This is a genomic window from Serratia quinivorans, assembly GCF_052113645.1.
GTDB classification, from domain to species: Bacteria; Pseudomonadota; Gammaproteobacteria; order Enterobacterales; family Enterobacteriaceae; genus Serratia; species Serratia quinivorans_B.
On the sequence record NZ_JBIEIU010000001.1, the window covers coordinates 744617 to 975302 of the forward strand.

Below are 230686 nucleotides of genomic sequence, written 5' to 3' on the forward strand. Positions count from 1 at the left end.
CCAGTAGAACAACGCGCCGCGTACCGCCCAATCCATAAACATCCCCAACCAGACGCCGACCACGCCCATCCCCAACATAATGCCCAGCGTATAACCGGCGACCACGCGGCAGCCCCACATGCCCAGCATCGAAACCCACATGGCGAAACGGGCGTCGCGCGCCCCTTTCAAACCGGCGGGCAACACCCAGGATGCCGCCCAGATAGGCATAAAGGCGGCGTTGAGCCAGAGCAGCACCTTCACCACCTCCTTCACATCCTGTTGTTGCGTATAAAACGAGGCAAATACCCCCGCCAGGGGCGCCGTCCCCCAGGCAATCACCGTCAGCCCAATGGTCGCCAGCCAGAAAATGTGGCGCAATTGCCGCTCCGCCTGGGCTATTTGGCCCTTGCCGAGACGTTTGCCCACAATAATGGTCGACGCCGATCCCAGGGCGTTGCCCGGCAGGTTAATCAATGAAGCGACAGAGAAAGCGATGAAATTGCCGGCAATGACGTTGGTGCCCATACCGGCGACAAACATTTGGGTCAGCAGCTTGCCGCCGTTGAACAACACCGACTCGATGCTGGCGGGGATACCTATCCCCAACACTTCCCACAGGATGGTCAGCTTCAACGGGGTAAAGTAACTTTTCAGCGTGATGTGCAGCGCCGGGTTAAAACCGATCATCAGCACGTAAATGATCGCGATGGCACCGATATAGCGGGAAATGGTCAACCCCAGCCCGGCACCGACAAACCCCAGTCCGTGCCAGCCCAGCATGCCGTAAATCAGAATGCTGCTGATGATGATATTCAGGATATTCATGCCGCCGTTGATCAACAGCGGAATTTTGGTGTTCCCGGCACCGCGCAACGCGCCGCTGCCAATCAAGGCAATGGCGGCGGCCGGGTAACTCCACACCGTGGTTTGCAGGTACGACAGCGCCAACGCTTTCACCTCCGGCGTAGCGGCACCGGCGATCACGTCAATAATCTGCTCACCCGCCAAATGAATGCCTATCGCCAGCGCAAAAGCCACCAGGGTCATCAGCACCAGCGACTGGCGTGCCGCCGCTCGCGCTCTTTTTCGATCCCGCTTGCCGAGGCTGAAAGCCACCACCACCGTGGTGCCCAGATCTACGGCGGCAAAGAACGAAATGATCACCATGTTGAAGCTGTCCGCCAGCCCCACCCCGGCCATCGCCTCTTTGCCGATCCAGCTCACCAGAAAGGTGCTTAGCACCCCCATCAGCAGGACACAGGCGTTCTCCATAAAGATCGGGACCGCCAGCGGCGTGATCTCACGCCAAAACAGGACGCGGTAGCTTTTGCGTTTGGGGTACCAGGGGGTGTTTTCCACACGCTGGCGCAGGGCGGCGTATAAGTTCAAGATCGGCTCATGGCATGAAAGTGAAACAACATTTCAAATCATGAGCGACAGAACGTTATCCTGCAAAGAATATTTTCGTCGTTGGCGCGGATTTTTACATCATTGTGTTTTGCCGGGAAACACACAGATCCCCGCTATCATTAGTCATCAAAACAGGATCACCAACCAAAGCGTTATTGTCATCACCACCGTGACCAGCTGTGCCGCACCGCCCATATCCTTGGCTCGCTTGGATAAGGGATGTCTTTCCAGAGAAATGCGATCGACGACACTTTCAATGGCGGTATTAAGCAACTCAACGGCCAGCAAAAGAAAGCTGCTGGCAATCAACACCACCCTTTCCATTTTGGTAATATCCAGGAAAAATGTAACCGTCAGTAAGATTGCGTTAATAATAAGTAACTGACGGAATGCGTCTTCGGTGAGAACAGCATCAACAAAACCGGCCAATGAGTTTTTTATGCTACTTGTTAGGCGCTTTATTCCTTTTTTCTTTTCAAAGGACATCTATTTTACTCTTATAAGCCCCTGGGTGAGGGATAAAACCAACCAATAACGCACTGTGACTTATTGCGAAATTAGTTAATGGCGTTAAACAATCACCCTGATGACATTGTTTATCCGGCGGCGTTGAATCGCAAATAGCCAAAAGGACATTTCGGCCCTGGGTATTCTCTGACACCGCACGTTTTGTTTCATTTCAAGGGCGTCTGACAGACCCTTTATCAGACCGGTTAAAGTTGTTTTTCGTATAAACGATAGCGTTTGTAAGGTACCGCCCCAATTCGCTCTAAAATCGTGCGCATGCCGGTATTGGACTCCAGGATCCACGACATCTCTAACGCATCGATATTGCGCTTCTCGAAGGGGTCGTGTAACGCTTCAATAAGCAACAACGCAATAATCGGCCCTATCCGGCTGAATTGATACTCTTGGCGAACCCCCATCAAAGGGACTCTCGCGGTACGAACACCGCTCACTTTCAGACGCCATAACAACTTCGCCCAACCCAAGGGGAATAAGCGCCCGTTCAGATCGGCAATCGCCTCGTTAATATTGGGCAACCCGACGATGAAGGCGCACGGGACTGAATCCACTTCGGCAATATAAATCATGTCATCAGGCACCAGATACTTCAGCTGGTCCCCCATGGTGGCAAACTCATGTTCGGTAAAAGGGACAAATCCCCAGTTATCCTGCCAACCGGAATTGAAAATTTCGCGCAGCACCTGCATTTCCTCGCCAAATCGCTTGCGATTGAGACGGCGAAGGGTCACCTTTTTACGTACCTGGGCCATCATTTTGGTTAATGACGGCGTGAAGTGCAGATCGGTTCGCTTCATCCAATAAGCCAGCAAATCTATACCTTGCGTATATCCCTGGCGGGCCAAATTGGCGGCATAATAAGGTTTGGCGTGCGTCATCAGGGCTGACGGCGGAGTATCAAAACCCTCGACCAGCAAACCACTTTCCTGATTGATATTAAGGCTAAATGGCCCGGTGATCTTAAATGCGCCGTTAGACTTCAACCAATCTTCTGCTGCGGCAAATAACGCGCTAAAAACGGCCGGATCGTCGATGGCATCGATCATGCCAAAGTGGCCGGTATCCGCGCCATAGCGTTCACGATGCAAGGAATCGATTTGTGCGGTTATTCGCCCGACGACCTTTCCCTCTTTCCTGGCTATCCACGCCTGCCATTCTATATGTTCTGTGCCCGGATTCTTCCTGGAAAGGTGCTCTTCACGCTCCAAATACAAGGGGTCAATCCAATTAGGATCATCGCGAAACAGGGCGGAAGGAAAAGCTATAAATTCCTTAAGATCACGCTTATCCAGGACTTTCTCAATGTGAATCATAAATAACCTTAAAATTTAATAACATACTCAAAAGACCACAGGATAACGCCAGTGACATGTTGTGGAATGAGATCCACTGTTAACTATGACTTATCGCTCTAAAGAGATAAGAAAAATCAATTAATACCTAATATCATGCAGGATGTTTCCGACCAGAATTTACCCTGGCACTTGCCGTTCTTTATCAAAAATGATGCCAGACAGGGGCGTGGGTGAGCTAAGCAAATTATGCTTTTTATTATTTCGTGCTATTTCCCGCGAAAAAAAATTTACCGTTTTTAGTTTACTAATTCTGGTCTGGAGACGCATTGTCATATTTTAACATTAAATGCTTTTTCTATCCTTCAGACTAAATGAGGCTTTCACTTTTAGGCTTCTTCCGGATACTGTTTAGGATATGTTTAAGTACGGAGATAGCCATGCGCAAGATCAGATCCTGTGAATCGATGATTATTGCCTTCCGGAAACGTGTCGACAACAGGCACCCGGAGAAGGCTGTCGACCCAAGGACCGCGATATCCAGGGCTAACGATGACAGCCTGTATATCCAGCGTTCCCTGGCCATGGTCCTCACGTAAAAATAGACTTGGTAATGTCCGCGGCTAATCCTCACCTTTAGTTCAGAGTAGACATGGTGGTTATTAACCACCCGATACACTATTTGTGAAATGAAAGAAAATGATTGAATAACCAATATATTCAAAACATTTTCATTGTAAAAACATTAACTCTCTCGCCAATAGTCGTTTGTCTCTTTTGGTGATTTTAATCTATGGCTAATTTGTATATGTCTGAAACAAGCTCCACTCATTCTCTTCCCATGCGTTATGCAGATTTCCCCTCTCTGGTGGAAGCTTTAGATTATGCAGCGCAGGGCAGTACAGGAATGAACTTTTACGATCGTCGTAATCAGCTCGTGGCCGTACTGGAATATCGCACGCTTAAACAGCGGGCGATAGCGGGTGCACGGCGCCTGCTATCGCTGAACCTCAACAAAGGCGATCGCGTTGCGCTGATCGCGGAAACCAGCGCGGGTTTCGTTGAGGCTTTCTTCGCCTGCCAATATGCGGGTTTGGTTGCCGTGCCGTTAGCCATTCCTATGGGCGTGGGACAACGTGATTCCTATACCGTCAAGCTCCAGGGCCTGATCAATAGCTGTAAACCTGCGGCCATTATCAGCAGTGAAGAATGGGTGCCGTTAATCAGCTCCGCGACGCTGGATGCACCGCCAACGCATATTCTCAGCGACGCAGATTTTAACGCTCTGCCCGAGCGGGATGTGGAATTGCAGACACCGTCGCCCGACGACATTGCCTATCTCCAATACACCTCGGGCAGCACTCGCTTTCCTCGTGGGGTGATCATTACCCAACGTGCGGTGATGTCTAACCTGCGCGTCATCAGCCATGACGGCATCAAACTGCGTGCGGGCGATCGCTGCGTTTCCTGGCTGCCCTTTTATCACGACATGGGGTTGGTCGGTTTCCTGCTGACCCCTGTGGCAACCCAGCTGTCCGTTGACTATCTGCGTACGCAAGATTTTGCCATGCGCCCAATGCAATGGTTAAAACTGATCGCTAAAAATCGCGGTACCGTCTCCGTCGCGCCTCCGTTTGGTTACGATTTATGTTTGCGCTACAGCAACAATAAAGAGCTCACCGAGTTGGATCTCTCCAGTTGGCGCGTTGCGGGCGTGGGGGCCGAGCCGATTCCCGCGGAGTTGCTGTCCCAGTTCGGTAAGCATTTCAGCCACCTCAACTTTGACAGCAAGGCCCTTATGCCCTGCTATGGTTTGGCCGAGAATACCCTGGCGGTCAGTTTTTATGACGAAACCTCCGGCGCGCCGATCAACGAAGTCGACCGCGATATTTTGGAATACGAAGGTAAAGCGGTCGCACCCGGCAAAAAAACGCGGGTCACGTCGACCTTTGTCAATTGCGGCCAGCCACTGCCCGGTCACCGAATCGAAATTCGCGGCGACACCGGGCTCCCGCTGCCGGAACGGCAAGTCGGGCGCATTTATATCTCCGGCCCAAGCCTGATGAATGGCTATTTCCGTGATGAAGCATCGCAGCAACAAATCCAGACGACGGGATGGATGGATACCGGTGATCTCGGGTATCTGCTGGATGGCTATCTGTATGTCACCGGCCGTAAGAAAGATTTGATCATTATTCGGGGGCGTAATATCTGGCCTCAGGATATTGAATATGTCGCGGAATCCGAACCTGAAATCCGCTCCGGCGATGCGATTGCCTTCGTCACGGAAGAGCACGCTGACGGCGCCAGAATTATTCTGCAAATCCAATGCCGGGTCAGCGCTGAAGAGCGTCGGGAGCAAATCGTCCACACGCTGAGCGCCCGTATTCAAAGCGAGTTTGGCATTGCGGTGGATATCGAACTGTTGCCGCCTCACAGCATTCCCCGCACCTCCTCGGGGAAACCTGCCCGTGCAGAGGCTAAAAAGCGTTGGCTGACTACATCCATCTGCCCATCGATGCAGCAGTTGGCAGGTTTTGCGCAATGACAGGCACCGTAGCAGTCACGGGCGTAACCGGTTTTATTGGTCAACACATCGTCCAGAATCTGCTTTCTCGGGGTTTTACCGTGCGCGCCCTCACCCGGCGTGCCGGTAAAACCTCAACCGATAACCTGACCTGGATCCAGGGCGCGCTGGAAGATCAGGATTCGCTCACCGAGCTGGTTCGTGGCGCTGAATTCGTGGTGCATTGCGCGGGCCAGGTTCGGGGGCATTCGGAAGAGGTTTTTACCCGTTGTAATGTCAGCGGCAGCCTGCAACTGATGCAGGCGGCCAGACAAAGCGGCAGCTGCAAGCGTTTCTTGTTCATCTCTTCTCTTGCCGCTCGTCATCCTGAGCTGTCCTGGTACGCCAATTCAAAACATGTTGCCGAACAACGGCTAATGGCCATGGCCTCGGACATTTCACTGGGCATTTTTCGGCCGACCGCCGTTTACGGGCCCGGTGATAAAGAGCTTAAACCGATATTCAGCTGGCTGCTGCGCGGCCTGCTCCCGCGACTGGGTGCGCCGGAAGCCAAGCTGACTTTCCTTCATGTCAGCGATTTGGCGCAAGCCGTGAGCCAATGGTTATTAACCGAACGCCCGCAGGCAAATACCTATGAGCTCTGTGATGGGGTTGCCGGGGGCTATAGCTGGCTGCGTTTACGGGAAATAGGTGCCGCAGTGCGTAATGGCTCCGTACGGCTCGTGGGGATCCCGCTGCCTGTGCTGAGTATCCTGGCAGAGGCCAGTATGTTGCTGAGTCGAGTGACCAAGAAAGAACCGATGCTGACACACAACAAAATACGCGAATTAACCTATCCGGACTGGTCTGCGAATAACCGATGCCTGTCCGAGAATATTGATTGGGTTCCCAAGGTCAGTTTGAAGCGCGCGCTGCGTGAAGGTTTATTTTAATTATCTAATATTAGAGGTTTGCCAAAATTCTTATGCTAAATCGCGACGCTGTAATGGATTATATTCTTACGTGTTTACAAGGTCTCGTCGAAGGCGGATTAGAAATCAAACCTGATAGCGATCTCGTCAATGATCTTGGCCTGGAGTCGATCAGAGTCCTGGATCTGCTGATGATGTTGGAAGATAAATTCGATATTTCTATTCCTATCAATATATTGCTTGATGTCAGAACGCCAGAGCAACTGCTTGACGCGCTACTCCCGCGCCTGGAGGGAACCAATGGATCTTTATGATAAGTTTTCACGGCTGGCCAACGAGCGCGAGCAATTCCAGGCCGAGGGCCTGAACCCCTTTGGTACCTGCATCGACGAGGTTTACTCAGCCACCGAAGGGCGCATCGGCAATCAGAAAATTGTTCTGGCGGGAACCAATAACTACCTTGGCCTGACCTTCGATGCGCAGGCTATTGCCGATGGCCAGGCTGCATTAGCCGCCCAGGGCACCGGCACCACCGGTTCGCGCATGGCCAATGGCAGCTACGGTTCGCACTTGAAGTTAGAACAAGAGCTGATGGCTTTTTTTGACCGCCCTACCGCCATCGTATTTTCCACCGGCTATACCGCGAACCTCGGGGTCATCAGCACGCTCGCAAGCCCCGGCTCGGTGGTGTTGATCGACGCAGACAGCCACGCAAGTATTTATGATGCCTGTGCCCTCGGCGGCGCTGAAATCATTCGCTTCCGTCACAATGACGCCAAAGATCTGGAACGCCGCATGGTGCGTCTGGGCGAACGTGCTCGGGATGCCATCATTATCGTCGAAGGGATTTACAGCATGCTGGGCGACGTGGCCCCGCTGGTTGAAATCGTCGACATCAAACGGCGGCTTGGCGGTTATCTGTTGGTCGACGAGGCTCACTCGTTCGGCGTGATGGGGGCTAACGGACGGGGTCTGGCCGAAGCGCTGGGCGTTGAGCAAGATGTCGATATTATTCTGGGCACTTTCAGCAAAAGCCTGGCCTCTATCGGTGGCTTTGCCGTCGGCAGCAAGGCCATGGAAGTGCTGCGCTACAGCAGCCGCCCTTATATTTTTACCGCCTCACCTTCACCTTCCAGTATCGCTTCGGTGCGCTCTTCTTTGAAAAAGATCGCGCAACATCCTGAATTGCGAGACAAACTGTGGAGCAATGCACATCGGCTCTATCAGGGGCTGGCCAAGCTGGGTTACGAACTGGGCCCGCGCATCAGCCCGGTCGTTCCGGTGATGATTGGCTCGAAAGAAGATGGCCTGCGTTTCTGGCGCGACCTGATCGCCAAGGGGGTTTATGTCAATCTCGTCTTGCCCCCGGCCGCGCCGGCAGGGATTACCCTTCTGCGTTGCAGCGTCAATGCCGCGCACAGCGAAGAAGAGATTGATACCATCATTGGAGCTTTTGCGGCGCTGAAAAAGTAATTGCCATTACGGCTGCTCATGGAACAACTATGGGCAGCCTTCAAAGAAAGACTTCCCTTCCCCGGCGTTTGAAAAATACCGACTTTACCTGGCAGTGCCGAAACAAGGTTATCGGCACTGAAGAATGGCGAATTAGTGGCTGGCTACCGACTCAGCGTCGACAACATAACGGTAACCATGCGCTTGCATATATTCCGCGATGGCTTTTTCAGCGGCAGATACCACCTCGGCAATAGGTTTATTGGCATCGATATCAGCTATTTGCGCACCTTCAAACGTTAGCAACGGCGTAACGGCAATCTTTTTTGCCAGGGCTTCTTTGCGATGATCGGGTTTGCGCGCGCAAGCGACATCAAGATCGACATTCAGCTTGATCACCAGGTCAGGTTTATTATCCGCCATCCATTTAAAAGCCTGGCGCTCACGTCCCGCCAACCATCTGACAAAGTGGCTGCCCTGGGTATTGACGGGAAATACCGTGCCATCATAGGCGCCGGGGATTTGTACCTGCGGAAATCGGTCGGCTAATACGATCAGCCCTTGTCGACGAAAAGCCAACATCCGGCGAAAACGCAGCAACCGGCGCACCACGAAAGTGATAATGACCAACCCTGGCACGAATCCCACTTTGGATTTTTTGGATTTAACTTTTTTGGTATTACGTTCGATGGCCTTACCAACAGAGTTGCCCATCAGCGGGAGTTGCGAAACAGCACGCCCGACATTCCCAGCCTGTTTACCCAGATGTACCCTGACTGCAGGACCGTAATTTTTAACATACTCAATAAGATATTCACAAACAGTAGACTTGCCAGAGCCATCGCTGCCAATTACCGCAATAAGCGGCGGGAATTTTGAATTCATAATAAGACTCTCTTCTAAGACACTTGAAAAAATGTACCATTTCGTAAGCGAAAAGTCGCTTAAAGCCGTTATCAAAGCACCGGGAGATAAATATTCTTATCCGAATGCCAACCACACGAAAGATTAAGAAATTCGTAAATAAATTTGTTCCAGATCCGGGTGCTGTCATGTCTTATTAGCATTAAGAGCCATAAGAACAATCTTGGTGATGATTAGCACAAAAAAACAAGACAGCCATTCCGGAATATCATCATCAATAAACAATGCATTTGATTATTACCGGGATAATTCGCAATAAATATCTTGAACCCAAGGCTGGTTATAATACAATAGTTTCTTTGCGCCGGACCAATTATTGTGAGTCAAAAGACTATGCCCATTGCCAATCATCCCCCCGTGCGCGTCATTGCAATAACGGGTTGTGATGGCTCGGGAAAATCGACCTTGGCTGCCAGTCTGGTCAATCATCTTTCATCGCAAGAGCCGACGGAATTACTTTATCTCGGTCAGTCTTCGGGCCGCATAGGGGAATGGATCAGTAACTTGCCGATTATTGGCGCGCCCTTTGGGCGTTATTTGCTGGCGAAGTCCGATCGTGTTCATGAATACCCTTCAACGCCCCCCGGCAATGTCACGACGCTGGTGATTTTTTTGTTGTCCTACTGGCGAGTTTATAAGTTTCGCCGAATGCTGGCGAAAAGTCGCAAGGGGCAATTGCTGGTGACAGACCGTTATCCGCAGGCGGAAGTGGCGGGTTTTCGTTTCGATGGCCCGCAACTCGCCAAAACGGACGGCGGTAATCGCTGGGTCCGCGGGTTGAGAAAACGCGAACAAAAACTGTACCAGTGGATGGCGTCTTATCCGCCATCCTTATTGATTCGTCTCGATATTGATGAGCAAACCGCGTACTCACGCAAACCCGATCATAAGCTGTCGGCTCTGCGCGAGAAGATTGCCGTCATTCCGCACCTGACTTTTAACGGCGCAAATATACTGGATTTAGATGGACGAGAACCGGCGAGTAAAATCCTTGATGAATCGCTGCGTGCCATTCGAACCTCACTGACGACGTCAGAGGTTTAGTCTTTTGATGACCTTTTCATACTGAATAACATGCAAAAAAATAACCCAAATACCGCAAGCGATCCTTCATCTGCAGTCATTACCGGCCTTATTGCGGTAGTGGGCAGTGACGGCACCGGAAAGTCTACGCTGACCGCCGATTTGGTCAAAAATCTGCAGAAATATCGCACCACGGAGCGACGCTATTTAGGGTTAATCTCCGGCGAAGATGGCGATAAAATCAAGCGTCTGCCTTTCATTGGCGTCTGGCTTGAACGGCGCCTGGCCGCCAAATCAGACAAGACTCAGCGCATGAGCAATCAGCCGCCGGCACTCTGGGCAGCCTTGATTATGTACGGTTTTTCCGTATGGCGCGCCGCCAATTTACGCAAAGTGCAGCGTCTGGCACAGAGCGGCGTGTTGGTGATCAGCGATCGCTTTCCGCAGGCAGAAATTTCAGGTTTTTACTATGACGGGCCGGGTATTGGCGTCGAGCGAGCAAAAGGCTGGTTAATGACCCGGTTAGCGGCACGTGAAAGACGTTTATATCAATCAATGGCGTTATGCCGCCCCGAACTTATCATTCGTCTTGATATTGATGTCGATACCGCCTTTTCACGTAAGCCCGATCACAGTTATGAAGAACTGAAGGACAAAATTTCAGCCATGGTTCGGCTGCAATATAATGGTTCCAGAATTATCGAACTGGATGCCAAAGCGCCTTACGATGAAGTTCTGGAAAAAGCAATGAATGCAATATATTCCGTTGCAACGCTCCCTTCGCGCTCCCAGACCGCTGTCGGATAGCGAAGTCATTATTATATACCGATATTCCTACTTTATCGTTCACTCTTAAGTCAGTGCTGATAAACAACGCTAATGCTTATTACCGATGAATTATAGGCAGCGCATTTTTTGGTATTGCTTAAAATGAATGTCACGGTAAGCGGCGTTATTAAACAGCATTCAATGGTAAAACAATTTCAACCTGGCAACGTAATATCGGAGAGGTTTGCATGATTATATTTCAGGTGTGAAATTTTCCCGGAGCCTGTCGCTCACAATGTAAAATAGGGGTTGAGCACCAATCAATCCTGGAGAGAGTTTCGCTAATCCAACACGGGCGATTCTTTGCTTTTCACTCCATGAACGGATACATATCTCTGAGTTTCGTCGCATCGGATATGTCTGCAAGGCCAGCTTATGTCCGCTGAGCTATTGATAACCTGAAGTGGTCAGTATGGCTGGTTTTACCATGAAGCATTGGTTTTCCGATGGCGCTTTTCGCTCCATCTTACGTAACGCCGCCTATTTAGGCTCCGGCAGTGTGGCTAGCGCATTGCTCGGGTTGCTTGCGCTTTCTTGCGCCGGTAAAGGCATGTCGCCCGAAATGTTTGGTGTCCTGGTGGTCATTCAAGCCTATACCAAAGCAGTCAGTGACTTTATCAAGTTTCAGACATGGCAATTCGTTGTTCAATTCGGCACCCCGGCGCTAGAACACCAAAACATTCAACGCTTTCGTGACGTCATCTCATTTTCATTCGGTCTGGATATCGCGAGCGGCACCATTGCGGTGCTTGGCGGCATGGCATTGCTCCCTTTCCTCTCTCACGCCCTGGGGTTGGATCAGGAAAGTTTCTGGCTCGCCATTCTTTACTGCACATTAATCCCGTCCATGACGTCGTCAACCCCTACGGGGATTTTACGCGCGTTCGACCGTTTCGATTTAATTGCCGTTCAGCAGGCCATCAAGCCTTTCCTGCAGGCCGTCGGCAGCGTGCTGTCTTATTATTTTGATTTGGGATTCCCAGGATTCATCATCACCTGGTATGCCTCTAACTTGATCGGCGGAACGCTATTCTGGTGGTTCGCCGCGCGCGAATTGCACCGCAGAGATATCCATAACGCGCTGAAACCACGGTTATTCAAGACCGCACGCCGCATAGAGGGCGCCTGGAATTTCGTCTGGACCACCAATTTTGCGCATACCATTTGGGCGACGCGTAACTCGTGCAGCACCGTTTTAGTCGGCGTCGTTTTAGGCCCGGCTGCCGCGGGCTTGTTCAAAATCGCGATGACCTTCTTTGATGCCACAGGCACCCCGGCCAAGTTGCTGGAAAAAAGCTTCTATCCTGAGATCATGCGCCTGGATCCCCGCACCAGCAAACCCTGGCTGCTGGGCCTCAGATCGGCATTGTTGGCCGGCGGGATTGGCCTTGCCGTCGCACTGCTGGTCATCGTCGTGGGCAAGCCCTTAATTGACTTTGTCTTCGGCCACCAGTATTTGCAAGCCTATGATTTAATCCAAATCATGCTGGGTGCCATTATCGTGTCCATGCTGGGCTTCCCGCAGGAATCCTTATTGTTCATGGCCGGTAAACAGCGGGCCTTCTTGATTGTGCAGACTTTTTCTGCGATCGCCTATATAGCACTGCTGGTGGGCATGTCTCATCTGTTTGGTGTGCAGGGTGCGGCCTTCGCTTATTTGGCAGGCCAATGTTTGGACGTTTTATTGACGCTCATACCGACGATAGGCGCTTACCGTAATCGCTATTTACTGGGATTCAACGTATCCAGAGAGAGTAATCAATGATGAATAGCAGCAACGGGAAAAAATTCTCTGCTGAAACCACGCAGTTACTGTTTATTGCCGTAGAGACGGATGACATTGTTGATGCAAATATCAGTTTGCCACAACATATTGATTTGCAATGTTCCTATCAGAGTATTCAGGACAATTATGCGCTGTGCCTGCAATTTTGGGAGGACGGTTTTACCCGACGGGAACTCCTGGGCTTAGTGAATGATTTTCTTAAAGATTCAGACTTACCCGCCGCGACGCGCATGCGCTACAAATATATTCGCGCGCGCTATAAACATTTACGCTTTGCCCAGCGGCTTTACAGCAAAAAGCACAGTGCCGGCCGCCTTTTTCACACCACCACCGTGGTGCTCGGCCATTTTCAGGATGCGTTTCGCAATGGCAACCAACAGAACCTGAAATTCTACGGCAATCTTCTTCGGCTGCTGCTCAGCAGGCCGGTCTGGTCGCTGGTGAATTATGCTTTGCGGCATATTCAGTTAGAAACCGAGAGTGATTTTATTGCCTACCGGCAGGAGCAAATGCGCGCGCTCCAGGAGCTGATTGTCAACCCAGAGCTCACGGGAAAGCAGTTCCACGACGTGCGGAAAATCGTCAGCCAGCAAGTCTCTTTTTATGACACGCTAAGATCGATAGATCCAGGCAACCGCGAGGCTCTGCAGATCTCCAGATTCCTGGCCGCGATTAACGGGCTAATGGGAGATCGCCACGATGTGATGGTGGCGGACAAGCTGGCGGGGGGGAAATCCTATGACGAACCCACGATGCTGGATGTCGATATCCGCCAACGCCTGGAGTTACTGCTCGAGCGCTATCCTATGTAACTGTTACTTGGGGAGATTACCGCTCTCCCGGTCGCAGCCACTGATAAATTAGGGTTATTTTCATGATGCTACGCAGGTTACTGCCCTTGTCACTGTTGCTGTTGCCACTGATGGCATCAGCGCATAATTTTGTTCAGGGTAAGCCTGTGGCACCGGTTGTCATCGCCGATCGTGGGGAGTTGCTGCTTGAAAATGACGATTTTAGCTATAAGAAATGGGACAGCTCAGAACTGGCAGGAAAAGTTCGGGTCATCCAGTGCATCGCCGGCCGTACTTCTGCCAAAAAGAAAAACTCGATGCTGATTACCGCCGTTAAAGAAGCGAATTTCCCAGGCGATCGTTTTCAGCCCACCACCATCGTCAATACTGACGATGCGATCCCGGGCACCGGCTTTTTCGTGCGCGGTAAAATTGAGAAAAACAAACGGCATTATCCCTGGGCGCAATTCATTGTCGACAGCCAGGGGCGGGCTCATCAAGCCTGGAAACTGCCAGAAGAAAGCTCGACCATTTTGGTGCTGGATAAACAAGGACGCGTCCAGTGGGCAAAAGATGGCGCGCTGACCGCGGATGAAGTTAATCAGGTCATCGCCCTGCTGCAAAAGCTGATTAGCCATGATCAATCATAAGCAAAACAGGCTGCCAACCGGTCTGTCACCGGCAAACCGGCGTTTGATAATAAGGGATATCCATAACTTATGGTTTTGATTGAACGCTATATCATGGTTGAAATCCGCCGATTGGTGATGATCATCGTGGGTTTTCTGATCTTCATGTTTGCCAGTTATTCGGCCCAGCGCTATCTCACGGAGGCCGCCAACGGGACATTGGCGCTGCACATCGTGTTCGACGTGGTCTGCTATAAGATATTGATTGCCCTGGAGATGCTTTTGCCCGTCGGCCTGTATGTCGCCGTGGCGGTGGCGCTGGGCCAGCTCTACAGTGATTCTGAAATCACCGCCATTCACGCCGCGGGCGCCAGCCCATTACGGCTGTACAAGGCGGTGCTGGCGCTTGCCATTCCTTTGGCCCTGCTCGTCACCCTGCTTTCTCTGTACGGCAGGCCCTGGGCATACGGCAATATTTATCGGCTGGAACGACAGTCGCAATCCGTGCTGGACGTCAGCCATCTGCAGGCAAACAAGTTTAACGTTAATGGTAGCGGCCGAATGATTTTGGCCTCTCGCATTGATCCAACCTCAAATCATCTTACCGACGCGCTGATTTACTCTCGCTCAGCCAAGAATACCAGCCTATACCGCGCTCATTCGGTCGAAGTGGTAGACCCTTCGCCCACCAGCCCTTCCGTGCTACTGAAAACAGGAACGGCCTATGTGTTGGAGCGCAAAGGCAGTGACGACAACATGCAGAATTACAATAACTTAAAAATATCGCTTAAACCCTTTATCGAAAGCATCGAGGTCAGGCGCAAGTCGGCCTCCCTGGGGGAGTTGTCACGCTCATCTGATCCGGCGGACCGGGCGGAATTGCAATGGCGGGAAAGCCGTGGCGTCACGACCTTGCTGATGGTGTTATTGGCGATCCCATTCAGCCGCATAAAACCCCGCCAGGGCCGTTATGCCACGCTACTCCCCCTGACTGTCCTCTTTACCGCCATTTTTTATGGCGGAAATATCTGTCGGACATTGGTGGCTAACGGCACCCTCCCCACCACGCCAGGCGTCTGGTCAGTGCCGATATTAATGGCGATTGGGCTGCTCATCCTTATTGCGCGCGATTTCTCCCTGCTGCGGAAGCCCTTTCGATGAACATCTTCAGCCGTTATTTGATCCGAAATCTCTTTATTGGGTTTGCCGCCGCGGCCGGGTTGTTAATCCCGTTGTTTACCACCTTTAATCTGATCAACGAGCTCGAGGACGTCACCCCCAACGGATACCATTGGACCCAGGCGCTGCTGGTGGTGTTAATGACATTACCCCGAAGCCTGGTGGATCTTGGCCCCTTTATCGCGTTGCTTGGCGGCATCGTCGGGCTGGGCCAACTGTCAAAAAGCCTTGAATTGACGGCCATTCGCGCCACCGGGTTTTCAATTTTCAGAATCGCTCTGGTTACGCTCTGCGCCGGCCTGTTTATCACCCTGTCATTAGGCGCTCTCGATGAATGGGTTGCTTCACCAATGCAACAACGCGCATTGCAACTTAAAGACAGCGCCCTGGCTAAAACCGATGATGCCGCCGACGCCGGTAACGCCCTGTGGGCCAGAAGCGGCAATGAGTTCGTTACCGTGAAAACCCTGGATGAACATCATCAGCCCATGGGGATTGAGATATTTCGTTACCAGCCTGACCTGTCACTTGAGTCCTATATTTACGCCGAGACAGCCACCACCGCCAATAGCGGGCTATGGACGCTGCATAACGTCACGCAGAAAAAGTGGGAAAACAGAAAGGAAGTGGTGCAAACCTCGGAGACTTTGCTCTGGCCCTCGCTCTTTTCCGGCATGAGCCTGAAAGGCCTGACCCTGCCGGCCGACAGTTTCTCTATCAAGCAGCTGAAACAGTACATTGGTTATCTGCAAAGTTCGGGGCAGCCCAGCACCGAATATCAGATCACGTTATGGCAAAAGTTGGGGCGCCCGCTTTTGGTCCTGGCCATGATTTTATTGGCCATCCCCTTCACCTTCAGCATTCCCCGCGCACCAGGGTTAGGCAGCCGTTTGGCGCTGGGGGTGATTGTCGGACTGCTCACGTACATCACCTACCAGATTATCCTCAACCTCGGCTTGCTGTTTGCTTTCAATGTACCATTGACGACCCTTGCCCCACCGATTTTGCTGCTGATGATCTCTTTAGCGCTGGTTTACCGTTTCAATAACCAACACTAGCGGCGGGCCTGTTCCTCTGGATAACATCACAATGCCGCTGTGCTCAAAACAGACAGCGGCATCCCGATAACCTATCAATTCACCGGCAGCGCCAAGACCTGATCGGTGGTTTTGATTTCGGCAAACACATCGGCAACCCCGGCCAGCGCGGCGCGTTGCAGCACGGCGTGATCGACGATTTGGTTGTCCCAGGTAGCCAGATCGCGGGTGGCGGTGGCATCTTCAGGAATAATCACCTCATAGCCCAAGGGGACTGCGTCGCGCGCCGTTGAAGAAACGCACATATGGGTCATCAAACCGCTGATCATCAGTTGCTTGATACCGGCCTGCTTAAGTTGACGATCCAAATCGGTGCCGACAAACGAGCTGGGGGTCGCTTTGGTGATCGTTCGATCGCTGCCGGAGGGTTGCAGATCCGGATGGAACTCGGCGAACTTGCTGCCTTCGGCAAACAAAGGGCCATTCGCCGGGCCAAGGTGCCGGACAAAGAACACCGGCATCTTATGCTGATGGGCAAAGCTGACCAAGCGCTGCGTATTTTTCAACGCCTTGACGCCATCGGGGATCGGCAGTTTTCCGGTAAAATATTCATTTTGAAAATCAATTACTAACAACGCGGTTTCATGAACCGACAGAGATTGAGTGGGCTGCGCGCCGCTCAGGGTTCGAATGGTCGGCGCAGTTTGCGTACCTGCGGCAAAGGCCAGGCTGGAAGCCGCCATCGAGAGAGTCAACGCACTGCAGGCCATCAGTTTTTTCATTTTCGTTTATCCTTGTGAGAGGAAAAAGCAGCAGGCAATATCCTGCCAGGGTCGGGATAAATTCTGGGGTTTCTGCGGGTGCGGTAACAGATAGCGCAATACCCAAAAGCGATACCATCAGGCCAAATTGACTGCCGGCGTCTCATCATCAAAGGAAACAGTATGTCGCCACTTAAAGTGGGTATCGTGGTTTTTAACAACATCATCCCGTTTCATCTTTCGGTGCCCTGTGCGGTATTCGAAAAGGCGTTAAACGGCAAAGGTGAGCCGGCTTACCAATTATTGATTTGTGCCACCGAACCTGGGCCATTGAAAACCAATGCCGGCTTTTCGATTATCGCGGAGCATGGGCTGACGATGCTGGCGCAGGCCGATATGGTGATAGTGCCGAGTTGGAGCGATCCCGAAGTCCCGCCGCCACCAGCGTTAATCGATGCCCTGCTCAGCGCCCATGCGCGCGGCGCGACTCTGGTCGGGCTGTGCATGGGGGCATTTGTGCTGGCAGCGGCCGGTCTGCTCAATGGCCGCCCGGCGACCACCCATTGGCACTGGATGACGGACTTTCTGCAGCGCTACCCACGGGTGTCGGTAGACAAGAATGTGCTGTACGTGGATAACGGCGATATCGTCACTTCGGCCGGCACGGCCGCCAGTATCGACTGCTGCCTGCATCTGGTGCGCAAGCGTTGCGGTGCAGAGAGCGCCAATGCGGTAGCCAGGCAGTTGGTGGTGCCACCGCACCGGCAAGGGGGACAGGCGCAGTTTATCGAACAACCGGTGTATAACACCGCCGGTGGAGACCGATTTATGCAGACGCTGAATTGGGCGACGGAAAATCTGCAGCAACCGCTGACGCTGGACCAACTGGCGGAAAAAGCCTGTATGAGCCGCCGCAGCTTTACCCGCCGTTTTCAGCAAACTACCGGCACCAGCGTAATGCAGTGGCTGCTGAACCAACGACTGGCGATGGCGCAACGCTTCCTGGAGAAAACCGACCAGCCGGTCGAACGCATCGCGCAGGCCGCAGGTTTCGCCACCGCGCTGTCCATGCGCAGGCATTTTCAACGGCAGTTCAAAACGTCCCCGTCCTTATATCGCAAGGAGTTTCGGGTGACGGATCATTAAGAATAACAGCAGCGGTGTTTTTTTATCGCGTGAGGACGGGTGAGGCGTGGATCACAGACAAAATCATCTGTAAGTGATTGAATAATGGCGGAGAGAGGGGGATTTGAACCCCCGGTAGAGTTGCCCCTACTCCAGTTTTCGAGACTGGTCCGTTCAGCCGCTCCGGCATCTCTCCTTCAAGTGCTTGCTATCATGCCCCTTTTTGCGGCATTTTTACAGAGTTAGCCTCCAGCCGAATGTTCAAGTGACGATTTTACGAGCAACGCGATGATTAAATGGCCGTGGAAAACGCATCAACCGCAGGCGGAAACGCTTGCCCAGTGGCAAGACGCGCTGGCAATCCCCCTGCTTTCGCCTTTGGATGAGCAGGAACAACAGCGGCTGATTGCCGTTGCCGGGCAAATTTTGCAGCAAAAACGCATCGTCCCGTTGCAGGGGCTGCAGCTGACGTCGCAAATGCAGGCGCGCATTGCCCTGCTGTTCGCCTTGCCGGTGCTCGAACTGGGTGCCGAATGCCTCGACGGTTTCAATGAGATCCTGCTCTACCCGACGCCCTTCGTGGTGGAGGACGAATGGCAGGATGACTTCGGGCTGGTGCACACCGGGCCGGTGGTGCAATCCGGGCAAAGCTGGGAACAGGGGCCGATCGTGCTCAACTGGCAGGACGTGCAGGACTCGTTTGATCTCTCCGGCTTTAATCTGGTGATCCACGAAGCGGTGCACAAGCTGGATATGCGCAACGGCGGCAGCGCCACCGGGATCCCCCCTATTCCACTGCGCGATATCGCCGCGTGGGAACATGACCTGCACGCCGCCATGGAAAACCTGCAGGACGAGATCGACATGGTGGGCGAAGAGGCCGCCAGCATGGACGCCTACGCTGCCACCGATCCGGCCGAATGCTTTGCCGTACTGTCGGAGTACTTTTTCAGCGCCCCCGAATTGCTGGCCAACCGTTTCCCGGCGCTGTACCAGCATTTCTGCCGCTTCTATAAGCAGGATACGCTGGCGCGTTTACAGCGGCTTCAGGCCGAGCCTGACACAGAACGGGCGTAAGCCGGCCATATTGCTCAGATGCTGAGCAGTCGAGCCGGATCGGCGAATTTAGCGTTGACACACTCTGGGTGGCTGGATATGATGCGCCCCGTTCAGACAATTCCTCTGTAGTTCAGTCGGTAGAACGGCGGACTGTTAATCCGTATGTCACTGGTTCGAGTCCAGTCAGAGGAGCCATATTAGAGAAGCCCGCTTAAGGAAACTTAAGCGGGCTTTTTGCTGTTCGGGATTATTGAATCTCTGACAGGATCAGATTTGATCCATAGCGATGCCGCGTTAACGATGTTGAAGGTATAGCGTCAGTGCTTGCAGCCAGAGAGGCTCACATAGAAGTAATGAGTGGCGCAAGCTCTGCCCGCAATACCGATGACTATGGGCATCCAGGCACTCTGTAGATCTCAGAAATCACCTGCATCGTTGCGTCTTCGAGCACGCCTTCATTACGGCATAACAACCAGTCGTGATTTGCAATTTCTCGCTCAAACGCCTGGGTACAAGCAACATGCTCTTCCAGCCTATGAATCACCGTACTACTAAGCCCACGCGATCGGGCCGCCGCCCTCGCCCATGAAATTTCAGGCGCAGTAACAACCCCGACATGCAGGTCTGGCATTCGCACATTTCGTTCAATGTTAAGCTGTAAAATCTCTGCAAATGGAACCATCCGACGAAACGCGGCATCCGAGGGGTACCAGCGATCCATCAAGATAATACTGTCAGGTGGCTGTTTAGTCAGCACGTGCCGGGAAATCCATGCACGGCTATCCGCAAAGCGCGCACAGACCTCCAGTTCCAAACCCAGGGTGGGATTTCTGGCGAGTTTGTTAACCAGGGCCATGGTTTCCCCCCTGTAGGGATCGCTTTTTTTCTCGCAAAGCCGGATCACCTTCTTGTTGTCCGCCCTTAGTACTTTCGTAATGGCTTCCAACAGCGTGGTTTTACCGGCTCCCTTAGGCCCATCCAGAGCAACAAACAGCTGACGACTCATTGTTCAAATGACGATTGATATACGGTTTTTGTAAAGCTCGAATCTGGCAAAAACATCTTACTTCCTTGGTATGAATAGCTGCCCTCCCTCTTGGTTCATCGGGGCAACTGACGCGTCAGCGCGAATCGGATAAAGGGTTCTTATCAACTGCGCGAGGTAGTTTAAGGGATCCGCTGACAAAACGGAAAACATCCCCCTTAGGCCTTTTTATAGCAGATAGGCGTTGATGGGCAGCTTTGAGGGAGGGGCGGAAGTTTACGGCGTAAAGATGAACATTGATGTCGTCGTATTCAATGCTTCCCTTGGTGACACATGTGTAAAATAAGATTATTCTTATCGGGGTATTTTACTTAACTCCATGAGAATTATATGAATAAAATAACATTCGCAGTAGTCATTCTTTCCTCAATGCTTCTGGGTGGTTGTGCGTCGGTTCCTCTGGCCAGTAATGCTGAAAATGCGACGGCTAAATCTTTCCCTGCCCCGGAAAATGGCAAAGCCGGCCTTTATGTGTACAGAGACAGCTTTGTCGGGAAAGCGTTAAAAAAGGATGTGTATCTTGACGGGCGCTGCCTTGGTGAAACAGCCGACAGAGTATTTTTCTATCAGCAAATATCGACCAGCCAACCACATACGCTGGGAACTGAATCCGAGTTTTCACCTAATAATCTGACACTCAATGTCACGTCCGGGAAAAACTACTTTGTTCGCCAGTACATCAAAATAGGCGTTTTTGTTGGTGGCGCTGGACTTGAGCAGGTTTCCGAAAACGAAGGGATGCGCGTCGTTTCTAAATCTGAAGTTAAATTAGCTGTGCCAGGTCATTGCGATAACTGACCGGCGGAAAAGTTAAGATCCAGCCCGCATCAGGGCTGGATATCATTCGCTGGCCGGTCGTAGAAACAAAGTTAAACGTCCGCTACTGGCACATGGTTGACTGCCAGATCAAATGAAATTACCCATGTTAACTACAAGGTCTTGGTTCACTCCCCCATATAAGCGTCTCATTGTAGTTTATTGGAGCCATTTCTTAAGCCGCTTGCCAGTTGAGTAAACACTTCAATAATTTTTGGCAGCGCCCGCTGCGGATCGTCGCTTGCAGCAATCCAAAGTGCGGAATTCAGCGCGGCACTGTTTAACAGATGGGCGGCAGCATCCGCGTCTACCGGTTTGAGTACGCCGCGTTCGATCAAATTGATGACAGTCTGTCGGGTAGATTCGAGGCAACTATTCTGGCTGGGCCATTGTGCCGGATCCCCAAGGAAGGCCGGACCATCAAGCAGCACGATGCGTCTTACTTCTGTGTCCAGCGCCATCTTTATGTAGGCAATCCCTTCAGCCAGCAGCCTTTCCCAGTCGTCACCGGCATTCGCGGCGGCGGCTTTGGCTCGTTGTGCCATTTCACCATCTACTTGAGCAACAACAGCGGCAAGCAGCCCCTTTTTATCACCAAAGTTGTGGTATAGCGCCCCACGTGTCAGGCCAACGCTGGCGGTTAATTCATCCATCGATACGGCAGCAAAACCTTTTTCGGCAAAGGACTTCCGCGCTGCCGTAATCAATTTGGCTCGGTTCTCTTCCATTGTTTCGGCGCGGCGTTTGGCGGCCATATGATCTCCTTTTTGACATACGTAACGGATGTCATTTGACATACGCGGCGTATGTGTGATTAATTCAACATACGCCGCGTATATTAAATCAATTTTTTATACCGCGCATCCCGCATCACACATTGACTTAAGAAAGGACATTCCATGATCCAGCGTGAACCTATTTTTCCTGCTAACCGCCATGCTCTTTATGAAGAGCACGGTTATTCCGCCGCGATCCGTTCTGGCGATATGTTGTTCGTTTCCGGCCAGGTTGGCAGCCGCACCGACGGTACGCCAGAGCCGGATTTTGCCACGCAGGTGCAACTTGCGTTTGATAACCTGGCAGCGACTCTTGCAGCAGCTGGTTGTACGTTTGACGACCTGCTTGATGTCACCACCTTTCATACTGACCCGGAAAATCAGTTTCCGACGATTATGCAGGTGAAACAGTCAATTTTCCCGCAGGCCCCTTACCCGAACTGGACAGCCGTTGGAGTTACCTGGCTTGCGGGATTCGATTTTGAAATTAAGGTTATTGCCCGAATTCCAACACCAACCTCCGCAAGTTGACAGACCCTAATGTTAGCGACGTCCTTATCAACGGGATGAGGACGTCGCCATGAAAGGCATTGTTTCAGAACCGATATATCGTCCGCTCTTGGCACTGAGCAAACTATCAGACCTCTTTGGAAACAATCTTGCTGAGAGCCGGCTGTTCGATGCTCGTTCTGGCAACCCTTCCTTTGCATAGAACATGCGTAGAACGATCAACACATGAAGCGAAGTGTTTCAACCCGCTTTAAGTTACCAGCAACTATTGGTGGTCATATGGGCGAAGAGGAGAGCATGGCATATTGCCGCTCGAGAAAGTCACGGCTCCATATCCAAAGGAAGGCTTTTTCCTGATTAACTGATATCCGATACCGAGCCTCGAGCAACCAGACGTCCAGTGAAAGCACGCCCCTCGGCCACAAATAGCGAATGGCCATCGATAAGCGCCCGGATTCGTTGAACACAATGATCAAGCAATTGTTCAACCGGGTATGAAATACAGGTTAACGGTGGATACAGCACTGGGGCCAATGGCGAATCTTCCAGACTGATCAGCGACACTTCTTGCGGAACAGCAATGTTGAACTCTCGCAATAGCCGCATCGCTTCTGCCGCATGATAATCACGCTTGGCAATGATAACGGTATATTTTGCAAAACTATTAATCAGTGTCAGTAGCGCTTGCTCAACATTGCTGTTTGCCGTCACCATCAATTGTCTGTTGAAAGGTAAGGAATAATTTTGCAGCACGCTCCGATAGCCTTCCAGCATCTGCTTACTGGCAATATCAGTCTCACTGTCTATGAGCAGCGCAATGTTACGATGTCCTTTTCCCAACACATAACGGCAGGCGCTTTCCGTCGCAAAGGCATAGTTATAGCCCTGGCTTGCGCTACCGTTAACAGAAAATTCATCGAATGCGATAACGTTGCTTGCATCCTCTGCACTGTTTTTACCCAGCACTACCACGGCCAGACATTGCCGACGTAAACTCTCTACTGCCGTTTTCTGCTCCGCTAAATCGTTCACATACTGGATCATCAGCGACTTATTCAATGACTTCACTGCGAGCGAGAGCTGGGGCAATAACGTCGCACTTAAAGCGATTTCGTTTGCCGGCAACACCATACCAATATAGCTGGACGTATTGCTCGCAAGGCTCTGAGCCGCCAGGCTGGGGTGGTAGTTCAGCTCTTCCACTGCCCGTAATACGGCTTCACGGCTCTCTTCACGAACACCACGTGTTCCAGTCAACACTCGTGAAACAGTGGCCCGGGAAACGTTGGCTAATTTTGAAACATCATCGATAGTAGGCATGGTGTCATCTGTATTACGGTTTTCCCCGTATAATAACATAAAAGCGCATGATTATTAGCCTCAGCGGCCCTAAGCTAACGCCTTATATCTTGGAGATAACTCATAATGTCGGCAGCCATGCCGCGCCCCGAACGCCGCTGGAATCGCCAAACTTCGCTTTCATGATTGCCGTCTGGCAGGACGATGAAAAAATGTATTTTTCTATGGCCCCAGGAAGATCGGTATAGATGCGATCGACATTTGATAATCCGCCACCAATGACTATCGCGTCGGGGTCGAGAATATTGATAACGCCTGCCAGACTGCGGGCAAACGCATCAATAAAATGCTGATAGTGCGTTAATGCCCAGAGATCATTTTCACTTACTGCGGTCATAATCGCTTCTGCACTCAACAACGTCCCCTGCCTTTCGTTAAAACGGCGAGCAAAACCCGTCCCTGAAATAAAACTCTCGATGCAGTTTTCTTTACCGCAATAACAATGTTGTACAGGGCCATCATTTCGCTGATCCCAGGCTGGCAAGGGATTATGTCCCCATTCACCCGCGATGGCATTTGGCCCGCCAATCAACTTGCCCTTTACGACGACACCCCCACCACAACCGGTCCCGGCGATAACGCCAAATACCGTGCCATAACCCGCACCGGCCCCGTCAACAGCTTCTGAAAGTGCGAAGCAATCCGCATCATTGGCCAAAAACACCGGGCGCTTAAACAACTCACGAAGGTCGCCTTTGAGATCTTCACCATTCAGCACCAGGCAATTGCAGTTTTTGATAAGCCCACTTTTGGGGTCAATAGCCCCCGGTAAGCCGATCCCGATGGTAAATTCTTTTTTTTCCGCGTTTCTGATGTCATTTATCATCACCAACAGGTTATCCAAAAAACCCTGGTAGCTCTCTTTATATGTAGGGCGACGCTCGCGTAAGTGAACTCTTCCCTCCGCGTCCAGCAGCACCGCTTCTATTTTCGTTCCGCCAATATCCAGGCCAAGATGAAGCATGGTTATCCTCATAAAAAATGAGAGGCAAAGCCTCTCTTAAAAGCACAAAACTCAATGACGGGTTCTGTATATCTCGATAAGTTCTGTCACCAGCTCTTTCGCCAGGATAGAAGTCATCAAATGATCTTGCGCATGTACCATCACCAGAGTCATTTTGGTTTTCCCCTCCCCTTCATCAGCTTCAATTAACTGGGTCTGAACCAAATGAGCTTCGCGGGCATAATGCTGGGCTTCCTTCATCTTTTCGTCGGCATCCACAAAATTTCCTTCTTTCGCACTGCGGAGTGCTTCGTAACTTAGGCTCCGCGACTGGCCGGCGTTAATGATAATGCCCATAACCTGTTCTTCTAATTCCATGTAAACCTCTGGCTATCCAAGATAAAAATTATGCTGTTTCTGATTGGGTAATCGCAGTTTGCCCATTGGCATTATCTGCATCCTGTTCAATTAACTGTTTCTCATAGGCTTTCAGGAATGGGTAGTACATGATGGCCGCGGTCACCATACAAATCAGGCACATGATGATGGGGCTCAGTGCCCAATTTGCAGCCCAGGACGCCCCTATCGGTGCCGGCGTCGTCCAGGGAGTCATTGATACGACACGCGTTACCAGGCCGAAATCGAGAGCAAAATAAGCCATTGACGCATTCACCAGCGGGACCAGGACAAAGGGAATAAAGAACAGGGGATTCATAATGATAGGGGCACCAAACAGAATCGGTTCGTTAATATTGAACAGACCCGGTACCACGCCCATGCGGCCAATGGTACGAAGATGCACGGCTTTGCTGCGCATGAGTAATAATGCCAGTGGCAGAGTTGAGCCAACACCACCAATGAGCAGATAGTGATCCCAGAAACCCTGCACATAAATATGTGGAATTGCCGTTCCGGCGGCCATCGCAGCCTGATTGACCGACAGGTTTGCCATCCAGAAGGGGTTCATGATCCCCGTGACAATAAGAGCACCGTGGATACCTGCAAACCACAAAATCTGGCAAACCAATACGGACAGCAGAATGGCGGGTAATGTATCCGACGCCGCCACCAGTGGTTTAACCAAAGACATAATGGCTTCAGGAATAATCATGCCAAGTTGAGCTTCAATAAACAGGTTTAGTGGATGCAGGGTCAGTATAACCGCCAGTACAGGGATCAAAATTTCAAATGAACGCGCAACGCCGGTCGGCACCTCAGGCGGTAGACGAATGGTAATATTGTTACGTTTCAGGAAGGCATACAGCTCAGTGGTATAAATAGCCACCAGCAATGCGGTAAAAATACCCTGCCCGGAAAAGTAGGCAACTGAAATATGACCGTCCTTTAAAGGCGCGGCGACCAAAAGAAAGCCCATCAGTGACAACATGCCGGATGTCAGTGGATCAAGCGCATGGTGTCGAGACAGACTGGCGGCAACGCCAACCGAAATAAATATTGTCATGATCCCCATGCTGAAGTTAAACGGCAACATCAGACTTTCCCGATGGTCTACCGAAAACTGCAGCCAGGCGCGAGCAAATGCCCAATGGGTATCCGGCGAGAATGGCGGAAAAATAAAGACCAGCATAAAAGAGCCAACAATCATAAACGGCAGAGCAAGAATGAAACCATCACGAATGGATGTAACATACTTTTGCTGCCCCACAGCACCGGCCATTGGCGTGATTTTCTCTTCTATCACGCTGATCAGCTTGGAATACAGAGAGCTCATCTTTTATCCTTTATTTATTGTTTTCAATTAAGGAAAGGGCAAAATCCAATACGGCCGCACCCTTTTGCATACCGTAATCCATCATGTTGATGGGTTCGACCTTAATGCCATAAGCACTGGCCATTTTTTGCAGATCTTTTTGCATGTATTTAACCTGCGGCCCCAATAGAACAACCTGATAATCCCCGACCACTTGTTCAAATTCCGCGACACCAAATGCCTTTATCTCTGCTTCCAGGCCGCGCTTCTCCGCCTCTTCCACCATCTTTTTCACCAACAGGCTGGTCGACATTCCAGCGGAACAACAAAGCATGATTTTTTTCATTGGTAACTCCTGATTAGGCAATAACAATGAGCGGACTATAATCACGCGGACACAAAACGGAAAGCGCTTTCCATTGAGGAATCCATTAATTGTGAGCAGGATCACCAGATAGAGACTTTCCCTTTCAACGGATGTAAGCGATCATCGCGCTACTCATCAGATTCTTATAGGTTTCGCCATGAACATTCAGTTTATGAATGTGGCCGTAACGCTAATCGAGCAGCGTCTTATTCCCGTAGCGAATGTTCTGACACGCAGCCAACACATTACTGCGATGCGCGACAGCTTTGCCCTTGCAATGCCGTTTGTGATCATCGGAAGTTTGATGGTGCCGTTACTCTTTCCCCCCTTCACTGTCGACCCCTTTTCCTGGTATGGCGCTGCATATCAAGTGATCAGACCGATGCTATTGCCCACTTTCGAACTGACCGTTGGGCTCATGGCACTGATTGTTGCCTTTGGCGCCAGCGCCAGTTTGGCCAAGCAGTATTGCCTGCCGGAAAGGCTCTCCGGTCTGACCGGATGTCTGGCTTTTTTGATGTTTATTGGGTTTAAAGAGAACACGGGAGCAAACGTTTTTTTAGGCGGGCTGGGGATATTTAGCGCTTTAATTTCAAGCTTTTACACCATTGAGATTATACGAGTTTTCTATCGGAAAGGTTGGTGCATTCGCCTGCCGGAAGAAGTCCCGGTCATGACGCGCAATAGCTTCCAGCTGCTGGTCCCCCTGCTGGTGATAATGCTATCCATCACCGCCATCAACGCCGGACTAAAGTTAACTACGGGTATGATCTTGCCTGATTTGATTAGCGAAGCATTTCGGCCACTAATTATTGCCTCAGATACCCTGACAGCCTTACTCATATCCTTGCTTATCTGTCACTTGCTTTGGTTTGTCGGTATCCATGGCGCACTGATAGTGACAGGCATAATGAATCCTTTTTGGATGACCTATCTGTTTGAAAATCAACAAGCCCTGGCAGAAGGCATCACGCCACTCCCGCATATTTACCTACAAGGATTCTGGGATTTTTATCTGCTGATTGGGGGGATAGGTTCAACTCTGCCGCTGATCTTTATGGCCCTTCGCAGCCGTTCAAGGCAACTGAAAAGTGTGGGGAAAATTGGGTTTATCCCGTCTCTTTTCAACATCAATGAGCCGATACTGTTTGGTTTCCCGATCATACTTAATCCGGTGTTTTTATTACCTTTTATAGGTGTTCCAATGATTAATGCCTGTATCGCCTGGTACCTTACGCATTTAGGTGTTCTTGACCGCGTGGTGGCGATGTTGCCCTGGTCGATGCCCTCGCCGCTGGGGGCTGCCTGGGCCGCTAACGGCAGTTGGAAAAACTTGTTTATGTGCCTGTTTGCCATCTTCAACTCATGGATGATATATCGTCCGTTTTTCAAGGTATATGAACGACAACTGCTTGAATTAGAAACCAAATAACCCCATTCGTTTATTTTCATCAGCCAGCACCATTCGGTAGCTGGCTTTTTTATGTCCGCAAGGCTTTTTTAGTGATCGTCGTCACGTAATTATGCGCATTACTCATCAATTTGTGATGTTACCCAGCAATTACGGAAAGCGCTCTCCAAAAGTGGATGTACATTTCCAACTTTAATCCGTAAATTTCCCTTCGCGTCATACACAGGCTCTTTCACCATAAAAAAAGAAAAAGGGAAAATATGAAACGCTCTAACCGATTAATACCTCTGTCTCTACTGATCAGTTCTGCCACCAGCGGCCTGGCCTATGCCGAACAATACGATTTCAAACTGCATGGTTATATCCGTTCCGGCATCCTTGCCAACAGTGATGGGAACCGTGTCGATTCTGTCGGTCTGATGCCCGACGGGAAGTTCCGCCTGGGGAACGAAGAAGACACCAAGATTGAGCTGATCCCCCAGGTTAGGTTGAAATCCGACTCAGGTGTGGTGGCAAAAATTCAGGCCAACATCACCCACCAAAGTAAATGTACTTCCGACTGGAACTGCCTTGATGATGACGGCAAATCCGTGCAATTTCGCGAAGGCTATGCCGAACTTACCAATCTCGACTTTGCCCCGGACGTAGCATTCTGGGCGGGCAAACGTTACAGCAGTTCCAATACTTCCAGTCACCAGTTCGACTGGGAATATATTCAGTACAACGGTACCGGCGGCGGTTTCGACAACCTGGATCTGGGCTTTGCAAAATTTGATGCCGGTATCTATGCCTTCTCACCTACGGATGAAACCAAGGCTTTTCCGGTTGATAAGGGCGACCAGGGTTATCCGGACGACTATTCCCTCAATCTGTGGTTCAAGAAAATTGGCGGTTCGCCTGTCGACCTGGAAGTGATTGGTCATCATATGAATAACAACGAAAACCACATTGGGGCGGCAGAAAAAGGTTACGGCTTGACCGGTGTGTACAACTTTGACGGTTTCTACGGCCTGTCCGGCGGCTATTCCAAATTCGTTGTCCAGTACGGTCGCGGTTTGGCTGCAGGCGATTCCCTGGGTAAAAATGGCTGGGGTTGGGCAAACCTGGACGATACACAATCCTGGCGGGTCATTCTGGATGGTGTCGCTTCACTGGGTAACGGTTGGGAAGTTTCAACATTTGCCTATTACCAGCAAGACAAAAATTACCGTTGGTGGAGCAGTGACGACGAAGGCTGGGGACGTACCAGTTGGGTTGCAGGCATTCGCCCATACCAACAAATTACCAAAAACTTCGCCATGCAGTATGAGGTGGGATACGAGTATCTGGATGACAAAAACTACGAAGGGGTTCATGGCAAAGGGAAAGGAGGTTTAACCAAAATCACCGTCGCCCCAACGCTCACTTTTGATTCCGGCTATTGGAGTCGCCCACAACTTCGTTTTTTCGTGACCTATGCAAAATGGGATAAGGGTGTATCCGATGCTCTGGACGGAAATTACAACTGGAGCACAAATACCATTGATGCCGGTGGTTATAGCCGAAGTGGCGGAACCGATACGTTGAACTTTGGCGTTCAAGCCGAAGTCTGGTTCTGAGGAGAGCTACGATGAAATCACCGATCAGAAAAGCCCTGTTCTTGTCCTTGCTGTCGGCGCTCGCAAGCGCCGGCGCTATGGCCGCGAAGCCGTCTCACTTTGAGAATTATATTACCCGTCAGGGCGCTCAATTAATGGACGGCGACAAGGAATTCCGCTTTGCCGGTATTCATGCCCCTGAATTACACCGAATTGAGAATGATGCTCGTGGGGTTTGTAAAGCCGATCCTCGTGGTTGGGGCCAGTTCTTTGCGTGGCCAACGGCTGAAGAACAGGAAAACTGGATCAAAGCGATCGTCCAGACGGGCGCCCAAGCGCAGCGCGTTTATGTTCTGTCCGTACAGCAAGAAAATGATAAGGAATGCGAGCGTGAAACCCATATTCTGGCCCCAACAACCCCCGGTGGTATGCCCACGCTGAATGAAAAAGCGATGACGGTTTACGACAATATGATTGCCGAAGCCGATAAACAGGGCCTGAGATTGATTCTGCCCTTTATCGACCAATGGTGGTGGTGGGGTGGACGCGAGCAGTTAGCCGCTTTCTACCATGAGAAACCCGAAGATTTTTATCATACCGACAGCAAAACATATAAAGCCTATCAGGACGTCATTCGTCAGGTGATTACCCGCACTAACACCATTACGGGCCGACCTTATTACGACGAAAAAGCTATCATGGCATGGGAAACAGGTAATGAACTGGAAGACACTAATGCGACCTTCCTGAAAGAAACCGCTGCGTGGATAAAGCACTGGGCCCCACATCAACTGGTGGTCGATGGCACTTACAAGAAAATTAATGCTTTTTCATTAGTGGATCCTAACGTTGATATTGTCAGCAACCATTACTACAGCAATGCCGGAAATAACCACCCTGACCAGGTGAAGAAAGACTTGCAAGCTATTGGCGGCAAGAAAGTTTATCTGGTGGGCGAATTCGGATTGCTGGATAGCAAAAGCCTTAATGAAATCCTGCAATCGATCGTTCATACCGAGGTGAATGGGGCGAAAGCTGCCGGTGGTTTTATCTGGGGCTTCCGTGGCCATCGCCATGAGGGTGGCTTCTACTGGCACAAAGAGTTTACCGGTCACTACAGTTACCACTTGCCGGGCTTCCCTGTGGAAGGTAAAGCGAACCAGGAGATGGATGTTGTCAATCTGGTTCGCCATGCCTCAGCACAGTTGGCTGGACTTGATAAAGTACCGGCGCTTCCTGCCCCGGATGCACCAAAACTACGCGAAGCGAAATCCCCTTTTACAATCAACTGGATGGGTGCTGCCGTAGGCCGCAGTTACGATGTTGAACGTGCCGAGTCAAAAGATGGGCCGTGGGCCGTCGTTGGTAAGGACATTTCTGACGGCGTTCAGGAATGGAACCCTGCCAAAATGGATTTATTCCGCGACGATTACTCTGCGCTCAAACTTGGCAAAACTTATTATTATCGCGTTATTGCCAAGAACGAATCGGGTACATCGGCACCATCAAACGTTATTAGCGTCATCCACAGCCAGGAAAACCAGGCTCCGGTCATTGACCTGGCCCCCAGCGCATCCACCCCGCAAAACCAGGGTCTTCGCCTTGATGCGAAATGGCAGGATGACAATCTTCCAGGCCGTAACGTCAGCGTTAAATGGTCCAGCACCGGCGCTAACCAGGCAAATTTCTGCGATGCCGAAAAACCGTCCACCCGCGTGTGGTTCCCTAAACCCGGGAAGTACCCGCTGACTTTTACCGCTGATGATACGCTGCTGAAAAGCCGCAAAACCATAGATGTCATCGTAACGAAGGCCACCGGCCCCCTACCCGATGACTTCTGCACATTCGACAGTAAACCGCTGCCATTAAAGCTTGGCAAAGTGACCCTGACCAAGAGTGCTGAAAATCAGTTGGCAATGGGTGACGATGGCTTCCTCGGTCCTTTCGTCAATGAAGGTGACAAAGTGAACTGGAATGTAGAGGTCCCCTGGGAGGGAGAATATCGGCTGCATCTCAACTTCAATGCCAAATGGGGCAGCAAAAAAAACTCGGTACAAATTAACAACGAAAAGCCCCTGCAAATCGAGTTCCCACAAACCGATGACAAAGGTCAGCAACTGACCCTTCCTGTGCAATTAAAGCAGGGGGAAAACACCATTAACTTCGGGAAATTCTCAGGCGACTGGGGATATATTTTCATCAAATCTATCCAGATTACCGCAGAGTAGCGCTTTTGCTGCGTCCTTACCGGCGCAGCTTTTCTTATGGTGCTACCGACACCTGAAACATTGAGGAGGTTATATGACGACGTACAAGTTTCCGGAAAATTTTTTATGGGGTGCGGCAGCATCCGGCCCACAAACAGAGGGTACAGATAACAAATTAAATCGCTCAATTTGGGATAGCTGGCACGCCAACCACCCCGAGCGTTTTTTCCAGGGCATTGGCCCGGAAAAAGTATGCGAAACGCTGCACAAGTACAAAGAAGACGTTGCGCTGATGAAGCACATCGGCTTTAACTCATTCCGCACCTCTATTCAGTGGTCACGGCTGATTGAAGATTTTGAAACGGGCAAACCCAACGCAGAAGCGGTACGTTTTTATCATGATTATCTTGACGAAATGATCGCTCATGGCATAGAACCGATGATCAACCTCTATCATTTCGATATGCCTGAATCTCTGCAAAATCAATATGGCGGATTCGAATCAACCCATGTGACCGATCTTTTTGCGCTTTTTGCCAAAACGGCCTTCGAGCTTTTTGGCCATAAAGTAAAATACTGGATCACCTTCAACGAACCCATTGTGCCAGTGGAGGGGGGATATCTTTATGACTTCCACTACCCTTGTAAAAAGGATGGAAAGCTTGCCGCCCAGGTGGGGTTCAACATCATGCTGGCCCATGCCAAAGCGGTAAAATACTACCGTGAGTTAGCCCTGCCCGGTGAGATTGGCGTAGTATTAAATCTGACCCCCACCTACACACGTAGCGATTCAAAGGAAGATGCCACAGCCGCGTGGCATGCTGATTTACTGTTTAACCGAAGCTTCCTTGACCCGCTGGTTAAACACCAGTTTCCGAAAGAATTGTGTGAGTTATTAATCACCCATGACTGTTTACCTGAAGTCACCAAATCTGATGTAGCCCTGATTACGGACTCTCGAATAGATTTTCTCGGGGTAAATTACTACGTACCTCGCCGGGTCAAGGCCCGCGAAGCCGAATACAAACTCGATTATTTCACCCCGGAATTCTATTTCGAAGACTATATCGACCCGGATGGACGTTTTAACCCCTACCGTGACAATAACGAGATCCTTCCGCAGGCCATTTACGATATTGCGGCGAATATCCGTGATAACTACGGCAATATAAAATGGTATTTAGCAGAAATTGGCATCGCTATGGATATCGATTCCGAAGGGCCCGTTCAGCCAGACGGTATTATTGACGATAGCTTCAGAATCAATCTCATGAAAGAGCATCTTGTTGAATTGCATCGTGCGATTAGCGATGGCGCCAACTGCTTCGGATTACATCAATGGACGTTTATTGATAACTGGTCATGGACTAACTCTTTTAAACGTCGCTATGGCTTTTATCGTCTCGACCTCACCACGGGAGAACGACAGATAAAACGTAATGCCCTGTGGTTCAAAGCGTTGGCACAGAACAACTCGTTTGATTGTGAGGCAAGTTCATAAGGAGTCTGCTTTTTTTGTATCCGCTCATCAAGGCGATAAATAACGGCCCTTGGGGCCGATAAACTGAAAAGTTATGCCCGTTTGAGGAAACTTGAGCGGGCTTTTTGCTTTCCGGCAGTTGGCCCGCCACGCCGAACTCAGGCGCCGCGAATGGTCTCGCGCCAGACAAAATCGGCATGGTACAAGCGGGTTTCGCCCGGTATCTCCTGCCCCAGCGCCGGCATCATGTTCTCCTCCTTCTGCTCTTGCGCCATCAACCACGCAACCGCGTCCTGCGCAAACAACGCCACCGGCTGGGTAAAGGTGGTGAGGTTGTAAGAAGACCAGGCCGCCTGCGGAATATCGTCGTAGCCCGCCACGCAGAGATCTTGCGGAATACGCAGCCCAAAGCGATGGCGCGCCTCGTCCATAAAGCCACAGGCCAGCAAATCGGTGACGCAGAATACCGCATCAGGCCGTTCGCGCCGGGTCAACAGACGGTGCGCCAGGATCTGGCCGCTCTCATAAGAGGTGGTGCCAAAGCGTTCGACGCTCACCTGCAGCCCCGCCGTTTCCGCCGCCTGGAGAAAACCGCGTTCGCGCGCCATCAGGCTTGGCGTTCCGGCCAGAGAGTTGGCGAAAGCGATGCGTTGGCAGCCAGCACGGGCAAACGCCATCACCACCCGGCCGGCCGCTTCTTCGTTATCCAGCCTGATGCTGAGCGAGCCGGGCAAGGTATCGTTACGGTTGATCAGCACCAGCCGCTGGCCGTGTTTGTGACACAGGCGAGCAATGCCGCTGTCCGGCATGCCGGAAAGCACAAACGAGGCATCCGCGCGAAAGTTAATCGCCTGCTGCAATGCCTGGGACACGCTGTCATCGGAGCGATCGGTGTTAATCAACATGGCGATTTTCCCCGCATCCTGCAGATGCTGGGTCAGCAACCGCACCAGGCTGGCCCGATAGGGCGTTGCCAGTTCCGAAACGATCAGGCAGACGATGCCACTGCGGTTGCGCACCAGTCCCCGCGCCAGATGGTTAACGTGATAACCCAGCTCCTCCGCCGCCCGCATCACCCTTTCGCGGGTTGCCGCCGACACGCTGGCGCCGGGCGTATAGGTCCGCGAGACCGCCGAACGGGAAACCCCGGCCAATAGCGCCACGTCTTTCGCACTGATCATCGCCTTGTCCATCGCCATCTTCACACCCATCCGTTACGCGTTCTGGGAAAAGTTTGCCGCATTTTGCAAAGCTGTGCAAATTTTTAGTGGTCAATTTGTTTCATTTTTGTGACGAGTAGGTTGAATTGTTTCACCACGCGATTGACAGCACAATTTTTATCCTCTAGTTATTTGCACACACGTGCAAAAAAAATAGGCGACAACGTATCGCCACCCTACACAACCAAGGAGAACACCATGCAACGCGTTACTCTGATGGCGGTCCTCGCCGCCGGCACCGCACTCTCTGCCCTGCCTGCTCATGCAGCCGGGAAACTGAATATGATCTGCTCCGCCGATGTCGTGGTCTGCGAGCAAATGACCAATCTGTTCGAGAAACAGCACCCGGATATCAAAGTCAGTATGGTGCGCCTCTCCGCCGGGGAAGCCTATGCACGTATTCGTACCGAAGCCCGCAACCCGCGCACCGATATGTGGTGGGCAGGCACCGGCGATCCGCATATGCAGGCCGCCGACGAGGGATTAACCCAGCCTTACAAGTCACCGCTGCTCGACCAGCAGCACGACTGGGCGCGCAAACAGGCTGAAAGCGCCGGCTACCGTACCGTCGGCGTCTACGCCGGGGCACTGGGCTGGGGATACAACACCAAGCTGCTGGCGGAGAAAAAACTCAAGGTGCCCGCCTGCTGGAGCGATCTGCTGGATCCGGCCTACAAAGGTGAAATCCAAATGGCCAACCCGAACTCCTCCGGCACCGCCTACAACACCCTTGCCACGCTGGTGCAAATCATGGGGGAAGAACCGGCCTTCGACTACCTGAAAAAGCTCAACGCCAATATCTCGCAGTACACCAAATCCGGCTCTGCACCGGTGAAAGCGGCGGCGCGCGGCGAAACCACCGTCGGTATCGTCTTCATGCACGATGCCGTCGCAATGCAGGTGGATGGCTTCCCGATCAAAGCCGTTGCCCCCTGCGAAGGCACCGGGTTTGAAATTGGCTCCATGTCGATCGTGAAAGGCGCCCGCAACCTCAAGGAGGCCAAGGTGTGGTACGACTGGGCGCTCAGTGCCGACGCCCAATCGCACATGAAAGACGCCAAATCCTTCCAGTTGCCGTCAAATCGCAACGCGGCGATTTCCGAATACGCACCGCGCTTCGAAAACATCAAACTGATCGATTACGACTTTAAAACCTACGGTGCGACAGAAAAACGCAAAGCCCTGCTCAGCCGTTGGGATAAAGAGATCGGCGCCAGCGCCCAATAATTCACAGCCCTTCCCTCCCGCATGTTATGCGCTCTGCAATAAACCGGGCGAGGTAACGCTCGTCCGTGCCGGGCGCGGTGAAGGACATATGAACTCTCGAGGTTAAGATGAATGCTCAAAACCGCCGCCTTGACGGGGCCCTCGTGCTGGGCGCACTGGCATTGCTGTTATTGCCCTGGTACAGCCTGGAAGCCGGGTTCTTCGACTTTGGTTGGCTAAGTACCCTGTGGCAGGATCAGGCGAGCGCCCCCGCGCTGTGGCAAATACTGACCTTTCAGCGCCCGTGGCTGACGATTGCCCTGCTGATGCTGCTGATTTGTGCACTGGCCCGCCTGCTGCAAATAGGTCGTTTACGCTCGCAATTGCTGATCGCTGCCAGCCTCGTCGGCGTGGTCTTTCTGCTGTTTGAAGGCCATGCCATCGGCTACAGCGGCTGGAACTGGCAGTGGAGCGAGCAGCTGTTTGGCACGCTCAGCGACGGTCAGCCGGCCTTTGGCGCCGGTGCCATTTTGCTGATCACCACATTTTTGCTGCTGTTCTCTTTCGCGCTTGCTGAACGCGGCGTGCTGAAGGGCGACGCTTTTGTGGTGGCCGCCATTGTGCTGCTGGTCGCACTGGTCACCACCTTCGTGCTTTACCCAGTACTGAGCATGTTTGTCGCCTCGGTGCAGGACGTGGACGGTTCGTTCAAGCCGGACAGCCTGATCGCCAATATGCAGGACCCGGCGATTTGGAGCCTGGGCTGCCTGAAGGGCGGCAGCTGCGGTACCGCCTGGCGGACTCTGACGCTGGCGCTGATGACCGCCAGCGGATCCACGCTGCTCGGTCTGGCTTTTGCCCTGGCTGCCACGCGCACGCCGCTGCCATTCAAGAAAGGGCTGCGCATGCTGACGGTGCTGCCGATCATTACCCCACCGTTCGTGATTGGCCTGGCGCTGATGCTGCTGTTTGGCCGCGCCGGGGTGGTTACCGAACTGCTCGCCAGCCTGTTTGGCATCGAACCCGGCCGTTGGCTTTATGGCCTGACCGGCATCTGGATTGCTCAGGTGCTCTCCTTCACCCCGATTGCTTTCCTGGTGTTGATAGGCGTGGTGGAAGGCGTCAGCCCTTCATTGGAGGAAGCCTCGCAAACGCTGCGGGCTAACCGCTGGCGCACCTTCCGTTACGTGTCCCTGCCGCTGATGGCCCCCGGGTTGGCGAATGCCTTCCTGATTAGCTTTATCGAAAGCATGGCCGACTTCGGTAACCCCATGGTGTTGGGCGGCAGCCACGGCGTGCTGTCGACCGAAATCTTCTTCTCGGTGGTGGGTGCGCAAAACGATCCGAGCCGCGCCGCCGTGCTGGCGATCATCCTGCTGTGCTTTACCCTCAGCGCCTTTATTTTGCAACGCCTGTGGCTGGCGGGGAAAAGCTTCGCCACCGTTACCGGCAAAGGGGATTCCGGTACCCACTGCGGGCTGCCGCGCGGATTACGCTACGGCGTATACGCGTTGGTGATCCCCTGGGGCCTGTTCACGCTGGTCATCTACGGCATGATCCTGATCGGCGGCTTCGTGCAGTCATGGGGACTCGACAGCAGCCTGACGCTGGGCCATTACGCCCGCGCCTTCGGTTTCCACTGGAACAGCAGCCAGATAGTCTGGACCGGTGTCGCCTGGAATTCGTTCTGGACCACGCTGGAAATCGCGCTGATCGCCGCGCCGCTCACGGCCATCGTCGGCTTGCTCACCGCCTGGTTGATCGTGCGGCAGAAGTTTGCCGGCCGCCAGACCTTCGAGTTTATGTTGATGCTCAGCTTTGCCATTCCCGGCACGGTGATCGGCGTCAGTTACATCATGGCGTACAACCTGCCGCCGCTGGAAATCACCGGTACCGCCCTGATCCTGGTCGCCTGCTTCGTGTTCCGTAATATGCCGGTCGGCGTACGGGGCGGCATTGCCGCCATGAGCCAATTGGATCGCAGCCTGGATGAAGCCTCGCTGACACTGGGTGCCGGCAGTTTCCGCACCCTGCGCAAAGTGATCCTGCCGCTGTTGAAACCGGCCATCAGCGCCGCGCTGGTTTACGCCTTCGTCCGGGCCATTACCTCCATCAGCGCGGTGATTTTCCTGGTCAGCGCCCAGTACAACATGGCCACCTCTTACATCGTCGGGCTGGTCGAAAACGGGGAATACGGCGTGGCTATCGCCTACTCCTCGGTGCTTATCGTGGTGATGCTGGCGGTGATCCTCACCTTCCAGTTGCTGGTGGGCGAACGCCGCCTGCGCCGCGCCATCCGTATTGATACTCCGCCGGTGGCGCCACCATCGGCCTTACATCAGGAGAATGCCGTATGACTGCCATTCGTTCAGGCTCGGTGGTGTTTGAGAACGTCACCAAACAGTTTGCCGATTTCACCGCCCTGCCCGGGCTTTCTCTCACCGTCGAACCCGGCACGCTGGTGACGCTGCTTGGCCCTTCCGGCTGCGGCAAAACCACCACTCTGCGCCTGTTGGCCGGCCTGGAGCACCCGACCTCAGGCCGCATTCTGATTGGCGGCAAGGAGGTCACGCACCTGCCCGCCAATGAGCGCGACGTCGCAATGGTATTCCAATCCTACGCGCTGTTCCCGCACATGAACGCGCTGGACAACGTGATGTACGGCCTGCTCGCCAGCGGGCTGTCACGCAAAGAGGCGCAGGATCGGGCACGCGAAGGGCTGAAATTGGTCGGGCTGGAAAGCATGGGCCAACGCCTGCCCGCCGAACTCTCCGGTGGCCAGCAGCAGCGCATTGCCGTGGCACGGGCGTTGGTATTGGAACCGCAGGTGCTGCTGCTCGACGAACCTTTATCCAACCTTGACGAGCGGTTACGTCGCCGTGTCCGCACCGAGATCCGCGATTTGCAGCAGCGCCTCGGCTTTACGGCGGTGTACGTCACCCACGATCAGGAAGAGGCCCTGGCGGTCTCCGATAAGATTATCGTCATGAAAGAAGGGCATATTGCCCAGCAGGGTGCACCGCAGGAGCTTTACCACTCGCCGGCCTCGGTGTTTATCGCCGACTTTATGGGCGAGGCCAATATCCTGCCCTGCGACGTTGAGCAAGTGGCCGGCGGCGAAGCGTTGATCACCCTCGGCAGCCGCCAGTACCGGGTTCCTGGGGCTACAGCACGCCCCGGCGCTGCGCAGCTTTCGGTACGTCCGCAGTTCATCACCCTGCTGCCGGAACAAAGCGGCGCATTGAACGGTGAAGTGACCCACAGCACCTGGCTTGGTGACCATATCGAATATGAAGTAAAAACCGATCTCGGCGCGCTGTTTATTGTCGACGTGCAGATGGAACGCCAACTGACGCCGACCACCCGCGTGGCCATTGACTTCAAAACTCAGGGTCTGGCACTGATTGCCCAGTGATCCTGACAACGTTAAGGAATGAAGATGAATGAACAGATTTCCCAGCGCCTGACGCTGGCAGAACAGGCGGCACGCGAAGCCGGTGCCAAAGCGCTGGACTACTTTAACCGTCGCGAAAGCCTGGTGATTGAAACCAAACGCGACGCGCAGGACGTGGTGTCAATTGCCGACCGCGAGGTTGAACTGCTGATCCGCGAGCAAATTGCCCGTCAATTCCCGCAGGACGGTTTTTTGGGCGAGGAGTTTGGACTTCAACCCGGCGATTCCGGCTACACCTGGGTGGTGGATCCGATCGACGGCACCAGCCCTTTCGTTAATGGCATGCCAAACTGGTGCGTGTCCGTTGCCGTCATTCATCAGGGCGAGCCAGTCATTGGCGTGATTTTTGCCCCCTGCCAGCAGGAGTGTTTCAAGGCCGCTCGTGGTGCAGGCGCGACCCTCAACGGCAAAACGCTGCGAGTCGATCCGCAACGCACCCTGCAAAACCACGTCACCGGTTTTGGTGCCAACAGCTATGTTAAACCGGAACGCGTGGGCGAAATTGCCGCCGCAATCACCGCCGTGGGCGGCAGTTTCTTCCGCAACGGTTCCGGCGCCATGATGTTGGCATGGGTCGCCGCTGGGCGACTGGTGGGCTATTACGAACCTTATATGCACGCCTGGGATTGTCTGGCGGGTTATTGCCTGGTCAACGAGGCCGGTGGCTGGACCCACCCGTTCAATACCGAAGGGGAATATTTGTTGCGCGGCGGGCCGGTGCTGGCGGTCGCGCCAGGGGCCAAAGCAGAATTAATGCGTATCGCGCAATTGTGATGGGAAGGGTCGAACATGTTCGACCCGATTTAATCCATTGATGATGCTATTGGGCGCAGCATACAGCGCCCCTACTCTTAAAATCTACAGCCCGCGTTTTTCCATCAGCACCGCCAGGTCGATCAGGCGGTTAGAGAACCCCCACTCGTTGTCGTACCAGGCAAGCACCTTGACTAACTTGCCACCGATAACCAGCGTGGAAAGCCCATCAATAATCGACGAACGCGGATCGCCTTTATAATCGCTCGACACCAAAGGCTCATCGCTGTAGCCAAGAATATCCTTGAGAGGGCCGGATTCGGCAGCCTGGCGGAAAGCGGCGTTGATCTCTTCAACCGTCACTTCGCGTTTCAGCGTAACCGTTAAATCGACGATAGACACCACCGGTACCGGTACCCGTAGCGAATAACCGGTCAGACGGCCATCCAGTTCCGGGATCACCTTGCCGAGCGCTTTGGCTGCGCCACTGGAGTAAGGCACAATCGACTCCGCAGCGGCACGGGCGCCGCGTAAATCTTTCTCCGGCTGATCGTGCAGCGCCTGGCTGTTGGTGTAAGCGTGGGTGGTGTTCATCAGGCCGTATTCAATCCCAAAGGCCTGATGCAGCACCTGCGCGGCGGGCGCCAAGCCGTTGGTGGTGCAACTGCCGTTGCTGACCACGCGGTGCCTGGCCGGATCGTACTGATCCTGGTTAACCCCCATCACTATGGTGATATCGTCGTCTTTTGCCGGCGCGGAGATAATGACGCGTTTAGCGCCACCTTGGGTGATGTGCACTTGCGCCTTGGCTTTGTCGGCGAAGAATCCGGTCGCTTCGATCACCACCTCGACGCCCACGCTTTTCCACGGAATGGCGCCAGGATCTCTTTCGGAGAACACATGAATCGGCCTGCCGTCCAGCAGCAGCTGATTTTCACTGGCCTCAACGCTGGCCGCCAACCGACCTGAAAGCGAATCGTATTTCAGCAGATGCGCCAGCGTTTTGCTGTCGGTCAAATCGTTGATCGCCACAACTTCAAAGTCACTGCGACCTAACGCAGCACGCAAAACATTCCTGCCGATTCTGCCGAATCCATTAATGCCTACTTTGACCATGATTTCCTCCTTCATTTTTGGCTCTGCTGCCAATTTATGCCGGAGAGGTCATGACGTAAATGACGTTTACAGATCAATTTACGCCAAAATGCGCGAATGGAAACGCTCGCGGTATTCCGTGGGGGTGAGCTGCAAATGCCGTTCGAAAACGCGGCGCAGATTGAGCGCATTGCCGAAACCGCTGCTGGTGGCGATTTGTTCGATGCCTTCCGAACTCTGTTCCAGACGCTGCCTGGCGGTATGCAAACGCCCTTCTTCGACAAATTTAGCAGGCGAGATACCGGTCTCGCGGGTGAACACCCGCGTAAAGTTGCGCGGACTCATGGCGACCCGCTCGGCCAATTTCTCAACGGAGAGATCTTCGGCCAGGTTTTCCAGGATCCAACTCTGCAGATCGCGGATCGGCCCCGGCGTTTTGGCCTGATTCAAAGGGTAACGGCTGAACTGCGCCTGCCCGCCGGGCCGACGAAGAAACATCACCAGATCTTGCGCCACTTCACGGGCCTGCACGAAGCCGTAATCGTCTTCCACCAGCGCCAACGTGAGATCGAACCCGGAGCTGACGCCGCCGGAAGTCCAGACAGAGCCGTCCTGCATGTAGATTGGCCCATTTTCGACCTTCACTTTAGGGAAGCGCGATTGCAGGGTCTCCAGCAGTCGCCAATGGGTGGTGGCCCGACGTCCATCCAGCAAACCGGCTTCGGCGAGTAACATCGCCCCGCCGCAAACCGACGCCACTCTTCGCGCTTGGGGGGCCGCGCGGCGCAGCCAATCCACCACAAAAGCACTTTCTTCCTCGGTCGCCCCTTTGCCGGTTACGATGATGGTGTCGCGCTCCACTTCCGGATCAAGATCCGCCAGCCGATGATCGGCCAACAAATTCAAGCCGGAAGAGCCATGCACCACCCGGTGCGACTGGGTGGTGACGATCGCCATCTGGTAGAGCGGCGCGTCATCCGGCCTCAAGCGGTTGGCTTGCATCAGGATGTCGGCGATCCCCGCCGATTCAAACAGCATGCCCCCTTCGGGGACGATAATCAGAAATGTGTGCATGTCCTTAAAATACAAATTCGACAAAATAAGTCAAGAACGCTTCCCGGTTTGAGAAGCGTTCTCCGCCGATCAGCGCCAGCCCAGCGCCGGGGCGACATGGGTCAGGATCGACTCAATCACATGGGCGTTGTAGTCAACGCCCAGCTGGTTGGGCACGGTCAGCAGCAAGGTGTCGGCTTCGGCAATGGCTTCGTCCTGCGCCAGTTGCTTGATCAACAACTCCGGCTCGGCCGCGTAGCTGCGGCCGAAGATGGCACGGGTCTGCTGATCGATATATCCCACCTGATCGCTGTCCTGCCCGCTATTGCCGAAATAACTGCGATCCTGCTGGTTCATCAGTGCAAAGATGCTGCGGCTGACCGATACGCGTGGCTCACGCGCATGGCCCGCGGCCTTCCAGGCATCTCGATAAGCGCGGATCTGCTTGGCCTGCTGCACGTGGAACGGCTCGCCGGTTTCGTCGTTTTTCAGCGTCGAGCTTTGCAGGTTCATCCCCAGCTTCGCCGCCCAAACCGCCGTGGCGTCCGAGCTGGCGCCCCACCAGATGCGTTCGCGCAAGCCGGCGGAGAAAGGTTCCACCCGCAGCAAGCCCGGTGGGTTCGGGAACATCGGTTGCGGGTTAGGTTCAGCGAAGCCTTCGCCACGCAACGCTTCCAGCAGAACGTCGGTGTGGCGACGCGCCATATCCGCTTCGGTCTCGCCTTCGGCTGGCGTATAGCCAAAATAACGCCAGCCATCAATCACCTGTTCGGGAGAACCGCGACTGATGCCGAGCTGTAACCGCCCGCCGGAAATCAGGTCAGCGGCGCAGGCGTCTTCGACCATATAAAGCGGATTTTCATAACGCATGTCGATCACGCCGGTGCCGATCTCGATACGCTGGGTTTTGGCACCGATGGCGGCCAACAACGGGAATGGCGAGGCGAGCTGGCGGGCAAAGTGGTGCACGCGGAAATAGGCCCCATCCGCCCCCAGTTCTTCTGCCGCCACGGCAAGGTCGATGGATTGCAGCAACGCATCCGCAGCCGAACGGGTGCCCGACTGTGGCGAAGGCGTCCAGTGGCCGAAAGAAAGGAATCCGATTTTCTTCATGGGGGTGATCCTTAGATTCATTAATGACCGGATTACAGTGACAAAAATCGCCCCCTTCCGGCCAGAAATATCGTGGCCGATCGCACGAAACGGATCCTTGCACCGCGCCGTTCTGCATCGCCCGAGCATTGTAATCAAAAAGTAAATATCGTATAACAGGCTCCTCCGAGGGGTGTCCTGTTATGGGCTGAGATGGCGTAAGCCGAACCCTTTGAACCTGATCTGGGTCATGCCAGCGAAGGGACGGTCGGCAATACCCCCTCTCGGCTATTGCCTGTTCATACCTCACCTCAGCGCGCCCGGATCTCCACTCACTTTTGGAGGTCCCATGTTAACTCCCCTGTTCGATAAAGGTCTTTACGGCAAGCTGCGCCAACAGGCCGGCGGTCACTGGCAGGACTATGTGGCACACCCTTTTATCCAGCAATTGGCGGCCGGTACGCTGCCCGAATCCGCTTTTCGCCGCTATCTGACTCAGGATTATCTGTTCCTGATCCACTTTGCCCGCGCCTACGCCCTGCTGGTCAGCAAACTGCGCACCCTGCCGGAAATGCGGGCGGCCACCGCCTCGCTCAATGCTATTGTCGCCGAGCTGCCTCTGCACCTGGCCTATTGCGCCGACTGGGGGCTGAGCGAGCCGCAAATAGCCGCCGAACCCGAAGCGCCAGAAACCCTCAATTACACCCGCTATGTGCTCGATATCGGCCACGCCGGTGATGCCCTCGATCTGCTGGCAGCCTTAATGCCCTGCGTCGCCGGCTATGCCGAAATCGGCCTGCGCCTGCTCAAGGATCCCAATACGCAGATGGAAGGCAACCCCTATGCCTCGTGGATCCGCAACTATGGTGACCCGGCGTATCTGGCCGGGGTGCAGGCCGCTATCGATCTGCTGGAAACCCTGGGCCACCAGCGCGGTGCCGAGAGCCGCCTGACCGAACTGTCGGTGATTTTCACCACCGCCACCCGCCTGGAGTCCGCCTTCTGGCAGATGGGGTTGAATGCCCAATGAGCCTCGGCGACATGCAGCCAAAGGCTGTCCGGCCCGGCATTCAGGTACGGGATTTAACCTTGCGCTTTGGTCAGCAGGTGATTTTCGATGGTCTGAATTTCGATATTCCCGGCGGCAGCTTCGTTGCCCTGCTCGGCGCCAGCGGCGCGGGAAAAACCAGCCTGTTGAAGATCATTGCCGGGCTGGCGAAACCCACTTCAGGTACGGTGGTCGGCAGCGATGGCCTGCCGATCGCCGGGCGCATTGCCTATATGGGGCAAAAGGATCTGCTTTATCCCTGGCTGACGATTGACGAAAATATTAGCCTCGGCGCACGGCTGCGCGGCGAAAAGGTTGACCGCGCCTGGGCGGAACATCTGCTGGAGCGCGTGGGGTTGAGCGGCTATGGCCGCAGTTTGCCTGCCGCGTTGTCCGGCGGCATGCGCCAACGCGCCGCGATTGCCCGCACGCTGTATGAACGCCAGCCGATTGTGTTGATGGACGAACCCTTTTCGGCGCTGGACACCATTACCCGCGCCATGATCCAGCAGTTGGCTGCCGAACTGCTGGCGCAGCATACCGTGCTGCTGATCACCCACGATCCGATGGAGGCCTGCCGCCTTAGCCACCGGTTGCTGGTGCTGTCCCGCTATCCGGCCGGTCTCGATGATAGCCATGTCATCGAAGGTTTACCGCCGCGAGCGCCAGACAACCCCCAACTGCTGAAAAGCCAGAGCGAATTGCTGCTGCAACTGGTGAGGGCGGCCGGATGAAAACCTTGCCTGAAAACCGCCTGTCACGGATGCGCCGCAGTCTGACGGTGTTTGCCGGCCTGTTGCTGCTGTGGGGGCTGGTCACGCTGGGTGATATTCCCGCCTTCCTGTTGCCCTCTCCTTCTGCCGTGGCGCAGGCGCTGTGGGACAACCGGGATTACCTCGCTTATCACACGCTAATCACCGCCGCAGAGATCGCCTGCGGCTTGCTGGCCGGGGTTTTGCTCGGTGCCACGTTGGCGCTATGCATGATTTTTTCACCGCGCCTGCAACGCTGGTTGATGCCGTTGGTGCTGACCAGCCAGGCGATACCGGTGTTTGCGCTGGCGCCGCTGTTGGTGCTGTGGTTCGGCTTTGGCATGAGCGCCAAAGTAGTGATGGCGGTGTTGGTGATCTTCTTCCCGGTCACCTCCGCGTTCTTCGACGGACTGCGCCGGGTCAATAACGATTACCTCGATCTGGCACGCACCCTGCGCGCTTCCCCCTGGGCGCAACTGCGGCACGTGCGGTTGATGGCGGCGCTGCCTGCTTTCGGCTCCGGGCTGCGCATGGCCGCCGCCGTCGCCCCCATCGGCGCCATCATCGGCGAATGGGTTGGCTCGGCAGAAGGCCTGGGTTACGTGATGCTTAACGCCAACGCGCGCATGCAGACCGACGTCTGCTTTGCCGCGCTGTTTATTCTAGTGCTGATGACCGTCCTGCTCTGGGTGACGGTAGACGCGCTGCTGCTGCGCCTGATCGACTGGGCGCCGGAAAATGACTGATCGCCTTTCAACGACAAGGGTAACAACCATGCTTAAAAAAACCGTCTGCGGGCTGCTGCTCAGCACCACTTTGGTCGGCCAGGCCAGCGCCGCGGAAAAACTGACGCTGGTGCTCGACTGGTATATCAACCCCGACCACGCGCCGATTATGGTGGCCGAGCAGATTGGCGCCTTCAAGGCGGAAGGCCTGGACGTCAAGATTGTGCCCCCTTCCGACCCGGCGCTGCCGCCACGGCTGGTCGCGGCTAAACAGGCCGATTTGGCCATCACCTATCAGCCACAACTGCACTTTTTCGCCGACCAGGGCCTGCCGCTGGTGCGCGTAGGCACCCTGATTAACTCGCCGCTCAATACCGTCATTACGCTGGATAAAAGCATCACCACCCCGGCGGGTCTGAAGGGCAAAAAAATCGGCTATTCGGTCAGCGGCATCGAGCAGGCCACGCTGGCGACCATGCTTGAACATGAACGCCTCAACCCCAAAGACACCCAACTGATCAACGTTAACTTCCAACTGACCAGCGCCCTGCTGGCGGGCCAGGTGGACGCGGTGATCGGCGGCTATCGCAACATTGAAGCGCTGGAGCTGAAGCTGCAGGGCAAAGATCCGGTGGTGTTTAACGTGGAAGACTACGGCGTGCCGACCTACGACGAACTGATTATCGTCGCCAATCGCGATTCGCTGGCCGAGCCGAAAATCAAAAAATTCCTCGCCGCGCTGAAAAAAGGCAGCGATTACCTGCACGCCCACCCGCAGGAAAGTTGGCTGGCGTTCGCCAAGGCACACCCGGAACTGAATACCGAGCTGAACAAACAGGCCTGGCAAGCCAGCCTGCCGCTGTTCGCCACCGATCCGGCCAAGCTGGATAAAGCACGCTATCAGGCCTACGAACAGTTCCTGTTCGACAACAAACTGATCAAGAAAATCACCCCGGTAGATCAGTACGCCGTGGAACTGCATTAAGGGTTTTCGCTTTATTAGGGGCGCAGTTCATATGCAGCGCCCCTACCATTCTCCCCTCAAGCAGAAGGCGCGACGGTCACATCTCCTTGCCCACTGCGTTGCAGCGCCTGCCGCACCAGCCCGTTCGCCTTGCACCGCTCGACAAATTCGCGCACATAGGCCGCGCCCGCTGTTTTTTGCCGAGGTACCGCCATCGCCTGCTGGATGGCGGTGAAATGCCCGGGCAGCACCCGATAACCCGGGGTTGCCGCTGCCGCAGCGACCAACGGCTGACGCACGCCCGCGGCCGCATCCAGCCCCTGTTCGAGGAATAAGGTTATTGCCGCGGCGGAGGTCTCCGCCCGCACCAGTTGCGCATGTTTTAAGGTACGCGACAGGTACAGGTCATAAGCCGCGCCCTTGCCCACGGCAATGCGCGCCCCAGGCCGATCGAGTTCGGCAACCTGCCGGCAAGGGGACGCCTGCGCCACCAGATAGGTCCCCTCGATGATCACATAAGGTGCGCTGAAAGCGATTTCTGCCGCCCGCACCGGTTCGATGGCCATAAAGGCGACATTCCAGTCCCCGGTTTCCAGGGCGGCGAAAACCTTGCCCGCCGCGTCGTAGGTCACCAATTCCAGCGGCACACCCAGCTCATGCGCCAGTGCACCGGCCAAGGTCACGGAAACCCCCTGTGGCTCACCGCCTGGCCCCGTCTGTGCCAAAACCGGATTGCCAAGATTGATTGCCGCACGCAGCACCCCCTGCGGGGCCAAATCATCGAGGACAGCGGCGGGAAGGCTATGCATGGTTTTCTCCTGAAGAAAGAGTAAAGGTGTCGCGTCGAGGTTACCCATTAAGGCTAGAGCCAAACGCCGGATGAGCAACATTCCCGCGGGGTGCCTCTCACGGGCGTGATTAGCGTCACACTATTGTCACAAAAACGACCAATCGCACCCCGCCGCGCCTGGGCGGCGCAAACACGCATTGACCCTGACACTTTCAATGCGCTATACCCTTCCTCTTTCACGCCGTGCCGGGATTGGCGGCGTTTGCCAGGGCAGTTAAGATTTTCTTTTTAATCAGACAGGGTACGGTGGATGGTTTCAGCATTAATCTCGTTTGCACTTTTTTTAGCCTCAATTTTAATCTACCGGACCCGAGCCGCCGCCAACCGCTGGTGGCTGGCCACCCTGCTGACGCTGCTGGGCAGCTACCTGATCCTCAACGTGGTACTGATCGCCAGTAACTACTTTACCGGCGACGGCATTACCGATGCGGTGATCTATACCCTCACCAGCAGCCTGAAAGGCGCGGGGGTCGGCAAATACCTGCTGCCGTTTATCGGCCTGCTGGCGGTGCTGGCGCTGATCTTCACCGTGCTAACCCTGAGCCTGGTGCGGCGCAAGGCGAAAAGCAGCAGCGTGGTTTACAGCGTGCTCGCCGTGCTGCTGGCCCTGTTTTCGGTTGGGACCACCCCGGCCTTTCAGGACATCTCGCTGCTGGTCAGAAGCCAGATTAGCGGCGACACCGCCGACTTTGACACCTATTACAAAGCGCCGAAGAAAACCGTGCAGGGCAAAGCGCCGAACCTGGTGTATATCTATGCCGAAAGCCTGGAACGAACCTATTTCGACCCGCAAACCTTCCCCGGCCTGACCGACGAATTGAATCAACACCGTGAAAACAGTATCGATTTCAGCAACACTCAGCAGTTGCCCGGCACCGGCTACACCATTGCCGGCATGGTGTCCTCGCAGTGCGGCATCCCGCTGTTTGCCCCTTTTGACGGCAACGCCTCCAGTGCCGTGTCCACCTTTTACCCGGAAAACGTCTGCCTGGGCGACGTGCTGAAATCCGCCGGTTACGACAACTACTTTTATCAGGGCGCCGAGCTGGCCTTCGCCGGCAAAGACACCTTCCTGAAATCGCACGGTTTTGACCATGCCTACGGCTTTAAGGAATTACGCGGACAGGTCAGCGACCCGAGCTATAAAAATGACTGGGGTTGGTACGACGATACGCTGCTGGACCTGGTATTCGACAAGTTTGTCGAGCTGTCGAAACAGAACAAAAAGTTCTCGCTGTTCGCGTTGACCGTGGACACCCATCATCCGGATGGCTTTATCTCCGCCACCTGCAGCAAAAAGTCGTTCAGTTGGCAGAACAAAGAGAACCGCTCACTGAGCGCGGTAGCCTGCAGCCAGCAACATATCGCCGCGCTGATCGACAAAATCAAAGCGTCCGACTACTTCAAGAATACCGTTATCGTGGTGTCTTCGGACCATCTGGCGATGAACAACACCGCCTATGACATCCTGACCAAACACAAGCGCCGCAACCTGTTCTTTATCATCGACGGCACCCGCCCGCAGACCGCGCTGCATAACGAGAAGCGCAGCACGCTGGACAACGGCGCCACGGTGCTGGACGTGATGGGCGGCGATAATTACATTGGCCTCGGCCGCAGCAGCCTGTCCAGCCCGACGCTGGCTAGCGTCTTCCTGAATATCGATGAAAAAATCAACACCTGGAAACCGGCGGTGGTGAAACAGTGGGGCTTCCCGAACAACATCAGCCAGTACAGTCTCGACGATCAGGGCAACCGGTTTACCTTCTCCGGCATCACCTTTAAGGTGCCGTTTATTCTGAAGGTGACGGACAACAAAATTGAGCCGATGTTTAACGTCTACCTGTCCACGCCGCTGAAAAAGCAGCTCGCCGGGCTCGGCGCGGGCGAGAAATTCGTCTGGGTCGACAAGTGCTATGAAATCGGCCGGGTGTGGTCACCCGAACTGGCGTTGAGCACCGACACCTGCGTCGCGTCGGGCAATCTGGCCGCCCCACCGCACATCGTGCAGGCCAAAGGGGGCAGCTATCGCGGCAAGGTCGACTTTGGCAACCCGAACGCCGATAGCGTTGCCGCCTACCAAAGCGCCGTCGACAAGCTGAAAGTGGACGACGCCGCGGTTAAATATCACGCGGACGCCATCGCCTTTATGCTGCCGGGCATGCCGGAGCAGGTGAAGGCAATCACCGGCGTTTCCAGCGTCGAAGACTGGGGCCGTTGGTCGGATGCCAACCTGGCGCCGACAGTGAATATCGATTACGTCGATCCACTGCCGTCCGCATTTGATCTGGTGCTGCGCGCCCGCGCCTACGGTAAAAACGTTGGCGAACCTATCTCGGTGCGCGTCGGTGACCAGGAGCAGTTTGTGACGCTCAGCGATCAGGACACCACCGTGACCCTGCGCTTCGACAACCCCAAAGGGGCTCAGAATATCAGCATCACCCCACCGGCCCCCACGGAACCGCAGGAAGGTGCCAGCGGCGGCTTTGTGCCGAAAAAACTGGGCATTGGCCTGGTCTCACTGAAAGTGGAACAGGCCGCTCCGGCCTCCTGATGTTAATTACAAGGGACTTTGTCAGCAGTCTGAGGGGCGAATTTCTTCGCCCCTACGGTTTCTCCAAAGCTTTTGCGCCCATCTTCGACTAACCTGTTGCAGTGAATTGATATCGGCATCCGTATGCTTCCCGCTGCATAGCCGGGAGAACCAAGGAGAGAGTATGAGCAGTCAGCAATCCGGCACCGGCCTCACCCCCGCTCAGGCAGTCGAACAACTGGAAGCGTTGTATGTCGCCTCGGTTGACGCACTGCGCCAGGCAGTCAGCGATTTTATCAGCCACGGTGGCCTGCCCGACGCACGGACCCGTGCTAACGGGTTATTCGTTTACCCAGAGCTGCGCGTCAGTTGGGACGGGAAATCGCCCGGCCAGACCAAAACCCGCGCCTATGGCCGTTTCACTCATACCGGCTGCTATACCACCACCATCACCCGCCCACATCTGTTTCGTCACTATCTGACCGAGCAGTTGACGATGTTGGCCGGAGAATACGATGCACATATTGAGGTTCGGCCGTCACAACAGGAGATCCCTTTCCCTTACGTGATCGACGGTTCAAACCTGATGCTGGATCGGTCGATGAGCGCCAGCCTGGCGCAGCATTTCCCGACCACCGAGCTGGCGCAAATTGGCGATGAGACCGCCGACGGCCTGTTCCACGCCACCAGCACCTTCCCGCTTTCGCACTTCGACGCCCTGCGCGCCGATTTTTCGCTGGCGCGACTGCGGCACTACACCGGCACCCCGGTAGAGCATTTTCAGCCCTTCGTGCTGTTCACCAACTACACCCGCTATGTGGACGAGTTTGTCCGCTGGGCCTGCGCAGAAATAGCCGATCCGGCCAGCCCTTATATTGCGCTGTCCAGCGCCGGCGGCATCTATATCACGCCGGAAACCACCGCGCCGGACCAGGCCGTTTCCGACCTGGCCTGGAAAAATCACCAGATGCCGGCCTACCACCTGATCTCGCGCACCGGTCAGGGCATCACGCTGATCAATATCGGCGTCGGCCCGTCCAATGCCAAAACCATCTGCGACCATCTGGCGGTGCTGCGCCCCAGCGCCTGGCTGATGATCGGCCACTGCGGCGGCCTGCGTGAAAGCCAGTCGATTGGCGACTACGTGTTGGCCCACGCCTACCTGCGTGACGATCACGTGCTGGACTCGGTATTGCCGCCGGATATCCCGATCCCCAGCATCGCCGAAGTGCAACGTGCGCTGTATGACGCCACCAAAATGGTCAGCGGCATGCCCGGCGAAGAGGTCAAACAACGCCTGCGCACCGGCACCGTGGTCACCACCGACGATCGCAACTGGGAACTGCGCTATTCCGCTTCGGCGCTGCGCTTTAACCTCAGCCGCGCCGTCGCGGTGGATATGGAAAGCGCCACCATCGCCGCTCAGGGCTACCGTTTCCGGGTGCCTTACGGCACGCTGCTGTGCGTATCCGACAAGCCGCTGCACGGTGAAATCAAGCTACCCGGCCAGGCCAACCGCTTTTATGAGGGCGCGATTTCGGAACACCTGCAGATTGGCATCTGCGCTATCGACCTGCTGCGCGCCGAAGGCGATCGCCTGCATTCCCGCAAACTGCGCACCTTTAACGAGCCGCCGTTCCGCTAATCGCCAACGCTTCAGGCCCGCTTCGGCGGGCTTTTTAACTTTTCATACTCAGATCGTTGATGTGCGGACCGCAAATCTGTTACAACAGCGGCTCCCATTCCCCAGTTTCTACCACTCATATGATTGTCAGACCTCAGCAACACTGGTTCAGGCGGCTCTTCGTCTGGCACGGTTCGGTGCTCTCCAAAATTCTGTTTCGCCTCAGCCTCAACGTGGCGATGTCCATCGTCGCCGTGCTGTGTTTCCAGTGGTACGAACACCTGGGTGTCAAACTGACCCTGGCGCCCTTCAGCCTGCTGGGCGTGGCGATCGCTATCTTTCTCGGCTTTCGCAACAGCGTCAGCTATGCGCGTTTCACCGAAGCGCGGTTACTGTGGGGCAGCCTGCTGATCGTTCAGCGCTCGCTGCTGCGCCAGATCAAAAGCCTGCTGCCGCAGCAGGAAGAGGCGGCACGTGAATTTGCCGCCCTGCTGATCGCGTTCAGCTACTGCCTGAAACACCAACTGCGCGGCACCGACAGCCACGCAGATCTGCAACGCCTGTTGCCCAACGTCGATTTGCGGGCGATAGAAAACAGCATGTCCCCCTGCAATCGACTGCTGCTAATGATGGGGCAATGGCTGGGTGAGAAGCGGCAATCGGCGCAGCTGTCAGATATGCTGTTTCACAGCATCGACCAAAATCTCAACCGGTTGTCGGAGATCCTCGGCGGCTGCGAACGCATCGCCAATACGCCGATCCCGTTTGCCTACAGCCTGATCGTTCACCGCACGGTTTATTTATTCTGCACCCTGCTGCCTTTCGCGCTGGTGCCGGACCTGCACTACATGACGCCGCTGGTGTCGGTGTTTATCTCTTACACCTTCATCTCGCTGGACTCGCTGGCAGAGGAACTGGAAGATCCGTTCGGCACCGCCGCCAACGATTTGCCGCTCAATGCCATGTGCAACGCGATTGAAATCAACCTGCGTGAAATGAACGACGAAACGGATTTGCCGGCGGCAGCACGGCCGGACAGCCGTTACCAGCTCAGTTAATCGGCAACCCCGGCAGGCGCGGTGAAAGCCGCGCCTGACACCTGCAGCCGTTACGCCGGCATCAAAACCTTTTTCCGATTTACTGTACCAACGCCAACACGCGTTTTTCCTGACTGCGGCTGGCGGCGATCGACAGCAGGATCTCTTTCACCACCAACGCCGGGGCTGACAGGGGTTGCTGGCTGGAGATACACAACGAAAGCGGTACGCTCAACGACGGGGCATTGATCCGCGCCATCCAGGCTTTGGCCGGGCCAATCATCGCCCGCGCCACCGACTCTGGCAAAATAGTGGCTCCCAGGCCGCTGGCGATGGCCGCACTCAAGGTGCCGGAAGACTCAATTTCGCCAATCACATTGGCCGCCAGCTTGCGCACCGCCATGGCTTCATCCACCTGCGTGCGCACGACATCCCCCTCACGCGGCAGGAACAGATTCAAGCGCGCAACATCCAACAGATCAACACTGTTGCCGGGGTTCGGAACCGCACGCGTCGCCACCAGATAAAGATCTTCCCGCATCAGCGCCGTGGCCTGCAGGCCGACAGGCATTTTAGCGCCGTAGATCACCGCCATATCCAGACTTTGGCCGGCAACCTGCCCGGCGAGCGTCGACCCTATGTTCTCGTTCAGGCTGAGCAAAATGCCTGGATGCTGATCGCGCAGCGCCTGCAGCAACGGCAACGCCAATTGTGACGCCAGGCTGCCCGGAGCCAGCCCGACGGACACATGGCCGCTCATCGCCTGCCCCGCGCCGTTGACTGCGCTTTGCGCCTGTTCGCACTGACGCAGAATGGTCTGGGCATGGGCATAAAGAATATTGCCGGCCTCAGTCGGCATCACGCCGCGCTTGGTGCGGATCAGCAATTGCTGTTTCAGCTCCCCTTCCAGGGTCGCCAACTGTTGGCTGAGCGCCGGCTGGGCGATGTGCAACACCTCCGCCGCCTGGGTCAGGCTGCCGATATCGACGATTTTCACGAAATACTTCAGACGTCTGAAATTCATATTGCCTCCGTCATGCCACTGAACTGCGTATGGCAAAACAGCAGCAAGATCCGGGCCAGAGCGGCGAAATAAGAGAACCCGCCAACTAATCGACGGAAAAATAAGAAAAAATGATACCGACACCGATAAACGCCAAGCACTGAACGGCAGAGAACGGCGAAAGTTTGCACCAGCGTAAGGCATCCGGCGTGCAGCCAGTGGGGCAAGCCATCAGTCATTGCGCAGCAGAGCATCAATAAAAGCCATAAAAAGCAGCAGGTTGAATAATCTTGCAGCAAACGAAACGGCAAGCTGTTTTCAGGCTTTACAAGCCCGCATCACCCCGCTATTATTCGCCCCGTTCACACGATTCCTCTGTAGTTCAGTCGGTAGAACGGCGGACTGTTAATCCGTATGTCACTGGTTCGAGTCCAGTCAGAGGAGCCATATTAGAAAAGCCCGCTTAAGTTTCCTTAAGCGGGCTTTTTGCTTTTCCATTTCTCTGTGCCGAAAGATGCCCCGGCAACCGACGTTCTCTTCAGCCATTCGGTATCAAACAACAGTTCCCGGCTCCCCTGCCGCCAGCGGTAAGTCTTCGCCCTCGGCGCGCTTTTTAGCCGCCAAGGCGACACGTTAACTTAGTCACAATTTTTTAACTTCTCTGCGACATCCCCTTGACTGTTTAACGGTCTGTCGTAAAACTCACAAAAAAGTAAAACGTTTTACTTTTATTCAGGCATCGCGGTATCTATGCATTTTCCGTGATATTTCCGGGGGTTAAAACACTACTGGGATTCATCATGAAACACGTAGAAGAGTATGACAGTTCACTGGCCGGCGCTGACGTTACGCCGGACCAGCCTCAGACAGAAATCTCGCCACTGGCAGGTGGCGCGATCAAAAAAGCTCGGATGCGTTTAATGCCGCTGATCCTGATGATGTATCTGCTGGCGTTTATTGATCGCTCCAATATCGGCATGGCGGCATTAACCATGAACCACGCTCTCGGGTTAACGCCGGAACAGTTTGGTTTTGCCGTCGGCATTTTCTCTTTTGGCTATATCCTGTTTGAGATCCCCAGCAACGTGCTGCTGGAACGCTACGGCGCGCGCTTTTGGCTGGCCAGGATCATGATCACCTGGGGCGTGATTTCCATGGCGATGGCCTTTGCCCAAGGGGTGGTCAGCCTCAGTATTTTGCGCTTTTTACTCGGCGTGGCCGAAGCGGGTCTGGCGCCGGGCATTATTTTCTATCTCACCACCTGGTTTCCCAAACAGGAGCTGGCCAAGGTATTTTCCATTTACTACCTGGGGGTGCCGCTGGCGGCGATTATCGCCAACCCCCTCTCCGGCTATATTCTGGACAACTTTCATCAGGTCGGCGGCCTGGAAAGCTGGCAGTGGCTGTTTTTACTTGAAGGCTGCCCGCCGGTCATTTTATCGCTGATTGTCTTTCTTTATCTCACCGACGAACCGGCCAAGGCTTCCTGGCTCAGTTCTGAAGAGCGCCGGGCCTACCAGACGCTGATGGAAAAAGAGCGGCAGGCGACATTAGCGGTCGGCCACGCCGGCTTAAAGGCGATGTTCAGGGATCGCCGCGTCTGGGTTTTAGGCATGGCTTACTTCTTTACGGTGATTGGCCTGACCGGCCTCGGCTTTTGGATGCCGCAATTTATTAAGCGCTTTGATTACTCTGATACCGTGGTCGGACTGCTGGGCACCATTCCCTATATTGTTGGCGCCGTCGTGATGTGCTGGTGGTCAAACCATTCTGATAAAACCAATGAGCGCACCTGGCATTTCATCCTGCCTTCGCTGCTGTTTTCTGTCGGATTTGTGGTTGCCGCCATCAGTGATTCGCCGGTGATTTCCATGCTGGGGCTGACGCTGTCGACCGTCGGCATGCTGTCGTGCGTCCCTACGTTCTATACCCTGCCCGCCTCTTTCCTGACCCGCCAAGGTTCGGCCGGCGGTCTGGCGTTGATTAATTCCATCGGCAATATCGGCGGTTTTTTCGGCCCCTTCCTGGTGGGGCTCACCATCTCCCTTAGCGGTAAATCGCAAAATGGTCTCTACCTGTTATCGATTCTGGTGCTGTTTTCGCCGTTACTGATTTATCTCCTGAGTAAAAGCCGCCGCCAGGTCGCTGGCTGGCGTTAAATCCGACACATCACACCTTGTAAAGGAGTAGCACATGAACTTAGCAGCATTGTTAGCCGAGCGAGCCGGTGCCGTAAAGTCAGGTTCCGCGCAGCCCGTCCGGGTTGGCATTATCGGCGCAGGTAAATTTGGCTCGATGGTTCTTGCCCAGTTACGCCATCTTGCCGGCTTGCAGGTGGTGGCCGTCGCCGATCTTGATGTGAAAAAAGCACGGACGGCGCTGGCGCGTGTCGGCTGGCCGGATTCCCAGTATCAGGCCGCAAATATTGAGGCGGCACTGCGCGAAGGATCAACCTGCGTGGTTGAGGACGCGGAAGAGCTGTTCCGCTGTGAGCAGATTGACTGTATTGTCGAAGCGACGGGACACCCGCTGGCAGGCACGCGTCACGCGCTCCATGCCGTCGAACATGGCAAGCACGTGGTGATGGTGAATGTCGAAGCCGATGTCTTGTGCGGGCCGTTGATCGCCGAACGTGCGCGTAAAAACGGCGTCATTTACAGCATGGCTTACGGGGATCAGCCGGCCATTATTTGTGAGCTGGTGGACTGGGCCAGGGCCTGCGGATTTGACATCGTGGCCGCAGGTAAAGGCATGAATTTTGAACCGCGCTATCGCTACTCCACGCCCGATACCGTGTGGGGATTTTTCGGCTGGAGCGAAGAGGAAGTGGCGGCCGGCGACTTCAATCCCAAGATGTACAACTCTTTCACCGACGGCACCAAAGCGGCGATTGAAATGGCGGCGGTGGCCAACGCCACCGGGCTGGACTGCCCCGATAACGGGCTGGCTTTCCCCCCTGCCGGCGTGCATGACCTGGCGCGCGTGTTCTCACCGGAATCTGACGGCGGGCGGCTGAGCCGCAGCGGTCTGGTCGACATTGCCGCCAGCCAGGAACCGGACGGACGGGAAGTGCTCAACAACATCCGCTACGGCGTATTTGTCACCTTTAAAGCCAGAGATGAGTATAGCCGCGCCTGTTTCAAACAGTATGGCTTGCTGACAGACCCCAGCGGATGGTATGCCTCCATGTGGCGCCCCTTCCACCTGATTGGCCTTGAAACCAGCATCAGCATTCTTTCTGCGGTGCTGCGCGGAGAGGCCACCGGTTCGGCATTAAGCTTCCGGGGCGATGCGGTGGCGACCGCCAAGCGCGATCTGAAAGCCGGAGAAATGCTGGATGGCGAAGGCGGCTTCACCGTCTGGGCCAATGCGCTGCCGGCCAGCATCAGCGTGGCGCAGGATCTCTTGCCGATGGGGCTGGCGCACCACGTCCGTCTGGTTCGCGATGTTGCCAAAAACCAGGCGGTGCGCTTCTCCGATGTTCAGTTTGACAACAATCTGGATATCGTCGAGCTGCGTAAGCAGATGGTCAGTCTGGCAGGCTTATAAATAACGGCATGACCCGCTGCGCTATACGGCGCGGCGGTTATCTCAGGAGGAAACATGGCAGCCGAAACACGCATTGGATTGTTAGGGACCGGACTCATGGGGCAACCGGTGGCGCGACGCCTGGCCGCCGCCGGTTATACCGTCACGGTGTGGAATCGCTCCAAGGAAAAAGCGCGCGCCCTGGAGGAGTATGGTATTGCAGTCGCGGACTCCTCCGCTCAGTTGCTGGCCGGCAGTCAGGTCATCATATGTTTATTAAGCGATGCGCAGGCCTGCAATGAGGTGATTTTCGACGCTAACGCGCTGCGGCATATCGCCAACGGCACGGTGATTGTCATGATGAGCACCCTGTCGCCCGCGATAGTGATGGAGCAGCAACGTCAGGCAATGAGCGCGCAGGCTGAGTATATCGATATGCCGGTGTCCGGCGGCACGGCGGGAGCAGAAAACGGCACGTTATCATTAATGGCCGGCGGTAATGCTGATGACATCGATCGCCTGCGCCCCCTGCTCGCCCATCTGGGAACCGTCACGCGCATCGGTGACGTCGGAGCCGGGCAGCTGGCTAAACTTGCCAATCAGATCATTGTCGCAGGCACCCTGAGTTTATTGTCGGAAGCCTTTACGCTCGCCCAGCGAGGCGGCGCCGATCCGGCAAAAGTACGCGAAGCTCTGCTGGGCGGATTTGCCGATTCGACCCTGCTGCAGCAACACGGCGCGCGGATGGTGAACGAGGACTTTAAGGCGCGCGGCGCGGCAAAGTGGCAGCTCAAAGACACGCGCAGCGCTGTGGCGCTGGCTCAGCAACTGGGTTTGACACTACCGCTGACGGAAACGATAAATACGCTCTTCAGCCAGATGATTGCCGCCGGCGACGGGGAACTGGATCACTGCGCCATTATCAGGCAAATCCGGCGGTTGAACGGTTCGCCTATTTAATCCGGAGCACGCTCTCGCGCTTGATTAACCGGCTGTTGAGTTCACAGGGTTCCTGCTTCTCGCCAGACAGGCTGGATAACGCCTTATCGGCCAGCGCTTCCAGCGGATGTTTGATAACGCTGATGGACGGGCTCAGTAACCGGCTCCAGTGGCTGTCGTGATAAACAATCAGCGACAGATCTTCCGGGACGGCAAGTTTCAGCGCCCGGATGCGCGACATAATCATCGGCGCAATTGAAGTATTGCCGATAATAATGGCCGTCGGCGGGTTCTGCAGCGCCAGCAGCTCGTCAAGCGCCTGGCTGGCAAGCGGATCGCGAAAGTTCTTCACCACCGCATACTGCGGCTCCCAGCCAATGCCGCTGGCTTGCAATCCTTGCTGGTACCCCTCCAGCCTCTGCAAAGAGGTTGACGTGTTCAGCGGCCCGCTGATCCAGCCAATGCGCCGATGTCCCTGCTGGGCAAGATAGCAGGTGGCCTCACGGGCGGAAGCTTCATTATTAAAACCAATGACGCTGGCGTGCGCCACGTCCTTGAGATAGCGATCGATGAAGATCACCGCGATCCCCATTTCGCTGATGGATTGCCACATATCGCTGTTGTCGCTGGTCGGCGTGGCGATGATGGCCTTTACCCGTTTTTGCATCAGCATTTCCAGGCTTTCCCGCTCCAGCTGCGGATCCTCCTGGGTGGTGACCAAAATGACATTCATCGCCATTTCTCTGGCGCGACGGACAATAAGATCGGCAATTTCAGCGAAAAAATCGTTGGCGATATCTGCCACCACCAGGCCAATGGTGTTATTCAAACTGGTTTTTAGCTCACGGGCGGCGCTCTGCGGGGTATAGTTCAGCGTTTGCATGGCCTTAAGAATACGCTGACGGGTGCGTTCAGACACGGAGCCAGAGCCAGGATTCAACACCCGGGAAACCACGCCGATCGACACCTCCGCCAAGGCTGCGACCTCTTTGATGGTACTTTTCTTTTTACCTGTCAATGTAATACTCAGCCTCGCACCATTCGCCCGGATAAGCTCATGGTAGATTAATCACCTGACAAGATAAATGTTCTTGCATCATCATCATGGTTTACAAGGCGCCGGGTTGAATGACGCCGCTTGCAGGACAGGCGGGCAATTAACCAGTGGCCCGCTAAAGCACTCCCGTTCAGATCGCCATAATTGGAAAAGCCCGCTCAAGAGAACGTGAGCGGGCCTGATTACGGCTGACCCGGCCGCGTTAACCGGGTGCCTGTAGTTAGAAAGAGACCGTCAACTGCGCGTTAACCGAGTTGGCCTGCAGCTGCGAACCGTACTGTCCCTGATAGGACACCCCGACCCGCGTCGAACGCGTCAGCGGTACGTCCAGACCGACGCCGACCACCGCCACGTCCTTATCCACCGGTGCCCCCTTGGTGGCAAAGCTGTCGCCGGTGGCGAACGCCATCCGCGCCGAGGTGTCCGTGTCGCCGTAGGCGTGCTGCCAGCCCAGATTGCCGTGCAGCGTGACGTCAACGCCCGAGACCGGGATATCCGTCGCACCGCGCAGGCCCAGCGTCGAGTAGAAGGTGTTCATCGTCTCATCCTTCACGCTCAACGCCGCCGCGCCACCCTGCTCCTGCACCGCATCCGTATGCAGACGCACATAGCTCAGGTTGACGAACGGCTCCACGCTCGATGACTCATAACGCAGCCGGTAGCCCAGCTCCGTAAACGCCTGCAGCGTATTGCCGTCGTAATCACCCTTCAGCCGGTCGCTATAGCCGCCGAAGCCGACGTTGCGCTCGCTCTCAATCCGGTGCCAGCTGTAGCCCAGGCCGCCGCGCAGCGCCAGCGCATCGCGCTGCCCCGCGCCATACAGACCCAGATGGTAGTTGTTGCTGTGGCCCGACGACGCACGGCTGTCAACGTCGAAATGGGTACGGCTGTAGCCCGCATAAGCGCCGGCGCGCACCCCCTCACTCAGTTCACGGTCCGCCCCTACCAGGAAGCCGCCGGTGTTGCTGTCCAGTTTGCCGGTGTCACTGTCGCCCTTGCTGCGCGTCCAGCTGCCGAACATCTGTCCCCAGGCCCCGTTGCGCTCACGCTCCGGTCCCTGCACCAGACTCATCGCCAGCGGCGGCACCGTCAGGCTGTCGCCGTCGAACATCGTCTGCATATGCTGGTTCACCACGTTGCCTACCAGCGTACCGCTCTGCTGCAGGCTCGACTGCACCGACGCATACTGTTCACCGGACAGTTGGTTAAACGCCTCGCGCGCCTGCCCCGCATTCAGCATCAGCAGCGAGTTGTACAGGCCGAGCGACGGCCCCTGCTGCGCCAGCGAGCTCAGCGCACCGGCGGTGTTCCACTGGTTGTCGCTGACCGCCACCGTCTGGAAGATGCCCGGAGCGTTCGGCTTGCCGTCGGTATCGCCGTCGTCACCACCACCGGTATGGCCGTCATCACCACCACCGGTATGGCCGTCATCACCGCCGCCGGTATGGCCGTCATCACCACCGCCGGTATGGCCATCGTCACCGCCGCCGGTATGGCCGTCGTCACCGCCGCCGGTATGACCGTCGTCACCACCGCCGGTATGACCGTCGTCACCGCCGCCGCTGTTTTTCTGCCGGATAGTCAGATCGACGGTTTGCCGGTCGCGCGTCAGCGCCGTTTCCAAAAAGGCCGAGTCCAGCACCGCTTCGCTGAACATGCCTTCAATACCGTCGCCAGAGGTTAAGATGCGATAGGTTTGTCCGTCCTGATAGCTGCTATGCGGATCGAGCGCATTAACCAGTACTTTAACGTCCTTGCCAATGGTGGTTTCACCCTGCATCCCCACAGTGTCGCTACGGCCGTCCGCGGCAATATCTACATCGTAGAACGCGCCGTCCTTAAAGGTCAGATAGCTTTTGACGGTCAGTTTACCGATACCGCCATCGCCGGGAGAAAGATGGCCACCACGTTCCACCACCGTGCGGCCAATGGTCGCATTGCCGCCCAGTACGCCGCCGGATTCAACAAACAGCGAACTGGAAAAGCCCGGATTGCCCAACGATTGCTCGATAAACGCGCCCACGGTGCCGTTGAGAATCAGCGTACCGCCATCTTCCACACGCAGCTCCTGGTACCTCGGGTAAAAACTAATATTGGTCGCCATGTCGCCGTTGACCGTCAACTTGCCGCCCTTCACGAAAATATACCCATTGTATCCGGTAAGATCGCCGCTCAGCGTCGTCTGACCGGCCACATTAACCATCGTGCCGTCACCGTTGACGGTATTGGCAAATTGGTAATCGCTTGCAGTGTGATTAAATATGATGGAGTGCTGCATGCCCATATTGTAGGTTAAGGTATCCACCACAATGTTCGGGTCCAGGATGCCTGGTGCCTGCGCCTCACCCAACGCCGGCAGAGTCCAGATCTCATGACCATTGACATCCGTAGGTGAATAACCGTCAAAATAGCCGCGGCTGCCGATAATCAGCGCCGTATTAAGCGCTAGTTTACTGCCGTCGTTGCTGAAACGGCCATTGTTGGCTAATGACAGCACGCCCACTCCGCTGAATCCCCGAGAGTGCAGGTGCGCCCCGTCACCGCTGATATAAATCTCTGACGTTTTTGTACTGTCCCAAGGATGGTCGGCCACTACCAATTCGCCGGCGGTCACCTGCGCGCCATCCAGCACGTCCAGCTCCCCGGCCAGCGCCAATTGGTTGCCTACCTGCCATTCGCTGCCTTTACCGGCAATAGCCACTTTCGGGCTGTATCGGTAGTCGGTATTGTCCGGGCCGTAGCTCACCGTGGCATCGCCGGTGACCAGCCGGGCGCCATTTTCCACCCGCACCGTCGCCTGCGGCTGGCGCTCAGAACCGACCACCAGTGTTTTGGCGCTGAAGGTGCCGCCGTCAATCAGTAAATGACTGACCTTATCCTGCCCGACGCTGGCCGTACCGCCATAGGAAACCGAATGGGAAATATGCCGGCTACCGTCAAGCAGCGCATCGCCGATGGGCCCGAGCTGCTTCACGATCAGATCGACAAACTGCTTGCCGTGCTCAAGCGTTGCGTCTAAAAACGCCGAGTCCAGCACCGCGGCGCTGAACGTACCGGCGATATCCTTTTCAGAAGTGAGTATGCGGTAGGTTTGCCCGTCCTGATAGCTGACGTTCGGGTCAAGGGCATTGACATGTACCTTGACGTTTTTGCCGATAGTGGTCTGACCTAACACCGCCGTGCTGTCGCTGCGGCCGTCCGCGGCAATATCCACATCATATAATGCGCCGTCGTTAAAGGTCAGATAACTGTTGATATCAAACTTGCCGATACCATCGTCGCCGGGGGAGAGATGGCCTCCGTTTTCCACCACCGTGCGGCCAATGGTCGCATTGCCGCCCAGTACGCCGCCGGGCTCAACAAACAGTGAGGTCGAAAAGCCGACATTGCGGGCAAACATTCCCATGGTGCCATTAAGGATCAGCGTTCCGCCGTCCTCAACGCGCAGTTTATGCTCTTTTAACAGCTGATAATCAGGATTAGTGCCCAGATCGGTATTGATGGTCAGCTTACCCTCTTTGACGAACACATCGCCAAAGTAATTGCCGAGATCGCCCGTCAATATCGTCTGACCGGCGACATTAGCCATTACACCGCTGCCGGTGAGGGTATTGCCGAATGCATAATCATCCGCGGTATGGTTAAAAATAATGGTCGGTGCCGTCATCGCGATGCCCGGGTCAAGGATGCCGGGCGCTTGCGCCCCACCCAGCATAGGCGGCATCCAACTGTTATCATCATCTGCAGGCACATGACCGTCAAAATAACCACGGCTACCGATAATCAGTGCCGTTTTCAGCGCCAGCCTGCCGCCGTCGTTGCTGAAACGGCCATTGTCAGCTAATGACAGGACATCAATGTCGCTGCGCCCCCGGGAATGCAGGTGCGAGCCTTCACCGCTGACGTAAATATCCGAACTTTTTGTACCGTTCCAAGGCCGCTCGGCCACCGCCAGCTCGCCGGCGGTCACCTGCGCGCCATCCAGCACGTCCAGCTTGCCGGCCAGCGCCAGCCGGTTGGCAATCTGCCATTCGCTGCCGTTACCGGCGACGGCCACTTTCGGGCCATATCGGTAGTCGGTATCGTCCGGGCCGTAGTTCACCGTGGCATCATCGGTCACCAACCGGGCGCCGTTCTCCACCCGCACCGTCGCCTGCGGCTGGCTCTCGGAGCCGACCACCAGGTTTTTGGCGCTGAAGGTGCCGCCGTCAATCAGTAAATCGCTGACCTGATTCTGCCCGACGCTGACCGTACCGCCATAGGAGACCGAATGAGAAATATGCCGGCTGCCATCAAGAATCGCATCGCCGACGGGCTGGAGCTGCTTAATACCGCCCTGTCCATCATTACCAAAACCCAACCGCTCAAGGTTCATCACCTTGCCGTTCAAAACGTCAAAGCCCCCCTGAAAGTTAGCGAGACGCCGTTCATTGCCATACATGCCGTCAACATCGCCCGCGCGTTCCACTCTATCCTCTGCCTCAATATTTTCCGCATAGGACGCGCTGATATTACCCGTCAGCGTCAACGCCGCCGCCAGTGCGACATACAGCCGCGACAGCCGGGTTTTGACCGGTAACAATGGATGCCCCCAGAGCTTCTCCATATACCATCCCTCTCTTTGATTATTATTGCGCCGCCAATCGCGGCACAATAAGGCTGGCATAGGAACGGAGAATGCGCCACGCGGGCGCCAGAATTCAGAATGACATCTCTTGAAATGAAACGGGCTGCCAGGAGACCTGGCAGCCCGTGCGCTAACGGCAGCGTTTAGAAGGAGACCGTCAGCTGTGCATTGACCGAGTTGGCCTGCAGCTGCGAACCGTACTGTCCCTGATAGGAGACGCCGACCCGCGTCGAACGCGTCAGCGGCACGTCCAGACCGACGCCAACCACCGCCACGTCCTTATCCACCGGCGCACCCTTGGTGGCAAAGCTGTCGCCGGTGGCGAACGCCATCCGCGCCGAGGAGTAGTTTGAACACGGTTTTCATTCGAACACTCAGTTGAGCATTGGAAGCATCCAGTCTAAAAATTTATTAACTCGAGGATAATGTGAAAAACCTCTCGGATAAACAAGATGATGTGCACTTACAGGAATACTGAATTCGGGATCCAGCACCCGCACAAGCTTGCCGCTCTTTAAATAGTCCTCCGCCAGAAGTTCGCTTTCGAAGATAAGCCCATATCCAAGCATCGCAGCTTCAAGGCTCATATATGAACGGTCAAAACGAAATAGCCAGTCTTCTTGCGGTTGCTGAAACTGGTGTTGCGCGAACCACTGTGGCCACTTTATCAGAGGGGATTCTGAGAGGATGAGTGCATGCGCGCTTAATTCCGAAACATGCTTAACAGGGTGTTTCTTAAGATACTCCGGTGAAGCCAGAACAGACATTCTTTCGTTTCTAATTGTTTTTATTTCGAAGCTCTGCCAGTCCGGGAATCCGTGACGAATAGCAATATCTATATTTGCTCGGCTGAATGAAAGATTCTCATAGGAACAGGAAAGCGTCACTTCCAGCTCAGGGTATTTTTCGCGAAAAGTATGAATTCGCGGGAGTAGCCACAGCAGTCCAAAACTTGGGGCGCAGTGGATCCGTAAAGCACTTCGCTCTTTTTCATCACTAATACGTGAAGTTGACTGAGCAATACCCTGAAGCAACGGACTGATTTCCTTAAGATACCGCTCTCCGGCCATCGTCAGAAACATACCTTTAGCTGAGCGGTTAAAGAGAATACAGGCCAACTGACTTTCCAGTTTTGCAAGCTGATGGCTGGCAGCCGAAGGCGTAATACTGAGCTCCTCTGCGGCCCTGGCGACGTTACCAAAATAAGCTACCTCTTCAAACACCCGCAGTGATTTAAAAGAGGGAAAAGACTCTGCCAGCTTATTCATGCGTATTTCCTCATGCCGAATTTGTGATATTCAACTCATTTTTAATTAAATAACTGTGACCCGCATCAAACCAACAAATTCATTCAGCATCAAATGAATTTTTTTGCATTGCCTTTATACCTTCCTTTTTCGATGCTGAATACGTCCCTACTGGCATTAAACCAATTCTACATATAAAAACTATAGCGGAGCCTGTTATGTTATTAAAAAATAAAGTCGCCATCATCACGGGGGCCGCCTCAGAGCGCGGCATCGGCCGCGCCACAGCTGCCTGTTTTGCGCAGCACGGCGCGCGCGTTGTTATCCTCGATCTTGATGAAGCCGCCGCGCAGAAAGCGGCATCTCAACTCGGTGAGGAGCATCTCGGTCTGGCAGTCAATGTTACCGATCCTGATGCGGTACAGCAGGCAGTAAACCATGTGGTGAATACCTTCGGTCGTATTGATGTCCTGGTTAATAATGCAGGTATTACCCAGCCGGTAAAAACGCTTGAAATAAGCGTCAGCGACTATAACCGCATTCTGGACGTCAACCTGAAAGGCACACTGCTGATGTCACAAGCAGTAATACCCGTGATGCAGCGTCAGGGTGGAGGGAGCATTATCTGTCTTTCATCGGTTTCCGCTCAGCGCGGCGGTGGGATTTTCGGCGGGCCGCATTACAGCGCGGCCAAAGCTGGCGTACTGGGCCTGACGAAAGCCATGGCTCGTGAGTTTGGCCCCGACCAGATCCGCATCAATGCACTGACTCCCGGCCTGATTCATACCGATATCACTGGCGGGCTCATGCAGGATGAACGCCGGCACGCCATCATCGAAAGTATTCCATTGGGCAGACTCGGCAGCGCTGGTGATGTGGCTAATGCTGCGCTTTTCCTGGCTTCTGACCTCTCAGGTTACCTCACTGGTATCACGCTGGATGTAAACGGCGGCATGTTAATTCACTAAGCGCTCAGACCATTCTGTTCAGTGTTAGCTGAACGTATTCGGAGTCAATATTATGACCACGCTAAATCTGAGTGCAACTGATGTTGCACGCAACAGCGCGTACCGTAAAACGGCCTGGCGGCTGATGCCATTCTTAATGTTGTGTTACCTCTGCGCTTATCTCGATCGGGTAAACGTTGGCTTCGCCAAACTTCAGATGATGGGTGATCTGTCACTGAGTGAAACAGTCTACGGCCTGGGTGCCGGCATCTTCTTTATAGGATATTTCATCTTTGAAGTTCCGAGCAATCTTATCCTGCATCGCGTTGGTGCCCGCCGCTGGATCGCTCGCATTATGATCACTTGGGGCCTGATATCAGGGATGTTTGCCTTTGTCGAAACAGCCTGGCAATTCTATATTTTGCGTTTTCTGTTAGGGGTTGCTGAGGCCGGATTAGCTCCCGGCCTGCTGCTCTATCTGACCTACTGGTTCCCCTCGCACCGGCGTGCGCGGATGACCGTATTGTGGTTTGTTGCTATTCCTCTGTCAGGCATGATTGGCGGGCCGATATCCGGCTGGATTATGGACTCCTTTTCCGGCTATCACGGATGGGCCGGTTGGCAGTGGCTGTTCATCCTCGAAGCCATACCAACGGTTCTCATGGGATTTATCGTGCTTGCCGTCCTCAAGGATCGGGTAGAACAGGCCAGATGGCTCGATGAAAACGAGAAAAAGATGATTCGTGCCGATCTGGATGAAGATAACCAGCAGAAATCCCATCATGGCACCGTCAGGGCGTTTCTTTCGGACAGACGCCTGTGGCTGCTGGCATTGATCTACTTCTGCGTGGTGATGGGGCAATATGCGCTGACCTTCTGGCTGCCTACGCTGGTTCGTAATGCTGGCATTCAGGAGCCTCTGCACATTGGGTTATTCACCAGTATTCCCTACTTCTGCGCAATCATAGCCATGCTGCTGACAGGTCGCAGCGGCGATCGTCATCGTGAAAGACGCTGGCATCTCATTATCCCGATGACTACCGGCATGATCGGCCTCTCTCTGGCGACACTACTGGGCCACAGCGTCCCGGTGTCAATGTTATTCCTGAGCGTGGCCGCTGCGGGCATTATCTCAGCCTCGTCACTTTTCTGGATGTTACCAACCAATCTGTTTGGGGGAGTTTCGGCCGCTGCGGGAATTGCTGCGGTGAACTGTATCGCCAATCTCGCCGGCTTTTTCTCACCCTGGTTGATTGGTTCCATTACGACCCGGGCCGGCTCACCCGCGATAGGTATGTATTTCATCTCTGCCGTGCTGCTGTTTGGAGCACTCTGTGTACTACGCATCCGCGCTGCAGATGTAAACCGCTAACCAGGAGGTACGATGAACAATATGGTAATAACATTACAGCAGCGTGCGACCAACATCCGGCGCCATGCTTTGCTTATGGGACAGGTTCAGGGACAGGGATACATAGGACAGGCACTCGGTGCTGCAGATCTGCTGGCTGTCAGCTATTTTCATGCGCTGAATTACCGGCCAACTGAGCCAGAATGGGAAAGCCGGGACCGTTTCTATCTGTCGATCGGACATTATGCAATTGCCCTTTATGCCGCGCTTCTTGAAGCGGGCATTATTCCCGAAAGTGAGCGTGAAACTTACGGCAGCGATGAAAGCCGCTTGCCCATGTCAGGCATGGCTGCGTATACCCCGGGGATGGAAATCACCGGGGGGTCGCTTGGCCACGGTCTTGGCATCGCCGTAGGGGCCTGTCTGGCGCTCAAGAAGAAGAGTTCCTCTTCGTTTGTCTACAACCTGCTGTCTGACGGTGAGCTGAATGAAGGCTCGACCTGGGAGGCGGCCATGTCAGCGTCACACTGGAAGTTGAATAACCTCATTGCCCTGATCGATGTGAATAACCAGCAGGCGGACGGTCATTCATCGGAAATACTGGCCTTTGAACCCATCGTCGACCGCTGGCAGGCCTTTGGATGGCATGCTCAGCGCGTGAATGGCAACGACATCGGCGCGCTCACCGCGGCTTTTGATATTGCCCGTCGCTGGGAGGGAGCTCAGCCGCGCGTCATCATCTGTGATACCCGGATGGGCAAAGGGGTTCCCTTCCTGGAAACACGTGAAAAAACGCATTTTATCCGCGTCGATGCAGACGAGTGGGATAAAGCCCTGACGGCTCTGGAGCAAGGAGAATAAGATGACCCTAACGCAAAAGAAACGCCTGACGACCTCAGCCATGATTGCTTCCATCGCAGTTGAAGGGCAGCCTACCCAATCCGCGCCTTTTGGTAATGCACTGATTGAACTGGCCCGGCAACGGCAAGATATTGTCGGCCTGACCGCAGATCTCAGCAAATATACGGATTTGCATTTATTTGCCGAAGCCTATCCCGAAAGGTTTTTCCAGATGGGCATGGCTGAACAGTTGTTGATGAGTGCTGCTGCCGGTATGGCCCGCGAAGGGTTCACGCCTTTTGTAACAACCTATGCGGTTTTTGCCTCCCGCCGTGCCTACGATTTTATCTGTATGGCCATTGCTGAGGAGAACCTTAATGTCAAAATTGCCTGTGCATTGCCAGGTCTGACCACTGGCTATGGTCCCAGCCATCAGGCAACTGAGGACTTGGCCATTTTCCGCGGCATGCCAAACCTGACAATTATCGATCCCTGTGATGCGCACGAGATCAGTCAGGTGGTGCCAGCAATAGCCGATCACCAGGGGCCGGTCTACATGCGGCTGCTACGCGGGAAGGTACCTATTGTTCTGGATAAATATAACTATCGGTATCAACATGGTAAAGCGCAACGCCTGCGTTCAGGGAAGCATGCGGTCATTATCGCCAGTGGCCTGATGACTATGCGAGCACTGGAGGCTGCGGAAGAACTGGAAAAACGGGGAATGCATGTCGGAGTGGTACATTCTCCGGTGATTAAGCCGCTTGATGAAGTGACGATCCTCAGAGAAGCAGGTGAAGCTGTGGCAGACGGGCGGCTGGTTATAACAGCAGAAAATCACTCAATCACCGGTGGGTTGGGTGAAGCAATTGCCGCAACGCTGATGCGTCACGGAGTGACGCCCCGCTTCCGTCAGATTGCACTGCCTGACGAATTTCTTGCGGCAGGCGCCCTGCCTACTCTGCACGACCGATATGGCATTTCAACCGCGGCGATGGTTACACAGATTGAAAAGTGGCTAATCAGCTGAAGTACAAGGCATAACGCCCCCTGGTACCATCAGAGGTTGAAACGGAGGGGAAATGGTGATGATTTCCCCTCATTCTTCGTTTATTAGCCGAACTCACTATTCAGACTGGACACTTTTTTAAGCCAGAAGATGGCGAATCCAGTGATCAGGATCGGAATACATTCCGTCCGTGCTAATAATCCGCTTTTTCCTGATGATTCTGCAGTCAGTATCGGCACACCGCGAGCGCCTGACTCGCGCATCAGTGGACTGACCCCAGTCTGTCACAAGCAGTGGCAGGTCAAAACTCGGAGTTTTTTCCCGCATCAAAGACTGAAAATACTGAGTGATTTCGATTCTGTAGACGCAACACAAATCTGAGGCTCACACAGAGGTGGAGAGTGACGGAACAGGTTGCCGTAATTACTGGCGGCTTGAGCCTGATGGCACAGGCCGCCAGGAACGACTGTTCCGCTACCAGCGCGTAGCCTGCATATCAATCACAAAGCGGTACTTAACGTCCCCCTTAAGCATACGGCCAAAGGCAGCCTCGATATCCTCGCCACCGATTATTTCAATATCGGCGGTAATATTGTGCTCGCCGCAGAAATTCAGCATCTCCTGGGTTTCCTGAATGCTGCCAATCGACGAACCGCTGATGCTTAAACGTCGAAACACCATGGGCGTAATATTCGGCGAGTCGTGCGGCTGGTCCGGAATACCGACCAACACCAGGCGGCCATTGGTTTTCAGCGTTGCCAGATAAGGATCCAGATCGTGCGGTGCCGCTACGCAGTCAATAATAAAATCCAGTGAGGTTCGGCAGGCAGCCATTTGCGCGGCATCGCGCGATACCACTACCTGTTTTGCCCCCAGACGCCGGGCATCTTCGCCCTTCTCCGGGGAGGTAGTAAACAGCGTCACTTCCGCCCCCATCGCACTGGCCAGCTTCACGGCCATATGGCCTAACCCCCCCAGCCCCACAACACCAACGCGATCGCCTGCATTGACGTTGAAATGGCGCAGCGGCGACCATACGGTCACACCCGCACACAACAGCGGTGCAACCCCGGCAAGCGACAGATTTCGCGGTACAGAAACAACAAAATGTTGATCGACAATCACGCTCTGCGCATAGCCGCCCCAGGTGCTGTCGCCGGTATATTTATCAATGCCGTTGTAGGTCGCGGTAAACCCCGCTTCACAGTATTGTTCTTCGTGGTGCTTGCAGAAATGGCACTCGCGGCAGGAGTCGACCATCACGCCCACGCCGACGATATCGCCGGGTTTAAAATGGGTGGCCTCGTCCCCGACCTCCACGACTCGCCCGACTATCTCATGTCCCGGCACCAGTGGATATCGGCTGACCGCCCATTCGTTACGCGCCATATGAAGATCCGAGTGGCACACGCCGCAATAGAGGATCTCGATTTTGACATCCTGCTTTTGTAACGAACGCAGCGAAACCTGGCCTGATGTTAAAGGTTGTGCCGCGTCATGTGCGACTAATGCATTGATTTTCATCTTGCCTCAAGAATGTGCTGGTTTTGGCTAATTCAAGGGGGCAGACTATAGTCAACAGGATTCCATATTGATAGTAGTTACCATTTGGTGACCATAAGCAGAGGACAGAACAGTGCCAGCCTGGGTTGAGGGTAAACTCTTTTTCTATGCGGACTCGCCGCCGCGCCGCCTGATGGAGCTCTTTTCAGTTAAATGGAGCACAATGGTGCTGCATGCGCTGTATCACTGGCCGGATGAACGCGCACGCACCGGTGAGTTACAACGCAGCTTGCAGGGGATTTCCAAGAAAATGCTGTTTCAAACGCTGAAAGAATTGGAGCTGCGAGGGTTGATTGCCCGCCATGTGTATGACGTGATCCCACCCAAAGTCGATTACCGGCTGACCCCACTTGGCCGAACCCTGGCCGAACCCATTGAGCAAATGTACCAATGGGGGTTAGAAAATCAGTCCGCACTGGATAAAATGGCAGCCAATTATCAGGCGGCGGCGTCCAACTAACGGCTTTGCGACACCACCATGCCGCGATGAGTGGCAAACGGCACCCGTTTTTCGTCTGGCTCATCGAAGGCTTTCCGGGATGCCTCAATAACCTGCCATGTCTCCTTAATCCTGTCAGTGGATCCGGCCGAGGGTTTCAGCATCGAGCGGCCAGGGTCAGTAAGCGGATAGTCCACGCATGGTGGAAGCTCAGAGTAATTGAAGAAAGTTGAACTGATTCATCCTAAACCCGGCCACGCATTAAAAGCGCGGCCATTGAGCGCTTTCGTTCTACGCGTTTTGGTAGAGATCCCAGCGGTTGCCGTAGATATCTTCAAACACAACCACCGTTCCGTAGCCCTCCTCACGGGGCTCTTCGCAGAAATGAACCCCTTTGGCTTTCATCGCGTGGTAATCGCGCCAGAAATCGTCGGTCTGCAGGAACAGGAACACCCTGCCGCCGCATTGGTTACCAATAAAGCCTTCCTGTTTCTCGTTTGAGGCTCGGGCCAGAAGAAGGTTGCAATCGCTTTCCGGGTTCGGTGTCACCACTACCCAGCGCTTCCCCGGCTGCGGCGTGTCTTCAACGAGGGTAAAACCCAGCTTGTCTGTGTAATACTCGATTGCGCGATCGTAATCATCGACCACCACGGCCACATACCCCATGCATCGCTTCTGCGTTCTCATTTTTCTGCTCCTTCCGGTATCAGGCATAACGGGTCTGATGCTCTTTTTATCACAAACGCGCTTCATTTCCAGCCTGTATATGGCCCAAAGTATCGCTGCCTGTCACAGTCACAAAACAGGGAGCTGTGAGCGAGGCGCGGACATTGGCCTTAAAGGGAAACTAAATCGTTTGCTGGAAATTCTCTAAAAACGAATGGTCCGTTTTACTGGGATGCTTACAGTGCCATACCGCTACCTGTGGTGCTCGTTGCACGAATTTGCGAGGCGTCGCGCCTTTTCGTCTTTTTCCCCCATTGCACACAAACATCACTTAACTTCCCCATCACTCTCGCCGGTAGACTGAGTTGCAGTGAGATTTATCAGGCATATTGACTGTACGCAAATTATCGTACAGCATGCGGAGGTAAAATGGGATTCAGGGCCGTAAAAAAGCTCGCTATACGCTGTCTTCAACAAGGAGCGTATGACCATGAGGTGCGTGGCAACATCGATGTAAAGAATCTGTTCGCCACCGGTCAGGTTGATGAAAACAGGGTGATCGAACTGATCAGGAAAACGACCGAAAATGAGTATCAGTACCGTCCACATCACCAGGATGCCGCGACTGACGTTCATATTCTTCGCCCCTGGAAGGCAGGTTGTTATTGGTACGTAAAATTTTATTTTATGGAACCCGACATCATCTTTATCAGCGTGCACCAATAACTCAGCAAGGAGTTCACTGTGAAAATTGTTAAAGAAGGCGATACACGCGCCGTTCTGTGCCAGCACTGCGGGAAATCCATCGCGACTTATCGTTTACGCGATGTGGATTTCAGCGACCAACGTGGCACGGTGAAGAATATTCTGGCCGCCGTCTGCAACCAGTGTGACGCAGTGGTCAGTGTCCCCGCCCAGTCCACGCCGCAAATTAAAAGCGAGTTTGAACAGAGCAAATCGGCGCTGGAAGTTCGGGTTCCGGCGCACTATCTCGATATTCTTAACCTCGCCACGCAGAAAATAGATGCTTCGCTAAACGACGACTTCCATAAGACGCTGATCCTTTATTACCTCCATGCGCTGACCAGCGGCCGCTATCATCAGGAAGGGCTGAAAGCGCTGCTGAGCAGCGAGCTGGCCACGGCCAAAGCGTCGAAACGCCTGTCGATGAAAGTCACTAAAAAACAGCTGGCGGAATTAAATAGCATAATGGAACAACAGAGCCTGACGCGAAGTTCTGATGTGGTCAAAGCGGTGATCCTGAAAGTTTGCCAGGATATCGTGCAGGAGAAAAACTTAAGCGTATTGCCGGAATTGCGTAACCTGGCCGCCGCCGTATCCTGAGCCAACGCCTGCCACTGAGTGCTTAAAAAGCACGCTCCAGTCTACTGCCTGCGGGCCCCAGATTGTCGGTCAAGATGTTCAACAAAGCGCGAGCTTTCGGCAGTGCCTGCCGGCTCTTGAACCAGGCCAAATTAGTCGGCAACCCACAGGTTGCCCAATGCGGCTGTTCCCCTCCCCAAAAAAAGCCGAGCCTTTTGCCGAGCAGGGCATTAACACCACCATATTCGGACCAAATCGGGCGGGTTTTAGTTTTACCGATACCCCGCAGCTTCGATCCATCGCCAAACTCTGCGTATTAAATCCTAATATAATCAAACACATTAAAAGGTCACCTGCCCGAAACGACATTGTGGAGATATTGTGAATTTGCACTTTCCTTACAAATAATGAGAATGGTTATCGTTATCATAATTATTCAATAATATTTGCACATACTTTCAGGGAAAAGATGCATGATTTACACACACTCTTTCAAATTGAAACCAGGCGCGATATTGCTGGCGGGATTAATTAGCGGCAGCGGCTATGCCGCCGATGATCTGGCGGCAGAAAGTGAGGAAATGGTGGTGTTGGCACCGGCAGAAGAACAATTAAAACAGCAGCCGGGCGTCTCCATTATTACCGCCGAAGACATCGCCAAGGATCCGCCGGTCAACGATTTATCCGACATCATCCGTAAGATGCCGGGCGTGAACCTGACCGGCAACAGCGCCAGCGGCAGCCGTGGCAATAACCGCCAGATCGATATACGCGGCATGGGGCCGGAAAACACGCTGATTTTAATCGACGGCGTGCCCACAACGTCGCGAAATTCTGTTCGCTACAGCTGGCGCGGCGAGAGAGATACCCGTGGTGATACCAATTGGGTGCCGGCGGAAATGGTTGAACGCATCGAAGTGCTGCGCGGGCCAGCGGCGGCACGTTACGGTTCCGGTGCCGCCGGCGGCGTGATTAATATCATCACCAAACGCCCCACCAATGACTGGCATGGCAGCCTGTCATTGTTTACCAACCAGCCTGAAAACGACAAGGAAGGCGCGACGAAACGCACCAACTTTAGCCTCAGCGGCCCGTTGGCCGGCGATGCGCTCACCATGCGCCTGTACGGTAACTTTAACAAGACCGACGCCGATGCGGCGGATATCAACACCGCGCAAAACGGTTCCTATGCCGCCGGTAACGAGGGTGTGCGCAACAAAGACGTCAACGCCCTTTTCTCCTGGAAAATGACCCCGACACAGATTGTCGATTTTGAGCTGGGTTACAGCCGCCAGGGCAATATCTACGCCGGTGATACCCAATACAGCAACGGTAACCTCAGTCCGAACGATCTGGTCTCTTCGCTGTACGGGCAAGAAACCAACCGCCTGTATCGCCAGACTTATGGCATCACCCATAACGGCATCTGGGATTGGGGCCAGTCACGCGTCGGCGTTTACTACGAAAAAACCAATAATACCCGCCTGCAGGAAGGCTCTACCGGGCGCGTAGAAGGGATGATCAACAGCGACCAATTCAACACCAGTCGGCTGAAAAATGTCAGAACCACCGGTGAAGTGACGCTGCCGCTCAACCTGTGGTTCGAACAAACCATGACCCTGGGGGCCGAGTGGAACCGTGAGCAGCTCGACGATCCGGCCTCTATGCAGGTCACCGATGCCAGCGGCGTGACTCTTGGTGATATCTCCGGCGATCCTGCCGGGCGCAGCGCGAAAAACAGCGCTGAACTCAGCGCCCTGTATTTCGAAGATAATATCGAAGTGGTGCCGGGCACCCTGCTGATCCCCGGCATGCGTTTTGATTATCACAGCAAATTCGGCAGTAACTGGAGCCCGAGCCTGAATGCCTCGCAGGAACTTGGCGACCATTTCAAACTGAAAGCCGGGATCGCCCGTGTGTTTAAAGCCCCTAACCTGTACCAGTCCAGTGAAGGTTACCTGCTTGCCACCCGCGGCAACGGCTGCCCGAACAATATTACCTCTGGAAGCTGTTATCTGATGGGCAATGCCGATTTGGATCCGGAAGTCAGCATCAACAAAGAGCTCGGCCTGGAGTTTACCTATGAAGGGTTTAACGCCGGCATCACCTATTTCCGCAACGATTATAAAAACAAAATCGTTTCCGGGACCGATCTGGTGGGTTACGCCTCTAACGGGTACAGCATTCTGCGTTGGGAAAACGGCGGCAAGGCGGTGGTGGAAGGGCTTGAAGGCAATCTGGTGATCCCGGTAGTGAAAGATCGGCTGAATTGGCGCACCAACGCCACCTATATGATCACCTCGGAGAACAAGGATACCGGGAACCCGCTTTCCGTGATCCCGAAATACACCGTTAACACCATGCTGGATTATCAGGTAACCGACAAGCTCTCGACCAACCTCACCTGGACATTCTATGGGCGCCAAAAGCCACGCGAATATGCCGAGATCCGTAATGAAGTCGGTTCGCTGGCGACCAATGAAGTGGGAGCTTACACCGTGGCCGCGGTTGGCGTGAATTACGATCTGACCCAGGATCTGCGCCTGAATGCTGGTATCAGTAACCTGTTCGATAAACAGCTGTACCGCGAGAACCAAGGGGCATCGACTTACAACGAACCTGGGCGCGCGTATTACGCCGGTATGACCCTGTCATTCTGATCGAATAAATATAAAGGCAGGCCCGTTCGGCAACCCGCGCGGGCTTTGTCCCCTTCAAAAACTTCTTCTGGCCACCAAAAAAGCGCCAATCACCAATAACACGGCACCCAAAAGTGCAGGCAGGTTGTCGCGCAGTGCCGCCGGTCCGGCTTTATAGATATCCGCCATCAATCCCGCCACCAGTTGGCTGGCGACCAGCACGGCAATGGTGGTGGCTGCCCCCAGCTTTTGGTAACCCAAAATACCGGAAAAGACAAAAAACGATCCCAACAAGCCGGGCAACAGCATCCACAACCGGAGGGAACCCGTGACTTCGGCCAGGGCCGTGACGCCGTTTTTGGCGAACAGCAGCCCCATTAACAGCACCAGGCCGACGCTGGAGTTGATCACCAGCGTAATCAGCACCGTCGACACGCTTTCGGTAATGCGCACCATCAACAGATTCTGGATAACCAGGCTGACCCCGGCCGCTACCAGCAGCAATAGCATGATATTCATAGAGGTTCCGGTTTTCGCCACGCCCTCAGCGCGTCGGTGGCGCGCTGGCGTCGTCGAGTTTTAACTGCAGGAAGGTCAAATCCAGCCATTTGCCGAACTTGGCGCCCACTTGGCTCATTCGGCCAACCATCTCGAAGCCCAGATTAATGTGCAACTGTACGGAGGCGTTGTTGCCGGATTCGATGCCCGCCACCATCACGTGTTTGCCGATCGCCCGCGCCTGCTCAATCAGCGCGATCAGCAGCGTTTTGCCCACCCCGCCGCCGCGGCTGTCTTGCCGGACGTAAACCGAATGTTCGACGGTATGTCGATAACCGTCCCAGGCCCGCCAGTCGCCGAACGAGGCATAGCCCATCACTTCGCCCGCGGCATCAATCGCCACCAGCACCGGGTACCCTATCGCCTGGCGTTCTGTCATCCACGCCGCACGGTTCGCCGCGTCGACGCTAAGTTCATTCCAGATTGCCGTGGTATTGAGTACGGCGTCGTTATAGATAGCGGCGATGCCTGCGCTATCGGTTATAGTCGCGTTTCGGATAAGCATGTTGACCTCTTGGTTGACCGTCTACTATCATACTACGATATGGATAATAAATTAGACAACCTAAATCAGCGCATCGGCGCGAGGATCCGCATCGAACGCGAGGCACGCCATTGGTCGCTGTCCGATCTGGCTGAACGGGCCGGCGTTTCACGCGCGATGGTGCATAAAATTGAACGCGGCGACAGCAGCCCCACGGCGATGTTGCTGGGTCGGCTTTCCGGTGCCTTTGGTCTGAGCATGTCCAAGCTGATCGCCCGGGCGGAAACGCAGGAAGGCAGGCTGATGCGCAAGCAGGACCAACCGCTGTGGGTCGATCCCGACAGCGGCTACGTCCGTCGTCATGTGTCGCCGCAGTCGGATATGCCGCTGGATCTGGTGCGCATTGAACTGCCCGCCGGAACGGCGATCCCGATGCCGGCTTCGGCCTACGCCTTCATGCGGCAATTGATCTGGGTGCTGTCCGGCTCGCTGGTGTTTCAGGAAGGCGAAACCCGCCATGAAATGGATCAGGGTGATTGCCTGGAACTGGGTCCCCCGACCGACTGCGTGTTCAAGAATGAGAGCGCCGAAACCTGCATTTATCTGGTGGTGGTGATGAACAAGGCCTGAGTCGATCAGGCCGATGCTCAGGACACAAAAAAGCCCGCAGCGGGAAATCCTGCGGGCTGATTGACCTGACGGGGCGATTACAGGCTAAAGTTCAACCCTTCCACCACCGTCTGTTCCAGCGGCAAACGCCCTGAAGGGATCTCTTTTTGCTGCAGGAACTCAGGCAGCAGGGATTTGTCGCCCGCCTTGCCGATCGCCACCATGCCATGCACCTGATAGTTCTCCGGCAGGTTGAGCGCAGCCTTGATTTTATCGTGGTGTACGCCGCCCATGCAGTGGGTCAGCCAGCCTTTCAAATGCGCCTGCAGCGCCAGATTGGCCCAGGCTGCACCGGCATCAAAGGCGTGGCTCGGGTTGTTCACTTCCTTCTCACCGTTCAAACTGGTGGTTTTGGAGATGATCACCACCAGCGCCGAAGCGTGCTGCGCCCAACCGCGGTTAAACTCAATCAGGAAATCGAGGTAGCTGTCCCAACTGGCCGAACCGTGCTTGCTGTAGGCGAAGCGCCATGGCTGGATGTTATAGGCCGAAGGCGACCAGCGCGCGGCTTCAAAGAAGCTCAGCAGGGTCGCATCATCGATAGGATCATTCGCCAGCGCACGTGGCGACCAACGTTCAATAAACTGCGCATCAATCGGGTGATCGGAAACTCTTGGCTGGCTCATGGACATCTCTCTCATGGGAATGGAATACCAAATTTATCCGATATTCCCATGCTGCACGCCAGAAAAACTTTTATTTTGTGCTTTTCATCAACTGCCAAGCTCCTGCTGCAGCCAGTCGAGAAATGCCCGCACCGGCGGATGTCGTTCACGCCCAGGCACACACAGTGCGGTATAAGCGGCCCCCGGCACGCGTATTTCCGGCCTGTACGCCGCCAACAGGCCATTGCGTACCTGATCGGACACCATCAACGAACTGGCCAGCACCAGCCCTTGCCCGGCCACCGCAGCCTGCAACGCATAATGCTCTTCGTCATAGGCGCGCAACGTCGTATGCCGCTGCCACCAATCAACCCCGGCAGCCAGACACCACTCGCGCCAGCCGGTTTCATACAGGGTGGAATCCCGCCAACGAACGGTGATCAGCGTTGGCGTGGGTTGTTCCGCTGCGCAGAGTCCCGGGGCGCCGTAAACGCCAAAACTCTCCTCCAGCCGTGCCGCCTGATGCAACTGCGGGTAGTTTGCGCTGCTGTAGCGAATGGCGATGTCCACGCTGGCATCCTGCTGCAGGTCGATGACGTCGCCGCAGGCTTCCAGACGGACCAAATAGTGCGGATAGGCCTGATAAAAGCGGCCCAGACGCGGCACCAGCCACAGCGCCGCGAAAGAATGGGTGACGGAAACGCACAGCGAGCCTGCGCTGGGCGTCGGCCGCAGGGCATCGAGCACCGTTGCCACATCGAGCAGCGCGCTGTGCACTCCGGCAAACAAACGCTCGCCCTTTTGCGTCAACCGCACACCGCGCGGCACCCGGTCGAATAACGCAAAACCCAACTGCTGCTCAAGCGTTTTGATCTGATGCGATACCGCCGTCGGCGTCACCGCCAACTCCAAAGCCGCCTGTTTAAAACTGCGCAGGCGGGCGGCGGATTCAAAGGTGCGCAATGCCGTCACCGGCAGCGTAGCGAACATGGCAGAGTCTCCGTACGGATGAATTAAACTCATCCTGACAGAATAGCCGTCATTTGTCGCCTGCGCTGCCACCACCGTAAATTGACTCTGGTATTCCACGGTCAACAAATGGAGAGTGACATGAATTCATCTCATCAACCCAAGCGCCTCATCGTGCTGGTGGGCAGCCCACGCCGCGACGGCAACAGTGCGACTTTGGCGCAGGCCATCATGGCGGGAGCCGCCGAGGCCGGAACCGACGCCAGCCTGCATTTTTTAGACGATTACATCAGCGGTTTTTTGGTGGATGAGCGCCATGCCGCACCGCCTGCCGATCGTTATGGCGAACTTTTCCTGGAGCACTTTCTGCCGGCGGACGCGGCGGTGTTCTGCACCCCGCTCTACTGGTATGGCATGTCGGCGCAAACCAAAGCCTTTTTCGACCGCTCTTTCAGCTACTATTCCAGCGCCTACCCCGACGCGGAACGGGTGCATCAGCGGATGAGCGGCAAACGCATCGGGCTGGCGGTGGCCTCGGAGGAAACCTATCCCGGCGCCGCGATGGGCATTGTGCATCAGATCCAGGAGTTCAGCCGTTACTCGCATTCCGAGTTCGTCGGGCTGGTCCAGGGGGCGGGCAACAGCCGGGGAGAAATCAGCCAGGATCCGCGCAACCCGTTACAGGCCGCCCGTGATATGGGCCGTGAGATCTTCACCCGTCCCTATTCGGATTACCGGATGGATACGCCGCGCAGTCCGCAGGTTTGGCAAAACTGACGCCGCCGGGGCAGCCTGCTGCCCCTTTATCAAGGTTGCGCAAACATATGTAGCAAGATATTGCCGCCCATTGGCCCATTAAGGTAAACATCATATGATGCCAGGGTTCAGACCGGCACGCCCATCAACTCAAAGCGGAACAAGATGTCAAAACAGTGGAAAATAGCGGCGGCCAACTTCGGCCTGCGGATGTACACCCGGCTGGGTGGCAACTTCAAGGATAAAGCCAGTTTTCAGCCGGAGCAGGCTTTTGAACGTATCGTGATTTTCTCCACCACCGCCCTGGGTGATCTGATGTTTAACACACCGGCGATCCGCGCGGTGCGGGAACGCTACCCAGCGGCAAGTATCACCCTGATTTCCAGTCATAAGAACCGGCAGTTGGTCGCGACCAGCCGCTGCTTTGATCATGTCATTTACTGGGATCATAAAGCGAAAGACATGCTCAGTATTATTGGCCAGCTGCGCAAACAGAAGCCCCAGTTGGCGATCATCCTGCACTCAAAATCCCCTTATGATGTAATAGTCGCCATCACAGCCGGTTGCCAATATCTATTCAAAGATGCTTACGGCAATAAGGCCACCGGCATGGAACCCTGGCTTTGCGGTGTGAGCCGCAGTAGCGGCGGGCATCTCATTCAACGCAAGCTGGATTTGGTGGCGCAGTTGGGTTGCCAGAGCGACAACACCGAGATGTTTATTCCCATCGAGTTTCCGCCAGTGGCTAAAACCGCAGGAAAAACCCAGATTGGTTTTCAAATGGGGGCCTCTGAAACGCTGCGCTGTTGGCCCGTCGAGCAGTTTATTCGCCTGGCGAAACTGCTGTTGGCGCATTCGCCGCACAACCAAATTGAGTTAATCGGCAGCCCGAAAGAGCTGGCGATCGAACGGGAGTTTATGGCGGGGCTGACGGCAAGCGAGCAGCAGCGCGTGGTCAGCCATATTGGCAAGACCACCCTGCCGCAACTGCTGGCGGTAATGTCAAACCTGCAGGTGCTGGTCACCGGCGACACCGGCCCATTGCATCTGGCCATCGCGCTGAAAACACCGACCGTCAGCCTGTTTGTCACGGCCAACCCACAGCACACCGGCCCCTATCAAAATAGCGAGCTGCACCAGGTGATGTACGTGCCGGCGGATGCACAAAAGCTCAACGCGGCACAACGCCTTCAGCCGCTTGGCATCATCACCGAAAACGAGGTGTTTGAAAAAGTGGCGAACGCGCTGAAACTTAACGCCCCGGTGGGCTGACCGGTGAGGGCTGGGCGAACACCATGGCCAGGGGGAACCAGAACAGGTACCAAAACTCGGCCGGGTTCGCGATGACAAACATGCCCTGCGAGCAGTAGAAAATCAGCATAAACAGGTATAACGCCGCTTCCAGACGTCGACCGGCCCGAAGATGGCGCACGGCAAGCTTCGCGCCGTACGCCAACAACGCGGCGAACACGCAGAACCCCACCAGCCCACCTTTGAGCAACGCCCCCAGATACAAACTGTGGGTGGTATGAATAAACTCGCCGGTATAGTTGGTGAAGGTCAGTTGCTTATCAAATCCATAGCCAAAAAACGGCGCCTGCTCGATCAACAACAGGCTGTGCTGCCAAATGCTCATCCGTACAAAGCTCTGTTGATGCAACTCTTCAAAACGCGCGATCAGCAGTTCGCCAATCGGCGAAAGCAACACCGCCCCTGCGGCCAAGAACATGGCAGCCGCAATCGCCAGCAGCGATTTTTTATTCAGCGCCAGATAGGAAGTGGTTAACGCCAACGCCGCCAGTAAGGCCATCAAAGGCCCGCGACTTTGGGTGAATACCATAAAGGCGAATAACAGCGGGATCGCCAACAGCCCCCTTTTCTTCCCGGTATCGCGAAAAACCATCAGACTTAAAATAATGCCCAGCGCGGCATAGCCGGCCAGATCGATCACATTGCGTGGGCCGGGGTTGGCGTCGGTGGTTTCTCTGAGCGTATAAATTTCCCGGTAATCAACACATGCCAGATACAGGCACAGCAGCGTGATGCCGGCGATGACCGCGCAGAGCAAGAGATTGCGCCGTGGGCTATCCAGCACGCTGACCAGCAAGGCAAGATAAAGCAGAATGTAGACGCTGTGCGTCAGGGCCGAGGCCGTATCCTCCGGCGTGCCGCCCCAGAGGTTGCTGACGGAATAATAGGCGAGAAAACCTGCCGCCAGCGCCATTCCCGTAACGGCGGCACGCCGCTTAAACCAAGCCTGGCGAAACTCGGGGCGCGTCAACAGCGTTAACAGGAAAAAAAACGCCGCGATATGAAAGAGATTATTGACCCGGGTAAATCCGCAAAAAATAGCGCTGAAAAAAGAAAAGGCCAAAAAGGCGTAATAGAATATCGAAGCAGTGATATCACTGTTTTTTGAAAAAGACATTGCTATCAACCTTTTCGAAAATGCTGCTATCTATGGCGCTCTCCAGTGAAAAATTCCTCACGGCGATATTGCTTATTTTCATTCTGTCGCTGGCATGACTAAACGCCGGGATGATCAAATCATCCACCTTCTCAGGCAAAAGTGTCGGCAATTGATTCTCCGGCGTTTCATAAAAACGGGGCAACTGGAAGTTATTCATATCCAGCCCGACGATAAAGAGCTGTTTAAACCCCAGGAAAGCAATGATTTGAAAGGCCCAATATACCACCGTGCCGGCGTCAAAAATGCCATTGCGAATATCATGGTTAAAGGCGATGGATTTATCGGTAGCCGAAAAACAGACGTTGGGGTCGTCGCGGTAATGTCCCCACAAAGCCGGAGGAGTAATTTTCGGGCTGTAAATTTTGTAGGCCGCGTCCTCAACCACCGCAAAGCGGCACTTCACGGCTGCCAGCTGAAACCGGTCGATGATTTTCGCCACGCCATGCACCGTAGTAAACAGAATTAAATCCGGTGCCTGGATAATATTTTCTATAATATCCGGCCGGCGATCGATAAACCCCATATCGACAATCACATAAAAATGAAAGTTCACCTGCTGGCTTAAGGAATAGGCACCATTCACCCCCATCGCGGGCATATCCGGAATATCGTTAAAACGAATCGTACTTACCGACGGCCCCGTCGCCGTTAACAATATCGGCCCCTGACAGCTGTCTTTCAAAGCTGACAATGTCACCATAGGAATAATCTGTTTTTTATAATGTAATGCAATAATCTCGCCGCTGGCTGCACGTCCAATTTTTACATAGGGCCAGAGGTTTTCATTATGCCGGTATGGCCGTGAGTGAGAATAGCGGTATATCTGCTTAAAAAAACTGCTCATAGTGCCCGTGTCCTATCAAAAGTGCATTCGCACTAAAACAGATCAATCCGATCTGAATTAAAAAATACTGATCAAGTGAGTATCAGGGCATTAATAACAAGGGGCAATTTTTGCAATTGGAATTCTTCGTAAGAAAAACGAAAACAGATGTGTTGACTTATTAAAATATTCAAAAATAGGTATGTAAATGTAACTATTAATGACCGAGGCGAATACCTTCGCCCCGGTTAACAGCGATTCGTTTGTGGAAAGCTTAATGATCGTCGAAAGGTTCGCCAAGGGTCAGCATCAGTCGATTGGCCCAGGCAAAGAACGCGGTCGATTGCACCAGATCCAGCAACGCCAGCTCATCCAGCCCTTGCTCGCGCAACGCGGCCAGGTGTTCGGCGCTGGCCTGCGGTGGCGTGGCGGACAATGCAGCGGCAAAGTCTATCTGTGTCTGCCACGGCTCCCCTTGCCCTTCACTCAGTACGCCGCCCGGAGCCACGTCCAGCAGGCGCTGCACCGCTTCCGCTTGTTTGGACAACTGCGCCGCCTTGCGCGCATGCACCGAAGCACAGTAGATGCAGCCATTCACCTTACTGGCCACCGTTGCCGCCAGTTCACGATCCTTACGCTCCAGCCCGCCTGGGGTGTAGAAAATGGCCCGATCCGCCAAGGTTCTCTGCTCCAGTACCGGATGATTGCGCGCCAGCAGGCGGAAATAATCCGAGTCGCTATGCCCGAAACGCGTCAGCAGCGCCTGACCTGCCGCATCAAACTCCGCCAGTGGCTTGGCGGCGATCCACGGCTCCCAGCCCAATTCCTGGCGGGTAAACAGTGGCGGTGCATGGCGGCCGCTGAGCGTGACAGACTCGGTACGCCAACTACCCGCCCTGACCGGTGTGCCGCCCGCGCTGTCGAGCGGTTGGCCTTCAAGCAACCGGTAGCCGGTCAGCAAACGGCTCTGGAAGCTGACAAAGGCGATCAGCTGCGACAGGGTGACAATATCGTCCAGCGACCAGCCGGCCTGTTGCAGCGCCTGCAAATGCTGCGCGTCGGCGCTGGCGGGTCTGAACGCCAGCCGTTCAGCATGATCCAACGCCGCCTGCAAATGCGAGCCGTGCTGAGCGCCTCCCTGCTGCTGCAGCAAGGCCCCATAGTGGGCAGAAAGCCGCTTGTCCGCATGCCATTCGCTGATGCGCTGCGCGATCTGCAGCCGTTGCACCACGGGGAAATCCCCGGCATCGGCGGGGGAGAACAGCGCCTGATAGCTGGCCTGTATCGCGTCTGTCGCCGCTTGGCGCGTTGCTCTGGCCTCGGCTAACGCAGAACCGGGGGCGATCTCTGCCAGCTCAGCCAGCAGATCTTTAGGGTGCAATGTTGCAGTCATACCTTTTCCTCAGCGTGATGTTCGTAGGAGATGGATGCGGGATTGCTGCGCTGCCAGCCGAGTTCCGGGGCAACGTGGCGAGCGATCAGGTCAATAGAGCGCAGGATGGTGGCGTGCGGTGGATCGATGGAATGCACCTGGAACGCCAAATCGGTCACTCGCGCCAGCGCGCTGTCTTTTTGCAATGAGGCAATCACCTGGTCCGGGGTGCCAAGATGCACGTCAAAGGCACGGATCAGTCCATCGAGCGATTCATCGGACGGCCGGTGGCCGCTGGCACGCAGGCGTTCAAGCCCCCGGCTCAGCCCTTTGGCGGCAAAGTCCCGCGCCTGTTGCCCCTGGTCGGTCACCAGTGCGGTGCGTGATCCCATAATGCGCGGTGTAATGCCGGCTGGCAGCGCCGCCAGATAGGCGTCGATAATCGGATTCTGCAATTCGTCCAGCGGTAAATCCGGCGCATCCGCCGGGCGCGGTTGGGTACGCGACAACATCAGGCCGTCGCCTGCCCGTCCGGCGCGCTCGCCGCCTTCCACCGAAAAAGTGGCCTGCCAAACCCGCTCCGCCAACTGCGGTGCTGCCGGATACAGGCGGTTATCCTCGCCCCCCAACGCTTCACCGCGCCAGGCCCGCAGCAGGGTGTTGAAATTGTCGGCAAATACCGCGTGACGCTGTGTGGCATCGAAACCGAAGGCGCTGAACGAAGAAGGCGTCCCCCCGGCGGCAATGCCGATCTCCAGCCTGCCGTCGGACAGCAGGTCCAACACTGCCGTGTCTTCCGCCACCCGAATGGCGGACTCCATTGGCAGCGTGATCACCCCGGTGCCCAGCCGGATATGCCGGGTGCGGGCAGCCACCTGCGCCAGAAACACCAGTGGCGAAGGCAGGCCGCCTTCATCCTCGTGAAAGTGGTGTTGCGCCACCCAGGCGCTGTCAAAACCGGCACTTTCGGCATGCACAATTTGTTCGGTCGCCAGTCGGTAGCGCTGTTGTGCACTGCCCTGATCCAGTAGCCGGGTGAAAAAACCGAGTCTTTTACTGCTCATTGAATGCGTCCTCAATCTGCGGCTGTGCGGCATAAAGCTGGCGGCCGGGTATGGCCTCAATCAACTGCCGTGTGTAATCACTGCCCGGCATGGCAAACAGCGCATTAGTCGCACCGCTGTCCACCTGCACGCCACGGTGCAATACCGAAATGCTGTGTGAAATCTGCCGAACCGTGGCCAGATCGTGTGAGATAAACAAATAAGTCAGCCCCAGCTCCTGCTGCAAATCCTGCAACAACCGCAGGATCTGTGCCTGAACCGTAACATCCAATGCCGAAGTGGCTTCATCCAGCACCAGCACCCGCGGCTGCAGCACCAGCGCCCGGGCGATCGCCACCCGTTGCCGTTGGCCACCGGAAAGCTCGCGCGGTTTACGGCTCAGTAATTCACTCGGCAGCGCCACCCGTTCAAACAAATCTCGCACCCGGCGATAACGCTCGGCCTTGGTCAGCGGCTCAAAGTTCAGCAGCGGCTCTTCAATCACCTGATACAAGGTCTGGGACGGATCGAGCGAGCCGAACGGGTTCTGATACACCAACTGAATGCGGCGGCGGAACTGGCGCAGTGCCTCGCCCTTCAGGCGCGTGAAGTCGACGCCGTCGATAATGATTTGCCCGGCATCCGGCCGTTGAAAACCCAGCAGGCAGCGCGCCAGCGTGGTCTTGCCGGATCCGGATTCCCCCACCAATGCATGGGTGGTGCCGCGCGGCACGCTGAACGACACCTGATCCAGCGCGCGGTACGTTTTGCCGCCGCTACCGGCCAGGGGGAAGTCTTTCACCAGCCCATTGACCTGGATCGCCAGCTCTGGCGTGCTGTTGTGGCTGGGTTGCGGCACCACCGCGCGGGTCAATGAAGGCACGTCGGCAAACAGCCGGCGGGTATAGTCGCTGGCAGGCGCGCGCAGCACGTCGGCGGTCACCCCCTGCTCCTGCACCCGACCATGACGAAACACCAGCAGCCGGTCAGCGCGCTCCGCTGCCACCGCCAGATCGTGGGTCACCAGCAGCACCGCAGTACCAAACTCCTGGCGCAGCTCGTCGATCAGATCGAGAATGCGCTTTTGCACCGTGACATCCAGCGCACTGGTTGGCTCATCGGCGATAATCAGCGCCGGTTGCAACGCAATGGCGATGGCGATCAATACCCGCTGTTTCATGCCGCCGGAAAGCTCATGCGGATACTGGCGGGCCCGCAGCTCCGGGTGTGTCAGGCCGACGCGGGTCAGTAATGCCACCACCCGCTGTTGCAATTGCTTGCGCGGTAGCCGACGGTGAATGTTGATGATCTCCGCCACCTGTTCGCCGATAGTCTTCACCGGATTCAGTGAACTGGAGGGATCCTGGGGGATCAAACTGATTTGCGCTCCACGCACCGCGTCCAGGCGCTTTGATGACCAATGGCTGATGTCCGTGCCGTTAAGGCGTATCGCGCCCTGCTCCAGACGGCCGTTCTCGGTCAGCAAACCAATGATCGCCTGTGCGGTGGTGGTTTTGCCCGAGCCGGACTCGCCCACCAGCGCCACCACTTCCCCCGGTTGAATGGCGAACGACACCTGATGCACCACCCGTTGGCTACCGGCTGCGCTCTGATAGGCGATGGAGACTTGTTCCAGCTCCAGCACCGGCGGCGTGCCCGCCGCCCGTTGTAATGCGCTGTGAATACTCATGATGGTGTTCTCCCCAAGGCGCGGCTGATACGGTTAGCCGCCAGAACCACCGCCACGACCGCCAGCCCCGGGAAGGTGGTTAACCACCAGGCGGTGGAAATGTAGTTGCGTCCTTCGGCGATCAGCAGCCCCCACTCAGGCGTTGGCGGTGGCGTGCCGTAGCCCAGGAAACTCAGGGTGGCGATCGCCAGGATTGCGTTGCCAAACTGCAGCGCAGAGAAGGCAATCACCGACGTCAGCGAGTTCGGCAAAATGTGCCGCCACAGCACTGCCCAGAAGGTGCCGCCGCTGCCATAGGCCGCCTCGACGTAGTCGCTGTGCCGCACCCGCACCACCTCTGCGCGTGCCAGGCGGGCAAAGTTGGCCACCGAAGTAATCCCGACGGCGATGGCGGCGTTCACCGTGCCGAAGCCCAGCAAAATAATGATGCTCAGCGACAGCAGCAGGCCGGGAATCGACAGCAGCACGTCGACAAGGCGCATCACCACGTCGTCCGCCACACCGCCCACCGCCCCGGCAATCAACCCCAGCGCCGTGCCCAGCAGCAGCCCCAACGCGACCGCCACCAGCGCGGCGGACAGCGTCTGCGAAGCGCCATAAACAATGCGCGCATACAGGTCGCGCCCCAGTTGATCGGTACCCAGCCAGTGTTCGCCCCCCGGAACCAAACGCTGTGCACCGGCAATGCCTTCGGTACCGCTGTAGGCCGTGAACAGCTGGGGGGCCAGCGCCCACAGCACCGCGATGACGATCACCGTCCAGGCCAGCAACAGCGTCAACGGCACACGGCGACGGCGCGGGCGGTGCGTAGACAAGGTGCCTTCGCTTTCCACACCGCTCAGATCACGCTCCGGCACGCTGGATTTTTCAAAGGAGATACTGCTCATACGGCGGCTCCTGTATGGGTTTTCAATCGCGGATCCAGCAGCGGGAACAGCAGATCCACCAGCAGATTGAGGGTGACGAAAGCGGCGGCGGAAATCACCACGATCGCCTGCAGCACCGCTACGTCCTGATTCAGCACCGCCTGCAAGGTGAGTTGCCCCAGCCCGCTGCGGCCAAACACGGTTTCGGTGATCAAGGCGCCGGCGATCAGTTCGCCAAGCAAAATACCGGCGATGGTCAGCACCGGCAGCATGGCGTTACGCGCCACATGTCCCCACAGCACTCGGCTGCGGCTGGCCCCTTTGGCCCGCGCCACGGCGACGAAGGGTTGGGTTTGTACCTGGTCGATACTGCGGATCAAGATCTGCGCCAACGGAGCGGAGATCGGCACCGCCAGCGTCACAATCGGCAGGATCAACCCTTGCCACTCACCCGGATTGATCACCGGGATCAGCTTGAGCTGGAATGAAAACAGCTGGATCAGCACGATGCCCAGCCAGAAGGTCGGCACCGAGACAAACAACGACGGCAGCGACTGCAACAGCGATCTCAACCAGCCAAACCCGGTCAGATTGGCGATAAAGGCGATCGCCAACGCCAGGATCAGCGCCAGCGAAAACCCCAACAGCGCCAGTTGCAGCGTGGCAGGCAGGTTGGTGTCCAACAGCTCGGTAACCGGCACCCCGGCCTGAATGGAGTAGCCGAGATCCCCGCGCAGCACATTCGCCAGCGCATGCAAATACTGCTGCCACAGCGACACATCGGCACCATAGGCAGCACGCATATCGGCGATCTGCGCCGGACTCAGCCCCATGTCCGGGTTCTGAAACTTAATCAGAATGGCGTCACCGGGCAGCACCTGCAGCAAGATAAACGACAGGCTAAAGGTCGCCCACAGCACCAACAGCGCCTGCCCAATACGCCGTGCCAGATATCGGCTCATCATCGCCTCCTTAACGTTTATCCAGCCAGGCGCCGTAGAAACTCGGGCGACCGACCGCTTCAAAACTCACCCCCTTGAGATAAGGCGCACCGGCAAACACCTGCGGTTCTTCGAAGAACGGGATCACATAGGCCTGATCGAGCAGGTAGTTTTGCGCCTCACCGGCAATCTGCAGGCGTTTTTGCGCGTCCACCTCAGAGGCGATGCCCAGCAGCAGCGCGTTCAATTGGTCATCTTTGAATGCGCTGTTTTTGCCCGTTCCACCTTGCTGCAACAGCGCATCGCGGTTGGTCGGGTAGAACTGGCTTTTAATCACATCCGGATCGGCCCGCCCCACTTCCACCACCGCCGCCGGGGTTTTCTGCGGATCCAGGTTATCCGCCACCTTGCTGCCGGCGTCGCCCGCCAGAATGTTCAAGCGCGCACCGACCTTGCCCCACTGCTGTGAAACCAGTTGCAACACCGCCTTGTTCTGCGGCTGCGGCAGCGATTCATAGACATTCAGCAACAGTTTTTTGCCGTCCTTCGCCCGTAGGCCGTCGCCGCCCTTTTTCCAGCCCGCCTCATCCAGCAGGCGGTTGGCCAACTCCGGGTCGAATTTCAGCTTGGCGGACAGGTCGACAAAACCGGCGGCGGAAGAGGCAATCACCGATTTGGCCTGCGGGTAGTTAACGGAGAACAGCGTCTCGACAATCTGCTTGCTGTCGGTGGCATGCAGCAGTGCCTGACGCACGCGCAGGTCGCTCACCAGCGGGTTGTCCGGCCGGAAAGCCACGCTGTCATTGACGCCGCGCGTTGGCGCGGCATAGATAGTGAAGCCCTGATCCTGCGTTTGCTTCTCGTCGTAGGCCTGGATCTGGCGGATAAAGTCCGCCTGCCCGGCCTGCAGCGCACCAATACGCACGCTGTCTTCGCCGGTCACGATCACCTTGATGCCATCCAGATTGGCGCGTCCCTGCTGCGCCAGCTTGGCCGGCCCCCAGCGGTAATCTTTACGCACGCCGAGATCCACTTCACGCCCCAGCGTCTCGGCGCTGACCACGAACGGACCGGAGCCGATGATATGGCGCGCATCACCCAGTTCGTCATAGCTGCGGTTCAGGGTACTGAGAGAAACCAGCCCCGACCCAATGGTGGCGGTGCCCTGCAGGAAACCCGGTGACGAACGCTTGAAGTAAAACTTGACGGTCAACGGGTCAACCACTTCGCTGTGGTCGTAGTTATTGATCACCTCGGACACCGGCAGACGCTTCTCTTTGTTGCCCAGGCCGTAGGTATCGAAATTCTTCGCCACCGCGTTGGCGTCCAGCGGCGTACCGTCGGAGAAGGTCACGCCCGGCCGCAGTTTGAAGGTGTATTCGGTTTTGTCGGCGTTACTGCTCCAGGATTCGGCGATCCACGGCTCAATCTCCAGCGTTTTGGGGTTCTGGTAAGTCAGCTTGTCGGTGATTTGGTTGAGGATGCCGCCGTTGGGGTAGAAGCCGCCGGAAGGCGGATAAAGGTTGGTGTGCGCCTGCTGTTCCAGGTAGATCAGCGTGCCGCCCTGCACCGACGCCAGCGCCGGCGTCATGACCACCGCCAGCCCCAATGCCACTGTTATTCCGCTGGTTAATCTATTGAAAGAGAACTTAAACATAGTGTGCCACGCCTTCTTTATTTCGGAATGTTATGGATTAGATAACAAACCAAATCGGCGGGGAGTTGAACGAACTATTTTCGCTAACCAATGGCGGAAAATGCACAAGGCAGCGACGGTTGGCAGAAAGGATGTTTTGTTATAACGTATCAGAAATCACATCAGGAAGACGAAAATGAAAATTCAGCTTTCGCTGTTGTTCCTTGGCCTGCTGGCCGGACGGGCCGCCGCATTCCAGTCCAGGGTGCCGGAACCCCAGCCTGAACAGGCGCATGCAACGGAAAACAACCTCGAGAATATGTTTTACGGTTTTCACGCGCTGGACGCGCAGGCGGTCAATATCGGCACCTGCGCCGCGCTGCCGCAGGCGGGATGCCAGTGCGCATTCTGCACCATGCTGCGAAAGGCCGGGCCGGCGAAATAACCGCCCGGCCAGACCTTATCGGCAAGCGGCGGCGTCTGGCACGCTAATCCGCGGTACCTTGTTGGAGAATCGGGTCAGCGCCGTTAGCACCACCGCGATAACCAGTGAAGAACCCATAAAGACGTAAGACGCCTGCGGCCCCTGCGTAATGCCATTGAGATAACCGACAATCCAGGCGCCAACAAATGACCCCAATGCGCCGAAACTCACGATGAAGGCCATCGCCCCCGCCATCACGTTTCGCGGCAGCAGCTCCGGGATCGCCGCAAAGAACGGGCCATACGGCGTATACATCGCCCCGCCGGCTATCACCAGCAACACATAAGACAACCAGAAATGATTGGCGCCGAGCGTGAAGGAGGCACAAAAACATACCGCGCCCAATCCCAGGAACAGCAGCACTACCGGTTTGCGTTGCTGATATTTATCAGAAAAGTAGGATGCGCTGAGCATGAGTGGCACCGCCAGCAGGTACGGCGCAGCGGACAACCAGCCGGTCGCGACGATGCCCATGCCAGAGGCCGTTTTCAAAATCGATGGCAGCCACATGATGAAACCGTACATGCCGATATTCCAGAAGAAATGAATAAACGACAGCGCTAAAACCTTGCGGGAACGGAATGCCTCGCCGTAATTTTTAATCGGTTGCATACCCGTCTGTTCAGCGGCCAGCGCGGCCTCCAGGTCGGCTTTCTCCTGCTCGCTGAGCCAAGTGGCATCTTTTGGCCGATCGACAAAGATGACCCACCAGATTGCCGCCCAGATAATCGCCGGTACCCCTTCTATGATAAACATGCCGCGCCAGCCGAAGGCGTCGACCAAATAGCCGGACAGGATCGACATCCACAGCACGGTGATGGGGTTCCCCAGGAACAGGAAGGTATTGGCTTTCGACCGCTCCTGCTTGGTAAACCAATGGCTGAGGAATACCAACATGGCCGGCATCACGACACTCTCCGCCACCCCGAGCAAGAAGCGGATAACGGCCAACGTCGCCACATTGCTGACCAAGCCGGTTGCCGTGGCCAAAATCCCCCACAACACCAGACTCCAAAAAATCAGCGCCTTCGCGCTGCGTTTCTCGGCGTAAATGCCGCCAGGCACCTGGAAAAAGAAATAACCGAGGAAAAATAACGCCCCCAGCAGTGACGACATCCCGGGTGTAATATTGAGATCCTGCGCCAGCCCTGCCGCTGCGCCAAAACCGTAGTTGGCGCGATCAAGGTAGGCCAGGCTATAGGTGATAAAAGCCAGTGGGATAAGCTTTCGCCAGCGGATCGGCGCCAGTTTGACGGGTAAATTGATGTTCATGTGAGTTTTCCCAAGGGAGGTTTAATGAATACCGGCCCCGACATGCAGGCCGGTGTTCTGTTTATCATTTTAAAACATCACATGTCATACGATAACTTGTATGACATCCTTCCAGATCAAAAATGAATCACAACGACACCACAATCAATCACCAGCGCTGCAAATTGAAATGGCGATCACAAAATAAATTTATGCCACCTTACCTTGGGCCAGCCACGCAAAAATGCGGTGAACAACTTCACACCTGTAGCCTGGCGTGCTATACCACAGGCATGTTGTAGGACAACTTATGCGATGGATACCATGAGTCTTCAATCAATCCAGAAACACAACGTGGTCAACGCGGTTTATGAGCAGATAAAAGAAAAACTGTTGGACGGCAGCTGGCCGCCCGGCAGTAAGCTCCCTTCCGAAGCGGAACTGACCACCTCTTTCAACGTCAGCCGGGTCAGTATTCGCAGCGCAGTGCAGCGTCTGCGCGATCTGGGCATTGTGGTGACCCATCAGGGTAAAGGCAGTTTTGTCGCTCAACACCTCAATCCACAGAGTCTGTTCAATGAACAGCAACCGATCATGCACCTCAGCCGCGAAGAGTTTCACGACATGATGGTGTTTCGCCAAACGGTGGAGTTCAAATGCATGGAACTGGCGGTATTAAACGCCACGCCGGAGGACATCACCGCACTGGAGCAGGCGCTGAACCGCATGCTGATCAATAAAGACGATTACAAAAAATACTCCCAGGCCGATTTTGAGTTTCATCTGGCGATAGCCAAGGCGTCGCAGAACAAAGTGTTTTACAACGTGATGAACTCGATTAAAGACACTTATTACTACTACCTGGAAGAACTGAACCGAGCGCTGGGTATTTCGCTTGAAAGCGTCGAAGCGCACATCAAGGTGTTTATGGCGATTAAAAACCGCGACTCTTCTACCGCTGTTGAGGTGCTCAATGAGGCGATGGCGGAGAACGTCATCGCCATCGAAAAACTCAAGCAGACAGCATCGGGCACCGAGTGACACGCTTTAACAGGGCGCAATAATGCGCCCTGAGCGATGTTAAGGCCGTGACGCCGTCCCGTCTGGCGTACGGGCCAGAGTCCAGGACGGAATACCGCCGATGCACGGATACTGCGCCGCTTTTTTCTCATCGATATCTATCCCCAATCCAGGGCGATCGCTCAGATAGGCAAAGCCGCGCTCAATCTCCGGGCAGCCAACGAACACTTCACGCAGCGCGTCGTTCATCGGGGTGTACTCCTGAATACCGAAATTGGTGACGCTCATGTCCAGGTGCAGGTTGGCCGCAACCCCGACAGGAGAAATGTCGCCAGGCCCATGCCACGCCGTGCGCACCCCATGGATTTCACTTAACGTCGCCAGTTTTTTCGCCGGGGTGATGCCACCGATGGTACTTACATGGCAACGGATATAATCGATAAGATTATGGGTAATCAGCGGCTTCCAGTCATTGACGTTAGTGAATAACTCCCCCATTGAGATCGGCGTAGACGATTGTTGGCGCAGCATTTTCAGCCAGTCTATATTTTCTGGCGCCACCGGATCTTCGAGGTAGAACAGTTGGTACTGCTCCAATGTTTTGGCCAGTTGCACCGCGGCGATCGGGGTGACCCGCTCATGCACATCGTGGATAAACTCAATACCGAAACCGAGCTTGTTACGCAGATGTTCAAACAGGCGCGGCACGCTTCTCACATAGGCGTCCGGATCAAAATAGATGCCCGGTGTACTGGCGCGCGGAGAACGTTTGGGCTGAATATTTTTTGCTCTCGCCAACTGGGTGGCGATCAATTTCATATCGTCAGTGCCCGCCCCTCCGTACATCCCCATCTGGCAACGTACGTATTGATAACCTTCTTCCATGCGCGCGCGGATGCAATCCTCTACTTCAAACTCATCGCTTCCGTCGGTATGGCAATACAGCGGAATGCCATCACGGCACTGCCCCCCCAACAGCTCATATACCGGCAAACCGGCGACTTTACCCTTGATGTCCCACAGCGCCATGTCCACGCCGGACAGAGCATTGTTCATGATCGGCCCGCTGCGCCAGTAGCCGCTCACGCAGGCGGACTGCCAAATATCCTCTATCCGCGACGGATCCTTGCCGATAAGAAAGGGAGCCATATAGTCGTCAATGGCCGTTTTCACCGCATGAATGCGTTGGGTGAAAGTGGCGCACCCCAGGCCATACAGGCCCGGCTGGTTAGTCTCAACTTTAACCACTGCCAGATCGATACCGCCCGGAGCGGTAAGAATGGTTTTCACGCCGGTGATTCTTAGATTGCCCACTGTAAACTCCTTTGCCGCCATGTTATTAGTTGTCCTACAAAATGATTGATTTATAGCACTGATAATCTGCCGGCAAAAGCCTGGTTCAAAAATTATGTGCGCTACGTCATGGCACAAAAAACAAAAATCAAACAACCATTTGTTTTTAATGTGAATATTTTTATCTCATTTTAAACGGATACTTTTCTTTTGTGATCGAAGCTTCAAAAACCGTTCAACCGGATTGATTTCCACTGGGGCTTATCGCACCTTAAATATGAATGATGTCATACAGGTTAAGTCATCTTAATCTCAACATGCCGCCAGTCACGGCACCTACGGCATCAGGATCCTTTAGCCAACCATAAGGGGTTGATATGTCTACTCTGTTCGATTTAACGGGAAAAACGGCGCTGGTTACCGGCTCTTCTCGCGGGTTAGGTTTTTCCTACGCGGAGGGACTGGCTGCGGCTGGCGCCAGCGTCATTCTAAACGGTACCCAAGCCGCGACGGTGCAGGCGGCGGTCGATCGCCTGCAATCGCAAGGGCTAAAAGCACGAGGCTTCAGTTTCGACGTGACCGATGAATCCGCCATTGAAGCGGTATTCAGCCAGCTCGACGAAGAGCAGGTCGAGGTTGATATCGTGATCAACAATGCCGGCATTCAGTACCGTAAACCGCTGGTCGATCTGGAGCTGGAACAGTGGCAACGGGTGCTTGATACCAACCTGACCAGCGCATTTATCGTTGCCCGCGCCGCCGCCAGGCGAATGATTGCCCGCGGGAGAGGCGGAAAAATCATTAATATTGGTTCACTGACCAGCCAGGCAGCGCGCGCCACGGTAGCCCCTTACACCGCTGCCAAAGGCGGCATAAAGATGCTCACCTGCTCGATGGCGGCCGAATGGGCCGAGTTTAACATTCAGTCCAACGCCATCGGCCCGGGCTATATCCTGACGGATATGAACGCTGCACTGGTTGATAACCCCGAGTTCGATGCCTGGGTGAAAGCCAGCAATCCATCAAAACGCTGGGGCAAGCCGAAAGAACTGATCGGCACCGCCGTCTATCTCGCTTCCGACGCTTCCAACTACGTGAATGGACAGATTATTTACGTCGATGGCGGTTGGCTGGCCGTGCTGTAACCCTGCCCCGTTCGGTTTCATCCTGTTGACTTACCCGCGGCGCCTTGGCCGCTGCGGGCGGACCCTCTGTAGCCAAAATTTATAAAAATAAGCACTCTGACCAGGACAACAAAATGAAAGCAACAAAATCGCGATTTTTTATTCTGTCGCTGTTGTTCATCGTGACGGCTATAAATTATATGGATCGGGCCAACCTGTCCGTTGCCGGAAGTAAAATTCAGTCCGAATTTGATCTCAGCGCCACCCAACTGGGCTTACTGTTTTCCATGTTTACCTGGTTCTATGCGGCCAGCCAGATCCCGGTCGGTTACGTACTGGATCGCATTGGCTCGAGGATCCTCTACGGCAGCGCTATTATTCTGTGGAGCGTCTTTACCTTCCTGATGGGGTTTGCCTCGCATCATTTGTTCGCCACCGCAACGGCGTCATTTTTGATGCTGTTGGCCTGTCGGGCACTGATTGGCATCGCCGAAGCGCCCTCCTTCCCCTCCAATACCAAGATCATCGCCACTTGGTTCCCTGACCATGAACGCGCGCGTGCCACAGCCATCTACTCCAGCGCACAATATATAGGGCTGGCGCTGTTAACTCCGGCGCTATCCTACGTCGTGGCAGAGTACGGTTGGGAAATGTCGTTTTACCTGTCCGGCGGCGTCGGTATTTTGTTTGGCATCTACTGGTTGTTTAAATATCGCGATCCGCAACACAGCAATAGCACCAACCAGCAGGAACTGGATTACATCCGTGAAGGCGGTGGCTACGGTTCAAAAAACCAGGCCAGCGTCAGCGAAAAAGTGCGTTGGCGCGATATCGCCTTTTTCCTGAAGAACCGCACCATCTGGGGCTTGTTTATCGCCCAGTTCGCCTGCTCGTCCACGCTCTATTTCTTCCTGACCTGGTTTATCGTCTATCTGGAAAAGGGTCTGCACCTGCCGATCGCCAAAGCCGGACTAGGCGCATCCTTCCCATACCTGATGGCGATGGCCGGCGTACTGTGCGGCGGTACCCTGAGCGATATGCTGCTGAAAAAAGGCAAATCCCGCACTTTCGCCCGCAAACTGCCGGTGATGTCCGGCCTGTGTCTGACCATGATTATCTGCTTGGTCAACTTTTTCGAAGACCAACCGGTGATCGCCATCGCCATTCTGTCCGTCGCCTTCTTCGCCAACGCCTTTTCCAATCTGGGTTGGGTGGTCTGGAGCGATGTGATCCCACGTAACTTTATCGGCACCATGGGCGGTTGTCTGAACATCTGCGGCAATCTTTCCGGGATCGTCAGCCCGATTGTGATTGGCGTTATTTTGCAACGCACCAACAACTTCCACTATGCGATGTGGTATATCGCCGCCGTGGCCTTGTTGGGTCTGCTGGCTTACACCTTCCTGGTCGGCAAAATTGAAGTGATCGTGCCGCCGAAGCCCGAGCAACCTTTAACGCCGCAGCCCAACGCGGACTTCCACAAACTTGAGGCAAAATAATGAGCAAACGAACCCTAAGCTGCAAAGCTTGCTTCGCCTACGGTGAAAAAGACGTGCGCGTTGAGCAACGCGAACTGGAATACGATGAGAATGACGTGCTAGTGAAAGTCGAGCGCGGCGGTATCTGCGGCTCTGATATCCATTATTATCAGCATGGCCGTGCCGGTATGTCGATCCTCAAACAGCCCATGGTGGTCGGGCATGAATTCGTCGGCACCGTCAGCCAGGTTCCGGCCGGCTCGGCGCTTCGGGTCGGCCAGCGCGTAGCGGTCAATCCATCGCAACCCTGTAATCACTGTGAATACTGCCTGGCCGGTAAACAGAACCTGTGTTCTACCATGCGTTTTATGGGCAGTGCGCAGTTTACTCCACACGTTAATGGGGGCTTTTCCGAATATGTCGTCGCCACGGAGCAACAGTGCTTTGCCTATAGTGATGATGTCGCCCCACAGGTTATGGCCTTTGCCGAACCGCTGGCGGTTGCCATACATGCGGTCAACGTCGCCGGTACGCTGGTGGGGAAACGCGTGTTAGTGATTGGTGCCGGCCCTATCGGCTGTTTAATCCTGGCCGCCGCCCGCAGTGCCGGCGCTTCTGAACTGGTGGCTTCAGACGTCAGCGAACGCTGCCTGGAACTGGCGCGCCACATGGGGGCTACCGCTACCTTCAATCCATTGAATGAAGGCAGTTCAGTGGCTTATCAGGACAACAAAGGCTATTTCGATGTGGTGTTTGAAGCCTCCGGTAGTCCGGCGGCCATCTCATCCACCGTCGCCCTGACCCGCCCGGCCGGGACGGTGGTGCAGGTGGGCATGGGGGCCAGCAACGTTGATTATCCCGTCATGGCAATGTTGGTGAAGGAGATCCGCTGGGTCGGTTCGTTCCGCTTTGTCGATGAATTTGCCACCGCCGTTAAATGGTTACAGGATGGCCGGATCGACCCGCTGCCGCTGCTTAGCGCCGAATACCCACCGGAAGCGATTGAAAATGCCTTGATCGCCGCCGCGGACAAGAGCTTGTCCTCCAAGGTGCAGATTACGTTTTAATGCCCCCATACCTGGGCTGAACATCTCAGCCCAGCTCGTACTGCACAATCAACTGCCCTTTTTTCATCTTTAGCGCAGTGATATTTACGCTGCCAAGCTCAGCCAGCGAAGGCACATGGGTGCCACCGCAGCCATAGGTCGGCAGTTCGCCAAACCCGACCTGACGCAGGCCGTCGACCGCCCGTTGTTTGCGAGGAAAATCCGCCGCCACCAGCCGTGCCAGCTCCGCTTGCAGGAAATCCAGATCCAGCGTTTGCGGTTCTGCGCCCGGTGCAAAGGTGATCCGCCCTTCGCCCGGCCAGTGATGTGCCTTCACCGGTTGCCAACCCCGCGTTTCACCCAGCCAGCCGATCAGGTGCCCGGCAGAGTGCCAACGGGCATGCAATCGGCGCAGCTCGCCATCAATCTGTACGTTCACCGGCCCTGCGGGCAGGGGTTCGGCGGTAAAATGCAGCACTTTGTCGCCCTGCTGTACCACGCGCAATACCGGGACAGTGCCCAGTTGGCCGCCGTCGGCCGGTTGCCCACCGCCCTGGGGGTGAAACAGCGTGACGTCCAGCTCTATCGCGTATCCACCCTCTTCCATCGGGGTGCAGGCCAGCACCTGCGCTTCGCCCTGTAAGTCGTCGCTATAATAATAAAGCCGTTCGGTCATGATTTTTCTCCTGATTAGAGCGCCCATTATATTCATGCCATAATAAAAGGATAATCCGTCAACAACACAATGGACCTTTGCGCTGTGAGCACAAATCTCTCTCATTCGCTGCTGGCCGAAATGGCCGTGTTTGTTCAGGTGGTGGAGAGCGGCAGTTTTTCCGCCGCCGCCCGTCGACTGGGCACTTCCCCCTCTGCCGCCAGCCGCAGCGTAGCCAAACTGGAACAGGCGTTGGCGTTGCAACTGCTGCACCGCACCACACGCAAGCTACGCCTGAGTGAACAAGGTGAAGAGGTGTTTCAACGCTGTCGCAGCATGCTGGACGCCGCGAACTCGGTGATGGAATTCAGCGGCCGCGCGGCGGCAGAGCCTGAAGGGTTGGTCAGCGTCAGCGTGCCCAAGGCGGTGGGCCGCTTTGTGCTGCACCCGCACATACCGGCGTTTTTACGCCGCTATCCCAAAGTAGACGTTCGCCTGCGATTGGAAGATCGCTATATGGACCTGATTGATGACCGGGTCGATCTGGTGCTGCGCATTACCGAACGCCCTTCTCCTGGGTTGATTGGCCGCCAACTGATGACCATCGACCACCTGCTGTGTGCCACGCCCGCTTATCTGGCGCAGCATGGCACGCCGCAGCATCCGCAGGATTTAGCGCAGCACAGCTGCATTTATCTGGGGGAAACGCCCAACGACGCCCGTTGGAAATTCCGCCGTGCCGGGAAAACGGTGGCGGTTAACGTGCGTGGGCGCTACGCCGCCAACCATACCGGCGTGCGGCTGGATGCAGTGAAACAGCACATTGGCATTGGCAGCCTGCCGTACTTTACCGCTCGCCAGGCGCTGGACGCAGGCGAAGTGGTGCAGGTACTGCCGGAATGGGACTTTCTCAGCAGCTACCACGGCGGCCTGTGGCTGCTGTATGCCCCCAATCAGCACCTGCCGCCCAAGCTGCGGGTGTTTATCGATTATCTGGTGGCCTGCCTGGCGAAAGAACCGCAGTTAAAGCGCCTTGCGTAAGGTGATATTGATGCGGTGCGGCCCCACCAGCGAATGGTAGCCCTCTTTGATCGGCATAATGCCGTGAAAACACAGCCGCGACGGGCCGCCCCACACCACCACGTCGCCGTGCGCCAGCGGGATGCGCTGTGCCCGGTCGCTGCGTTGCATGCCGCCGAACTGAAACACCGCCGGCAACCCGAGGGAAACGGAAACGATCGGCGAGCCAAAATCATGCTCGTCTTTGTCCTGATGCAATGACAGCTTGCTGCCCGGATCATAGCGGTTCATCAGGCAGGAATCAGGTACAAAGGGGGCAAAGCCCGCCTGTTGCGCCGCTTCATCCGCCAACGCCATCAGGATATCCGGGATCGGCGGCCAGCGTTTGCCGCTGCGCGAGTCGCGCTCAGAATAACGGTAGCCGCGGCTGTCGCTGCTCCAGCCGTTGCCGCACCAACTCATCGCCACCGACATCACATGGCCGCCCGGCGTAGTCATGTGTCGCCACGGCACCTGGGCGATTACCCCATTCACCGCGGCCAACAGCTCCGGGCCGTGATCGCGCACAAAGCCGTGCATCACCACCGCGCCTGGGGCAATCTGCTCCCGCCACGGCGGCGGCACGGAATCTTCAAAAAGATCGAGGGTCATGACAAAACACCTGTATTAATACACAGTATTTATTTTACCCCGCCGTGGCCGATTGTCCAGCCTGATGCGCGGCATTGTCGTTCGCGTTAAACTTCTCTAGAGTACCGGCAATAAAATCAATAACTTTTCAGGATCGCATGTGATTAAAGGGATCGTTCTTTCCGTTATCGCCTCGGTATTGTTCGGCGTGATGTATTACTACACTTCCACCCTGACTCCGCTCGACGGCGAACAAGTCTTTGGCTGGCGCACCCTGCTGACGGTGCCGTTTTTGACGCTGTTTATGGTGCTTTCCGCCGACTGGCGCAAGGTCAGCGAGACCTTGAGCTGGATAAAACAACGGCCGCGCCGCCTGCTGTTTCTGCCGCTGAGCTCGGCATTGCTGGGGGTTCAACTCTGGCTGTTTCTCTGGGCACCGCTGCACGGCAAGGCGCTGGAGGTGTCGCTCGGCTATTTCCTGTTGCCGCTGACCATGGTGCTGGCCGGGCGGCTGATCTTCCGCGATCGCCTTTCGCTGCTGCAAAAACTGGCGGTCGCCTGCGCGATTGTCGGCGTCGGCAACGAGTTGTATCAGGTGGGTGGCGTCTCCTGGACCACCTTGTTGGTGGCACTGGGCTACCCGGTGTACTTTATTCTGCGTCGCCGTTTCGGTACCGATAACCTGGGTGGGTTGTGGTGCGAACTGGCACTGATGCTGCCGGTCGCCGCCGGGTTCGCCTTCGGCGGCAACGGGCCGCTGGCAGCGCTGTCCATCAGCCCCTCGCTCTATTGGCAAATTCCGCTGTTGGGGGTGCTTAGCGCCGCGGCGCTGGTGTGTTATATCCTCGCCAGCCGTTTGCTGCCATTCAGCCTGTTTGGCCTGCTGAGTTACGTGGAACCGGTGCTGTTGGTGGTGGTGGCCTTGCTGCTTGGCGAAAGCATCGGCCGGGATGAATGGCTGACTTATATTCCTATCTGGCTGGCGGTGCTGCTGCTGGTGTCGGAAGGCGCGCGTCACCTGTTGCGGCGTCGACGAATTCAGTTGTAAACGTGACGGTGTAGCGTCATTTTTGTGGCTTATTCATTTGATTTATAAACAAATAAAAGTTGTGACATCGTCACTTTCATGCCAGTAACGCCCGCTGAAACGGCGACCGACATGGCACTGCGGCGTGAGGGTTTTGAGCAGTTCCAATTCGAACGTCTGTCGTTGCGTATCCAGCGTGACCAGGCGGGCGTCGAGAAAGTCAAAATAGCAGCGCACCTGCGGATATAGCGCTTTAAACAAGCTCTCTTTGGCGGAAAACGCCAAGGTCAGCAGGTGGTTAAATGGCTGTGGGTGAGTGCGCAGTTGGGCAGATTCCGCCTCGCTGACGATAGCACGCTGCAGCTCCTCCGCACGCGCGGCGGGGATAAGCGTTTCAACATCCAGCCCCACGCCACCCAGCCCGGTTTCCGGGTGCACCGCGCAAAGCGCGGTATTGGCATTATGGCTGAGCGCACCGGCGATACCCGGTGGCCACTGCGGTGCCCGGTCTTCACCGCGCAACAACGTGAAATCCGCAAACCCCAACGGCGTCAATAATGCTCGCGCCAGATAACGCCCGGCCAGATACTCCGCCCGCCGCTTTGGCACCGCACGCGCCAGATGTTCGGGGAGCGCCATGCCAATGGCAGCGAAACAGTCATCCTGGTAGTGCGCCACAGAAAAGCGGCAACGGGCAACCTGCCCCGGGTAATCGTCCAGGTTCAACCATTCAATAGTGGGAATAAAAGAAGAGAACACGGGTTGTCCAGGTTGGTATGCAGAACGCTAATTTTAGACGCCGAACTCCTGAGCAACAATGATTATTCCTCTCCCCCGCAACCGAGGGAGAGGAACGGCGGGATTACAGAATGTCTTTCATGGTTTTTTCGAAGTCGCTCCAGGCGCAGTAGCCTTGCTTATCGATCGGGCAGCCTTTTAACGCCATCGTCACACGCTGCGGTGGGGTTTTCAGCGTTAACGGGGTGGCATTACGCAACTGGTCGGTGGATTGATACACGTACTCGATTTTCAGCAGATCGCGATCGTTTTTCTTGTCGTGCCAGCGCTGGAACACCAGCTTGCCGCCAATCGGGGTTTTCTCATATTGATGCGGCAACTGATACGGATTGAACTGCATCGCCGACAGCAGGGAGGCAATGTTGGAGTCGTGGCCCACCAGCACCGTCACCTTCGGCGAGTCCGGCTTGCGTTCAGCAATCAATGCGCCGTTGATGTAGGTCAGCAGCGGTTTGGCCACGTTTTGCGCCACCACCGGGGAGGTGAACAGCGAATCCTGATAGCCGTCTTTCAACTGCGCCAACTGTTTCCACTGCTGCGGCGTGGTGATTTTGCCCCAGGCCACGTCCTTCATCGGGAAGCCTTCGTAATATTGCAGCATAAAGGCGTCCACCAGCGAGTTACCGACCCGCAGCGGCCCGGCAACGCCCGGCTCTTTGCCCGGCACCGCGCTCATTTTGCTGGCTTCTTTGGTCAGATCGCAGTGCTTGTCGGTTTTACAACTGCTGGAATCCTGGTAATCGATGATTTTAGCCAGTTGTTTATAGGCCGCGTCCAGTTTCAACGAGGCCAGTTCGGTGTTCATTGCGCCCAGTGCCTGTTGATTGAAGGCCTCGCTGTTGTCGGTGATGATCGGGTTGAAGGTCGGATCCATCTCCCCCATTTTGTCCTGGTGATGCACGCTGACGTCACAACCGGGGAATGCGCCGTTGGTAAAGAACTGCGCGGTCGCCACCGTACGCTGCAAACTGTTGGCATACACGTAAACGCTGCCGGCGGTCGGGCAACCTTCTTGCGGTAGTACCCCGGTCTGCTTGAGCCACGCATTGAAATAGTGGCCCATATACACTTCCAGCACCCCGCCCTTGGTGGTCAGCAGGCCACCCGGCGTGTCCCAGGCCGGCCAGGCCTTCGGTGTGGATTGCGCCAACACGCTGCCGTTATTGGCCAGCGGCGCACGCAGGTTATGGCGACTCATCACCAGCACCTGATCCAATTGGTAATCGTTGGTTTCCGCCAAGGCAGCCCCGGTCATAAATAACGGCAAGCACAGCAATAAAGTTTTTCTTTTCATCCGCAGAGGCTCCAGGAATATGATTATTTTTAATGTGTTAGCTATTGCTTCGCTATGATGGAGAGGTTAGCGCCGAAAGTGTGTGATGGGCATCACAGGGAAAGGTCTGCTCAGCGGCCCTCCGCAGAGAGCCGCCGTTTAATTCAGAAACTCACATCCACAACCGCATGATCGGCCAGCCGATCAGCAGCAGTGCGGCGATGTACACCACGCCCAGAATACCGCCCATCCGCCAGTAATCTTTCGACTTCACATAGCCGCAACCGTAGATGATGACCCCAGGGCCGGTGGCGTACGGCGTCAGTACGCCCATGATGCCGATCGACAGCACCAGCAGCATCGACAGCTGCTCCATAGGCACGCCCGGCAAGCCTTTACCGACGGCCAGGATCACCGGCAGCAAGGTGGCGGTGTGTGCCGACAGGCTGGCAAACAGGTAATGGGCGAAGTAGAACACCAGCACCAGCGCCACCACCGTCATATCCGGCGAGAAACCGTCCAGATGGGTGCTCATGGTCAGCGCGAACCAGTCGATAAAACCGGAGCGCGTCAGGCCGTTGGCCATCACCACCAGCGTCGCCAGGTTCACCAGCGTGTTCCAGGCGCTGGAGTATTTGGTGATGTCCTTCCACGACACCACGTGCAAGGCCAGCATCAGCGATACCGCCAACAAACAGACCGTTGTGGCATCCAGGATCTTGCCGCCAAACACCCACAGGCACAGGCTGAGCAGCACCAGGCCAATCAGCGTGTATTCCTTGCGCGTCAGCTTGCCCATTTCACCCAGCGCGCTATTGGCCCAGGAAGCGACTTCGCTGCTGTGCGTCACGCCCGGCTTGTACAGGTAGTAGGAGATCAGCGGCGCGATAATCAGCAGCAACAGACCGACCGGCAGGAAGGCCAGGAACCACTGCATCCAGCTGATATGCACCCCGGCAATTTTGCTGACGAATTCGATGCCCAGCACGTTAGGCGCGGCGCCGGTGACGAACATCGAGGAACTGATGCTGGTCCCGACCACCATCATCCACATCAGGTAACCGCCGATGCGCCGTGAAGACGGATCGTTGGGGAAGGAGTCAAACAGCGGCGGCAGGTTTTTCACCACCGGGAACACGGTGCCGCCGGTACGGGCAGTGTTGGAGGGAGTAAAAGGCGCCAGCAGGATGTCGATGATCACCACCGCATAGCCGAGCGTAAGGGTGCGCTTACCCATAAACTTCACCAAAAACAGCGCGATGCGCCGCCCCAGCCCGGTGGCTTCGTAGCCGAGCGCAAAAATAAATGCGCCGAACACCAGCCAGACGGTGGTGCTGGAGAAGCCGGCCAGCCCCCATTTCAGCGCCTCTTTACCGGCTTTGAAACCCGGCTCCGCCAGTTCCTGCGCGCCGAACAGCACCCAGTTGGCGCTCAGCACGCTGAGGGTCACGGCGATGAAGCTGATCGCCGTCGCCGGGATCGGCTCCAGGATCATGCCGACAATCATCGCCACAAAAATGGCGAAGTAGCGCCAGGCCTGCGGCGGCATGCCGTCGGGCGTGGGTATCCAGAGCAGGATCGCCAGCACCAACAACGGCGCCAGCGCTTTCCAGATTTTTTCCTTGGTTTCGGACATAAGATTCTCCTGAAGACGGGTTATTTTTTTGGCTATGCCCTGGGAATTCCAAGTTGCGGCTTGAAAGGCGGCGGGCGTAGTGGAATTCGGTTATTGCGCCAGCAGCCAGGTGACGATCAACAGATCGGCGCTGCCCCCCGGGCTGAGATTGCGGCGAATGCAGTCGGCGTCGAACTGCCGCAGGCGATCGATGCCCTGCGAGCCTCGCGCGCCCCCCTGCGCCAGCAGTTCACCGGCACGACGCTGCAACCAGCGCAGGCCTTCGATACCGCCGCGTGAAGCCACGTTGGTGTCGTCGTTGTTGGCCATCAACCACAGCAGGCTGTCCATCAGCGCCGTCTGCTCATCGCACCCGGCGAGCAGACGTTGGCGGTACAGCGGCAGCGCACCGTTAATCACTCGTTCGAAGCCTGACTCCGCCTCGCCGCGCGCCCCGCTCAGGCCATGTTCGGCGAACAGGCGTTGCCCGGCGGTCTGCAACGCGTTGTGCTGTTGCAGTTCACGCGCCACCAGCCCACGACACATCAACGCCACCTCGGCGCACAGCGCGGCAGCATCGACAGGCTGTTGGCGTGGGGAGAGGCGCCCAAAAGCGGCACACAGCAGGCCGAGCGAAAATACGCTGCCTTTGTGGGTGTTAACGCCGCCGGTGGCCTGGAACATGTGGTTTTCGCAGGCCAGCCCCAGCGGGCGCAGCCGCAAAAGCTGCTCGGCTGCCGGGCGGTGGGCGTCATCACGGCCCTGGCGGACAAAGCGCGGCAACCAGATACCGATGGCGCGGGCGCTGCGGTAAAAATGGCCGAGGCTCATGTCCCGGTGGGCACCGTTGTTGTGGCGATCCACCAGCCCCGGTTTGGGCGTCAGGTTCACTTCGACCAACAGGGCGCGGTAGGCGGCGTGAGCGAAGCTCCTGTCACCTTGCTGGAGGGGCCGTCTGGCGGGTTCAACGGGTTGAGAGCGCATCATTGAGCATCCTTTCCATTTCCTGCAGCAGTTGCTCGCTGCCGTGTCGCCGCTGACGGGCGCAGATTTTGGCCGGCTGGCTGCACAGCAGGCAACGCCGTTCCGCCAGCCCCAGATCGCGGCGCGATAAAATACGGCCCTCCGGATCCAGCACGTCGATATCCCACAAACGACCTATCGGCTGCTGAACCTCCAACTGCATGGCGCAGTCTTTCACCCGTTGGGCATCGGCCTGCAGCGCCATAAAGCCTTCACAGCCGGTGGAAAGCGCCAGCGTTTCCGCCTGCAGGCAGTGCCAGTGTTGCTCGCGCCCCATTTGCTGCAGCGCCTGCCAGCCGAGGTTGAAGATGTTGCGGGTCAGGGCGCTGTCTTTTATCGCGCCGGGCACCACCAGCGTCAGCACCAGCAGCGTGGATTGATGTTGAGCCTGCCAGGCCTGCTGCCGCGCCTGACGGCATTCGCGGCTGGTCAGCAGTTCCGGCAGGCTAACGGCGCGGTTGGCCGCCAGTTCGGGAGGGACGCTGGGCATAACGTTACTCCGCCACCTGATGCACTACGTCGATCACCGAACCGTCGCGGTAGCGCACCACCGCCACTACTTTGTCGGTGAAGGCGATCGGCTGCGGTTCGCCGGTCAGCAACAGCGCACGCTGCCGCAGCCAGTCGATGCCGACCACCGGCAATCCGGCCTCTTGCAGCCGCTGCGCCAGCTCCGGTCGCGCCGGGTTAACGGCAATACCGTGATCGGTAACCAGAATGTCGATGCTGGAGCCCGGCGTGACACAGGTGGTCACCTGCTCCACCAGCGTAGGAATGCGCCCACGCACCAACGGCGCCACGATGATCGCCAACCGTGCCGCCGCAGCAGTGTCGCAGTGACCGCCAGAAGCCCCACGCAGCACGCCGTCGGAGCCGGTCAGCACGTTGACGTTGAAACCGGTATCGATTTCCAGCGCGCTCAGCACCACCACGTCAAGCCGGTCGACCGAAGCGCCCTTCGAACTGAAATTGGCATACTGGTTGGCGCTGATTTCAATGTGGTTGGGATTGCGCGCCAACGACATCGCCGCCGCGCGGTCAAAACTTTGCACGTCCAGCAACCTGGCTATCAGCCCTTTTTCATGCAGATCCACCATGGTCGAGGTGATGCCGCCGAGGGCGAAACCGGCGCGAACGCCACGCGCGCGCATTTTGTCTTCCAGAAAACGCGTCACCGCCAGCGAAGCCCCACCGGTGCCGGTTTGCAGCGAGAAACCTTCGGTAAAGTAGCCGGAACCGGCAATCACTTCGGCGGCACGGCGGGCTATCAGCAATTCACGCGGGTTGGAGGTCATTCGGGTGGCATCGGCACCGATCTTGTCGGCGTCCCCCACTCGCTCGAGTTGAACGATCAGATCGACCCGATCCTGCGCCAGGCTGGCCGGGTGATGCGGATAAGGCAGGATCGCTTCGGTCAGCAGCACCACGGTGCCCGCCGCATCGGCATCCACTTTGGCGTAGCCCAGCGAACCGCAGCAGGCTTCGCCGCTGTAGCCGTTGGCATTGCCAAATTCGTCGCAGGCCGGGACCCCGAGGAAGGCAACGTCGATGGTCAATTCACCGGACTCGATCAGATTGACCCGGCCGCCGTGGGAATGGATTTGTACCGGCTCGGCCAGCAGGCCGCGTGAGATGGCGTCCGCCAGCGGGCCGCGCAAACCGGAGGTGTAAATCCGGCTCACTACCCCGTTGCGGATATGGCCGACCAGCGGCGCATGGCATTCGCTCAGCGAGCTGGAGGCCAGCGTCAGGTTGCGGAACCCCATCGCCGCCAGCGTCTCCATTACCTGATTGAGCGCCAGATCGCCGCCGCGAAACGCATGGTGGAAAGAAATGGTCATGCCGTCCTGCAAACCGCTACGGCGTACCGCCTGTTCCAGCGTGTCACAGCGTTTGATATCGCGCGGTTTACGCGCCTGCAAATTCGCCTTGGAGGCATCCTGATAGCAGCGCAAATCCGCCAGGTTGTTCAGGGTCATCAGTCGTTGTTGGCGTTTCATTATGCTTCCTCTGCGTGCTGAACCGACGCTTCGCGGATGCCGGAAAGCGCAGCTCGTTGCAATACCAGCCGCGCACGTTCAATCACCGGGCTGTCGACCATCTTGCCGTTGAGCGACACCACCCCGCGCCCCTCCTGCTCCGCCGCCGCGGCGGCATCCACCACCCGCTGGGCGTGAGCCACTTCTTTGGCGGTTGGCGCATACAGGTTGTGCAGCAGTTCGATTTGCCGCGGGTTAATCAGGGATTTACCGTCGAAGCCAAGCTGTTTGATCAGCGCCGCTTCCTGCAGGAAGCCGGTTTCGTTATTGGCATCGGAATACACGGTGTCGAACGCCTGAATGCCGGCGGCCCGCGCCGCCTGCAGCAGCGAGCAACGCGCAAACAACAGCTCAATGCCCTCCGGCGAACGTTCGGTACGCAGGTTGCGCACGTAGTCTTCCGCGCCGAGCGCGATGCCGATCAAACGCGGAGAGGCATGGGCGATCGCCACCGCCTGGGTGATGCCCGCCGCCGACTCAATCGCCGCCAGCAGGCCGGTGCTGCCGACCGGACGCCCACAGTCGGCTTCGATGGCGGCAATTTCGCGATCCATATCCACCACGTCCTGCGCGCTGTCGGTTTTCGGCAGGCGCACGATGTCCGCCCCGCCGCGCACTACCGCCTGCAGATCCGCCAGCCCGTAGGCGGAATCCAGCGCGTTGACGCGCACAATGGTTTCCACTTCCTGATACAGCGGGTGTTGCAACGCGTGATACACCAGTCGCCGCGCGGCGTCTTTTTCGCGCAGGATCACCGAGTCTTCCAGATCGAACATCAACGCATCGGCCTGATAAATAAAGGCGTTGCTCACCATCGCCGCATTGGCACCGGGCACGAACAGCATGCTGCGGCGCAGGCGGTGTTTATTCAGCGTTTTCATCACGCGCCCCCCACGGCAGTTGACCATTGTCACTGGCGCGCATCAGCGCGGTTTCCAGGCGGGCCCGCAGCACGCAGTCGAGCGCGCCTTTGTCGTCCACCATCACCTGCACCGGCTCCACCTGATAACGCTGCAGCACCTCCAGCAACGTCTGGCGGATGGCTTCGCCGAACTGTTTCTCTACGCTGCTGGCGATCAGCAGATCGTGTTCCGGCCCCTCGGCGGGCGCGATGCGCACCATGACATCGCTGGATTCCAGCGTGCCGGCCATTGCTTCTCGGATAATTTTCATCTTTCACCTGATTGTGCGGATTCAAAGGGGTGTACCGCCGGTTTGGCCCGGCGCTGCGTTTGCAAATCTTGCAGGTAATACAGAGTGTCCGGCGGCACCAGCGGCGCGGCGGCGTGAAAGTCCCCCGCAGCCAACAGCTTGCGCACCCAGGAGGCGGAGATCGCCGTGCCCTGATATTGCAAACGCTCGATTTCGACCAGCGCGATCGGCGGGCTGGGCAGCGCTGGGGTTTCCAGCCAATAACGCATATCGCGGTTGTACTTCGCGGTGACCGCGCAGAAGGGTTCGTTGCCGACGAAACGGTGGGTAATCCCCAGCGCAGGTGCCAGATACTGACGAAAGATCTTCAGATCGATTTCGGTGTAGCAGTCGTCGGCAATACCCTGATCTTTAATGAAGTAACAAGGGAAGGTGGCGCGTGAAATGACGTATTGCGAACCTTCGTGCACCGTCAGATTAGGGATGTCTGCGGTGCCCGCCAGCACCAGCCGCCGCCGGTCTTCGTAACTGAAGCGTGAGGTGTTTTCCTTGACCAAAAACAGGTGCAGCCAGTCGCATTGCGCCGCGGCTTGGCGCACCAGGTATTGATGGCCGCGGGTAAAGGGGTTGGCGTTCATCACGATACTGCCGATGCTCGCGCCCGGCTGCCGCTGGCCCGCTAACTGAGCGGCATAGCGCTTCAGGCGGCACGGGCTGTTTTCCATCAGCACCACGATGCCCGGCACCCGGGCAATGGGGTAGAAACCGCATTGCTGAAACAGCGGCTCATTTTGGATTTTGGTGTAAATAAACAACTGGGTGTGATGGCGCTCATAAGCCAGATTCACCAGCTCCGTTGCCAACGTCAGCCCCAAACCTTCGCCGCGCATTTGCGGGCTGATGGCGACGCATTTGATAATATTGTCGGCAATGCCGCCGCAGGCGACCAACTTATCGTTTTGCGTCACGGTAATAAATATTTCAACCGTGGTGTCAATATTCAGATCGTTACTGCGCAGGAAGGCATTAATCTGCGAGATACTTTTATGATCTGATCTTTTGACTCGATTAAATAGGGTGTCGCCCAACATAACATGCTCTCTGGTTTAACTATTAAATAACAAAATAAATACAAAAAAGAGTGTCAATTAACATTCACCAAGGCCATTAAAACCTTAAAAACCATGAAGATAAAAACCAACTCAACGGTGAATGAAACAATGGTAAACAGAAAAAAATAGCGAATTATTGACCTATTTCACAAACCCCTCCCGGTTAATAAGTTATTTAATGTTCTTTATTTACTTAATTATTTTTATGGTGTTTATTATTGAGACAATCTTTATTTTACGTGGCAATTAACTTACATTTACTTAGCATATTCGCTGCAACTTGAAAGGCGACGGGGAGACGGGATTCACTATGGAATGGTTGAATATACTGATCGTCGAAGACGAAACGCCGCTGGCAGAGATGCATGCGGAATTTATCCGGCAAAACGGTGGCTGTCGGCAAATCTGGCTGGCGGGGACCCTGGCGCAGGCGCGCGCAATGGTCGATCGCTTCAAGCCGGATCTGATCCTGCTGGACAACTTTCTGCCCGACGGCCAGGGCATTGAATTGCTGCGCGAGCTGACCCTGCGCGGTTATGCCGGTGGTATCGTGTTTATCACCGCCGCCAGCGACATGGACACCGTGGCCGAAGCCCTGCGCTACGGGGTGTTCGATTACCTGATCAAACCGCTGGCCTATGATCGGCTGGCCCACACGCTGCTGCGCTTCAGCCAGCGGCATCAGGCGCTGAAAGATAAGGCTCGCCTGAATCAGCGCCGCATTGACCAAATGTTCAATACCTACGCGCGCGGCGAACCGATGGCGACCTTACCGGCGGGTATCGATGAGCTGACGCTGGTCAAAATTCGCGCCTTGTTCGAGCAGCCCTCGGCCAGCCACACCGCTGAAAGCGTTGCGCAAAAAATGGGGTTGAGTCGCACTACCGCGCGCCGCTATCTGGAGTTTTGCACCGCCGCCCAGCAACTGCGCGCCGAAATCATTTACGGCAAGGTAGGCCGTCCGCAGCGAATTTACCGGCCTGTTCTGCCGGAATAAGCGGTTATTTGATCGCCCCTGCAAGCTTGAATGTAACCGCTTTACTTTTTAGACACTCGTCAGCATCTTATTCGGCATGATGCCCCTCTACTCTGCCGACAGGACGATCGCCGATGAGCGCACTGCCCCCTCCTTCCCTGAAAGATCTCATTGCCCGCCGGGACTGGCAAAATCCGGCCTGCACCCATTATCAGCGGCTGGCCGCGCATCCGCCTTTTGCGAGCTGGCGCAGCCTGAACGCGGCACGTGACGATACCCCCAGCACCAGCCGGAAAACCTTGAACGGCGACTGGCATTTCAGCTATTTCGGCAGCCCGCAGGCAGTACCCGACGAATGGCTACAGCAGGACCTGCCCGATGCCGACCGGCTGACGGTGCCGTCCAACTGGCAACTTGCCGGTTATGACGCGCCGATCTACACCAACGTCCGCTACCCGATCCCGGTCAACCCGCCGCAGGTACCGGAAGAAAACCCGACCGGTTGCTATTCCCGCCAGTTTACCGTCGAGCCCGCCTGGCTGGCCGAAGGGCAGACGCGCATTATCTTCGACGGCGTCAACTCGGCGTTTTACCTGTGGTGCAACGGCCATTGGGTCGGCTATTCGCAAGACAGCCGCCTGCCCGCCGAATTTGACCTCAGCCCCTGGCTGCAGGCCGGTGAAAACCGGCTGGCGGTGATGGTGCTGCGCTGGTGCGACGGCAGCTATCTGGAAGATCAGGATATGTGGCGCATGAGCGGCATTTTCCGCGATGTCAGCCTGCTGCACAAACCCGCCACCCACCTGAGCGATGTCCGCATCACCACCCCGCTTTACGACGGCTTCCGCCGTGGCGAACTGGTGGTAGAGGCGCACGTCAATCGACCGCAACAACAGCGGGTGCAATTGCAGCTGTGGCGCGATGGCCAATTGATAGGCGAAAAAACCCAGGCGCTCGGCAGCGAGATGATCGACGAGCGCGGCGCTTATGATGACCGCACTACCCTGCGCCTGCCGGTGGAACAACCGGCACTGTGGAGCGCGGAAACCCCGACGCTGTACCGGGCAACGCTGGCGTTGTTGTCGCCGGAGGGCGAGATTATTGAGGTGGAAGCCTATGACGTCGGCTTCCGCCAGGTCGACATCAGCAACGGGCTGCTGAAACTGAACGGCCAGCCGTTGCTGATCCGCGGCACTAACCGGCACGAACATCACCCGCAGCACGGCCAGGTGATGGACGAAGCCACGATGCGCCACGACATTCTGTTGATGAAGCAACACAACTTCAATGCGGTGCGCTGCTCGCACTACCCGAATCACCCGCTGTGGTACCGGTTGTGCGACCGCTATGGGCTGTATGTGGTTGACGAAGCCAATATAGAAACCCACGGCATGCAGCCGATGAATCGACTTTCCGACGATCCGCTGTGGCTACCGGCAATGAGCGAGCGCGTGACGCGTATGGTGCAGCGGGATCGCAACCATCCCTGCATTATTATCTGGTCGCTGGGCAACGAGTCCGGGCACGGCTGCAACCACGACGCGCTTTATCGCTGGGTGAAAAGCCAGGATCCCACCCGCCCGGTGCAGTACGAAGGCGGCGGTGCCAACAGCGCCGCGACCGATATTATCTGCCCGATGTATGCCCGGGTGGATCAGGATCAGCCGTTCCCCGCCGTACCCAAGTGGTCGATCAAGAAGTGGATCGGCCTGCCGGATGAACAACGGCCACTGATCCTGTGCGAATACGCCCACGCGATGGGCAACAGCTTCGGCGGTTTTGACCGCTACTGGCAGGCCTTCCGCCAGTACCCACGCTTGCAGGGCGGCTTCGTCTGGGACTGGGTCGATCAGGCACTGACCCGCCGCGATGACAACGGGGATGAATACTGGGCGTACGGCGGCGACTTCGGCGACACGCCTAACGATCGGCAATTCTGCCTTAACGGCCTGGTGTTCCCCGATCGTACGCCACACCCGGCGCTGTTCGAGGCGCAACGCGCACAGCAGTTTTTCCAGTTTGCCTTCGATGCCAGGACGCTGACGTTGACCGTCAGCAGCGAGTACCTGTTCCGCCATAGCGATAACGAACGGCTGGACTGGCGGCTGGAGTTGGATGGCGTGGAGCGCGCCAGCGGCAGCTTTGATCTCGCCCTGCCGCCGCAGGGCAGCGCCAGCTTCCACCTGCCCGACCGCTTGCCGATACTTCATCAGCCCGGCGAGCTGTGGCTGAATGTGGCGGTGGTACAGCCACAGGCCACCGACTGGTCCGAGGCCAACCATCGCTGCGCCTGGGATCAATGGCCGGTGCCGCGCACGCTGCATTTGGCGCCACCGGTACCCAAAGGCCTTGCTCCGCAGCTGAGCCAAAATGATCGGACGATTGAGATCAACCATGGCAAGCAACGCTGGCAGTTTACCCGCGACAACGGCTGCCTGAGCCAGTGGTGGCAAGATGGTGAACCGCTGCTGCTGACGCCGCTGCAAGATAACTTTATCCGCGCCCCACTGGATAACGACATCGGCATCAGCGAAGTGGAACGCATCGATCCCAATGCCTGGGTCGAACGCTGGAAGCTGGCCGGCATGTACCGGCTGGAAGAACACTGCACGCTGCTGCAGGCCGATCTGCTGAGCGACGGCGTGCGGGTGGTGAGCGAGCACCGGTTCGGAGTTGATGAGCAAACGCTGTTATGCAGCCGCAAACAGTGGTTGTTCGACAGCCAGGGCGCGGTCAGCGTCAGCGTCGACGTAGAAATCGCCGCCAGCCTGCCGCCACCGGCGCGTATTGGCCTGACCTGCCAACTGGCAGAAACCCAGCCGCAGGCGCAATGGCTGGGCCTGGGCCCGCATGAGAACTACCCGGACCGTCGCCTCGCCGCGCAATTTGGGCGCTGGCAGCGACCGCTGGAAGATCTGCACACGCCGTACATCTTCCCCGGCGAAAACGGCCTGCGCTGTGACACTCGTCAGTTGCAGTACGGCGACTGGCACATCGACGGGCAGTTCCACTTTTCGCTCAGCCGCTACGGCCTGCGCCAGTTGATGGACTGCAGCCACCAGCATCTGTTGCAGCCGGAAGCCGGTACCTGGCTCAACCTGGACGGCTTCCATATGGGGGTCGGCGGTGACGATTCCTGGAGCCCGAGCGTCAATGCGGATTACCTGCTCAGCCGCAGCCATTACCATTATCAACTGCGGCTAAAACGCGCGGAACGGGGCTAAATCTGCCAAAACCTCAACGGGTTGCGCATTCTGTAAGCAAACAGTCACAGAATGCGTAATCCGCCTTTGACATGCTGCCAACACCCCGTTATGATTCCGGCCGTTCACACGATTCCTCTGTAGTTCAGTCGGTAGAACGGCGGACTGTTAATCCGTATGTCACTGGTTCGAGTCCAGTCAGAGGAGCCAATTTCCTGTTTGCATGCATCTTTGCGAATCCTTATCTGATATTGATTCAAGAGGTTAGCGTGAAAACTCTTCCCGGTGCATTTTGATTTTACCCTCCGCATCGGGAAAAATTGGTGGTCAAATCTGGGGTCAGGTTAGTTCGATGACGGAGTGACCCCCAAATGCCCCTTAACGACTCAAAAATCCGCACCTTAAAACCATCCGCAAAACCCTTCAAAGTTTCTGATTCTCACGGTCTGTACCTTCTTATCAAACCAGGCGGCTCACGTCACTGGTATCTAAAATATCGTATAAACGGCAAAGAATCCCGCATTGCACTGGGTGCCTATCCTGCCGTCTCCCTGTCTGATGCCCGCCAGCAGCGCGAAGGTATCCGTAAGATGCTGGCGCTGAACATCAACCCGGCACAGCAGAGGGCTGCTGAACGCAGAGCCTGCACACCAGAGAAGGTGTTTAAAACAGTGGCGCTGGCATGGCATAAAAACAATAAAAAGTGGTCGCAGAACACCGCTGGCCGTCTACTTGCCAGTATGAACAACCATATCTTTCCTGTAATTGGTCATCTGTCCGTCACGGAGCTTAAACCCCATCATTTCATTGACCTGCTGAAAGGCATTGAGGAAAAGGGCCTGCTGGAAGTCGCGTCCCGCACGCGGCAGCACCTCAGTAACATCATGCGCCATGCGGTCCATCAGGGATTTATCGACACCAACCCGGCAGCAAATCTTGATGGCGTGACGGCTCCCCCCATGAGACACCACTATCCCGCCCTGCCGCTGGAGCGGCTGCCTGAACTGATTGAACACATTGAAGCATATCATCAGGGCCGTGAACTGACCCGGCTTGCTGTCTTGCTGACGCTGCATCTGTTCATTCGCTCCAGTGAGCTGCGCTTTGCACGCTGGTCAGAAATTGATTTCATAAACAGAATTTGGACGATACCCGCCACACGCGAAGCCATTGTGGGTGTGCGTTATTCAGGGCGCGGTGCCAAAATGCGCACTGCTCATATCGTGCCCCTCTCACAGCAGGCTATAGCTATTCTGAAACGGATTAAGGAAATATCCGGGGCTTACGAACTGGTCTTCCCCGGCGACCATAACCCGTACAGGCCGATGTGCGAAAACGCGGTTAATAAAGCACTGCGCCTTATGGGATTCGACACGAAACAGGACATCTGCGGACATGGCTTTCGGGCAATGGCATGCAGTGCCCTGATGGAGTCTGGCTTATGGTCGCAGGATGCAGTGGAACGCCAGATGAGTCACCAGGAGCGCAACACCGTGCGTCTGGCTTACATTCATAAGGCTGAGCATCTGGAAGCCCGCAAGGCGATGATGCAGTGGTGGTCAGATTATATCGATACATGCCGGGTCGCATACGTACCACCTTTTAACACAGGGCGGAATAAAAACAACGAAGCTGCATGAACAATAACAAAAAGCTGTACCAGCATACCCTGGTACGGCTTTATTCATTTCTGATGGCTTGCCAACCCCTCCACCCCGACCCGTCGCTGCCTGTAGAAAGCTGTTACACAATAACAACACGCTTGCGCCGTCAGCCCTGGCGTGCCATTTCATTTGAGAGCAAGGATCATCCCTACTGCCCCAGCGACGAGAATGGCATCAATGAGAAGCTCGAACGTATGCGTCTGGAGTTTCTGGACGAGACGTTTCGCAATCATCGAACCGACGAACAATGCGATGCCGATGGCAAGTCCATATGTGAGGACAGGCTGCGCGAGTGCGCCCGATATACCGAACGTAGCTAGCTTGCCAGCGTAGAGCAGGATTGCGCTTGCCGCCTCTGATCCCAAAAATACGCCTCCACTCATTCCGTACCCGGTAAATACCGGCACGCTGAGCGGCCCGGTGGACAGCACGAATCCTGTCAGAAACCCGACAATCGCCCCGGCAAAACTCATGTGCCAGAGATTCAAGTGGAGGTTCGATCGTCTGATGAGACGGCGCAGCGGGATCATCGCAAGGAAGAAAGCTGCCAGGAATACCTCCACTGTGCCAGGAGAAATCGTAAGTAACGTGTGCGCCCCGAGAACAGCCGCAGGAACTCCCGCCAACGAATAGGCAAACACCGGTCGCCAACGAATCTCATGCCACCAGACAATCACCCGTCCGATGTTGCCGAAAAGGGAGGCGATCGCCATAACAGGCACAGCAATCCGTGGCCCGTACGTGGCGACGAGGACGGGCAGCATGATTAACGACGAGCCAGTGCCGACGACACCGCTGAGTACTCCGGCACCGAGAGCGACGAAGAAGAGAAGTAAGAGTGCAATCATCGGCTTTAGGATCAACCAGGGCCATCGCTCGCAGCCGCAAGAAGCGGCACCAGGATGTCGCTGATCGGCGTTGGAATGCTGTGAACCCGGCCGCGACGCGCAATGACGCCGTTGCGGATATCCCATTCAAGCGGTCGGCCAGCTTCTCGATCCGTGAGGATGGAGGTGCTCATGTCTGCAGGAGCCGCCCGGAACTTATCGAGGATCTCCTGCGGCACTTCGTCTCCGAGTTCAGCGCCCTCTGCACGTGCCACGGCCAGGCATTCCTGCAGATAAGCCAGCGTAAGCCTGGCGATATCAGCACGGCCAAACATGCCTGAGCGGCGGTGCGTGAGTGCCATGAGTCCAGCCACCGCATTCTGCATCAGCTTGCGCCAGGCCAGGGAGCTGAAATTCGCGGCCAGATCTACGGAGCACCACGTGCCTTGCAGCGCTGCGGCCACTACACGGGAAGCTGGTGCGTCTGGCACGCTGAGGCGCGCCTCACCACGCAAGCGTACCGAGCCATCGGACTGCGCTTGCGCAGGGAACCACACGACAGCGGGAACGCTCTGTCCGGGCAGAGAGTACGTAGCGAGCCTGTCCAACTGTTCGACCCCGTTCTGGAGCACGCATACAACCGTCTCCGGGCCAGTCAACGCCCTGAGCCATTCTGCTGCCGCGTCGATTTGTGTGGACTTGACTGCCAGAAAGATAAGATCAACCGTGCGAGTGATTTGTGCCGGATTCGTCTGTACCGGACCGGGTACGGTGATAAAGCGGTCGCCATCTTGCAAGGTCAGGTGATCGCGGGGAGTACGTCCACACAGCAATGGTGTGCGGTCGACTTCGTGTAACGCCGCCGCGACTGTTGTGCCGATGGCACCTGGACCTAAAACAGCAACAACTGTATTGATTTCAGTGTTCATGAATGCGGACTCCTTGCAACAGAATCTAATTACGTGGTGGTTGTGCCCTTCCCAAAGGACATGTAATATATTACATATGAATAAAGAAATTGGTAATAGAATTTCAGAAGGTGAGCAGCGGTTACAGCAATGGCTTGGCAGCATTCACGCCCGAAGCGGCGACCTCGCTGCAAGTGAGGCTAAAGTTGTCGACCTCCTGCTTGTCGATCCTTTATTTGTCGGTACAAGCACGGCAGCACAGGTTGCCACCCGTGCTGGTGTATCACCGCCGACAGTAATACGCGCTGCACGAGCGATCGGGTTCACCGGGTTCACTGAACTTAAGATAGAGATTGCCCGGGCTCGTGGCACTGCCCAATTCTTTGCCCCGCCTGAAGTTCTTACAGCGGATGCGACGCTGGCATCAGTGCTGGAAACATCAATTCGTGCTGGTGTAGACGCACTGACTGCGCTCAGCGGTGCTATCGAAATCTCCGCCCTTGATGAGGCGGTCGATTTAATCCAGAGCGCACGCCAGGTATTTGCATTTGGTGCTGGTCCCTCTGCGACGGTTGCCGCTGATGCGGTCTTTCGTTTGCGGACGGCGGGTGTGATAACCGTCAGTATCCAGGATTATTTATCAGCGATGATTGCTGCTCGTCTACTCGGTCCAGGCGACGTCATCATCGTCGTCAGTTCAACAGGGCGCACATCATCCACACTCTCCATCGCTGATGCAGCATCCTCGGCAGGAGCATCGCTTATTGCAATAACTAACCAGTACGATACCCCACTGGCGACACTCGCCAACGTTTCGCTCGTTGTTGGCGGAATGCCACTCCCGGCACAGATGGCCGCTGCCGGGAGTCGACTGGCCCAGCTCGTCGTTATTGATACGCTGGTCGCTGCTCTCACTCTGCGGGATAAAGAACAAAGTCGCCGGGCTGAACGGGCGGGTATTGATTTGCCCGATATGTCCTGATGCAGTTCAGCACGGTAGCAATGATTCTTACTGCTGCGGTAGCCCATGCAGTATGGAATATAGCCTCAAAATACAAGAGGGAAGACACTCTTGTGTTCGTCTGGGCGTACAGCTGTGCCTCAGCATTGCTGTGGGTCCCGTTCAGCCTCATTCTGATAGTTGAGGGACAACAGGAGCTCGACTGGAGACTCGCTGTCGGCGCAGTTATCTCGTCTGCACTTCATATCGCTTATTCTCTAATCTTGCAGGCTGGCTACGAGCGCGCCGAACTGGGTGTTGTTTATCCGATTGCCCGAGGAAGTGGACCAGTTCTGACGATACTGTTTGCAACCCTTCTCATGGGAGAACGGCTTTCACCAGGCGCTTTACTCGGCGCCTTTATCGTTATCGCTGGTATTTTCGTTGTCACCGGCAATCCGTTCAGGAGCGGAAGCCGGCCGCTACAGGGAATGCTTTGGGGGGCAGCGACAGGCACCGCCATCGCTGGCTATACACTCTGGGACGGTTATTCGGTAATCTCTCTGCACCTGGATCCAGTGAGCTACTACGCCAGCACACTCCTGCTACAGAGTCTGATTCTTACCCCTGGTGCGATGCGGCGACGAAATCGCATTCCAACTGCTGTACGTGTGGATATCATCCCAATCCTTATCATTGCTGTATGCTCTCCCCTTGCCTACATCCTTGTACTGACAGCCATGCAGAGCATGCCACTGGCACTCGTCGCTCCTCTCAGGGAAACATCCATTATTGTCGGCTCTCTTCTTTCGTACTGGCTGTTTCGTGAAAATCATCTGGCACGCCGGATTGCCGGTGCAGTGGTGGTGCTGACCGGCATCGCAATAATTAGCCTTTGATCGCTTCGTTGGATGCCAATCGTCGTCTCATTGTCAGCGTGGATCGTTCGTCGATATACTCTGTTTATGGTACAGGTATCAAGTCCGCTTCCTCTGTCTGTGGCTGTTAGCGCCATTGAGATAAGACTGTATAAACCGCCATCAGTTCTGGTATTGGCATCCCGTACCACCATTATTTAAATGTTCGGACACACGCTGTTATTTGAAGGTTAATCCCTAGTCGAATGATTATCCATGTGAGTGCTTTTCCAGCCATGCCTGATGGGATATGGCTGGCATAGATAGTTCAGTTTTCATCACCAGTTTGATCGCAAAGCTATGCCACATAGCACTATTGGCTTTATAATCATTAACGGTAAAAGTGGTATTGAATAGTGATACTCCGGTGCAACACATTCAACATGTAGCCTGATTCTGATAACCGCTTTCGTTAGAAATGGCTTACTCCATAGCGAGAGTTCGTGATGCTCAAAACAGAAGATCTCAACACTATGATATCAATTGATGAGATTCACTTTGCTGACTGGCAAATCTGGCCACAGCTAAGGATTCTGTTACATCGGGGTAAGCCAGTAAGAATTTCTGCCAGAGCTTTTGATGTTCTGGTTGTTCTGGTGAGTGCCAGAGGTAAAGCGGTAAATAAAGAATCTTTACTTACGCAAGTGTGGGGAAATGAAATCGTCGAAGAAAATAATCTTCAGGCACAAATTTCAGCTATACGCCGCATACTGGGACATGACCGCCATCTACTGGTTACTGAATTTGGTTGTGGTTATCGCTTTAATATCAACAATTCGCCAACTGAACCGCTCTCTAAATCAAAAATACCTGAGCCCGCTATTACCCCTTTTCTAGCGTCGATTCTGGGGCGTGATAAAGCTGTGCAGGAATTATGCGCCTTATTGGATCAATACCGTCTGGTGACGATTACAGGCTCAGGGGGCGTGGGTAAGACTCGTCTGGCATGGGAAGTCGTCAGTCTTACACACACGCATTTTCCTGATGGAATATGTGTGGCTGAACTGGCTCATATCACCGAAGCATCCAGCTTGCTATCCGTTATTTCACAAGCGCTCCATCTTCCATTAGCTGCCATTCATAATGATGCCGATTTACGGCAACAGCTTGCACGGCGTCGATGTTTACTGCTGATTGATAACTGTGAACATGTAATTAATGAACTTGAACCAGTGATTACGTTGCTCCTGCACCTGGCTCCCCATATCAAACTGTTGTTGACCAGCCAGGTAGCGTTGCAGGTTGCCGGCGAGCAACAATATCTACTACCACCATTACAAGTTCCTGAGAGCGAAGAGGCTGATACCCACGAGTTACTAACTTTTTCCAGTGTCCGCCTCTTTATCGAACGCGGGCAGGCCAATCGACATAATTACCATCCATCAGCCAGCGAACTGTCTTTGATTGGCGAGTTATGCCGTCATCTTGACGGTCTGCCGCTGGCGATTGAACTTGCGGCCTCCCGTCTGCCAGTCATGAGTGTCAAAGAGATCTATAACCGACTGGAAGACCGTTTCCAGCTATTGAGCAATACGCACAGATCTCTGGAGCCCAGACATCAGAAAATACTGACCGCGCTGGAGTGGACTTATCAGTTGCTCAACACACGTGAACAACGATTATTTTGCTCTCTGGGGATCTATACCGATATGTTCAGTGTGAAATCAGTAAGCGACCTTCTGCTGATTAAAGACAAGCATCGCTGGCAGGTTGTTGACGATCTGCAAAGATTGCTGTCTTTATCCCTGATTCAGGTCAGTACTCAGGTACCAGAGACCCGTTTCCGCCTGCTGGAAACCATGCGCCAGTTCGCATGCGATAAACTCAGGCAACAGGGTGAATATACTGTTCTTGAGGCCCGTTTTGCCGACTATTATAAAGTTCTGGTAAAAGAGGCACAAGATGATTGGTTTATGCTGCCAACAGGACAATGGCGTGAACGTTATAGCCATATACTTAATGATTTGCGGAGTGTATTACAGCAAACGTTGATTGAGAGAGCTGATCCCTCTAAAGGGCTTGAGATCTTACAAGCTATGACCCCTTTTTGGATTGAATATTCACTATACGATGAATGTCAGCGCCATATTTATCCTCTGCTTTATGAAAATACTTCGCAGGTAGTATTAACGCTACGCCAGAGAATGAATCTCAGCGCTGTAGCAGGTAAGGCGTCAACCTGGGCAAAAGGCCCTACGCCTGAAACACATTCAGCCTGGAAAACCGCGCTGACAATTGCAGAAAAGCTCGACGACAAAGAAATACGTTTACAGGCACATTACGGATTATGGTTGTATTATCTGCGTACTGGCGAGTTGGATAAAGCGCTTGAGCATGCGCAATCTATGTGCGAGCTAGCACGGTCCATTACCGACGAGGAGGCGATGGCAACCGGGCTGCGTATTCTCGGTGTATCCCTGCATTTTTTGGGCCGTCATGATGTCGGGCGTGATTATCTCCAACAATCTCTTGATTGGTATGAACATGGTGAATTAAGCCACTCTTTCCGTTTTGGTCTTGATCAAGAGAGCGCCGGTCAGGCCTTTCTGTCTCGTTTACTCTGGTTACAGGGTGAGTATAAGGCCGCGAAACAGATGGCATGGCGCGGTGTTAAAAAAGCCGCTCGTTTGCAGCATGTCTGTTCTCTTTGCTGTGCACTGGCTGAAGGCGCTTGTATGACAGCAGCACTGGATCGTAATCCGCGTTGGGTTATAAAGGCCGCAAACTGGCTTATTCATCTGGCAAAAAGGCATGATTTATATTTCTGGAAGACATACGGCGAGCTGTTTCTTGTTTGGGCTAAACAGTTCAGTCATACCGATGTTAGTCAAACCACACTATTTAGCTCGTTGCGGGCGATGGGATTAGACTGGCAATATTCCCCCTTGTTGTCAGAAATTGATACCGGGGTATCACTGAGAGCCACCCGCCAGGATCATGAAAACTGGTGCACGCCTGAGCTGATGCGTCTTTCTGCCACTCAATTACCTCCTCAGAAGCAACGCCTGCTGTTGGAGCAGGCCCTGGACAAAGCGCGCCAGCAACAGGCTTATGGCTGGGCCCTCCGTATTGCTTATTCATTGGCGACATTGCAGGCTGAAGCCGGGGAAAAATGGGCTGCTAAACAATTGATACAGGACGCTTTAAATGATGTTGATGACTCAGACAATGCGACGGATGTAAGAAGTGCTATTGCGTTATGTGCCCGAATAGGGGCCTGAATATTTACGTCTTACGGCTATCAACATCCCCATGATCACGAGTCCGCCCCCTGCTGAAGAAATCAGCGCCCAGCTATGAGTTGTCTCCCATAACCAGGTGGCAGTCAGTGAGCCACATGCTCCGCCAATAAACATAACGCACATAAATAATGTATTAAGACGGTTTCTGGCATCCGGACGCAAAGAATAAATCGTGTGCTGATTAGCTATCAGTACACATTGCTCACCCGCATCCAGTAGTAGAATGCCCACCACCATACCCACAATACTGTTCCATCTCCAAAAAACAGTCCAGGCTAGCAGCATGAGTATCACACCAAAAACAACCATTCGGAATGGTCCCTGACGATCGCTGAAACTTCCCGCCAGAGGCGCACACAGAATACCGATTAACCCCAAAGCAGCCAGGGTGCCGGTTATCCCTGCACCGTAATCGTAGCGATGAGCTAACCAGAAAGGGAGCACGGTCCACAGCACGCTGAAGGAGGCAAACAGCATTGCTTGTGTAAGAGTTGCACCACGCACCTGCGGCTCGCTTTTCCACAGCTGTCCTAATGAACGTAATACCGCCAGATAGTTAAACTTTGGCGTTGGCAACGACTGAGCAGGCAAAATGCGCAAGATGAAAAATATAGCCAGCAATGTCATGATCGCGCCGGACAAAAAGACACCGCGCCAGCCGAAATACTGACCAATAAGGCCTCCGATAGCCCGGCCAGCAAGGATACCTGCCAGGACACCGCTCATCACCGTACCCACGGTTTTACCTCGTGCAGAAGTTCTGGAGAGCGAGGCGGCAAGCGGCACTATCTGTTGGGCTACTGTTGCAGCCATCCCGGTAAGGAAGGAGAAGAACACCAACACTGTCGCCGTTGGCGATAACATCATGCCGATCAGTGCCAGGAAAAGCACCTGCGCTTGACGCAGGATAAGCCGCTGACGTTCAATATAATCGCCCAGTGGGATCAGAAAGAATAAGCCCACCGCATAGCCTAACTGGGTGCCCATGGGGATCAAAGAAACAGCCCCCCATTCATTGGGAAAGGATCCGGCAATTAAATTCAGGACAGATTGATTAAAATAAATATTAGCTACAACAATACAGCAAATAATCGCCAGCATAAGAATCCTGGCAGAAGAAAGCTCATGATTGTCCGTTCGCATTGACCACTCCTGGCTCTAAACTCAATATCGTCTGGAGTATAAGCAGACGGAAATCCCAACTCTTTGACCGCTTTTTTCAGACGTCTGAATTCTGATGCACAAGCTCCTGAAAAAGAGATTTGTTACTAATACTGCTCATGTTATTAACTGTGCTTAACTTGAGGAGCAGCAAATGGATTTAAAACTGACTGGAAAAGTGGCTCTGGTAACCGGAGCCCGAACCGGAATTGGTTTCAGCATTTGTGAAGAACTGGCCATGAATGGTGTGCATTTAGTCATGGTGGCCAGACGAGAACCTGAGCTGATTCTGGCTGCGAAAAAAATTTCAGAGAAATACGGTGTTTCGGTGCTGCCTGTTGCCGGGGATGTGACTGATCCCAAACTACCTTCTTTAGTGGTTGAACAAGCGGAAAAGGTTTTTCAGCGTATTGATTTACTGGTTAACAATGCCGGAAGAGCCCATGCGGGCACGCTGTTAACCACTTCGGAAGAAGACTGGCAGATAATGACTGAGACCAAATTATCCGCCATGCGACGTTTTTGTAAGGTAATCATCCCCGGGATGCAGAGACGAAACTGGGGGCGTATTGTCAATATCTCATCCATTGGCGGTATCTACCCTAATCCGCAACTTACCGTCTCACACGCACTGAGCGCCGCTATCAACAACCTGACCCGTAGTTTAGCACTTAGCGTGGCTCCGGATGGCATTCTGGTCAATGCGATCGGAGTGGGTGCTGTCGCGACGGATAACTGGGCGCAGAACATGCTACCGAATGTTCGCAATCGTCGTCCTGAACTGGTTGACAGAACAGACGAAGAGGTAATGGCATTACTGGGTAAAGAGAAAACGCCTGTGGGCCGCTTTGGACTTCCTGAAGATATTGCTGCAATTGCTGCGTTCCTACTTTCTGGGAGGAATCAGTTTGTTACTGGACAGACAATTGAAGCATCAGGCGGAGCAGACAGATTTATGTAATGTCTTCCATTCAACTTAAATAATGTTTGAGGATTGAATTAGTTTAACCTGATATTTGTTCTTCTTTTCAATCACTGCGAAATATGAGGCCGGACATGGGGGACTGAAACGCTAAGAAGCCCCCGCGTTAATATAATCCAAATATTATAACGCAATAGATCCCGCACCATGAAATTTATTTCACCGGAAAATTCATGGTGTTTTTTTTAAAAAATAGAAATAGAGGCAAACCACTATGTCAAAAAAACAAACACTATCAAATACAAACTATAGTTCGCCTGACTGGCTGACTATCCGTGAAGCAGTCGAAGTGATAAATAAAAAAGGACTGAAAATAAAAAAAAAGTGATATTTACAGGCATGCATTACATGGCAGCATTCATCTCTCTATTTACTTTCAGTCGCCAATTACATTACGAAAAATACAGAGGTCGGGCTACAAAGTAAGGTTCAGACCATCTGATATGTCATCAATAAATCGTTTATGCCTTCTTGACAAAAAAGCGTTTATTGAAGGACATAATTTTATTGTTAGCACTACTGGCAAATATATCATTCCCACAGAGAGAGTTATTGACACTCTATTGATTGGATATGAATATGTTCTAGTACAAAAATTACTTGCCCAATCTCTTAAAATACCATTACCTGTAACAGGAGCTATTGATTTTAATCATGGCATAACAGTTAGCTTACAAGGAGAACCATTTCAACTATTCGATAAAATGACATGGGAAGAAAGAATAATACAAAAAATTATGCAACTCCCTAAAAACATCTCACCAGATGTACATGAAGAGATATTCTCAAAGAAGATAAATAACTACCTGAGGAAAGAGTATTTCCCGGCTCATATTTTACCTCGGGATGCCTGGTTTGTTATTCGACATGCTGAACTTGATAAAGTCATTGACATCATAACCAATAGCAGAGTGCCCCCATTATCTGCAACGCGAATATCAACACCACTATCTCGTTTTTTCTGGCTGGCCTGTAAAAACAATGAAGTCATCCGTCCATTAATTAGTAAACCGTACAAACTACTATCTATTTTCGAACAATGGGCATCTGACGAAGGCATTACCGACAGACTCAGTGGTGATACGTTAAAAACTGCACTCGTACGCGGTTCCCCCACATCAATGTCGGATTGACGCAAGTGAATTTTACCAAACCCAAATGTCCGTATTAAGGGCTCTAAAATCAGTAATACGGACATAATTAGTTTTTTTGACTCTTTTTTCCTTGTCACCTCAAGGGATATTATATTTCTGCATTACGGGTATAAATACACATCATCAATTACCAAGCATTAGAAATGTAAAAACAAAACAGTACTTAAATGCTCACAACCCCACACATACATAAAAGCCACTCCTTATTCAAGGAGGATTTAGCCGACCTGCATAGGTTCGATCGAATCCAAAATGCGCAAAATAGATTAACCTTAATTTATCCAGCCATTAAATACACACATGGGTTTGTAATTATATTCCAATTAATGCATCCAAAATTTACTCACCAATACATTACACATGCAAAAACACGAAAACATACATTGCACAGAAAGACTTAGATTCATTTACAATGAAATAAATGAGTGATTTCATTTCGTTCAACAAATCTATAACTGAGGTACTAAGGCCATGATTATTAGATGAACCCGTCCATAACCCAGATAATTACTAAAGATTTAAAAACTCATCCTTATGATACGAGTAATTACCTTGCTCCCTAGAAGACTTACTTTTAATATTTACGGCATTTTTTCTACACCGGTGCGGTGGGACATTATACCTTTTCCGAAATGCCCTGGTTAATGATTGCTGAGAGTCAAAGCCAAATCGCATCGCGATGTTTATCAAAGGTTCATTTGTTGTGATAACAGCCTCTAAAATAAGACATAATTTTTTCTCTCTGATAAAACCTCCCAGGCTCTGCCCTGTTTCAGAAAAAAACAGTCTCTGCAAATGCCATTTTGAATATCCGGACCTGATAGCCACATCATCAATTTTTAGTGGCATCTCTATATTTTTGTTTATCCAGATAATTAAGTCATTTACAAAATCTTTTCTGTTTTTCATAACCGAAACCTTAGAATTACTCTACCAGAAATAAATTTTCATCAGGCATATAGATCAAGAGCTGACAATCCCTAAGTTCTGCATAAATCCTCAATAGAAACCATACTTTTTATTATGGTGTGATGGATATACTCGCAGACAATCCAGCCACCAATTCAACTCCCTCCGGCAATCTGTCAATATGAATCCGAACCGGGATACGCTGCGCGAGCCGCACCCAGCTAAAGGTTGGCTCGACATTAGGCAGGCCAAGCCCCCCGGTCTCGTCATTGTTATCATCTATTCCGCGTCCGATACTCTCAACATGACCCGTGATCACTGGCTTAAATCCCATCAGCGTAATGTGTGCAGTATTTCCCGTGCGGATATGTTGCAACTTAGTCTCTTCAAAATAGCCAACCACCCAAAAACTATTGGCATCAATGATGGAAACTTTAGTTTCTCCCGCTGTGGCATAGTCACCAGGGCGAAGCCGCAAATGTGTGACATAGCCCGTAACCGGAGACCGAACAATAGCATGCGATAAGTTAAGCTCTGCAAGGTCCAGCGCAGCCAGTGCACCGTGGTAATTAGCCGCAGCGACGCTGGCTGCGCTGGCTGTTTGTTGTAAATCCTCGCTGGAAATCACCCCTTTAATCTGAGAGCGTCGCCTCGCCGCATCCTGGCGCATCAGCATTTCATGACGTTTCGCCTCAACATCTGCCTGTGCGCTGTCCACTGCCAACCTCAACCAGTGCGGGTCGATGGAATAGAGCACATCGCCCCGATTAACCCACTGATTATCGCGGACGGACACATTCAGCAACGGTCCGGAGACATTCGGCGCAATCTGTACCACATCCGCACGAACCCGACCATCGCGGGTCCAAGGGGTTTGCGCATAATGTTTCCAGAGAATAAAAGCCAAAAGCGTAGCCACCGCCACAGCGCTGAACGTCAGCACGTAGCGGCCCAGTAAAGAAAGTAACGATTTCATTTAAAAAATCCCAGTTCGGTCAGCCCCTGCAGCAGCAGGTAAAAAGTAATAATGAAGACGGAAAAATCGATCATCGGTCTAAAGGGCAAGCGGCGGTAACCCTTGCTGAAAGAGAAAAGATGTACGAGAAATAGTGTACAGGTCAGTGCAACGAGGGCAATTACCAGCAGACCGGGTACAAAAACGCCCTCAATATTGAAATCATTGATCATTAGCAGGCTCCATTTTCTGAACGCTTAATGCGCAGTAAAGATCAACCAGTTGATCAACATAATGCCGCGATAGTTCATCTGTTACGCTCAAGCTGCGCTCAGTCAGACTGGCGATCCGTTGAAGTAAGGTGTCAATATCTGTCGAGTGTGTAAGAAGAGTGAGCACTTCTTTTATTTCTTTGTTCGCATGCGCATCACATCGGCGTAATCGCATAACACACAGCCCTATACGCATGGCGTACAACAAATGATGTGCCCGTTCCGGTGACTGTCCACTGCGCTGCAATCGCGGCAGTATCAACGCTGCCCGATCGATCATAAGGTTGGTCCAGAGGGTTTCGTCTGTATTCAGCTTACCTTCCACGCTGCGGTTAATATCTCGCTGGCATAATTGAAGCAGCCGTTTTATCGCCGAATCAGCCTGCACAGTTTGCAGTAGGCTCATGCCGAGCACTGCAAAACCAGTAGCAGAAAATAGTGCGATAGAGGTATTCACCGCCACGGCAAAATCCCCGCTGTAGTGGGCACCCAGCTCGCACAAAATAGGCAGCGTCAGTGTGATCCCCATAGCCATAAACGTGGTAGGCGGTCTGGCCTGGAGCGATCCGGCCAGCAGATATACCGGAGCTAAAACCGTTACCAGCACGATAAAATCACTGACTTGTGGTAGTAGAACGAAGCTGTAGATCAGGCTTATCACAACGCCCCAGAAGGAGCCGATAATGTACTTAACAATATGCGGGGCAGGCGTATCGAAGCTGCCAAACAATGTGCAACAAACGCCAAGGATAGAAACCGCCGTACCACCATCAGGCCATGCCGAGAAAATCCACACCAGACAGCCGCTCATAATGATGGCGAAAGCGCCCAGTGCGGTGCGGGCAGCAGTAAGAGGATCGCGGTGGAATACATATCCTTTCACGGTATTCTTTTCCGAGTGCGCAGGCGTCTGTTTCGCGTGATGAATGGCATCCGAAAGACGATAGCACTGCTGCACAAGGACAATGGCCTCTAACAGGTAGCGCATAAAACTTACACGCAGCGCTTCTTCAAACGTCAGCTCATACACTGAATAGCGCTGTAGTAATTTTTCACTCCTTTTTTTGAGCGCTTCAGCCTCACTTTTGAATTTTCCTTCATCTTTGCAGGCCAGCCAGACCTCAACATCACCCAGCAGAATTTGCACATCTACAGGTATCGTCGCTATCAGAGCTAAACGGTCGCGTAACTCACAGTTAACAATGACTAATCGCGCAAGCCGATCATGAAGCCTTTTTCTCGCTTGCCGGACCGGTACAGAGTACGCAAAATCATAAGGGATATGATGGCTGATACCCTGCAGGAACTGTAATGCCAGTGCCATATGCAGCGGCCCGGAAACAGCGTCGGGTTTGCCTGCTAAAGTATCTGCGACACGCTGTCGCGCCGAGAGCAGCGTCTGCGACAATTTACTGTTGAACTGGCCCGTTATGCGCGCGGGCAATACATAGCGATGAATAAGTGCCGCGCAGAAGATACCGATCATGATTTCCTGTACCCGAACAATAGCGATGTTAAAAATCGCACTAGGATCGGATACCGCAGGGAAGCCAATCAGACTCGCAGTGTAACCAGCCAGGACAAAACCATAGGCGCGGGGCGTGCGTTCCAGCAAGGATAAATAGAGGCAGAAGGTGATCCACCCCGTCAGTATCACACTGAAAAATAAAGGCATATTCACAAAAGCAGGTACAATCAATACCGTTATGCCCGCTCCGACTACCGTTCCCACCAGACGATACAGACTTCTGCTCAGCGACGCTCCGACGGAGGTTTGGGAAACAATATACACGGTGATAATTGCCCAGGAAGGCCGCTCCAGGCCAATTGAAAGTGCAATGTAGTATGCGAGCATCGCTGCGGCAAAACTCTTCGCGGAATAGAGCAGAGCGTTCGCATCATTCAGTAGTGAAGGAGAAGCCATACCGCGAAGACGTTGGCATATCGTGTGTATAAAATGAAAGTAACTCGCGTTAATTTTTTTCATGCCGGAAATTATTACCGGCTTGCATATCCACTTAAATACTCTATTCTGTCAAAAAATACCTAAATGTTGCCAATCTATGTTACCCCCACTCGCCAATACGCTATTTGATCCGGATGCCACCCCCTGCCCCGCAGTCGCGCGTCATTTGGATTTTGTCGATTACGCAGCCGAAGTGCCTGTGCATACGCACCGCAAAGGGCAATTGATTATTGCCCTCTATGGGGCGGTCATTTGTCGCGCCGAAAATGATATCTGGATCGTGCCGCCTGATTGTGCCGTCTGGATCCCTGGGGGAGTGCCGCACAGCGCCAAAGCTACCTGGAATGCGCATCTCAACTATCTTTTTATCGAGCCTGGAGCTGTCGCGCTGCCGGAGCGATGCTGTACTCTGGCAATTTCCAGTCTGATTAAAGAACTTGTTGCCCGTTTAACCCGCGAGGGCGTCGAATATCCACCGGAAAGCCATCCCGCCAGACTGACCAGAGTAACACTCGATGAATTAGCCACCATGCCTCAGCAGAAACTGAGCCTCCCTGTGTCGTCGCATCCTAAAATCCGCGCCATGGCCGATGCTCTGGTCAGTCAACCTGATGACCGAAGCACATTCAAAGCATGGGCAAAAAGACTGGCGCTTAGCGAGCGTTCTCTCGCGCGTTTAATGCTGCGCGAAACCGGGTTGACGTTCGGACGCTGGCGTCAGCAACTGCAACTGATAATTGCTCTCCGGGAACTGGCTAGCGGCGTTTCGGTTCAGAATGTTGCAGCTAATCTGGGGTATGAATCGGTTAATGCGTTTATCACCATGTTCAAAAAAACCATGGGCAGTACACCCGCACACTATTTTGCCGAACGGAAAACAAGCGCACACTTAACCGATATTTAGCGACATCAGGTTTTCCAAGAAACCAGAGGTGAGTCATAGAGCTGCCATATCCGTCTCCCTGTGCGGGGGATCACACTACAGAATCTTTATCGCATGGAACCTCCAGCCAGGACTATATTGCCTCAGCGCCTTAACGATAACAAGAATCAAAGGACGGTATTATATCTGTTGGATCGGTCTATACATGATCGGGAAGCACAATCAATTCAGCATTGTGTTAAGGAAGTAGTTGAGCATATATGTTTCGACCACACAGAATACTTCTATGGCGATGCTTCATAGCGCATTACCGCCAGAGTGGTAACGCCCCCCTGACTGAAATTCACAATGAATGTATTTAACCGCATCTTTTTATTGTCCTCATTATCACGCTAAGCCATGACACCATTGCAGCAGCGAAACGCTGAAAACTACACAGCAGCACAACTATCCTTCTCCACATCCTTATACAACTAATAACGTATTATTTATTCACTAAAAAACCGTACTAAGGATCTTCCCATTAGTAATAAGGTGCTATCGGCTTTTCCTAAGCTTACTGCTGTGTTCTTTTATTTTCTCTGGACATGCACCAGTCATTCCACAATAGGAGAATACAATGACATCACATCAGTTATTACGTTTAAAACAGGTCGAAGAAAAAACCGGTTTGAAACGCTCTCAAATTTACTTGTATATGAAAAATGGTTCGTTCCCACGTTCAATAAAAATTGGCCCGGCCAGTGTGGCCTGGCTCGAATCGGAAATTGATGAATGGATCAACCTTAAGTTAGCCGGACGTTAGATCAGTTAAAAATGTCCGTTTATTTGCTCAACTTTTCCATATAGATTGAGGAGATAACAGAATGATTCCATTAATTAATTACACCATCTTAACTGATGCATTGCACGCTCTGAAAGAAGGCAATATTCGTCACTGTGAATCCCTCGGATTTACTTTCGACGAAATGAATGCTCTTAATCAGTTATCACTCGATGAACTGTTTACGGTCAGCCGGGCGGCAGCTCCCTTTGTTTCGGTCAGTGTCCGCCATGATGTTCTGCATCATTTACTGGCGCAGGCCCGCCAGGAATACCACCATCAACAGGAGATTAACCGTGCTATCCGCCTGGGTGGCTCTATCTCGTTGCTCAACCACTATTTTGGCCTGACATCAAATGAAGTCTGCCTTCGCCGACGGTTGCTGGGTGTAAGCGTGCCGTATGGCCGAACGCCTGAACCGGATGAAGAGACGGATGCGGCTATCTGGCTGCAATGGCAGAAGTGCCGGGTGGAAAACCTTGAATCCCCCAACGCGCTGATAGCCATGATGCAGGTAACTGAAGTCCTACTACCAAGATTTCAGGGGCTGTCACTCACCATGGTATGGAGGCGTATCACGCTTTGTCAAAAGGGAGTTGCCGCTGACAGGAGGACGTCACATGCCGGATGAGATCGACCGCGATCAGGAATTTAATGAACAGCGACTGGATGAGATGATTGAACAGAGTCGTTTCAAACCAGGGCCAGCGCCATCATTATTCCACTGTCGTTTATGTGGTAAACCCATTCCAGAAAAGCGACGGCAAGCACTGCCGGGTGTAACCACCTGTACGGAATGTCAGGAAAAACTTGAACGCCTCAACCGCTGACAGGGTAACAAAGACGTGTGGAGATATTATATCCCTGCACGTCTTTATTATTCCCGGTGAATATTAATACCGCTCTGGCGTGTTTTTCCTTCCCCATTTTTCTCGCTGCATCTTAAATGCTCCGTTTATTTTTCTCTCTTCTTTTTGTTTTGAGTTTCTCATTCATATCCCGCGCCAGATATCCGAATCTGAAAGCGCCATTACCGCATGGTTGCCCTGATGGACGTTAATTCGCCCGGGCCGGGTATTGCTCTTTAACAGAATGGTTCGGGCTGTCACGTAACCACAATTCAGGGTGCCGCTGAATGTTCTCGCTGACCCGTTAAAACCGGAATGCAGAACCGGGATGTGATTGGTTTATTTCATTTACTGTTTTTTGAACAAAGGAAATTCCATGAGAAAACCCGTTTATCACGTATTTGTCACCCAGGAAAGTCAGCCCGATGCACAGGGTGAAAAAAACACGTACTGGACAAAGGTTGGCGTGGCCTTCGCGCATAACGGCAAGCCCGGTCTGAATATCGTGCTGATACCCGGTATTGCGGTTTCCGGCAGGCTGGTGCTGCTCGAACCGAGAGAAGAAAGTGACATTTCACAGGATGCCGCTGCCGCTTAATCCATTTTCTCTTCTTCTCCACCGGCGGCGTACTTTTCTATAAGCCGCCTGTCTCTCTGTTACGAGGCCAGCATGCTTTCCACTACTGCCTTTCTGGCACTGGCGGTGCAGTGCGCCGCCAGTATTCCCTCGTCCACATCGCTTGATGTCGCACGGGTCGAATCTGGTTTTCATCCTTACGCCATTGCTGAAATCCTGCCAGACAGCCGGGGCGTGATTTCACATTTCCCCACGAGCCTGCCGGAGGCGATCCGCCTCACCAGACAGCTGGCGACACAGGAGCGACGCTATTCGGTCGGCCTGATGCAAATCACCAGCACCAATTTCCGCCATTACGGCGTCACGGCCAGCGACCTGCTTAACCCTTGCATCAATCTGTCGGTATTTGAGCGCATTCTCGCCGACTGTTACCGGCGCGGTGGCACCCTGAAACGCGCACTCAGTTGTTACTACTCCGGCAACTTTGAAACCGGCCAGCGACCGGAATCCGCCTTTAACCAGACCAGCTACGTGCAGCGCATCGGCTATGCCGTGCCGTCCACGCGGCAAGACCGGCAGAGCGTCCCTGACCGGAACGAGCCGACGCCGGTTCATTATCCCGCCATTGTGCTGCGCGGCGAGCCTGCCGCTGCACCAGTTCTGACTGGTCTGCACTATCCCGACGCCGTCATTCGCGGCGCGGTTCCCGTTATCCCTGATGAGGAGAAATGATCATGCGTAAACGCCGTTACTCCGCTGTTGCTTCCGTCCTGCTGTCTGCCCCGGCGCTGGCGGCCGACAGTGGTTTTAACAAGGCCAGTGAGACACTGAGCAATACTTCGACCGGCCTGCTGGGACTGGCCGCCGTCACCATCACGCTGGCGACCATGTGGGTGGGCTACAAGGTGCTGTTCGACGGCAAAAGCCTGCACGACATGCGTAACGTCATCATCGGCGCGATCCTGATTGTCGGCGCATCCGGCTTCGGTGCCTACTGGGCGTCATAAGAGAGGCAACGATGGCTACGCTGAATAAAGCACTTACGCGGCCTGCCGCCATTATGGGTATTCCTCTGGTGCCGTTCGTTCTCGTCAGCGGGGCCATCGTCCTGCTGGCGGTCTATGTCAGCTATTACCTGGCGCTTCTGCTGATCCCGGCCTGGGCGGAAATGAAAAATAAAACCCGAAAGGACATTCATTATTTCAGTCTGCTCTGGCTGGCGTTTAAAACCCGTGGACGAATTTTCACCAATATCCATTTTGGCGCGAATGCCCTTCTGGCGAATCAGTACGATAATATTGATGTCTCGGAGTTTATTCAGAAAATGAAATTAAACGAGCGTATTACGCTGGATAAATATATTCCGTATTCCTCCCATATGCACCCTTACGTCATCAGAAACCGTCACCGTGATTTTGTTGCCACCTGGGAGCTGGGCGGTACCGTCTTTGAATGTGAAGACGAACATCACCTGACCCTGATGGCTACACACCTGAATAACGTTATTCGTTCGTATGAGGGTCTGCCGGTAACATTCTATATTCACCGGCTCCGTGAAAAATACCATGATGTTTTTGAAGCCTGTTCGGGTATTCCCTTTTCCGATGAGGTAACACGTCGGTATTACGAGTCGGTAAAAGAAAAACCGTTCTGGCGGCACCGGCTGTTTTTCACCGTCTGCTACGCGCCGTTCTCTCAGATTGAGAAGAAAACCATGAAAGCGCAGTCGCACGGTAAACACCAGGCAGCACTGGATGACGCACTCAAAATCATGCTGGAATACCGTGAAGCACTGGAATCCTCATTATCCCGTTATACGGCAACGCCGCTGGGGATATATGAAGAAAACGGGCGGGTGTATTCCTCGCAACTGGCGTTCTTCCACCGCCTGATCACCGGACAGTGGCAGAAAGTGGCCGTAACGCGCTCGCCCTTTTATGAAACATTAAGCACGCCGGACGTGTTTTTCACCACCGACACCGGTGAATGCCAGACGGTCAGCGGTTCCCGCTTCTTCCGCAGCATGGAGATTAAGGATTATCCCCCGGAAACCCATACCGGTATGCTGGACGCACTGTTGTACGCCGAAAGCGAGTATGTTCTGACGCAGTCCTTTACCTGTATGGCACGGGATGAGGCGCAGAATCATATCCGGCTGGCGGAAAAACGGCTTAACTCCACGGACGACGACGCGACTTCCCAGCGCGAAGAGCTGATTGTCCTGCGCGACCTGCTCCAGTCCGGACATGTGTCGTGCGGTAAATTCCACTTTTCCCTGCTGATCTCCTCAGACAGTGCCGGACAGGTGGTGAAGGACACCAACGTTCTGGCCCAGCCCTTCGCCGATCTGGGTATTATGACGACGCTCTCCACCCTGTCACTGCCCGCCGCATATCTGGCACAACTGCCGGGCGTCTATACGCTGCGTCCCCGACTGGTGGCCGTCAGCAGCCAGAATTTTGCCGATATGGCCTGCCTGCATAACTTCCATCCTCACAAACGCAGCGGTAATCCGTGGGGGGAAGCCATCGCCCTCCTTACATCTCCCGGCGGTGGCGGATATTACCTCAACCTGCATGACAGCCAGGCCGGGCGGGATGACACCGGAGAGAAAACGCCGGGGAATACGGCGATTATCGGGAAAACCGGCTCCGGTAAAACCCTGCTGATGACCGTCATGCAGCAACTGATGCAGAAGTACCGTAACCCGGCGACGTTTGCGCCTTCTGCCACCCTCAAACGGCTGACCACGGTGTATTTCGATAAGGACCGTGCGGCGGAGATGGCGATCCGCCAGGCGGGCGGGCGTTATTTCCGTATCCGTACCGGCGAGCCCACCGGCTTCAACCCGTTTGCGCTGGAGCCAACCCGCCGGAACATCAGTTTTATCAAACGGCTTGTACGGATGCTGTGCCGCCGCAACGGTAAGCCGCTCGATCCGCGCGATGAGGAGCGGATCAGTGCCGCCATTGACACCATCATGCTGGACTATCCGCCGGAGTACCGCCGGTTCGGGATCACCCGGCTACTGGAAGTGCTGCCGGAGCCGCCGACCACAGACGCCCGCACCAACGGGCTGCGTATTCGCCTGAAACAGTGGGCGCAGGGGGGCGAGTTCGGCTGGGTGTTTGATAACGAGGCCGATACATTCACCATCAGCGATGTCGATAACTTTGGTATCGACGGCACCGAATTTCTGGATGATGACGATATTCGCGGCCCCATAACCTTTTACCTGCTGTACCGTGTGACCAGTCTTCTGGACGGTCGCCGCCTGGTGATGTTTATGGATGAGTTCTGGCGCTGGCTGGCCGATGTCGAATTTTCCCGCTTCTCGCTCAATATGCTGAAAGTCATCCGCAAGCTGAACGGTATCTTCGTTCCGGCAACACAGTCACCGGATGAAATCGTCAAACACCCCATCGCCCCGGCGATTATTGAGCAGTGCGGTACCCAGATTTTCCTCGCTAATCCGAAAGCCAGCCATGCGGATTACGTAGAGAAAATGAAAGTGCCGGACAGCGTTTATGACACGGTCAGGAACCTGGATCCGGGCGAGCATTATATGGTCATCCTGAAAACCCCGTTGCGGGCCGGGGAAACCCGCCCGTTTGTGGCGATGGCGAAAATGGATCCGTCCGGGCTGGGTAAATTCACCCGGCTTCTCAGCGGCAGTGAGGACAACCTGAAAATATTCGATGCCATTTATCAGGACGGTATGCGACCTGATGAATGGAAAGATACGTTTCTTGACCGGGCAATCTGAAAGCCAACCGGAGGTAATATCAATGCGTTACCGGGATCACCTTCTGGCATTATCGTTATTTTTCTCAGCACAGGCGTTCAGCGCCGGAATACCGGTTTTCGACGCCGTGCAGAATACCGAATCCATTAACCAGTGGATGCAGGAACTACAGCAATGGGAAGATACGGTTACCCATTATAAAAGTGAACTTGATGCATATAAGAAACAACTGGCTACCGCAACCGGCGTACGGGATATTCAGGGTTTTCTCAGTGATGCCCGAAGCCTGAAAACCGATATTGATAATCTCCGTAAGAGCGGTATTTCACTGGATGATCTGCTGACCACGCAGAACAGTTCATATTCTTCTGAACTGCAAAACCTTTACAGTAAATACAAATCGTTCAGCGTATGCAGCCCGGAACAGGAAGGAATAAAATCTCAGTCTCTGGCCGACAGTTGCAAACAGATGATCCTCAATCAGGCAATGGCGATTGAGAATACCACTGACATTGAAAACAGGATCAACAGCACACTCAGCGATATATCAGACTTATCTGACCGTATATCGAATGCGCAGGACTCGAAAGAGTCTCAGGATCTGGCTAACGCCATCGCGGCGAAAAGCGTACAGTTAAATGCGCTGACGAATCAGTGGGAGATGTCTGTCAGACAGGCTGAACAGCGAACGACATTGCTGGAACAGCAAAGACAGAAAGCCTTTGAACAGCAGCAGCTGACGGCACCTGTTGCTGACCTTAATAATTTATAAGGAGGTTATCCGTGCTCAGATCCTTATTCACCTTATGCACACTCTCAGGCGTTATCGTGCTCTCCGGCTGCAAGGAAACCAAATCCGAAGCCTGGTATAAACAGCATCCTGACGAAACTTATGCGGTTTATACGCAATGCCTGAAGGATGGCGAGGCAAGCGATAACTGCGAATTTGCCCACCGGGCAGCACTTATGTTTGCACAGGAAGGCCAGCCCGGGGTTAAGGAGAAATTTGAGGCGATATTTCAGCAGGAAGCTGAAAAACGAAATGCTGTGACACAGTAATTTTTCCTCCAGCAAAACAGGGAATTCTCCCTGTTTTTTATTTCCTTTCTTTATATATCAGGTGAGGCACCATGTCCGGTGGTATTTTTGTTGGTATGGACAAAAACATCATGGATGGACTGAATGCCGTACTGGAAGGCCAGTCTTCCACTTACGGCACAATGATCAGCGTCATCATTGTCAGCTCTTTTACCTTATTTATACTCTATCGCGGTTATCAGACGCTGGCTGGCAAACTCCGGACCCCGGTTGAAGATGTCGTCTGGGATGTGGGGCGAATGCTGCTTATCACCACCTTTGTGTTAAACCTTGATGGCTGGCTGGATATGGCGGTAGCGGCAATCCAGGGACTCAAAGACGGTATCAGTGGCGATGATAACATCTGGGCGCTGCTCGATACCGTCTGGGAAAAGGCACAGGCGCTGGGGCAAAAGTTATTTAATATGGACACCTCAACTTACGTCAAACTGAATGGCGGCCTTGCCGAGGTGCTGGTATGGGGCGGCGCGATTGTCCTGCTGATGGCCGCCACTTTTGCCAACCTGCTCGCCGAAATCACCATCCTGTTAATGACGACCACCGCGCCGCTCTTTATTTTCTGCCTGCTGTACGGTTTTCTTAAACCGATGTTTGATAACTGGCTGAAAACGATTTTCGCGGCAATACTGACGATCATGTTTTCCGCCTTATCCATCCGTATCGCCATTAATTACCTGAATAAAATACTGGATACCGCAGCAAAAACATCCGCAGAAACCAATATGGTGACGCTGGCGGCGCAGTGCCTGCTGGCCGGGACAGCGGCGGGTGTGGTGGTCTGGTTCTCCGCAAAACTCGCCAGCGCACTCAGCGGAGCCGCCGTACAAGCGGTACTGCAGGGCGCAGCCATGAGTGGCCTGGGCGGACTGGCGAACAAATCCGCCGATCTCGCCGGACCCGGTATAAAAGGCGGTGCCCGGATGGCCGCCAGAGGTGGCATGGCCGCCGCCACGGTGGCTGGCAGGCTCATCAGCGCAAGCGCGGGTAAAACCGTGAACGCCTGGCAGAAACGCGCCGCCGCCATCGAAAGCATGAAACGCCTGAACCGGCAGCGTCACCGTTAATCCTTCCGACCGTTAATTTCCTTTCCCCGTCACGCCGTGGCCTGCGCCACCGGTGCGGCATTCCTGCATCCCTGTAATAAGGAGTTTCCATGAAATTCAGAATCTTCCTTCTGATGCTGTGCGTGCTCACGGGCTGCGCACGGCATCAGGGCGACCTTCCGCCGGTATCCGGCGAACCCGAGCCGGTAAATTCCCCCGCAATCATTCAGGAGCTGACTCACCATGTCTGATATTCAGAACATTGTTAATGTTTCCCGCTCTTTTGAATCCATCCTGCTGGAAAAGGAGGAGCGTTCCCGAAAAACCGCCTGGCGGATGGCTGCTGCCGGGCTGATGCTGGCCGCAATGGCGATTGCGGCCATTATTATTCTGCTGCCGCTGAAAACCACCGACATTGAGTTATGGTCGGTGGATAAACAGACCGGGCGTTATGAATATATGACCCGCGTGAAGGAGCGGGATATTTCTTCTGAAAAGGCACTGGCGCACTCACTGGCAGCACACTATGCCAGACTCCGCGAGGGATACAATTATTTCTTCCTTCAGCGTGATTATGACGACGTACAGTTATTTAACAGCGACAGCGTGAACCGGGACTATCTGGACTGGTTTAACGGCGACCAGGCACCGGACGTAATTTTTAACAAGGCGGAATATGTCGTTTATATCGATATTATTTCCAATGTGCATGCGCCCGCCACCGGGCCGGATAATCTGGCGACCCTGAGAATTAAACGCACGATCCGCCGCATTGCCGATAATTCCGTGAAAACGGATGTCTGGAATATCCGTCTCACTTACCGCTATGTGCCACACCAGCAACTGACCGACAGCCAGCGTGAAGTGAATCCGCTGGGCTTCATCGTCACCAGCTACCAGCGCGATAAAGAGCTGAGGGGGGAATGATGCTGAAACACATTCTGCTCCTCACGGGGTTACTGGCGTCATGCGTGGCATGGAGCGCGGCGACACCACGCGGCAGCACGTATGACAGCCGGATGCAGAACGTCACGTACAACAGCCAGAATGCCACGGTCGTCCGTACCCGCCCCGGCTACGTCACCATGCTGGTGTTTGACGATGGTGAAACCGTTATCGATGCGCAGGCGGGTTTTCCCAGAGGCTGGACCGTGACGAAAAGCGACAACCGGGTGGGCGTCAGCCCGAACCCGATTACCCAGCCGGTCACGGACGCCAGCGGCAACAACATCAGTCAGGTGTTTCTGCCGACAGAGAAAGACTGGAAAACCAACCTGTTCGTGGTGACTTCGAAGCGCGATTACAGCCTGGAACTGAACGTGCTGGACCGCGACTCACCCGCTCAGGCCTTTGTTATCCGCTACCACTATCCTGATGAGCAGCGGAATAAATCCGCTGCCGCCAGCGCCACCCGCCAGCAACGACAGCAGGAAGCACTGGACCGGCAGCGGATAGCGGCAGCATTCCGGCAACCGGCCTCGCCGCGGAACTGGCGTTACAGCAAACGAGTGGCCGCCGGTTCCGCCGCCATCGCCCCGGACTTTACCTGGGATGACGGTCGTTTTGCGTATATCGGTTTTTCCCCCACGAAAACCCTGCCTTCCGTTTTCCGGGTGGTTAATGGTCAGGAGCAGGCGGTCACGCCGCAGACAGTTCAACAGGGCAACTACACCGTGATGGTGGTTCCGGCATCGCCGCAACTGGTACTGCGTTACGGCACCTCGGTGGTGGGCGTGGAAAACGCCGGATCCGGGCGTATCCCGGTAACCCGCAGTGACACCGTTTCACCGTCCGTTACGCTGGAGGCAAAATGACTGACAGACCTTTCCCGGACGAACCGGAAAAAACCACCGCAGAGCGGGAAGCGGAAGCCCGTGAACGCGCCCGTTCGGCAATGGCGACGCAGACGCCGGAGCAAAAAACACCGCCCGGCCAGCCGGAAGTGACCCGTTTCCGTAAGGCGTCCGGTCACCGCACGCTGATCGTCAGCCTGCTGAGTCTGGCGCTGGTGATCGCCCTCGCATCCGGCGGCGATCGTCTTCTCAGCGCCCTGAAAAGGGGCGATGAGAAGGAAGCCGACACCGCACCGCCGCCCTCCACCGGGGCGACGCAGCATGAGCGTAAAAATCTGGGCATGGACAGTAACCCGTTTGGCCTGTTCGGACAGCGCAAACAGCAAGGCACAGACCCGGCCAGTCAGACCGTCACCAGCGCACCCGCCCTGCCAGCAGAGCCGCCCGCCCTGAACAAAGCGGCAGCACTGGCAGACGGGCTGAACAGCGGCAGTACAACGGCTGGCGGCAATGCCCGCGCGTCCCGTAGCGAACCGCGCAACCGCGCGGGAATGTCGGAGAGCCCGCCAGTCTCCACGGCGTACACGTCCTGTCGGTCGGTACTGGTCAGAGGGGCGGATGGCCGCCTGCGCTGCCCGGATCCCGCCGCACCGGAAACCGCGCAGGATACGGTTGACAGCGACAATCCGGGCGTCGCCCGTGTCACCGGCGTCAGACGGCTGGGCCTCGATCCTGATCTCTATATCCCGGTGGATCGTTATATTCCCTGTTCGATGATGCGGCGCTTTGTGTCCGATGTCGGCGGCCATATCTCCTGCCTGATTGGGGAGGATGTCTGGAGCGCCAGCAACCATGTGAAGCTGATCGCGGCGGGAACGGTCGCCCGTGGCGTCTACCGCACCGGGGCACTGCAACACGGGCGCAGCCGGATGTTTGTGCTGTGGACGGAGCTGCGCACGCCGGAGCCCGGCAGCCTGCAAATTCCGCTCACCGATACGCAGGCCACCGGCCCGCTAGGCGAGGCGGGGATTGCGGGCTGGATCGACAGCCATTTCTGGGAGCGTTTCGGCAACGCCCTGATGCTGAGTACCGTGCAGGACGTGGCGGCAGCGACGTCAGAGGCCGCACCGGGGAAAGACCGCAATACCGACTACACCGAAAACACCCGCGCCGCCACGGCGGAAATGGCGAAAACGACGCTGGAAAACAGCATCAGTATCCCGCCCACGATGTACCTGAACCAGGGTGATGTGATCGGCATCATGACCGGCACGGATATTGATTTTTCCTCTGTTTATCAACTGCGACTGAAAAAGAAATGGTATGAACACTGAAAACCTGTCACTGGAGTTTATGAAAAACCGGTTGTTTGGTGATTTCCTCGCGCAGGAGGGCCTGACGGAAATTGCCATTAACCGGCCGGGTGAACTGCATACGAAAATCCGGGGGAAATGGCAAAAACATGACTCCCCGGTCACGCTGCGTCAGTGCCATGCCTTTGCCAGAGCACTGGCTTCCTGGCATGAGGATAATATTGACGACACGTCGCCGATCCTTTCTGCAACATCAGGAGCCGGCGAGCGTATTCAGGTGATTATTCCCCCGGCCAGCGAACGTCATACGGTGTCCGTTACGCTGCGCAAACCATCGTTTGAGCAGAAAACGCATCAGTCATGGATTGATGCGGGATTTTACCAGCGGGTGAGCGGTCAGGAGAAAACGGAAAGTCATGATGAGGCACTGATACGGTTATACCACAGCGGGGACATTCCCCGCTTTATGGAAAAGGCGGTGGAATACGGAAAAACGATTTTTATTGTGGGGGAAACCGGCTCCGGCAAAACCACCTATATGAAAACGCTGCTGCATTATATTCCGCTGCATCTCCGGTTAATAACGATTGAGGATAACCCCGAAATCCGCTTTTATCACCACGGCAATTATGTTCATCTTTTTTACCCTGCGGATGCCGGGGATAACGCCATTGTCACACCTGGCAGACTGATACGCGCCAGCTACCGGATGAACCCTGACCGGATATTACTGGCGGAAATTCGCGGACGGGAAGCATGGGATGCGCTGAAAATTGTCGGTTCCGGGCATGAGGGTTTAATCACCTCCCTGCATGCGGGCAGCCCGGCGGAATGTATTGACGGGATTATTGACCGCTGCTATGAAAACCCCGACTGCCGGAATATTCCTTATGATGTGCTGTTACGTAAGGTGCTTAAAAGCATTGATGTCATCGTCAGTATTGATATACACGGCGATGTTCGCCGGATGCATAATGTTTACTTTAAACCAGTTCATTTAAATAGCATGAAAGAGGTATTCAGAAAATAACTCTGGCAAACAACATAACCAAAGATATGTCACCTTTCATTAATCATAACGGTGGCTGAAATGAAGAAAGTCATACTGTCTGTATTATTGTTCTGCGTTATGGCGTCATGTTCAACAACTGTAATGGCTGCTGATACCTGCGAAGTGGTGTTATGTATGTACGGTAAAGCAACCGGAAATGGCGGCGGCAGTGAATGCCATTCGGCTGAACGGGCATTCTTTAATATCGTAAAGAAGAACAGGCATGGTTTTCTGCCTGACCATACGGCTGATGCCAGAAAATCGTTTTTACTTGAATGTGGTTCGGCAGCCCCTGCGGCTATCAGTCAGATCATCAGTAAATATGGCCGCGTTCGTGGTTAACACTGGCGAGACGGGCACAGAGCATGACGGTTTTCAGGTTTTTACGGCTTCTGTTTTTCGCGGATTAAGGAGCGAAGAAACAGGGGCCGTAAAAATGAGGCAGCGGACAGAATTATTTTCGCGGGTTAAGGAGCGAAAATAATTCAGGCACCGCGCCTCACCTGCAAACAGCCGCGCCCACGCGGATTTTGCAGGCCGGGGGGAGCCGGATAAATTTCGCCGCCCCGGCGAGCGAAAAGCTGTCGCCCACGACAGCGGTTTATCCGGGGGGCACAGCCCCGCACACCGTCGCCGCTAAGTCTCCGGCCCAAAGCCGGTAGCGTGGCGCGACCACCCTCTTTAAAGGTCAGCTTCCCTTTTATTCCCGCTGCGAGGAACGAGCAAAGGGAAGAAAAAGGCGAAAGCGACCGTCTTAAAGGGGGTGGTCGCGCGTAGCGGGCGACGGTGTGCCGCCGTTGACCCTGGGGGTTTTGGCGCGGCGTCCAGCCGCGACATTACCCCCATGTGACATGCAGTGAGAGCGTCCAGCCCGAGCGTAATGTCACACGCCGTTGCCCGTCATTCGGGCGTTTCAGGGGACTGACGACCACAGGTCGGCTGTTTTCTGAAAGCGCGGATAACGGGCATGAGCGCCGGAGGCGTTCAGTGCTTTTCATCCTTTTATGGGCGTCATCGATGAGCGTCGCGTATGGGCGTGGGGTTTAACGTCCATCGGTGACGCCCATATGATGCGCCCGCCACACCGAAATCAGACCGGAGATCACTGCAATGGGAACTCATCTGATGCAAAGGCTGAATGCCTTTTCGGATGCCTTTTCTGTTTTTCTGCTCTGGCTGCAACAAAACCCGGTAATACTGTCCATATTTGCCGGGCTGACACTGCCATTTATTTTTCATCTGCCACGTGAAGAAAGAAAAAATGCCCCCTTCTGGTTAAAACTGGTGGCGGGTATATCCACCTTCTTTTTCATATTCGGCACCCTGTCACCGCTGACCATTCAGGGGCTGAGTTTTTTCTTTAACGTACTCGACAATAAAATACTGCTCAGATTATCACTCTGGATACTGACGGTAGGATTTACGTTTGCCGGTCTGGCTTTTCATATTACCGCCCGAAGGCTGCTGGCCGGAGAAGTCGACAGTTTAAAACATCGGATGATTAAAAAAAGCAAGCTGGAAAGAAATGTCAGAACGGATGTTCGTGAAGTCAGAGACATGTTACCTGACAGCATTGCGTATAATCCGCTGGATTATATTGACCTGAATAACGGTATTTTTATCGGGCTGGATAAAGACAACCAGCCGCAATATATCACCGCCGAAGAATTTCAAACTCAACACGCTGACCTTATCGGCACCACAGGCTCTGGTAAAGGCGTCAGTGCCTGTGTATTGCTTTATCAGGCAATACTTTCAGGTGAAGGCGTATTTGTCGAAGACCCTAAAAATGATGAGTGGGCACCGCATGTACTGCGGGAGGCTTGTCAGAAAGCCGGAAAGCAATTTGTCATTATTAACCTGAATGACCTTAATTTTCAGATTGATTTACTGGCTGATATTTCTCATGAACAACTGGAGGAACTATTTAATGCCGGTTTCAGCCTGGGTAAAAAAGGCGAAGGCGCTGACTTTTACCGTATAGCCGATCGCCGAGCAGCCAGAAATACGGCAGCTATTTATGAAAAGGGAATGACATTACGTAATTTATTTAACACTGACTTTGTGAAATCCATCAGTGAAGATGTGCCTGCTTTTTATGGCGAGCTTGAGGAAATCGCTTTAGTGAATTCCATTAATGCCCGCAACGGATTTTCCTTAAAGACCATTTTTGATGAAGGCGGATGCTGTTACATCATCGGCTCGATGCGTAATCAGAAAATCATATCGGCTCAGCGAATGATTTTAACTCGCCTGATTCAGATAGCCGAAACGCGTGACCGGATAAAAGGCAAACCTCGTCCTGTCGCTATTTTCCTTGATGAACTCAAGTATCATCTTTCCCGCCCTGCGCTTGAGGGGCTTGGCGCTGCAAGGGACAAAGGTGTGCATATCATCATGGCCCACCAGTCGGTCAAAGATTTGTATGACTGTCCGGCAGATCTGGAGGGTGATGCTGTAGCCGGTTCGGTCATTGAGAACTGCAAGTTTATGCTGGTTTATCGCCTTCGCGATCCGGACACTGCTGACTGGGTGGCAAGGATGACCGGCTCTATTCTGGTAGACGATGAAATGAGGAAAGTTAAAACAGATATTTCCCTTACGGAGAAAATGGAAACAGACAGGATGATCCGCCAGGCTGAGCGATATTATATAGACAGCAACATGTTGCTTAACCTACCCCAATTTGTTGGTTTTGTTTTTACCCAGAATGATCTGGCGAAGGCAACCAAACTATTCCACATACCAGCGAAAAAGCAATATATCGACCTGTTTTCGTTTGAACATAAAAGAAACCTGCATAGCGAAAAAGAAAGCCCAATCCACAAACCCTCTATTAACCTGTGAGGCTATCAATGCTTGTCCATAACGTTTCTGAAAGAAATGAAGCCGCAAAACTGAGAATGCGGGCATTGCTGTATTTTCTCAAGGAGGAAACGTTCTCTGATTTCCAGACCTTAAAAAGAGTTGTTGGCTATAAAGGGAAACATAACCATGCGATGTATAAACTGCTCAATAAAGCGGTTGCGATGGGCTTCCTGAATAAACATAAATACCCGGTATTGACCGGGAGAAAATCATTGTGGGGGATTACCATGCAGGGACTGGCAATGGTGATTTGCGCTAATGACAGGGTTTTCCCCGCCTATTTTGAGCCGGGCAAACTCAAAAACTCGACGCTGGAACATCGACTGTTAAACCAGCGGGTAAGGATCGCCCTTGAGGAAAAAGGTGGCACAGGCTGGCTTAACGGCGACCGGGGAGAGTTTATGTCGCGATACCCAGGCGTCCGGCACCGACCGGACGGCATTATTACCTTAAGCAGCGGTGCCATCGTTGCAGTGGAAACAGAGCGAACGATGAAAACCCGCGCCCGTTACATCAGCATCATTAACAGTCATCTGGCCGCCAGCGACGCCGGACGCTGGCACTATGCAATGTATGTTATGCCGGATGATAAAACTAAGGAGTCGCTGGTCAGGCTGTTTGGCAGCATCAGGACGGTGATGAGAAACAGCGTTCCTGTTCCGTTTGATGCGAAGAACCGGGAAATGTTTCTCTTTCGCACCATTGATGAACTGGAAGAAAATATCAATGATAAACAGGGTACCCCCTCTTCATCAGTTGATGGCTATAACGGGAGGGAACGCCATGCATGACATTTTGACCCATGGCGACTGCCTTGCCGTTCTGCACAGTATGCCGGACAACTCTGTAGACAGCATTGTGACCGACCCGCCCTATGGTATTAAATTCATGGGGAAGACTTGGGACTACGATGTCCCTTCACAAGCCATCTGGGAAGAATGTCTGCGTGTACTCAAACCAGGTGGTCATCTGTTGTCGTTCGCGGGCTCCCGCACTCAACACCGGATGGCAGCGCGTATTGAGGATGCGGGCTTTGAAATACGTGACATGATTGTATTTCTCTACGAGACCAGCAATGCTGCCAGGGCACTCATCGAAAGTTTATCGCCGGATCAGCTCAAATTACTGGACGTGGCATTTGGACGTGACGGAATGCTGGGCTGGGTATACGGTTCGGGGTTTCCTAAATCCCACCACGCGTTAAAACCGGCACTGGAACCGATTACCCTTGCCCGTAAGCCATGCAAGGGATCCATAGCATCCAACGTAGGCGTATATGGTACCGGTACTCTGAACATCAGCGAATGCAGGATCCCTCTGGCAGAAGGAGAACCACCATATGATTATCCAAATGGACCGGGTGGATCTGAGCCCAACCATATGTGGCGCGGAAGAAGTAAAGGTGATGGCAGTATCGCCAGACAAGGAAGCCCTGATGGTCGCTGGCCTGCCAATCTTATCCATGATGGCAGTGATGCAGTACTTGCTATGTTCCCTGATACCTCTCAGCAGATAGAAATTAGCAGCGCCAGTCGGTTCTTTTATTGTGCAAAAGCCAGTAAAAAAGATCGTGGAGAGGGTAACAATCATCCGTGTGTAAAGCCCACCGAACTGATGCGTTACCTTTGCCGCCTGGTTACGCCCCCGTGCGGCACTGTACTTGATCCCTTTATGGGTAGTGGAAGCACCGGCAAAGCCGCAGCGATGGAAGGATTATGTTTCATCGGTATTGAGCGAAAAGAGGATTATGTGAAAATTGCTCGCAGGCGTATTGCGGCAGCACGTAGTACCACGTTTCGTTCTGGCGATGCAGGAAGACACATTGATAGTTGAAGTCGCGTTAAATGCCTCTAAAAGTGTATTAGCCGAGATTTGAATTCACACTTTTATGGCTCAGGGCCTTAACCTAATCTGATTGGCAACTTCGTACCAGAGCGGGCATTGGGAATGCCATAGTGTAGCGCTAAGTGGGAGATAAGGTGACATCTGGTTTTATCAACTCTGGACAAAAATAATGACACTGGGAATTAAAAAACTGCAAGCCATAATGAATTTTTATTGAAATTGAAAAGTTCTGTAGGCTGAAATACTTTCCATCTTTTTTAAAAAAGAAATCTTAGATATATACCCTTCTAACTGATTTAAAACCACCCTGATCCTTCAGGGTGGTTTCTTCATAGAACGCCAAATACAGATTCAATATCATCACCTTGAAACGTTATTCGACCTGACTCTGTCAATTCATAAACCTTACCGTCAATTTCAAAAATAGCGCTATCTACTTTTGCAAGTGATTTCATGAAATTTTCAGAATAAAAATCATATAAATCATTTGTTGAGCTTAATTTTGTTTTAGCATGGGTCTGGGGATTATATAGAATATTACTCAGTGTAGCGCTCTTTAACTTTCCCTTACGTATGTGCTTAATTTTTTCAATTGCATTCTTTAAATCTAATTTAAGCTGGCTTACATGACAGCCCTCTGGAATAAGACTGCGAACAATATCCGAAGCATACTTAATATTTCTAGGAGGATTCAAAAACACTATTGAATTTTTAGAGTTATATCTTAAAATAAAGAAAAACTTATAATAAGTCACCTCTTGAATAGTACTCAAATCACCTACTGGCGTTTCAATTATTCTTTCAATTGTGTTTTTTTCAATATATTGAATTTTGCAATAATCAGGAAAATCATGGTGAATGACAAATCCAAATCCATCAGTATCATTATAGCTTTTTGAGTTAACTTTACTAATAGCTAAGTCTCTCATTAAGCATTCATCAGTGTGAAAGATCTTGACTTTTATCATTCTTCAGCCTCCGATTCTTCTTTCAGCATCTTAATTGGTGTTGATGTTTGCTTTGCAAGTTCTTCTATGATTAAATCATTTGCATTAAATATCCTATCCTCTAATGACTTAATGATTTGATCAAACTCATGAGGCTCAATCTTTTCTTTATCATCCCCTGAATATGAATATTGTTTATGGAGTATTCTTATTTTGATTTCACGACAAAAATGCTTGTCCTCGAATCCTATTTCAAAGGTAACAATTGGGTTGTTACTTAGAAAGGTGACTCGTGATTTCCACCTTATGAAGCTCCTATAGAAACCCTCATCACACAACTCCTCAATCTGCTTAGCGTCAACTAAAGAATGCCCATCATAGGATGCATTATTAAGTCTAAACACCCTATTGTGTTCATCTTTTTTATTTTCCTCACTTTTACTTATCATTCCTTGCGAGCTTTCGTCTTCTTCATCGCCATCGGGATCTGAGCTAAAATCCGAAGAAGGACTATTCAACTCATCTGTATCATCTTCAAATATGGTTTTTATTCTGCTTAACCTAACTTTCTCGAGACCAAAATAATTAAAACCATCGAGTGTAAACCTGTTGTCAAAGTCATAGAGATGCTTGGCGAACATATTTCTCAACGTCTGGTCTGAAATGTGCGCAAGGTCGACATGTTGTATATTAATTGCTTCTAAAACCTTGGCCTTATAATAATTGAGGATGTCATATAAGATATTTGTGATTTTTTTGGTTTGAGTAAACCGTACCGATGTGAAATTCTTGGATTTGATGAAGCTTATTTTTCCTGAATTTAATTTTTTTTGTTGAAATTTACCTCGCCTAAAATCATATTCTGTATACGTTACTTCAATTGTGTATGTACCTAAGCCACCGCTATGAGTGATGCTTTCTTCTCTAAATTTATAGTTTCTTTCTGATTTGACATTCTCTACTACTTCATAGAGATTATTAACATCAAAACCTTCATAAATACGTAGAATTGAATATATTTCATGATTCGTATTTGTTGCCAATCGATCCTGAATTGATACAACATGAGAATATGAGAACGGGAGCTCCGACACTTTTTCTATCAATGTATCTCTTTCAAGATTTGATGAAAACAAAACCCCACGATTAAATGCAATTTCACGGATAGAGTTATCTGAAAGCTTAACTTTATTCGACTGCAGAGCAGTATATATGTCGCTATCAGTTGAGAATATTGTTGCTTGATACTTATTCATTTCGACTCTCCAGAAAAATCACAAATTTTCTTAACATCTTTACTAATTACTCTAAATGGGAATATACTGGAGGTTGTAATGTCAATTGATATGCTATGTAATTGTTCTCTTAGCCGATTCAATTTATCAAGAGTAAAGGAATAAAGATTAGAATAAGTCGTGATTGCATCCCTCAGAAATACAGAGGAAAATGAACTAAAAGGTGTAACAATAAAAATCTTATCGAACTGGTTTAATAATTGATAGTTAAATATATATTCAATTAAGAAAACAAATTGCTCCTCTTTGGTTATATCTTCTTTCCAATAAATATTTAATATTTTTTTGGTGGTTTTATTACCACTTTGATCACGAATGAAATCATGATTGTATTGAAAAAAAATCATCCCTGACGTAATCATTTCTAAAGTTGCTGGTAATAACCTATCTTTAGATGCGAATTTGTTATGCTTGTCAGGATAAAAAAAGCTGCAATTATCCCATGCAGGAATTTTCTCCCATAGTATCTCGGTCAACTGTCCATTATAATCCTCATAATTTCTTCGCTTCGCTATGTCCTCAGTTACGCTTAATAAAAACCTGATTGTGATTGGATCTAAAATAAATAGGCAAGAGTTAGTGGGGAATTTAATCTCTGAGTTTAGAATGTTTGATAGTTTATTAAGCAACTCTTTATCATATTCATTATCATGGTTATATATAAAAAGCATACCATGGACTTGAAATTTTTCAGTAATCTCATTCAGAAATAATCTTTTCCACTCAGGGTTTCTAACACTACAATCTACCTGTTGGGCTAAGCTTTTTATTGTAGATTGTATCTTCCCATATTGAGAGTCTGTAATAGTCTTATTTGAATAAGACTTAAGATCAGTCTGAATGTATTGATATATATCACTATATGGATCTTTATAGAAGAACACGACATCAGTAGGGTGTGTTTTTTCTGTTTGGTTATGTTTTAGATGCGAGTCTAAACAGCACGGCCAATTAAGATCAGTATGTTTACTAACCTCCCATTTTAATTCCCGAAAAATTTTATTGGAAATAATTCCAGCAACTGCATCAATATTTTTAGTTTCAGCCACGACAAAATCCCAATTTGCTTATGGTTCATACATCTTTACACCATCATCAGTAAATTTCCACAGGCTGAAGAAACAAGTCATCACTTTTCTCATTTACTTTTGTTAACAGGCTGATATTAAAAGATTTTTTAGTTGCATTATTTCCTCCTTGCAGAAAATTTAATCTTAATTATTGGATGTGAAATGTCTTTCATTGCTCGCAATACGACAATACGAAGTCGCTACTTGCTCGTTGCCGACTGTCAGGCAGAATCGTGTTCTAACAGAGAAAATTGACAGATCTAGTTGAAGCAAATACATCTAAAGGAATGAGCGGGCTCTTTGCCGCCCGCCCTGCAGCCTGCGAATATTCCTGGCATCAAATACCAGGAATATTCGCAGGGGGAATTAAGCTTTACTCTGCCCACAGGCCTGAAAGGTTAAAGCCACGTTCCTTTGCAGCTTCTTCCCCTTACCCTAAGGCTTTTTCCATCAAATAACGATGCGCTTTTGATGCCGCACTAGCGGCTTTGAAAATAAATCGTTTGTCGTTCTTCAGTGCTTTCAACCAGGAAGCAATATAGCTTGCGTGCTGGACCTCTCCGACAATCCCAAGATCCGCCATCAGGAACACGCTTCCCAACTCGGCGATCAACTCCTCAAACGCATAATCCTCACTGCCAAATTTTCCTTTCATTTCACGGTTAAGACGTTTTTTACCCCCACACCAGTGAACCAGCTCATGCAGGCCGGTAGCGTAGAAATTAGCTGCATCTGAAAACAGACGGCGCTCCGGTAGCCAGACTTCATCAGTTGTCGATCGGAAAAAGGCATTTTGTCCTTTCTCGATGATGTTTGCACCGCTCTTCCGGAACAGATTTTCAGCCTGCAGCATCGGGTCAAAGGTTGCTTCCGAGCTGACCGTTTCCGTCGTCTGGGGCAAACCGTCGATTTGCTGAACGTTAAACACGGTGAAAGTTTTCAGAATCGGGATATGTTCAACTTCTCCGGCATCGTTTTCCTTTTCGAGTGTGGTATGGAAAATAGCTGTTGTGCCACATTCACGCGTGCGAACCTGTCCACCTGCTGCCAGTGCCTGCTTGTAGGTCAACCAGCGTGAATCGCTGAACCCCTGTTTTGATGCACTGCTCCACAGCAACAGGATATTCATGCCACTGTAGGCTACGCCGGTGGCGTAATTAGATGGCAATCCAGACATGCCGGATACACGCTGCCACGGGCAGGACCAGGGTTTAACACCGGCTTCCAGCGCTGCAATGATGTTGTCGGTAAAGGTGTGATAAATATCCTTTCTGGTTTTAGAACATTTCGTTTTTGAGGAGCCTGACGGGTCCAGCGGGGATGCGCTGGTCGCCGCTGCGGTGTTAGAGGCGCTTGTCCAGGAATTATGCAGGGAAATTGTCATGGTTTTTCTCCGTCAGTATGTGATTTTTGTCTTCGTATCGCCTGACGGTTCGCTTTTCCGGCATCATTCTGTCCTGCAAGGGCGCAGAATGCGTGCCATTTTTAGGCGTACGGCTTTCGTGGGGCGCTTCCGCAAAGATGGACGGGGCCACGCGGTGAATCTGGTCATCGGACAGCGGGAAATCGCTGCGCTGCACCGGGGAACGGGATGCGAGTTGCATGATCTTTCTCCTGACGAAAAGGGTTTGCTGTTCAAACCGCACACCGGATTCCTAGATTCGGAGCCCAGCCTTTCGGCTGTTCGGTGCGGTTGGCACGAGGAACCCGGTTGGCCCTGTTGCCACCGTCTTTCCTTAGTTCATCGCCCGCGACGGTCAGGAGCCCACGGACGTGGGCCGTCAAGGAGGAAAGCGTCAGGGTGGTGCGGCCCGCAGGCGCAGCCGAGGACTCGGCCTGACGTGCCTTGACGGCACGCGGCCACGGGCTACAGTCGCGAGCAAGGTGATGGAGTCAGGAGATACGGCTGGACATGGCAACGGCCGCCGCGATGTGCAGATCGCACGTAAGTGAAGCACGCAGGCCCGAAGCTGAAAGCCCGGCCGTAAGCGTCAGGGATGTGGAAGGAAGGCGAATGCCAGTCCCTTCAGGGATGAGCGAGCAGCGAACCTGGAGCAGCGTGGTCAACGAAGCGGAGACGCAAGGAAGTATTTCGTTTATTATCTATTTGTAAAATTGTATTTTTCGGCAGGTACGGAAGCTCGTTCGACTAATTCGCATGATTGACAACGGACTCAGATGTGCCAGCCCTACATCCGTCAATAAATGACTGCTTTGAAAGGATATATTGGTGATGATGTAGTTGGCGATGAATCTAATAAAGTATGTCCATGCGATCCAAATGCTCAGAATCGGCAAATGTTATCTAATTAATAATTGATGCGAAGATGGGGGAAAAATGAGAATTGAGAAAGTAAAGGTCGAAGGTTTCCGACTCCTCCAGGATGTTGAGATCATGCTGGAAGATAGCTCGACTGTGGTAGTCGGTCGAAACAATAGCGGAAAGACTTCTCTCACCGATGTCTTCGATCGCTTCATTGGCCAAAGCGGAGCTCGCTTCCGGCTGGAGGACTTCTCCGCAGCTTCACGGACAAAATTCTTCGAAGCGAAAAAACTAAGGGAAAGTGGAGCAAAACCTGAAGATGTGCTGGCAGCATTTCCAATGATCGCCCTCACGCTGACATTCACGTACGACGCCGCCGCACCCAATCTAGGCCCCCTGGCTCCATTTGTCATCGACTTGGATGTCGCATGCACAAAGGCATTGGTGCGTGTGGAGTATAAGCCGATCTTAGAAACGCTCCCTATCCTGTTCGACATCGCTGCGCCCGCGGAAGGCGTAGATAAAAACGCTCATTTCCTCAGATCATTGCGCGACACGATTCCCAAGGCATATTCCATAAACGTCAGCGCCATTGATCCGACGGATCAAACCAATCGACGTGTTTTTGAAGGAGTCTCTGCTCTTTCGTCTCTCGTCCAATGTAATTTTGTCCGAGCACAGCGCACCCTCGACCACGCAAGCCAAGGCGACGCTGACGTGATCGGAAAATTGCTGAGCACGCTTTTCAAGACAGCCTCGGCCCCAACAGCCGCCGCCGCCGATCAAGAACTGGCAGCGAAGCTGAAGACTTCCGTGGAAGAGATCGAACGCGGCGTTCAAGGGGACTTTGACGCAATGCTTAAGAAGCTCCTTCCGACGATGGAGGTTCTGGGCTTCCCGAGTCTCAATGACGCCGAGCTAAGGCCAGAAACATCGCTCAACGTCGAGGCACTTCTGTCGGACCACACAAGGGTGGTATACGCGGGCGCAGACGGAGTTCACCTTCCCGAAGGCTACAACGGTCTAGGGACGCGAAATCTCATTTATATGCTCTTGCAGCTGGAGAGCTACCACAAGATCTATCGCGCAAAGCCAACCCGCCCCGTCACGCACCTAATTTTCATCGAAGAACCAGAAGCTCACCTGCATCCTCAGATGCAAGAAGTGTTCATCAATCAACTGAACATCGCAATCAAAAAACTCTCTGCCACGTATCCGGACGAGCCCACGTGGAAAGTACAGTTTTTGATCACGACACATTCACCGCACGTGGCGAATGCCGCCTCATTCGAGGCCGTACGTTATTTCTTAAACGAGGCACCCAAAACGCCGAATGTGCGGCGAACTAAGGTCAAGGACTTCAAGAAGGGGATGGCAAATATATCGGCTGATGACCAGGACTTCCTCCATCAATACATGACGTTAACCAAGTGTGACCTCTACTTTGCCGATAAGGCAATTATGGTAGAGGGGACCACTGAGCGACTTCTGATGCCGCGACTGTGCGGTCTCGTGGACAAGTCATTGGACGACAAACACAAGCTGGCCAGGCAGTACGTAACCTGCGTTGAGGTCGGTGGTGCGTATTCTCATATCTTTTACCCCTTGCTGGACTTCCTTGAACTCAAGACGCTAGTTGTCACGGATTTGGATTCCACCAAACCAATTGAGAAAGAGAACAAGAAGGGAAAAGTTATTACTACGTGGGAGAAGTGCCCTGTAGCTGAAGGTCAGCGCACATCAAATGCCGCAATCAAGGATTGGTTCCGCCCACCCAACACCAAGGATGCAGACGGCTGGCAGATCTCGCCGGGTGAGTTGCTTGTAAAATCTGCAAAAGAAAAGATCAGTGGTTGCCGCCGCATCGCGTATCAGATTCCCGAGGTCCCCGAAGCAGCCTGCTGCGCGCGAAGTTATGAAGACGCGCTCGTCCTCGCCAACCCGGATCGATTCGAATGGCCTAAAGAGCAAGACGAGGCCACCGAAGCATGGGACATCGCAAAGGGGCTCGCGAAAGCAGATACCGCTTTGCGGTTCGCGATTCGCGAAAAGGAGTGGAAGGTGCCGCGATATATCGAGGAAGGTCTCGTGTGGCTATCCGAGCCGCCACCACCTCCAGAACAAGCCCTAGAAGTGAAAAACGCCTTGGTGGTCGCATGACAGGCCAAGTTAAAAATCCCGCTCTTGAGGCAGCGCAACAGGCTCAGAGGAAAATCAACGAAGCCCTTGACGCAGGCCGCAGCTTTAGGCTCGAAGCCGGCGCAGGTGCAGGCAAGACCTATTCTCTGGTCACGGCGCTAAAAAGGCTGATCGCGGAGCGCGGGTCTGCGCTTGTTCAATCCGGACAAAAAGTAGCCTGCATCACCTTCACTGAGGTGGCTCGGAATGAGATCGCGCAGGAAATTGAGGAACATCCCGCAATCCTAGTCGACACAATCCATGGGTTCTCCTGGACTTTTTTACGCCAGTTTCAGAAAGCTCTGAGAGACAGCCTGGCTGAGATGGAGGAGCGAAAGGAGAAGATCGAGCAAGGCGGCGGAGTCGATACAAAACCAGTGGTCTACGACTTCGGCTTTTTCGGGGTCGATGCAGACAAGATAACGCTTAGCCACGACGATATCCCAGAGCTGATGGCGAAGCTCCTATACCAAGAGAAATTCAGGCGCATCTTAAGTCAGCAGTTTCCAGTGATTTTCATTGATGAGTATCAGGACACGCATCGCCAGTTCATGGAGTCAATCACGGACAACTTTCTGAGGCCCGCAACCGGTCCTCTTGTGGGACTCTTTGGAGATCACTGGCAAACCATTTATCGAAGTGAGTATGAGCTGGCGCAGTATCCCATCGAAGAGATCGCCAAAGGCTCAAACTTCCGGTCTGTGCCAGCCATCGTAGACGTACTAAACAACCTGCGCCCTGAATTACAGCAGTCTGTTCATGACCCGGAAGCAAAGGGAGAAGCAAGATTCTTTCACACCAATTCCTACCGTGGCGATCGGACAAGTGACAGGCATTCCAAAGGGGATCTACCACCAGACTTGGCGCGAAAAAGCCGAGAAGCGTTGACGCAGCGCCTTCTGGCCGAAGGATGGGACATAAGCAAAACGAAGGTACTTATGCTCACTCACAACGTCTTGGCTGCGGAGCAAGGCTATCCAAATATCGCACAGATCTTTAGCGGGCGCACCGACCTTTTCGCGAAAAAAGAAGATCCTACGATCAAGTTCTTCGCCGAAGTTGTCGAGCCGATGTGCGCGGCTTATGTCTCTTCGCGCTATGGAGAAATGTTCAAAATACTTGGTTCTGGTCCCGCGATTGTCAAACACGAGGACAAGGCGAATTGGCGTCGGGATATGGATGCTCTCCAGAAGCTACGGGCAGAGGGCACGATCGGCCAAGTTGTCGATTTTTTGCGATCAACTAGGCGACCATCCCCCCCCGACCGCGTCCTGCGGCGTGAGGACGAGCTTAAAGCACTAGATGGCACCCCAATCCCCGAGGAGTCTTCCTCGCTGCAACGTTACAGTAAGCTTCGGGACGTTCCATATTGGGAAGTCATCGAGGTAGTCAAGTTCATTGAGAAGCAAACCTCCTTTGCAACACAGCACAGCGTCAAAGGCGCCGAGTTTGAAAACGTCCTAGTCGTATTGGGCGGCGGCTGGAATCACTATAACTGGCCACAACTTCTTGAATTGATTAACACAAAGGCGTTGAATGCTAAGAACACTAAGGGCTTCTACCGCGCCCGCAATCTCTTTTACGTGTCCATATCTCGCCCGATGACCCGTCTCGCTGTGCTTGCGACCCAAACCCTTCCTGCCCCCGCGCTCCAAGCAGTCAACCATCTATTCGGGGCCGGTAACGTCGAAGAACTTAAAGTGATGACGTGAGGCAACTTTTGGGTTGGAAGAAAATTGCAGCTTGCGGCCGTCGCACTGAGGGTTTAATCCACCTCTCTCAGAAAGACCTGGCATAAGAATACGGAGCTTTTGAATGCTATATCCACGTTGGTGCGACAGAACTATCCAAGAGCAAGACAACAAGCAGCTATGGCGCTTGTCCGAACGCGATGGAGGAAGGGCTGCTATCGAAGCTACCCTAACCACTCGGATCCGAGCTCACTACGACAATTTGGACGAAATAGCTGAAGACGTCCGTGAGTTGGGATATCCAGGCGCGGCTGCAATTTTGGCTGAGCGCATGCCGCGCTCCACTCGAGCACGTTCGGGAGAGCTTGGCGAGATCCTCGCGACCGAGTTGGTCGAAGAACATCTTGAATTCGAGGTTCCGATCCGTCGCCTGCGATACAAGGATGGTCGAGAGATGGCGCTGCGCGGCGACGATTTCGTCGGTCTAAAGCTCGATGACCAACAAAATTTGCACTACTTAAAAGGCGAGTCTAAGAGTCGTGCAAACCTTGCCAACGCCACCATCTCTGAGGCGCGAAAAGCACTGTCCAGAGACGATGGCAGACCTACGGCAACATCCCTTCTCTTCGTCGCGGATCGACTCATGGAGGGTGAAGGCGAACGACGGCAGATGGGTAGACGGATTCGTAATGAAGTCGCCAGTCGAGCTGCGCCCCAAGGGCGAACCAGTCACATGCTGTTCACCTTGTCGGGCAACGCCACGCCTCAGGCACTGTACGACGATCTCGCAGCGGCGGATCTGGTTCGTCCCCATCTTTCTGCAAATTTGCGCATAGAAGACCATCAGGCCTTCATTCTGGCCTGCTACGAGAGGGCTCTGGCACTTGGAAACGACTGAAGAACTGACTGCATTCCTGCTCGACATCACACAAGACGGATATCGAGGTCGCCTGCAGGCCCGGGGTCAAGCAAGGGCTCTTATTCGCCATGAAGGAAACTTGCCACCAGACGCTCCAGCCTTCAGCGAAGGGATCGACTCCGATCTTGCGGACTATGGCTTCTCAGTACTACGTGCTTCCTTGGCGCTACGCGAGCTTGGAGGCGATGCAGTGACTTGGCGAAAAGGCTTCGTACAGGCAGGTGGGGCCTTTGAGGCATTGGTTCAGAACGGGTCACAGGCCGACGCATCTCGAGGGTTCTATCGAACAGTGGGGGCTGCTTCCTATCACTTGGCCAACTACTCTGCGCTGGCATTTTCGCTTCTGTCGCAATTACAGGCCGATCAGAATCGTTCGCCTGCCGAGGATGCGCTCGCGCTCCTAATCGTGCGTGATCTTCAAGGCCTGGTTCGACGTGCGAGGGAGTGGCTTAGCAGCCCAGCGAACCGAGATGAGGGAATCGCCAGAGCTGCGGCCGAGGGAGCGCTTGACCCGGACGATATCGTTTCGCGTGTAGCGACGTCGACAATGTTCAGAGCATTGGTGTTCTTTGAGTTTGCCCTTCAAACCGGCCAAGAGTCCCTCGTTGTAGAAGCTCGCAACCTGCTGAAACGGGCGATTTCGTTGACCGGAGCGGCCAGCGCGGTGTCACTCTGGTGGATTCTTCGAATCACCGTGAACCTGATAGATGATCTTTGGGCAAGCAGTCTGCACAAGGTTCTGCCCTCCGAAGGGCCACCTGGCTCGCAAGACTACGCACAACTTCGGAAGCTTTTTGTCTCTGAGTTGTACTGCAGGAGGTCATCTGAGGTCGAATTGTGGCCTTCTCAACTTCTGGCGGCACAGCGAGCCGTCGATATCTCCGACGACCTAGTGGTCGCGCTCCCCACGAGCGCGGGCAAGACGCGGATTGCAGAGATCGCTGCGTTGATGGCCCTGGCGTGTGGTAAACGCGTTTTGATAGTCACGCCACTCAGGGCTCTGTCCGCTCAGACCGAGCGCTCCTTCCGCAAGACATTCACACCTCTTGGATTTTCCGTCTCGTCGCTGTATGGAAGCAGCGGTGTAGCAGGAAATGACGAGGATGCGCTGCGGGAACAGAACATCGTCATAGCCACCCCAGAAAAGTTGGATTTTGCTTTGCGGAACGACCCCGACATCATCAATGATATCGGCTTGATCGTCCTAGACGAAGGACATCTGATTGGTCCAAGTGAACGCGAGATCCGCTATGAGAATCTGGTGCAACGGTTGCTGCGGCGCACTGATCATGGCGACCGACGGATCGTTTGTCTTTCGGCAATTCTGCCGGCAGGCGATCAGCTCAACGATCTGACTGCGTGGATTCGCAGTGATGCGCCTGGCGATCCGATCCAGTCCAGTTGGCGCCCTACGCGTCAGCGCTTTGGCACTCTGTCTTGGCTCGGAAATTCTGCGCGGCTGAGCTTCGACCTTGAGCCAGATGGCCCTTTCATTCGACACTTTGTGCCAGAGGTCCCACCCATTCGCCCTCGTCGAACGGCGTTTCCAAAGGACAACAAGGAGCTAACTCTCGCAGCGGCATGGAAGTTCTCTGAGCAAGGAAAGAGAGCTCTCGTATTTTGCACCCAACGAGATCATGTTGAAGGATTTGCCGAGACTGCCCTGGACCTGCAGCGACGAGGCTTTCTGCCATCTCTGCTTGCCAACGCCCAAGAGGTTGAACGTGCCATGGCCGTAGGTAGGGAGTGGCTAGGCGCCGAACATCCTGCAGTACGCTGTCTTGCCATCGGCGTTGCGATTCATCATGGTCGTCTTCCCGGCCCCTTCCTGCGGGAAGTGGAGACACTACTTGCCGCAGGCGTTCTACGCGTTACCGTAGCATCACCCACCTTGGCGCAGGGACTGAACCTCAATGCAGCGGTACTCCTGATCCCAAATCTGTACAGGGCGGGCACTCTGATCACGGGTGAGGAGTTTGCCAACGTTGCGGGCCGCGCCGGGCGCGCATTCGTGGATCTCGAAGGACTCGTGATCCACGTAATGCATCAGCCAGAAAATTGGCGCCACCAGCGATGGAGAGAGTTGGTCACGTCGGCCAAGGCTCGGTCACTCTCAAGCGGCATCATTGTCGTGGTCAACGAGGTCATACGGCGCCTCGCGACGTCGGGTGTTTTTGCGCGTGGGGATGCCATGGACTACCTGTCTAGCACGCAAGATGCTTGGTTCCCGGACGCTGTAGATGGTGAGATGGAGTCAGACTCAATGGAGAGCCTCATCGAGCGGTTGGATACAACCGTCCTTGGGCTCGTCGAAGCGCTTGACGCGCAAAGTGCGGATCTACCAAGGCTGCTCGATGAAGCCCTTGCGGGTTCACTTTGGGCAAGGCAAATCGCTCACCTTGAAGGCGTCGAAAAGCAGAAGCAAGTGTGGATTCTCCTCAGTAGAGCACAGCTCATTTGGAACAAAACAACGGTCGAGCAACGCAAAGGTCAGTTCGCGATGGGAGTGGGCCTAGAATCGGGCCTTGCCATCGACGCGTTGGCTGTCGAGCTGACTGAGCTTCTTGACCGTGGCGATGCAGCCGCCCTCGCCAGTGACGCAGATGCCCTGATCACTGCTCTCATTGGAATGGGAGAGCGGCTTCTTGCGATCCGTCCCTTCGTTCCAGATGACCCACTGCCGGCGAACTGGAGAGACTTGCTGGGAGCTTGGGTGCGAGGGCAAGACGTAGCGACCATCGGCCAAGAGGGAATGCGCTTCGTGGACGACGCATTTGTCTATCGCCTGGTCTGGGCGATTGAAGCCATCCGGATGAATCGGCGCATCAATGGAGGCGAATCAGAACTACCCGTCGAAGGAGCTGCTGCCGCCTGCCTGGAAGCTGGACTACCGTCCAACGCCATGGCCATGCTTGTTCGGGCCGGACTGCCCTCGCGGGTGGCCGCCAAGACAGCCGTGGAGCAGCTCGCGCCCGGCTTCACGAATCGCGCGGAAATGAAAACCTGGTTACGATCGGAAGAAGTAGCAGGCTTCGACCATGTTCCTGGATGGCCCACGCTTGAGACTCATGCAATCTGGCAGCAGTTTCGGCACGACGTTGTGTCAAGCGTAGATGGCAGGTGGGCGTCGCAGGAGTGGACGATGCAATGGGCTACAGACTCAACTGTGCCTCTGCGTATTGAAGTTGATCCGCAAGATGGACAAGTGTCGATCGCGACGCCAGATTTTTCACAGCTCACAACAATCAGACAGAGGCTTCAGGCGGAACTACCGAGCCTGCTGGAAGTCGAATCTCTACAGAGCGGAACAAGTGTCACCATCCGCCGTATTGGAAAAGGCGAGGCGCGTTGGGTGGATAAGGACTGATAGCTTTTTTGTGTAGATGGTACGTCAAATCAGCCACTGCTCCGAAAACGACACGGAGCCTGCTCCGGCCACAATGACCTGATCCAGCATACGCACCTCAACTAGCCCCAGCGCTTCCTTGAGCCGCTGTGTCAGCATCTTGCCCGCCTGTGACGGCTCAAGATTCCCGCTCGGATGGTTGTGCAAGAGGATGACCGCCGCCGCATTGAGCCGCAGGGCTTCCTTGACCACTTCACGCGGATACACCGATGCACTGTCGATGGTGCCGTGAAACATCTCCCGGTACTCGATCAGCCGGTGGCGCGTATCCAGAAACAGCACCGCAAAGACTTCATGCTCAAAGCCTGCCAGCTTGTTGCGCAGGTATTCCTTGACCAGCGCCGTGGAACTAAAACGGGTGTACTTAAACTCTGACAACAAAAGATCTGTATGAGCAAGATAGATTGCATGTACAGCATAGGTGGTCAGTTTGGGGGGCTTGACAGGAAGGGATTTGCGATTTAGCTTAATTATCAGCCAATTAATGGCCAAGGCGATCCCAGTCAAGGAGCCATATTTAGAAGAGTCCGCTTAAGGATACTTAAGCAGGATTTTTTGCTGTTCTGCGTTCTGTATACCGGTTAACAAGACGATACCCCTATCTCACTCTTGGTAAAATGGCGGACATCAGTGACCAATCATTGCTTTTGTCTCAACACCACAATGTTAAGATCATTGGCGAAAATTTAAGTATTCCCCTCTTATCTAAAGTTTTTTATGTTTTACAGACATGGAGTCACTGTATGATGCAAAAACATTTTGACATTGTTCAGTCTATTATCGGTAACTGCTTTATGAACAATATGGCAAACAATAGATTTTTATACAGCAAGACGAATGGTAGCTCAACTACAAAATACCCATTAAACTGCATAGGTTTTTTCTCATGGAATAGCAATTTGCAAAATAATTACACAAAATTTGTCTTATTTCCTATTTTCTTTGATTATCTTGATAGCTATGTTGATCTTCGTTTTGACTGTGTCAACGAAAGCTTCAACAAAAAAATCCTCATTCTCGAATCCAATATTGATAAGGATTCAATTGATGATTTGTTTCTTCATACTCTGTACAAAATGTGTTCTCAGATTAGAAATAAAATGCTTCACCATCGGCTCAACTATAACGGTGCCGAAGTGACAGCCAGCGAGACCACTGTCACCATTCCGCAGTTCAGAATTATCAATGAACTGATTTACCAATATGTAAAATTCTTGAAGACCGGTAATTCACTCTTTGAAAAAAACGCTCTCTATTCCGGGTTAATTGATATTCTTAAAAAAAATAACGATAGTGAACATGAGTTTGTTCAACGAGTAGAGTTGATGTCCGACTACTTGTTCATAACCCCCTATGAAGCTCGCGATTTGCACACTATCAACGCCCCCATGACTTCCACTGACCTCATTATCGATCGAGTCTCTTATCCTGCAAAATGTTTCTACGATGACAATGAAATATTTAAGGAAAAATATCCAGATCCTGAAGAAAAAATCATCATTGGAAATCGTTATTATTTTTTCCAAATGGAAGACAAATTTTATTTAGTACCTTCGGAAGCGGTAAACCATCGCAAAAAGATCACTTTCGGTGAGATTGATGTCTGGGAGTTTCAAACACAGTAACCTTTCTACAGGCCCGATGCACGAGTGTATCGGGTACTTCAGCGTGAGCCAGTGCATCCGGGTTATGCTCGCAGGAAGAGATACAAAGAGTGCAGTCGGTGAAAATGTTGAAACAAAGCATCACCTATTACGATACATACACTGACTTTATGAGTAACATCAGGAAAATCAAACTTCATGTCCCTGAAAACTTCCAGCAGACCGATATAGCTGGGGTTGTTAGCGACCAAACCACTATCCGCAAAATAAGTGCGGAGATCTTCACAATAGGTTGGTGATTTGTTTTGATTTGGTGATTGATCAGATCGCACAATCCGGGCTGGGTTCCCTCAAAGTGATCTACTATTCCGCGCAGCTATTTAGTCGATGTTGAGCAGGTCATTAATATGCGGCGTTCATGGTCAGAGAAACCAACTCGATAGCCGACTGGCGAGAGGCCATTTTATGCTCTGTTGCACTTCAGCACTTGGTGGTCATTCTGGTGGTCTTGACAACAAGAACTTTCAGGTTTAGCTTATTTATTAGCCAGTTACTGGCAAAGGCGATCCCAGTCAGAGGAGCCATATTAGAGAAGCCCGCTTAAGGAAACTTAAGCGGGCTTTTTGCTTTTCATAAACCTGAACGAACTACCGTATGATTTCAATTCAACGGGTTAGCGTGAATAGTCTTCGCAGTGCATTTTTCATTCCTCTTACGCATCGGCAAGAACGCGCCTCATGGCTTCATAACGATGCGGCCAAGCGGTTTCGCTGTCTCGGCGAATTCGTGGGCCTCGGCAGCGTTGGCCAGGGGGAAGATGCGGTCAATGACAACCCTGATGCGCCCTGCTGCTACAGCCTGCAACATGTCGTCCACACTTGCCCGAACTCCGGGCCTTTCAAAAAGGGGTCCCATGAATACCCCCATGAGTGTCTGGTTAGACTGCATTGGCGGCCACAAGTCGACAGTCAGGCTGCCACCGCCCGCATTACCGACGAAGACGAGACGCCCTTCCGGAGCGAGTGCAGAAAGCGAAGCAGGCAACGTCGTCCCCACCGGATCGATGACGAGGTCAACACCGGTGCCATGGGTGTACTGTCGGACACTGTCCACGACGTTATTCTCGGCACGATCCACAACATGATCGGCACCAAGTTCAAGCAACCGGCTTCTTCGCTGCGTTCCGCTTGCCACGGCGATGACCCTCGCGCCTGCTTGTGAGGCAAGCTGAACGGCCGCGAGCCCCACGCCACCAGCGGCTGCCTGAATAAGGACGGTTTCTCCGTGCCGGAGCATGCCTCGTGTGAAAAGGCAATGATGCGCGGTTCCAAAAGAAATCGGTAACACCGCCGCTTCTGCCGTATCCACCCCATCGGGTATAAGCCAGGTTCGTTCCGCGGGCACAGCCCAACGTTCCGCATGTGATCCCTGCATGTTAAAAGCAGCGACTCTGTCCCCAACCGTACGGCTACGGACTTTCGATCCGACTGCAACAACTGTGCCCGCGGCCGCGTAGCCGACGATCCATGAAGGACGAGGCGGCGGAGTTGAACGGCGGTTGATCAGATCTCCACCTTCAATCGAGATAGCCTCGACAGAAATCAGGATGTCGTCAGGTCCTGTGACCGGATCTGGGATATCGACATATTTCAGGACGCCGGGAGCGCCTTCCACGTCATAAACCGCTGCTTTCATAAATTTTCCTCTGTCTCATCAGTCAATCCAGACCCGTTTGGCAAACCAACCCGATCCGGCATATAGCACGTCAGAAATCTCTCTGTTGCCTCTACAGGCAGCGCGGCTGCTCTGTTGAAGTTTCGACGGGCGGAAAGACCCGTAACGCTTAGGGCAGCCTGGCAATCACCTTAATCTCAAACTTGAATCCGTAAAGCCACGTCACGCCGATCCCGGTCAACGTAGGGTAAGGCGCTTCCCCCCAATATTCTGGCAGGATGCTCCAGATAGCGTCGAGGTTTGACTCGGGATCGACGACAAAGAGGGTAACGTCAACCACGTCACCGAACGTGCAGCCCGCAGCCATGAGAACTGCATTAAGGTTATCGAATGCCAACCTGATCTGCTCTTTAAGATCCGGTTCAGGCGAACCATCCTCTCGGCTACCCACCTGTCCCGAAACAAACAAGAAGCCGTTAGATTTGATGGCCGGTGAATAGCGATTGCGCTCATAGAGCGCCTGCCGACCGAAGGGAAAAACTGCTTCGCGTGCTGTCATGTTTGTACCATTTGCAATGGGGCGAAATCTGCCCGGTGAATATAAGGACACTTTACAGGTGCCAGATCGGGCGGATAAACAAGCGACTTTGTCCATCATTGTTTGTAAAATCCAAACAATCGGTGAAAAGAGAGGATAAGGAATGGATCGTTTCGATGCGATGCGCGCCTTTGCTCGCGTGGTGGAGGCAGGTAGCTTCACCAAGGCTGCCCAAACGCTTCATATGAGCAAAACCACGGTGACGCAACTCATTCAGCAGTTGGAAGCGCGCCTGCGTGTCAAGTTACTCCATCGCACCACCCGCAAGCTTGGTGTCACTCCTGATGGAGCGGCCTACTACGAGCGCGTCATCCACCTGCTGGCGGACATGGAGGATGCTGAAAACTGCCTGTCCAGTGCGGCGCTGACGCCCAGAGGACGGCTACGGGTGGATGTGCCCAGTTCGTTGGCCCGCCTTGTGCTGGTACCGGCACTACCGGTTTTCCACGCTCGCTACCCTGATATCCAGTTCGACATGGGCGTGAGCGACCGGGTGGTGGATCTGATCGGCGACAATGTGGATTGCGTCCTGCGCGGTGGCGAAATCAACGACCAGTCCCTGATCGCACGCCATGTCGGCGATTTGCAAATCGGCGTCTACGTCGCACCGAGTTATGTGGAACGCCTTGGTACCCCTGCGCATCCGCGAGAGCTGGAAAACACTGACCATCGCATCGTGGGATTCTTGTCCTCACGCACCGGCAAGATTGATTCTTTGGTACTGCACTGTGAGAGTGAACATATTGAAATCAAGAGCAGCTATGTGCTTGCCGTGGATGATGGCAATGCTTATCTCGAAGCTGGGTTAGCTGGGTTAGGCGTGATTACGCTGCCAGTCTATATGGCGGCAGCACATCAGGCTTGTGGTTCCTTGATTCCGCTATTTGAACCTTGGCGTATTAATCCCATGCCCCTGTACCTGGCATTTCCGCCGAACCGCCATATCAACGCCAAACTGCGAGTTTTTATTGATTGGATCGTTGAATTGATGCAGCAGCATGTCCCCAACTCCAACAATAAGTAACTACATCCCAGCCCCCTGATTCGCTCATCAGCGTCGCTTGGTGCTCTGACAGGATCGGAATTCAGGTTTGAAGCCCGCTTAAGGAAACTTAAACGGGCTTTTTGCATTTGGGGTTGAGCGAAAAGCGGATATGCCGGCACTATTAGTCATGCTAATGAACTGGATATATCAGTCCAACCTGCGGCGATTTAGAGAGCCGTTGTCCGGCAACGCGCCTTCTGCCGTTAACAGCATCACCCCGGCCCCTCACTCCCTGCCGCCAGTAACGGCACCAGTACGTCGCTGATGGGCGTAGGGATCCCCTGCAAGTCACCGTAACGCTGTATCACGCCATTGCGAATATCCCACTCCAGCGGGCGGTTGGCCTGGCGATCGGCGAGGATCGAGGTCCCTAAATCAGCAGGGGCACGTTGAAAACCGTCGATGATCTCCTGCGGAACGCTATCGCTCAGTAATGCCCCCTTGGCACGCGCTACGGTCAGACACTCGCGCAGATAGGCCAGAGCCAGTTCAGTGATATCCCCTCGCGAGAACATCCCGGCGCGGCGATTTGCAAGTACCATCAGACCGGCAACCGCGTTCTGCAGCAGTTTGCGCCACGCAACAGAGATAAAGTCGGATGATAGCTCAACCGCGCAGCCTGTGCCGCTGAGCACGTCTGCGATCCGTTTTGCCTGCGGCACATCGGGCAGCGTAAGGCGCGGTTTGGCGCGCAGCCAGACTGACGCATCCGCTTCACGCTGTGCCGGGAACCACACGACCGAAGGCAGCACCTTTGCCCCCTTGACGTAAGGTTCCAACTGGCTTTCCTGCTCGACGCCATTTTGCAGCGCACAGACCAGGGTATTTTTATCGCACAACGCCGCCAGCCAGTCGGCGCAGTCAGCAACCTGAGTGGTTTTCACCGCGACAAACACCAGGTCGAACGGGTGGTTGATTGCCGCCGGATTGCTCAATACCGGACCTGGCACCACAACTTCACCATCATCGCGACGTAAAATTAACTGTGGATGTGCGGTACGTCCGCAAAGGAGTGGCGTTCGGTCAACTTCATGCAGTACGGCGGCGATGGTGGTACCGATAGCACCCGGTCCAATAAGTGCCACTGTGGGATGATCAGACATCTTGCGTTCTCCTGATTTGATTAGCTCACCATCAGTGCGCCGGCGGCAATTATCGTGCGCGCCAACATTTTTCTCAGCGTTAACGTTTCGCCCAGAAACAGAGGATCCAGTACAACGGCGAACGGGTTTCGCGCAACGCGATATCAAGTGCCAACATCAGCACACCCTATAATGCACTCATCCACAGGGTATAAGAAAGTGCGTTGCCGGACACCTGCAACAATACCGTCCCCCCCCCTGGCCCAGATCATGAATATGGCTCATGTGGTAATGAAATTAAGTCGCTTTCACTCATCCCATGGCTCTGGCATAAAATATGCAATATTAACTTACTGACAACATGAAGACTGATGAGTGAACACATCAGTAACTTCTTCGAAATCAAGAAGCCAATTCAGTTTTCATATCAGACCTTAGGATGCAAGATCGCGATGACCAGAGACTTTACATTTACGATTAAGCGCAGTCTTTTCGATGAGGATTATAACCCCTCTGAAAATACGCGTATTACGACCAACTTTGCGAACTTGGCCAGAGGAAAGAACCGTCAGGAGAACTTGCGCAACACTTTAGTGATGATTGACAATCGTTTCAACTCGTTAGCGCATTGGGACAATCCCAAAGGCGATCGTTATTCTGTCGAACTTGAAATCATTTCCGTTGAGATGGGGATTGACGGCAATGGCGATACCTTCCCGGTGATTGAAATATTGAAAACCAATGTTATTGATAAAAAAACCAACAAACGCATTGACGGTATTGTAGGGAATAACTTTTCCTCTTACGTGCGAGATTATGACTTCAGTGTCGTGCTGTTAGAGCACAATAATAACCAACCAAAATTTAGCATTCCGGATAATTTTGGCGACTTGCATGGCAACATATTTAAGCTTTTCGTTAACTCAAGTGAGTACCAAGAGAACTTTAACAAAACACCTGTAATATGCTTAAGTGTCTCAAGCAAAGACACCTATTATCGGACTGGAAACCAGCACCCTATATTAGGCATAGAATATCAGCAGAGTGATTCTTCTTTGACAGAGCAATATTTCAAAAAAATGGGATTGCAGGTGCGCTATTTCATGCCTCAAAATAGTGTTGCGCCTTTGGCCTTTTATTTTTCCGGTGATTTACTCAGTGATTACACTGATATTGAGCTTATCAGTACCATCAGCACGATGGAGACTTTCCAAAAGATTTACCGCCCTGAGATTTACAATGCAAACTCTGCAGCCGGACAATACTATCAGCCGGCCCTGAATCACCAGGATCATTCATTAACAAAAATTGTTTATGACCGTGAAGAGCGTAGCCAGTTGGCTATTGAGCAGGGGAAATTTACTGAAGAACACTTTATCAAACCCTATAAGACTATTTTTGAGCAATGGTCTGCTCACTGCGCGCTTTGATTAACCAACAATAAAAGGTCATCCATTATGAAAATATTATTACCTACTTCGACTGCCGGCAGCTTACCCAAGCCTTCCTGGCTGGCACAACCTGAGACCCTTTGGTCCCCCTGGAAATTGCAGGATGAGGAACTGATTGAGGGGAAACAAGATGCCTTGCGCTTGTCCCTGGAAGATCAACTCCGAGCCGGCATTGATATTGTCAGTGATGGCGAGCAAACGCGCCAACACTTTGTCACTACCTTTATTGAGCACCTGAGCGGCGTTGATTTTGAAAAACGGCAGACGGTTAGAATTCGTAATCGTTATGATGCCAGCGTACCGACAGTCGTGGGGCCAGTGGCGCGTCAAAAACCCGTTTTTGTTGAAGATGCCAGATTTTTGCGTCAGCTAACCAAGCAACCTATTAAATGGGCCCTGCCAGGGCCGATGACAATGATAGATACGCTTTATGATAACCACTATAAAAGCCGCGAAAAACTGGCCTGGGAATTCGCAAAAATTCTCAATCAAGAAGCAAAAGAATTAGAGGCCGCTGGCGTCGATATTATCCAGTTTGATGAACCCGCCTTTAATGTTTTTTTTGATGAGGTGAATGATTGGGGGATCGCCGCTTTAGAAAGAGCCATTGAAGGACTTAAATGTGAAACGGCGGTACATATCTGTTATGGATATGGCATCAAAGCCAATACCGATTGGAAAAAGACTCTGGGGTCAGAGTGGCGGCAATATGAAGAGGCTTTCCCCAAACTGCAAACCTCTAATATCGATATCATTTCACTGGAATGCCATAACTCGCATGTTCCAATGGACTTGCTTGAACTGATCCGCGGTAAAAAAGTGATGGTAGGAGCCATTGACGTGGCAACCAATACCATAGAAACCCCCGAGGAAGTGGCCGATACATTACGCAAGGCACTTCAGTTTGTGGATGCCGACAAGCTCTATCCTTCGACCAACTGTGGCATGGCCCCCTTGGCTCGTCGGGTAGCCAGCGGCAAACTCAATGCGTTAAGTGCAGGCGCGGAAATCATCCGTAGAGAACTCGCCGCTAAATAAGCTCGCCAAATTAGAAAAGCAGACTTCCCCGGAAGTCTGCTTGAGTTTGATGACAAAGTTGTTTTTGAACCCGAGATACCCGGGCCTAGCGCACCGAGGGGCCATTATGGGACACGTCCATGTGTCCCACCCTACGGGCCGACTCGAAGTCGTTCCCATTTGCTCCCGGCAAATGGGTCGGCGGACAAGCCGCTACGACCCCTTCGGCACGCTCTCCCTAATAACGAGCTTTGTCAGCAGTCTGCCGTTACTGCTTATGCTTCACTGGTTTCTCTCAGAAAACTGACAACCTCACGCGCCTCGGCGAACAGTTTATGGTAATGGGCTTCACCGTCGGTAATCCCTTCCTCCACTCCAATGGTATTATAGAGAAAATCGATTCTCGCATTCTCCACGCCCAGATACGCCATGCAGCCATTAATGTAATCGGTCATGTTCTTTTCCCAGCCATATTTGATAAATCCTGACTGAGAGCCGCCCACCAAAGCCAGCCAGCGAATTTTTTTATCCTTCAGTCTATTTTCGTCGCCGTAGGCCAGACCGTAGTTCCAGACGCGTTCCAGGTACCCTTTTAGTATTGCCGGGAAGGCGTACCACCACACAGGGAACACCAATACCAATGTGTCCTTATCCTCCAGCTCATTGAAAAGGCGATGCACTTGCGGCGAATAGGTTTTCTGCAGATTATCCCAGTCCGGCTCATCCTCCACCCTGAGTATCGGGTCAAAATCGCTGCGGTAGAGATCAAGGCTGGAAACGTTGTAGCCATGCTCTACCGCTTGGCTCTGCATCTCATTTACGACCTGAGCCGTTAAAGAATCGGGGCGTGGATGAGCCCAGATAAAATAAATGTTATTTAATTTCATGCAATTGCCTTAATGTTTCGAGAAAGAACCCTTACTTTACGGTGGCATGATAGTTCTGTAAAACGTACTATTTGAGATGGGTTACTGAAGGAAATTCACTAATGCAGCCGAACTTTTCAGACTTTGCTTCGTTTATTGCCGTCGCACGCTACAAAAGCTTCCGGGAGGCGGGTGATGAACTGGGGCTCTCCCCTTCCGCCATGAGTCATTCCATCAAGCAACTGGAGCAGAGATTAAAAGTCCGGTTATTCAATCGCACGACTCGCAGCGTGGCGCTTACCGAGGCGGGGCTAACCCTTTTTGAGCGATTACGCCCGGTATTTGATGAGGTCAATACCATCCTTGACGAGATGAATTGCTTTCGCGATGCACCGATGGGCACCCTCAAAATCAATACTTCACGCTTGGCCTCGCGGCTCTTTTTGCTGCCGATCATAGCCGGGTTTAGCCGCAAATATCCGGACATCAAAGTGGAGATCACCACCGATGACAGGTTGGTGGATATTGTCCAACAGGAGTTCGATGCCGGGATCCGCCTGAATAACACGGTAGAAAAAGACATGATTACCGTCCCTATCGGGCCAAAAATCAAACTGGTGGTGGTCGCCACGCCTGATTATCTTGAACATCACCCCGCGCCGATGCATCCGTGCGAGCTGGTTAATCACCAATGTGTCGTTTTTCGTTTTCAGAGCGGCCGCCCGTATCTCTGGGAATTTGAAAACCCCTCGGGGAAATTTGAAGTGGCCCCAGTCGGTAATATCCTGCTGGACGATATGGATTCAGCGCTCGAGGCGGTGCTGTGTGGCGCTGGGCTGGGCTATCTCTATGACGAACAGGTAAAAGAACACCTGAAAAGCGGCAAGCTGATCAAGGTTCTGGACGAATGGCTCCCCGAACGCCCCAGCCTGCAACTCTATTACCCTAATCGCCAATATATGTCTGGCCCATTACGCGCCTTTATTGACTACCTGAAAGAGACGCAGAGATCAGCTGAAAATAGTCATCAGGTGAATCAACTCTGATCGCGGCAGTGAGTTTGCCAACCCATGAACTCCCCCCGCCGGCAACATAGAAAAAGGAATTAATCCTGCATCTTGATAACCACTTTTCCCTTCGCATGCCCCTGGGCAAGGTAAGCAAGAGCCTCCTTTGTTTGAGCAAAGGTGAATACCTTGTCGATCACGGGTTTGATTTGTTCGGTTTCTACCAGTTTACCTATTTGGCTGAGTTGATCACCATCTGGCCGAACGAAAAGAAAGGTATAAGTTAAGCCCCGTTTTTTTGAAAGACGCATAATATTGCGGCTCATAAGCCTGAAGATAAAAGTCAGAAAGAAGTTTAACCCTCGAGCTCGCGCAAACCTGACATCTAACGGCCCGGTGAGAGAAACAATATTACCTCCAGGCTTTAGGATCTGGGTGGATTTCTCAATTGCATCGCCCCTGGTGGTGCCAAGTACCACATCATAGCCAACCAATACCTTTTCGAACTCTTCTTTTTTGTAGTCAACGACTTCGTCTGCCCCTAGGCTCCTCACCCAGTCGATATTGCCCGTACTGGTTGTTGTCCCCACGGTTGCGCCCAGTTGCTTCGCCAGTTGGATGGCAAAGGAGCCTATCCCCCCAGAACCTGCCGGGATGAAAACCTTCTGACCAAGCCGCAGCCTGACTCGCTCTGTCAGTGCTTGCCAGGACGTGAGGCTTACCATAGGGAGCGAAGCCGCCTGCACAAAATCCAGGTTTGCTGGTTTTATAGCTGCAGCGCTCTCAGGCACCACCGCAAATTCGGCAAGAGACCCCGTTCCCGTATCGAAGATGCTGGCGAAGATTTCATCACCAGGGGAAAAACGAGTCACGCGACTTCCCACGGCAATAACAACCCCAGATAGATCGCTACCCAAAGTTGCAGGAAGCTTAAAATGCAGAACCGGCTTAAATATTCCGGTTGGGATCATATTGTCGATTGGATTTAGGCCCGCAGCGTAAACTTTAACCAAGACTTCATTAGCCTTGAGCGAAGGATAATCTACGTCATCAAACCCTAATTCAGGAGATTTACCGTAACGCTTAAACGTGAAGGCTTTCATCGTCTTATTATTCATTTGTTTTTCCCCTGCCGTGCAGGCAGCTGAACGATCGTTCTGAGCAGGACCATTTATTGTCTAAAGGGTTTTATATCGCTCTGCGGCTTCATCTTGTTTGATGTCCGATAGCAGAGTCTGACGCGCAGCATCGAGGTTGTCCCAGCGTGCGGCGTTCTGCAAAGGTGGGATGGTAACGAGTTCACGCCGATCAAATCCAACCAGGGCCGCATCAACCAATTCGCCCACTTCCATCATTTGGGGCAAAGTGTTGGGGTCGATACCTGCACGTTGCCAAATATCCGTGTAAGTCCCGGCAGGGAGCACCGCCTGAACATAAATCCCCTTCTGCGACAGCTCAATATTCATGCCCTGAGACAGGAACAGAACAAAGGCTTTGGTTGCGCCATAAACCGACATTGCAAATTCAGGGGCGAGTCCGACGACGGAACTGATGTTGACGATAGCGCCCTCGCCAGCCAGCACAAACCGTGGCGTCACAGCATTGGCCAGTCGGGTTAAAGCCGTCACATTAAGCGCGATAAGCTGCTCAATTGAATCAGACGTCTGCTCTGCAAAGCTGCCCGACTGCGCGATACCCGCGTTATTGATAAGAATGCCTATCCGCGTGTCATCACGTAAACGAGCTTCAACAGCCGCTAAATCATCCGCTTGTGTGAGATCCGCAGGCAGCACGTCGACGGCAATACCGCTTTCTTGTCTCAAGCGTTCGGCCAGGCTATCAAGTTTTGTCTTGTCGCGGGCAACCAGAACCAGGTCATGGCCCCGACGTGCGAACCGTTCAGCGTATACGGCACCAATGCCTGTAGAAGCGCCTGTAATCAGAACTGTTGATTTGGTCATGAAATACCCTTCTTTATCAATGAGTAAATGAAATTCGCAAACTGCGATGTCTGTAGAACCCTGAGAGTGGTGGCTAACGGGACAAATGTAATGATGATGATCGTAATCTAAAAAGTCAATCCGTTTGATTACGATCATCATCAATGTATACTTGCGACATGAGTTTTAGGAGAAGAGGCAGAGTAATGAGGGTTTCTAAAGAGCAGGTTCGTGCAAACCGAATACGTATTGTTGAAACAGCTTCAGAGTTGTTTCGTGAGCGGGGTTATGACGGCGTGGGTGTAGCAGAACTGATGTCAGCGGCAGGTTTAACTCATGGCGGGTTCTATAAGCACTTCGGTTCCAAGGCTGATTTGATGTCGGAGGCGATGTGCTGTGGTTTTACGCAATCCGCAGAAAATACGGCGGGTATGAGCCGGGAACAATTTGTTGAAAACTATCTCTCCCGCCAGCATCGCGATGATATGGGCAAGGGTTGTGTGATGTCGGCACTAGGCGCCGATACGGCCCGCCAATCTGAATCGATTAAGGCGACGTTTGCGGCTGGCATTGAACGTCAGTTGGCCCTTTTAGCCAATGAAAATGGCGAAGGTGGCATAACGCGTGCCGATCTGATCGATACCATCGCACATGTTGTTGGTGCTCTGGTGCTGTCCCGTGCCTGCCCTGATGACTCCGCGCTGGCAGATGAGATTTTGGACGTTTGTCGCTCCCGGATCCTCACTAAGGAAGCCCATAAGGATTGAGTTTCCGACTAGTTCTGCGGAGTTGGTGTCCGAAAATCAGGCCATAACAGGCTTATTGTCACAAAGGTCACCAGATTCGCCAACAGCCCGTAATAGGTCACGCTGTTGGCCTGCAATCCGTATCTGGCCATAAAATAGATGATGATAATAGCGCTGGACACCATCGCTGATATCGCCCCGGTGGTTGAAGACCTTTGCCAACAAATAGCTCCAATCAGAGGAACCAACAACACGCCAACCAGAATGTTATAAGCGACAGTCAGCGCAGTAATAACATCGCCAATCAAACTGGCGAGGATCAGTATGCTGATACCAAAGGCCAGGGTTGCACAGCGATCTGTTTTAATTGAACATTTTTCTTTCTTGAAAATAGCGGCATAAATATCATAAACAAACAGGGTTGAGGTGGCCATCATACAGGCGCTGGCTGTAGACATGAGTGCGGCCAGTGAAGCAGCAATGACAATTCCCCGAAGCCCTACGGGAAGCACCGTCTGTACGGCGCTCATGAATACGGCATCCGGGTTGCCAATATCGGGCAAAAATACCCGACAACTCATGCCAATAATTGCCCCCATCACGCCCCAGACAATACAATAAACCCCGGCGACAAAGCCTCCCCAGCGGGCGACGCCGGCACTGCGGGCGGTAAACATGCGCTGCCAGATGTCCTGCCCGATAAACATTCCCAGGCAGTAGATTAAAAAATAAGTAATGATATTTGGTAAGCCAATATGGGTCAGAGAGAAGAAACCCTCGGGTAAAATATCCCGCATATTTTGCCAACCACCGGCATGAATAACACTGGCAGGCATTAAAATAAAAAGTAACCCCACCGTCATCATAATAAACTGAAAAATATCAGTCATGGTTAATGACCACATCCCCCCCAGAAAAACATAGACCACGACCACCCCGCCGCCGATCCAGATGGCATACAGAAAGGGGATGCCCAACAAAACCTCGATAATGCTGCCTATGGCGATAATGGAGGTGACCGCAACCATTAAGTCATAAACCATCATAATGGCCGCCCCCAGCAAGCGAACGCGGGGACGATAACGGATTGCCAGAACCTGGGTGACGGTGTGCAGATTCAGTTTCAACAACGGGGTAACCAGAAACAAGCTCAGACCTATCAGACCCATCCCCAGGCTGGTTGCCAGCCATAACCCAGAGATACCATATTGATAGCCGAGTCCCATGCTGCCCATGGTTGCCGCACCGCCAAGCACCGTCGTGGCCATAGTGCCGGTGAACATCAACGGTGCGAGACGCCTGCCCGCTACGGCATAATCATCTCGCGTTTTTGCCCGTTTCCAGCCCAGCCACCCCACGCCTAACACCAATAACAAGTAAAGCCCAATGAGGGAGAGATCAATAACCACAATTGTCTCCTTTGCCATGTCGCTTTGGCGGATTGTCTGGAATAGCCGCGGTGCCAATATCTGCTGCACCAATGAGTCATCAACGCGCTTTAACCCGTCGTCAGTGAAACACCACGCCCTCAATATCTTTATTGATCAAGGTTCCCGCCCGTCCCTCGACCATATCAACAATGTCCTCCAGCGATCCGATCACTGCCGATCTGCCACTATTGATAGAAAACTCACACGTAGCCTGGATCTTGGGCCACATCGAGCCTGCCGGGAAATCCATTTCAAGCAGTGCGTGTGGATTGGCGGCTTTAATTGCTTTACTGTCCGCAGTGCCAAAATCAGTGAAAACTCTGCTGACGTCGGTCGCGATAATCAGTAAGTCCACATCCAGCTGCTGAGCCATTAGGCTACAGCAGCGGTCCTTGTCGATAACGGCCTCCAGCCCACGGCTTTGTGAACTGAGGGTGGTGACCGGGATACCGCCACCGCCGCCGGCAATAACAATCACATCATTGTTTACCAGCGTGCGTAATGTCTCAATTTCGACGATCGCCAATGGCTGTGGGCTGGGAACAACGCGGCGGTAATATTTACCATCCGGTTTTATTATCCAGCCTTTTTCTCGCATTAATTTGTTGGCCTGTTCTTCGTTATAAACCGGGCCAATAAATTTATTGGGTTGTTTGACAGCGGGATCGTTGATATCGACCTCTACCTGAGTCAGCAAACAGGCAACCTGCCTGCCGGGTATATGATTACGTAGCTCCTGCTCCAGCATGTAACCAATCATCCCCTGGCTTTCCGCACCCAAAACGTCAAAAGGATAGGGCTCAACCTTATCGGCGTAGGACTCAGACTGCAGTGCTAATAATCCTACCTGCGGCCCATTTCCGTGGCTGATAATGATCTGGTGTTTGCCATGCAGACGGGAAATGGCTGCGCAGGCTATAGAGATATTTCGCCGCTGGTTTTCTGCGGTCATGGCTTCACCACGTTTTAATAGCGCATTGCCGCCTAATGCTATAAGTATTCTCATAATTATCCTCTCCTGTTCCCTGGCAGATAAGAAAGGGGAAGCTATACCCTCCCCTTTAGATGGCTGACTATTTCATTCCCGTTCTAATGGGAAAGTCATGCAGTGAGGCCCACCGCCGCCTTTGAGAATTTCTTCCAATTCAATTTCAATGGTTTTAATTCCCAAGGCAGCAAGTTGCAGGTTGGTCTCTTTATTATTTTTAAAGGTCAGCACCCGGTCATCACCCAATGCCTGCAAATTGCAATGATGGCGGAATACCCCCTGTTGCGGAACATCAATCAGAGTGAATTTTCTTCTGGTGAGCAGATTTAAAAATTCATCAGGCAGCGCAGCTTTACAGACGACCGCGACTTTCTCGGCAACGATATTAAAGCACATGTCCAGGTGAAGATTTTCACGCTTACAGAAGATAGGGACCATGGTGTAACCCAGTTCCCACATCTGGCGTTCAATGTTCTGGTAGCCGTCATAGTCTGTCCTTGCCACAACGCCCTGAGCAATAGTGTGCTCATCTATCATCCAGAAATCACCGCCCTCAAATGCCCCACTGGTACAGCGTGCAATGCAGGGGATACCGAGCTGTTTCATCTTGGCTTCATAAGCGGCTGTTTCCCCATGGCGACAAGGTTCGCGGAACCTCCCCATGATGAAACCTTCCGCTACACAGGCACCGAAATCGCGCGCATAAACCTGATAAGGAAGGTCAGGATCAGGATCCATCAATACCACTTCAACGCCGTTTTCACGATAAGCCTGAACCAACGCGTCATGCTCGCGTCGAAATGCGTTAATATCGGCTGACTCGCCTTTTTCCAGCCAGTCTTCAGTAATGACATTAATAGGCTGGAATGAAAAATGTTTTGGTGGACATAATAAAACCTTCTTCAGTCTATTAGTGGCATTTTTTACATAGCTTCTTTCCATTTTTAACCTCTTAATTATCTTTATTTCATAAGATGCAGTCAGGATACTTTCATCTGTATGAGTACAGAATTAATCCGAATGACTATTTGGAGTAGTCAGTTTTGTTTTCACTATTTCGGTGGGAATGTTTTTCAGTATCAATTTGGCCTGCTCTTCTCCGGAAACAGATTTATCCCGCAACAAATAAAGAATCAGGCCAATCACCAGCAGCACGGCCAATAGCAGATGCTCATAGGGCCATTTAAGCGCCGCCGGGCTGCCAGGAACCAACATGGCTGCAGCCATAAGCAGAGTCACAATGGTCCCAACAGCCAGGGTGAATTTTCCTCCCGGAGTTGGAAGCGGGCGTGGAAGCTCAGGGCGTAATTTCCTCAGTCGCATCACGGAAAACAGCGTTGATCCCCACAAGACGATGTAGGAAAAAGCGGCCACGGTGACCAAGGGGAGAAACACGGCTTTACCCAGCAGACAGGCAAAAGCAGCTATTAATGAAACGAAAAGGATGGCTACCGTTGGCGTATGGTAAACCGGGTGCAAGCGGGAAAAAGCCGCCGGGATTAATCCAACCTGGCTCATATACATCAGTAAACGAGTTGCGCCATAAAAGCAGGCGTTATAAACCCCCACGACTCCGCAGCAAGCTGCTGCAGTGAGTAACACTCCCCAAACTGGCGTACCTGTCACTATTTCTGCTGCGTGAGCAAAGGGGATATCCATGGTCATCAGGCTTTTCCAGGGCACGATTGCCGAAGGAACCAGTAGGGTAATCAGGTACATAAAGGTGGCGATGACCAGCGAGATAATCAAAGCAAGAGCGGTTTTTTTACGGCTCAGGCTGGCAGAGGCTTCTTCCGCTCCCTTGGCTATGGTTTCCCAGCCGGCAATAGAAAATGGCAGGAGCGCCAGCAGAGCCACCACGCCAGCAAAGGTCGGTTTGCTCTGTAACGGGCTGAGGTTTTCAAGATCGATATAGAATGAACAGGCAATCAGCGAGACGATAACCAGGGTTAACACCGTCACGGTAATAAACGTCTGTAACGTTGATGAAAGTTTTACGCCCCGGTGCTGCATCATGCCGATGCCCGCAATAAGTAGCAGCCCGATAACCAATAATGGAGCACTGACCGCAAACCCGCCGACCTCATAGAGAATTGCTGCACTCTTCATAGAAGGCAGCAGGTAGCCCAGCATGGTGGTGATCGCCAGCGCTTCCCAGGCGCATAAAATGATATTCACCAGCACGCCGAACCATCCGGCGATCATCGCGGCAAAACTGCCGAAGGCAAGATATGAATACGCAGCCTCCCCACCCGCCAAAGGCACAGCGGATATGGCTTCCAGATAGGCCAGCGCAAGCGGAAGCTCAATGAGCAGGCAGAGTAAAATGGCCAGTGCCGCATTGGAGGGGCCACCGGCCGTGCTTAGCCAGGTGCCGGTGAGCACCAGCCAGGAAGCACCAAAAACGCAGCCAATACCCATCCCCAAAAATCCATTGAAGGTAATGGCTTTTTTTAGATGTGTTTTACTCTCCACAGATTGGCTCATAACAAACTCCTTAGTGAAGTACGGATGGCGACTAAAAGCAGAAGTGATGTCTGGCGGCATGGCGAGGGAGCCAACGTTTTGGCTCCCTCGCCTTTGAGCCGGAAGGCTAGACCGCCGTAGCCACCATAACGGCCTTCACGGTGTGCATGCGGTTTTCACCCTGATCCCACACCACGGACTGCGGCCCTTCAATGACTTCATCTGTCATATCTTCGCCACGGTAACCCGGCAGGCAATGCATGAAGACCGCCGTTTTTCTCGCTTTCGCCATTGCCTGGGCGTTGATTTGGTACGGCATAAAGTCTTGAATGCGCTTTTCTTTCTGGGCTTCGTTTTCGCCCATGCTGTGCCAGGTGTTGCCATACACCACATCGGCTCCACGCAGCGCCTCGTCGAAATCCCGGGTCACGATGACTTTGGAGCCGCTTTTCGCCGCGTGTTGCTGCGCACAGGCCAGAATTCCCGGTACGGGTTCGTACCCTTCAGGGGCAGCAACGTAAATATCCATTCCCATCATGCCGCAGCCGATCATCAGGGAATGACAGACGTTATAGACATCGCCGGCATAACAGACTTTGACCCCTTTCCATTCGCCAAATTTTTCTTTAATGGTCAGAAGGTCGGCCAGCCCCTGGCAAGGATGCTCAAGCGCAGTTAAAGCATTAATCACCGGATTTTTCATGTATTGCGCAAACTCCTGAACAATTTCCTGCCCATAAGTTCGGATATACAAACCATCAAAATAGCGATCAATAATGCGTGCGGTATCTTTAATGGGTTCGCCGCGGCTGAGTTGCATTTCATCCGGGCGCAAATAGATAGACTGAGCCCCCAACGCCGTTGCGGCGGCATGGAAGGAATTACGGGTACGCGTAGATTTTTTTTCGAAAATCATGCCATAGGTACGCCCACGTAAATACTCATGTGGCTCACGCATGGTCCATTTGCGTTTTAAATCGGCTGCCAGCTCGACCAAATAACGGATCTCTTCCGCTGTATAATCCTGCATGGCAAGATAGTGCTTGCCGCGAAATTTATCTCTCATTTCATATCCCTCGATGTGTGGTAAAGACGCCCATTTTACGGATAGCAGTATTCCAGCCACTGTACCCATCTGAATATTCATTGATGTGTCGATGAGCGTAAGACCGAATTACATGGCTAACAATAGATATAAAATAAAGCTGACTTTACTGTTTATGAATGTTTAACCAGCAAGGGTGGAATATAGAAATATTATCGACCCGGATACCCATGTTCCATACGAATATCAGACACCAAGGCTTCGAGCGCTTCATTATGCGGGCGGTTTCGATGAAGAATAAGGCAATGAGTCACCTCATAGCTTAATTCATCAGGTCCAAGCAGATACATTTCCTGTTTATCGACCCACTGCTGGGCATAATGTTGCGGCAGATAACCCATGTGCGTCCCTGCCAGAATCAGTAGGGCGACAGCCTCCATCTGGTGGGCCGTGGCAGTGATTAGTGATGGCGTGACAGGCACCAAATCCGACGGCATCAGATAGCCACGTTTCACCCAGCTGAAGCGCTGTAAATCCTCGGAGGTCACCTTTGATGATAAATACAGCGGATGGTGCCTTCCGCAATAGATTGAAATTTTTTCACTGAAGAGATCGATATACTCAAGATTCTCTAATCGGTGTCCAATATAAGATATCGCCGCATGTAATTCGCCGCTGATAATTTCCTGTTCAAGTTCCGTCGGTGATTTAATAAAAACCTGCAGACTTACCTCATGATTACGCTGATAAAAACGTCTTATTGCCTCAACTATTTTTGCTTCGGGCAACGTCAATGTGCTGTCCAACAGACCAATCAGCAACTCACCACGTAACCGCCCAGAAAGGTTATGAACCTGTAAAACAAAAGCATCCAATTTGGCGAACAGTTGTTGTGTATAACACAGCACCTGTTCCCCTTCCGCTGTCAGACTGAATCCTTTTTTCCCTCGTTCGCAGAGGCGAAATCCCAGACGTGTCTCTAAGCTCGACATACAGGTACTGATGGCAGACTGGCTCATATTCAGCTGAGCCTGAGCGGCAGAGAATCCATTACACTGCACTATGGTCAAAAATATCTGCAACAATCGGATATCAACGTTATGAATATTACCAAGCATGATTCCTCCTTATATTATGAGTATAATTAACTCAATATTTAAACTCCTATTTATTGGGTTACAGAATTGGCTGAAAGCAAAACACCTGGGTTCGATGTTTATTATCAACGCATAGATTTAGTTAGCGATGGTGGTGGGCAATGACTAGTAAATTATTTTCATCCTGTTTAATCGGCAAGTCAAAAAATACATATATCTCGAGCTGATAGTTTAGACCCGTGCAGCAATTATAGGGGGAAATAGCCTGTAGATAGAGGATCAATGATTCCATTTGGCTGGCAGGTGATAATGCTATTTATAACTATTCGATAAACCCGCCCGGCCTTATCATCCAAGAACCCCTATCAATCAATAAAAATTCAATAGTCACAGACTATTACAACATTCAACCATTCCTATTTTATCTATCTTCATCCACTGACTAAGCTTAGAGCTGAGTGTCAGTGCGAGCCCCATCAGCGGTTGGCGAAAACCTCATCTCTTATTATTGAAAATCAGTTGATTAGAAAAACCATTAGCGCAACACCCGACGCGAGCTTCAAGCCCGCGATATCCAGTTAACCGCTCCCTCAGGCATCAGATCGTTCGGGCCTGGAGAGCGAACCTACGTAAGCAGAGAGCGCATCATGACAACTGAAAGCAAATGCCCGTTTTCTGGCGGTGGCAAACCGAATACGCCGCGCCGCGGCCCTTCAAATCAAGACTGGTGGCCCAACCAACTTAGCCTGAAGCCACTGCACCAACACTCCTCCCTCTCCGACCCGATGGACCCGGACTTCGATTACGCCAAAGCCTTCAACAGCCTTGATCTGGCGGCCGTGAAACAAGATCTGCATGCGCTGATGACCGACTCGCAGGACTGGTGGCCGGCAGACTTTGGCCACTATGGCGGCCTGTTCATCCGCATGGCCTGGCACAGCGCCGGTACCTACCGCATCGGCGACGGTCGCGGCGGCGCAGGTGAAGGCCAGCAGCGTTTTGCCCCGCTCAACAGCTGGCCCGACAACGTCAGCCTCGATAAGGCCCGTCGCTTGCTGTGGCCGATCAAACAGAAATACGGCCGTAAAATTTCCTGGGCTGACCTGATTGTGCTGACCGGCAACGTGGCGCTTGAATCCATGGGCTTTAAAACCTTTGGTTACGCAGGCGGCCGTGCCGACACCTGGGAACCGGATGACGTTTACTGGGGGTCGGAAAAGATCTGGCTGGAACTGAGCGGCGGCCAAAACAGCCGTTACTCGGGCGATCGCGACCTTGAAGATCCACTGGCCGCGGTGCAGATGGGCCTGATCTACGTAAACCCGGAAGGTCCGGACGGTAATCCTGACCCGGTCGCGGCAGCACGCGATATCCGCGAAACCTTCGCCCGCATGGCGATGAACGACGAAGAAACCGTGGCACTGATTGCCGGCGGCCACACCTTCGGCAAGACCCACGGTGCCGGCCCGGCGTCGCATGTCGGTGACGATCCGGAAACGGCCGGCCTTGAGCTGCAGGGCCTCGGCTGGCAGAGCAGTTTCGGTACCGGTAAGGGCAAAGACGCCATCACCAGCGGCCTGGAAGTGACCTGGACCACCACCCCGACCCAGTGGAACCACGACTTCTTCCGCCACCTGTTCGAATACGAGTGGGAACTGACGCAAAGCCCGGCCGGTGCGCACCAGTGGGTGGCCAAAGACGTCGGCGAAACCATTCCCGATGCCTTTGACCCCAACAAAAAACAGCGCCCGACCATGCTGACTACCGACCTGTCGCTGCGGTTCGATCCGGCCTACGAAAAGATCTCACGCCGCTTCTATGAACATCCGGACCAGTTGGCCGATGCTTTCGCTCGCGCCTGGTACAAGTTGACCCACCGCGATATGGGGCCACGTGCTCGCTATCTCGGCCCGGAAGTGCCGGCTGAAGAGCTGATTTGGCAGGATCCGATCCCGGCAGTCGATCATGAGTTGATCAACGATCAGGATATCGCCGATCTCAAAACCCGGATCCTGGCTTCCGGCCTGCCGGTGTCGGTGCTGGTTGCCACCGCCTGGGCTTCCGCCTCCACCTTCCGCGGTTCCGACAAACGCGGCGGAGCCAACGGGGCGCGCATTCGTCTGGCACCGCAAAAGGATTGGGCCATCAACCAACCCGCTCAACTGGCGCAAACGCTGACCAAGCTGGAGAGCATTCAGCAAGCCTTCAACCAGGCCCAGTCAGGCAACAAACGCGTTTCGCTGGCGGATGTGATCGTGCTGGCCGGAGTGGCAGGCGTCGAGCAAGCGGCGATCAACGCCGGACATCCGGTAAGCGTTCCCTTCACGCCGGGCCGTATGGACGCGACGCAGGAGCAGACCGATGTCGAATCCTTCGCAGCGATGGAACCGGTGGCCGATGGCTTCCGCAACTACCTGAAACATCAGTTCAACGTGCCGGCCGAAGCTCTGTTGGTCGATAAGGCGCAGTTGCTGACGCTGACGGCACCGGAAATGGCGGTGTTGGTGGGTGGGCTGCGGGTGCTGAACGCCAACGTGGGCCAAAGCCAGCACGGCGTGTTGACCCAACGTCCACAGGCGCTGAGCAACGACTTCTTCGTCAATCTGCTGGATATGGGCACCACCTGGAAAGCGGCAGGCGAAGACGGCGTGTTTGAAGGCCGCGACAGCCAAACGGGTGCACTCAAGTGGACGGCGACACGCGCCGATCTGATCTTCGGTTCGCACTCTCAGCTGCGTGCGTTGGCGGAGGTCTACGGCAGCTCCGACGCCCAAGCCAGCTTCGTGAAGGACTTCGTCGCCGCCTGGAATAAGGTGATGAATCTCGATCGTTTCGACCGCGCTTAAGAGCAAACAAGCCCGCTTAAGATAATAACCTAAGCGGGCTTTTTATTTACTCTCGTCCCAGGTGACGTAAATCGAGCGACAGGAAGTGTTGCACCTGCGGTTTTTCCGGGCCGATATGGAACTTAAGCGCCTCTTGCTGCAGATCGGCATCGGCATGCGAAACCCGCTGATGCTGGCGCAAATGCTCGGCCCAGGATTCCACCATAAACCACTCCATCACGCACTGCGGATCGGCGGTATGTTCAGTCAGCCCCCAGGCGTAGGCACCGTCTCGGCGACGTACCCGTGAAAGCCGCTGCAACGTACGCAAAAACTGCGGACGATCCTCTACCCGCACGCGATACTCCACAGAGATCATGACCGGACCGCGATCGTTCTCCACGGGCGTATTGAGCAAGGGTTCAGGCCAATGGTTGGAAGGCTGCAGATCGGCCTCGCCTTCCGGCAGGCGGATGCGGTGGAATATCAGCGAGATGATCAACAATCCGATACCGCCCGTCAGCAGCGTGGCGGCCACGCCGATCTCCTGCGCAATCAACCCCCACAGCAGGCTGCCTGCGGCCATCGCGCCATTAAACACCATCAGATAAATCGCCAGGCCGCGTCCGCGCACCCAGTTTGGCAAAACCCCTTGAGCCGCGCCGTTCAGTGAGGTCAGCGCGATAATCCAACCGGCCCCCAATGCCAGCAGCAACACCACGGCCAGCCACTGCGGCGGCGCTAACGACAGCAACCCCATCACGCCAGCGCTAATGACCGCCGCCAACAGCACCAGACCGTCAGAGTTCAACCGCTGACGCAGCCACGGCAACAGTATCGCGCCGCCTATCGCACCGGCCCCCACCGCGCCAAGCAAAATACCGTAGAAACCGGCGGTGCCGCCCAGCATTTGCCTTGCCACCAGCGGCAACAACGCCCAAACCGAACTGGAAAACACAAAGAACACCGCCGCCCGCAGCAGCACCACGTGCAGCTCACGGCTGGCGCGGGCATAGCGTATACCGGCACGGAAAGCGCCGAAGAAATGTTCGGAAAGTCCGTTGTCTTCCACTTTGGGCCTGCGCCACCACAGCAAGGCGGAAACCACAAATACATAGCTCAGGATGTCGGCACCGTAGGCCGCACCGGCACCAAAGCTCGCCAACAGCAGGCCCCCCGCCGCCGGGCCTATGGCGCGGGCGATGTTGATCCCCAGCGAGTTCAGCGCCACCGCATTTCTGAGATCGGCGCGCGGCACCAGCTCCGGGACGATGGATTGCCAGGTCGGCCCCATCAGCGCCCCGCCGATACCACCGATAAAGGTCAGCGCCAGTAAATACTCTACGGTCAAGGCGCCGCTTTGCGACAGCAGCAGTAAGGTGCCACTGACGCAGGCCAGCAGGATCTGGACAAAAATAAGAAAACGACGGCGGTCGAGAATATCCGACAGCACCCCCGCCGGGATCGCCAGCAGGAATACCGGCAGCGTGGCAGCGGTCTGCATCAGCGCCACCGCCGACGGATTGGAGGATAAATCCGTCACCAGCCAGGAGCTGGCGACATCGCGCATAAAGCTGCCGACGTTGCCCAATACCGTCGCGCCCCACAGCACCGCGAATACCGGGATCTTCAGCGGCGCGAAACCGCCGGATGCTGCCTTGTTCTCAGCCGGTTCGGCCATCGTTATGCTCCTTTAAATCGTACAGCGCCACCAGCAGCAACGCGCCCGCCAGCCCAAGATGTTCAAAAAAACCGTTCATGCCGGTAAAGCGTTCCGGTGGGCTCATTTCCCAGAAACGGTTGGCCATCAGCGTGGCGGCCAGGGTAAATGCGGCCAGCGCCAGCGCGCCCAGCCACCGGTAGAAACCGCTCAGGATCAACAGTGAGGCCCCCAGCTCCAGCAGGATCACCAGGCCGGCGAACAGCGCCGCCGGCTGCAAACCAAAATGGGCCATTTCCGCCATGGCGCCAGTAAAATCCAGCGCCTTGACCAGCCCGCCCTGAATATAAGCGGCGCAGATCGCCAGCAGCATCAATCCGCGGGCAAAAGGCCTGTCAACGGCCTGTCTTATTTGAGAGAGAAAGGCGCTTGTGCTCATGGGTCTTCTCCCGGAGGTGATGTGGGACATCTTCCGGGTAACACTAAGGCAGGATGGCGTGCGGTGATAACGGAATTATTTTCGGATGATCGCAAGTATTTTTGCTGAAGATCCGGCCCTGCCTCGCTGCACAGCGCCGGTTTTGCCTGTCAGATATTTTCCAGATCGATACCGCGCGTTTTCGGGCCAAACACGCCTATCACCCCCATCACGATCAGCATGCTGGCCACGATAAACGCGATAACCCCCACCGAACCGCCGTATTGCAGGATGACGCCGATAATCAGGCTGCTGAATACCGTCGACAATCGGCTAAACGAATAGCAGAAGCCGACGGCACGGGCGCGTATGTAAGTCGGGAACACTTCCGTTTGGTAGGAATGGTAACTGTAGGTCAGCCAGGCATTGGACCAGGTGATGAAGAACCCGCAAAGAATCAGCCAGACGGGGTTGTTTTGCAGGGCAAACAGCGAGCCGAAAATAACCGTCACCAGGCAGGAAAGGACAATCTGCCACTTGTTTTCCATCTTGTCGGCATAGCGGCTGCACAACAGCGACCCCAAAGGATAAGCCAGGGTAATAAAGAAGGCGTACAGCAGGCTGTGGGTGATGGAAGCCCCCTTGCCGGCCAGCAACGCGGGCAACCAGTTGCCAAAACCAAAGAATCCGATAGCCTGGAAGAAATTCATCACCGCCAGCATCAGGGTACGGCCACGGTAGCGCGGCGACCAGATATCCTTGAAGCTTCCCCGCACCGGCATTTCATTCTGTGCCTGCGCGTCACGCGAAGGGAAATCCGCAGTATTGGTGACGCCGCAGCGACGCTCCATCGCCTGTATCACCTGCCGAACCTCCGGGTAACGCCGTTGCTGCGCCAGCCAGCGCGGCGATTCCGGCAAGCCTTTACGCACCAGCCAGATCACCAGCGAAGCCACCGCACCGGCGATCACCACGTAACGCCAGCCGCTCAGGCCCAGGATAGTCTGCGGCACCAGCCACCACGACATTAACGCCACCGTCGGCACGGAGAGAAACTGAATGAAAAAAGAAAAAGCGAACGCCCGGGTGCGCAGATGCGCGGGCACCCATTCGGTCAGGTAGGTATCTATCGTGACCAGTTCAATACCCAGGCCGACGCCGACCAAAAAGCGCAGCAAGATCACCCATTCCGCCTGATGCTGAAAAGCCAGGCCCAGCGAAAAGAGGCCATACCAGGCCAGTGCGAACATAAAGGTAGTGCGGCGGCCGAAGCGATCGGCATAGGGGCTGAGCAAGCTGGCGCCGATAAACAGGCCGAGGAAGGTGGCGGAGGCAAACGCCGCCTGGTCGGAAACGCCGAACACACCCTGCGCACCGGTGTGGAATATGCCTTCGGCGATCAGGCCGGTGCTGATGTACCCGGTCTGAAACAGATCATAGAGTTCGAAAAAACCGCCCAATGCCAGCAGCGCGATAAACCGCCACAGCCCGGCGGAGGTGGGCAAAGCATCAATCCTTGCCGACAGATCCCGTTCATGGATCGGCGACTGGGCCGCGCCCGCGCTTCCTGCAACCAAAGACTCACTCACCGTTAACCTCGCCATAACATAATCGATAATTTTCTATGCTATAGGCTCGGTGTCGGAGTTAAATATTTAATTAGCAGACTATGAAAAAAATTTAAGCATAAAAAACTGCAGCAGTCTGTTTTGCTGAGAGAAAATTTAACCGGGGCGACAATACCTGATAGCGAGCCCTAAGCTCGCTATCAGGTGAAGGGGATTAGCGGATGTGGTGGTGTTGCAGGCGTTCGCTGCGGTAAAAGTTCAGCAGGCACCAGCCAAGGGCGATCAGCGCCAGCGGCGCAGCGACAAAGCCGATGTTGCCCATGCCCAGATGCTGGCTGACCTGGTTGCCCAGCAGCGCACCGCCGCCGATACCGAAGTTATACAACCCGGAGTAAATCGACATCGCCACGTCGGTGGCGTCCGGTGCCAGGTTCAACACCTTGGCCTGCATCGACAGGCCAATCGCCATGATTGCCATGCCCCACACCGCAAACAGCAGCGTCAGGTGGTTTTCATCGCCGGAGGCCGGTAACAGCAGCAGCAGGCTCAACATCAGCAACGCAATGGCACCGATGAAAAAGCCCGACGGGAAGCGTTCGCTAAAGCGGCTGAACAACAGGCTGCCGACGATCCCGGCGGCACCGAACAGCAACAGCATCAGCGTGGTGAAGTTTTCCGACAGCCCGGCTACGGTCTGAATAAAGGGTTCGATATAGCTGTAGGCGGTGAAGTTCGCCGTCACCACGATGATGGTCAGCATATACAGGCTGACCAGCGCCGGACGCTTAAACAGCATCGGCACGCTGGCCAGTGAGCCTGAATGTTCGCTTTTCAGCACCGGCAGCAGCCGCCACAGCAGCACCAACGCCAGGGTGGCGCAAACTGCGATACCAATAAAGGTCATGCGCCAACCGAGGATCTGCCCGACGATGCGCCCCAGCGGCAGGCCGAGTACCATCGCCAACGCAGTGCCGCCAGCCAGCAGACTCAACGCCTGCGCCTTCTTGCCTGCCGGGGCGACCCGGATCGCCAGCGAGGCGGTGATTGACCAGAATACCGCATGGGCCAGCGCCACACCGGCGCGAGAGATCACCAACGTGGTGAAGTCCCAGGCTACGGCAGTCAGTACGTGGCTGGCGATAAACAGGATGAACACCCCGATCAGCAGCTTGCGCCGCTCAATCTTGCTGGTCAGCAGCATGCACACCAGCGAGGCGGCGGCGACAATCCAGGCATAAATAGTGATGATCAAACCCACTTGCTCGGTCTGCATCGAGAAACTTTTGGCGATATCGCTCAGCAACCCCACCGGAATAAACTCGGTGGTATTGAAGATAAAGGCCGAGACGGCAAGGATAACCACGCGCAACCAGGCGGTTGAGCGAGATACCTGAGTTTGTTCCATGTTAAACAGGATCCGGAGAGAGACGGGAAGTAGCGATATTTTAACCAATCGGCGGCATAAATGCGATATAGGTCACACTTTTATTAGGCTGTTTTTTTCGACAGTCTTTTCCTGCCCAAAGGCCTGCGCAGCGGCAGGCCTTTGGCGACAAACCGAGCGCGTTTACTGGCTGATGCAGCGTTTTAACGCCTCCACCGACGTCTCGATACCGGCATCGACCGACATGGTCAGGTCTTCCATTTCCAGCGATACCCAGTCGTTGTAGCCCATCATGCGCACCACCGAGAAGAACTCCTTCCACCACTGCAAGTCCTGCCCGCATCCCACCGCCACATAGTTCCAGGCGCGTTGCGCGACCTGTTCCACCGGCCGGGTTTCCAGCAGCCCGTTGACCGCCACTATGCCCCTTTCCAGCCGCACATCTTTACCGTGCACATGGTGGATCGCGTCCCCCAGACGTCGTGCGACGGCAATGGGATCGGCCCCCATCCAGATCAGGTGGCTGGGATCGAGGTTCAGGCCGACCATCGGCCCCACCGCGTCACGCAGCCTGAACAGCGTGTCCGGGTTCCACACCAGCATCGAGCTGAAATTTTCCAGCGCGAACTTCTCTATGCCGAACGCCTGAGCTTTGTCCACCAGCCGCTGCCAATAAGGGATCGCCACCTCGTTCCACTGGTAATCCAGGCAGTTTTTCAGCGTCGGCGGCCAACTGACGGTATAGGTGATCCAGTTGGGAATGCTGTCGCCGGGCGCGGCGGGCGGCAAGCCGCTCATCATGACGATTTTTTTCACCCCCAGGCCGGCGGCCAGCGCCAGCGTGTTGTCGGTATCATGGCGGTGCTTTTCACCCAGCACGCCCGGCTCCAGCGGATTGCCGGACACGTTCAACGCGGCGATCTTCATGCCGCGGCTTTCCAGCGCCGCCATCAACCGCCGACGTTTACCGGCGTCCTGCAACAGCGCAACGGTATCCAGATGCGGGGCCGAAGACCAGCCGCCGGTGGTCATTTCCACGCCAAACACCCCCAGTTCACCCAGCCGATCCAGCATGGCTTCAAACGGCAGGTGGCCCAGGCTATCGGTACAAAAAGAAAGTTTCATGTCGTTACTCCGCGTAGCAAGGTTTAGTCAAAGGCCACCCAACGGGCGCCCTCGTTGGCGGAGCGCACGCAGTTTTCAATCCAGCGTACTCCTGCGATCCCGGCGTCGATGTCCGGATACACCAACTGCGCCAGCGCCTGTTGATCGCCACGCTGGGTGGCGTCGATGGCCAGAGCAAACTTCAGGTAGATGTTGGCCCAGGATTCGGTCAGGCCCTCGGTATGCAAAGCCCCCAGACGTTCCCAGGCGTTGCAGGTATCGTCCAGATACGACATGCCGCGATACAGCGTCTGGTTCGGTTGCCCCTGCACCTCGTAGCGCAACTCGCTGGGGTTGATGTCGCTCCACTCCAGGCTGGCTTTCGACCCCACGATGCGAATGCGCTGGCTGCTCATTGCGCCAGCGTTCACCGATGAAGCCCACATCCGCCCTACCGCCCCGTTGTGGTAGCGCATCATCACCAATGCGTTGTCTTCCAGCGGCGCGCGCGAGGGAATAAAGCTTTGCCGATCGCAAAGCAGCTCGCGGATCTGCATCTGCGGCATCACCAGTTGGGAGAGGTAAAAGGTGTGGGTGGAGATATCGCCCAGCACAAAGCTCGGGCCGGAGATGTTGGGATCGATGCGCCATTTCTGCGCTTCGCTGAGACGATCCACTTCGTCCGTGGCATTAAAACCGTGGGTGTATTGCAGATCCACCATGCGCACTTCGCCGATCTGGCCGTTCGCGATCATCGCGCGCATCTGCAGCAGCAGCGGGTGGCCGGAGAAACCGTAGGTCACGCCGACGATCAGGTTTTTCTCCGCCGCCAGCGCTTTGATTTCATAGGCTTCCTGGCTGGTGAAAAACAGCGGTTTCTCGCAGATCACGTGCAGCCCGGCCAGCAGCGCCGCGCGGGTAATTTCGTAATGCGTGCCGTTCGGCGTGGCCACCGACACCACTTCAATGCCGTCCTCACGCCGTGCCTCTTGCGCAAACAAGGTGCGGTAATCCTCATAACAGCGTTCGGCCGCTACCCCCAGATTCACGCCGAACTCGCGGCCACGATCCGGCACGATATCAAACGCGCCGGCCACCAGCGCAAAGGCGGTATTATCCCGCAACGCGCCGCAGCGGTGTTTGTACCCCACCTGCCCCAACCGCCCGCCGCCGACCATGGCCCAGCGCAGAGGGCGTGCCGTTTTTCTTTCACCATTCAACATAGTTGCTCCCGAAACCTAAGGTTTTCGCTGTTTCCGCCGCATTGCACCCGGGTGCAAATCTTAAATGCACCCGGGTGCAAAATTAGGTGGCAACTCGACCGCTAAACGAATGCCACTTGCGATGGACTATTGGAGAGGGTTAAAAATAAGTCAAATGCGTCATGATAAATCTGCCGATGATGATCACAAATTACCGATATAAGGATCCGCTGCCGGGTCTTGGTCGCCCGCCGGATCCTTGTGCCGGCGTCGGCAACTCCCGCATTCCACCACGCTGTGCTAATCTGTTGAACCCATACCGTTTTTTCATCGCGAGCGAAAGATGATGGCGAAGAAACCCGGCTCTACCTCCGCGCCCGCCCCCCGCAAGGCGACGGCCAGCGATGTGGCCGCCCGTGCCGGCGTGTCTAAATGGACGGTATCGCGCGCCTTTACCGACGGTGCGTCAATCTCGCCGCAGGCAATGCTGCGCGTTCAGACCGCCGCGCGTGAATTGGGTTATCGCCCTAATCTGCTGGCGCGCAGCCTGTCGAAAAAGAGCACCCGCATCATCGGGCTGGTGGCGGACGAGCTGAAAAATCCGCATATCTTTACCCTGCTGGATGAAGTCACCCGCCAGTTGCAAAGCCGCGGTTATATGGCCTTGTTGCTGAATATCACCTCTGAGCACGATTATGAATCGGTGCTGACGCTGGCGGACCAAATGCAGGTCGACGGCTTGCTGTTCCTCGGCACACTGCTCAATGACCGGCTGATCACATTGGCGCAGGATATTCACCATATTCCGCTGGTGGTGCTGTACCGCTACAGCGAAAGCCCCTACATCCAGGTGCTGGCGACCCACGGCTATCAGGCCGGACGCGAAATCGGCGAACTGTTGCTCACGCAAGATTATCAACGCATGGGGTATCTGGCAGGGCCTATCAGCGAGTCCACCCAGTTGCGTCGCCTTGACGGTTTCCGGGCGGCGCTGGCAGAACAACAGCGTGACGTCAACGTGGTGTTGCAGGCCCCGCATTACCAGCGCCTTTGCGGCATGGAGGCCTTTTCGGCCTATCTGGCCGCGACCCCGGCGGCACAGCGGGTGGACGCGATTTTTTGTGAAAACGACATTCTGGCGGTCGGGGTCATCGACGCGATCCGCGCCGCGCCGGACTGTGCGCCCATTGCCGTGGTGGGGTTTGACGACATTGAGCTGGCCGCCTCCCCCAGCTATCAGTTGACCACCTACCGTCAGCCGATGCAGTCGCTGATTGCCGATGGCATTCATTGCCTGACGCAGGCCTTCGAACCCGGCGGACAAAAGTTGTATACCGGCGAATTGGTCATCCGGCAATCGCATCTAAAACAACCCTAAGACGGCGAGAAATCGGCTCACTGCTATTGAGGTCACTATGTCCGCTATCTACGATTGGTCCGTGCTTGCACTACGCCGTATTTACGATCGCCGCATCAGTGGCACAGCGGTGCTCGACAGCGCTCGCCTGTTCCCCGATGCCCAACGCTTTATCGCCCAGTGGCCGCAGATACGCGATGAAGCGCTGACCCTGGCGCAAGATCTGCGTAACATCCCGCGATTTCACGAGATCATGAGCGAACAGGCGTCGATCTCCGCCAATGATCAACGTGACTGGCGCATGTTTATCCTGCAGGCCTATGGTCAGCCGATTGCCCGCAATCTGGCCCGCTGCCCGCAGCTTGCCGGGCTGATCGCCTCTTCCCCGGATGTGCTTTCCGCCTCGCTGTCGTTCCTGGCCCCCGGCAAACAGGTACCGGCGCACCGTGGCCCGTTCCGCGGCATTTTGCGCGGCTATCTGGTGCTGTCGATGCCGAAACACGCCGATGGCGTGCCCGCCGCGGTACTGAAAGTCGACGGGCAGGCATACCGGCTGAATGAGGGGGAATTTATGCTGTGGGACGACACCTTCGAGCACGAAGTGTGGAACGACAGCGACCAGGTGCGTACCGTGTTGCTGCTGGATATCCGCCGCCGCGATTTACCTCGCGGCCTGCGGATATTGTCCAGCGGCATCATCGCCCTGGTGCGGCTGAACGTTCGCTGGATCCAGCGCCAGTTCTAGGCTCCGCCCAGATAGGCTTTCCTCACCTCCTGATTGCTTAACAGCTCGGCACCGCTGCCGGTCAGGCGAATTTGGCCGTTGACCATCACATAGCCACGATCGGACAGCTTGAGCGCGTGGTTGGCGTTCTGCTCCACCAAAAACAGCGTCATGCCGCCACGGGTGAGTTCACGCAGAATGCTGAAGATCTGTTTGACGATAATCGGTGCCAACCCCAGGCTCGGCTCATCCAGCAACAGCAGTTTCGGCCGGCTCATCAACGCGCGGGCAATCGCCAACATCTGCTGTTCGCCGCCGGACATGGTCATTGCCCGCTGGTTGCGCCGCTCCTTCAGGCGCGGGAACAGCTCGAACATGCGCAGTAAATCCTCATCCACATAGCGATTGCCGATGGTAATGGTGCCCATCAGCAGGTTTTCCTCCACGCTCATGTCCGGAAAGATCCGTCGCCCCTCTGGCGCCTGGGCGATACCGCTGCTCGCGACGAAGTGGGTGGAACGCTGGCTGATGTCCTCCCCGCGAAACAGGATCTGCCCGCCGCTGATGCGCGGCTGGCCGAAGATCGACATCAGCAGCGTGGATTTGCCCGCGCCGTTGGCGCCAATCAGCGCCACCGTTTCCCCTTCATTCACCTGCAACGAAACCTGCTGCAACGCCTGGATCGGGCCGTAAAACACGTCCACGTCGCGAAACTCCAACATCGCATTGCTCATCCCGCCAGCTCCTCTTCATCCGCGCCAAGGTAAGCGGCGATCACCGTATCGTTATGCTGAATTTCTTTCGGCGTGCCTTCGGCGATCACATCGCCGTGATCGAGCACAATCACCCGATCGGAGATCTCCATCACCATGCCCATATCATGTTCGATCAGCAACACCGTGATGCCGTGATGCTGACGCAGAAAACGGATAATGCGGCTCAGCGTCGCCGTCTCCACCGGGTTCAGCCCGGCGGCGGGCTCATCGAGACAGATCATCTCCGGCGTGGTGCACATCGCCCGGGCGATCTCCAGCCGTCGCTGCTGGCCGTATGACATCTCCCCCGCCAGCCGGTTGGCGCAGTCCACCAGCTCCACCACTTCCAGCCAGTAAAAAGCGCGATCCAGCGCCTGGCTTTCCGCCCGCCGGTAGCCCGGCGTATTGAGCACCCCGGCCACCAGATTGCGGTTGCTCAGCATGTGCTGCGCCACCAGCAGGTTCTCCACCACCGACATTTCACGGAATAAACGGATGTTCTGGAAGGTGCGCGCCAGCCCGGCGCGATTGACCAGATGGGTACCGCCGAACATTTTGTAGTACAGGCGCGACCCCAGCCGCTTCGGGTTAACCCAGTCGCCGGCGCGGAATTTCTGCCCCAGCACCTGGATCACGTCGGTCGGGCGCTTATGGGTATTGAGCAAGATGGCGCCGCCGGTGGCGCGGTAAAAGCCGGTCAGGCAGTTGAATACCGTGGTTTTCCCCGCGCCGTTAGGGCCGATCAGCGCGGTGATCGACCCACGCTCCACCGCCAGATTCACGTCGTTCAGCGCCTTGATGCCGCCAAAATGCATCATCAGATGCTCAACCTGCAAGATAGCGTCGCTCATGGTGCCACCCCCTTGCGCGGCGCAAAGCTGGTTCGGCTGATGCGCACCAGTCCGCGTGGCCGCCAAATCATCATCACCACCATCAGCACCCCGAACAACAGCACGCGGTACTCGGCGAAGCTGCGCAACAATTCCGGCGCCACGGTGAGCACGAACGCCGCCAGCACGACACCGATGGTCGAGCCCATACCGCCCAGCACCACGATCGCCAGGATCAGCGCCGATTCGAAGAAGGTGAACGAGGTGGGGTTGACGAACCCCTGATAGGTGGCGAAAAACACCCCGGCCAGCCCGGCGGTGGAAGCCCCCATCATAAAGGCCGACAGCTTCACCAGAACGTGGTTTAAGCCGAGCGAGCGACAGGCGATTTCATCTTCGCGCAAGGCTTCCCAGGCGCGACCAATCGGCATGCGCGTCAGCCGGTGCTTGATGTACAGCACCAGCAGCACCACCAGAAACAGCACCGCATAGATAAAGATAAATTTCAGGTTCGGGTTGTAAGTGATGCCGAGGAATTCGTGGATCGGCACGCCGCCGTCCTTCGCCCGTCGGCCAAACTCCAGGCCAAAAATCGTCGGTGCCGGCACCGAAACGCCGTTCGGCCCGCCGGTCAGCGACATCCAGTTATTCAGCACCAGCCGGATGATCTCGCCGAACCCCAGCGTGACGATCGCCAGATAGTCGCCGTGCATACGCAACACCGGGAAACCCAGCAACGCACCGGCCAGCGCCGCCATCAGCGCCCCCAGCGGCAACATCGCCCAGAAACCCAGCCCGAGATACTGGTAGCCCAGTGCCAGCCCATAGGCACCAATGGCGTAGAACGCCACGTAGCCCAGATCAAGCAGCCCGGCCAGCCCGACGACGATGTTCAAGCCCAGCCCGAGCAGCACGTAAATCAGCCCCAGTATCGCCACCGTCAGCAGGTATTTGGTGGCGACAAATGGAAACAGCAGCGCGATGACCGCCATTAACGGGATGATCCACCGCAGGCTGGTTTTGGCGCCTATCGGCCGGACATACACCCCATCGTTGCCGCCGTCAAAGCGCGTCAACAGTTTGCGCCCCGGCGCGGTTTGCAGAAACAGGCTCAGTAACAGCCGCCCGGCCATCACCACGGCGATAATCCACACCAGGCGGCGCGGTTCAAAGTTAAAGCTGTAACCGTTCAGGACAATACCGACGATCGGCCCGAACACGATCAGGGCGATCAGCCCCGCCAAGACGGCATCCAGCAGGCTGCGTTTAACGTTCAGCCCTGGGTGAACCACAGAGTGCGACATAGTTTTCCCCTCAAACCTTAGCGACCATAGGCCGTCCGAGCAGGCCCTGAGGACGGAAAATCAGGATCACCACCAGCAAACCGAAGGAAAATACGTCTTTGTAATCCGAGTTCACCATGCCGGCGAACTGCGCCTCCGCCACGCCCAGCAGCAGCCCGCCCAGCATCGCGCCGGGTAACGACCCAATGCCCCCCAGCACCGCAGCGGTAAAGGCTTTGATGCCGATGATAAAGCCGACGTAGAAATCGAAGGTGCCGTAGTTCATGGTGATCAACACCCCTGCCAGCCCGGCCATCGCAGCGCCAATCACGAACACCAGGGAGATCACCCGGTCGGTGTTGATGCCGAGAATTGACGCCATTTTGCGGTCCTGTTGAGTGGCGCGACAAATGCGCCCCAGCCGGGTGTGTTGAATGATGTAAGTAAGGATCGCCATGCCCAGCAGCGAAGCGAGCAGGATAAACACTTTGGTGTAGGTGATTTGGATCACCCCGCCGTCAAAGTTGAGGCGAAACACCCCATCCAGCAACGTCGGGATCCCCTGTTGACGTGGCCCCTGACTGATTTGCGCGTAGTTTTGCAAGATCAGCGACATGCCGATGGCGGAGATCAGCGGTGCCAGACGGGTAGAGTTACGCAAGGGTTTGTAGGCGATACGCTCAATCACCCAGCCATACACACCGGTGATCACGATGGTAAACACCAGCGTGCCGAGGATCAGCAGCGGGAACGATTGCAGGCCGAAGAACGACAACAGCGCCAGCCCGATGGCGCACAGGTAGGCGGAGATCATGTACACCTCGCCGTGGGCGAAGTTGATCATGCCGATAATGCCGTAAACCATGGTGTAGCCGATGGCGATCAGGCCATAAACCGCGCCAAGCGTCAGGCCGTTGATCAATTGTTGCAGGAAGAAAACGTCCATAATGAGCAGTCTCGCCTGGTGGGACCGCAAACCAGTGCAGACGCGGCCCAAGGGAAGTATCGGCACGGATCCGCAGCACGTGCGGATCCGCTTCCAGGTTAATCCTCAATGGATTTCAAGTTGCAGCCGACGACGCTGCGGCTTGAAAGACGCCGAGGATTTTTAGAGTTGGTGATATTTGCCTTTGTCGTCCCACTGATAGACCACATAATCCGATACCTTCAGGTCGCCTTTCTGGTCCCAGGCCTTTTTGCCCATCACGGTATCCACATCATGAGATTTCAGCCATTCACTGGCCTTGGCGCTGTCTTTGCCGCCGGTGGCGCTGAAGGCCGCGGCGATCGCCTGAATAGAAGCGTAGGAGTAGAGGGTGTAACCTTCCGGCTCAAAACCGCTGGCGCGGAATTTGGCGATCACCGCCTTGCCTTCCGGGATTTGGCGCGGATCGTTGCCGAAGGTCATCAGCACGCCGTTGGTATACTGTGGCCCGCCGGCCGCGGTCACCAGCTCTTCGGTCACGATGCAGTCACCGGAGAAGAACTTGGCGGTCACGCCCTGCTCGCGCATCTGGCGCACCAATGGCCCGGCTTCCGGATGACAGCCACCGAAATAGACCACGTCAGGTTTGACCGAGGCGATTTTGGTCACCAGCGCGTTAAAGTCTTTTTCGCCGCGTGACAGCCCTTCATACAGCACCTCTTTCACGCCGCGCTTGGTCATTTCTGCCCTGGCGGCATCCGCCAGCCCCTGGCCATAAGTGTCTTTGTCGTGGATCACCGCGATGCGTTTGGCCTTCAGGGTGTTCAGCATGTAATTGGTGGCGATGACCCCTTGCTGATCGTCACGGCCGCACATGCGGAACATGTTGGTCATGCCACGTTCGGTAATCTGTGGGTTGGTGGAGCCGGGGGTGATGGCGATAATACCGGCTTCGTCATACACCTCGGAGGCCGGCATGGTGGAGGATGAGCAGAAGTGCCCCACCACCGCCGCAACCTTGTCCTGATCCACCAGGCGGTTGGCGACCGAAACCGCCTGTTTGGGTTCGCAGGCGTCATCCCCCTGAACCAGTTTGATTTTTTCCCCTTTAATCCCACCGGCGGCGTTGATATCTGCCGCCGCCTGCGAGGCACCACGCCAATACTGATCGCCGTAGGTCGCATTCGGCCCGGAGAACGGCCCGGCGACGCCGATAACGATATCGGCCTGAGCATAAAAAGCAGTCCCTAAACAACCGATAAGCAGAGCAGCGAGCGGACTTTTAATTAATTTCGATGACATTGTTGTATTCCTCAGCACTGTTTTAGCGAAACGCCCAGAGGCGTGGAGCAGTCACTTTATGTGTAGACGGGGAAAATAATTTGCGCGAGAGCGCAGTCGCATTACCCGAATTTAAGCAAGCAAAAATCCAGCCATTGTGACGGCCAATACATATTTTCTGCTTATTCATCCTACATATCAGAGGGAAAATGCGCGGGGACAGGGCTGTCAAATGGCGCTGTGAGGGGATCTCGCGCCAGTATCACGACGAAATTTTTCTGCTGCGCCGGCAGCATGCGAATCGTCGCAGGGTTCTGCGCACCATAAACGTGCAATGGCCGGTGCAACCGTACGACAGCGATTTTGTGGTGATAAACAGGGCAGATACAAAGGATGAGTGTCGAAAAACAGCGCAACATGCTCATTCCGACAGCAAACGCACTTTTCTCGCAGTTTAGTGCTTTGACAAAGCCGCACCACCCCGCTATTATTCGCCCCGTTCACACGATTCCTCTGTAGTTCAGTCGGTAGAACGGCGGACTGTTAATCCGTATGTCACTGGTTCGAGTCCAGTCAGAGGAGCCATATTAGAGAAGCCCGCTCAGGGAAACCTGAGCGGGCTTTTTGCTTTTGGTTTGGTGGATGGGTGCTATGAGCTGTGAGTTCAACCGATGGATACAACACACTGATTGAACCGCTCTGCGGGTGATTCATAGTCTAGCGTTATTCTCGGCCTTTCATTTAGCTGTCTGGCAACACGGTTAAGTCTTTGCTGGCTGTGAATGCCGCGTCAGCGGCATGGAGGCACCAGATGATGCCTCCATCTCTCTGTGTTGCCAAATAGCGACGTAAAGGGGGGATTTACTTACTGCTGACGCTTAGGGGGATATTCTTCCGTTATTTCAGCGAGACCAGGGGACTTAACACGGTAGCTTGTATCAACGGTAGTCCGTTAAGGAACGATAGAGAAAGTTGTACAGACAATCTGTTGCAGGCCCACTTTCCCCTGACCTCCGTAAGATACTCACTTCCAGATCGTTCAGTGGAGGCAGATCTTCATTGACGCCAATAATGCACAGGGATGGCGGTACGCTGCACTTAGCCAGACCGGCCACTGCAAGCCCCGCCTGAACAACAGCTACAAGACCAAGCAAGCTGGCACTCGAATAAGCATTCCGGTAGGTATAGCCGTTTTCAGATAGAGCACGAATGACATTGGTACGTGCAGCACTCCCGGGAGCAAATAGTGCTACCGGGACAGGATCACTTTTCCAGGCGACATGTGTTGGTGATGCAACCCAGACAAACGGCTCTTTTCGTATTACTTCAACCGGTTGTTCCTCCACCCGGGTAACAATAGCCAGGTCAATTTTTCCATCCGCAATAGCTTTTGTGAGGGAAAGAGAGGGCTCACATATCAGTTCTACTGTCACCAGGGGATGTTCCGCCGAGAATTGTTCAAGCACCGGAGGTAACAAAAAAGCGGCATAGTCGTCAGGCACCCCCAGGCGAACACAGCCAGTTTCTTCTGGGCGTGTCACACTTGTCCAGGCCTCATCTGAAAGTTTTAAAATTTGCCTGGCATGAACCAGGAAATCAGCACCAACGGAGTTGAGGACAACAGCCTTTGTCCCTCGATGTAAAAGGCGTTTACCGATGGACTGTTCAAGACGCTTGATCTGCATACTCACAGCAGACTGGCTTCTCCCGATACGTTCGCCTGCACGGGAAAAACTGCCCGTTTCGACAACAGCAACAAAGGCACGCAGCAGATCAATATCTAAAAGATTAGCCATATCTCTATTAATATAACGAATAGAAGCTATCAAATCTATTCACTGGCTTAATTTAACCACGAAAAATATAGTTGCCTCATTGTTCATTTTAAATCTGGGAAGGGATAGAAAAATGTCTGTCAAACAGCTACCTGCGGTTAAACTTGCTGTCGGAATGGCGATGATAGGAACGGTTGGTGCTTTTGCCGTGGAGTCCGGACTTTCGCCAGTTTCGGTAGTGTTCTGGCGCTGCGTTTTTGGCACTCTCTTTCTTGGTTTATGGTGCATCATCCGAGGTTACCTGCCGGACAGGTCTCTTTCCCTTAAACGTCTTACTTATGCCTCCCTCGCAGGGGTCTGTATGGTGCTTAGCTGGATAGCTTTTTTTGCCGGATTCACACTTACCTCAATAGCCACAACAACTATTGTCTACCACATACAACCTTTCTTTGTTGTGCTGATTAGCGCGGTGTTTCTGAGGGAGCTGATCTCACTTAACCAGGTCCTATGGATGGCAGGAGCATTTACAGGTGTCATTCTGGCCAGTGGGCTTATCGCTCCCTTCGGTGTCATTAATATTCACTGGGTTCTGGGAGTCGCACTTACTCTGGTTGCAGCCTTGCTGTACGCAATATCAACAGTAGTGGGGAAAGGACTGGGACAGCAACGACCCGAAATTACCACATTATGCCAGACGATAGTGGGAATTATTCTGCTGGCCCCCTTTACCGATTCGTTTCGTTCAGTTCCTCCTGAGTCGTGGGGGTGGTTAATTGGCATAGGTGTCATGCACACCGGTGTCGCCTACGTCCTGATGTACTCGGCTTATCCAAAGTTAACCACCCCGGTAATTGGCGTGCTGACTTTTATCTATCCACTGGTTGCTATCATTGTTGACTGGGTGTTTTATGGCCATCAACCAGGGGTCATTCAGATGACAGGAATGATACTGATCGCACTATGCACACTTGGTGTAAAACTGGGCTGGCCGTTCCCAGTCGGGCTACAACGGAAGATAAGTTTATAAGGCCATAGCGACAGATAATCTTCACGGGTTCAGCGTCCGCTCCTGGAACAGAGAAGACTGTCAGAGCTCTTTGAACATAGTTCCACTTCAGGCAGACTTTTCGATGCTCGCTCTAGCCACACTTCCTTTACAGGGAATAGCATAGTAACGATCACCCTATGCTGAGGATCGCCAAACCAGACTTATGCAACCCGCAACTTTTGGTGTCATTCTGTTTGTCGTGATAGGGACACAACTCTCCTTTAGATTAATTATCAACCAGTTAATAGCGAAGGTTATCTCAGTCAGAGAAGCTATATTACAAAAGCCCGCTTAAGGAAACTTAAGCGGGCCTTTTGCTTTTGTGTATTCCGGAAACAATGGCCAATCAGGTCAGGATAGTCGCCAATCTTGCCAGTACATCGTCAATGATACTCTCAGGTAGACATTCCAGCCGCTTACCCTTTCTGGCTGCCATATCAATCGTTCTCGGCTGATCACCTCTGCGAGAAGCCGCTAAACTACCTTCTCCCCATTCTTTCCTTAGCCTCTTCATAGTTCGGCATTGAAGCCGCTGCACCTGCGCGTTCGACGCATATGGACGCATAGGCGGAGGCAAACTGCGCGGCCTCTGAAAGGGTGAGGCCAGCAGCAAGCTGTGAGGCCAGTGCGCCGTTGAAGGCGTCACCTGCGCCAGTGGTATCGACCGGAGCGGCCTGGCAGGCGGCGATCAGTTGCGTTTCCCCCTTCACCGAAAGCAGCGAGCCCCGAGTGCCGAGGGTAATGATCAGCGCCTGAATTCCTTTGGTATGCAGCACATGAGCAGCACGCTGGGCGGAAGGAATGTCATGGACTTCAATACCACTTAGCAGCGTGCATTCGGTGGCGTTTGGCGTGAGCAAATCTACCTGCATCAGTAAACGATCAGAAACCGGCTGGTACGGTGCAGGATTGAGGATAATGTAGGTTCCGTTGTCTTTCGCAATAGCGATCAGTTTTTCGATTGCCGGCAGGTTATTTTCCAACTGGGTCAGCAGGATATCTGCTGCCGCCACCGCAGGACGGCACTGTTCGACTTCTTCGTCGGTCACCGTCAGGTTTGCGCCGGGATCTACCGCAATCATGTTTTCAGCCTCGGCCCCGGCGACATAAATCAACGCATTGCCAGTAGGGCATTCACTGGTGGAAAACAATGTGACAGCATCAAAACCAGCGCTCTCGAGGTGCCGGCGGGCAAACATGCCGAAATCATCGCGGCCGACTTTGCCGATGTAATGCACCCGCGCGCCAGCTCGCAGCGCAGCTACGGCCTGGTTCGCTCCTTTGCCGCCCGCGCCCATCATGCTGTTGCGGGCAATCAGGGATTCTCCCGGTTTGGGGAAACGAGCCATGCCTGCGACGATATCGAGGTTGAAAGAACCAAATACGCACACCTTGCCTTTGTTCATGCCTCTCTCCTGAAGGAAAATGTTCCGCCGGCCAAGGCTGGCTGCGACGGAAAAATGCGCTGTGCGGCTAAACAGGCGCCACGACACCCGGTCTCGTCGGTGACGGCGCTGAAATGGATTGTCAGGCTGGCGGCCGGAAACGGACTGCGTAAATGGCTGCGTAATTGCTGTTCGAGTTCAGCCAGCGGGAAGTTCTCCATCGCCAGCACGCCGCCGCCCAACACTAAATACTCGGGATCAAGAATGTTCATTTCGCTGGCCACGGTGCGCGCCAGTCGTGCTACAAATTCGGTTAAATCGACGTGCCCGGCATGGTGCACAAACAGTTCGGCGAACGGCGTCTGCGGCGCGTGTTGCCGCGCCCAGCCGGTCAGCCAGTTACCCGAAGTCAACGTCTCGACGCAGCCGGCTTTACCACACGGGCAGAGCAGCGGATTTCCCGCCAGAGGAATGTGCCCGATCTCGCCTGCACCGCCGTGCGCGCCGTGGTAAAAATCGCCGTTGATCCACAAACTGTTGCCCATGCCGGTGCCAAGATAAAGCCCGACGGCGACATCCGGCAGCGCGCTCTGCTGCGTTAAATCCCACCACATCAGATGGTTAACGTCTTTATCCATCGCTACCGGTAGATGCAAACGTGCTGAAAGCAGTGCCGCCACCGGCTGGTTATCCAGCGCGGAGATAAAGGGCAGCGACAATACGGTCTGGCGGTCACGCGAAAGTATACCCGGCATTCCGAGCATCACCTGCGACACCTGATGATGCGGATCTTGCTCCTGCATATATGCCGTGATCAGGTTTTTCAGCCCCTGTAACGGATCAGGCTGTCCCGCCCAGCTTTGGGTCGGGGTTTTGTGGTAACCGCGAAAATTGCGCTGGCTGTCCATCAGCATTAAACGGGTATTGGTGCCCCCGACATCAACTCCAAGAAAGTGCGGCATACGGCTCTCCTGCCCTCAGGCTGCGTGACGCGCCTGACGCATCTGATCGAGCATTTTGTCCCAGGCAACATCCAGATCGCTGTCCAGCGTGAACAGGCCGGAACTGCCGACGATCAGGACTTCCGCGCCAGCACCCATCAGATCCTGATAGGTACGCAGGTTGCAGGAGCCGTCGATTTCGATCAGATAACGGTAGCCTTTTTGCTGTTTGAGGTCTCGCAGCTGAGCGATTTTCCCAAGCATTTCAGGAATGAACGGCTGACCGGCATAACCCGGGTCCACGGTCATCACGGTAATTTTATCCAGCAGATGAATATAGTGCTGGATGTACTCCACCGGCGTCGCAGGGTTGAGTACTACGCCGACTTTTTTCCCCAGGGAGCGGATCTGATTAATGATGCGAAACGCGTCGCGGTTAATGGTTTCGGCGTGAGGGCAGATAAAATCAGCACCGGCTTTGGCAATCGGCTCGATAAAGTCCGCCGGATTTTCCACCATCATATGCACGTCCAGAACCAAGGGCGTATGCGGTCGAATCTGCTCGATAAAGAACGGTGACAGCGTGATGTTTTTAACGTAATGGCCGTCCATGATGTCGATGTGCAGCATGTCGGCGCGGCGGTTCAGCACCTCGAGTTGCTGTTTAATGTCGATCAGGCTCATGCACATCAGCGACGGAGAAATTTTGTATTCCATGAAGTTTTCCTAAGTCAGAAGCAATTTTCAAATTAAGATTGAGCCGTACGCGCTTTGGCAGCGCTCATTCGCCCCGCCCTTTTTTGCAGATAACGGCTGCGGAAGAATTTCAGCGCCAGCACCACAATCAGTACCGCGCCCCACATCGCCAGGCTGAAATGCGGGCTGACGTTCATCAGATTCAGGCCGGTGGAAATCACCTGCAGGACAATCAGCGAGAGCACCACGCCCGCGACTTTGCCGAAACCCCCGTTGGGATCGGTGCCGCCAAGAATGATGGCCAGCACCGTCAGCAGCAGATACGAGTCGCCGTAGCCCATGCGCGCCGAGTTGAAACGCGCCATCATGATGAGTCCGGCAATCACGCATAACATGCTGGAAATCACGTAGATGGCGATCAGCACGCGGTGGGTATTCACGCCGCTGAAATGGGTGGCGTTGATGTTGCTGCCGCTCATGTAGATGTATTTACCGAGGCGAGTGCGTTCTAAAAACACCGCGATTAAGGCTGCAGTCAGCAGGAAGATAATCAGCGGAACCGGAACGCCGAGCAGGGTTTCCGCGCCGATAAAGCGCACGATGTCCGGCATTCCGCTGATCGCCGCACCGCGTGACAGGTAGATGCCGACACCATTCACCATGGTCATGGTCGCCAGCGTCACCAGAATCGGATGCGCACCGACATACGCCACCAGCGCGCCGGTCAACATGCCAATCACCAGCGCCAGAATCATTGCGCCAACCAGCGCCAGCGTCAGCCAGACCGCCTGCATCGCCATGCTGGCATCCGGCGGCATCCAGGTGAGAAACACCCACGCCATCAGTAAACTGGTCAGGTTAGCGGTGGCGATAATGCACAGGTTCAGGCCGCCGCTGAGGATCGGGATAAACATCGCCAGCGTCAGTAAGCCGAGTTCCGGCAACTGGAAGGCGACGCTCATAAAGGTGGCGTCACTGAAGAACCGCCCCGGCATAGCCAGGCTGAAACCGATGATCACCACCAGCAATAACAGCGATAATCCCAGCGTGGTGTTGTCGATCTTCAGGTTGCCGATTTTCAGGCGAGGCCGCGCATCGGGCTTCGCTTTAAGACTCACATTTCTGCTTTTTGCGAACATAGCGGTTTTCCTCAGGCGAAGCCGACTTCGGTTTCTTTGCGTTTCTTATAATGAGTGACGGTGATGGCTGCGACGATCACCACGCCGATGACGATGTTCATGAAGTAACTGGAAACGCCGATCAGGTTGAGGCCGTTTTTCATCACGCCAATCAGGAACACGCCCATCAGGGTGCCGACCACGCTGCCTTTGCCACCGTTGAGGCTGGCACCGCCGAGCACTGCCGCCGCCAGCACATCCAGCTCGCCACCGACCAGCGCATTCGGTACCACTTCACCCACGCGATACACCTGCACCAGCCCGCCAATCGCCGCCATCGCGCCGAGATATCCGTAGGCAAAAAGATGCAGCAAACCGACGCGGATACCGATACGGCGTGCGGATTCCTGGTCACCACCGACCGCAAACAGCTGGCGTCCGAGATGGGTTTTGTTAAGCAGGATCCAGCTCAGCCCGGCGACTGCCAGCATCACCACCACCGGCAATCCAATCTGATAATGCTGCTCGCCGACGCTGAATGGCAGCACGCGGATTGGCGTCGTCAGCCAGTCCGGCAGGTCGTATAAACTGGTGCCGTTGGTCAGCCACATCAGCATGCCAAACAGCAGCGACTGCATACTGATGGTGACGATGATCGACACGATGCGCAGGCAGTAGATCAGAATCGCGTTGATCATCCCGAGCAGGGTGCCGATGGCGACCGCCAGTAAAATACTGCCGGTCGGGCTGCTCAGACCGTAGTGGATCGCCAGCGTGGCGATCAGGTACTGCACGACAGAAGCCACGGCAGCGAACGAAATATCTATTCCGCCGGTGACCAGCACCACGAACAGGCCGAGGGCAAAGATGCCGCTGACGGCGTAGCTTTCGGTCAGATCCAGCAGGTTCTGCAAGGTCAGAAACTGGTTGGTGAGTAAGGAAAAGGTGACGATCACCACCAGCAACACCCAGGCTAAGTAACCTTCGTTGCTGGACGGGCGTAACCGGCTGAGCTTAAGCATTGACCGCCTCCGCAAGTTGTTGCTGGGTAATCGCGCCCGGCAGATATTCGCCAACCACCGTGCCTTCACTGAAATGCAGCACGCGGTCACAGTTGAAATAGACTTCCGGCACTTCATCGGAAATCAGCAGGATGGAAATCCCCTCTTCCGCCAGCTGATGAATTAACTGATAAATGCTGGCTTTTGCGCCGACATCGACGCCGACCGTTGGCGAATCAAGGATCAGGATTTTGGGCTGCGTCAGTACCCATTTCGCGAGGACGATCTTTTGCTGATTGCCACCGGAAAGCGTGGAAATCGCCTGATCCGGATTGGCGACTTTGACGCCGAGTTTTTCGATCCACTGCTGGATGATTTTGTTTTTACGGTATTCGTCGATCAGGTGAAAACGGCTACGCAACTGATCCATGATCGCCAGCACAGTGTTGTCACCGACCGACTGTTGCTGGACCAGGCCAAGCGTCAGGCGATCTTCCGAGACGTAACCGACGCCGGATTTGATCGCGTCTTCGTGGCTGCGAAAGCGCACCGGTTTACTGTCGAGGTAGATTTTTCCACTGTCCGGTTTGGTCATGCCAAACAGGCTGAGCGCCAGTTCAGTACGGCCGCTACCAAGCAATCCGCAGAGCCCCAGCACTTCTCCGGCGTGCAGTTTAAAACTGACGTCGTGATACTGGCCCGCGTGGGTGAGTTTGTCGGTTTCCAGCATGATGCGTTCGTCATTCATGTTGGCGGCTTTCAGGCGGTAATCTAGTTTCAGGCCGGTCATCAGTTCGGTCAGGCATTCGCTGCTGACTTCAGACGCCGGGAACGTGCCGACTTTTTTGCCGTCGCGTATCACCGTCACGCTGTCGGAAATCTCCAGCACCTCATCGAGGCGATGGCTGACGAACACCACGCTGATGCCTTTGCTTTTCAGATAATGCACGGTGCGCAGCAGCTGATTCACTTCGGTGCGGGTCAGCGAGGCGGTCGGTTCATCCATAATCACTAAGCGCGCATCGGCCACCAACGCGCGGCAAATCGCCACCTGCTGACGCTGGGCAATCGGCAATGCCGAGACTTTGCTGTCGAGATCCAGCGTGTAATTCAGTTCAGTCAGAATGCGCTGCGCGGTTTCCCGCAGACGTGACGGGCGATACCAGCCCATCAACCCCTGTAAGTTGTGGTCGAAGGCGATGTTCTCGAACACGCTGAGGTTCGGGAACAGCGACAGGTCCTGATAAATCACCTGCACACCAAACTGCCGTGCCTGATCTGGTGACAGCTTGCCGAAACTCTGGCTGCCCTGCGACGGCGAGCTGAGCGTGATCTGGCAACCGTTGTCCGGCTGATAAACCCCCGAGATCACTTTGATCAACGTACTTTTCCCGCAGCCGTTGGTGCCCGCCAGGCAGTGAACTTCGCCCTGCATCAGCCGCAGGGAAATGTCGTTGAGCGCACGCTGTCCGCCAAAGGTCACCGACAGGTTTTGCACATCAATCAGCGGCGCGTTATCTGTTTGAACGATCTCGGAGATTGCCATGATTACAGCCCCATTTTGACCAGTTTCGGCAGGTTGGCTTTATCCAGACTTTCGGTTTCGTTGCCCAGAATAGTGCGGGTTGCTTCATCCACTTTCACTTTGCCCATACCTTCAATGGTCATGCCGTCGGTAATTTTCTCACCTTTCTCCAGTTTCTCGGCGATGCGCACGAACACTTCTCCGGCCACCATAGGATTCCAAATAAACCCCCCTTTGATCGCCCCGGCTTTGACCAGACTTGCGCCCTGACCCGGACTGAACGGCCCGAAGACGCAGACGTCGTCAGTTTTGCCACGGTTAAGCACTGCGCGGCCAGCGCCAATCGGCCCCTGAGAACCGATCGCCAGAATACCTTTCAGGTTAGCGTCTTTGGACATCAGGTCGTTGGTGGTACGGATGCTGTCATCGAGTGACTCACCCACGCCAAATTTATCGCCGACCAGATGCATATCCGGGTAGTGCTCTTTCTGATAATTGATGGCGGCATCGGCCCATTTTTGATGCAGCGGAACGGTCAAACTGCCGACGTACACTGCGTAATCGCCCTTCTCTTTCATGCACTGCGCCAGCGCGACCATATGATTAATACCGTGCTGGGTGGCATCGACCATTTCGAAATCCCAGTCGGCATATTTTTGATCCGGCGATTCATGCACGATGACTTTTATCCCTGCGTCGTGGGCACGTTTCAATACTGGCTCCAGCACACGGGCGTCGTTAGGTACCACGCCGATCACATCCACTTTTTGCGCGATCAGATCTTCAATCGCACGCACCTGCAACGCCGGATCCGCGCTGGTCGGCCCGACCTGCCACGCGTCGATCCCACGTTTGGCCGCTTCACTTTTGATCCCGGCTTCCATCGCGTTGAACCAGGCGTTACCGCCGACTTTCACCACTACGCCCATGCGGATTTTGTCGGCGGCGTGTGCCGACAGGGACAACATGGCTGTCGCGAACAAGCAGGCAAGAACGGATTTCTTGATCATGTTTACTCTCCTGGGAGGTCAGTTATGTGCCGCAGCTAACGGGCCGTTGCGGCTGTTTTTAGTTTTTTTCTGTAGGGGTGACGGAGAAACTTCAATCACGTTAACGTTGCTCCAGGCCAGTTCCTGGCGGAATTCTTCATCTTCCAGATGGTCTGTGATAAGTGTGTCGATTTCCCGGTAGTGGCAGATCCGCGCAAAAGAGCGGCGGCCGAATTTGCTGGAGTCAGCCAACAAAATCTTGTGCTCGGAGGAAAGCAGCATTTGCTGTTTCAGCCGTGCGTGATGTTCGTTGCTTTCACGGATCCCGCCTTCGTGGCAGATGCCATGACAGGAGAAAAACAGTTTGTTGATAACGAACTCTTTCAGCATTTGCTCGGCCAGCACGCCAACGAAATCTTCATATTTCGCCGAGTATTCGCCGCCCAGCCCGATGACGCGTACATTGGCCTTCACTGCCAACGTCTGAATGATGTGCACCGAGTTGGTCAGCACCACCAACTGAATGTCGGGCAACTGGCGGGCCAGAAACCAGCTGCTGGAACTGCTGTCGAGCAGCAGGCAATCACCGGTATTAATGAGCTGCAATGCCCGTTTGGCGATGCGAGTTTTGCTGTCCGGCGACTGATTACTGCGATCGCGAAACGATTCCCCCTGTTCAATCTGCGACGGTACATAAGTTTTTTCTGCCGTCGAATGTTCCATAAACACCGCACCGCCATGGCTGCGTAATAGCACGCCACGCTTTTCCAGCAGCGCCAAATCCCGTCGCGCCGTTTCCAGCGAGATACGGCATAACTGCGCCACTTCCTGCACCAGGATGCGTCCGCGCTGGCTGAGAATTTCGGTGATATAACGATGTCGCTCTACTGGCAGCATGTGGTGATTCCTCTTTCCCGATGTCAAATAGGATACGCAGCCGGACGTTCACGGAATGCGCAATGCCTCAAAGGCGGCCCTGTGTATTTTTTGCCACTCTCGCCCCGTGACAGTTGTCACAAAAAGGTGAGAAAAGATGAAATGTTAAAGTTTGGAGCTGTGGCGAGAACTGCATTAAATCGTCATTTGCCTTGCAACAGGACAGCGACAGCTTTGCAAACGGTCACAATTCCTCGCGGCCTGCCCTGACCGAGGATGACCGTTTATGAGGATTTGACCGTTTGGCGATAAAAAAGACGCCGGATGGCGTCTCAGACTGCTGACAAAGTCCTGCGCAATTAAAAGTCCTGATCTGGAGACTCATAAAAACAAAGGATTATGTCTTCTGATTTACTCCAAACATCCGAAAATCCCATTTTTCGGGTGTTTGTCATCAAACCAAGACGCCGGATGGCGTCTTCAGAAGTCGGCGTACTGCTCGATAGCGGCTAACCAAAACTGAAACAGGTCAGCCGTTCAGAGGGTCCCCCTTTTGTCCCCCCTTCAGCATTTTTCTGCCCCTTCGCCTTATATGAAGCTTGTCACAAAACACACATGAAGTTTTTAGCTTGCAACGAACAAGGTTGCACAGGGCAGAATTGTTAATGGCCCGTTACAGCTGGTCGCATCCAATTGTTAACAAGGATTGATGCACCAAACGCATCGGCCCATGAGTTTATTGCGCTTATTTACTTCATTTTCCTGATCCAGTCTGCAGTAACAGATGCGGTAAAAGCGTCAATGACAAACTGGAGATTAAGATGCATCCCTCTAACGCACCCATGACAATCAGGGCGAGAGCCAGCGCGATACTGCGTGTGACCTCTGGCAACTTTCTGGAGCAATTTGATTTTTTCCTGTTCGGATTTTATGCCACCTACATCGCCCATACCTTCTTTCCGGCCAGCAGTGAATTTGCCTCGCTGATGATGACCTTTGCCGTCTTTGGCGCGGGCTTTCTGATGCGTCCTATCGGCGCCATCGTGCTGGGTGCGTACATTGATAAAGTCGGCAGACGTAAAGGGCTGATTGTTACCCTGTCGATCATGGCCGCAGGCACTTTCCTGATTGTCCTCATCCCCTCCTATCAGGCGATCGGGCTCTGGGCGCCGTTGTTGGTGCTGGGTGGCCGTTTATTACAAGGCTTCTCGGCGGGTGCTGAGCTGGGTGGAGTTTCCGTTTACCTGGCTGAAATTGCCACGCCAGGCCGCAAAGGCTTTTACACCAGTTGGCAATCCGGTAGCCAGCAAGTGGCCATTATGGTAGCCGCTGCCATGGGCTTCGCACTGAATGCCGTCATGGAAGAAAGCGCCATTCGCGAGTGGGGCTGGCGTCTGCCTTTCCTGTTTGGCTGCCTGATTGTTCCCTTCATCTTTTTCCTGCGCCGCAAACTGGAAGAGACCGAAGAGTTCAGCGCCCGCCGCAACCACCTGGCGATGCGCGACGTGTTTAAAACCCTTTTAGCAAACTGGCAGGTAGTCATCGCTGGCATGTTAATGGTCGCCATGACCACTACCGCATTTTATCTGATCACCGTATATGCACCGACCTTCGGTAAAAAAGTGCTGATGCTCAGCGCCTCTGACAGCCTGCTGGTGACCTTGCTGGTGGCGATATCCAACTTCCTCTGGCTACCGGTAGGCGGCGCCCTGTCAGACCGTTTTGGCCGCAAGCCGGTTCTGATTACCATGGCGTTGTTGGCCCTGGCCACTGCGTATCCGGCGCTTAGCCTGCTTGCTGAAGCACCCAGCTTTTCCATGATGCTGACGGTACTGTTGTGGCTGTCCTTCCTCTACGGCCTTTACAACGGTGCCATGATCCCGGCGTTAACGGAGATCATGCCGATAGAGGTCCGGGTTGCCGGTTTCTCGTTGGCCTACAGTCTGGCAACCGCTATTTTTGGCGGATTTACACCCGTTATTTCTACCGCACTGATCGAGTACACCGGTGATAAGGCCTCACCCGGTTACTGGATGAGCTTTGCTGCCGTATGTGCATTACTGGCGACGCTTTATCTGTACCGTCGCAGTCCGTTATCACTACAAACCGCACGTTAAATCAGGGATTACGTCATGCAAAAAATTTATCGTTCACTCCTCGCTGCGCTGGTGATTTCGTCTGTCAGCACAGGAGTGTCGGCCAAAGAAGTCACCGTCATGATTTCAGGCGGGTTCAAAGCCGCACTGGAAAAACTGGCCCCACAATTTGAAGCAAAGAGTGGCGACAATATCATTTTGGTATCCGGTCCCTCTATGGGTAAGACTCCTCAAGCGATCCCAGCGCGCCTGGCGCGCGGAGAAAACGCCGATGTGGTGATTATGGTGGGTGATGCGCTGAAAAATCTGGAAAAGGATAATTGGCTGCAACCGGGTTCGCGTGTGGAGCTGGCCGACTCACCGATTGGTATGGTGGTCAAACAAGGTGATCCTAAACCCAATATCAAAAACGAGGCGGACTTGCGCAATACCCTACTGCAGGCCAAATCCATCGCTTATTCTGACAGCGCCAGCGGCCGCTATGTCAGCAGCCAACTGTTCAACAAACTGGGCATTGGCGACCAAATGAAAGAAAAAGCGCATATGATTGAGCGTATTCCGGTGGCATCCGAGGTGGCGAAAGGGAAATATGCTCTGGGTTTCCAGCAAGTGAGCGAACTGCTTCCTGTATCGGGCGTAACCTTTATTGGCGAATTGCCTGAAGATGTACAGTACATTACCCGCTTTGCCGGTGCGGTCACGGCTAAAGCCGAACAACGCCAGGAAGGCAAAGCGCTACTGGATTTTCTGTCTTCCGTCGAGGCGCAAAACACCATTCGCGCTACCGGAATGAGACCCGTGAAGGCTGAATTGCCGGTTAAACAGCCTGATACTGTTCAGTAATCAACTTTTCCAACTCAGCGGCAACGTAGGACTGCATACGTCCGCTGTGCCTGATCAGCCCAACAGTGCGCTTCACCACCGGGTCAGTCAAGGGTATCTGGGTCAACACTGAATGCTCTGACGTCGGCATCGACATAGCGGGCACGGCGGCAATGCCGACTCCCGCTTCAACCATGCCCAGCATGGTTGTCACATGGCGGGTTTCGCAAAGACTGGGACGCTCGGGAATGATGTGTTCCAGCATCTTGTCAAGCAGGTTGCGGTTACCTGACGTCTTATCCAGCCCCACATAATCCTGTTGATAAAACTCGCGCCAGGTCAGGTTTTTTTTACTGGCGATGGGATGATCGCGCCTGCAAGCAGCCACGTAGACATCTTCCACCAAGGGTAGAAATTCGATATTGGGTTGCAGGTTTCTCGCAAAACAGATGCCGAAGTCAGCCTGACCACTGGCAACGGCTTCAATAACATTACCCGCACTGCTGTCGATAAGCTTAACGCGTACCCGTGGATAGCGTGCCTGGAAACGACGGATCACGTCGGGCATGAAATAGTAGGCCGCCGAGGGCACCGTGGCGACGGTGACCAACCCTACGCGGTCCTGACTGACCTTATTAATATCCGCTAATACCAATTCAACATTCGCCAGTAGCTGATCTGAACGCTCTGCAAAGGTCTGCCCGTAGAGTGTCAACGTGACGCGCCGAGTCGTTCTGTCGAACAACTTAATGCCCAACGCGGATTCCAGTTTCTCTATCCTGCGGCTCAGTGCTGACTGCGAAAGGCAAATAGACTCCGCAGCTAGCCGAAAATTACCGTATTCAACCAGTGATCGGAAGGCATAAAGATCGTTGAGATCAAAATTCACGGGCATAGCGGCAGACAATCCTTTTAAAGGCGGCAAGGGCTTAAAGGAAAGATGATAGCCACATATTGGACAACGGCAACCTTTTAAAACTAACCTGCATTCGCCGTCATCGGCGCGTTTGTTGGGATATCTGCAACCAGGCAAGTCGCAACTTTCCGGTCACGCCAACGGCGGCTACAACAAGGTGAAGGATAAATACTTGGATTTTGACGTGTACGGCGCTGGCCACTGAAGCGGTGGGAATGGCGAATTGGCGGGAAATGATAAAATAAAAGGGCCAGGCGAACGCCTGACCCGATAAAAACGGTTACTTCACTTCGCCCATAGCTTTCAGCTTTTTGGACAGCTCACGGCGTTCTTTGGACAAATCGGCATTTTTGATGATGTAATCATCAACGCGATCTTCATAGTCGCTGCGCATGTTGGCAATGATGCCCTGCACGTCTTCAATGCTCATGCCCGGCTTGATGTACTCACTCAGGTTGTCGAGCAGCAGCACGCGCTTTTGGTTATCACGAACTTTCTTCTCGTTGTCGATAATTTCGCGCTGCAGCTTATTTTTACGTCGGAACATACGCACAAACTCCAGAACGTCCTGGAAACTCGGCTTATTTGCATTATCCATCTTCATACCCTTGCTTTAGTAATACACAGATTCATTTGCTTACGGCCACAATGATACCAAGATACAGGTTTGTGGCGGTCGGGCACAACACTCATCGCCCTATCTTACTCACTTTGGCGTCCTGACAAAAACCCGAAGCGCCCGCTTCATGATCTGACCCCCTATTCACGCTCACCGGCGGTACACACCTTGAGCAGATCGCCCAGCTCTTCCAGCTGCTGCGTCAGTTCCATACTCAACCACACGTAGCCAAAGATTGGCGCTTCACCGTGCTGGCTGACGCTGGCTTCCTGCATCAGGGTTTTCAGTTCGGCGGCGATGTCGCTCAGTTGCCCGGCTTCTGCCGACTGCTGCGCCTGCGGGCCGTCACGCATCGTTTCCGCCAGCGACTCCAGCGAACGCAACGTCAGCAATTGCGCGCTGCGCAGCGTTTTAGCATTCAGCATAATAAAATGGGTTTCGCGCGAGGCCCAGTAAGCATCGGCCAACAATTCCAGCGTGCAAACCAGGTTGCGGCTCAGCGTCTGCACCGCTTCAAATACCGCTTTGGGGATATGGGTTTCTTTGCTGCTGGGGACAATCAGGCCGCGCAATTTGACCACCTGATTGAGCAGCTCTTTCAGCTGCGGCTCCAGCCGTGGCCGTTCAATCATGTTCGGCGACAGGTAAGCGCCGTAGATTTTGCCCGCGCTTTCCAGACAGTCTGCCATCTGCATACGCCACAGGATGTAGGCGCGCTGCGGGTAAATGCTGGTGAACAGCAGCGCCAACAGCGAACCAAAAATGACGTCGCCGCTGCGCCACAGAGCGGTATGCATATCACCGGCCCCCGCACCGCAAACTACCGCCAGCGTAATGCCGACCAGCAGCGCCATATAAGGGCGTTTGCCGAGCGTCAGATAGCCACAGAAAAACATCACCACCCCGCACCACACCAGCATCAGCGGTAACGAGTAGAGCTCAAGATAAAGCGCAATCAGGCCCGAGGCCGCGCCAAATACCGTGCCGGCGATACGCTGCAGCGCCCGTTGCAACACATTGCCCCAGAACGAAATCGGCCCCATCACCACCACCAGCGTAATCAGCGGCCAGGTGCCCTCCGGCACTTCGAGCAAGCGAATCAACAAGAAAGTCAGGATAAACGCCAGCCCAATGCGGACACCGTGCACGATGCGGTAATGACGATAGGTCAGACGTTCAAACGAGGATATTTTTCTGTCGAGGCGCACAATGCATCCCGTTAACGGTGGCGAGAAAGAACACAGTTTAGCGGAGGAAAGGGTTCGGAGAAAAGGCGGATAAGGCGTCCCTCATCCGCACTCAGTCCTTAAGCGGCATATTTATCCACCAGCGCGCGCAAAATGGCGGCGGTTTCAACGTCCATCACCCCGTCATACTGCCGTGGGCGGAAATGCAGCTGAAAGGCACGCACCAATTGGCGATAGCCTTCCGCATCGGTCGCTGCCGAGGTGTCGTAACCGTACCTGGCAAACAACGCGAGTAAATCCGGCTGCGCAGGCAGGCCATGACACTGATACTCATGTTGGTGACGGTGTTTCACCGCTTCGTCATACCAGGCGCCAACGCCGGCACGGTATAACTGATGCCACGGAAATTGCGGGCCGGGATCGCTCTTGCGGCCGGGCGCGATATCGGAATGCGCCACCACGTTAACCGGGGAGATATCCGGATAACGCTGCAGAATGTTTTGCGCCAACTGGGTAACCGCCGCGATTTGTTGCGGGTTAAACGGCGGGAAAGTGATGTCTTCGCCATCGCCGCTCGCCAGATTGACGATCTCAATGCCAATCGACGTGTCGTTGAGATTAGAACGATTGCCCCACTGGCTGGTGCCTGCATGCCAGGCCCGTTCAACTTCATCGACCAGGTTGAAAATCCTCACGCCGCTAAAACCCGCCGCCTGATAGGTAGGATCTTCAGGATCCGGCACCAGATAATGAGCGCTGACCGACTTGCCGGTCAGTGACTGCACGGAGTCGGCAAAATTCTGCGCGGTGTAATGCAACACCAAAAAGCGCACCCGGTGGCCGAAGCCGGCTACCGAACGGTAGCTGTTGTAGTCCATACTGAACATCGTAGATTCCTTGTGAGTTAAAACTCCCATGCTCCAATCACTGTAGGGGACGAATACATTCGCCCCGGTTCAAGCGGGCGCAGCATGCAGCCCCCTACAATTCCTTCGCGGATCTTGTCCACTCGTCAATATTTAGCTAATTGCTAAAATTAAAGCAAGCTTAATTTAGCAAAAACGATATTTACCTTTTTGCTAAAGAATGCGATCATCCGGCCATGGAAACCAAAGAAATAAGACGCAATAATTTGCGCGAGCTGATGGCCAGCTACGCCCGACAGGGTATCAACCAGAACGACTTTGCGGTACTGGTTGAGTCCTCTTCGCCCACGTTGAGCCAAATCAGCGGTGAAAAGTCCTCCCGCAACCTGGGCGATAATCTCGCCAGACGGATCGAGGCCAGGCTGAACCTGCCCAAGGGTTGGTTTGACGTTTTCCATGAAAAAGAGTTGGTGCGCCCGTTCGATAACGTGGCGGCAGAGTCGGATTTTCAACCTGCCCGCCTGAAACCGGTGGTGTGGGAAGATACCGAACAGGACAAGGAAGAGTTTGTGGAAATTCCCCTGCTGGATATCAATTTTTCTGCCGGTGATGGCTGCTATGAAATCGTCGACCGCGAAGAATTTTCGCTGATTTTCCGTCGCTACTATCTGCACAAGATGGGGGTGGCGGTGAATGCCGCGCGGATCATCCGTATTTCAGGATCGAGCATGGAGCCCCGGCTACAAGACGGCGACGTGGTGGGGATCAACACCGATGACACCCGTATCCGCGAAGGTAAAACCTACGCGATCCGTCACGGCAATCTGCTGCGGGTGAAAGTGTTGATCGAGCAGCCCGACGGCGGCGTCACTATTCGCTCGCTGAACCGGGAAGAGTACCAGGACGAACACCTGAGCTATCCGCAGCGCAAGGACCAACTGGTGGTGCTGGGCCGCGTTTTCTGGTCGTCCTCGTCCTGGTAATCGGCAAGATCCGTCAGGCACCCTTGACCGGTGCCTGGTTGTTATTTGAAATCCACCACCATCTGCTGCTGAATGGATAAACCGCGGGTCGACTGCACGCAACAGGCGATGTAGTCGGTAAAACGCGGTGGTTTCGGCATGCCCAACTTAAGAATTTTATCATTGCTGAAACGCACGTTGAGCATGGCGAAAGATCCATACAGGCGCATCGCTTTCAGCATCAGGCGCTCGTTGCACGGCCCAAAAATATCTTTGAGCTGCTTGCGCATTTTCAGCAAGGCTTCGTAACTGACCTGCGCATAACGATCGCCGAGCGGGGGTTTCTCCAGCGCGGCGGCAATAGCGCGATCGATATCCGCAAAGCTGACGCTGCTCTCTTCACCGGCCGAGATATGGTAAACGTCGTTCTCCAGCGTCTCGCTGTTCAACAACATCACCATCGCATCGGCACAGTAGTCGACCGGGATCACATCGATATTGTCCTGCAGCGAACACATAAATTTGCGCAGCATCAGCGCCATGCTGAACACCCAAAAAATGCTGCTGGAAGGTTGGCAACCCAGGCGGGTGTGCCCCACCACAATGGAAGGGCGGGCAATCACCAACGGCAGTTGCGGGCAATGTTGACGCATTAACTGTTCGATGGTCGATTTGGAACGGGTATATTCCACCAAATGCTCGGCCGTTTCTTCAAATTCACCGCTTTCCGCAACCAGTGAACCCGGCTCCGGTGCGCAAGACATTGCGGTCCCCACGTGCAGGAAACGTTTTAATCCAGACACCTGCGCCATTCTCTCGGCAAAGGCCAGGGTGCCTTCTACGTTAACCTTCCATATAAGAGGATTATTGCCAAAAGACGCTACTGCGGCACAATTAATAACGTGCGTTACATTGTTAATCCGTGTGTCCGCTAAAAAATTAGCAGGCTCACTTAAATCACCCAACAATATATTTTCCATCGTGATTTTAGAAAATAAATCAGCGTCAATATTAAACTTTTCCATATTCATCCGAATACGTTCAAGCCCCTGCTGCGCATTTTCAGCCCGCACTAATAAAAGGTAGTTAATTGACTGATTTTCTTTCAGTAATTTTTCAAGCACTGCACCACCAAGAAAGCCGGTAGCGCCGGTTAACAGCAGAGTTTTCATAATGCACACCCACATTGGTATTGAATGCTGCTGATTGTATGTGGGGATAATTAAACGGATATTAAATAAAACTCCGTGGCACGCACTTATCTTTTCTTAATATTATCTTAAGGAATGTTTTGAAACACCGAAGCGGCATTTGGTAACACATTAATAAGAAACCAACCATAATAAGCACGTCCGTTGACATAGCATTGATATAAACTCTGATTTAATTCCCAGGTAAATGTTATTCCCTTTTAGCATCCGGAGTTTTTTATGAGCTATAACCAAAAAGTCTGGTTGGGTATCCTGGTTCTGTGCAGCGTTTTCTGGCTGGCGGTGATTGGCAGTATTTTCTCTGCCCATCGGGCCTTCGACCATGCACAGCTGCAAAACCAGCAGGAATTCACGGCCAAATACTCTCAACATAATCAAGGGACTGTGGCCTCAGGCCCGGCCCTGCAGGCACGGGCGCACACTTCTTGATCCTCCCCCCTGAATGGGGTAGGGACAAGTATGGCTAAGGATCCTATGATGCCCTTACAATAACAGGGAGAATAATATGGGTCGAAAGCTGGATAGCTTGCCGCAAGCAGAACGTGAAAAAATTGAAACCGACTTACTCGCTCTCAGCGTTATTTATAACGAACGCTATGGCATTACCACTCCAGACGGCCCCAACGCCGAAGAACAGGTGCCCGATTACTTACGCCCCTACTTTCATCTGCGCCTGAACTACTACCGCAATGCGTAATCCCGCGCATTTCGGCGATTAACGCTAACGACTGCTTGGCATCGCACATCTCGCCGTTACAATAGAGGGATATTCCCTGCGCCACGTGAGAGAGGCGATTTTGAGCAGCAAGGCACCGGCCACATTCTACATTCACGACTACGAGACCTTCGGCAAAAGCCCCTCGATGGATCGCCCGGCGCAGTTTGCCGGTGTGCGTACCGATATGGATTTCAACATCATCGAAGAGCCGTTGGTCATCTACTGCACCCCGGCCGATGACTATTTACCCGATCCTGAAGCGGTGATGATCACCGGGATCACGCCGCAGTTGGCCCTGGCCAAAGGCGTTAACGAGGCCGAGTTTGCGCGGCAGATCCACCAGGCGTTCAGCGTGCCCGGCACCTGTATTCTGGGTTACAACAATATCCGTTTCGATGACGAAGTCAGTCGTAATATTTTCTATCGCAGCTTCTACGATCCTTATGCCTACAGTTGGCAAAACGGTAACTCGCGTTGGGATCTGCTTGATGTCATGCGCGCCTGCTATGCGCTGCGCCCGGACGGCATCGTCTGGCCAGAAAACGAAGATGGCTTCCCCAGTTTCCGTCTGGAACACCTGACACGCGCCAACGGCGTCGAACATGAGCATGCCCATGACGCCATGTCGGACGTTTACGCCACCATCGCCATGGCCAAATTGGTCAAGCAGGCGCAACCGCGACTGTTTGATTTCCTGCTGCAACACCGCAACAAACATAAGCTGAACACGCTGATCGACATCGCGGAAATGTCACCCTTGGTGCACGTTTCCGGCATGTTCGGCGCAGCGCGCGGCAACACCAGTTGGGTATCGCCGCTGGCCTGGCACCCGGACAACAAAAACGCGATCATCATGTGCGATTTGGCCGGCGATATGACGCCGCTGCTGACGCTGAGCGCCGATGAACTGCGTGAACGGCTGTATACCCGTCGGGACGATCTGGCCCCTGGACAATCGCCGGTGCCGATCAAGCTGGTGCACATCAACAAGTGCCCGATACTGGCACCGGCCAAGACCTTATTGCCGGAAAACGCCGAGCGACTGGGGATCGATCGCCAGGCTTGCCTGCAAAACTTGCAACTGCTGCGCCAGCATCCGCAGGTGCGTGAGAAAGTGGTGGCGCTGTTCGCCGAAGCCGAGCCTTTTAAAGGGTCTGATGACGTCGACGCCCGGTTGTATGACGGTTTCTTCAGCGATGCCGACAAGGCTGCGATGAAAATTATCCAGCAAACCAAGCCGCAGAACCTGCCGGCACTGGATCTGACCTTCAGCGATGGGCGCATGAAGGAGTTGCTGTTCCGTTTCCGTGCCCGCAACTATCCCAATACGCTGGATGACGCCGAGCAACGCCGCTGGTTGCAACACCGTCAGGAAGCATTAAGCGCCGAGCGAGTACAAAGCTATGTGCTGCAACTGGAGTCGTTGTATAACCTGCATGAAGGCGACAAAGAAAAGACCGCACTCTTGAAAGCGCTGTTTGAATACGGCAAAGAGTTGGTGGGGTAACAAAAACAACAAAGGGCGCCAGGCGCCCTTTTTAATGCTTACCGTTTAAGGCTTACGCTACGTCTTCGCTAGCCTGTGGTACCGGCAGACGGAAGCTGCGGGTCACGAAGGCCAGGTAAATCAGACCAATCGCCGCCCATACCAGACCCAGCGTCATTGAGCTGGCTTCCAGATTGATCCACAGTGCGCCAACAGTTAGCGCCCCTAATACCGGCAGGATCAGGTAGTTAAAGGTATCTTTAACGGTACGGTTCAGCTTGTCGCGGATATAGAACTGCGAGATCACTGACAGGTTCACGAAGGTGAACGCCACCAGTGCACCGAAGTTAATCAACGCCGTCGCCGTGACCAGATCAAAGGATACCGCAGACAGCGCAATCACGCCGACCAACAGCACGTTCAACGCTGGAGTGCGCCATTTTGGGTGCACATAACCGAAGAAACGCTCCGGGAATACGCCGTCACGGCCCATCACGTACATCAGGCGCGAAACACCGGCATGCGACGCCATGCCTGAAGCCAGCACGGTCACGCAAGAGAACACCAGGATCACCGACTGGAAGAACTTACCGGCCACGTACAGCATGATTTCCGGCTGGGACGCGTCAGGCTCTTTAAAGCGTGAAATGTCCGGGAAGTACAACTGCACGAAGTAGGACACCACGATAAAGATGATGCCGCCGATCAACGCCGTCAGGAAGATGGCTTTCGGGATCACTTTTTCCGCGTCTTTGGTTTCTTCAGACAGTGAGCTGATACCGTCAAAACCCAGGAACGAGAAGCACAAGATGGTCGCGCCGGTGATCATCGGCACCACGTGCGCATTCTCAGACCAGAACGGACGGCTACTGATCAGCGTACCGGCACCTTCGCCATGCGAAATGCCATTCACCACCAGGAACAGGAACACGATCATGATCGCCACCTGCACCACCACGATAATGGAGTTCAGGTTCGCAACCAGCTTGATGCCACGCAGGTTGAAAATCGTCATCAGCGCGACCAGCGCCGCTACGAAGATCCACGAAGGCACGCCCGGGAAGATGGCTTCCAGGTAAATTTTAGCCAACAGAATGTTGATCATCGGCATGAACAGGTAGTCCAGCAGTGATGACCAACCCACCATAAAGCCGACGTGCGGGCTGATGGCCTTCTGGGCATAGGTATAGGCAGAACCGGCGGACGGGAATTTCCGCACCAGCTTGCCGTAGCTCAATGCGGTAAACAGCACCGCCAGCAAAGCAAAGGCGTACGCCGTCGCGACGTGACCATCGGTCAGGCCGGATACGATGCCAAAGGTATCGAAGATGGTCATTGGCTGCAGATAAGCCAGGCCCATCATCACTACCGGAACTAAAGTCAGGGTTTTACGCAGCTGTGCGCGTTGAGCCGGAGCGGCGTTGATGATGTTATCGGACATGACGCAGCCCCCCCTTACCTTCGGCCTTGCGGAGTGTAGACACGCCAAGACTTAAGGTTGCGGGGAAACTTCGCAACTTGCGACTGAATTCAAAAAGAAGGGGATTGGAAGCTGGATAACGAGTCAAGGCGGCCTTGGCTGCTCCATAATCGCTGCGACCGCAGCGGAAACCGGCGGGCACCGGTGCTAAAGTGAAAAATTGCCCCATCTTTCTTATCCTCATGAGTCACGACCATAAAGTTTTGTTTGATCGCGCACGAAACTATTTATCTATCCGGATCGGTGTCCGGCCTCGCTTGGTGTATGAAACGCACAGTTTGTAAAACATAAATGCAAAAAAAATAACCGACGCGTTAAAACGTCGGCTATCTGCATTAGGGATATTTTGCACCAAAAACCCTCCTGATGACAAGATCAGGAAGGCCGGTTAAACAAATTCTTTTCGCGATCGTTCGGAAAATCCCCCTTACGGGTGAATTAATCCGCTATCTTTCGATCGCACATCAAATCATAGGGCACATTTTACGCCGCTTCAGGCATTTTTCAACATCCAATCAATCTCGGTTTCGGTCACCAGCCGCTCAAATTGCATCAGTTCATCCATCTTGCAGGCGTGGTAAACATGCGCAAAACGTTCGCCCAGATACTGCGTCAGCGCTTGCTGATGCTCAAACTCATACAGCGCGTCGCTTTGGCGGATCGGGAACGGCAGCCCTTCCTGTTCAAGCCCGTTACCGGTCACCGGCTCGGGCAGCGGCAGGTCGTTGTCCAGCCCGTAAAGAATGCCTGACAGGATCGCCGCCACCACCAGGTAAGGATTGGCATCGGCACCCGCCACGCGGTATTCCACCCGATGGTTCTCCGGCTCACTGCAGGGTATGCGCAGCGCAACGGTCCGGTTGTTGTGCCCCCAGGAAGCCTGAGTAGGCACATACATGCCCGGTTGGAAACGACGAAAGGCATTCACATTGGGGGCCAATAACGCCATTGAAGCCGGCATCAGGGCTATCATCCCAGCCAGCGCACGGTGCAACAGCGCAGAGTCTTCGCCGTCCGGCTGCGCGAACAGATTATTGCCGCTGCCGTTCAACATGCTGATATGTACGTGCATGCCGCTGCCGGTATATTCCTCATAGGGTTTTGCCATAAAGGTGGCGTGGAGATGATGGTTTTCCGCCACCAACCGCACCAGCCGTTTTAACGACAATGCGTGATCGCAGGCCAGCAGCACGTTGTCGGTATGCTTAAGATTCACCTCGAACTGACCGGGTGACGCCTCCGCCACCGCGCCGTCCGCCGGCAGGCCCTGCATCTGCGCCAGGGTGTCGATGTCGTTTAGCACCTCGGCGAAATGATTCAGATTGTCCAGCGAGTAAACCTGGCTCTGCATGTTGCGCTCCTGGGTACCGGGCGCACAAGGAGGTTGCAAATACCCCTCAGAGTCTCGCTGTCGATCAATGAGATAGAACTCCAACTCTACCGCTACCACCGGGAACATGCCGCGCTGGCGCAATGCCTGCCAAACTCGATTCAGGACATTACGGGGTTCAACGTCAAAGGGAGTACCATCTTCATCCAGCATGGTCAGCAACACCTGACCGATATTGTCCGGGTCCGCCGCCGACGGTGTCAGCGTGCCGGCCACCGGCATACAAACGCGGTCCGGCTCACCCAGTTCCTGACCCAGGCCCGCCTCTTCCACCACGTTGCCCAAAATATCCATAGCGAATACCGAGGCGGGGAAGTAACAGCCTTTTTCCAATTTTTTCAGTCCGGAGACGGGAATTCGTTTACCGCGGAAGGAACCATTCAGGTCAGTGAGAAGGATATCGATATACTGCGTTGAGGGATGGCGTTCCAAATAGTGAGCAACTTCACGTTGGAACGCGCTACTTCGCCTCTCTTCATTATGCTGTGCAAAATTTTCAACTGCTGCGATATTGGTTTGCATACATCACCCGCCATTATGCTCTGAGAACGCCGTTGCGTCCGCCTGCCGATAGGTTCAACACATGGTCTGATTTCTCTGTAGACTGCGCCACAACTGGCGCTCAAAATAACATCCATAATATGAAACATAGCCTTAACACAAATGGTTTGCAAATGTTACAATCCTGTTTGATTATTCGCCACCGACTGCTAAATTGATAAAATATTGACCGAAAAGGTGTTAGCTGCCTTTTTATGTGCAGAATTTCGTCCGTCATAACGGGGGGAGTCATGGGCAATATATTTTCCAATTCCGTCACAACTACCGATATCATGCTGTGCCGATATCACTCAGGCAGGCACCTGACACCGATATTCATTTCTGCCTGTCGTCCCTACCAGAAGGAAGTACCGCTATGAGCGAAGTCAGCTTGGCGCCGGGTAAGCGCCTGTCACAGATCCGTCTGCAATTGGGTTTGTCGCAGCGCCGGGTCGCCGAACTGTCCGGGTTAACCCACAGCGCAATCAGCACCATCGAACAGGACAAGGTCAGTCCGGCTATCAGTACGCTGCAAAAGCTGCTGAAAGTGTATGGGTTGTCGCTGTCGGCCTTCTTTGCCGAACCTGAAGCCGCCAATGAGCCTAAAGTGGTCATAGAGGCCGAGGATCTGATCGAGATTGGCAGCCAGGGTGTATCGATGAAGTTGGTGCACAACGGCAATCCAACGCGCAATCTGGCGATGATGCTGGAAACCTATCAGCCCGGTACTACCACCGGCGAAAAGATAAAGCACCAGGGCGAGGAGATCGGCACCCTGCTGGAAGGCGAGATCATGCTGACGATCAACGGCCAGACCTACTGCCTGACCGCCGGCCAGAGCTATGCCATCAACACCGGCATCCCCCACAGTTTCAGCAATACTTCGGCGCGCGTCTGTCGCATCGTCAGCGCACATACCCCGACCACCTTCTGACCTTTTAGGCGGAGGTCCCATGACGGAACACGTTGCCGGCTATTATGCCGCTACCGCCAATGCATTCGCGCCCTACCCGGCGCTGAACGACAATATCCGCTGCGACGTCTGCATTATTGGCGGCGGCTTCACCGGCCTGTCGTCGGCGTTGCATCTGGTCGAAGCCGGTTTTGACGTGGTGGTGCTGGAAGCCGCCCGCATCGGCTGGGGCGCCAGCGGCCGTAACGGGGGTCAGGTGGTCAACTCCTACAGTCGCGATATCGATGTCATTGAAGCGCGTTATGGCACAGATACCGCCGCCATGCTCGGCAGCATGATGTTCGAAGGTGCGGAGATTATCCGCCAGCGTATCGATCAATACGCCATCGCCTGCGACTACCGGCCCGGCGGCATCTTCGCCGCACTGAACCCTAAACAAAGCCATGCGCTGCAGCAACAGCAGATCCGTTGGCGGCGCTACGGCAATGATCAATTGGAATGGCTGGATCAACAGGCCATCCGCCGGGAGATTGCCAGCGAACGTTACGTGGGCGGGTTGCTGGATCGCAGCGGTGGCCATCTGCACCCGCTCAATCTGGCGCTTGGCGAAGCCGATGCGGTACGTCGTCACGGCGGGCGGCTGTTCGAACAATCACCGGCCACCCACATTGATTACACGGAACCGGCGAAGGTGCACACCGCGCAAGGCTCGGTCAGCGCCAACTTTGTGATTATTGCCGGCAACGCCTATCTCGGCGATCGGCTGGAACCCCGGCTCAGCCGGCTAAGCATGCCGTGCGGATCACAAATCCTCGCCACCGAGCCGTTGTCCAAAGACATCGCGCTGTCGCTGCTGCCCAATAATTTCTGCGTCGAAGACTGCAACTACCTGCTGGACTACTTTCGCCTGACCGCCGACCACCGTCTGCTGTATGGCGGCGGCGTGGTATACGGCGCCCGCGATCCCGCCGATATCGATCCGCTGATCCTGCCCAAACTGTTGAAAACCTTCCCGCAGTTGAAGCAGGTGCGGATTGATTACCGCTGGAGCGGCAATTTCCTGCTGACGCTGTCACGTATGCCGCAGTTCGGCCGTCTGGAAAACAATGTCTATTACATGCAGGGCGACAGCGGCCACGGTGTGACCTGCACCCATTTGGCGGGCAAGCTGATTGCCGAAGTGCTGCGCGGCGATGCTGAACGTTTTGACGCCTTCGCCCAACTGCCGCACCTGCCTTTCTTCGGCGGACGCCGGCTCCGCGTGCCTTTCACCGCCCTGGGTGCGGCCTATTATGCGCTGCGTGACCGCCTGGGGTTCTAGCGCCGGTCCGCCAGGAATTTTTTCATCTCAGTTATGCCATTTAGTTTGTTGCGAAAATCACAATCTGTGTTACAAAAGACTTACTTTAGCCATCTAAACACCTAAACGTCTTTAAATTACACTATGCCAACCCCTACGCCCTCACGCCTCGAGATGCGCAATATCTCGATCGCCTTTGCCGGATTCAATGCGCTGCAAAACGTCGACTTCACCCTGCTGGGTGGTTCGACACACGCCCTGGTCGGCGCTAACGGCGCGGGCAAATCCACGTTGATGGCGATCCTTTCCGGCGCACACGACCATTATCGCGGCGAGATTTTTATCGACGGCCAACAAGTGGATATTCATTCACCGCTGCAGGCCCGGCAACACGGCATCCACGTGGTGCAGCAAGAAGTGGATGTGGCGCTGATCCCCACGCTGTCGGTGGCGGAAAACATCATGCTCGATGGGTTGAACGAACCGGGCCATCTGCTTAACTGGGCGCAACTGTATCGCCAGGCAGCCCAGTTACTGGCCCAGCTGGATTTAACCATTAACCTGCGCCAGCGGTTGGCGGACTGCACTCTGGCGGAAAAACAGCAGGTGCTGCTGGCCCGTGCACTGTCCCACCGTTGTCGCTTTCTGGTGCTCGATGAACCCACTGCCCCGCTCGATCGCGCTGAAAGTGAACGCCTGTTTCGCGTGGTGCGCCGTCTTAAGTCCGAAGGCATCGGCGTGGTGTTTATTTCCCACCGTATTCATGAACTGAGTGAAATTTGCGACCGCCTGACGGTGCTGCGCGATGGCCGCCACGTCAGCGAGGATGCCATGCAAGGGCTGGACGGCGAGCAGATCGTCGAAAAAATGCTCGGCCACCGGCTGGACGACATTTTCCCGCCTCCGCGCCCCGCGCACGGTTCTCGCCCGCTGCTGCGGGTAGAAGGTCTGCACGACCGTCATAAGCTGCGTGACGTCAGCCTGCAACTGCATCAGGGGGAAATTCTCGGCATCGCCGGGCTGGCCGGTGCGGGGAAAACCGAACTGTGCAAAGCGCTGTTTGGCGCCTCACCGGCCCGGATCGAACGGGGTGAATTGCTGGGCAAACCCTGGGCCCCCCGCGCCCCGCATCTTAGCGTTGAACAGGGGCTGGCGCTGGTGCCGGAAGAACGGCGCAAAGAAGGCATTTTTATCGACGAAGCCATTCCGATGAACCTGAGCGCCAGCGCCGACGACAGCTTTTCCCGCTGGAGCCTGTTCAGTCGCCGGCAGGAGCTACGCTGGGCGCGGGATATTATGCAGCGCCTGAATATTCGCGCCTCCGGCCCGCAGCAAAAGCTGGCACGGCTTTCCGGCGGCAACCAGCAAAAGGTGGCCATCGGCAAATGGCTGCGCGGCAATGCCAAGGTGCTGATTTTCGATGAGCCGACCAAGGGCGTGGATATCAAGGCCAAGCAAGAACTGTTCACCCTGATCGACGGTCTGGCGCGCGACGGCAAAGGCATCATCTATGCCTCCGGCGAGTTCTCCGAGCTGGTCGGCCTGTGCGATCGCATCTGCGTACTGTGGGATGGCCGGGTGGTGGCGGAACTGAACGCCGCCGATATTGATGAAGAAACCCTATTATTGTATTCCACCGGAGGAACCCCAGCGTGAGTAAAGAATTATCCCTGCAGAATGCGCAACCCTGGCGCCATCAGCTGTTTGAGTTTCTCTACAAATGGGGGATGTTACTCACCGTTGTCGCGCTGATCGCCCTGTTCGGGATCGCGTCGGACAACTTCCTCGATCCGAACAACATCATTAACATTTTGCGTTCAATCGCCATCGTCACGGTGATCGCCATCGGGGTATCGATATCGCTGTCGGTGGGCGGTTTCGATCTGTCCGTCGGCTCCACCGCCTCACTGGCTAACGCCCTGGTGGTTTCGCTGTTCGTCTGGTACGGCTTTGGCACCACCGGCGCTATCGTGCTGACCTTGCTGATTTGTACGCTGGTCGGCCTGTTCAACGCCTTCCTGATCGTGGTGCTGAAAATTCCCGATATGCTGGCGACGCTGGCCAGCCTGTTCGTGATCCAGGGCGTGGCGATGACCTACAGCTACGGCGGATCAATCACCCAGAATATGCTGCTGCCGAACGGCGACATGGCGGAAGGGCTGATCCCGGACATCTTCTCCTCACTGGGCCAGGTACCGGTGATAGTGCTGATCATGCTGGCGGTCACTGTCGTGGTGCAACTTTTCCTGTCGCTGACCAAACACGGCCGCCGTATGTACGCCATTGGCGGTAACCCGGAAGCGGCGCGTTTGTCAGGCATTCGTACCGTACGTTACAGGGTTGCCGCCTATGTCATTTCTGCCCTGCTGGCCTCGCTTGGTGGCATATTGCTGGCGTCACGTATTGGCTCTTCGCAGGTCAACGCCGGCGGCGGTTATCTGATGGATGCGGTTGCCGCCGCTTACATTGGCTTCTCGCTGGCCGGCTCCGGTAAACCCAATGCGCTCGGCACGTTGGTGGGCGCCGTGATCCTCGGTGTGTTGCAAAACGGTCTGGTGATGCTTTCCGTTCCCTACTACGCCATGGACATTATCAAAGGTCTGGTGCTGGCCCTGGCGCTGGCGATCACCTACATCCAGAAACGCTAACCCCCTCTCTCGGCGCAGATCCTGCTGCGCCGTTTTTCCCTTGTATTCATGCGGTTAATGATTCCCTTTTATTTAAATACATACAAATGATACGAATTATCATTTGCGTTTACATTTTGTCGAAA

The 230686-nt window shown here is 54.1% G+C and carries 203 protein-coding genes, 5 tRNA genes, 3 pseudogenes and 1 riboswitch (1 of these 212 only partly in view); of the genes and pseudogenes, 107 read left to right on the plus strand and 104 right to left on the minus strand.

From position 1 onward, the window contains the following. The 3 genes from ACGS9J_RS03430 to ACGS9J_RS03440 all read right to left on the minus strand — a co-directional run. A protein-coding gene (locus ACGS9J_RS03430) for an EmmdR/YeeO family multidrug/toxin efflux MATE transporter (protein ID WP_442229668.1) crosses the window boundary here: on the minus strand, positions 1-1371 show its 5' portion. It extends 84 nt beyond the left edge of the window; 1371 of the gene's 1455 nt are visible here — the first part of the coding sequence; it begins with the start codon at positions 1369-1371; its stop codon lies beyond the left edge, outside the window. A gap of 147 nt (positions 1372-1518) precedes the next feature. Then, positions 1519-1878 carry a diacylglycerol kinase gene (locus ACGS9J_RS03435; protein ID WP_442229669.1) on the minus strand — a complete coding sequence of 120 codons (360 nt, stop codon included), beginning with the start codon at positions 1876-1878 and terminating at the stop codon, positions 1519-1521. Positions 1879-2105: 227 nt separating this feature from the next. Beyond that, positions 2106-3230, minus strand: a complete 1125-nt coding sequence (locus tag ACGS9J_RS03440) for an N-acetyltransferase (protein ID WP_442229670.1) — start codon at positions 3228-3230, stop codon at positions 2106-2108. Between the two features lie 787 nt (positions 3231-4017). Between ACGS9J_RS03440 and ACGS9J_RS03445 the strand changes: the two genes are divergently transcribed. From ACGS9J_RS03445 to spt, 4 genes are read left to right on the plus strand one after another with little or no spacing between them, the layout of a single operon-like run. Beyond that, complete coding sequence (locus ACGS9J_RS03445) at positions 4018-5757, plus strand: fatty acyl-AMP ligase (RefSeq protein ID WP_442229671.1); 1740 nt, start codon at positions 4018-4020, stop codon at positions 5755-5757. Further along, positions 5754-6668, plus strand: coding sequence for an NAD-dependent epimerase/dehydratase family protein (locus ACGS9J_RS03450; RefSeq protein WP_442229672.1), 915 nt, complete (start codon positions 5754-5756; stop codon positions 6666-6668). Before ACGS9J_RS03445 ends, ACGS9J_RS03450 begins: the two co-directional genes overlap by 4 nt. Before the next feature lie 32 nt (positions 6669-6700). Beyond that, complete coding sequence (locus ACGS9J_RS03455; RefSeq protein WP_442229673.1) at positions 6701-6961, plus strand: acyl carrier protein; 261 nt, start codon at positions 6701-6703, stop codon at positions 6959-6961. Beyond that, positions 6948-8120, plus strand: coding sequence for a serine palmitoyltransferase (spt, locus tag ACGS9J_RS03460; protein ID WP_442229674.1), 1173 nt, complete (start codon positions 6948-6950; stop codon positions 8118-8120). Before ACGS9J_RS03455 ends, spt begins: the two co-directional genes overlap by 14 nt. 132 nt (positions 8121-8252) lie before the next feature. Here the strand turns inward: spt and ACGS9J_RS03465 are convergent, their stop codons facing one another. Next, on the minus strand, positions 8253-8984 hold the full coding sequence (locus tag ACGS9J_RS03465) for a thymidylate kinase (protein WP_442229675.1): 732 nt from the start codon (positions 8982-8984) through the stop codon (positions 8253-8255). 372 nt (positions 8985-9356) lie between these two features. On the opposite strand from ACGS9J_RS03465, the gene ACGS9J_RS03470 reads away from it, so the two are divergent. The 7 genes from ACGS9J_RS03470 (at position 9357) to lptG (ending at position 16317) form a co-directional block, all read left to right on the plus strand. Continuing rightward, positions 9357-10067 (plus strand): hypothetical protein, encoded by a 711-nt coding sequence (locus ACGS9J_RS03470; RefSeq protein WP_442229970.1) that lies wholly within the window; start codon positions 9357-9359, stop codon positions 10065-10067. Between the two features lie 30 nt (positions 10068-10097). Next, positions 10098-10853, plus strand: coding sequence for a hypothetical protein (locus tag ACGS9J_RS03475; protein WP_442229676.1), 756 nt, complete (start codon positions 10098-10100; stop codon positions 10851-10853). 448 nt (positions 10854-11301) lie between these two features. Next, on the plus strand, positions 11302-12639 hold the full coding sequence (locus tag ACGS9J_RS03480; RefSeq protein ID WP_442229971.1) for a lipopolysaccharide biosynthesis protein: 1338 nt from the start codon (positions 11302-11304) through the stop codon (positions 12637-12639). Then, positions 12636-13472 carry a hypothetical protein gene (locus tag ACGS9J_RS03485; protein WP_442229677.1) on the plus strand — a complete coding sequence of 279 codons (837 nt, stop codon included), beginning with the start codon at positions 12636-12638 and terminating at the stop codon, positions 13470-13472. Before ACGS9J_RS03480 ends, ACGS9J_RS03485 begins: the two co-directional genes overlap by 4 nt. Positions 13473-13534: 62 nt before the next feature. Continuing rightward, complete coding sequence (locus ACGS9J_RS03490; RefSeq protein ID WP_442229678.1) at positions 13535-14101, plus strand: YtfJ family protein; 567 nt, start codon at positions 13535-13537, stop codon at positions 14099-14101. 69 nt (positions 14102-14170) lie between these two features. Next, positions 14171-15241, plus strand: a complete 1071-nt coding sequence (lptF, locus tag ACGS9J_RS03495; RefSeq protein WP_442229679.1) for an LPS export ABC transporter permease LptF — start codon at positions 14171-14173, stop codon at positions 15239-15241. Continuing rightward, entirely contained in the window at positions 15238-16317 is a 1080-nt protein-coding gene (gene lptG, locus ACGS9J_RS03500; protein WP_442229680.1) for an LPS export ABC transporter permease LptG, read from the plus strand. The genes lptF and lptG overlap by 4 nt, the downstream gene beginning before the upstream one ends. Before the next feature lie 74 nt (positions 16318-16391). Here lptG and ACGS9J_RS03505 read toward each other — a convergent pair whose 3' ends face one another. Beyond that, positions 16392-17078: a cysteine hydrolase family protein gene (locus ACGS9J_RS03505; protein ID WP_442229681.1), complete on the minus strand. Its 687-nt coding sequence runs from the start codon at positions 17076-17078 to the stop codon at positions 16392-16394. A gap of 162 nt (positions 17079-17240) precedes the next feature. Here ACGS9J_RS03505 and ACGS9J_RS03510 point away from each other — a divergent pair, with 162 nt between their 5' ends. Further along, positions 17241-18203, plus strand: coding sequence for a GlxA family transcriptional regulator (locus ACGS9J_RS03510; RefSeq protein WP_442229682.1), 963 nt, complete (start codon positions 17241-17243; stop codon positions 18201-18203). An 85-nt stretch (positions 18204-18288) separates the two neighbouring features. On the opposite strand, the gene ACGS9J_RS03515 is transcribed toward ACGS9J_RS03510, so the two are convergent. Further along, positions 18289-18378 (minus strand) — tRNA-Ser (locus ACGS9J_RS03515). 92 nt (positions 18379-18470) lie between these two features. On the opposite strand from ACGS9J_RS03515, the gene mtfA reads away from it, so the two are divergent. Both mtfA and ACGS9J_RS03525 read left to right on the plus strand, forming a co-directional pair. Beyond that, entirely contained in the window at positions 18471-19259 is a 789-nt protein-coding gene (gene mtfA / locus ACGS9J_RS03520) for a DgsA anti-repressor MtfA (protein ID WP_442229683.1), read from the plus strand. A 101-nt stretch (positions 19260-19360) separates the two neighbouring features. Further along, a tRNA-Asn gene (locus ACGS9J_RS03525) sits at positions 19361-19436 on the plus strand. A 193-nt stretch (positions 19437-19629) separates the two neighbouring features. On the opposite strand, the gene ACGS9J_RS03530 is transcribed toward ACGS9J_RS03525, so the two are convergent. After that, complete coding sequence (locus ACGS9J_RS03530) at positions 19630-20247, minus strand: dTMP kinase (RefSeq protein ID WP_442229684.1); 618 nt, start codon at positions 20245-20247, stop codon at positions 19630-19632. A gap of 369 nt (positions 20248-20616) precedes the next feature. Between ACGS9J_RS03530 and ACGS9J_RS03535 the strand changes: the two genes are divergently transcribed. Then, the gene (locus ACGS9J_RS03535; RefSeq protein ID WP_442229685.1) at positions 20617-21084 is read left to right on the plus strand and encodes a DUF2846 domain-containing protein; all 468 of its coding nucleotides are present in this window, start codon (positions 20617-20619) and stop codon (positions 21082-21084) included. A gap of 167 nt (positions 21085-21251) precedes the next feature. On the opposite strand, the gene ACGS9J_RS03540 is transcribed toward ACGS9J_RS03535, so the two are convergent. After that, positions 21252-21857, minus strand: a complete 606-nt coding sequence (locus ACGS9J_RS03540; protein WP_442229686.1) for a TetR/AcrR family transcriptional regulator — start codon at positions 21855-21857, stop codon at positions 21252-21254. 144 nt (positions 21858-22001) lie between these two features. Here ACGS9J_RS03540 and ACGS9J_RS03545 point away from each other — a divergent pair, with 144 nt between their 5' ends. After that, positions 22002-22409 carry a RidA family protein gene (locus ACGS9J_RS03545; RefSeq protein WP_442229687.1) on the plus strand — a complete coding sequence of 136 codons (408 nt, stop codon included), beginning with the start codon at positions 22002-22004 and terminating at the stop codon, positions 22407-22409. 336 nt (positions 22410-22745) lie between these two features. Here ACGS9J_RS03545 and ACGS9J_RS03550 read toward each other — a convergent pair whose 3' ends face one another. From ACGS9J_RS03550 to ACGS9J_RS03570, 5 genes are all read right to left on the minus strand, one after another. Beyond that, positions 22746-23708, minus strand: a complete 963-nt coding sequence (locus ACGS9J_RS03550) for a LacI family DNA-binding transcriptional regulator (RefSeq protein ID WP_442229688.1) — start codon at positions 23706-23708, stop codon at positions 22746-22748. Positions 23709-23808: 100 nt separating this feature from the next. Beyond that, the gene (locus tag ACGS9J_RS03555; RefSeq protein WP_442229689.1) at positions 23809-24711 is read right to left on the minus strand and encodes an ROK family protein; all 903 of its coding nucleotides are present in this window, start codon (positions 24709-24711) and stop codon (positions 23809-23811) included. A 51-nt stretch (positions 24712-24762) separates the two neighbouring features. Continuing rightward, complete coding sequence (locus ACGS9J_RS03560; RefSeq protein ID WP_442229690.1) at positions 24763-25068, minus strand: PTS lactose/cellobiose transporter subunit IIA; 306 nt, start codon at positions 25066-25068, stop codon at positions 24763-24765. A gap of 28 nt (positions 25069-25096) precedes the next feature. Further along, positions 25097-26422 carry a PTS sugar transporter subunit IIC gene (locus tag ACGS9J_RS03565; RefSeq protein ID WP_442229691.1) on the minus strand — a complete coding sequence of 442 codons (1326 nt, stop codon included), beginning with the start codon at positions 26420-26422 and terminating at the stop codon, positions 25097-25099. A gap of 10 nt (positions 26423-26432) precedes the next feature. After that, positions 26433-26747: a PTS sugar transporter subunit IIB gene (locus tag ACGS9J_RS03570; RefSeq protein ID WP_442229692.1), complete on the minus strand. Its 315-nt coding sequence runs from the start codon at positions 26745-26747 to the stop codon at positions 26433-26435. 178 nt (positions 26748-26925) lie between these two features. Here ACGS9J_RS03570 and ACGS9J_RS03575 point away from each other — a divergent pair, with 178 nt between their 5' ends. The 4 genes from ACGS9J_RS03575 (at position 26926) to ACGS9J_RS03590 (ending at position 33464) form a co-directional block, all read left to right on the plus strand. Further along, complete coding sequence (locus ACGS9J_RS03575; protein ID WP_442229693.1) at positions 26926-28200, plus strand: PTS sugar transporter subunit IIC; 1275 nt, start codon at positions 26926-26928, stop codon at positions 28198-28200. A 239-nt stretch (positions 28201-28439) separates the two neighbouring features. Beyond that, the gene (locus ACGS9J_RS03580) at positions 28440-29777 is read left to right on the plus strand and encodes a maltoporin (RefSeq protein WP_442229694.1); all 1338 of its coding nucleotides are present in this window, start codon (positions 28440-28442) and stop codon (positions 29775-29777) included. 11 nt (positions 29778-29788) lie between these two features. After that, a complete protein-coding gene (locus ACGS9J_RS03585) occupies positions 29789-31984 on the plus strand; it encodes a CBM35 domain-containing protein (protein WP_442229695.1) in 2196 nt (731 codons plus the stop codon). A 73-nt stretch (positions 31985-32057) separates the two neighbouring features. Continuing rightward, complete coding sequence (locus ACGS9J_RS03590; RefSeq protein ID WP_442229696.1) at positions 32058-33464, plus strand: glycoside hydrolase family 1 protein; 1407 nt, start codon at positions 32058-32060, stop codon at positions 33462-33464. Positions 33465-33601: 137 nt separating this feature from the next. Here ACGS9J_RS03590 and ACGS9J_RS03595 read toward each other — a convergent pair whose 3' ends face one another. Then, complete coding sequence (locus tag ACGS9J_RS03595) at positions 33602-34654, minus strand: LacI family DNA-binding transcriptional regulator (protein WP_442229697.1); 1053 nt, start codon at positions 34652-34654, stop codon at positions 33602-33604. Between the two features lie 207 nt (positions 34655-34861). Between ACGS9J_RS03595 and ACGS9J_RS03600 the strand changes: the two genes are divergently transcribed. The 4 genes from ACGS9J_RS03600 to ACGS9J_RS03615 all read left to right on the plus strand — a co-directional run bounded on the left by ACGS9J_RS03600 (position 34862) and on the right by ACGS9J_RS03615 (position 40097). Next, complete coding sequence (locus ACGS9J_RS03600; RefSeq protein ID WP_442229698.1) at positions 34862-35890, plus strand: ABC transporter substrate-binding protein; 1029 nt, start codon at positions 34862-34864, stop codon at positions 35888-35890. A 107-nt stretch (positions 35891-35997) separates the two neighbouring features. After that, positions 35998-38226, plus strand: a complete 2229-nt coding sequence (locus ACGS9J_RS03605) for an ABC transporter permease (RefSeq protein WP_442229699.1) — start codon at positions 35998-36000, stop codon at positions 38224-38226. Then, on the plus strand, positions 38223-39284 hold the full coding sequence (locus ACGS9J_RS03610; protein WP_442229700.1) for an ABC transporter ATP-binding protein: 1062 nt from the start codon (positions 38223-38225) through the stop codon (positions 39282-39284). The genes ACGS9J_RS03605 and ACGS9J_RS03610 overlap by 4 nt, the downstream gene beginning before the upstream one ends. Before the next feature lie 24 nt (positions 39285-39308). Continuing rightward, the gene (locus ACGS9J_RS03615; protein ID WP_442229701.1) at positions 39309-40097 is read left to right on the plus strand and encodes an inositol monophosphatase family protein; all 789 of its coding nucleotides are present in this window, start codon (positions 39309-39311) and stop codon (positions 40095-40097) included. An 84-nt stretch (positions 40098-40181) separates the two neighbouring features. Here the strand turns inward: ACGS9J_RS03615 and gap are convergent, their stop codons facing one another. The 3 genes from gap to ACGS9J_RS03630 form a co-directional block, all read right to left on the minus strand. Beyond that, positions 40182-41192, minus strand: a complete 1011-nt coding sequence (gene gap, locus ACGS9J_RS03620; RefSeq protein WP_442229702.1) for a type I glyceraldehyde-3-phosphate dehydrogenase — start codon at positions 41190-41192, stop codon at positions 40182-40184. Between the two features lie 78 nt (positions 41193-41270). Then, a complete protein-coding gene (locus tag ACGS9J_RS03625) occupies positions 41271-42245 on the minus strand; it encodes a GlxA family transcriptional regulator (RefSeq protein ID WP_442229703.1) in 975 nt (324 codons plus the stop codon). A 69-nt stretch (positions 42246-42314) separates the two neighbouring features. Next, positions 42315-43337, minus strand: coding sequence for an LLM class flavin-dependent oxidoreductase (locus ACGS9J_RS03630; protein WP_442229704.1), 1023 nt, complete (start codon positions 43335-43337; stop codon positions 42315-42317). A 158-nt stretch (positions 43338-43495) separates the two neighbouring features. Beyond that, a riboswitch (TPP riboswitch) is annotated at positions 43496-43598 on the plus strand. Between the two features lie 67 nt (positions 43599-43665). Between ACGS9J_RS03630 and tenA the strand changes: the two genes are divergently transcribed. From tenA to ACGS9J_RS03650, 4 genes are read left to right on the plus strand one after another with little or no spacing between them, the layout of a single operon-like run. Further along, positions 43666-44346 carry a thiaminase II gene (gene tenA, locus ACGS9J_RS03635; protein WP_442229705.1) on the plus strand — a complete coding sequence of 227 codons (681 nt, stop codon included), beginning with the start codon at positions 43666-43668 and terminating at the stop codon, positions 44344-44346. Positions 44347-44357: 11 nt separating this feature from the next. Next, on the plus strand, positions 44358-45098 hold the full coding sequence (locus tag ACGS9J_RS03640; protein ID WP_442229706.1) for an ABC transporter ATP-binding protein: 741 nt from the start codon (positions 44358-44360) through the stop codon (positions 45096-45098). Next, positions 45095-45862, plus strand: coding sequence for an ABC transporter permease (locus ACGS9J_RS03645; RefSeq protein ID WP_442229707.1), 768 nt, complete (start codon positions 45095-45097; stop codon positions 45860-45862). Before ACGS9J_RS03640 ends, ACGS9J_RS03645 begins: the two co-directional genes overlap by 4 nt. A 28-nt stretch (positions 45863-45890) precedes the next feature. Continuing rightward, positions 45891-46826, plus strand: coding sequence for an ABC transporter substrate-binding protein (locus ACGS9J_RS03650; protein WP_442229708.1), 936 nt, complete (start codon positions 45891-45893; stop codon positions 46824-46826). Positions 46827-46882: 56 nt separating this feature from the next. On the opposite strand, the gene ACGS9J_RS03655 is transcribed toward ACGS9J_RS03650, so the two are convergent. Next, on the minus strand, positions 46883-47614 hold the full coding sequence (locus ACGS9J_RS03655) for an ABC transporter substrate-binding protein (RefSeq protein ID WP_442229709.1): 732 nt from the start codon (positions 47612-47614) through the stop codon (positions 46883-46885). Between the two features lie 291 nt (positions 47615-47905). Here ACGS9J_RS03655 and opgB point away from each other — a divergent pair, with 291 nt between their 5' ends. The 3 genes from opgB (at position 47906) to ACGS9J_RS03670 (ending at position 52870) form a co-directional block, all read left to right on the plus strand. Continuing rightward, a complete protein-coding gene (opgB, locus tag ACGS9J_RS03660) occupies positions 47906-50209 on the plus strand; it encodes a phosphatidylglycerol--membrane-oligosaccharide glycerophosphotransferase (RefSeq protein WP_442229710.1) in 2304 nt (767 codons plus the stop codon). A gap of 163 nt (positions 50210-50372) precedes the next feature. Then, the gene (locus ACGS9J_RS03665) at positions 50373-51833 is read left to right on the plus strand and encodes an AMP nucleosidase (RefSeq protein ID WP_442229711.1); all 1461 of its coding nucleotides are present in this window, start codon (positions 50373-50375) and stop codon (positions 51831-51833) included. A gap of 119 nt (positions 51834-51952) precedes the next feature. Then, positions 51953-52870, plus strand: a complete 918-nt coding sequence (locus ACGS9J_RS03670; RefSeq protein ID WP_442229712.1) for a bestrophin family protein — start codon at positions 51953-51955, stop codon at positions 52868-52870. 79 nt (positions 52871-52949) lie between these two features. Here ACGS9J_RS03670 and nac read toward each other — a convergent pair whose 3' ends face one another. Then, positions 52950-53873: a nitrogen assimilation transcriptional regulator NAC gene (gene nac, locus ACGS9J_RS03675; RefSeq protein WP_442229713.1), complete on the minus strand. Its 924-nt coding sequence runs from the start codon at positions 53871-53873 to the stop codon at positions 52950-52952. A gap of 350 nt (positions 53874-54223) precedes the next feature. On the opposite strand from nac, the gene ACGS9J_RS03680 reads away from it, so the two are divergent. The 4 genes from ACGS9J_RS03680 to ACGS9J_RS03695 all read left to right on the plus strand — a co-directional run bounded on the left by ACGS9J_RS03680 (position 54224) and on the right by ACGS9J_RS03695 (position 58340). Further along, a tRNA-Asn gene (locus ACGS9J_RS03680) sits at positions 54224-54299 on the plus strand. Positions 54300-54652: 353 nt separating this feature from the next. After that, the gene (locus ACGS9J_RS03685; RefSeq protein ID WP_442229714.1) at positions 54653-56011 is read left to right on the plus strand and encodes an MFS transporter; all 1359 of its coding nucleotides are present in this window, start codon (positions 54653-54655) and stop codon (positions 56009-56011) included. A 34-nt stretch (positions 56012-56045) separates the two neighbouring features. Beyond that, the gene (locus ACGS9J_RS03690; protein ID WP_442229715.1) at positions 56046-57401 is read left to right on the plus strand and encodes an NAD(P)H-dependent oxidoreductase; all 1356 of its coding nucleotides are present in this window, start codon (positions 56046-56048) and stop codon (positions 57399-57401) included. A 54-nt stretch (positions 57402-57455) separates the two neighbouring features. Then, positions 57456-58340 (plus strand): NAD(P)-dependent oxidoreductase, encoded by an 885-nt coding sequence (locus tag ACGS9J_RS03695; RefSeq protein ID WP_442229716.1) that lies wholly within the window; start codon positions 57456-57458, stop codon positions 58338-58340. Here ACGS9J_RS03695 and ACGS9J_RS03700 read toward each other — a convergent pair. The 4 genes from ACGS9J_RS03700 to ACGS9J_RS03715 form a co-directional block, all read right to left on the minus strand. Further along, the gene (locus ACGS9J_RS03700) at positions 58333-59337 is read right to left on the minus strand and encodes a LacI family DNA-binding transcriptional regulator (protein ID WP_442229717.1); all 1005 of its coding nucleotides are present in this window, start codon (positions 59335-59337) and stop codon (positions 58333-58335) included. The two genes, ACGS9J_RS03695 and ACGS9J_RS03700, sit on opposite strands and share 8 nt — an antisense overlap. Before the next feature lie 259 nt (positions 59338-59596). Beyond that, entirely contained in the window at positions 59597-63982 is a 4386-nt protein-coding gene (locus ACGS9J_RS03705) for an autotransporter outer membrane beta-barrel domain-containing protein (RefSeq protein ID WP_442229718.1), read from the minus strand. A gap of 164 nt (positions 63983-64146) precedes the next feature. Further along, positions 64147-64335 (minus strand): autotransporter outer membrane beta-barrel domain-containing protein, encoded by a 189-nt coding sequence (locus ACGS9J_RS03710; protein WP_442229719.1) that lies wholly within the window; start codon positions 64333-64335, stop codon positions 64147-64149. A 42-nt stretch (positions 64336-64377) separates the two neighbouring features. Further along, positions 64378-65271: a LysR substrate-binding domain-containing protein gene (locus ACGS9J_RS03715; protein ID WP_442229720.1), complete on the minus strand. Its 894-nt coding sequence runs from the start codon at positions 65269-65271 to the stop codon at positions 64378-64380. A gap of 197 nt (positions 65272-65468) precedes the next feature. Between ACGS9J_RS03715 and ACGS9J_RS03720 the strand changes: the two genes are divergently transcribed. From ACGS9J_RS03720 to ACGS9J_RS03735, 4 genes are read left to right on the plus strand one after another with little or no spacing between them, the layout of a single operon-like run. After that, positions 65469-66218, plus strand: coding sequence for an SDR family NAD(P)-dependent oxidoreductase (locus tag ACGS9J_RS03720; protein WP_442229721.1), 750 nt, complete (start codon positions 65469-65471; stop codon positions 66216-66218). 52 nt (positions 66219-66270) lie between these two features. Next, positions 66271-67569, plus strand: a complete 1299-nt coding sequence (locus ACGS9J_RS03725; protein WP_442229722.1) for an MFS transporter — start codon at positions 66271-66273, stop codon at positions 67567-67569. Positions 67570-67590: 21 nt separating this feature from the next. Next, positions 67591-68409 (plus strand): transketolase, encoded by an 819-nt coding sequence (locus ACGS9J_RS03730; RefSeq protein WP_442229972.1) that lies wholly within the window; start codon positions 67591-67593, stop codon positions 68407-68409. 1 nt (position 68410) lies between these two features. Next, complete coding sequence (locus tag ACGS9J_RS03735; RefSeq protein ID WP_442229723.1) at positions 68411-69418, plus strand: transketolase family protein; 1008 nt, start codon at positions 68411-68413, stop codon at positions 69416-69418. Positions 69419-69871: 453 nt separating this feature from the next. Here ACGS9J_RS03735 and ACGS9J_RS03740 read toward each other — a convergent pair whose 3' ends face one another. Beyond that, positions 69872-70921, minus strand: a complete 1050-nt coding sequence (locus ACGS9J_RS03740; RefSeq protein ID WP_442229724.1) for an NAD(P)-dependent alcohol dehydrogenase — start codon at positions 70919-70921, stop codon at positions 69872-69874. A 112-nt stretch (positions 70922-71033) separates the two neighbouring features. Between ACGS9J_RS03740 and ACGS9J_RS03745 the strand changes: the two genes are divergently transcribed. Next, complete coding sequence (locus ACGS9J_RS03745; RefSeq protein WP_442229725.1) at positions 71034-71420, plus strand: winged helix-turn-helix transcriptional regulator; 387 nt, start codon at positions 71034-71036, stop codon at positions 71418-71420. A 270-nt stretch (positions 71421-71690) separates the two neighbouring features. Here the strand turns inward: ACGS9J_RS03745 and ACGS9J_RS03750 are convergent, their stop codons facing one another. Then, positions 71691-72086, minus strand: a complete 396-nt coding sequence (locus tag ACGS9J_RS03750; protein WP_442229726.1) for a VOC family protein — start codon at positions 72084-72086, stop codon at positions 71691-71693. A 408-nt stretch (positions 72087-72494) separates the two neighbouring features. Here ACGS9J_RS03750 and ACGS9J_RS03755 point away from each other — a divergent pair, with 408 nt between their 5' ends. From ACGS9J_RS03755 to ACGS9J_RS03765, 3 genes are all read left to right on the plus strand, one after another. Beyond that, positions 72495-72791 (plus strand): hypothetical protein, encoded by a 297-nt coding sequence (locus ACGS9J_RS03755; RefSeq protein WP_442229727.1) that lies wholly within the window; start codon positions 72495-72497, stop codon positions 72789-72791. An 18-nt stretch (positions 72792-72809) separates the two neighbouring features. Beyond that, the gene (locus ACGS9J_RS03760) at positions 72810-73409 is read left to right on the plus strand and encodes a hypothetical protein (protein ID WP_442229728.1); all 600 of its coding nucleotides are present in this window, start codon (positions 72810-72812) and stop codon (positions 73407-73409) included. A gap of 452 nt (positions 73410-73861) precedes the next feature. Continuing rightward, a complete protein-coding gene (locus ACGS9J_RS03765; RefSeq protein WP_442229729.1) occupies positions 73862-76048 on the plus strand; it encodes a TonB-dependent siderophore receptor in 2187 nt (728 codons plus the stop codon). A gap of 54 nt (positions 76049-76102) precedes the next feature. On the opposite strand, the gene ACGS9J_RS03770 is transcribed toward ACGS9J_RS03765, so the two are convergent. Both ACGS9J_RS03770 and ACGS9J_RS03775 read right to left on the minus strand, forming a co-directional pair. Next, positions 76103-76546, minus strand: coding sequence for a DMT family transporter (locus tag ACGS9J_RS03770; protein WP_442229730.1), 444 nt, complete (start codon positions 76544-76546; stop codon positions 76103-76105). A gap of 25 nt (positions 76547-76571) precedes the next feature. Further along, on the minus strand, positions 76572-77090 hold the full coding sequence (locus ACGS9J_RS03775) for a GNAT family N-acetyltransferase (protein ID WP_442229731.1): 519 nt from the start codon (positions 77088-77090) through the stop codon (positions 76572-76574). A gap of 39 nt (positions 77091-77129) precedes the next feature. Here ACGS9J_RS03775 and ACGS9J_RS03780 point away from each other — a divergent pair, with 39 nt between their 5' ends. Continuing rightward, complete coding sequence (locus ACGS9J_RS03780; RefSeq protein ID WP_442229732.1) at positions 77130-77699, plus strand: helix-turn-helix domain-containing protein; 570 nt, start codon at positions 77130-77132, stop codon at positions 77697-77699. Positions 77700-77776: 77 nt separating this feature from the next. On the opposite strand, the gene ACGS9J_RS03785 is transcribed toward ACGS9J_RS03780, so the two are convergent. Both ACGS9J_RS03785 and ACGS9J_RS03790 read right to left on the minus strand, forming a co-directional pair. Further along, on the minus strand, positions 77777-78364 hold the full coding sequence (locus ACGS9J_RS03785) for a nitroreductase family protein (RefSeq protein WP_442229733.1): 588 nt from the start codon (positions 78362-78364) through the stop codon (positions 77777-77779). Between the two features lie 87 nt (positions 78365-78451). Then, positions 78452-79333, minus strand: a complete 882-nt coding sequence (locus tag ACGS9J_RS03790; RefSeq protein ID WP_442229734.1) for a LysR substrate-binding domain-containing protein — start codon at positions 79331-79333, stop codon at positions 78452-78454. A gap of 120 nt (positions 79334-79453) precedes the next feature. Between ACGS9J_RS03790 and ACGS9J_RS03795 the strand changes: the two genes are divergently transcribed. Beyond that, complete coding sequence (locus ACGS9J_RS03795) at positions 79454-80089, plus strand: flavodoxin family protein (protein ID WP_442229735.1); 636 nt, start codon at positions 79454-79456, stop codon at positions 80087-80089. A gap of 144 nt (positions 80090-80233) precedes the next feature. Next, entirely contained in the window at positions 80234-81340 is a 1107-nt protein-coding gene (locus tag ACGS9J_RS03800) for a glycosyltransferase family 9 protein (RefSeq protein WP_442229736.1), read from the plus strand. On the opposite strand, the gene ACGS9J_RS03805 is transcribed toward ACGS9J_RS03800, so the two are convergent. The 8 genes from ACGS9J_RS03805 to ACGS9J_RS03840 all read right to left on the minus strand — a co-directional run bounded on the left by ACGS9J_RS03805 (position 81321) and on the right by ACGS9J_RS03840 (position 90930). After that, positions 81321-82496 carry an O-antigen ligase family protein gene (locus tag ACGS9J_RS03805; RefSeq protein WP_442229737.1) on the minus strand — a complete coding sequence of 392 codons (1176 nt, stop codon included), beginning with the start codon at positions 82494-82496 and terminating at the stop codon, positions 81321-81323. The genes ACGS9J_RS03800 and ACGS9J_RS03805 overlap by 20 nt on opposite strands. Next, entirely contained in the window at positions 82474-83382 is a 909-nt protein-coding gene (locus ACGS9J_RS03810; RefSeq protein WP_442229738.1) for a sugar glycosyltransferase, read from the minus strand. The genes ACGS9J_RS03805 and ACGS9J_RS03810 overlap by 23 nt, the downstream gene beginning before the upstream one ends. A gap of 253 nt (positions 83383-83635) precedes the next feature. Next, a complete protein-coding gene (locus ACGS9J_RS03815) occupies positions 83636-84754 on the minus strand; it encodes an alkylhydroperoxidase domain protein (protein ID WP_442229739.1) in 1119 nt (372 codons plus the stop codon). Continuing rightward, positions 84751-85797 (minus strand): putative FMN-dependent luciferase-like monooxygenase, encoded by a 1047-nt coding sequence (locus ACGS9J_RS03820; RefSeq protein ID WP_442229740.1) that lies wholly within the window; start codon positions 85795-85797, stop codon positions 84751-84753. The genes ACGS9J_RS03815 and ACGS9J_RS03820 overlap by 4 nt, the downstream gene beginning before the upstream one ends. Continuing rightward, positions 85787-87466 carry a dipeptide ABC transporter ATP-binding protein gene (locus ACGS9J_RS03825; RefSeq protein ID WP_442229741.1) on the minus strand — a complete coding sequence of 560 codons (1680 nt, stop codon included), beginning with the start codon at positions 87464-87466 and terminating at the stop codon, positions 85787-85789. The genes ACGS9J_RS03820 and ACGS9J_RS03825 overlap by 11 nt, the downstream gene beginning before the upstream one ends. After that, on the minus strand, positions 87463-88353 hold the full coding sequence (locus ACGS9J_RS03830) for an ABC transporter permease (protein ID WP_442229742.1): 891 nt from the start codon (positions 88351-88353) through the stop codon (positions 87463-87465). The genes ACGS9J_RS03825 and ACGS9J_RS03830 overlap by 4 nt, the downstream gene beginning before the upstream one ends. Next, entirely contained in the window at positions 88350-89294 is a 945-nt protein-coding gene (locus tag ACGS9J_RS03835) for an ABC transporter permease (protein WP_442229743.1), read from the minus strand. The genes ACGS9J_RS03830 and ACGS9J_RS03835 overlap by 4 nt, the downstream gene beginning before the upstream one ends. A gap of 10 nt (positions 89295-89304) precedes the next feature. After that, the gene (locus ACGS9J_RS03840) at positions 89305-90930 is read right to left on the minus strand and encodes a TIGR04028 family ABC transporter substrate-binding protein (RefSeq protein ID WP_442229744.1); all 1626 of its coding nucleotides are present in this window, start codon (positions 90928-90930) and stop codon (positions 89305-89307) included. Between the two features lie 175 nt (positions 90931-91105). Here ACGS9J_RS03840 and ACGS9J_RS03845 point away from each other — a divergent pair, with 175 nt between their 5' ends. Further along, entirely contained in the window at positions 91106-91354 is a 249-nt protein-coding gene (locus tag ACGS9J_RS03845) for a hypothetical protein (RefSeq protein WP_442229745.1), read from the plus strand. Between the two features lie 15 nt (positions 91355-91369). On the opposite strand, the gene ACGS9J_RS03850 is transcribed toward ACGS9J_RS03845, so the two are convergent. Beyond that, a complete protein-coding gene (locus ACGS9J_RS03850; RefSeq protein ID WP_442229746.1) occupies positions 91370-92665 on the minus strand; it encodes an MFS transporter in 1296 nt (431 codons plus the stop codon). A gap of 303 nt (positions 92666-92968) precedes the next feature. Between ACGS9J_RS03850 and ACGS9J_RS03855 the strand changes: the two genes are divergently transcribed. Next, on the plus strand, positions 92969-93685 hold the full coding sequence (locus ACGS9J_RS03855; protein ID WP_187961652.1) for a FadR/GntR family transcriptional regulator: 717 nt from the start codon (positions 92969-92971) through the stop codon (positions 93683-93685). Between the two features lie 39 nt (positions 93686-93724). On the opposite strand, the gene ACGS9J_RS03860 is transcribed toward ACGS9J_RS03855, so the two are convergent. Further along, the gene (locus ACGS9J_RS03860) at positions 93725-94978 is read right to left on the minus strand and encodes an enolase C-terminal domain-like protein (protein ID WP_442229747.1); all 1254 of its coding nucleotides are present in this window, start codon (positions 94976-94978) and stop codon (positions 93725-93727) included. A 356-nt stretch (positions 94979-95334) separates the two neighbouring features. Between ACGS9J_RS03860 and ACGS9J_RS03865 the strand changes: the two genes are divergently transcribed. The 3 genes from ACGS9J_RS03865 to idnD all read left to right on the plus strand — a co-directional run bounded on the left by ACGS9J_RS03865 (position 95335) and on the right by idnD (position 98626). Continuing rightward, positions 95335-96102, plus strand: coding sequence for an SDR family oxidoreductase (locus tag ACGS9J_RS03865; protein ID WP_442229748.1), 768 nt, complete (start codon positions 95335-95337; stop codon positions 96100-96102). A 113-nt stretch (positions 96103-96215) separates the two neighbouring features. Beyond that, positions 96216-97580, plus strand: a complete 1365-nt coding sequence (locus ACGS9J_RS03870) for an MFS transporter (RefSeq protein ID WP_442229749.1) — start codon at positions 96216-96218, stop codon at positions 97578-97580. Further along, positions 97580-98626 (plus strand): L-idonate 5-dehydrogenase, encoded by a 1047-nt coding sequence (idnD, locus tag ACGS9J_RS03875; RefSeq protein ID WP_442229750.1) that lies wholly within the window; start codon positions 97580-97582, stop codon positions 98624-98626. The genes ACGS9J_RS03870 and idnD overlap by 1 nt, the downstream gene beginning before the upstream one ends. A gap of 25 nt (positions 98627-98651) precedes the next feature. On the opposite strand, the gene ACGS9J_RS03880 is transcribed toward idnD, so the two are convergent. Then, entirely contained in the window at positions 98652-99281 is a 630-nt protein-coding gene (locus ACGS9J_RS03880) for an alanyl-tRNA editing protein (protein WP_442229751.1), read from the minus strand. A gap of 84 nt (positions 99282-99365) precedes the next feature. Between ACGS9J_RS03880 and ACGS9J_RS03885 the strand changes: the two genes are divergently transcribed. Next, complete coding sequence (locus ACGS9J_RS03885) at positions 99366-100301, plus strand: LysR family transcriptional regulator (RefSeq protein ID WP_442229752.1); 936 nt, start codon at positions 99366-99368, stop codon at positions 100299-100301. On the opposite strand, the gene alkB is transcribed toward ACGS9J_RS03885, so the two are convergent. After that, on the minus strand, positions 100284-100931 hold the full coding sequence (gene alkB, locus ACGS9J_RS03890) for a DNA oxidative demethylase AlkB (RefSeq protein ID WP_442229753.1): 648 nt from the start codon (positions 100929-100931) through the stop codon (positions 100284-100286). The genes ACGS9J_RS03885 and alkB overlap by 18 nt on opposite strands. A 139-nt stretch (positions 100932-101070) precedes the next feature. Between alkB and rarD the strand changes: the two genes are divergently transcribed. After that, the gene (rarD, locus tag ACGS9J_RS03895; protein WP_442229754.1) at positions 101071-101958 is read left to right on the plus strand and encodes an EamA family transporter RarD; all 888 of its coding nucleotides are present in this window, start codon (positions 101071-101073) and stop codon (positions 101956-101958) included. Between the two features lie 42 nt (positions 101959-102000). Here the strand turns inward: rarD and ACGS9J_RS03900 are convergent, their stop codons facing one another. The 9 genes from ACGS9J_RS03900 to citC form a co-directional block, all read right to left on the minus strand. Then, entirely contained in the window at positions 102001-102696 is a 696-nt protein-coding gene (locus tag ACGS9J_RS03900) for a 4'-phosphopantetheinyl transferase family protein (RefSeq protein WP_442229755.1), read from the minus strand. A 103-nt stretch (positions 102697-102799) separates the two neighbouring features. Then, entirely contained in the window at positions 102800-104029 is a 1230-nt protein-coding gene (agp, locus tag ACGS9J_RS03905) for a bifunctional glucose-1-phosphatase/inositol phosphatase (RefSeq protein WP_442229756.1), read from the minus strand. 151 nt (positions 104030-104180) lie between these two features. Then, complete coding sequence (locus ACGS9J_RS03910; protein WP_442229757.1) at positions 104181-105644, minus strand: anion permease; 1464 nt, start codon at positions 105642-105644, stop codon at positions 104181-104183. Between the two features lie 90 nt (positions 105645-105734). Then, positions 105735-106607 carry a triphosphoribosyl-dephospho-CoA synthase CitG gene (gene citG, locus ACGS9J_RS03915; RefSeq protein ID WP_442229973.1) on the minus strand — a complete coding sequence of 291 codons (873 nt, stop codon included), beginning with the start codon at positions 106605-106607 and terminating at the stop codon, positions 105735-105737. After that, a complete protein-coding gene (citX, locus tag ACGS9J_RS03920; protein ID WP_442229758.1) occupies positions 106588-107136 on the minus strand; it encodes a citrate lyase holo-[acyl-carrier protein] synthase in 549 nt (182 codons plus the stop codon). Before citX ends, citG begins: the two co-directional genes overlap by 20 nt. 4 nt (positions 107137-107140) lie before the next feature. Further along, a complete protein-coding gene (gene citF, locus ACGS9J_RS03925; protein WP_442229759.1) occupies positions 107141-108646 on the minus strand; it encodes a citrate lyase subunit alpha in 1506 nt (501 codons plus the stop codon). Continuing rightward, positions 108646-109566 carry a citrate (pro-3S)-lyase subunit beta gene (gene citE, locus ACGS9J_RS03930; protein WP_442229760.1) on the minus strand — a complete coding sequence of 307 codons (921 nt, stop codon included), beginning with the start codon at positions 109564-109566 and terminating at the stop codon, positions 108646-108648. Before citE ends, citF begins: the two co-directional genes overlap by 1 nt. After that, the gene (citD, locus tag ACGS9J_RS03935; protein ID WP_442229761.1) at positions 109550-109858 is read right to left on the minus strand and encodes a citrate lyase acyl carrier protein; all 309 of its coding nucleotides are present in this window, start codon (positions 109856-109858) and stop codon (positions 109550-109552) included. Before citD ends, citE begins: the two co-directional genes overlap by 17 nt. Beyond that, positions 109855-110928 (minus strand): [citrate (pro-3S)-lyase] ligase, encoded by a 1074-nt coding sequence (gene citC / locus ACGS9J_RS03940; protein ID WP_442229762.1) that lies wholly within the window; start codon positions 110926-110928, stop codon positions 109855-109857. Before citC ends, citD begins: the two co-directional genes overlap by 4 nt. 331 nt (positions 110929-111259) lie before the next feature. On the opposite strand from citC, the gene dpiA reads away from it, so the two are divergent. The 4 genes from dpiA to ACGS9J_RS03960 all read left to right on the plus strand — a co-directional run bounded on the left by dpiA (position 111260) and on the right by ACGS9J_RS03960 (position 116768). Beyond that, complete coding sequence (gene dpiA, locus ACGS9J_RS03945; RefSeq protein WP_442229763.1) at positions 111260-111946, plus strand: two-component response regulator DpiA; 687 nt, start codon at positions 111260-111262, stop codon at positions 111944-111946. Positions 111947-112059: 113 nt separating this feature from the next. Next, positions 112060-115149 carry a beta-galactosidase gene (locus tag ACGS9J_RS03950; protein ID WP_442229764.1) on the plus strand — a complete coding sequence of 1030 codons (3090 nt, stop codon included), beginning with the start codon at positions 112060-112062 and terminating at the stop codon, positions 115147-115149. Positions 115150-115262: 113 nt separating this feature from the next. Further along, positions 115263-115338, plus strand: a tRNA-Asn gene (locus ACGS9J_RS03955). Between the two features lie 161 nt (positions 115339-115499). Then, the gene (locus ACGS9J_RS03960) at positions 115500-116768 is read left to right on the plus strand and encodes a tyrosine-type recombinase/integrase (RefSeq protein WP_049133227.1); all 1269 of its coding nucleotides are present in this window, start codon (positions 115500-115502) and stop codon (positions 116766-116768) included. Between the two features lie 149 nt (positions 116769-116917). Here the strand turns inward: ACGS9J_RS03960 and ACGS9J_RS03965 are convergent, their stop codons facing one another. Both ACGS9J_RS03965 and ACGS9J_RS03970 read right to left on the minus strand, forming a co-directional pair. Then, positions 116918-117640 (minus strand): sulfite exporter TauE/SafE family protein, encoded by a 723-nt coding sequence (locus ACGS9J_RS03965; RefSeq protein WP_442229765.1) that lies wholly within the window; start codon positions 117638-117640, stop codon positions 116918-116920. 11 nt (positions 117641-117651) lie between these two features. Next, on the minus strand, positions 117652-118548 hold the full coding sequence (locus tag ACGS9J_RS03970) for an oxidoreductase (RefSeq protein WP_057630161.1): 897 nt from the start codon (positions 118546-118548) through the stop codon (positions 117652-117654). A 76-nt stretch (positions 118549-118624) separates the two neighbouring features. Here ACGS9J_RS03970 and ACGS9J_RS03975 point away from each other — a divergent pair, with 76 nt between their 5' ends. The 3 genes from ACGS9J_RS03975 (at position 118625) to ACGS9J_RS03985 (ending at position 123605) form a co-directional block, all read left to right on the plus strand. Continuing rightward, a complete protein-coding gene (locus tag ACGS9J_RS03975; RefSeq protein ID WP_049133234.1) occupies positions 118625-119509 on the plus strand; it encodes a MurR/RpiR family transcriptional regulator in 885 nt (294 codons plus the stop codon). Further along, positions 119509-120366: a DMT family transporter gene (locus ACGS9J_RS03980; protein ID WP_049133237.1), complete on the plus strand. Its 858-nt coding sequence runs from the start codon at positions 119509-119511 to the stop codon at positions 120364-120366. Before ACGS9J_RS03975 ends, ACGS9J_RS03980 begins: the two co-directional genes overlap by 1 nt. A gap of 464 nt (positions 120367-120830) precedes the next feature. Then, positions 120831-123605 carry a winged helix-turn-helix domain-containing protein gene (locus tag ACGS9J_RS03985; protein ID WP_099064591.1) on the plus strand — a complete coding sequence of 925 codons (2775 nt, stop codon included), beginning with the start codon at positions 120831-120833 and terminating at the stop codon, positions 123603-123605. Here ACGS9J_RS03985 and ACGS9J_RS03990 read toward each other — a convergent pair. Continuing rightward, a complete protein-coding gene (locus ACGS9J_RS03990) occupies positions 123582-124769 on the minus strand; it encodes an MFS transporter (protein WP_099064592.1) in 1188 nt (395 codons plus the stop codon). The genes ACGS9J_RS03985 and ACGS9J_RS03990 overlap by 24 nt on opposite strands. Positions 124770-124941: 172 nt before the next feature. Here ACGS9J_RS03990 and ACGS9J_RS03995 point away from each other — a divergent pair, with 172 nt between their 5' ends. After that, positions 124942-125748: an SDR family NAD(P)-dependent oxidoreductase gene (locus ACGS9J_RS03995; RefSeq protein WP_057630164.1), complete on the plus strand. Its 807-nt coding sequence runs from the start codon at positions 124942-124944 to the stop codon at positions 125746-125748. Between the two features lie 235 nt (positions 125749-125983). Next, a pseudogene (locus ACGS9J_RS04000) lies at positions 125984-126902 on the plus strand (hypothetical protein). Between the two features lie 531 nt (positions 126903-127433). Here the strand turns inward: ACGS9J_RS04000 and ACGS9J_RS04005 are convergent. From ACGS9J_RS04005 to ACGS9J_RS04020, 4 genes are all read right to left on the minus strand, one after another. Further along, complete coding sequence (locus ACGS9J_RS04005; RefSeq protein ID WP_099064594.1) at positions 127434-127832, minus strand: helix-turn-helix domain-containing protein; 399 nt, start codon at positions 127830-127832, stop codon at positions 127434-127436. Between the two features lie 112 nt (positions 127833-127944). After that, entirely contained in the window at positions 127945-128808 is an 864-nt protein-coding gene (locus ACGS9J_RS04010; protein WP_061553925.1) for an efflux RND transporter periplasmic adaptor subunit, read from the minus strand. Next, positions 128805-129020, minus strand: a complete 216-nt coding sequence (locus tag ACGS9J_RS04015) for a DUF1656 domain-containing protein (protein ID WP_048822680.1) — start codon at positions 129018-129020, stop codon at positions 128805-128807. The genes ACGS9J_RS04010 and ACGS9J_RS04015 overlap by 4 nt, the downstream gene beginning before the upstream one ends. Next, positions 129010-131046: an FUSC family protein gene (locus ACGS9J_RS04020; RefSeq protein ID WP_442229766.1), complete on the minus strand. Its 2037-nt coding sequence runs from the start codon at positions 131044-131046 to the stop codon at positions 129010-129012. Before ACGS9J_RS04020 ends, ACGS9J_RS04015 begins: the two co-directional genes overlap by 11 nt. A 76-nt stretch (positions 131047-131122) precedes the next feature. Between ACGS9J_RS04020 and ACGS9J_RS04025 the strand changes: the two genes are divergently transcribed. From ACGS9J_RS04025 to ACGS9J_RS04120, 20 genes are all read left to right on the plus strand, one after another. Continuing rightward, positions 131123-131929, plus strand: a complete 807-nt coding sequence (locus tag ACGS9J_RS04025; RefSeq protein WP_048211281.1) for an AraC family transcriptional regulator — start codon at positions 131123-131125, stop codon at positions 131927-131929. Between the two features lie 598 nt (positions 131930-132527). Next, a complete protein-coding gene (locus ACGS9J_RS04030) occupies positions 132528-132713 on the plus strand; it encodes an AlpA family transcriptional regulator (RefSeq protein ID WP_032936812.1) in 186 nt (61 codons plus the stop codon). A 61-nt stretch (positions 132714-132774) separates the two neighbouring features. Then, positions 132775-133362 carry a DUF2857 domain-containing protein gene (locus tag ACGS9J_RS04035; RefSeq protein WP_097734731.1) on the plus strand — a complete coding sequence of 196 codons (588 nt, stop codon included), beginning with the start codon at positions 132775-132777 and terminating at the stop codon, positions 133360-133362. Further along, a complete protein-coding gene (locus tag ACGS9J_RS04040) occupies positions 133352-133561 on the plus strand; it encodes a TraR/DksA family transcriptional regulator (protein ID WP_061553921.1) in 210 nt (69 codons plus the stop codon). Before ACGS9J_RS04035 ends, ACGS9J_RS04040 begins: the two co-directional genes overlap by 11 nt. A 394-nt stretch (positions 133562-133955) precedes the next feature. After that, entirely contained in the window at positions 133956-134177 is a 222-nt protein-coding gene (locus ACGS9J_RS04045; protein WP_061553920.1) for a hypothetical protein, read from the plus strand. A gap of 72 nt (positions 134178-134249) precedes the next feature. Next, positions 134250-134888, plus strand: a complete 639-nt coding sequence (locus ACGS9J_RS04050) for a lytic transglycosylase domain-containing protein (RefSeq protein ID WP_181630806.1) — start codon at positions 134250-134252, stop codon at positions 134886-134888. After that, positions 134885-135163: a TrbC/VirB2 family protein gene (locus tag ACGS9J_RS04055; RefSeq protein WP_049156896.1), complete on the plus strand. Its 279-nt coding sequence runs from the start codon at positions 134885-134887 to the stop codon at positions 135161-135163. Before ACGS9J_RS04050 ends, ACGS9J_RS04055 begins: the two co-directional genes overlap by 4 nt. Positions 135164-135174: 11 nt before the next feature. After that, complete coding sequence (locus ACGS9J_RS04060) at positions 135175-137922, plus strand: VirB3 family type IV secretion system protein (RefSeq protein ID WP_259820501.1); 2748 nt, start codon at positions 135175-135177, stop codon at positions 137920-137922. A gap of 22 nt (positions 137923-137944) precedes the next feature. Then, positions 137945-138673 carry a type IV secretion system protein gene (locus ACGS9J_RS04065; RefSeq protein WP_097734733.1) on the plus strand — a complete coding sequence of 243 codons (729 nt, stop codon included), beginning with the start codon at positions 137945-137947 and terminating at the stop codon, positions 138671-138673. 11 nt (positions 138674-138684) lie between these two features. Next, positions 138685-138960, plus strand: coding sequence for an EexN family lipoprotein (locus ACGS9J_RS04070; RefSeq protein ID WP_061553916.1), 276 nt, complete (start codon positions 138685-138687; stop codon positions 138958-138960). A gap of 71 nt (positions 138961-139031) precedes the next feature. Next, positions 139032-140063, plus strand: a complete 1032-nt coding sequence (locus tag ACGS9J_RS04075; RefSeq protein ID WP_259820498.1) for a type IV secretion system protein — start codon at positions 139032-139034, stop codon at positions 140061-140063. A gap of 89 nt (positions 140064-140152) precedes the next feature. Then, entirely contained in the window at positions 140153-140293 is a 141-nt protein-coding gene (locus ACGS9J_RS04080; protein ID WP_164913536.1) for a hypothetical protein, read from the plus strand. Then, entirely contained in the window at positions 140286-140969 is a 684-nt protein-coding gene (locus ACGS9J_RS04085; protein ID WP_259820493.1) for a virB8 family protein, read from the plus strand. Before ACGS9J_RS04080 ends, ACGS9J_RS04085 begins: the two co-directional genes overlap by 8 nt. Next, the gene (gene virB9, locus ACGS9J_RS04090; RefSeq protein ID WP_061555377.1) at positions 140969-141856 is read left to right on the plus strand and encodes a P-type conjugative transfer protein VirB9; all 888 of its coding nucleotides are present in this window, start codon (positions 140969-140971) and stop codon (positions 141854-141856) included. Before ACGS9J_RS04085 ends, virB9 begins: the two co-directional genes overlap by 1 nt. Continuing rightward, positions 141853-143169 (plus strand): VirB10/TraB/TrbI family type IV secretion system protein, encoded by a 1317-nt coding sequence (virB10, locus tag ACGS9J_RS04095; protein WP_442229767.1) that lies wholly within the window; start codon positions 141853-141855, stop codon positions 143167-143169. Before virB9 ends, virB10 begins: the two co-directional genes overlap by 4 nt. Then, complete coding sequence (virB11, locus tag ACGS9J_RS04100; RefSeq protein ID WP_097734707.1) at positions 143159-144178, plus strand: P-type DNA transfer ATPase VirB11; 1020 nt, start codon at positions 143159-143161, stop codon at positions 144176-144178. Before virB10 ends, virB11 begins: the two co-directional genes overlap by 11 nt. Positions 144179-144238: 60 nt before the next feature. Next, positions 144239-144541: a TrbM/KikA/MpfK family conjugal transfer protein gene (locus tag ACGS9J_RS04105; RefSeq protein ID WP_181630974.1), complete on the plus strand. Its 303-nt coding sequence runs from the start codon at positions 144239-144241 to the stop codon at positions 144539-144541. A 768-nt stretch (positions 144542-145309) separates the two neighbouring features. Further along, on the plus strand, positions 145310-147046 hold the full coding sequence (locus ACGS9J_RS04110; RefSeq protein WP_442229768.1) for a type IV secretory system conjugative DNA transfer family protein: 1737 nt from the start codon (positions 145310-145312) through the stop codon (positions 147044-147046). 8 nt (positions 147047-147054) lie between these two features. Next, entirely contained in the window at positions 147055-147858 is an 804-nt protein-coding gene (gene mobC / locus ACGS9J_RS04115; RefSeq protein ID WP_442229769.1) for a MobC family replication-relaxation protein, read from the plus strand. Beyond that, positions 147851-148900: a DNA-methyltransferase gene (locus tag ACGS9J_RS04120; protein WP_442229770.1), complete on the plus strand. Its 1050-nt coding sequence runs from the start codon at positions 147851-147853 to the stop codon at positions 148898-148900. Before mobC ends, ACGS9J_RS04120 begins: the two co-directional genes overlap by 8 nt. Positions 148901-149241: 341 nt before the next feature. On the opposite strand, the gene ACGS9J_RS04125 is transcribed toward ACGS9J_RS04120, so the two are convergent. The 5 genes from ACGS9J_RS04125 to ACGS9J_RS04145 form a co-directional block, all read right to left on the minus strand. After that, positions 149242-149841: a hypothetical protein gene (locus ACGS9J_RS04125; protein WP_442229771.1), complete on the minus strand. Its 600-nt coding sequence runs from the start codon at positions 149839-149841 to the stop codon at positions 149242-149244. A gap of 35 nt (positions 149842-149876) precedes the next feature. After that, complete coding sequence (locus ACGS9J_RS04130; RefSeq protein ID WP_442229772.1) at positions 149877-151115, minus strand: hypothetical protein; 1239 nt, start codon at positions 151113-151115, stop codon at positions 149877-149879. Next, positions 151112-152203 (minus strand): hypothetical protein, encoded by a 1092-nt coding sequence (locus tag ACGS9J_RS04135; RefSeq protein ID WP_284105937.1) that lies wholly within the window; start codon positions 152201-152203, stop codon positions 151112-151114. The genes ACGS9J_RS04130 and ACGS9J_RS04135 overlap by 4 nt, the downstream gene beginning before the upstream one ends. Before the next feature lie 451 nt (positions 152204-152654). Next, positions 152655-153608 carry an ArdC family protein gene (locus ACGS9J_RS04140; protein WP_442229773.1) on the minus strand — a complete coding sequence of 318 codons (954 nt, stop codon included), beginning with the start codon at positions 153606-153608 and terminating at the stop codon, positions 152655-152657. Further along, positions 153589-153828: a hypothetical protein gene (locus tag ACGS9J_RS04145; protein ID WP_442229774.1), complete on the minus strand. Its 240-nt coding sequence runs from the start codon at positions 153826-153828 to the stop codon at positions 153589-153591. The genes ACGS9J_RS04140 and ACGS9J_RS04145 overlap by 20 nt, the downstream gene beginning before the upstream one ends. 734 nt (positions 153829-154562) lie before the next feature. Here ACGS9J_RS04145 and ACGS9J_RS04150 point away from each other — a divergent pair. The 4 genes from ACGS9J_RS04150 (at position 154563) to ACGS9J_RS04165 (ending at position 162642) form a co-directional block, all read left to right on the plus strand. Beyond that, positions 154563-156647: an ATP-dependent nuclease gene (locus ACGS9J_RS04150; RefSeq protein ID WP_284105935.1), complete on the plus strand. Its 2085-nt coding sequence runs from the start codon at positions 154563-154565 to the stop codon at positions 156645-156647. Then, entirely contained in the window at positions 156644-158377 is a 1734-nt protein-coding gene (locus ACGS9J_RS04155; RefSeq protein WP_442229775.1) for a UvrD-helicase domain-containing protein, read from the plus strand. The genes ACGS9J_RS04150 and ACGS9J_RS04155 overlap by 4 nt, the downstream gene beginning before the upstream one ends. A gap of 103 nt (positions 158378-158480) precedes the next feature. After that, on the plus strand, positions 158481-159254 hold the full coding sequence (locus ACGS9J_RS04160; protein ID WP_172741597.1) for a Hachiman antiphage defense system protein HamA: 774 nt from the start codon (positions 158481-158483) through the stop codon (positions 159252-159254). Beyond that, positions 159241-162642 carry a DEAD/DEAH box helicase gene (locus ACGS9J_RS04165; protein ID WP_442229776.1) on the plus strand — a complete coding sequence of 1134 codons (3402 nt, stop codon included), beginning with the start codon at positions 159241-159243 and terminating at the stop codon, positions 162640-162642. Before ACGS9J_RS04160 ends, ACGS9J_RS04165 begins: the two co-directional genes overlap by 14 nt. Before the next feature lie 24 nt (positions 162643-162666). Here the strand turns inward: ACGS9J_RS04165 and ACGS9J_RS04170 are convergent, their stop codons facing one another. Continuing rightward, entirely contained in the window at positions 162667-163062 is a 396-nt protein-coding gene (locus tag ACGS9J_RS04170) for a JAB domain-containing protein (protein ID WP_432803795.1), read from the minus strand. A 362-nt stretch (positions 163063-163424) separates the two neighbouring features. Here ACGS9J_RS04170 and ACGS9J_RS04175 point away from each other — a divergent pair, with 362 nt between their 5' ends. Further along, positions 163425-164306 (plus strand): hypothetical protein, encoded by an 882-nt coding sequence (locus tag ACGS9J_RS04175; RefSeq protein ID WP_442229777.1) that lies wholly within the window; start codon positions 163425-163427, stop codon positions 164304-164306. Between the two features lie 158 nt (positions 164307-164464). Here ACGS9J_RS04175 and ACGS9J_RS04180 read toward each other — a convergent pair. The 3 genes and pseudogenes from ACGS9J_RS04180 to ACGS9J_RS04190 form a co-directional block, all read right to left on the minus strand. Beyond that, positions 164465-164584 (minus strand): annotated as a pseudogene (locus ACGS9J_RS04180) (CBASS cGAMP-activated phospholipase); the annotation flags it as partial. Positions 164585-165020: 436 nt separating this feature from the next. After that, on the minus strand, positions 165021-165980 hold the full coding sequence (locus ACGS9J_RS04185; RefSeq protein ID WP_442229778.1) for a quinone oxidoreductase family protein: 960 nt from the start codon (positions 165978-165980) through the stop codon (positions 165021-165023). 148 nt (positions 165981-166128) lie between these two features. Further along, positions 166129-166518 (minus strand): RidA family protein, encoded by a 390-nt coding sequence (locus ACGS9J_RS04190; protein WP_442229779.1) that lies wholly within the window; start codon positions 166516-166518, stop codon positions 166129-166131. Positions 166519-166660: 142 nt separating this feature from the next. On the opposite strand from ACGS9J_RS04190, the gene ACGS9J_RS04195 reads away from it, so the two are divergent. Then, positions 166661-167581 carry a LysR substrate-binding domain-containing protein gene (locus ACGS9J_RS04195; protein WP_442229780.1) on the plus strand — a complete coding sequence of 307 codons (921 nt, stop codon included), beginning with the start codon at positions 166661-166663 and terminating at the stop codon, positions 167579-167581. A 233-nt stretch (positions 167582-167814) separates the two neighbouring features. On the opposite strand, the gene ACGS9J_RS04200 is transcribed toward ACGS9J_RS04195, so the two are convergent. Beyond that, positions 167815-168705: an oxidoreductase gene (locus tag ACGS9J_RS04200; protein WP_442229781.1), complete on the minus strand. Its 891-nt coding sequence runs from the start codon at positions 168703-168705 to the stop codon at positions 167815-167817. Positions 168706-169136: 431 nt separating this feature from the next. On the opposite strand from ACGS9J_RS04200, the gene ACGS9J_RS04205 reads away from it, so the two are divergent. Together ACGS9J_RS04205 and ACGS9J_RS04210 are read left to right on the plus strand one after the other, a co-directional pair. Beyond that, positions 169137-170114 (plus strand): DUF1852 domain-containing protein, encoded by a 978-nt coding sequence (locus ACGS9J_RS04205; RefSeq protein ID WP_442229974.1) that lies wholly within the window; start codon positions 169137-169139, stop codon positions 170112-170114. 27 nt (positions 170115-170141) lie between these two features. After that, on the plus strand, positions 170142-171173 hold the full coding sequence (locus tag ACGS9J_RS04210) for a methionine synthase (protein ID WP_442229782.1): 1032 nt from the start codon (positions 170142-170144) through the stop codon (positions 171171-171173). Between the two features lie 254 nt (positions 171174-171427). Here ACGS9J_RS04210 and ACGS9J_RS04215 read toward each other — a convergent pair whose 3' ends face one another. Next, positions 171428-172039 carry an NAD(P)H oxidoreductase gene (locus tag ACGS9J_RS04215; protein ID WP_442229783.1) on the minus strand — a complete coding sequence of 204 codons (612 nt, stop codon included), beginning with the start codon at positions 172037-172039 and terminating at the stop codon, positions 171428-171430. Positions 172040-172140: 101 nt separating this feature from the next. On the opposite strand from ACGS9J_RS04215, the gene ACGS9J_RS04220 reads away from it, so the two are divergent. Continuing rightward, positions 172141-173064, plus strand: a complete 924-nt coding sequence (locus tag ACGS9J_RS04220; RefSeq protein ID WP_442229784.1) for a LysR family transcriptional regulator — start codon at positions 172141-172143, stop codon at positions 173062-173064. Positions 173065-173123: 59 nt separating this feature from the next. Here the strand turns inward: ACGS9J_RS04220 and ACGS9J_RS04225 are convergent, their stop codons facing one another. Both ACGS9J_RS04225 and ACGS9J_RS04230 read right to left on the minus strand, forming a co-directional pair. Beyond that, positions 173124-174143, minus strand: coding sequence for an NADP-dependent oxidoreductase (locus ACGS9J_RS04225; RefSeq protein WP_442229785.1), 1020 nt, complete (start codon positions 174141-174143; stop codon positions 173124-173126). Positions 174144-174203: 60 nt separating this feature from the next. Beyond that, entirely contained in the window at positions 174204-174986 is a 783-nt protein-coding gene (locus ACGS9J_RS04230) for an SDR family NAD(P)-dependent oxidoreductase (protein ID WP_442229975.1), read from the minus strand. Positions 174987-175171: 185 nt separating this feature from the next. Here ACGS9J_RS04230 and ACGS9J_RS04235 point away from each other — a divergent pair, with 185 nt between their 5' ends. Further along, positions 175172-175732, plus strand: coding sequence for a TetR/AcrR family transcriptional regulator (locus tag ACGS9J_RS04235; RefSeq protein ID WP_442229786.1), 561 nt, complete (start codon positions 175172-175174; stop codon positions 175730-175732). An 8-nt stretch (positions 175733-175740) separates the two neighbouring features. On the opposite strand, the gene ACGS9J_RS04240 is transcribed toward ACGS9J_RS04235, so the two are convergent. From ACGS9J_RS04240 to ACGS9J_RS04265, 6 genes are all read right to left on the minus strand, one after another. Further along, the gene (locus tag ACGS9J_RS04240; RefSeq protein ID WP_442229787.1) at positions 175741-177120 is read right to left on the minus strand and encodes a sodium:solute symporter family transporter; all 1380 of its coding nucleotides are present in this window, start codon (positions 177118-177120) and stop codon (positions 175741-175743) included. Between the two features lie 100 nt (positions 177121-177220). After that, entirely contained in the window at positions 177221-178147 is a 927-nt protein-coding gene (gene arcC, locus ACGS9J_RS04245; RefSeq protein WP_442229788.1) for a carbamate kinase, read from the minus strand. A 72-nt stretch (positions 178148-178219) separates the two neighbouring features. Then, the gene (locus ACGS9J_RS04250) at positions 178220-179071 is read right to left on the minus strand and encodes a dimethylarginine dimethylaminohydrolase family protein (protein ID WP_442229789.1); all 852 of its coding nucleotides are present in this window, start codon (positions 179069-179071) and stop codon (positions 178220-178222) included. Positions 179072-179140: 69 nt separating this feature from the next. Continuing rightward, positions 179141-180616: an APC family permease gene (locus ACGS9J_RS04255; protein WP_442229790.1), complete on the minus strand. Its 1476-nt coding sequence runs from the start codon at positions 180614-180616 to the stop codon at positions 179141-179143. A 106-nt stretch (positions 180617-180722) separates the two neighbouring features. Beyond that, positions 180723-181742, minus strand: a complete 1020-nt coding sequence (gene argF, locus ACGS9J_RS04260; protein WP_442229791.1) for an ornithine carbamoyltransferase — start codon at positions 181740-181742, stop codon at positions 180723-180725. 110 nt (positions 181743-181852) lie between these two features. Then, entirely contained in the window at positions 181853-182758 is a 906-nt protein-coding gene (locus tag ACGS9J_RS04265; protein ID WP_442229792.1) for a LysR family transcriptional regulator, read from the minus strand. Positions 182759-183384: 626 nt separating this feature from the next. On the opposite strand from ACGS9J_RS04265, the gene katG reads away from it, so the two are divergent. Further along, complete coding sequence (gene katG / locus ACGS9J_RS04270) at positions 183385-185583, plus strand: catalase/peroxidase HPI (RefSeq protein ID WP_442229793.1); 2199 nt, start codon at positions 183385-183387, stop codon at positions 185581-185583. A 46-nt stretch (positions 185584-185629) separates the two neighbouring features. On the opposite strand, the gene ACGS9J_RS04275 is transcribed toward katG, so the two are convergent. The 6 genes from ACGS9J_RS04275 to ACGS9J_RS04300 form a co-directional block, all read right to left on the minus strand. Further along, positions 185630-187243 (minus strand): MFS transporter, encoded by a 1614-nt coding sequence (locus ACGS9J_RS04275; RefSeq protein WP_442229794.1) that lies wholly within the window; start codon positions 187241-187243, stop codon positions 185630-185632. Then, positions 187227-187661 (minus strand): DoxX family protein, encoded by a 435-nt coding sequence (locus ACGS9J_RS04280; RefSeq protein ID WP_442229795.1) that lies wholly within the window; start codon positions 187659-187661, stop codon positions 187227-187229. The genes ACGS9J_RS04275 and ACGS9J_RS04280 overlap by 17 nt, the downstream gene beginning before the upstream one ends. Positions 187662-187810: 149 nt before the next feature. Next, complete coding sequence (locus ACGS9J_RS04285; protein WP_442229976.1) at positions 187811-189217, minus strand: MFS transporter; 1407 nt, start codon at positions 189215-189217, stop codon at positions 187811-187813. 205 nt (positions 189218-189422) lie between these two features. Further along, positions 189423-190613, minus strand: coding sequence for a sugar transporter (locus ACGS9J_RS04290; protein ID WP_442229796.1), 1191 nt, complete (start codon positions 190611-190613; stop codon positions 189423-189425). Positions 190614-190775: 162 nt separating this feature from the next. Continuing rightward, positions 190776-191717, minus strand: coding sequence for a sugar phosphate isomerase/epimerase family protein (locus ACGS9J_RS04295; protein WP_442229797.1), 942 nt, complete (start codon positions 191715-191717; stop codon positions 190776-190778). A 23-nt stretch (positions 191718-191740) separates the two neighbouring features. Beyond that, positions 191741-192919, minus strand: a complete 1179-nt coding sequence (locus ACGS9J_RS04300) for a Gfo/Idh/MocA family protein (RefSeq protein WP_442229798.1) — start codon at positions 192917-192919, stop codon at positions 191741-191743. Positions 192920-193241: 322 nt separating this feature from the next. Here ACGS9J_RS04300 and ACGS9J_RS04305 point away from each other — a divergent pair, with 322 nt between their 5' ends. Together ACGS9J_RS04305 and ACGS9J_RS04310 are read left to right on the plus strand one after the other, a co-directional pair. Beyond that, complete coding sequence (locus ACGS9J_RS04305; protein WP_442229799.1) at positions 193242-194276, plus strand: LacI family DNA-binding transcriptional regulator; 1035 nt, start codon at positions 193242-193244, stop codon at positions 194274-194276. 37 nt (positions 194277-194313) lie between these two features. Further along, positions 194314-195000, plus strand: a complete 687-nt coding sequence (locus tag ACGS9J_RS04310; protein ID WP_442229800.1) for an aspartyl/asparaginyl beta-hydroxylase domain-containing protein — start codon at positions 194314-194316, stop codon at positions 194998-195000. Here the strand turns inward: ACGS9J_RS04310 and ACGS9J_RS04315 are convergent. The 5 genes from ACGS9J_RS04315 to ACGS9J_RS04335 form a co-directional block, all read right to left on the minus strand. Then, a complete protein-coding gene (locus tag ACGS9J_RS04315) occupies positions 194997-195713 on the minus strand; it encodes an ABC transporter ATP-binding protein (RefSeq protein ID WP_442229801.1) in 717 nt (238 codons plus the stop codon). The two genes, ACGS9J_RS04310 and ACGS9J_RS04315, sit on opposite strands and share 4 nt — an antisense overlap. After that, a complete protein-coding gene (locus ACGS9J_RS04320; protein ID WP_044552471.1) occupies positions 195710-196585 on the minus strand; it encodes an ABC transporter ATP-binding protein in 876 nt (291 codons plus the stop codon). The genes ACGS9J_RS04315 and ACGS9J_RS04320 overlap by 4 nt, the downstream gene beginning before the upstream one ends. Beyond that, positions 196582-197868, minus strand: a complete 1287-nt coding sequence (gene livM / locus ACGS9J_RS04325) for a high-affinity branched-chain amino acid ABC transporter permease LivM (protein WP_442229802.1) — start codon at positions 197866-197868, stop codon at positions 196582-196584. The genes ACGS9J_RS04320 and livM overlap by 4 nt, the downstream gene beginning before the upstream one ends. Positions 197869-197878: 10 nt before the next feature. Beyond that, positions 197879-198793, minus strand: coding sequence for an ABC transporter permease subunit (locus ACGS9J_RS04330; RefSeq protein ID WP_442229803.1), 915 nt, complete (start codon positions 198791-198793; stop codon positions 197879-197881). Positions 198794-198955: 162 nt separating this feature from the next. Next, entirely contained in the window at positions 198956-200074 is a 1119-nt protein-coding gene (locus ACGS9J_RS04335; RefSeq protein WP_442229804.1) for a branched-chain amino acid ABC transporter substrate-binding protein, read from the minus strand. A gap of 488 nt (positions 200075-200562) precedes the next feature. Between ACGS9J_RS04335 and ACGS9J_RS04340 the strand changes: the two genes are divergently transcribed. After that, positions 200563-200638 (plus strand) — tRNA-Asn (locus ACGS9J_RS04340). A 79-nt stretch (positions 200639-200717) separates the two neighbouring features. Here ACGS9J_RS04340 and ACGS9J_RS04345 read toward each other — a convergent pair. Together ACGS9J_RS04345 and ACGS9J_RS04350 are read right to left on the minus strand one after the other, a co-directional pair. Beyond that, positions 200718-200837 (minus strand): annotated as a pseudogene (locus ACGS9J_RS04345) (IS30 family transposase); the annotation flags it as partial. Between the two features lie 154 nt (positions 200838-200991). Beyond that, positions 200992-201849 (minus strand): LysR substrate-binding domain-containing protein, encoded by an 858-nt coding sequence (locus ACGS9J_RS04350; protein WP_442229805.1) that lies wholly within the window; start codon positions 201847-201849, stop codon positions 200992-200994. 112 nt (positions 201850-201961) lie between these two features. Between ACGS9J_RS04350 and ACGS9J_RS04355 the strand changes: the two genes are divergently transcribed. Next, positions 201962-202855, plus strand: coding sequence for a DMT family transporter (locus tag ACGS9J_RS04355; protein ID WP_442229806.1), 894 nt, complete (start codon positions 201962-201964; stop codon positions 202853-202855). 500 nt (positions 202856-203355) lie between these two features. Here ACGS9J_RS04355 and rbsK read toward each other — a convergent pair whose 3' ends face one another. Genes rbsK through ACGS9J_RS04395 form a run of 8 tightly spaced genes read right to left on the minus strand, consistent with a single transcriptional unit; the run spans position 203356 to position 211428 of the window. Further along, on the minus strand, positions 203356-204282 hold the full coding sequence (rbsK, locus tag ACGS9J_RS04360) for a ribokinase (protein WP_442229807.1): 927 nt from the start codon (positions 204280-204282) through the stop codon (positions 203356-203358). Then, the gene (gene alsK / locus ACGS9J_RS04365; RefSeq protein ID WP_442229808.1) at positions 204279-205223 is read right to left on the minus strand and encodes an allose kinase; all 945 of its coding nucleotides are present in this window, start codon (positions 205221-205223) and stop codon (positions 204279-204281) included. Before alsK ends, rbsK begins: the two co-directional genes overlap by 4 nt. A 15-nt stretch (positions 205224-205238) precedes the next feature. Further along, the gene (gene alsE, locus ACGS9J_RS04370) at positions 205239-205919 is read right to left on the minus strand and encodes a D-allulose 6-phosphate 3-epimerase (RefSeq protein WP_442229809.1); all 681 of its coding nucleotides are present in this window, start codon (positions 205917-205919) and stop codon (positions 205239-205241) included. A 32-nt stretch (positions 205920-205951) separates the two neighbouring features. Then, entirely contained in the window at positions 205952-207037 is a 1086-nt protein-coding gene (locus ACGS9J_RS04375) for an ABC transporter permease (RefSeq protein WP_442229810.1), read from the minus strand. Between the two features lie 11 nt (positions 207038-207048). Continuing rightward, positions 207049-208038: an ABC transporter permease gene (locus tag ACGS9J_RS04380; protein ID WP_442229811.1), complete on the minus strand. Its 990-nt coding sequence runs from the start codon at positions 208036-208038 to the stop codon at positions 207049-207051. Continuing rightward, positions 208031-209563, minus strand: coding sequence for a sugar ABC transporter ATP-binding protein (locus tag ACGS9J_RS04385; protein ID WP_442229812.1), 1533 nt, complete (start codon positions 209561-209563; stop codon positions 208031-208033). The genes ACGS9J_RS04380 and ACGS9J_RS04385 overlap by 8 nt, the downstream gene beginning before the upstream one ends. A 2-nt stretch (positions 209564-209565) precedes the next feature. Further along, positions 209566-210552 carry a substrate-binding domain-containing protein gene (locus ACGS9J_RS04390; protein WP_391581061.1) on the minus strand — a complete coding sequence of 329 codons (987 nt, stop codon included), beginning with the start codon at positions 210550-210552 and terminating at the stop codon, positions 209566-209568. A gap of 18 nt (positions 210553-210570) precedes the next feature. Continuing rightward, positions 210571-211428 carry a DeoR/GlpR family DNA-binding transcription regulator gene (locus ACGS9J_RS04395; protein ID WP_442229813.1) on the minus strand — a complete coding sequence of 286 codons (858 nt, stop codon included), beginning with the start codon at positions 211426-211428 and terminating at the stop codon, positions 210571-210573. Positions 211429-212228: 800 nt separating this feature from the next. Between ACGS9J_RS04395 and ACGS9J_RS04400 the strand changes: the two genes are divergently transcribed. Together ACGS9J_RS04400 and ACGS9J_RS04405 are read left to right on the plus strand one after the other, a co-directional pair. Further along, entirely contained in the window at positions 212229-213524 is a 1296-nt protein-coding gene (locus tag ACGS9J_RS04400; RefSeq protein ID WP_442229814.1) for an MFS transporter, read from the plus strand. Between the two features lie 15 nt (positions 213525-213539). Continuing rightward, positions 213540-214346 carry a substrate-binding domain-containing protein gene (locus ACGS9J_RS04405; protein ID WP_442229815.1) on the plus strand — a complete coding sequence of 269 codons (807 nt, stop codon included), beginning with the start codon at positions 213540-213542 and terminating at the stop codon, positions 214344-214346. Here the strand turns inward: ACGS9J_RS04405 and ACGS9J_RS04410 are convergent. The 4 genes from ACGS9J_RS04410 to ACGS9J_RS04425 form a co-directional block, all read right to left on the minus strand. Beyond that, the gene (locus ACGS9J_RS04410; protein ID WP_442229816.1) at positions 214321-215220 is read right to left on the minus strand and encodes a LysR family transcriptional regulator; all 900 of its coding nucleotides are present in this window, start codon (positions 215218-215220) and stop codon (positions 214321-214323) included. The two genes, ACGS9J_RS04405 and ACGS9J_RS04410, sit on opposite strands and share 26 nt — an antisense overlap. A 301-nt stretch (positions 215221-215521) precedes the next feature. Beyond that, positions 215522-215839, minus strand: a complete 318-nt coding sequence (gene tmaR, locus ACGS9J_RS04415) for a PTS system regulator TmaR (protein ID WP_153859736.1) — start codon at positions 215837-215839, stop codon at positions 215522-215524. 161 nt (positions 215840-216000) lie between these two features. Further along, positions 216001-217068, minus strand: a complete 1068-nt coding sequence (locus ACGS9J_RS04420) for an FUSC family protein (protein WP_442229817.1) — start codon at positions 217066-217068, stop codon at positions 216001-216003. Positions 217069-217166: 98 nt separating this feature from the next. Beyond that, positions 217167-217934, minus strand: a complete 768-nt coding sequence (locus ACGS9J_RS04425) for an N-acetylmuramoyl-L-alanine amidase (RefSeq protein WP_442229818.1) — start codon at positions 217932-217934, stop codon at positions 217167-217169. Positions 217935-218149: 215 nt separating this feature from the next. Between ACGS9J_RS04425 and ACGS9J_RS04430 the strand changes: the two genes are divergently transcribed. After that, entirely contained in the window at positions 218150-218896 is a 747-nt protein-coding gene (locus ACGS9J_RS04430) for a LexA family transcriptional regulator (RefSeq protein WP_442229819.1), read from the plus strand. A 41-nt stretch (positions 218897-218937) separates the two neighbouring features. Here the strand turns inward: ACGS9J_RS04430 and ACGS9J_RS04435 are convergent, their stop codons facing one another. Beyond that, positions 218938-220047, minus strand: coding sequence for an SDR family oxidoreductase (locus ACGS9J_RS04435; RefSeq protein ID WP_442229820.1), 1110 nt, complete (start codon positions 220045-220047; stop codon positions 218938-218940). Between the two features lie 258 nt (positions 220048-220305). Between ACGS9J_RS04435 and ACGS9J_RS04440 the strand changes: the two genes are divergently transcribed. The 3 genes from ACGS9J_RS04440 (at position 220306) to sbcB (ending at position 222311) form a co-directional block, all read left to right on the plus strand. After that, positions 220306-220515 carry a hypothetical protein gene (locus ACGS9J_RS04440; RefSeq protein ID WP_442229821.1) on the plus strand — a complete coding sequence of 70 codons (210 nt, stop codon included), beginning with the start codon at positions 220306-220308 and terminating at the stop codon, positions 220513-220515. Positions 220516-220591: 76 nt separating this feature from the next. Continuing rightward, positions 220592-220783: a DNA polymerase III subunit theta gene (locus ACGS9J_RS04445; RefSeq protein ID WP_442229822.1), complete on the plus strand. Its 192-nt coding sequence runs from the start codon at positions 220592-220594 to the stop codon at positions 220781-220783. A gap of 100 nt (positions 220784-220883) precedes the next feature. Continuing rightward, complete coding sequence (sbcB, locus tag ACGS9J_RS04450; protein WP_442229823.1) at positions 220884-222311, plus strand: exodeoxyribonuclease I; 1428 nt, start codon at positions 220884-220886, stop codon at positions 222309-222311. A gap of 52 nt (positions 222312-222363) precedes the next feature. Here sbcB and ACGS9J_RS04455 read toward each other — a convergent pair whose 3' ends face one another. Continuing rightward, entirely contained in the window at positions 222364-223731 is a 1368-nt protein-coding gene (locus tag ACGS9J_RS04455) for an APC family permease (RefSeq protein WP_442229824.1), read from the minus strand. 532 nt (positions 223732-224263) lie between these two features. After that, positions 224264-225682, minus strand: coding sequence for a glutamine synthetase family protein (locus tag ACGS9J_RS04460; protein ID WP_442229825.1), 1419 nt, complete (start codon positions 225680-225682; stop codon positions 224264-224266). A gap of 394 nt (positions 225683-226076) precedes the next feature. Here ACGS9J_RS04460 and puuR point away from each other — a divergent pair, with 394 nt between their 5' ends. From puuR to ACGS9J_RS04480, 4 genes are all read left to right on the plus strand, one after another. Then, on the plus strand, positions 226077-226634 hold the full coding sequence (gene puuR / locus ACGS9J_RS04465) for an HTH-type transcriptional regulator PuuR (protein WP_442229826.1): 558 nt from the start codon (positions 226077-226079) through the stop codon (positions 226632-226634). A gap of 19 nt (positions 226635-226653) precedes the next feature. Next, complete coding sequence (locus tag ACGS9J_RS04470) at positions 226654-227934, plus strand: NAD(P)/FAD-dependent oxidoreductase (protein ID WP_442229827.1); 1281 nt, start codon at positions 226654-226656, stop codon at positions 227932-227934. Positions 227935-228057: 123 nt separating this feature from the next. Further along, positions 228058-229569, plus strand: coding sequence for a sugar ABC transporter ATP-binding protein (locus tag ACGS9J_RS04475; RefSeq protein ID WP_442229828.1), 1512 nt, complete (start codon positions 228058-228060; stop codon positions 229567-229569). Then, a complete protein-coding gene (locus ACGS9J_RS04480; RefSeq protein WP_442229829.1) occupies positions 229566-230561 on the plus strand; it encodes an ABC transporter permease in 996 nt (331 codons plus the stop codon). The genes ACGS9J_RS04475 and ACGS9J_RS04480 overlap by 4 nt, the downstream gene beginning before the upstream one ends. Positions 230562-230686: the final 125 nt, after the last annotated feature.

What these genes read in the sequence shown, in the direction of transcription:
- ACGS9J_RS03435 (WP_442229669.1), bottom strand. Translation starts at nt 1,878, where the DNA reads ATGTCCTTTGAAAAGAAAAAAGGAATAAAGCGCCTAACAAGTAGCATA.
- ACGS9J_RS03440 (WP_442229670.1), bottom strand. Translation starts at nt 3,230, where the DNA reads ATGATTCACATTGAGAAAGTCCTGGATAAGCGTGATCTTAAGGAATTT.
- ACGS9J_RS03445 (WP_442229671.1), top strand. Translation starts at nt 4,018, where the DNA reads ATGTCTGAAACAAGCTCCACTCATTCTCTTCCCATGCGTTATGCAGAT.
- ACGS9J_RS03450 (WP_442229672.1), top strand. Translation starts at nt 5,754, where the DNA reads ATGACAGGCACCGTAGCAGTCACGGGCGTAACCGGTTTTATTGGTCAA.
- ACGS9J_RS03455 (WP_442229673.1), top strand. Translation starts at nt 6,701, where the DNA reads ATGCTAAATCGCGACGCTGTAATGGATTATATTCTTACGTGTTTACAA.
- spt (WP_442229674.1), top strand. Translation starts at nt 6,948, where the DNA reads ATGGATCTTTATGATAAGTTTTCACGGCTGGCCAACGAGCGCGAGCAA.
- ACGS9J_RS03465 (WP_442229675.1), bottom strand. Translation starts at nt 8,984, where the DNA reads ATGAATTCAAAATTCCCGCCGCTTATTGCGGTAATTGGCAGCGATGGC.
- ACGS9J_RS03470 (WP_442229970.1), top strand. Translation starts at nt 9,357, where the DNA reads ATGCCCATTGCCAATCATCCCCCCGTGCGCGTCATTGCAATAACGGGT.
- ACGS9J_RS03475 (WP_442229676.1), top strand. Translation starts at nt 10,098, where the DNA reads ATGCAAAAAAATAACCCAAATACCGCAAGCGATCCTTCATCTGCAGTC.
- ACGS9J_RS03480 (WP_442229971.1), top strand. Translation starts at nt 11,302, where the DNA reads ATGAAGCATTGGTTTTCCGATGGCGCTTTTCGCTCCATCTTACGTAAC.
- ACGS9J_RS03485 (WP_442229677.1), top strand. Translation starts at nt 12,636, where the DNA reads ATGATGAATAGCAGCAACGGGAAAAAATTCTCTGCTGAAACCACGCAG.
- ACGS9J_RS03490 (WP_442229678.1), top strand. Translation starts at nt 13,535, where the DNA reads ATGATGCTACGCAGGTTACTGCCCTTGTCACTGTTGCTGTTGCCACTG.
- lptF (WP_442229679.1), top strand. Translation starts at nt 14,171, where the DNA reads ATGGTTTTGATTGAACGCTATATCATGGTTGAAATCCGCCGATTGGTG.
- lptG (WP_442229680.1), top strand. Translation starts at nt 15,238, where the DNA reads ATGAACATCTTCAGCCGTTATTTGATCCGAAATCTCTTTATTGGGTTT.
- ACGS9J_RS03505 (WP_442229681.1), bottom strand. Translation starts at nt 17,078, where the DNA reads ATGAAAAAACTGATGGCCTGCAGTGCGTTGACTCTCTCGATGGCGGCT.
- ACGS9J_RS03510 (WP_442229682.1), top strand. Translation starts at nt 17,241, where the DNA reads ATGTCGCCACTTAAAGTGGGTATCGTGGTTTTTAACAACATCATCCCG.
- mtfA (WP_442229683.1), top strand. Translation starts at nt 18,471, where the DNA reads ATGATTAAATGGCCGTGGAAAACGCATCAACCGCAGGCGGAAACGCTT.
- ACGS9J_RS03530 (WP_442229684.1), bottom strand. Translation starts at nt 20,247, where the DNA reads ATGAGTCGTCAGCTGTTTGTTGCTCTGGATGGGCCTAAGGGAGCCGGT.
- ACGS9J_RS03535 (WP_442229685.1), top strand. Translation starts at nt 20,617, where the DNA reads ATGAATAAAATAACATTCGCAGTAGTCATTCTTTCCTCAATGCTTCTG.
- ACGS9J_RS03540 (WP_442229686.1), bottom strand. Translation starts at nt 21,857, where the DNA reads ATGGCCGCCAAACGCCGCGCCGAAACAATGGAAGAGAACCGAGCCAAA.
- ACGS9J_RS03545 (WP_442229687.1), top strand. Translation starts at nt 22,002, where the DNA reads ATGATCCAGCGTGAACCTATTTTTCCTGCTAACCGCCATGCTCTTTAT.
- ACGS9J_RS03550 (WP_442229688.1), bottom strand. Translation starts at nt 23,708, where the DNA reads ATGCCTACTATCGATGATGTTTCAAAATTAGCCAACGTTTCCCGGGCC.
- ACGS9J_RS03555 (WP_442229689.1), bottom strand. Translation starts at nt 24,711, where the DNA reads ATGCTTCATCTTGGCCTGGATATTGGCGGAACGAAAATAGAAGCGGTG.
- ACGS9J_RS03560 (WP_442229690.1), bottom strand. Translation starts at nt 25,068, where the DNA reads ATGGAATTAGAAGAACAGGTTATGGGCATTATCATTAACGCCGGCCAG.
- ACGS9J_RS03565 (WP_442229691.1), bottom strand. Translation starts at nt 26,422, where the DNA reads ATGAGCTCTCTGTATTCCAAGCTGATCAGCGTGATAGAAGAGAAAATC.
- ACGS9J_RS03570 (WP_442229692.1), bottom strand. Translation starts at nt 26,747, where the DNA reads ATGAAAAAAATCATGCTTTGTTGTTCCGCTGGAATGTCGACCAGCCTG.
- ACGS9J_RS03575 (WP_442229693.1), top strand. Translation starts at nt 26,926, where the DNA reads ATGAACATTCAGTTTATGAATGTGGCCGTAACGCTAATCGAGCAGCGT.
- ACGS9J_RS03580 (WP_442229694.1), top strand. Translation starts at nt 28,440, where the DNA reads ATGAAACGCTCTAACCGATTAATACCTCTGTCTCTACTGATCAGTTCT.
- ACGS9J_RS03585 (WP_442229695.1), top strand. Translation starts at nt 29,789, where the DNA reads ATGAAATCACCGATCAGAAAAGCCCTGTTCTTGTCCTTGCTGTCGGCG.
- ACGS9J_RS03590 (WP_442229696.1), top strand. Translation starts at nt 32,058, where the DNA reads ATGACGACGTACAAGTTTCCGGAAAATTTTTTATGGGGTGCGGCAGCA.
- ACGS9J_RS03595 (WP_442229697.1), bottom strand. Translation starts at nt 34,654, where the DNA reads ATGGGTGTGAAGATGGCGATGGACAAGGCGATGATCAGTGCGAAAGAC.
- ACGS9J_RS03600 (WP_442229698.1), top strand. Translation starts at nt 34,862, where the DNA reads ATGCAACGCGTTACTCTGATGGCGGTCCTCGCCGCCGGCACCGCACTC.
- ACGS9J_RS03605 (WP_442229699.1), top strand. Translation starts at nt 35,998, where the DNA reads ATGAATGCTCAAAACCGCCGCCTTGACGGGGCCCTCGTGCTGGGCGCA.
- ACGS9J_RS03610 (WP_442229700.1), top strand. Translation starts at nt 38,223, where the DNA reads ATGACTGCCATTCGTTCAGGCTCGGTGGTGTTTGAGAACGTCACCAAA.
- ACGS9J_RS03615 (WP_442229701.1), top strand. Translation starts at nt 39,309, where the DNA reads ATGAATGAACAGATTTCCCAGCGCCTGACGCTGGCAGAACAGGCGGCA.
- gap (WP_442229702.1), bottom strand. Translation starts at nt 41,192, where the DNA reads ATGGTCAAAGTAGGCATTAATGGATTCGGCAGAATCGGCAGGAATGTT.
- ACGS9J_RS03625 (WP_442229703.1), bottom strand. Translation starts at nt 42,245, where the DNA reads ATGCACACATTTCTGATTATCGTCCCCGAAGGGGGCATGCTGTTTGAA.
- ACGS9J_RS03630 (WP_442229704.1), bottom strand. Translation starts at nt 43,337, where the DNA reads ATGAAGAAAATCGGATTCCTTTCTTTCGGCCACTGGACGCCTTCGCCA.
- tenA (WP_442229705.1), top strand. Translation starts at nt 43,666, where the DNA reads ATGTTAACTCCCCTGTTCGATAAAGGTCTTTACGGCAAGCTGCGCCAA.
- ACGS9J_RS03640 (WP_442229706.1), top strand. Translation starts at nt 44,358, where the DNA reads ATGCAGCCAAAGGCTGTCCGGCCCGGCATTCAGGTACGGGATTTAACC.
- ACGS9J_RS03645 (WP_442229707.1), top strand. Translation starts at nt 45,095, where the DNA reads ATGAAAACCTTGCCTGAAAACCGCCTGTCACGGATGCGCCGCAGTCTG.
- ACGS9J_RS03650 (WP_442229708.1), top strand. Translation starts at nt 45,891, where the DNA reads ATGCTTAAAAAAACCGTCTGCGGGCTGCTGCTCAGCACCACTTTGGTC.
- ACGS9J_RS03655 (WP_442229709.1), bottom strand. Translation starts at nt 47,614, where the DNA reads ATGCATAGCCTTCCCGCCGCTGTCCTCGATGATTTGGCCCCGCAGGGG.
- opgB (WP_442229710.1), top strand. Translation starts at nt 47,906, where the DNA reads ATGGTTTCAGCATTAATCTCGTTTGCACTTTTTTTAGCCTCAATTTTA.
- ACGS9J_RS03665 (WP_442229711.1), top strand. Translation starts at nt 50,373, where the DNA reads ATGAGCAGTCAGCAATCCGGCACCGGCCTCACCCCCGCTCAGGCAGTC.
- ACGS9J_RS03670 (WP_442229712.1), top strand. Translation starts at nt 51,953, where the DNA reads ATGATTGTCAGACCTCAGCAACACTGGTTCAGGCGGCTCTTCGTCTGG.
- nac (WP_442229713.1), bottom strand. Translation starts at nt 53,873, where the DNA reads ATGAATTTCAGACGTCTGAAGTATTTCGTGAAAATCGTCGATATCGGC.
- ACGS9J_RS03685 (WP_442229714.1), top strand. Translation starts at nt 54,653, where the DNA reads ATGAAACACGTAGAAGAGTATGACAGTTCACTGGCCGGCGCTGACGTT.
- ACGS9J_RS03690 (WP_442229715.1), top strand. Translation starts at nt 56,046, where the DNA reads ATGAACTTAGCAGCATTGTTAGCCGAGCGAGCCGGTGCCGTAAAGTCA.
- ACGS9J_RS03695 (WP_442229716.1), top strand. Translation starts at nt 57,456, where the DNA reads ATGGCAGCCGAAACACGCATTGGATTGTTAGGGACCGGACTCATGGGG.
- ACGS9J_RS03705 (WP_442229718.1), bottom strand. Translation starts at nt 63,982, where the DNA reads ATGGAGAAGCTCTGGGGGCATCCATTGTTACCGGTCAAAACCCGGCTG.
- ACGS9J_RS03710 (WP_442229719.1), bottom strand. Translation starts at nt 64,335, where the DNA reads ATGGCGTTCGCCACCGGCGACAGCTTTGCCACCAAGGGTGCGCCGGTG.
- ACGS9J_RS03715 (WP_442229720.1), bottom strand. Translation starts at nt 65,271, where the DNA reads ATGAATAAGCTGGCAGAGTCTTTTCCCTCTTTTAAATCACTGCGGGTG.
- ACGS9J_RS03720 (WP_442229721.1), top strand. Translation starts at nt 65,469, where the DNA reads ATGTTATTAAAAAATAAAGTCGCCATCATCACGGGGGCCGCCTCAGAG.
- ACGS9J_RS03725 (WP_442229722.1), top strand. Translation starts at nt 66,271, where the DNA reads ATGACCACGCTAAATCTGAGTGCAACTGATGTTGCACGCAACAGCGCG.
- ACGS9J_RS03730 (WP_442229972.1), top strand. Translation starts at nt 67,591, where the DNA reads ATGGTAATAACATTACAGCAGCGTGCGACCAACATCCGGCGCCATGCT.
- ACGS9J_RS03735 (WP_442229723.1), top strand. Translation starts at nt 68,411, where the DNA reads ATGACCCTAACGCAAAAGAAACGCCTGACGACCTCAGCCATGATTGCT.
- ACGS9J_RS03740 (WP_442229724.1), bottom strand. Translation starts at nt 70,921, where the DNA reads ATGAAAATCAATGCATTAGTCGCACATGACGCGGCACAACCTTTAACA.
- ACGS9J_RS03750 (WP_442229726.1), bottom strand. Translation starts at nt 72,086, where the DNA reads ATGAGAACGCAGAAGCGATGCATGGGGTATGTGGCCGTGGTGGTCGAT.
- ACGS9J_RS03755 (WP_442229727.1), top strand. Translation starts at nt 72,495, where the DNA reads ATGGGATTCAGGGCCGTAAAAAAGCTCGCTATACGCTGTCTTCAACAA.
- ACGS9J_RS03765 (WP_442229729.1), top strand. Translation starts at nt 73,862, where the DNA reads ATGATTTACACACACTCTTTCAAATTGAAACCAGGCGCGATATTGCTG.
- ACGS9J_RS03770 (WP_442229730.1), bottom strand. Translation starts at nt 76,546, where the DNA reads ATGAATATCATGCTATTGCTGCTGGTAGCGGCCGGGGTCAGCCTGGTT.
- ACGS9J_RS03775 (WP_442229731.1), bottom strand. Translation starts at nt 77,090, where the DNA reads ATGCTTATCCGAAACGCGACTATAACCGATAGCGCAGGCATCGCCGCT.
- ACGS9J_RS03780 (WP_442229732.1), top strand. Translation starts at nt 77,130, where the DNA reads ATGGATAATAAATTAGACAACCTAAATCAGCGCATCGGCGCGAGGATC.
- ACGS9J_RS03785 (WP_442229733.1), bottom strand. Translation starts at nt 78,364, where the DNA reads ATGAGCCAGCCAAGAGTTTCCGATCACCCGATTGATGCGCAGTTTATT.
- ACGS9J_RS03790 (WP_442229734.1), bottom strand. Translation starts at nt 79,333, where the DNA reads ATGTTCGCTACGCTGCCGGTGACGGCATTGCGCACCTTTGAATCCGCC.
- ACGS9J_RS03795 (WP_442229735.1), top strand. Translation starts at nt 79,454, where the DNA reads ATGAATTCATCTCATCAACCCAAGCGCCTCATCGTGCTGGTGGGCAGC.
- ACGS9J_RS03800 (WP_442229736.1), top strand. Translation starts at nt 80,234, where the DNA reads ATGTCAAAACAGTGGAAAATAGCGGCGGCCAACTTCGGCCTGCGGATG.
- ACGS9J_RS03805 (WP_442229737.1), bottom strand. Translation starts at nt 82,496, where the DNA reads ATGTCTTTTTCAAAAAACAGTGATATCACTGCTTCGATATTCTATTAC.
- ACGS9J_RS03810 (WP_442229738.1), bottom strand. Translation starts at nt 83,382, where the DNA reads ATGAGCAGTTTTTTTAAGCAGATATACCGCTATTCTCACTCACGGCCA.
- ACGS9J_RS03815 (WP_442229739.1), bottom strand. Translation starts at nt 84,754, where the DNA reads ATGACTGCAACATTGCACCCTAAAGATCTGCTGGCTGAGCTGGCAGAG.
- ACGS9J_RS03820 (WP_442229740.1), bottom strand. Translation starts at nt 85,797, where the DNA reads ATGAGCAGTAAAAGACTCGGTTTTTTCACCCGGCTACTGGATCAGGGC.
- ACGS9J_RS03825 (WP_442229741.1), bottom strand. Translation starts at nt 87,466, where the DNA reads ATGAGTATTCACAGCGCATTACAACGGGCGGCGGGCACGCCGCCGGTG.
- ACGS9J_RS03830 (WP_442229742.1), bottom strand. Translation starts at nt 88,353, where the DNA reads ATGAGCAGTATCTCCTTTGAAAAATCCAGCGTGCCGGAGCGTGATCTG.
- ACGS9J_RS03835 (WP_442229743.1), bottom strand. Translation starts at nt 89,294, where the DNA reads ATGAGCCGATATCTGGCACGGCGTATTGGGCAGGCGCTGTTGGTGCTG.
- ACGS9J_RS03840 (WP_442229744.1), bottom strand. Translation starts at nt 90,930, where the DNA reads ATGTTTAAGTTCTCTTTCAATAGATTAACCAGCGGAATAACAGTGGCA.
- ACGS9J_RS03845 (WP_442229745.1), top strand. Translation starts at nt 91,106, where the DNA reads ATGAAAATTCAGCTTTCGCTGTTGTTCCTTGGCCTGCTGGCCGGACGG.
- ACGS9J_RS03850 (WP_442229746.1), bottom strand. Translation starts at nt 92,665, where the DNA reads ATGAACATCAATTTACCCGTCAAACTGGCGCCGATCCGCTGGCGAAAG.
- ACGS9J_RS03855 (WP_187961652.1), top strand. Translation starts at nt 92,969, where the DNA reads ATGAGTCTTCAATCAATCCAGAAACACAACGTGGTCAACGCGGTTTAT.
- ACGS9J_RS03865 (WP_442229748.1), top strand. Translation starts at nt 95,335, where the DNA reads ATGTCTACTCTGTTCGATTTAACGGGAAAAACGGCGCTGGTTACCGGC.
- ACGS9J_RS03870 (WP_442229749.1), top strand. Translation starts at nt 96,216, where the DNA reads ATGAAAGCAACAAAATCGCGATTTTTTATTCTGTCGCTGTTGTTCATC.
- idnD (WP_442229750.1), top strand. Translation starts at nt 97,580, where the DNA reads ATGAGCAAACGAACCCTAAGCTGCAAAGCTTGCTTCGCCTACGGTGAA.
- ACGS9J_RS03880 (WP_442229751.1), bottom strand. Translation starts at nt 99,281, where the DNA reads ATGACCGAACGGCTTTATTATTATAGCGACGACTTACAGGGCGAAGCG.
- alkB (WP_442229753.1), bottom strand. Translation starts at nt 100,931, where the DNA reads ATGACCCTCGATCTTTTTGAAGATTCCGTGCCGCCGCCGTGGCGGGAG.
- agp (WP_442229756.1), bottom strand. Translation starts at nt 104,029, where the DNA reads ATGAAAAGAAAAACTTTATTGCTGTGCTTGCCGTTATTTATGACCGGG.
- ACGS9J_RS03910 (WP_442229757.1), bottom strand. Translation starts at nt 105,644, where the DNA reads ATGTCCGAAACCAAGGAAAAAATCTGGAAAGCGCTGGCGCCGTTGTTG.
- citG (WP_442229973.1), bottom strand. Translation starts at nt 106,607, where the DNA reads ATGCGCTCTCAACCCGTTGAACCCGCCAGACGGCCCCTCCAGCAAGGT.
- citX (WP_442229758.1), bottom strand. Translation starts at nt 107,136, where the DNA reads ATGCCCAGCGTCCCTCCCGAACTGGCGGCCAACCGCGCCGTTAGCCTG.
- citF (WP_442229759.1), bottom strand. Translation starts at nt 108,646, where the DNA reads ATGAAACGCCAACAACGACTGATGACCCTGAACAACCTGGCGGATTTG.
- citE (WP_442229760.1), bottom strand. Translation starts at nt 109,566, where the DNA reads ATGAAAACGCTGAATAAACACCGCCTGCGCCGCAGCATGCTGTTCGTG.
- citD (WP_442229761.1), bottom strand. Translation starts at nt 109,858, where the DNA reads ATGAAAATTATCCGAGAAGCAATGGCCGGCACGCTGGAATCCAGCGAT.
- citC (WP_442229762.1), bottom strand. Translation starts at nt 110,928, where the DNA reads ATGTTGGGCGACACCCTATTTAATCGAGTCAAAAGATCAGATCATAAA.
- dpiA (WP_442229763.1), top strand. Translation starts at nt 111,260, where the DNA reads ATGGAATGGTTGAATATACTGATCGTCGAAGACGAAACGCCGCTGGCA.
- ACGS9J_RS03950 (WP_442229764.1), top strand. Translation starts at nt 112,060, where the DNA reads ATGAGCGCACTGCCCCCTCCTTCCCTGAAAGATCTCATTGCCCGCCGG.
- ACGS9J_RS03960 (WP_049133227.1), top strand. Translation starts at nt 115,500, where the DNA reads ATGCCCCTTAACGACTCAAAAATCCGCACCTTAAAACCATCCGCAAAA.
- ACGS9J_RS03965 (WP_442229765.1), bottom strand. Translation starts at nt 117,640, where the DNA reads ATGATTGCACTCTTACTTCTCTTCTTCGTCGCTCTCGGTGCCGGAGTA.
- ACGS9J_RS03970 (WP_057630161.1), bottom strand. Translation starts at nt 118,548, where the DNA reads ATGAACACTGAAATCAATACAGTTGTTGCTGTTTTAGGTCCAGGTGCC.
- ACGS9J_RS03975 (WP_049133234.1), top strand. Translation starts at nt 118,625, where the DNA reads ATGAATAAAGAAATTGGTAATAGAATTTCAGAAGGTGAGCAGCGGTTA.
- ACGS9J_RS03980 (WP_049133237.1), top strand. Translation starts at nt 119,509, where the DNA reads ATGCAGTTCAGCACGGTAGCAATGATTCTTACTGCTGCGGTAGCCCAT.
- ACGS9J_RS03985 (WP_099064591.1), top strand. Translation starts at nt 120,831, where the DNA reads ATGCTCAAAACAGAAGATCTCAACACTATGATATCAATTGATGAGATT.
- ACGS9J_RS03990 (WP_099064592.1), bottom strand. Translation starts at nt 124,769, where the DNA reads ATGCGAACGGACAATCATGAGCTTTCTTCTGCCAGGATTCTTATGCTG.
- ACGS9J_RS03995 (WP_057630164.1), top strand. Translation starts at nt 124,942, where the DNA reads ATGGATTTAAAACTGACTGGAAAAGTGGCTCTGGTAACCGGAGCCCGA.
- ACGS9J_RS04005 (WP_099064594.1), bottom strand. Translation starts at nt 127,832, where the DNA reads ATGAAAAACAGAAAAGATTTTGTAAATGACTTAATTATCTGGATAAAC.
- ACGS9J_RS04010 (WP_061553925.1), bottom strand. Translation starts at nt 128,808, where the DNA reads ATGAAATCGTTACTTTCTTTACTGGGCCGCTACGTGCTGACGTTCAGC.
- ACGS9J_RS04015 (WP_048822680.1), bottom strand. Translation starts at nt 129,020, where the DNA reads ATGATCAATGATTTCAATATTGAGGGCGTTTTTGTACCCGGTCTGCTG.
- ACGS9J_RS04020 (WP_442229766.1), bottom strand. Translation starts at nt 131,046, where the DNA reads ATGAAAAAAATTAACGCGAGTTACTTTCATTTTATACACACGATATGC.
- ACGS9J_RS04025 (WP_048211281.1), top strand. Translation starts at nt 131,123, where the DNA reads ATGTTACCCCCACTCGCCAATACGCTATTTGATCCGGATGCCACCCCC.
- ACGS9J_RS04030 (WP_032936812.1), top strand. Translation starts at nt 132,528, where the DNA reads ATGACATCACATCAGTTATTACGTTTAAAACAGGTCGAAGAAAAAACC.
- ACGS9J_RS04035 (WP_097734731.1), top strand. Translation starts at nt 132,775, where the DNA reads ATGATTCCATTAATTAATTACACCATCTTAACTGATGCATTGCACGCT.
- ACGS9J_RS04040 (WP_061553921.1), top strand. Translation starts at nt 133,352, where the DNA reads ATGCCGGATGAGATCGACCGCGATCAGGAATTTAATGAACAGCGACTG.
- ACGS9J_RS04045 (WP_061553920.1), top strand. Translation starts at nt 133,956, where the DNA reads ATGAGAAAACCCGTTTATCACGTATTTGTCACCCAGGAAAGTCAGCCC.
- ACGS9J_RS04050 (WP_181630806.1), top strand. Translation starts at nt 134,250, where the DNA reads ATGCTTTCCACTACTGCCTTTCTGGCACTGGCGGTGCAGTGCGCCGCC.
- ACGS9J_RS04055 (WP_049156896.1), top strand. Translation starts at nt 134,885, where the DNA reads ATGATCATGCGTAAACGCCGTTACTCCGCTGTTGCTTCCGTCCTGCTG.
- ACGS9J_RS04060 (WP_259820501.1), top strand. Translation starts at nt 135,175, where the DNA reads ATGGCTACGCTGAATAAAGCACTTACGCGGCCTGCCGCCATTATGGGT.
- ACGS9J_RS04065 (WP_097734733.1), top strand. Translation starts at nt 137,945, where the DNA reads ATGCGTTACCGGGATCACCTTCTGGCATTATCGTTATTTTTCTCAGCA.
- ACGS9J_RS04075 (WP_259820498.1), top strand. Translation starts at nt 139,032, where the DNA reads ATGTCCGGTGGTATTTTTGTTGGTATGGACAAAAACATCATGGATGGA.
- ACGS9J_RS04080 (WP_164913536.1), top strand. Translation starts at nt 140,153, where the DNA reads ATGAAATTCAGAATCTTCCTTCTGATGCTGTGCGTGCTCACGGGCTGC.
- ACGS9J_RS04085 (WP_259820493.1), top strand. Translation starts at nt 140,286, where the DNA reads ATGTCTGATATTCAGAACATTGTTAATGTTTCCCGCTCTTTTGAATCC.
- virB9 (WP_061555377.1), top strand. Translation starts at nt 140,969, where the DNA reads ATGCTGAAACACATTCTGCTCCTCACGGGGTTACTGGCGTCATGCGTG.
- virB10 (WP_442229767.1), top strand. Translation starts at nt 141,853, where the DNA reads ATGACTGACAGACCTTTCCCGGACGAACCGGAAAAAACCACCGCAGAG.
- virB11 (WP_097734707.1), top strand. Translation starts at nt 143,159, where the DNA reads ATGAACACTGAAAACCTGTCACTGGAGTTTATGAAAAACCGGTTGTTT.
- ACGS9J_RS04105 (WP_181630974.1), top strand. Translation starts at nt 144,239, where the DNA reads ATGAAGAAAGTCATACTGTCTGTATTATTGTTCTGCGTTATGGCGTCA.
- ACGS9J_RS04110 (WP_442229768.1), top strand. Translation starts at nt 145,310, where the DNA reads ATGGGAACTCATCTGATGCAAAGGCTGAATGCCTTTTCGGATGCCTTT.
- mobC (WP_442229769.1), top strand. Translation starts at nt 147,055, where the DNA reads ATGCTTGTCCATAACGTTTCTGAAAGAAATGAAGCCGCAAAACTGAGA.
- ACGS9J_RS04120 (WP_442229770.1), top strand. Translation starts at nt 147,851, where the DNA reads ATGCATGACATTTTGACCCATGGCGACTGCCTTGCCGTTCTGCACAGT.
- ACGS9J_RS04125 (WP_442229771.1), bottom strand. Translation starts at nt 149,841, where the DNA reads ATGAGAGACTTAGCTATTAGTAAAGTTAACTCAAAAAGCTATAATGAT.
- ACGS9J_RS04130 (WP_442229772.1), bottom strand. Translation starts at nt 151,115, where the DNA reads ATGAATAAGTATCAAGCAACAATATTCTCAACTGATAGCGACATATAT.
- ACGS9J_RS04140 (WP_442229773.1), bottom strand. Translation starts at nt 153,608, where the DNA reads ATGACAATTTCCCTGCATAATTCCTGGACAAGCGCCTCTAACACCGCA.
- ACGS9J_RS04145 (WP_442229774.1), bottom strand. Translation starts at nt 153,828, where the DNA reads ATGCAACTCGCATCCCGTTCCCCGGTGCAGCGCAGCGATTTCCCGCTG.
- ACGS9J_RS04150 (WP_284105935.1), top strand. Translation starts at nt 154,563, where the DNA reads ATGAGAATTGAGAAAGTAAAGGTCGAAGGTTTCCGACTCCTCCAGGAT.
- ACGS9J_RS04155 (WP_442229775.1), top strand. Translation starts at nt 156,644, where the DNA reads ATGACAGGCCAAGTTAAAAATCCCGCTCTTGAGGCAGCGCAACAGGCT.
- ACGS9J_RS04160 (WP_172741597.1), top strand. Translation starts at nt 158,481, where the DNA reads ATGCTATATCCACGTTGGTGCGACAGAACTATCCAAGAGCAAGACAAC.
- ACGS9J_RS04175 (WP_442229777.1), top strand. Translation starts at nt 163,425, where the DNA reads ATGATGCAAAAACATTTTGACATTGTTCAGTCTATTATCGGTAACTGC.
- ACGS9J_RS04185 (WP_442229778.1), bottom strand. Translation starts at nt 165,980, where the DNA reads ATGAAAGCAGCGGTTTATGACGTGGAAGGCGCTCCCGGCGTCCTGAAA.
- ACGS9J_RS04190 (WP_442229779.1), bottom strand. Translation starts at nt 166,518, where the DNA reads ATGACAGCACGCGAAGCAGTTTTTCCCTTCGGTCGGCAGGCGCTCTAT.
- ACGS9J_RS04195 (WP_442229780.1), top strand. Translation starts at nt 166,661, where the DNA reads ATGGATCGTTTCGATGCGATGCGCGCCTTTGCTCGCGTGGTGGAGGCA.
- ACGS9J_RS04200 (WP_442229781.1), bottom strand. Translation starts at nt 168,705, where the DNA reads ATGTCTGATCATCCCACAGTGGCACTTATTGGACCGGGTGCTATCGGT.
- ACGS9J_RS04205 (WP_442229974.1), top strand. Translation starts at nt 169,137, where the DNA reads ATGACCAGAGACTTTACATTTACGATTAAGCGCAGTCTTTTCGATGAG.
- ACGS9J_RS04210 (WP_442229782.1), top strand. Translation starts at nt 170,142, where the DNA reads ATGAAAATATTATTACCTACTTCGACTGCCGGCAGCTTACCCAAGCCT.
- ACGS9J_RS04215 (WP_442229783.1), bottom strand. Translation starts at nt 172,039, where the DNA reads ATGAAATTAAATAACATTTATTTTATCTGGGCTCATCCACGCCCCGAT.
- ACGS9J_RS04220 (WP_442229784.1), top strand. Translation starts at nt 172,141, where the DNA reads ATGCAGCCGAACTTTTCAGACTTTGCTTCGTTTATTGCCGTCGCACGC.
- ACGS9J_RS04225 (WP_442229785.1), bottom strand. Translation starts at nt 174,143, where the DNA reads ATGAATAATAAGACGATGAAAGCCTTCACGTTTAAGCGTTACGGTAAA.
- ACGS9J_RS04230 (WP_442229975.1), bottom strand. Translation starts at nt 174,986, where the DNA reads ATGACCAAATCAACAGTTCTGATTACAGGCGCTTCTACAGGCATTGGT.
- ACGS9J_RS04235 (WP_442229786.1), top strand. Translation starts at nt 175,172, where the DNA reads ATGAGGGTTTCTAAAGAGCAGGTTCGTGCAAACCGAATACGTATTGTT.
- arcC (WP_442229788.1), bottom strand. Translation starts at nt 178,147, where the DNA reads ATGAGAATACTTATAGCATTAGGCGGCAATGCGCTATTAAAACGTGGT.
- ACGS9J_RS04250 (WP_442229789.1), bottom strand. Translation starts at nt 179,071, where the DNA reads ATGGAAAGAAGCTATGTAAAAAATGCCACTAATAGACTGAAGAAGGTT.
- ACGS9J_RS04255 (WP_442229790.1), bottom strand. Translation starts at nt 180,616, where the DNA reads ATGAGCCAATCTGTGGAGAGTAAAACACATCTAAAAAAAGCCATTACC.
- argF (WP_442229791.1), bottom strand. Translation starts at nt 181,742, where the DNA reads ATGAATATTCAGATGGGTACAGTGGCTGGAATACTGCTATCCGTAAAA.
- ACGS9J_RS04265 (WP_442229792.1), bottom strand. Translation starts at nt 182,758, where the DNA reads ATGCTTGGTAATATTCATAACGTTGATATCCGATTGTTGCAGATATTT.
- katG (WP_442229793.1), top strand. Translation starts at nt 183,385, where the DNA reads ATGACAACTGAAAGCAAATGCCCGTTTTCTGGCGGTGGCAAACCGAAT.
- ACGS9J_RS04275 (WP_442229794.1), bottom strand. Translation starts at nt 187,243, where the DNA reads ATGGCCGAACCGGCTGAGAACAAGGCAGCATCCGGCGGTTTCGCGCCG.
- ACGS9J_RS04280 (WP_442229795.1), bottom strand. Translation starts at nt 187,661, where the DNA reads ATGAGCACAAGCGCCTTTCTCTCTCAAATAAGACAGGCCGTTGACAGG.
- ACGS9J_RS04290 (WP_442229796.1), bottom strand. Translation starts at nt 190,613, where the DNA reads ATGGAACAAACTCAGGTATCTCGCTCAACCGCCTGGTTGCGCGTGGTT.
- ACGS9J_RS04295 (WP_442229797.1), bottom strand. Translation starts at nt 191,717, where the DNA reads ATGAAACTTTCTTTTTGTACCGATAGCCTGGGCCACCTGCCGTTTGAA.
- ACGS9J_RS04300 (WP_442229798.1), bottom strand. Translation starts at nt 192,919, where the DNA reads ATGTTGAATGGTGAAAGAAAAACGGCACGCCCTCTGCGCTGGGCCATG.
- ACGS9J_RS04305 (WP_442229799.1), top strand. Translation starts at nt 193,242, where the DNA reads ATGATGGCGAAGAAACCCGGCTCTACCTCCGCGCCCGCCCCCCGCAAG.
- ACGS9J_RS04310 (WP_442229800.1), top strand. Translation starts at nt 194,314, where the DNA reads ATGTCCGCTATCTACGATTGGTCCGTGCTTGCACTACGCCGTATTTAC.
- ACGS9J_RS04315 (WP_442229801.1), bottom strand. Translation starts at nt 195,713, where the DNA reads ATGAGCAATGCGATGTTGGAGTTTCGCGACGTGGACGTGTTTTACGGC.
- ACGS9J_RS04320 (WP_044552471.1), bottom strand. Translation starts at nt 196,585, where the DNA reads ATGAGCGACGCTATCTTGCAGGTTGAGCATCTGATGATGCATTTTGGC.
- livM (WP_442229802.1), bottom strand. Translation starts at nt 197,868, where the DNA reads ATGTCGCACTCTGTGGTTCACCCAGGGCTGAACGTTAAACGCAGCCTG.
- ACGS9J_RS04330 (WP_442229803.1), bottom strand. Translation starts at nt 198,793, where the DNA reads ATGGACGTTTTCTTCCTGCAACAATTGATCAACGGCCTGACGCTTGGC.
- ACGS9J_RS04335 (WP_442229804.1), bottom strand. Translation starts at nt 200,074, where the DNA reads ATGTCATCGAAATTAATTAAAAGTCCGCTCGCTGCTCTGCTTATCGGT.
- ACGS9J_RS04350 (WP_442229805.1), bottom strand. Translation starts at nt 201,849, where the DNA reads ATGGCTAATCTTTTAGATATTGATCTGCTGCGTGCCTTTGTTGCTGTT.
- ACGS9J_RS04355 (WP_442229806.1), top strand. Translation starts at nt 201,962, where the DNA reads ATGTCTGTCAAACAGCTACCTGCGGTTAAACTTGCTGTCGGAATGGCG.
- rbsK (WP_442229807.1), bottom strand. Translation starts at nt 204,282, where the DNA reads ATGAACAAAGGCAAGGTGTGCGTATTTGGTTCTTTCAACCTCGATATC.
- alsK (WP_442229808.1), bottom strand. Translation starts at nt 205,223, where the DNA reads ATGCCGCACTTTCTTGGAGTTGATGTCGGGGGCACCAATACCCGTTTA.
- alsE (WP_442229809.1), bottom strand. Translation starts at nt 205,919, where the DNA reads ATGGAATACAAAATTTCTCCGTCGCTGATGTGCATGAGCCTGATCGAC.
- ACGS9J_RS04375 (WP_442229810.1), bottom strand. Translation starts at nt 207,037, where the DNA reads ATGTTCGCAAAAAGCAGAAATGTGAGTCTTAAAGCGAAGCCCGATGCG.
- ACGS9J_RS04380 (WP_442229811.1), bottom strand. Translation starts at nt 208,038, where the DNA reads ATGCTTAAGCTCAGCCGGTTACGCCCGTCCAGCAACGAAGGTTACTTA.
- ACGS9J_RS04385 (WP_442229812.1), bottom strand. Translation starts at nt 209,563, where the DNA reads ATGGCAATCTCCGAGATCGTTCAAACAGATAACGCGCCGCTGATTGAT.
- ACGS9J_RS04390 (WP_391581061.1), bottom strand. Translation starts at nt 210,552, where the DNA reads ATGATCAAGAAATCCGTTCTTGCCTGCTTGTTCGCGACAGCCATGTTG.
- ACGS9J_RS04395 (WP_442229813.1), bottom strand. Translation starts at nt 211,428, where the DNA reads ATGCTGCCAGTAGAGCGACATCGTTATATCACCGAAATTCTCAGCCAG.
- ACGS9J_RS04400 (WP_442229814.1), top strand. Translation starts at nt 212,229, where the DNA reads ATGCATCCCTCTAACGCACCCATGACAATCAGGGCGAGAGCCAGCGCG.
- ACGS9J_RS04405 (WP_442229815.1), top strand. Translation starts at nt 213,540, where the DNA reads ATGCAAAAAATTTATCGTTCACTCCTCGCTGCGCTGGTGATTTCGTCT.
- ACGS9J_RS04410 (WP_442229816.1), bottom strand. Translation starts at nt 215,220, where the DNA reads ATGCCCGTGAATTTTGATCTCAACGATCTTTATGCCTTCCGATCACTG.
- tmaR (WP_153859736.1), bottom strand. Translation starts at nt 215,839, where the DNA reads ATGGATAATGCAAATAAGCCGAGTTTCCAGGACGTTCTGGAGTTTGTG.
- ACGS9J_RS04425 (WP_442229818.1), bottom strand. Translation starts at nt 217,934, where the DNA reads ATGTTCAGTATGGACTACAACAGCTACCGTTCGGTAGCCGGCTTCGGC.
- ACGS9J_RS04430 (WP_442229819.1), top strand. Translation starts at nt 218,150, where the DNA reads ATGGAAACCAAAGAAATAAGACGCAATAATTTGCGCGAGCTGATGGCC.
- ACGS9J_RS04435 (WP_442229820.1), bottom strand. Translation starts at nt 220,047, where the DNA reads ATGAAAACTCTGCTGTTAACCGGCGCTACCGGCTTTCTTGGTGGTGCA.
- ACGS9J_RS04440 (WP_442229821.1), top strand. Translation starts at nt 220,306, where the DNA reads ATGAGCTATAACCAAAAAGTCTGGTTGGGTATCCTGGTTCTGTGCAGC.
- ACGS9J_RS04445 (WP_442229822.1), top strand. Translation starts at nt 220,592, where the DNA reads ATGGGTCGAAAGCTGGATAGCTTGCCGCAAGCAGAACGTGAAAAAATT.
- ACGS9J_RS04455 (WP_442229824.1), bottom strand. Translation starts at nt 223,731, where the DNA reads ATGTCCGATAACATCATCAACGCCGCTCCGGCTCAACGCGCACAGCTG.
- ACGS9J_RS04460 (WP_442229825.1), bottom strand. Translation starts at nt 225,682, where the DNA reads ATGCAAACCAATATCGCAGCAGTTGAAAATTTTGCACAGCATAATGAA.
- puuR (WP_442229826.1), top strand. Translation starts at nt 226,077, where the DNA reads ATGAGCGAAGTCAGCTTGGCGCCGGGTAAGCGCCTGTCACAGATCCGT.
- ACGS9J_RS04470 (WP_442229827.1), top strand. Translation starts at nt 226,654, where the DNA reads ATGACGGAACACGTTGCCGGCTATTATGCCGCTACCGCCAATGCATTC.
- ACGS9J_RS04475 (WP_442229828.1), top strand. Translation starts at nt 228,058, where the DNA reads ATGCCAACCCCTACGCCCTCACGCCTCGAGATGCGCAATATCTCGATC.